190 protein-coding genes, 2 tRNA genes and 1 pseudogene (2 of these 193 running past the window's edge) are annotated in these 230,686 nt (G+C 56.6%); 104 read left to right on the forward strand and 89 right to left on the reverse strand.

Annotation, left to right across the window (positions count from 1 at the left end; all coding sequences use genetic code 11):
- The 3 genes from rnd to PJL69_RS03855 all read left to right on the forward strand — a co-directional run.
- A protein-coding gene (gene rnd, locus PJL69_RS03845) for a ribonuclease D (RefSeq protein WP_271308469.1) crosses the window boundary here: on the forward strand, positions 1–874 show its 3' portion. It extends 296 nt beyond the left edge of the window; the window shows 874 of its 1,170 coding nt (coding positions 297–1,170); its start codon lies beyond the left edge, outside the window; it ends in the stop codon at positions 872–874.
- Between the two features lie 264 nt (positions 875–1,138).
- On the forward strand, positions 1,139–1,267 hold the full coding sequence (locus PJL69_RS03850) for a hypothetical protein (RefSeq protein WP_271308470.1): 129 nt from the start codon (positions 1,139–1,141) through the stop codon (positions 1,265–1,267).
- Positions 1,268–1,311: 44 nt separating this feature from the next.
- The gene (locus tag PJL69_RS03855; RefSeq protein ID WP_271308471.1) at positions 1,312–1,641 is read left to right on the forward strand and encodes a TfoX/Sxy family DNA transformation protein; all 330 of its coding nucleotides are present in this window, start codon (positions 1,312–1,314) and stop codon (positions 1,639–1,641) included.
- Here the strand turns inward: PJL69_RS03855 and PJL69_RS03860 are convergent.
- Both PJL69_RS03860 and ndk read right to left on the reverse strand, forming a co-directional pair.
- Positions 1,638–2,174 (reverse strand): NUDIX hydrolase, encoded by a 537-nt coding sequence (locus tag PJL69_RS03860; protein ID WP_271308472.1) that lies wholly within the window; start codon positions 2,172–2,174, stop codon positions 1,638–1,640. The genes PJL69_RS03855 and PJL69_RS03860 overlap by 4 nt on opposite strands.
- An 87-nt stretch (positions 2,175–2,261) precedes the next feature.
- On the reverse strand, positions 2,262–2,684 hold the full coding sequence (gene ndk / locus PJL69_RS03865) for a nucleoside-diphosphate kinase (RefSeq protein WP_209062611.1): 423 nt from the start codon (positions 2,682–2,684) through the stop codon (positions 2,262–2,264).
- 134 nt (positions 2,685–2,818) lie between these two features.
- Here ndk and PJL69_RS03870 point away from each other — a divergent pair, with 134 nt between their 5' ends.
- From PJL69_RS03870 to PJL69_RS03880, 3 genes are read left to right on the forward strand one after another with little or no spacing between them, the layout of a single operon-like run.
- Positions 2,819–4,669: an ATP-binding cassette domain-containing protein gene (locus PJL69_RS03870; RefSeq protein ID WP_271308974.1), complete on the forward strand. Its 1,851-nt coding sequence runs from the start codon at positions 2,819–2,821 to the stop codon at positions 4,667–4,669.
- 38 nt (positions 4,670–4,707) lie between these two features.
- Positions 4,708–5,331 (forward strand): MarC family protein, encoded by a 624-nt coding sequence (locus PJL69_RS03875; protein WP_271308473.1) that lies wholly within the window; start codon positions 4,708–4,710, stop codon positions 5,329–5,331.
- 26 nt (positions 5,332–5,357) lie between these two features.
- On the forward strand, positions 5,358–5,939 hold the full coding sequence (locus tag PJL69_RS03880) for a retropepsin-like aspartic protease family protein (protein WP_271308474.1): 582 nt from the start codon (positions 5,358–5,360) through the stop codon (positions 5,937–5,939).
- Here PJL69_RS03880 and PJL69_RS03885 read toward each other — a convergent pair.
- Entirely contained in the window at positions 5,936–6,403 is a 468-nt protein-coding gene (locus PJL69_RS03885) for a DNA polymerase III subunit chi (protein ID WP_271308475.1), read from the reverse strand. The two genes, PJL69_RS03880 and PJL69_RS03885, sit on opposite strands and share 4 nt — an antisense overlap.
- A gap of 4 nt (positions 6,404–6,407) precedes the next feature.
- Positions 6,408–7,874, reverse strand: coding sequence for a leucyl aminopeptidase (locus PJL69_RS03890; protein ID WP_271308476.1), 1,467 nt, complete (start codon positions 7,872–7,874; stop codon positions 6,408–6,410).
- A 144-nt stretch (positions 7,875–8,018) separates the two neighbouring features.
- Here PJL69_RS03890 and lptF point away from each other — a divergent pair, with 144 nt between their 5' ends.
- From lptF to rsmA, 6 genes are all read left to right on the forward strand, one after another.
- Positions 8,019–9,137 carry an LPS export ABC transporter permease LptF gene (gene lptF / locus PJL69_RS03895; protein WP_271308477.1) on the forward strand — a complete coding sequence of 373 codons (1,119 nt, stop codon included), beginning with the start codon at positions 8,019–8,021 and terminating at the stop codon, positions 9,135–9,137.
- Positions 9,134–10,231, forward strand: a complete 1,098-nt coding sequence (gene lptG, locus PJL69_RS03900) for an LPS export ABC transporter permease LptG (RefSeq protein ID WP_271308478.1) — start codon at positions 9,134–9,136, stop codon at positions 10,229–10,231. The genes lptF and lptG overlap by 4 nt, the downstream gene beginning before the upstream one ends.
- On the forward strand, positions 10,228–12,399 hold the full coding sequence (locus PJL69_RS03905; RefSeq protein ID WP_271308479.1) for an LPS-assembly protein LptD: 2,172 nt from the start codon (positions 10,228–10,230) through the stop codon (positions 12,397–12,399). The genes lptG and PJL69_RS03905 overlap by 4 nt, the downstream gene beginning before the upstream one ends.
- Positions 12,400–12,421: 22 nt before the next feature.
- Positions 12,422–13,666: a peptidylprolyl isomerase gene (locus PJL69_RS03910; protein WP_271308480.1), complete on the forward strand. Its 1,245-nt coding sequence runs from the start codon at positions 12,422–12,424 to the stop codon at positions 13,664–13,666.
- Positions 13,663–14,655, forward strand: a complete 993-nt coding sequence (pdxA, locus tag PJL69_RS03915) for a 4-hydroxythreonine-4-phosphate dehydrogenase PdxA (protein WP_271308481.1) — start codon at positions 13,663–13,665, stop codon at positions 14,653–14,655. The genes PJL69_RS03910 and pdxA overlap by 4 nt, the downstream gene beginning before the upstream one ends.
- Before the next feature lie 77 nt (positions 14,656–14,732).
- Positions 14,733–15,575, forward strand: a complete 843-nt coding sequence (rsmA, locus tag PJL69_RS03920) for a 16S rRNA (adenine(1518)-N(6)/adenine(1519)-N(6))-dimethyltransferase RsmA (protein ID WP_271308482.1) — start codon at positions 14,733–14,735, stop codon at positions 15,573–15,575.
- On the opposite strand, the gene PJL69_RS03925 is transcribed toward rsmA, so the two are convergent.
- The 4 genes from PJL69_RS03925 to PJL69_RS03940 are packed head-to-tail and all read right to left on the reverse strand — an operon-like array spanning position 15,531 to position 21,421.
- A complete protein-coding gene (locus PJL69_RS03925) occupies positions 15,531–16,382 on the reverse strand; it encodes a UPF0280 family protein (RefSeq protein ID WP_271308483.1) in 852 nt (283 codons plus the stop codon). The genes rsmA and PJL69_RS03925 overlap by 45 nt on opposite strands.
- The gene (locus PJL69_RS03930; RefSeq protein ID WP_271308484.1) at positions 16,379–17,845 is read right to left on the reverse strand and encodes a 6-hydroxynicotinate reductase; all 1,467 of its coding nucleotides are present in this window, start codon (positions 17,843–17,845) and stop codon (positions 16,379–16,381) included. Before PJL69_RS03930 ends, PJL69_RS03925 begins: the two co-directional genes overlap by 4 nt.
- A 1-nt stretch (position 17,846) precedes the next feature.
- Complete coding sequence (locus PJL69_RS03935; protein WP_271308485.1) at positions 17,847–20,567, reverse strand: molybdopterin-dependent oxidoreductase; 2,721 nt, start codon at positions 20,565–20,567, stop codon at positions 17,847–17,849.
- Positions 20,564–21,421, reverse strand: a complete 858-nt coding sequence (locus PJL69_RS03940) for an FAD binding domain-containing protein (protein WP_271308486.1) — start codon at positions 21,419–21,421, stop codon at positions 20,564–20,566. The genes PJL69_RS03935 and PJL69_RS03940 overlap by 4 nt, the downstream gene beginning before the upstream one ends.
- Positions 21,422–21,559: 138 nt before the next feature.
- On the opposite strand from PJL69_RS03940, the gene PJL69_RS03945 reads away from it, so the two are divergent.
- Positions 21,560–22,009, forward strand: a complete 450-nt coding sequence (locus PJL69_RS03945) for a MarR family winged helix-turn-helix transcriptional regulator (RefSeq protein WP_271308487.1) — start codon at positions 21,560–21,562, stop codon at positions 22,007–22,009.
- A gap of 77 nt (positions 22,010–22,086) precedes the next feature.
- Here PJL69_RS03945 and PJL69_RS03950 read toward each other — a convergent pair whose 3' ends face one another.
- The 6 genes from PJL69_RS03950 to PJL69_RS03975 form a co-directional block, all read right to left on the reverse strand.
- Positions 22,087–22,782, reverse strand: coding sequence for an ABC transporter ATP-binding protein (locus tag PJL69_RS03950; RefSeq protein ID WP_271308488.1), 696 nt, complete (start codon positions 22,780–22,782; stop codon positions 22,087–22,089).
- On the reverse strand, positions 22,769–23,491 hold the full coding sequence (locus PJL69_RS03955) for an ABC transporter ATP-binding protein (protein WP_271308489.1): 723 nt from the start codon (positions 23,489–23,491) through the stop codon (positions 22,769–22,771). Before PJL69_RS03955 ends, PJL69_RS03950 begins: the two co-directional genes overlap by 14 nt.
- Complete coding sequence (locus PJL69_RS03960; protein ID WP_271308490.1) at positions 23,488–24,435, reverse strand: branched-chain amino acid ABC transporter permease; 948 nt, start codon at positions 24,433–24,435, stop codon at positions 23,488–23,490. Before PJL69_RS03960 ends, PJL69_RS03955 begins: the two co-directional genes overlap by 4 nt.
- Positions 24,432–25,358 (reverse strand): branched-chain amino acid ABC transporter permease, encoded by a 927-nt coding sequence (locus PJL69_RS03965; RefSeq protein ID WP_271308491.1) that lies wholly within the window; start codon positions 25,356–25,358, stop codon positions 24,432–24,434. The genes PJL69_RS03960 and PJL69_RS03965 overlap by 4 nt, the downstream gene beginning before the upstream one ends.
- A gap of 84 nt (positions 25,359–25,442) precedes the next feature.
- The gene (locus tag PJL69_RS03970; RefSeq protein WP_271308492.1) at positions 25,443–26,747 is read right to left on the reverse strand and encodes an ABC transporter substrate-binding protein; all 1,305 of its coding nucleotides are present in this window, start codon (positions 26,745–26,747) and stop codon (positions 25,443–25,445) included.
- A gap of 107 nt (positions 26,748–26,854) precedes the next feature.
- Positions 26,855–28,330 carry a hypothetical protein gene (locus PJL69_RS03975; RefSeq protein ID WP_271308493.1) on the reverse strand — a complete coding sequence of 492 codons (1,476 nt, stop codon included), beginning with the start codon at positions 28,328–28,330 and terminating at the stop codon, positions 26,855–26,857.
- Positions 28,331–28,379: 49 nt separating this feature from the next.
- Between PJL69_RS03975 and PJL69_RS03980 the strand changes: the two genes are divergently transcribed.
- The 3 genes from PJL69_RS03980 to PJL69_RS03990 all read left to right on the forward strand — a co-directional run bounded on the left by PJL69_RS03980 (position 28,380) and on the right by PJL69_RS03990 (position 32,987).
- The gene (locus PJL69_RS03980) at positions 28,380–29,096 is read left to right on the forward strand and encodes a copper chaperone PCu(A)C (protein ID WP_271308494.1); all 717 of its coding nucleotides are present in this window, start codon (positions 28,380–28,382) and stop codon (positions 29,094–29,096) included.
- Positions 29,097–29,169: 73 nt separating this feature from the next.
- On the forward strand, positions 29,170–31,233 hold the full coding sequence (locus PJL69_RS03985) for a hydantoinase/oxoprolinase family protein (protein WP_271308495.1): 2,064 nt from the start codon (positions 29,170–29,172) through the stop codon (positions 31,231–31,233).
- Positions 31,230–32,987: a hydantoinase B/oxoprolinase family protein gene (locus PJL69_RS03990; RefSeq protein WP_271308496.1), complete on the forward strand. Its 1,758-nt coding sequence runs from the start codon at positions 31,230–31,232 to the stop codon at positions 32,985–32,987. Before PJL69_RS03985 ends, PJL69_RS03990 begins: the two co-directional genes overlap by 4 nt.
- Positions 32,988–33,024: 37 nt before the next feature.
- Here PJL69_RS03990 and PJL69_RS03995 read toward each other — a convergent pair whose 3' ends face one another.
- A complete protein-coding gene (locus PJL69_RS03995) occupies positions 33,025–34,239 on the reverse strand; it encodes an acyl-CoA dehydrogenase (protein WP_209095841.1) in 1,215 nt (404 codons plus the stop codon).
- Positions 34,240–34,475: 236 nt separating this feature from the next.
- On the opposite strand from PJL69_RS03995, the gene PJL69_RS04000 reads away from it, so the two are divergent.
- Complete coding sequence (locus PJL69_RS04000) at positions 34,476–35,594, forward strand: CaiB/BaiF CoA transferase family protein (RefSeq protein ID WP_271308497.1); 1,119 nt, start codon at positions 34,476–34,478, stop codon at positions 35,592–35,594.
- Between the two features lie 67 nt (positions 35,595–35,661).
- Here the strand turns inward: PJL69_RS04000 and PJL69_RS04005 are convergent, their stop codons facing one another.
- The 12 genes from PJL69_RS04005 to purC form a co-directional block, all read right to left on the reverse strand.
- Positions 35,662–36,351 carry an ABC transporter ATP-binding protein gene (locus PJL69_RS04005; RefSeq protein ID WP_271308498.1) on the reverse strand — a complete coding sequence of 230 codons (690 nt, stop codon included), beginning with the start codon at positions 36,349–36,351 and terminating at the stop codon, positions 35,662–35,664.
- Positions 36,348–37,103, reverse strand: coding sequence for an ABC transporter ATP-binding protein (locus tag PJL69_RS04010; RefSeq protein ID WP_271308499.1), 756 nt, complete (start codon positions 37,101–37,103; stop codon positions 36,348–36,350). Before PJL69_RS04010 ends, PJL69_RS04005 begins: the two co-directional genes overlap by 4 nt.
- Complete coding sequence (locus PJL69_RS04015; RefSeq protein ID WP_271308500.1) at positions 37,096–38,079, reverse strand: branched-chain amino acid ABC transporter permease; 984 nt, start codon at positions 38,077–38,079, stop codon at positions 37,096–37,098. Before PJL69_RS04015 ends, PJL69_RS04010 begins: the two co-directional genes overlap by 8 nt.
- A 1-nt stretch (position 38,080) precedes the next feature.
- Complete coding sequence (locus PJL69_RS04020) at positions 38,081–38,998, reverse strand: branched-chain amino acid ABC transporter permease (protein ID WP_271308501.1); 918 nt, start codon at positions 38,996–38,998, stop codon at positions 38,081–38,083.
- Between the two features lie 142 nt (positions 38,999–39,140).
- Positions 39,141–40,274 (reverse strand): ABC transporter substrate-binding protein, encoded by a 1,134-nt coding sequence (locus PJL69_RS04025; RefSeq protein ID WP_271308502.1) that lies wholly within the window; start codon positions 40,272–40,274, stop codon positions 39,141–39,143.
- Positions 40,275–40,493: 219 nt separating this feature from the next.
- Entirely contained in the window at positions 40,494–43,850 is a 3,357-nt protein-coding gene (locus PJL69_RS04030) for an Rne/Rng family ribonuclease (protein ID WP_271308503.1), read from the reverse strand.
- 564 nt (positions 43,851–44,414) lie between these two features.
- Positions 44,415–45,101: an HAD family hydrolase gene (locus PJL69_RS04035; RefSeq protein WP_271308504.1), complete on the reverse strand. Its 687-nt coding sequence runs from the start codon at positions 45,099–45,101 to the stop codon at positions 44,415–44,417.
- Positions 45,102–45,224: 123 nt separating this feature from the next.
- Positions 45,225–46,559 carry a sigma-54-dependent transcriptional regulator gene (locus PJL69_RS04040; protein ID WP_209095859.1) on the reverse strand — a complete coding sequence of 445 codons (1,335 nt, stop codon included), beginning with the start codon at positions 46,557–46,559 and terminating at the stop codon, positions 45,225–45,227.
- Between the two features lie 4 nt (positions 46,560–46,563).
- On the reverse strand, positions 46,564–48,327 hold the full coding sequence (locus PJL69_RS04045; protein ID WP_441347450.1) for a sensor histidine kinase: 1,764 nt from the start codon (positions 48,325–48,327) through the stop codon (positions 46,564–46,566).
- A gap of 36 nt (positions 48,328–48,363) precedes the next feature.
- Positions 48,364–49,032: a phosphoribosylformylglycinamidine synthase subunit PurQ gene (gene purQ / locus PJL69_RS04050; RefSeq protein ID WP_209095861.1), complete on the reverse strand. Its 669-nt coding sequence runs from the start codon at positions 49,030–49,032 to the stop codon at positions 48,364–48,366.
- Entirely contained in the window at positions 49,032–49,262 is a 231-nt protein-coding gene (purS, locus tag PJL69_RS04055) for a phosphoribosylformylglycinamidine synthase subunit PurS (RefSeq protein ID WP_209095863.1), read from the reverse strand. The genes purQ and purS overlap by 1 nt, the downstream gene beginning before the upstream one ends.
- A gap of 105 nt (positions 49,263–49,367) precedes the next feature.
- A complete protein-coding gene (purC, locus tag PJL69_RS04060) occupies positions 49,368–50,126 on the reverse strand; it encodes a phosphoribosylaminoimidazolesuccinocarboxamide synthase (RefSeq protein WP_209095865.1) in 759 nt (252 codons plus the stop codon).
- Positions 50,127–50,282: 156 nt separating this feature from the next.
- On the opposite strand from purC, the gene PJL69_RS04065 reads away from it, so the two are divergent.
- The 3 genes from PJL69_RS04065 to bmt all read left to right on the forward strand — a co-directional run bounded on the left by PJL69_RS04065 (position 50,283) and on the right by bmt (position 53,769).
- Positions 50,283–50,597: a DUF1476 domain-containing protein gene (locus tag PJL69_RS04065; RefSeq protein ID WP_209095867.1), complete on the forward strand. Its 315-nt coding sequence runs from the start codon at positions 50,283–50,285 to the stop codon at positions 50,595–50,597.
- A 142-nt stretch (positions 50,598–50,739) separates the two neighbouring features.
- The gene (locus PJL69_RS04070) at positions 50,740–52,650 is read left to right on the forward strand and encodes a phosphatidylglycerol lysyltransferase domain-containing protein (protein ID WP_271308505.1); all 1,911 of its coding nucleotides are present in this window, start codon (positions 50,740–50,742) and stop codon (positions 52,648–52,650) included.
- A gap of 96 nt (positions 52,651–52,746) precedes the next feature.
- The gene (gene bmt / locus PJL69_RS04075) at positions 52,747–53,769 is read left to right on the forward strand and encodes a betaine--homocysteine S-methyltransferase (protein WP_209095871.1); all 1,023 of its coding nucleotides are present in this window, start codon (positions 52,747–52,749) and stop codon (positions 53,767–53,769) included.
- 65 nt (positions 53,770–53,834) lie between these two features.
- Here bmt and PJL69_RS04080 read toward each other — a convergent pair whose 3' ends face one another.
- Entirely contained in the window at positions 53,835–54,542 is a 708-nt protein-coding gene (locus tag PJL69_RS04080; RefSeq protein ID WP_271308506.1) for an NlpC/P60 family protein, read from the reverse strand.
- Positions 54,543–54,721: 179 nt separating this feature from the next.
- Positions 54,722–55,807: a PA0069 family radical SAM protein gene (locus tag PJL69_RS04085; protein ID WP_271308975.1), complete on the reverse strand. Its 1,086-nt coding sequence runs from the start codon at positions 55,805–55,807 to the stop codon at positions 54,722–54,724.
- Between the two features lie 218 nt (positions 55,808–56,025).
- Between PJL69_RS04085 and PJL69_RS04090 the strand changes: the two genes are divergently transcribed.
- The 4 genes from PJL69_RS04090 to PJL69_RS04105 all read left to right on the forward strand — a co-directional run bounded on the left by PJL69_RS04090 (position 56,026) and on the right by PJL69_RS04105 (position 58,886).
- Entirely contained in the window at positions 56,026–56,727 is a 702-nt protein-coding gene (locus tag PJL69_RS04090) for a corrinoid protein (RefSeq protein WP_271308507.1), read from the forward strand.
- A 167-nt stretch (positions 56,728–56,894) separates the two neighbouring features.
- Positions 56,895–57,587, forward strand: coding sequence for a methyltransferase domain-containing protein (locus PJL69_RS04095; RefSeq protein ID WP_271308508.1), 693 nt, complete (start codon positions 56,895–56,897; stop codon positions 57,585–57,587).
- Positions 57,588–57,594: 7 nt separating this feature from the next.
- Positions 57,595–58,248: a DUF1638 domain-containing protein gene (locus PJL69_RS04100; protein WP_271308509.1), complete on the forward strand. Its 654-nt coding sequence runs from the start codon at positions 57,595–57,597 to the stop codon at positions 58,246–58,248.
- A 206-nt stretch (positions 58,249–58,454) separates the two neighbouring features.
- Complete coding sequence (locus PJL69_RS04105) at positions 58,455–58,886, forward strand: hypothetical protein (protein ID WP_271308510.1); 432 nt, start codon at positions 58,455–58,457, stop codon at positions 58,884–58,886.
- Between the two features lie 264 nt (positions 58,887–59,150).
- Here PJL69_RS04105 and PJL69_RS04110 read toward each other — a convergent pair whose 3' ends face one another.
- The gene (locus PJL69_RS04110) at positions 59,151–59,774 is read right to left on the reverse strand and encodes a helix-turn-helix domain-containing protein (protein WP_271308511.1); all 624 of its coding nucleotides are present in this window, start codon (positions 59,772–59,774) and stop codon (positions 59,151–59,153) included.
- 86 nt (positions 59,775–59,860) lie between these two features.
- Between PJL69_RS04110 and PJL69_RS04115 the strand changes: the two genes are divergently transcribed.
- The 4 genes from PJL69_RS04115 (at position 59,861) to PJL69_RS04130 (ending at position 64,708) form a co-directional block, all read left to right on the forward strand.
- The gene (locus PJL69_RS04115) at positions 59,861–61,408 is read left to right on the forward strand and encodes a class I adenylate-forming enzyme family protein (RefSeq protein WP_271308512.1); all 1,548 of its coding nucleotides are present in this window, start codon (positions 59,861–59,863) and stop codon (positions 61,406–61,408) included.
- Positions 61,405–62,046 carry a DsbA family oxidoreductase gene (locus PJL69_RS04120; RefSeq protein WP_271308513.1) on the forward strand — a complete coding sequence of 214 codons (642 nt, stop codon included), beginning with the start codon at positions 61,405–61,407 and terminating at the stop codon, positions 62,044–62,046. Before PJL69_RS04115 ends, PJL69_RS04120 begins: the two co-directional genes overlap by 4 nt.
- 116 nt (positions 62,047–62,162) lie before the next feature.
- Positions 62,163–63,443, forward strand: a complete 1,281-nt coding sequence (locus tag PJL69_RS04125; RefSeq protein WP_333781863.1) for a multidrug effflux MFS transporter — start codon at positions 62,163–62,165, stop codon at positions 63,441–63,443.
- Between the two features lie 47 nt (positions 63,444–63,490).
- The gene (locus tag PJL69_RS04130; protein WP_271308514.1) at positions 63,491–64,708 is read left to right on the forward strand and encodes an MFS transporter; all 1,218 of its coding nucleotides are present in this window, start codon (positions 63,491–63,493) and stop codon (positions 64,706–64,708) included.
- A 47-nt stretch (positions 64,709–64,755) separates the two neighbouring features.
- Here PJL69_RS04130 and mfd read toward each other — a convergent pair whose 3' ends face one another.
- A complete protein-coding gene (gene mfd, locus PJL69_RS04135; RefSeq protein ID WP_271308515.1) occupies positions 64,756–68,223 on the reverse strand; it encodes a transcription-repair coupling factor in 3,468 nt (1,155 codons plus the stop codon).
- A 39-nt stretch (positions 68,224–68,262) separates the two neighbouring features.
- Entirely contained in the window at positions 68,263–68,787 is a 525-nt protein-coding gene (locus PJL69_RS04140; RefSeq protein WP_271308516.1) for a component of SufBCD complex, read from the reverse strand.
- Positions 68,788–68,904: 117 nt separating this feature from the next.
- Between PJL69_RS04140 and hemB the strand changes: the two genes are divergently transcribed.
- A complete protein-coding gene (hemB, locus tag PJL69_RS04145) occupies positions 68,905–69,900 on the forward strand; it encodes a porphobilinogen synthase (RefSeq protein ID WP_271308517.1) in 996 nt (331 codons plus the stop codon).
- Between the two features lie 105 nt (positions 69,901–70,005).
- On the forward strand, positions 70,006–70,566 hold the full coding sequence (locus tag PJL69_RS04150; protein WP_271308518.1) for a YSC84-related protein: 561 nt from the start codon (positions 70,006–70,008) through the stop codon (positions 70,564–70,566).
- A gap of 60 nt (positions 70,567–70,626) precedes the next feature.
- Here PJL69_RS04150 and PJL69_RS04155 read toward each other — a convergent pair whose 3' ends face one another.
- Complete coding sequence (locus PJL69_RS04155) at positions 70,627–71,499, reverse strand: NAD(P)-dependent oxidoreductase (RefSeq protein WP_271308519.1); 873 nt, start codon at positions 71,497–71,499, stop codon at positions 70,627–70,629.
- Positions 71,500–71,580: 81 nt separating this feature from the next.
- Between PJL69_RS04155 and PJL69_RS04160 the strand changes: the two genes are divergently transcribed.
- Positions 71,581–74,049 carry a penicillin acylase family protein gene (locus PJL69_RS04160; protein ID WP_271308520.1) on the forward strand — a complete coding sequence of 823 codons (2,469 nt, stop codon included), beginning with the start codon at positions 71,581–71,583 and terminating at the stop codon, positions 74,047–74,049.
- A gap of 37 nt (positions 74,050–74,086) precedes the next feature.
- Here the strand turns inward: PJL69_RS04160 and hflX are convergent, their stop codons facing one another.
- From hflX to trkA, 4 genes are all read right to left on the reverse strand, one after another.
- The gene (hflX, locus tag PJL69_RS04165) at positions 74,087–75,361 is read right to left on the reverse strand and encodes a GTPase HflX (RefSeq protein ID WP_271308521.1); all 1,275 of its coding nucleotides are present in this window, start codon (positions 75,359–75,361) and stop codon (positions 74,087–74,089) included.
- On the reverse strand, positions 75,361–75,600 hold the full coding sequence (gene hfq, locus PJL69_RS04170) for an RNA chaperone Hfq (protein ID WP_008204623.1): 240 nt from the start codon (positions 75,598–75,600) through the stop codon (positions 75,361–75,363). Before hfq ends, hflX begins: the two co-directional genes overlap by 1 nt.
- Before the next feature lie 123 nt (positions 75,601–75,723).
- A complete protein-coding gene (locus tag PJL69_RS04175; RefSeq protein WP_271308522.1) occupies positions 75,724–77,181 on the reverse strand; it encodes a TrkH family potassium uptake protein in 1,458 nt (485 codons plus the stop codon).
- 67 nt (positions 77,182–77,248) lie between these two features.
- Complete coding sequence (gene trkA / locus PJL69_RS04180) at positions 77,249–78,625, reverse strand: Trk system potassium transporter TrkA (RefSeq protein ID WP_271308523.1); 1,377 nt, start codon at positions 78,623–78,625, stop codon at positions 77,249–77,251.
- A gap of 130 nt (positions 78,626–78,755) precedes the next feature.
- Between trkA and PJL69_RS04185 the strand changes: the two genes are divergently transcribed.
- Positions 78,756–79,241 (forward strand): hypothetical protein, encoded by a 486-nt coding sequence (locus PJL69_RS04185; RefSeq protein ID WP_271308524.1) that lies wholly within the window; start codon positions 78,756–78,758, stop codon positions 79,239–79,241.
- A 9-nt stretch (positions 79,242–79,250) separates the two neighbouring features.
- On the forward strand, positions 79,251–79,712 hold the full coding sequence (locus PJL69_RS04190) for a hypothetical protein (RefSeq protein ID WP_271308525.1): 462 nt from the start codon (positions 79,251–79,253) through the stop codon (positions 79,710–79,712).
- Between the two features lie 63 nt (positions 79,713–79,775).
- On the opposite strand, the gene ntrX is transcribed toward PJL69_RS04190, so the two are convergent.
- The 5 genes from ntrX to dusB all read right to left on the reverse strand — a co-directional run bounded on the left by ntrX (position 79,776) and on the right by dusB (position 87,035).
- Positions 79,776–81,191 (reverse strand): nitrogen assimilation response regulator NtrX, encoded by a 1,416-nt coding sequence (gene ntrX, locus PJL69_RS04195; protein ID WP_271308526.1) that lies wholly within the window; start codon positions 81,189–81,191, stop codon positions 79,776–79,778.
- On the reverse strand, positions 81,188–83,440 hold the full coding sequence (locus tag PJL69_RS04200; RefSeq protein WP_271308527.1) for a sensor histidine kinase: 2,253 nt from the start codon (positions 83,438–83,440) through the stop codon (positions 81,188–81,190). The genes ntrX and PJL69_RS04200 overlap by 4 nt, the downstream gene beginning before the upstream one ends.
- A gap of 135 nt (positions 83,441–83,575) precedes the next feature.
- A complete protein-coding gene (locus tag PJL69_RS04205) occupies positions 83,576–84,940 on the reverse strand; it encodes a response regulator (protein WP_209095912.1) in 1,365 nt (454 codons plus the stop codon).
- On the reverse strand, positions 84,940–86,025 hold the full coding sequence (locus tag PJL69_RS04210) for a two-component system sensor histidine kinase NtrB (RefSeq protein WP_271308528.1): 1,086 nt from the start codon (positions 86,023–86,025) through the stop codon (positions 84,940–84,942). The genes PJL69_RS04205 and PJL69_RS04210 overlap by 1 nt, the downstream gene beginning before the upstream one ends.
- The gene (dusB, locus tag PJL69_RS04215; RefSeq protein ID WP_271308529.1) at positions 86,022–87,035 is read right to left on the reverse strand and encodes a tRNA dihydrouridine synthase DusB; all 1,014 of its coding nucleotides are present in this window, start codon (positions 87,033–87,035) and stop codon (positions 86,022–86,024) included. The genes PJL69_RS04210 and dusB overlap by 4 nt, the downstream gene beginning before the upstream one ends.
- 285 nt (positions 87,036–87,320) lie before the next feature.
- Here dusB and PJL69_RS04220 point away from each other — a divergent pair, with 285 nt between their 5' ends.
- From PJL69_RS04220 to PJL69_RS04230, 3 genes are all read left to right on the forward strand, one after another.
- On the forward strand, positions 87,321–87,803 hold the full coding sequence (locus PJL69_RS04220) for a phosphatidylglycerophosphatase A family protein (RefSeq protein ID WP_271308530.1): 483 nt from the start codon (positions 87,321–87,323) through the stop codon (positions 87,801–87,803).
- Entirely contained in the window at positions 87,803–88,276 is a 474-nt protein-coding gene (locus PJL69_RS04225) for a CinA family protein (RefSeq protein WP_271308531.1), read from the forward strand. The genes PJL69_RS04220 and PJL69_RS04225 overlap by 1 nt, the downstream gene beginning before the upstream one ends.
- 160 nt (positions 88,277–88,436) lie before the next feature.
- A complete protein-coding gene (locus tag PJL69_RS04230; protein WP_271308532.1) occupies positions 88,437–89,624 on the forward strand; it encodes an ammonium transporter in 1,188 nt (395 codons plus the stop codon).
- A gap of 73 nt (positions 89,625–89,697) precedes the next feature.
- Here PJL69_RS04230 and PJL69_RS04235 read toward each other — a convergent pair whose 3' ends face one another.
- On the reverse strand, positions 89,698–90,153 hold the full coding sequence (locus PJL69_RS04235; RefSeq protein WP_209095924.1) for a type II toxin-antitoxin system RatA family toxin: 456 nt from the start codon (positions 90,151–90,153) through the stop codon (positions 89,698–89,700).
- Positions 90,154–90,263: 110 nt separating this feature from the next.
- Here PJL69_RS04235 and hpt point away from each other — a divergent pair, with 110 nt between their 5' ends.
- Complete coding sequence (gene hpt / locus PJL69_RS04240; RefSeq protein ID WP_209095925.1) at positions 90,264–90,809, forward strand: hypoxanthine phosphoribosyltransferase; 546 nt, start codon at positions 90,264–90,266, stop codon at positions 90,807–90,809.
- 108 nt (positions 90,810–90,917) lie between these two features.
- A complete protein-coding gene (locus tag PJL69_RS04245; RefSeq protein WP_271308533.1) occupies positions 90,918–91,100 on the forward strand; it encodes a hypothetical protein in 183 nt (60 codons plus the stop codon).
- Positions 91,101–91,104: 4 nt separating this feature from the next.
- On the opposite strand, the gene PJL69_RS04250 is transcribed toward PJL69_RS04245, so the two are convergent.
- Together PJL69_RS04250 and PJL69_RS04255 are read right to left on the reverse strand one after the other, a co-directional pair.
- Positions 91,105–91,446: a 4a-hydroxytetrahydrobiopterin dehydratase gene (locus tag PJL69_RS04250; protein WP_271308534.1), complete on the reverse strand. Its 342-nt coding sequence runs from the start codon at positions 91,444–91,446 to the stop codon at positions 91,105–91,107.
- Positions 91,443–92,240, reverse strand: coding sequence for a phenylalanine 4-monooxygenase (locus tag PJL69_RS04255; RefSeq protein ID WP_271308535.1), 798 nt, complete (start codon positions 92,238–92,240; stop codon positions 91,443–91,445). Before PJL69_RS04255 ends, PJL69_RS04250 begins: the two co-directional genes overlap by 4 nt.
- A 121-nt stretch (positions 92,241–92,361) precedes the next feature.
- On the opposite strand from PJL69_RS04255, the gene PJL69_RS04260 reads away from it, so the two are divergent.
- Positions 92,362–92,823 (forward strand): Lrp/AsnC family transcriptional regulator, encoded by a 462-nt coding sequence (locus PJL69_RS04260; protein WP_271308536.1) that lies wholly within the window; start codon positions 92,362–92,364, stop codon positions 92,821–92,823.
- Between the two features lie 159 nt (positions 92,824–92,982).
- On the opposite strand, the gene PJL69_RS04265 is transcribed toward PJL69_RS04260, so the two are convergent.
- Complete coding sequence (locus tag PJL69_RS04265) at positions 92,983–94,584, reverse strand: divergent polysaccharide deacetylase family protein (protein WP_271308537.1); 1,602 nt, start codon at positions 94,582–94,584, stop codon at positions 92,983–92,985.
- 144 nt (positions 94,585–94,728) lie between these two features.
- On the opposite strand from PJL69_RS04265, the gene PJL69_RS04270 reads away from it, so the two are divergent.
- From PJL69_RS04270 to lexA, 7 genes are all read left to right on the forward strand, one after another.
- Positions 94,729–95,322 carry an anthranilate synthase component II gene (locus PJL69_RS04270; RefSeq protein ID WP_271308538.1) on the forward strand — a complete coding sequence of 198 codons (594 nt, stop codon included), beginning with the start codon at positions 94,729–94,731 and terminating at the stop codon, positions 95,320–95,322.
- Positions 95,319–96,338, forward strand: coding sequence for an anthranilate phosphoribosyltransferase (trpD, locus tag PJL69_RS04275; protein ID WP_271308539.1), 1,020 nt, complete (start codon positions 95,319–95,321; stop codon positions 96,336–96,338). Before PJL69_RS04270 ends, trpD begins: the two co-directional genes overlap by 4 nt.
- A gap of 49 nt (positions 96,339–96,387) precedes the next feature.
- Entirely contained in the window at positions 96,388–97,053 is a 666-nt protein-coding gene (locus PJL69_RS04280) for a uracil-DNA glycosylase (RefSeq protein WP_271308540.1), read from the forward strand.
- Positions 97,050–97,865, forward strand: a complete 816-nt coding sequence (gene trpC, locus PJL69_RS04285) for an indole-3-glycerol phosphate synthase TrpC (protein WP_209095945.1) — start codon at positions 97,050–97,052, stop codon at positions 97,863–97,865. Before PJL69_RS04280 ends, trpC begins: the two co-directional genes overlap by 4 nt.
- Positions 97,865–98,353, forward strand: a complete 489-nt coding sequence (gene moaC / locus PJL69_RS04290) for a cyclic pyranopterin monophosphate synthase MoaC (protein ID WP_271308541.1) — start codon at positions 97,865–97,867, stop codon at positions 98,351–98,353. Before trpC ends, moaC begins: the two co-directional genes overlap by 1 nt.
- Positions 98,350–99,525: a molybdopterin molybdotransferase MoeA gene (locus PJL69_RS04295; protein WP_271308542.1), complete on the forward strand. Its 1,176-nt coding sequence runs from the start codon at positions 98,350–98,352 to the stop codon at positions 99,523–99,525. The genes moaC and PJL69_RS04295 overlap by 4 nt, the downstream gene beginning before the upstream one ends.
- Before the next feature lie 126 nt (positions 99,526–99,651).
- Positions 99,652–100,365 (forward strand): transcriptional repressor LexA, encoded by a 714-nt coding sequence (gene lexA / locus PJL69_RS04300; protein ID WP_271308543.1) that lies wholly within the window; start codon positions 99,652–99,654, stop codon positions 100,363–100,365.
- On the opposite strand, the gene PJL69_RS04305 is transcribed toward lexA, so the two are convergent.
- Positions 100,359–102,395 (reverse strand): ComEC/Rec2 family competence protein, encoded by a 2,037-nt coding sequence (locus PJL69_RS04305; protein ID WP_271308977.1) that lies wholly within the window; start codon positions 102,393–102,395, stop codon positions 100,359–100,361. The genes lexA and PJL69_RS04305 overlap by 7 nt on opposite strands.
- 87 nt (positions 102,396–102,482) lie before the next feature.
- Here PJL69_RS04305 and gltX point away from each other — a divergent pair, with 87 nt between their 5' ends.
- The 4 genes from gltX to PJL69_RS04325 all read left to right on the forward strand — a co-directional run bounded on the left by gltX (position 102,483) and on the right by PJL69_RS04325 (position 107,213).
- The gene (gene gltX / locus PJL69_RS04310) at positions 102,483–103,883 is read left to right on the forward strand and encodes a glutamate--tRNA ligase (protein WP_271308544.1); all 1,401 of its coding nucleotides are present in this window, start codon (positions 102,483–102,485) and stop codon (positions 103,881–103,883) included.
- A 101-nt stretch (positions 103,884–103,984) separates the two neighbouring features.
- Positions 103,985–105,280, forward strand: coding sequence for a citrate synthase (gltA, locus tag PJL69_RS04315; RefSeq protein WP_271308545.1), 1,296 nt, complete (start codon positions 103,985–103,987; stop codon positions 105,278–105,280).
- A 336-nt stretch (positions 105,281–105,616) separates the two neighbouring features.
- Complete coding sequence (locus PJL69_RS04320) at positions 105,617–106,438, forward strand: calcium-binding protein (protein ID WP_271308546.1); 822 nt, start codon at positions 105,617–105,619, stop codon at positions 106,436–106,438.
- A gap of 265 nt (positions 106,439–106,703) precedes the next feature.
- Positions 106,704–107,213, forward strand: a complete 510-nt coding sequence (locus PJL69_RS04325; RefSeq protein ID WP_271308547.1) for a DUF2087 domain-containing protein — start codon at positions 106,704–106,706, stop codon at positions 107,211–107,213.
- A 5-nt stretch (positions 107,214–107,218) separates the two neighbouring features.
- On the opposite strand, the gene PJL69_RS04330 is transcribed toward PJL69_RS04325, so the two are convergent.
- The 10 genes from PJL69_RS04330 to PJL69_RS04375 all read right to left on the reverse strand — a co-directional run bounded on the left by PJL69_RS04330 (position 107,219) and on the right by PJL69_RS04375 (position 118,854).
- Positions 107,219–107,995 carry an enoyl-CoA hydratase-related protein gene (locus PJL69_RS04330; protein WP_271308548.1) on the reverse strand — a complete coding sequence of 259 codons (777 nt, stop codon included), beginning with the start codon at positions 107,993–107,995 and terminating at the stop codon, positions 107,219–107,221.
- 65 nt (positions 107,996–108,060) lie between these two features.
- Positions 108,061–108,534: a cytochrome c-type biogenesis protein gene (locus tag PJL69_RS04335; RefSeq protein WP_271308549.1), complete on the reverse strand. Its 474-nt coding sequence runs from the start codon at positions 108,532–108,534 to the stop codon at positions 108,061–108,063.
- 8 nt (positions 108,535–108,542) lie between these two features.
- On the reverse strand, positions 108,543–110,516 hold the full coding sequence (locus PJL69_RS04340; protein ID WP_271308550.1) for a heme lyase CcmF/NrfE family subunit: 1,974 nt from the start codon (positions 110,514–110,516) through the stop codon (positions 108,543–108,545).
- A gap of 74 nt (positions 110,517–110,590) precedes the next feature.
- Positions 110,591–111,178: a holin family protein gene (locus PJL69_RS04345; protein ID WP_271308551.1), complete on the reverse strand. Its 588-nt coding sequence runs from the start codon at positions 111,176–111,178 to the stop codon at positions 110,591–110,593.
- A complete protein-coding gene (locus PJL69_RS04350; RefSeq protein ID WP_271308552.1) occupies positions 111,169–111,780 on the reverse strand; it encodes a holin-associated N-acetylmuramidase in 612 nt (203 codons plus the stop codon). Before PJL69_RS04350 ends, PJL69_RS04345 begins: the two co-directional genes overlap by 10 nt.
- Before the next feature lie 147 nt (positions 111,781–111,927).
- A complete protein-coding gene (gene ccmE / locus PJL69_RS04355; protein ID WP_209062379.1) occupies positions 111,928–112,377 on the reverse strand; it encodes a cytochrome c maturation protein CcmE in 450 nt (149 codons plus the stop codon).
- Between the two features lie 27 nt (positions 112,378–112,404).
- Positions 112,405–113,433 (reverse strand): N-acetyl-gamma-glutamyl-phosphate reductase, encoded by a 1,029-nt coding sequence (gene argC, locus PJL69_RS04360; protein WP_271308553.1) that lies wholly within the window; start codon positions 113,431–113,433, stop codon positions 112,405–112,407.
- A gap of 139 nt (positions 113,434–113,572) precedes the next feature.
- Positions 113,573–114,385: a glutamate racemase gene (locus PJL69_RS04365; protein WP_271308554.1), complete on the reverse strand. Its 813-nt coding sequence runs from the start codon at positions 114,383–114,385 to the stop codon at positions 113,573–113,575.
- 19 nt (positions 114,386–114,404) lie between these two features.
- The gene (locus PJL69_RS04370; RefSeq protein WP_271308555.1) at positions 114,405–115,283 is read right to left on the reverse strand and encodes a lysophospholipid acyltransferase family protein; all 879 of its coding nucleotides are present in this window, start codon (positions 115,281–115,283) and stop codon (positions 114,405–114,407) included.
- Positions 115,284–115,437: 154 nt separating this feature from the next.
- Positions 115,438–118,854 carry an indolepyruvate ferredoxin oxidoreductase family protein gene (locus PJL69_RS04375; protein ID WP_271308556.1) on the reverse strand — a complete coding sequence of 1,139 codons (3,417 nt, stop codon included), beginning with the start codon at positions 118,852–118,854 and terminating at the stop codon, positions 115,438–115,440.
- A gap of 429 nt (positions 118,855–119,283) precedes the next feature.
- Between PJL69_RS04375 and PJL69_RS04380 the strand changes: the two genes are divergently transcribed.
- The 8 genes from PJL69_RS04380 to grxD all read left to right on the forward strand — a co-directional run bounded on the left by PJL69_RS04380 (position 119,284) and on the right by grxD (position 127,811).
- Positions 119,284–120,189, forward strand: a complete 906-nt coding sequence (locus tag PJL69_RS04380; RefSeq protein WP_271308557.1) for a LysR family transcriptional regulator — start codon at positions 119,284–119,286, stop codon at positions 120,187–120,189.
- Between the two features lie 271 nt (positions 120,190–120,460).
- Positions 120,461–122,740: a mechanosensitive ion channel family protein gene (locus tag PJL69_RS04385; protein ID WP_271308558.1), complete on the forward strand. Its 2,280-nt coding sequence runs from the start codon at positions 120,461–120,463 to the stop codon at positions 122,738–122,740.
- Positions 122,741–122,884: 144 nt separating this feature from the next.
- Positions 122,885–123,898, forward strand: a complete 1,014-nt coding sequence (locus tag PJL69_RS04390; protein ID WP_271308559.1) for a BamA/TamA family outer membrane protein — start codon at positions 122,885–122,887, stop codon at positions 123,896–123,898.
- Positions 123,899–124,084: 186 nt separating this feature from the next.
- Positions 124,085–126,244 (forward strand): phosphoribosylformylglycinamidine synthase subunit PurL, encoded by a 2,160-nt coding sequence (gene purL, locus PJL69_RS04395; RefSeq protein WP_271308560.1) that lies wholly within the window; start codon positions 124,085–124,087, stop codon positions 126,242–126,244.
- 73 nt (positions 126,245–126,317) lie between these two features.
- Positions 126,318–126,773, forward strand: coding sequence for a hypothetical protein (locus PJL69_RS04400; protein ID WP_271308561.1), 456 nt, complete (start codon positions 126,318–126,320; stop codon positions 126,771–126,773).
- Positions 126,774–126,851: 78 nt separating this feature from the next.
- Entirely contained in the window at positions 126,852–127,088 is a 237-nt protein-coding gene (locus PJL69_RS04405) for a BolA family protein (RefSeq protein ID WP_271308562.1), read from the forward strand.
- Positions 127,088–127,342 (forward strand): hypothetical protein, encoded by a 255-nt coding sequence (locus tag PJL69_RS04410; RefSeq protein WP_271308563.1) that lies wholly within the window; start codon positions 127,088–127,090, stop codon positions 127,340–127,342. The genes PJL69_RS04405 and PJL69_RS04410 overlap by 1 nt, the downstream gene beginning before the upstream one ends.
- A 106-nt stretch (positions 127,343–127,448) precedes the next feature.
- Positions 127,449–127,811: a Grx4 family monothiol glutaredoxin gene (gene grxD, locus PJL69_RS04415; protein WP_209095989.1), complete on the forward strand. Its 363-nt coding sequence runs from the start codon at positions 127,449–127,451 to the stop codon at positions 127,809–127,811.
- A gap of 81 nt (positions 127,812–127,892) precedes the next feature.
- On the opposite strand, the gene PJL69_RS04420 is transcribed toward grxD, so the two are convergent.
- From PJL69_RS04420 to PJL69_RS04430, 3 genes are read right to left on the reverse strand one after another with little or no spacing between them, the layout of a single operon-like run.
- On the reverse strand, positions 127,893–128,498 hold the full coding sequence (locus PJL69_RS04420) for a YiiX/YebB-like N1pC/P60 family cysteine hydrolase (RefSeq protein WP_271308564.1): 606 nt from the start codon (positions 128,496–128,498) through the stop codon (positions 127,893–127,895).
- A gap of 11 nt (positions 128,499–128,509) precedes the next feature.
- On the reverse strand, positions 128,510–128,905 hold the full coding sequence (locus PJL69_RS04425; RefSeq protein WP_209095993.1) for a cell division protein ZapA: 396 nt from the start codon (positions 128,903–128,905) through the stop codon (positions 128,510–128,512).
- Positions 128,905–129,648 (reverse strand): hypothetical protein, encoded by a 744-nt coding sequence (locus PJL69_RS04430; RefSeq protein WP_271308565.1) that lies wholly within the window; start codon positions 129,646–129,648, stop codon positions 128,905–128,907. Before PJL69_RS04430 ends, PJL69_RS04425 begins: the two co-directional genes overlap by 1 nt.
- A 281-nt stretch (positions 129,649–129,929) precedes the next feature.
- On the opposite strand from PJL69_RS04430, the gene tkt reads away from it, so the two are divergent.
- Positions 129,930–131,951, forward strand: a complete 2,022-nt coding sequence (tkt, locus tag PJL69_RS04435; protein ID WP_271308566.1) for a transketolase — start codon at positions 129,930–129,932, stop codon at positions 131,949–131,951.
- A 130-nt stretch (positions 131,952–132,081) separates the two neighbouring features.
- Here tkt and PJL69_RS04440 read toward each other — a convergent pair whose 3' ends face one another.
- Complete coding sequence (locus PJL69_RS04440; protein WP_333781864.1) at positions 132,082–133,359, reverse strand: MFS transporter; 1,278 nt, start codon at positions 133,357–133,359, stop codon at positions 132,082–132,084.
- A 210-nt stretch (positions 133,360–133,569) separates the two neighbouring features.
- Here PJL69_RS04440 and cyoA point away from each other — a divergent pair, with 210 nt between their 5' ends.
- The 6 genes from cyoA to PJL69_RS04470 all read left to right on the forward strand — a co-directional run bounded on the left by cyoA (position 133,570) and on the right by PJL69_RS04470 (position 140,065).
- Positions 133,570–134,649: a ubiquinol oxidase subunit II gene (gene cyoA, locus PJL69_RS04445; RefSeq protein ID WP_271308567.1), complete on the forward strand. Its 1,080-nt coding sequence runs from the start codon at positions 133,570–133,572 to the stop codon at positions 134,647–134,649.
- Between the two features lie 3 nt (positions 134,650–134,652).
- On the forward strand, positions 134,653–136,683 hold the full coding sequence (gene cyoB / locus PJL69_RS04450; protein WP_271308568.1) for a cytochrome o ubiquinol oxidase subunit I: 2,031 nt from the start codon (positions 134,653–134,655) through the stop codon (positions 136,681–136,683).
- Between the two features lie 5 nt (positions 136,684–136,688).
- Complete coding sequence (gene cyoC, locus PJL69_RS04455; protein WP_209096006.1) at positions 136,689–137,333, forward strand: cytochrome o ubiquinol oxidase subunit III; 645 nt, start codon at positions 136,689–136,691, stop codon at positions 137,331–137,333.
- Positions 137,330–137,686 (forward strand): cytochrome o ubiquinol oxidase subunit IV, encoded by a 357-nt coding sequence (cyoD, locus tag PJL69_RS04460; protein ID WP_209096008.1) that lies wholly within the window; start codon positions 137,330–137,332, stop codon positions 137,684–137,686. The genes cyoC and cyoD overlap by 4 nt, the downstream gene beginning before the upstream one ends.
- Positions 137,683–138,393 carry an SURF1 family protein gene (locus PJL69_RS04465; RefSeq protein ID WP_271308569.1) on the forward strand — a complete coding sequence of 237 codons (711 nt, stop codon included), beginning with the start codon at positions 137,683–137,685 and terminating at the stop codon, positions 138,391–138,393. Before cyoD ends, PJL69_RS04465 begins: the two co-directional genes overlap by 4 nt.
- A gap of 385 nt (positions 138,394–138,778) precedes the next feature.
- Positions 138,779–140,065: a uracil-xanthine permease family protein gene (locus PJL69_RS04470; RefSeq protein ID WP_271308570.1), complete on the forward strand. Its 1,287-nt coding sequence runs from the start codon at positions 138,779–138,781 to the stop codon at positions 140,063–140,065.
- A gap of 252 nt (positions 140,066–140,317) precedes the next feature.
- On the opposite strand, the gene PJL69_RS04475 is transcribed toward PJL69_RS04470, so the two are convergent.
- Positions 140,318–140,407: transfer RNA gene (locus tag PJL69_RS04475), tRNA-Ser, on the reverse strand.
- A 156-nt stretch (positions 140,408–140,563) separates the two neighbouring features.
- The gene (locus tag PJL69_RS04480; protein ID WP_271308571.1) at positions 140,564–141,931 is read right to left on the reverse strand and encodes a class II 3-deoxy-7-phosphoheptulonate synthase; all 1,368 of its coding nucleotides are present in this window, start codon (positions 141,929–141,931) and stop codon (positions 140,564–140,566) included.
- Between the two features lie 168 nt (positions 141,932–142,099).
- On the opposite strand from PJL69_RS04480, the gene PJL69_RS04485 reads away from it, so the two are divergent.
- A complete protein-coding gene (locus PJL69_RS04485; protein WP_271308572.1) occupies positions 142,100–143,095 on the forward strand; it encodes a GlxA family transcriptional regulator in 996 nt (331 codons plus the stop codon).
- A 52-nt stretch (positions 143,096–143,147) separates the two neighbouring features.
- Here PJL69_RS04485 and PJL69_RS04490 read toward each other — a convergent pair whose 3' ends face one another.
- Positions 143,148–144,242: a PQQ-dependent sugar dehydrogenase gene (locus PJL69_RS04490; RefSeq protein WP_271308573.1), complete on the reverse strand. Its 1,095-nt coding sequence runs from the start codon at positions 144,240–144,242 to the stop codon at positions 143,148–143,150.
- Positions 144,243–144,412: 170 nt separating this feature from the next.
- On the opposite strand from PJL69_RS04490, the gene PJL69_RS04495 reads away from it, so the two are divergent.
- The 6 genes from PJL69_RS04495 (at position 144,413) to PJL69_RS04520 (ending at position 150,165) form a co-directional block, all read left to right on the forward strand.
- Entirely contained in the window at positions 144,413–145,597 is a 1,185-nt protein-coding gene (locus PJL69_RS04495; RefSeq protein ID WP_271308574.1) for an ABC transporter substrate-binding protein, read from the forward strand.
- Positions 145,598–145,692: 95 nt separating this feature from the next.
- On the forward strand, positions 145,693–146,475 hold the full coding sequence (locus PJL69_RS04500) for an ABC transporter ATP-binding protein (RefSeq protein WP_209096020.1): 783 nt from the start codon (positions 145,693–145,695) through the stop codon (positions 146,473–146,475).
- Positions 146,476–146,568: 93 nt separating this feature from the next.
- Complete coding sequence (locus tag PJL69_RS04505; protein ID WP_271308575.1) at positions 146,569–147,396, forward strand: ABC transporter ATP-binding protein; 828 nt, start codon at positions 146,569–146,571, stop codon at positions 147,394–147,396.
- Positions 147,397–147,398: 2 nt separating this feature from the next.
- On the forward strand, positions 147,399–147,854 hold the full coding sequence (locus tag PJL69_RS04510; protein ID WP_271308576.1) for a hypothetical protein: 456 nt from the start codon (positions 147,399–147,401) through the stop codon (positions 147,852–147,854).
- The gene (locus tag PJL69_RS04515) at positions 147,854–148,864 is read left to right on the forward strand and encodes a branched-chain amino acid ABC transporter permease (RefSeq protein ID WP_271308577.1); all 1,011 of its coding nucleotides are present in this window, start codon (positions 147,854–147,856) and stop codon (positions 148,862–148,864) included. Before PJL69_RS04510 ends, PJL69_RS04515 begins: the two co-directional genes overlap by 1 nt.
- On the forward strand, positions 148,861–150,165 hold the full coding sequence (locus tag PJL69_RS04520; RefSeq protein WP_271308578.1) for a branched-chain amino acid ABC transporter permease: 1,305 nt from the start codon (positions 148,861–148,863) through the stop codon (positions 150,163–150,165). The genes PJL69_RS04515 and PJL69_RS04520 overlap by 4 nt, the downstream gene beginning before the upstream one ends.
- Positions 150,166–150,236: 71 nt before the next feature.
- On the opposite strand, the gene PJL69_RS04525 is transcribed toward PJL69_RS04520, so the two are convergent.
- Positions 150,237–151,784 carry a helicase HerA-like domain-containing protein gene (locus PJL69_RS04525; RefSeq protein ID WP_271308579.1) on the reverse strand — a complete coding sequence of 516 codons (1,548 nt, stop codon included), beginning with the start codon at positions 151,782–151,784 and terminating at the stop codon, positions 150,237–150,239.
- Positions 151,785–152,311: 527 nt separating this feature from the next.
- On the opposite strand from PJL69_RS04525, the gene PJL69_RS04530 reads away from it, so the two are divergent.
- Entirely contained in the window at positions 152,312–152,917 is a 606-nt protein-coding gene (locus PJL69_RS04530) for an invasion associated locus B family protein (protein WP_271308580.1), read from the forward strand.
- 54 nt (positions 152,918–152,971) lie between these two features.
- Here the strand turns inward: PJL69_RS04530 and PJL69_RS04535 are convergent, their stop codons facing one another.
- The 4 genes from PJL69_RS04535 to PJL69_RS04550 are packed head-to-tail and all read right to left on the reverse strand — an operon-like array spanning position 152,972 to position 157,239.
- A complete protein-coding gene (locus tag PJL69_RS04535) occupies positions 152,972–154,180 on the reverse strand; it encodes a beta-ketoacyl-[acyl-carrier-protein] synthase family protein (RefSeq protein WP_209096032.1) in 1,209 nt (402 codons plus the stop codon).
- A 35-nt stretch (positions 154,181–154,215) separates the two neighbouring features.
- Positions 154,216–154,467: an acyl carrier protein gene (locus tag PJL69_RS04540; RefSeq protein WP_209096034.1), complete on the reverse strand. Its 252-nt coding sequence runs from the start codon at positions 154,465–154,467 to the stop codon at positions 154,216–154,218.
- A 29-nt stretch (positions 154,468–154,496) separates the two neighbouring features.
- On the reverse strand, positions 154,497–155,588 hold the full coding sequence (lpxD, locus tag PJL69_RS04545) for a UDP-3-O-(3-hydroxymyristoyl)glucosamine N-acyltransferase (RefSeq protein WP_271308581.1): 1,092 nt from the start codon (positions 155,586–155,588) through the stop codon (positions 154,497–154,499).
- Positions 155,589–155,619: 31 nt separating this feature from the next.
- Positions 155,620–157,239: a L,D-transpeptidase family protein gene (locus PJL69_RS04550; protein WP_271308582.1), complete on the reverse strand. Its 1,620-nt coding sequence runs from the start codon at positions 157,237–157,239 to the stop codon at positions 155,620–155,622.
- 346 nt (positions 157,240–157,585) lie between these two features.
- Between PJL69_RS04550 and PJL69_RS04555 the strand changes: the two genes are divergently transcribed.
- Positions 157,586–158,161, forward strand: coding sequence for a YcbK family protein (locus PJL69_RS04555; protein WP_271308583.1), 576 nt, complete (start codon positions 157,586–157,588; stop codon positions 158,159–158,161).
- Between the two features lie 85 nt (positions 158,162–158,246).
- On the opposite strand, the gene PJL69_RS04560 is transcribed toward PJL69_RS04555, so the two are convergent.
- Together PJL69_RS04560 and PJL69_RS04565 are read right to left on the reverse strand one after the other, a co-directional pair.
- Positions 158,247–158,666 (reverse strand): hypothetical protein, encoded by a 420-nt coding sequence (locus PJL69_RS04560; protein WP_271308584.1) that lies wholly within the window; start codon positions 158,664–158,666, stop codon positions 158,247–158,249.
- 243 nt (positions 158,667–158,909) lie between these two features.
- Positions 158,910–180,191 carry an Ig-like domain-containing protein gene (locus PJL69_RS04565; protein WP_271308585.1) on the reverse strand — a complete coding sequence of 7,094 codons (21,282 nt, stop codon included), beginning with the start codon at positions 180,189–180,191 and terminating at the stop codon, positions 158,910–158,912.
- An 817-nt stretch (positions 180,192–181,008) separates the two neighbouring features.
- Between PJL69_RS04565 and PJL69_RS04570 the strand changes: the two genes are divergently transcribed.
- The 8 genes from PJL69_RS04570 to PJL69_RS04605 all read left to right on the forward strand — a co-directional run bounded on the left by PJL69_RS04570 (position 181,009) and on the right by PJL69_RS04605 (position 191,530).
- Complete coding sequence (locus tag PJL69_RS04570; RefSeq protein WP_271308586.1) at positions 181,009–181,449, forward strand: plasmid mobilization protein; 441 nt, start codon at positions 181,009–181,011, stop codon at positions 181,447–181,449.
- On the forward strand, positions 181,446–184,148 hold the full coding sequence (locus PJL69_RS04575) for an AAA family ATPase (protein WP_271308587.1): 2,703 nt from the start codon (positions 181,446–181,448) through the stop codon (positions 184,146–184,148). Before PJL69_RS04570 ends, PJL69_RS04575 begins: the two co-directional genes overlap by 4 nt.
- Before the next feature lie 321 nt (positions 184,149–184,469).
- Positions 184,470–185,702: a hypothetical protein gene (locus PJL69_RS04580; RefSeq protein WP_271308588.1), complete on the forward strand. Its 1,233-nt coding sequence runs from the start codon at positions 184,470–184,472 to the stop codon at positions 185,700–185,702.
- A gap of 740 nt (positions 185,703–186,442) precedes the next feature.
- Positions 186,443–186,628 (forward strand): hypothetical protein, encoded by a 186-nt coding sequence (locus tag PJL69_RS04585; RefSeq protein ID WP_271308589.1) that lies wholly within the window; start codon positions 186,443–186,445, stop codon positions 186,626–186,628.
- A gap of 30 nt (positions 186,629–186,658) precedes the next feature.
- On the forward strand, positions 186,659–187,888 hold the full coding sequence (locus PJL69_RS04590) for a radical SAM/SPASM domain-containing protein (RefSeq protein WP_271308590.1): 1,230 nt from the start codon (positions 186,659–186,661) through the stop codon (positions 187,886–187,888).
- 23 nt (positions 187,889–187,911) lie between these two features.
- Entirely contained in the window at positions 187,912–189,219 is a 1,308-nt protein-coding gene (locus PJL69_RS04595) for a radical SAM/SPASM domain-containing protein (RefSeq protein ID WP_271308591.1), read from the forward strand.
- Positions 189,176–190,510: a radical SAM/SPASM domain-containing protein gene (locus tag PJL69_RS04600; RefSeq protein ID WP_271308592.1), complete on the forward strand. Its 1,335-nt coding sequence runs from the start codon at positions 189,176–189,178 to the stop codon at positions 190,508–190,510. Before PJL69_RS04595 ends, PJL69_RS04600 begins: the two co-directional genes overlap by 44 nt.
- Before the next feature lie 27 nt (positions 190,511–190,537).
- A complete protein-coding gene (locus tag PJL69_RS04605; RefSeq protein WP_271308593.1) occupies positions 190,538–191,530 on the forward strand; it encodes a radical SAM protein in 993 nt (330 codons plus the stop codon).
- Positions 191,531–191,691: 161 nt separating this feature from the next.
- On the opposite strand, the pseudogene PJL69_RS20315 reads toward PJL69_RS04605, so the two are convergent.
- From PJL69_RS20315 to PJL69_RS04635, 6 genes and pseudogenes are all read right to left on the reverse strand, one after another.
- A pseudogene (locus PJL69_RS20315) lies at positions 191,692–191,933 on the reverse strand (IS66 family transposase); the annotation flags it as partial.
- Between the two features lie 269 nt (positions 191,934–192,202).
- Positions 192,203–192,496, reverse strand: coding sequence for a type II toxin-antitoxin system RelE/ParE family toxin (locus PJL69_RS04615; protein ID WP_271308594.1), 294 nt, complete (start codon positions 192,494–192,496; stop codon positions 192,203–192,205).
- Positions 192,493–192,744: a type II toxin-antitoxin system ParD family antitoxin gene (locus PJL69_RS04620; protein ID WP_271308595.1), complete on the reverse strand. Its 252-nt coding sequence runs from the start codon at positions 192,742–192,744 to the stop codon at positions 192,493–192,495. The genes PJL69_RS04615 and PJL69_RS04620 overlap by 4 nt, the downstream gene beginning before the upstream one ends.
- 149 nt (positions 192,745–192,893) lie before the next feature.
- Positions 192,894–194,591, reverse strand: coding sequence for a ParB/RepB/Spo0J family partition protein (locus PJL69_RS04625; protein ID WP_271308596.1), 1,698 nt, complete (start codon positions 194,589–194,591; stop codon positions 192,894–192,896).
- 80 nt (positions 194,592–194,671) lie between these two features.
- Entirely contained in the window at positions 194,672–195,178 is a 507-nt protein-coding gene (locus PJL69_RS04630; RefSeq protein WP_271308597.1) for an antirestriction protein ArdA, read from the reverse strand.
- Between the two features lie 385 nt (positions 195,179–195,563).
- Entirely contained in the window at positions 195,564–195,827 is a 264-nt protein-coding gene (locus PJL69_RS04635) for a hypothetical protein (protein ID WP_271308598.1), read from the reverse strand.
- Between the two features lie 329 nt (positions 195,828–196,156).
- Between PJL69_RS04635 and PJL69_RS04640 the strand changes: the two genes are divergently transcribed.
- From PJL69_RS04640 to PJL69_RS04650, 3 genes are read left to right on the forward strand one after another with little or no spacing between them, the layout of a single operon-like run.
- On the forward strand, positions 196,157–197,179 hold the full coding sequence (locus PJL69_RS04640; protein ID WP_271308599.1) for an SIR2 family protein: 1,023 nt from the start codon (positions 196,157–196,159) through the stop codon (positions 197,177–197,179).
- Between the two features lie 9 nt (positions 197,180–197,188).
- Positions 197,189–198,934, forward strand: a complete 1,746-nt coding sequence (locus PJL69_RS04645; protein ID WP_271308600.1) for an ATP-binding protein — start codon at positions 197,189–197,191, stop codon at positions 198,932–198,934.
- Positions 198,935–198,985: 51 nt separating this feature from the next.
- Complete coding sequence (locus PJL69_RS04650; RefSeq protein WP_441347457.1) at positions 198,986–201,934, forward strand: NACHT domain-containing protein; 2,949 nt, start codon at positions 198,986–198,988, stop codon at positions 201,932–201,934.
- A gap of 201 nt (positions 201,935–202,135) precedes the next feature.
- Here the strand turns inward: PJL69_RS04650 and PJL69_RS04655 are convergent.
- Positions 202,136–203,289, reverse strand: a protein-coding gene (locus PJL69_RS04655) for an IS3 family transposase (RefSeq protein WP_441347451.1) whose coding sequence is annotated in 2 segments (ribosomal slippage) — positions 202,136–203,028 and positions 203,028–203,289 — 1,155 coding nt in all. Because the reading frame shifts where the segments join, the coding sequence is not laid out codon by codon here.
- A 161-nt stretch (positions 203,290–203,450) separates the two neighbouring features.
- On the opposite strand from PJL69_RS04655, the gene PJL69_RS04660 reads away from it, so the two are divergent.
- Positions 203,451–204,218, forward strand: a complete 768-nt coding sequence (locus PJL69_RS04660; RefSeq protein ID WP_271308603.1) for a hypothetical protein — start codon at positions 203,451–203,453, stop codon at positions 204,216–204,218.
- Between the two features lie 3 nt (positions 204,219–204,221).
- On the opposite strand, the gene PJL69_RS04665 is transcribed toward PJL69_RS04660, so the two are convergent.
- Complete coding sequence (locus PJL69_RS04665; protein WP_271308604.1) at positions 204,222–204,563, reverse strand: hypothetical protein; 342 nt, start codon at positions 204,561–204,563, stop codon at positions 204,222–204,224.
- 5 nt (positions 204,564–204,568) lie between these two features.
- On the opposite strand from PJL69_RS04665, the gene PJL69_RS04670 reads away from it, so the two are divergent.
- On the forward strand, positions 204,569–205,324 hold the full coding sequence (locus PJL69_RS04670) for a recombinase family protein (RefSeq protein WP_271308605.1): 756 nt from the start codon (positions 204,569–204,571) through the stop codon (positions 205,322–205,324).
- The gene (locus tag PJL69_RS04675; protein WP_271308606.1) at positions 205,317–205,718 is read left to right on the forward strand and encodes a thermonuclease family protein; all 402 of its coding nucleotides are present in this window, start codon (positions 205,317–205,319) and stop codon (positions 205,716–205,718) included. The genes PJL69_RS04670 and PJL69_RS04675 overlap by 8 nt, the downstream gene beginning before the upstream one ends.
- Before the next feature lie 197 nt (positions 205,719–205,915).
- Here the strand turns inward: PJL69_RS04675 and PJL69_RS04680 are convergent, their stop codons facing one another.
- Both PJL69_RS04680 and PJL69_RS04685 read right to left on the reverse strand, forming a co-directional pair.
- Positions 205,916–209,149 carry a tetratricopeptide repeat protein gene (locus tag PJL69_RS04680; protein ID WP_271308607.1) on the reverse strand — a complete coding sequence of 1,078 codons (3,234 nt, stop codon included), beginning with the start codon at positions 209,147–209,149 and terminating at the stop codon, positions 205,916–205,918.
- 57 nt (positions 209,150–209,206) lie between these two features.
- Positions 209,207–209,662 (reverse strand): hypothetical protein, encoded by a 456-nt coding sequence (locus tag PJL69_RS04685; RefSeq protein ID WP_271308608.1) that lies wholly within the window; start codon positions 209,660–209,662, stop codon positions 209,207–209,209.
- A 189-nt stretch (positions 209,663–209,851) separates the two neighbouring features.
- Between PJL69_RS04685 and PJL69_RS04690 the strand changes: the two genes are divergently transcribed.
- The 8 genes from PJL69_RS04690 (at position 209,852) to PJL69_RS04725 (ending at position 216,003) form a co-directional block, all read left to right on the forward strand.
- A complete protein-coding gene (locus PJL69_RS04690; protein ID WP_271308609.1) occupies positions 209,852–210,427 on the forward strand; it encodes a hypothetical protein in 576 nt (191 codons plus the stop codon).
- Between the two features lie 73 nt (positions 210,428–210,500).
- A complete protein-coding gene (locus tag PJL69_RS04695) occupies positions 210,501–210,845 on the forward strand; it encodes an SMR family transporter (RefSeq protein ID WP_271308610.1) in 345 nt (114 codons plus the stop codon).
- Positions 210,846–210,954: 109 nt separating this feature from the next.
- Entirely contained in the window at positions 210,955–211,989 is a 1,035-nt protein-coding gene (locus PJL69_RS04700; protein ID WP_271308611.1) for a hypothetical protein, read from the forward strand.
- A gap of 17 nt (positions 211,990–212,006) precedes the next feature.
- The gene (locus tag PJL69_RS04705; protein ID WP_271308612.1) at positions 212,007–213,203 is read left to right on the forward strand and encodes a hypothetical protein; all 1,197 of its coding nucleotides are present in this window, start codon (positions 212,007–212,009) and stop codon (positions 213,201–213,203) included.
- A gap of 178 nt (positions 213,204–213,381) precedes the next feature.
- The gene (locus PJL69_RS04710; protein WP_271308613.1) at positions 213,382–213,951 is read left to right on the forward strand and encodes a D-Ala-D-Ala carboxypeptidase family metallohydrolase; all 570 of its coding nucleotides are present in this window, start codon (positions 213,382–213,384) and stop codon (positions 213,949–213,951) included.
- An 83-nt stretch (positions 213,952–214,034) separates the two neighbouring features.
- Positions 214,035–214,340 carry a hypothetical protein gene (locus PJL69_RS04715; protein ID WP_271308614.1) on the forward strand — a complete coding sequence of 102 codons (306 nt, stop codon included), beginning with the start codon at positions 214,035–214,037 and terminating at the stop codon, positions 214,338–214,340.
- A complete protein-coding gene (locus tag PJL69_RS04720; protein ID WP_271308615.1) occupies positions 214,337–215,764 on the forward strand; it encodes a type IV secretory system conjugative DNA transfer family protein in 1,428 nt (475 codons plus the stop codon). Before PJL69_RS04715 ends, PJL69_RS04720 begins: the two co-directional genes overlap by 4 nt.
- Positions 215,761–216,003 carry a hypothetical protein gene (locus tag PJL69_RS04725; RefSeq protein WP_271308616.1) on the forward strand — a complete coding sequence of 81 codons (243 nt, stop codon included), beginning with the start codon at positions 215,761–215,763 and terminating at the stop codon, positions 216,001–216,003. The genes PJL69_RS04720 and PJL69_RS04725 overlap by 4 nt, the downstream gene beginning before the upstream one ends.
- Here the strand turns inward: PJL69_RS04725 and PJL69_RS04730 are convergent.
- Positions 215,997–216,266, reverse strand: a complete 270-nt coding sequence (locus PJL69_RS04730) for a hypothetical protein (RefSeq protein WP_271308617.1) — start codon at positions 216,264–216,266, stop codon at positions 215,997–215,999. The genes PJL69_RS04725 and PJL69_RS04730 overlap by 7 nt on opposite strands.
- A gap of 53 nt (positions 216,267–216,319) precedes the next feature.
- Here PJL69_RS04730 and PJL69_RS04735 point away from each other — a divergent pair, with 53 nt between their 5' ends.
- The 4 genes from PJL69_RS04735 (at position 216,320) to PJL69_RS04750 (ending at position 219,350) form a co-directional block, all read left to right on the forward strand.
- Positions 216,320–216,784 (forward strand): hypothetical protein, encoded by a 465-nt coding sequence (locus PJL69_RS04735; RefSeq protein ID WP_271308618.1) that lies wholly within the window; start codon positions 216,320–216,322, stop codon positions 216,782–216,784.
- A 9-nt stretch (positions 216,785–216,793) separates the two neighbouring features.
- Complete coding sequence (locus tag PJL69_RS04740; RefSeq protein WP_271308619.1) at positions 216,794–217,393, forward strand: hypothetical protein; 600 nt, start codon at positions 216,794–216,796, stop codon at positions 217,391–217,393.
- A 119-nt stretch (positions 217,394–217,512) separates the two neighbouring features.
- The gene (locus PJL69_RS04745) at positions 217,513–217,815 is read left to right on the forward strand and encodes a hypothetical protein (protein ID WP_271308620.1); all 303 of its coding nucleotides are present in this window, start codon (positions 217,513–217,515) and stop codon (positions 217,813–217,815) included.
- Positions 217,812–219,350, forward strand: coding sequence for a recombinase family protein (locus tag PJL69_RS04750; RefSeq protein WP_271308621.1), 1,539 nt, complete (start codon positions 217,812–217,814; stop codon positions 219,348–219,350). Before PJL69_RS04745 ends, PJL69_RS04750 begins: the two co-directional genes overlap by 4 nt.
- Here PJL69_RS04750 and PJL69_RS04755 read toward each other — a convergent pair.
- Both PJL69_RS04755 and PJL69_RS04760 read right to left on the reverse strand, forming a co-directional pair.
- Positions 219,329–219,413: transfer RNA gene (locus tag PJL69_RS04755), tRNA-Leu, on the reverse strand. The two genes, PJL69_RS04750 and PJL69_RS04755, sit on opposite strands and share 22 nt — an antisense overlap.
- A gap of 195 nt (positions 219,414–219,608) precedes the next feature.
- A complete protein-coding gene (locus tag PJL69_RS04760) occupies positions 219,609–221,177 on the reverse strand; it encodes an NAD(P)H-hydrate dehydratase (protein WP_271308622.1) in 1,569 nt (522 codons plus the stop codon).
- Between the two features lie 175 nt (positions 221,178–221,352).
- On the opposite strand from PJL69_RS04760, the gene PJL69_RS04765 reads away from it, so the two are divergent.
- From PJL69_RS04765 to PJL69_RS04775, 3 genes are all read left to right on the forward strand, one after another.
- Positions 221,353–221,691: a P-II family nitrogen regulator gene (locus tag PJL69_RS04765; RefSeq protein ID WP_209096049.1), complete on the forward strand. Its 339-nt coding sequence runs from the start codon at positions 221,353–221,355 to the stop codon at positions 221,689–221,691.
- 38 nt (positions 221,692–221,729) lie between these two features.
- Positions 221,730–223,136 (forward strand): type I glutamate--ammonia ligase, encoded by a 1,407-nt coding sequence (gene glnA, locus PJL69_RS04770; protein WP_209096051.1) that lies wholly within the window; start codon positions 221,730–221,732, stop codon positions 223,134–223,136.
- Positions 223,137–223,241: 105 nt separating this feature from the next.
- The gene (locus PJL69_RS04775) at positions 223,242–223,727 is read left to right on the forward strand and encodes an NUDIX hydrolase (protein WP_271308623.1); all 486 of its coding nucleotides are present in this window, start codon (positions 223,242–223,244) and stop codon (positions 223,725–223,727) included.
- Here PJL69_RS04775 and PJL69_RS04780 read toward each other — a convergent pair.
- The gene (locus tag PJL69_RS04780; protein WP_271308624.1) at positions 223,724–224,356 is read right to left on the reverse strand and encodes a DNA-3-methyladenine glycosylase family protein; all 633 of its coding nucleotides are present in this window, start codon (positions 224,354–224,356) and stop codon (positions 223,724–223,726) included. The genes PJL69_RS04775 and PJL69_RS04780 overlap by 4 nt on opposite strands.
- Before the next feature lie 215 nt (positions 224,357–224,571).
- Between PJL69_RS04780 and PJL69_RS04785 the strand changes: the two genes are divergently transcribed.
- Positions 224,572–225,786, forward strand: coding sequence for an MFS transporter (locus PJL69_RS04785; RefSeq protein ID WP_271308625.1), 1,215 nt, complete (start codon positions 224,572–224,574; stop codon positions 225,784–225,786).
- 19 nt (positions 225,787–225,805) lie between these two features.
- Here PJL69_RS04785 and PJL69_RS04790 read toward each other — a convergent pair whose 3' ends face one another.
- The 4 genes from PJL69_RS04790 to PJL69_RS04805 all read right to left on the reverse strand — a co-directional run.
- Positions 225,806–226,588, reverse strand: a complete 783-nt coding sequence (locus tag PJL69_RS04790; RefSeq protein ID WP_271308626.1) for a squalene/phytoene synthase family protein — start codon at positions 226,586–226,588, stop codon at positions 225,806–225,808.
- 16 nt (positions 226,589–226,604) lie between these two features.
- On the reverse strand, positions 226,605–228,239 hold the full coding sequence (gene cimA / locus PJL69_RS04795) for a citramalate synthase (RefSeq protein WP_271308627.1): 1,635 nt from the start codon (positions 228,237–228,239) through the stop codon (positions 226,605–226,607).
- Positions 228,240–228,322: 83 nt separating this feature from the next.
- Positions 228,323–229,714: a cysteine--tRNA ligase gene (cysS, locus tag PJL69_RS04800; RefSeq protein WP_271308628.1), complete on the reverse strand. Its 1,392-nt coding sequence runs from the start codon at positions 229,712–229,714 to the stop codon at positions 228,323–228,325.
- Between the two features lie 277 nt (positions 229,715–229,991).
- Positions 229,992–230,686, reverse strand: the 3' portion of a protein-coding gene (locus PJL69_RS04805; RefSeq protein WP_271308629.1) for a calcium-binding protein. It continues 268 nt past the right edge of the window; 695 of the gene's 963 nt are visible here — the last part of the coding sequence; the start codon falls outside the window, past its right edge — the gene reads right to left on this strand; its stop codon occupies positions 229,992–229,994.

The raw sequence follows: 230,686 nt of genomic DNA on the forward strand, positions 1-230,686 counted from the left end.
GGCAGGCGTCTTCCCAACACCGCTGTTTGACACACAAGTCGCTGCGATGGTCTGTGGCTTTGGTGAGCAGGTTGGCTATGAAACGCTGGTGCGCAAGATCGCCAAACAAGGTCTGGACAAAAGCTCCCGCTTTACCGACTGGTCCCGCCGTCCGCTGACGGACGCCCAGAAAACCTATGCATTGGCAGATGTCACGCATCTGCGCAAAATTTATGAGTTCCTCGCCGCAAAGCTCAAAGAAACCGGTCGCGCCCATTGGGTCGAAGAAGAGCTTGAAATGCTCACGCGCCCGGAAACCTATATCATTGATCCAGAGCACGCATGGAAACGGGTCAAAACCCGCACAACCTCTCCGAAGTTTCTCGCGATTGTACGCGAACTTGCCAAATTTCGCGAATCCTACGCACAAGAGCGCAACGTGCCACGCAACCGCGTGTTCAAAGATGACGCATTGGTGGAACTGGCCTCGACCAAACCGGGCAATATGCAGGATCTGGGCCGCTCCCGTCTGCTGTTGCGCGAAGCGCGCAAAGGCGACATAGCAGACGGCATTCTTGCGGCTGTGAAAGCGGGTGTCTCCTGCCCTTCTGATGAAATGCCACGCCTGCCCAAACGCGATGACAAACAACAGGTCAACCCGGCCTTGGCTGATCTTCTGCGGGTTCTGCTGAAAGCGAAAACGGAAAGCTCAGGTGTGGCGCCAAAACTCATCGCCACCTCTGCCGATCTTGACACTTTGGCCTCCGGCGGACGCGACGTGGCCGCACTCCACGGTTGGCGTCATGAAGTGTTTGGTGCGGACGCCCTACGCCTGTGCGCCGGCGAAGTCGCCCTTGCGGCAAAAGGATCCTCAATCAAGATTGTGAAGCTCTGATCCCTTATTTCCACTGCGTTCGCAGTCATTTATCTATGGCATTACTTTTCAGGAGAAACCGAGCATTTGTTCGGTTTCTTTTTTTTTACGCTCAGCCCAGTGGTCATTCCGCGCTCAAGATTTAAACAAATCCATCGAAAAGGGCATGATTTTGCCTCAAACCTCTCGCTTTGCCTGCGCAAAATGCGGTGACGGTAGGATCTGTTTACGCACGTGCTGATCATGGGATCACAGGCACAATTGCAAGATCAAAGGAGCAGAACAATGGCAACCGCAAAACCAGAGCCGCTGGAACACACGCCAGCAAACGCAGCGCAGCCGCAAAACGCCAAACCATCATCACAACAAACACCAGCAAATGATCCAAAATTCACGGATTGGGCAATGATCTGAAATCCAGCCTTGTTCACGATTTGGTCCCACCTTATGCTGGGGCCATGTCGAGCCCAATTTCTTCCATCCGCAACCTAGGCCCCGCCTATGAAGAAGCCTGTGCACGTGCAGGCATTCACACCGCAGAGGAGCTGCGCGACCTAGGCGCAGATGAAACCTATGCACGACTGCTAAAGACAGGCACAAAGCCCCATTTCATTGGCTACTATGTGCTGGTTATGGGCCTGCAAGGTCGCCCGTGGAACGACTGCAAAGGCAAGGAAAAGGACGCCTTGCGCGTTCGCTTTGACGCCCTCAAGGCCCGCGCGCATGATAAAGGCCGCTCCGAGCTCGAAGATATGCTGAACAAAATTGGCGTGATCGAAAAACGCTAAAGTCGCAGACGCGCCATGCCCCAGGCAGCCACATGATGGATCACAGCCAGGTCACCCACCATCATTGCATGGTCAAGGTCTTCTGCTGTCCAGAATTCTTCCTGCATGTCTTCAAGGTCACCGGCGTTGGGCTCTGCCACTCTCCGGCATCCATGTGCCAAAAAGTAATGCCCCTCACAGCCGCGTTGATTGCCGTTGTCCACAAAGCGCCCCATCGGCTCAAGCGATTGCGCCTCAACGCCCGTTTCCTCCATAAGCTCCCGGCGGGCTGCAACGTCCGGCGCTTCACCCGGATCGATGAAACCAGCTGGAAACGTTACCGAAACTCTGCGTGGCCCATGTTTGTACTGGCGCAACATCAGAATTTCACCGTTTTCCATCACCGGCACCACCAAAGCAAAAGAGCGCAGATCAACCTGATAGAAATCCTCGATCAGCCGCCCATCAGGCAGCTCTACAGTCTCTTTTGAAACGCTCACAAAAGGCGCGGCTTCAAAAACCGTCTCACGCGCCCGAGTCTTCCACGCTTCCATTTATCACCTCGCAAAAAAATGGGCCCCGGAAATTCCGAGACCCATCCATCATCTAACTGTGGCGAAGTTTCCTTCGCGGGGCAATGCTTAGCCCACCAGCTCCAGACCGGAGAAGAAGTATGCGATTTCTACCGCTGCGGTTTCTGGTGCGTCAGAACCGTGTACGGAGTTTTCGCCTACAGATTCTGCGAACTCGGCGCGGATGGTGCCAGGTGCTGCGTCTGCTGGGTTGGTTGCGCCCATCACTTCGCGGTTTTTCGCGATTGCGCCTTCACCTTCCAGAACCTGAGCCACGATTGGCGCAGATGCCATGAATTCGCACAGTTCGTCGTAGAAAGGACGCTCTGCGTGCACAGCGTAAAACACACCGGCCTGCTCTTTGGTCAGGTGGATGCGCTTTTGCGCAACGATGCGCAGGCCAGCTTCTTCGAATTTGGCGTTGATTGCGCCGGTCAGGTTGCGGCGGGTGGCATCAGGCTTGATGATCGAGAAGGTGCGTTCCAGAGCCATGTCTCTTTTCTCCATGTAAGATTGGGGCCAGCACCACGCTCGCCCCATATTCGAATTGTCGCTCCGATACCATGCGCATACCGACTTGAAAAGCGATGATTGACGCCGATGCAATACTGGGCCAAACCCGCTTCATGCTAAAGATCTCAGACATCTCTTATTCCGTCGAAGGCCGCCCTCTGTTTGAAGGGGCCTCAGCGACAATTCCCACCGGCCACAAAGTGGGTTTGATTGGCCGCAACGGGGCCGGGAAAACCACCCTTTTCCGCTTGATCCGCGGAGAGCTGTCTCTCGAAGGCGGCAGCATCACCCTGCCCAACCGCGCCCGCATCGGCGGCGTGGCGCAGGAAGTACCCTCCAATGAGGTGTCGCTGATCGACACGGTTCTGGCCGCCGATACCGAACGCGCCGCTTTGCTGGCTGAATCTGAAACCGCAACCGATTCAGACCGCATTGCCGAAATTCAAACCCGTCTCAGCGATATTGATGCATGGAGTGCCGAAGCCCGTGCGGCCTCCATCCTCAAGGGTCTTGGCTTTGATCACGAAGATCAACTGCGCCCCTGTTCAGACTATTCCGGCGGCTGGCGCATGCGTGTCGCCTTGGCCGCCGTGCTGTTTTCACAGCCAGATTACCTGCTGCTGGATGAGCCGACCAACTACCTCGATCTCGAAGGCGCGCTCTGGCTGGAAAACTATCTGGTCAAATATCCACACACCGTGCTTATCATCTCGCATGACCGCGAATTGCTGAACCGCTCAGTTGGCGCGATCCTGCATCTGGATGAACGCAAACTGGCCTATTACACCGGCCCTTATGATCAATTCGCCCGCCAACGCGCCGAACAGCGCGCGGTACAGGCCGCAGCCGCCAAAAAGCAGCAAGCGCAACGCGAGCACCTGCAAGCCTTTGTGGATCGGTTTAAGGCCAAGGCGTCCAAGGCCAAACAGGCGCAAAGCCGTGTGAAAATGCTGGAGAAGATGACTCCGATCACCGCACCCGAAGATGCGGCACGTGTGGTGTTCACCTTCCCCAAGCCAGAAGAGCTGTCACCCCCGATCATTGCTATTGAGGGCGGCTCAACCGGCTATGACGACAAGGTGGTTCTCAAAAACCTCAACCTGCGCATTGATCAGGATGACCGCATCGCACTGTTGGGCAAAAACGGTCAGGGCAAATCCACGCTCGCAAAACTCCTGTCCAGCCGTCTGCAGCCCATGGGGGGCAAGTTCACCACCTCCTCCAAACTGCGCATCGGCTTCTTTGCCCAGCATCAAGTTGACGAGCTTTACGTCGACGAAACCCCAATTCAGCACCTGATGCGCGAACGGCCTGCAGAAGGTCAGGCGCGTCTGCGCGCACGTCTCGCCGGGTTTGGCCTTGGCGCCGCACAGGCAGAAACCGAAGTCGGCCGCCTGTCAGGCGGTCAAAAAGCGCGCCTGTCACTGCTGCTTGCCACCTTGGATGCGCCGCATCTTCTGATCCTTGACGAACCGACCAACCACCTCGACATCGAAAGCCGCGAAGCCCTGGTTGAGGCGCTGACCGCCTACACCGGCGCGGTCATTCTGGTCAGCCACGACATGCACCTGCTCACCTTGGTGGCCGATCGCCTCTGGCTGGTCAAAGACGGCACAGTGAAGCCCTATGAGGATGACCTTCAGGCCTACCGCAAACTCTTGTTGACGGCAGACAAACCTGTTGGGGCGAAACCCAAAGCCAAACCCGTCGCCAAAAAGGCCAGCCGTGATGATATTCTGGCCCTGCGCGCTGAAGTGCGCAAATCAGAACAGCGGGTCGAAAAACTCAATGAAATGGCAGACAAGCTCGCAACAAAGCTGGCAGATCCGGCCTTTTATGAGGGTGAAAAACTTGGCGAGATGGAAGTCTGGCAAAAGAAATACGCCGAAGTCCGCGATGCGCAGGACCGCGCAGAAGATCTCTGGATGAAAGCGCTGGAAAAACTGGAAAAGGCCGAAGGCTGACCCTAGCCTAGGATCCACCAAGAGGGAGCCCCAAAACCATGGACAGCGCCGCCTTCATCACGGCCTTTGTGACGCTTTTTGTCATCATCGACCCGATTGGCCTCTTCCCAATCTATGTGTCGCTCACGCAGGGCGTGCCCGCACGCGAGCGCCGCGCGATTGCCATTCGCGCCTGTGTCACCGCATTCATAATCCTCGCAGTCTTCGCCTTCTTGGGTGAGGCCGTGCTCGGCGGCATTGGCATCTCCATGCCTGCGTTCCGAATTGCCGGCGGTATCCTGTTGTTTCTGACTGCACTGGACATGCTTTTTGAACGCCGCACAAAACGCCGCGAAGATCAGGCAGAAGAAGCCGAAGAAGATTACCCGGATCCCTCAATTTTTCCGCTAGCCATCCCGCTGCTCGCAGGCCCCGGTGCGATCACATCCGTAATCCTGCTCGCCGGACAGGACAGCGGCGTTCAATCCACAATCGCGGTGCTTGGCGTGGCGCTTCTGGTGCTGATCATCGTCTTTGGCCTGTTTCTGACCGCCGGATACCTTGAGCGTTTGTTGGGGCGCACAGGCATCACCGTGATCACCCGTCTGTTGGGCATGCTGCTGGCCGCGCTTGCTGTGCAGTTTATCCTTGATGGCCTGAAAGATTTTGGGCTTGCTGGGTAAGTCATCACCCTAAGGAACATCCACGTATGAGCGAATTTGAGATCGGCCACCTTGCCTACCTGAGTCTGCTGCTGATCATGGTTTTGATGTGGTACATTTCCTCCGGTCGCATCGCGCTTGGCCAAACACTGCGCAACGCGGCGATTTGGGTTTTGATCTTTCTTGGCGCGATTGCCGTGGCCGGTATGTGGGATGATATCCGCACCAGTGTGCGCCCTATGCAGACCGTACTTGAAGACGGCAATCGCATCGAAATTCCCCGAAGCAGCGATGGCCACTACCATGCCACACTCTCGCTCAACGGTGCCGATGTCGCGTTCATCGTCGACACAGGGGCCTCTGAAATTGTGCTCTCGAAAGAGGACGCACGGCGCGCCGGACTGGATCCTGACAATCTGGCCTATTGGGGCCGCGCCATGACAGCCAATGGCGAAGTGCGCATTGCTCCGGTCTGGATCGAGGAAATCTCTCTCGGTGGTTTCACGGATCGCGATGTACGCGCCACCGTCAACGAAGGCGAGATGCCGCAGTCGCTGCTCGGCATGTCCTACCTTCAGCGGTTTGAACAGATCACCATCGCAGGAAACCGTTTGATCCTAATACGTTAGGATCCGCCACTTTCGGCCTTTTTCTGCCAGACGCCTGTCTCTTCAGACCAGTACTGCGCTGCACAGCCCGCATCTGTCAGCGCTTTCCACTGCCCACGTGCATGCTGAACCGCTTCCGGGTCATGTCCGTCAAACAAAATACAGACGCGTTCGGCGGCAGTGACTTCTTCGGCGCTCACCTCGGCCCCGTCCACCGTCATTATGCAGCTCGCTTTGTTGGGCGCATCCTGTGAAGTGGTCAGCAAAATGGGCTGCAAATCATCGTGTGGCCCACCAGCGACCCCATGCGGTAAAAAACTCTCGTCTCCCAGAAGCCACAGCCTCTGATCCAGCCAGTCCATACGTGCAGGGTCTACCCCCCGTACAGCAATGGCCCAGCCAGCCCCCCGCGCCTTCTCCAGAAGGCGCGGCAAGGTGGTATCAAGCGGCGCTTGTGTCAGGTGATAGAAATAGACCGCACCCAAGGGCTTATACCTCGAAGTTGTCCGCCACGAGGCGGCTGAGCGCGCTTACGCCCCAGCCTGTCGCCCCTGCAGGTGCCAAAGCAGTTTCAGACTTCACACTGGCCACCCCAGCAATGTCGAGGTGAATCCAAGGCGTGCCCTCTTGCACAAAACGCTGCAGGAACTCGGCTGCGGTGATCGAGCCCGCCGGGCGTCCCCCCACATTTTTGACATCCGCAATGCGCGATTTCAGCTGCTTAGCATAGCCTTTGCCCAGTGGCATCCGCCAGGCGCCCTCGCCCTCTGCATCCGCGGCTTTCAGGAAGGCATTGCACAGCATGTCGTCGTTGGAGAAAACCCCGGCATTTTCATGCCCAAGGCCAATGATGATCGCGCCTGTCAGAGTGGCAAGATCAATCATGCCCGCTGGTTTGAAACGGTCTTGCGCGTAGTGCATCACGTCGCACAACACCAAACGCCCTTCCGCGTCAGTGTTGATGACCTCGATGGTGTCGCCTTTCATGGAGGTCACCACATCGCCAGGACGGGTCGCACGGCCGGAGGGCATGTTCTCAACCAAGCCGACAAGGCCCACAACATTGGCTTTGGCCTTGCGCAGTGCCAGCGCCTTCATGGTGCCGGCCACAACGCCTGCGCCGCCCATATCCATGGTCATGTCTTCCATGCCCGCAGCAGGCTTCAGCGAAATACCGCCGGTATCAAACACAACGCCTTTGCCAACAAGCGCCAACGGAGGCGCGGCTTTGTCGCCGCCGTTCCATTGCATCACCACCACTTTAGACGGGCTTTCGGACCCCTCGCCCACAGACAACAAAGCGCCCATGCCAAGCTCTTTCAGCTGGTCTTCTTCCAGCACCTCCACCTCAAGACCGATCTCTTGAAGTGCCACCAAACGGTCCGCAAACTCTGTCGTGGTCAGCACATTGGCAGGTTCATTCACCAGATCACGGGTGAAAAACGCACCATCCGCGACAGCCAGCAAAGGTGCAGCCGCGGCTTCTACGTCAGCAGGTTTGCTGACCATCATGCGCACCGCCCGCGCATCTTCCTCCGCATCCGCGGTCTTATGATCGTCAAATCCATAGTCACGCATCGCAATGCCAAAAGCGATCTGCGCCGCCTTGGGATGGGTGCCCGCCAGAACCGTCAAAGCTGCATTGCCACGCGCCTTGCCAAGCGCCGCACCGGCTTTGCGTGCCTCTTCAATACTGCAGCGACGCGGCAGAATAACCACATCCACTGCCTCAGCGGCCAATCCAGTCGGAAACGCCAGCGTGATCAATGTGCCGTTTGCAGCATCCGCCCCTTTGTCTTCGCGCAAACGCTCCACCGCGCCACGGGTCATCCGGTTGATGCGCCGCGAGCCCTGATCAAGGTTTCCTTCCTGGGGTACAAAGATTGCAATCCGCCCCTCTGCTTTTGCAATTTCATCCAATTGAGTTTCTTCAAAAGCAAACTGCACAGGGCGCATATGTCAATCTCCATTTTAATGCTGCCAAACACCTAGCGCGCCCAATCTTGCTTGACCAGTGGCCATCGCCAGTTTGCAGTTTCACCGCCCCACCAATTCCACTAAACTGCGCGCAAAGAACAAGAACTTGAGGGGATCCAAGGCGTGAGCAGATTCGACAGATACATCCTGTCGCAGTTTCTAACTCTGTTTGGCTTCTTCGCACTGATCCTCGTATCGGTCTATTGGGTCAACCAAGCGGTGTCACTGTTTGATCAGTTGATCGCAAGCGGTCAGAACGTGGCCGTTTTCCTTGAGCTTTCGTTGCTGATGCTTCCGAGTGTGATCCGCCGCGTGCTGCCAATCGCCGTGTTTGCGGGTACGGTTTACGTCACAAATCGCTTGTCCAACGAAAGTGAACTGACCGTCATGCAGGCCACCGGCTTCAGCCCCTGGAGGCTCGCCCGACCGGTTGCCGTATTCGGGGTGATCGCAGCCCTCATGATGAGTGCCCTCACCCATTTTCTCGTGCCCACTTCAGCCAAGGAGTTAAGCGAGAGACAAAAAGAAATCAGCCAAAACATCACAGCACGCTTGCTGACTGACGGCACCTTTATGCATCCGGCAGATGGGGTGACATTCTACATCCGCGAAATCAGCTCAAATGGCGTGCTCAAAGACGTGCTTATGGCGGATAGCCGAAACCCAGATGGCACAACACTGCACACCGCATCAGAGGCCTATCTGGTACAGGATGAAAGCGGCCCTAAGCTTGTGATGGTCGATGGTCTCATGCAGTTCAATCCAGCGGACACCGACCGCCTCATGACCACGAACTTCGCGGATTTTTCATATGACATCAGCGGTTTGGTCGATCCTGAAGCGATCAATCGCGGATCCGTAAACTATTTGCCAACCTGGGACATTTTCGGTGATCTCCCTTCTGCTGCGGCTATCACAGGCGAAAGTCTGGGCAATGTCACCGAAGAGTTTCATGCCCGCTTCACCCACCCCATCATGTGCGTCATCTTTGCGTTGGTTGGCTTTGGCATGCTGATCATCGGCAGCTTCAGCCGCTTTGGTGTTTGGCGTCAAATTTTGTTTGCCTTTGGCATTCTTGTAGTGCTTGAAGCCCTCAAAAACGTGGTTTCCGACCCCGTGCTCGACGCGCCAGAGCTCTGGCCGTTGCTTTATGTGCCCGTTGCCTTGGGCGGCGTTTTCGCATTTGTGCTGCTATATCTCGCGTCAAACCCAATTCGTTTGCGGCGGAGGTCTGTCGCATGACAACCCATCTCTATTTTGCGCGCAAGTTTTTCTGGATGCTGCTGAGCATTTTCGCCGTCTTCTTCGTGCTGACCATTCTGCTCGACATGATGGAGCAACTGCGCAAATTTGATGTGGAACAGGTGGGCTTTTATCGCGTAATCGGTCTCACCTTTTTACGCGCGCCTCAGGGGCTGTATCAACTTCTGCCATTGATTGTGATCCTGGCAACTGTGGCCCTGTTTATCGGCCTGGCGCGCACATCAGAACTTGTCGTGGTGCGCGCGGCTGGGCGCTCCGCGATTGTGGCTGTGATTTCCCCTATGGTGCTGGCGCTGCTTGTTGGGGTAGCTGCAGTCACAATCATCAATCCACTCGTGGCGAAAACATCCGTTGAATACGACAAACAAAGCGACGCATTGCGCAACAACGGTGGGAACGCGCTATCCTTGTCAGATGAAGGAATCTGGCTGCGTCAAGGTGGGCCGGAAGGACATGCCGTCATCCATGCTGAACGCACCAATGCTGATGCCAGCAAATTTATCAATCTCAGCATCATCACTTATCGCGAAAACGGCGGCCCGCAGTCCCGTATTCAAGCCGATACCGCTGAATTGCGAGACGATGGCTGGGCACTCACAAATGCGCGGGTCTGGTCCCTCAACCGGGGCGTCTCAGAAGGCACAGCCGCGCACCATCACGACACGCTGACCTTGCCCAGCAACCTGACACCCGATCGCATTAGAGATCGTTTCGGCAGCCCTTCCGCAATTTCTGTATGGCAATTACCAAAGTTCATCCAAGAACTTGACGAAGCTGGTTTTTCCTCGCGTCGCCATACGGTGTGGTTACATATGGAACTTGCGCAGCCGCTGTTCCTGATGGCAATGGTTCTTGTCGGTGCCGCCTTCACAATGCGTCACACGCGCTTTGGCAACACTGGGATTGCAGTGCTGTTTGCCATTCTCATCGGTTTTAGCCTCTATTTCATCCGAAACTTCGCGCAGATCTTAGGGGAAAATGGCCAAATTCCTGTCCTGCTCGCAGCCTGGGCGCCGCCGGTTGCAAGTGTGTTATTGGCACTCGGTCTGTTGTTGCATATGGAGGACGGATGACGAACTTGCTCTTCCGCCTTATGACGGCCACTGCACTTTCCTGCGCCCTCGCCCCAATGGTGCAGGCCCAGACGGCTCAGGTACCTTCAGAACAATCTGAAGCTACAAAGCCAACTTCACAGAATGTAGTACTGATCGCAGACAATGTCGAACTGGTTGGCACATCTACACTGCGTGCACACGGCAATGTAGAAGCCGTTTCTGGCGAAACTCGGCTGCAGGCGCGCGAAGTTATCTATGACAATGAAACCGGTGAAATAACCCTTCTGGGGCCAATACGGATCACTGAAGGCGACTCAGTCTCAATTGTGGCCGACTCAGCGGATTTGAAAGCAGACTTTCAATCTGGCTTGATCCGAAGCGCGCGTTTGGTGCTCGCAGATCAAGTGCAGTTGGCCGCGCAGCAGCTCGACCGTATCGGCGGTCGTTTCAATGTATTGACGAAAACCACGGTATCGTCGTGCCGCATCTGCGAAACCGGTGAAGCCCCACTCTGGCAGATCCGCGCAAAACGCGTGGTTCACGATCAAGCCGAACGACAAATCTACTTCGACGAAGCGAGCTTCCTTATTCGCGACGTACCGGTGTTCTATTTCCCTCATCTGCGAATGCCAGATCCAACACTGAAACGCAGCAAAGGTTTCCTGTTTCCCAACTTCCGGCGCACCTCGCTTTTGGGCAATGGAATCAAGCTTCCGTACTTTTTTCCGATCGGAGACGACAAAGACCTCACGCTCACGCCCTATATCTCAACAAACACACGCACGCTTGAGTTCCGGTATCGTCAAGCTTTTGAAAATGGGGGCATTGAGCTTGATGGCGCGATCTCAGACGATGACCTGCGCCCTAACGAAACGCGAGGATATCTGTTCGCCGAGGGTCTGTTTCAATTAGAGCGCGACTACAAACTTACCTTTGACATTAAGGCCGTCACCGATGATGCCTATATCTCAGATTATGATTACTCTGACCTTGATCGTCTCAATAGCAATATCAGAGTAGAGCGCGCCTCTCGCTACGAAAATACCAGCTTCGGCGTCTATCATTTTCGCTCACTGCGGGATGACGAAGACAACGACACGTTGCCTACCTTGGTGTTTCAGGCCGAAACCGAACGGCGCTACTTTCCGACGTCGATTGGCGGAGAGCTGCGCACCCGTCTTGAAGCGCACTCTCATAAACGTGACTCTGGCCTAGATGGCGATGACGGTCGAGACGTTGCACGCACGAACGCCTCGGTGGAATGGCTGCGCAACTGGACATTGGCAACAGGCTTGCGTCTCGGCGTAAACGGAGGGCTCGCGTTTGACGCTTATAAAACCCATGATGACACAACTGTCAGCTCATTTGACAGTGGCTTCACGCCCGCAGCGGCAATAAACCTGCGCTATCCGCTGGTAAAGCGCGGCACGGACGGCGCCACCTATCTGCTGGAACCGGTTGCGCAAGTGGGCTGGACTGGTGGCTCAAACCTTGACGTCGCAAATGATGAAAGCACACGTGCAGAATTTGATGAAGGCAACCTATTGTCGCTTTCACGCTTTCCGTCACATGACCGCCGTGAGCGTGGTCTGGCTGCGGCACTGGGGATGAACTGGTCCCGCGTTACATCAGAAGGCTGGGAAGGCCACTTCACCGTGGGACAGGTATTCCGCGACCAATCCCAAAGCGATTTTTCCGCAACATCAGGTTTGGCAGGAAAAACATCTGATCTGCTCTTGGCAGGTCAGTTCAACAATCAAAACGGTCTGGTCATGTCCGCTCGCGGTCTGCTGGATTCAGGCGGCACTCTGAACAAAGCCGCTGCGCGCCTCGGTTGGAGCAATCCAAGCTTGATGGTGGATGCGAGCTATATCTGGCTGGCGCGAGACCCCGACGAAGACCGTGCAGAGCGTATTTCGGAATGGACGCTGGACAGCAGCTATCGCTTCTCCCGGCATTGGACCGGTCTGGTTGACTGGCGCTACGATGCAGTAGCAGGTAAATCGGCACGCGCAGGAGTTGGCATGCAATATCGTAACGAATGCGTGCAGGTCGAACTTTCACTATCGCGCCGCTTCTCCACATCCGATACCGTTCAATCCAGCAACACCTTTGGCATCAACGTGGCCCTGCTTGGATTCTCGGTCAATTCAAACGATAAGAGCTATAGCCGCACCTGTGGCTGAATTACAGGAAGACGACACTCTCATGACGCGACGCCCTTTCATCCGCTCCCTTTTGCGCAACTGCGCCTCTCTGACCAGCGCAATTGCGGCAGTGACAGTTCTCAACAATGCGGCCGTTGCACAAAGTGCTTTCAGCCCCGCAATTTTGGTGAATGATTCCGCAGTCAGCTACTACGAATTAGATCAGCGCGCGCGCCTCTTGACCATCATGAACGCCCCCGGAGATCCCGGAAAGCTCGCGCGCGAGCAGTTGATCGAGGACCGCCTGAAACTCCAGGCTGCACGCCTCACCGGCATTGCCGCTTCAGATGAGGGTATTCAGAACGGCCTTGATGCCTTTGCAGCCCGCGTCAACATGGAAGCAGGCGATCTCATCGAGGCACTTGTCGGCGCCGGCATCGACGAAGAGACCCTGCGCGATTTCATCATTTCAAACATCACCTGGCGCGGCGTCATCCAGTCTCGGTTTGGCGGCAACGCACAGGTCAGCGAAGAGGAAATCGATCGCGCTATTGCTCAGAACAGCGGCTCTGGCGGTGTGCGTGTGCTGCTCAATGAAATCATCATCCCCGTCACACCACAAAATCAACGACAGGTACTTGGCTTGGCGGAGCAACTCTCCGAAATTCGCAGCTTTGAGAGTTTTGAAAACGCCGCGCGTACCTATTCTGCATCTGCCACCAAGGAAAGTGGCGGTCGCGTTGACTGGATGAACGTGACCAACCTGCCCGCCGAACTGCGGCCAGTGGTCACCGCGCTGCGGCCGGGAGAGGTGACCCGCCCCTTGCCATTGCAAAACGCGGTCGCCCTGTTCCAGTTGCGCGATGTGGCAGAAACCGGACGCTCCACGCCGACCTACTCAGCCATTGATTACATGATGTATTTCATTCCCGGTGGGCGCACAGAAGAAACCCTTGCACAGGCCAACGAACTGGCGGGCAACCTTGATCGCTGTGACGATCTGTTTGCCATCGCACAGGACGAACCTGCTGAATTTCTTGTCCGCGAAACCCTACCGCCAAGTGACATTCCCAAAGATGTGGCCATCGAACTCGCCAAACTGGATGAAAACGAAGTCTCCACAAATCTGACCTCCGCAGACGGGCAGAACCTTATGGTGCTCATGCTCTGCGGGCGTACTGCACAATTGGCCGAAGAGCTGTCGCGCGAAGATGTGGCGCAGGCGCTGCGCAACCAACGTCTGGAAAGCTACGCCAACAGCTATCTCAGCCAGCTGCGTGCTCAGGCGCGTATCATTGAAAAATGAACCAATTGGCACAATCTGCCCCCATCGCGCTCACCTGTGGTGAGCCCGGTGGCATTGGGCTAGAGATCGCAGAAAAGGCCTGGCTGGCGCTGAAAGATGAGCTGGCGTTTTTCCTAATCGCGGATCCAGATCATCTGCCGGGCACCGTGCCACATCAGATGATTGACGATCCGTCACAGGCAAGCGCCGTGCTGCCGGATGCCTTGCCCGTTTTCCCGCACCCCTTTGGCGCGCCACGCACCCCCGGTCAGGCCGATCCGGAAAACGCCGAAGGCGTGATCGACGTGATTTCACAAGCTGTCGACATGGCCATGTCTGGCAGCGCCAGCGCGGTTTGCACTTTGCCAATTCACAAAAGAGCGCTCAAAGACGGCGCTGATTTTGCCTATCCCGGCCACACCGAGTTTCTGGCGGATCTTGCTGGCGTGAACGATGTGGTGATGATGCTGGCCTCTGTCATGCTGCGCGTTGTGCCCACCACCATCCATATTCCGGTCTCCGAAGTGCCTGCCGCGCTTACGCCAACGCTGCTCGAAGAGACCATTCGCATCACTGCCAAAGGTCTTTCAGATCAGTTTGGCCTCACCGCACCTCGGATTGCCGTCGCTGGCCTAAACCCACACGCGGGCGAAGGCGGCGCAATGGGCCATGAAGACGCCAGCGTGATTGCGCCTGTCCTGGAAAAACTGCGTACTGAAGGCTTTGACATTGCGGGCCCTCTGCCTGCGGACACCATGTTTCACGCTGCTGCCCGTGCGCGCTATGATGTGGCAATCTGCGCCTATCACGATCAGGCTCTGATCCCGATCAAAACACTGGATTTTGATGGCGGCGTGAATGTCACCCTTGGCTTGCCTTTCATCCGCACCTCGCCCGATCATGGCACAGCCTTTGACATCGCAGGCACCGGACAAGCCAATCCATCCAGCACCATCGCCGCGCTGCGCATGGCGGCGCGCATGGCTGAAAGCGCCCCACAAAGCGCTTGACGCATCACAGGGGGAAACATATCCCCGCCCAAGGCCAAACTCGCGGCACGCCCGCGCAATCAAACAGGTGATGAGCCATGAGCGCCATTGATGATCTTCCTCCGCTGCGTCAGGTGATCGACACCCACGGTCTGTCTGCACGCAAATCACTGGGGCAGAACTTTCTTCTGGATCTCAACCTCACCGCTAAAATTGCACGCCGTGCCGGGGATCTTACCGAATGCGACGTGCTGGAAATTGGCCCGGGCCCCGGTGGCCTCACACGCGGTCTGCTGGCCGAGGGCGCGCGCCGTGTCCTTGCGATCGAGAAAGACGATCGCTGCATCCCCGCGCTTGCCGAGATCGAAGCCGCCTACCCCGGCCAACTTCAGGTGATCAATGGCGATGCACTTGAAATCGATCCTCTGGCGCATCTGACCCCCCCCATTCGCGTGGCGGCCAACTTGCCCTATAATGTAGGAACCGAACTTTTAGTGCGCTGGCTCACTCCTAAGGAATGGCCACCGTTCTGGCAAAGCCTCACCCTGATGTTTCAGCGTGAAGTGGCCGAACGGATCACGGCTCAACCCGGCTCCAAAGCTTATGGACGCCTTGCCATCCTTGCCCAGTGGCGCGCAAACGCCAATATCGTGATGTCTTTGCCACCAGGCGCGTTTTCACCGCCGCCAAAGGTGCACTCCGCCGTCGTGCATCTCACCGCATTGGAAGAGCCACGTTACCCTGCTGACGCAGACATGTTGTCGCGCATTGTGGCGGCTGCTTTCAATCAGCGGCGTAAAATGCTGCGTGCTGCGCTCAAGGGCCAAGCCCCCGATATCGAAGATCGTCTGCTCGCAGCAGGCATCCAGCCAACCGAACGTGCCGAACAGGTCTCCCTAGAGCAGTTCTGCGCCCTCGCACGCGTGGTGAAGGAAAGCTGATCCCATCACTCGGGCTTGCCCCTGCGCATGCAGATAGACACCTGCAAGCGGGATCTTCTGGGAAAGCCCCTCTGCATATTGCACACCCCGCGCCAAAGCCTCTGCAACATCCGTCGCGGGCAAACGCCCAACGCCGACCGTGACAAGGCGAGCGCCCAAGTCGCTCTCCTCTCGTAGGTCACAGGCAGGCGCACGCCGCACCAGCGGATGGCCCGGAACATCCACGTGATTGGCGATCAGTGTTGCCGCCACATCCGCCTCTGCTGCTGTGCGCGCCAGAACCGTCACCGCATCCGCGACGCCCAGCGACAGGCTGCGCCCCCGCCATCCAGACGTTGCCACGCCTCGGATCGGATCATCCGCATGAATGGTCACCTCCGCATCTGCACCGGCCACCGTCGCGCGTAGGCTTTGCCCCTCAGTCAGCAGCAGCGCCACATCGCCACCATTGTTCACATAGGCACGGGACACATCCGGCACCGCAGCGATCACGCGGGCAATTTCATCCGCCACAGCTCCGGCAACCGCGGCCATAGGGGTCACAAAATCTGGCATACCCATCCGCGTAGCGCTCTGCATCTTTTGCGCCATTCGCCCAATGAAACAGCAATCCCGCTCAACAGGCAGGCGCAGTTTTGGGAGTTCATCCACCAATTCCTGCAATACCGTTTCAAAACGTAGCGTCGCCGCACGATAGGCCTGCGCACGCCCGTGCCCCCAAATCTCAAGGATCAAATCAATCGGCCCGTGGTGCATATGCAGCCGCCGTCCATCGGGCAACCATGTGACCTGTGGCCCATCCATCATTGCTTGCGCTTTTGCGGGAAAATCACCTGACTGTCCCACGCATAAAACCCGCCGCTTTGCAAAATATCGATCACATCGCGCACCGCCTCCGTATGCCCCCCAAGTGCCTCATACTCCTGTTTTGAAACGGTAAACTCCAAAGGCGCGACAATCGCAGGCGTGGGTACCATGCCAAACGCCCCTATTGGCGTCTGCATCACATCCGCCATAAGCGTGATCCCACCACCGGGCCAAACGTAAGATTTTGCCCCGCCCACCGTCACCTCGGCGCGTCCGGCCTGCACGGCTTCTGTCAGCTTCACTGGATTGCGCGTGACGCCTGAACGCAATGAGCCACCCGCACCGCCCATGAACATCACCGTGCAAAGGGCAGGTTCACAATTCTGCGCAATCAACGCCACCGACGGCTTTAGCCGCGCAGGCATCGGCCTTTCTTGCGGCACCAATTGCGCGTCGAGTTCATAATACGCGGCATGTTCTCCTGTTGTGGAAACCATCAACAAAGTCAGCCCCTCACGCGCTCCTTTCTTCGCCAGCCACGGCCCAAGGATTGACAGCGGATCCTCAATATCGGTTCCGCCCCAACCGCGCCCAGGCTCTGCCACCTGAAAATAGCGTCCTGGGGTACTCCGCCGCCCTTTGATGCGAATGCCAGTGTCAGGCCAGCCCAGCACCTTGCCCGCCTGATGCTCACTGACGACGCCGGTAATGTGGTCGTCTACCACCACGACCTCATCCACCAGGCCGTGCCATTGGCTCGCAAACATCCCGATGGTGGCAGAGCCGCACCCCACTCGCATTCGCTCTTCGCGCAGCCCATCCACAATCGGCGCTTTGCCAGCCTGCACCACAACCTCCGCACCATCTTCCACCGTCAGTGTGACAGCCTCTCGATTGAGCAGCCGCAACAGCACATCACAGGTCACGCGGCCTTCCGCCTTGCTGCCACCGGTCAGATGATCCACACCGCCAAGGCTCATCATCTGAGAGCCATATTCGCTGGTGATCATCAGCCCCACAGCCTCGCCCTGATGGCGGATCACAGCCCCCTCACGCCCCAAGTGCCGATCTGTGTCGATCTTCACCTTGACGCTGCAATAGGAAAAAATCGCCTCCGTCACCACGGTCACAAAATCAACGCCATCCACTTCGCGGCTGGCCAGAAACGGTGCGGGCTTATAGTCGGGATAGGTGGTGCCTGCACCAACGGCTGTGACAAACAAATCCTCTGTGGACAGCCCATCATGCCAGTCACGCCCCAGAAACGGACGTACTTCGCCACCATACGCCATGGTGCGGTCCAACACAGTCAGCGGATCACAACGCACGATTTCACCGCCATGGTTGGCATAGCGGTCACAGGCTCCGATCTTGCCTTCACCGATATAGCACATCACCGGGCAGGCATCGCAGCGGATCTTTTCCTCCCGCACACGTTCTGCTTTGCCCGATGCCTGTGTCATCCTATCCTCCGTGTCTGCGCGCCGCCTTGATCGCCGCCAAAACCCGATCTGGTCTGGCAGGCAGTTTCGTGATCCGCGCCCCACAGGCATCCGTGATCGCGTTTAAAATTGCCGGCGCCGTCGGGATAAGCACATGTTCGCCCAACCCCTTCGCCCCCATCGGCCCCTCGGGATCGGGCACCTCAATCAGATGAGACACCACCTCCGGCATGTCACCGATGGTCGGGATCAGATAATCGTGCAGGTTTTCTGTACGCCCCGGTACAAACTCTTCCATCAGCGCCATGCCCAGACCCTGCGCGATGCCACCCTCAATCTGCCCCTCAGCAAGCAATGGATTGATCACGCGCCCCAGATCGTGTGCCGCCGTGATTTTCCGCACCTTCACCGTGCCAAGCGCCAAGTCTACTTCAACTTCCGCCAGCTGCGCACCATAGCCATAAACCGCGTAAGGCACGCCCTGCCCGTTTTCATCGAGCGCCTCGGTGGGCGGATCATAGGTTTCCTGCGCCATAAGCACATAGCCTTCCGCCCCGACCGGCAATGCGGAAAGGTCAATCTTCCGCACCTCGCCCGCTTCAGCGATGCGCAACTGCCCCGCAGCCAATGTCAGGCAGGCATCTGACCCCATATTGGCCATCTGCAAGATCTGGGCGCGCAGCGCCTGCCCCGCCAAAAGCGCCGCTTTGCCGCTCACCACCGTTTGCCGACTTGCAGAGGTTTTGCCACAATCCGGCGTCAGCGCGGTATCTGCATCTACCAGATCCAACCGATGCACCGGCAGCCCGACAGCATCGGCCGCAATCTGTGCAATCACCGTATTGGACCCCTGCCCAATATCCATCGCCCCCTGATGCAGGCGAATACGCCCCTCCGCCGTGATCCCAATGCGCATGGTCGAAGGGTTCGGCAGCGCCGTGTTCCCGCAGCCATACCAACAGCTCGCAACGCCGATACCGCGCTTCGTGCCAGCATTGCGCACATTAAAATCAGCAACCTCGATCTGCGCCGCATCCCAGCGTGGCTGCAGCGCCGCAAGGCATGCGCCAATTCCCACGCCCTTCACTGTTTGCCCACAAACAGTCAGATCCGACTCACGCAATGCGTTCTTCCGCCTGATTGCGAGCCGATCCATTGCCAACTTGCGCGCCAAATCGTCCAGCAAAGTCTCCTGCAATACCGCCGCCTGCGGCACACCAAAGCCGCGAAACGCCCCAGCAATCGGTCCATTGGTGTGGATCGCCCGGGCCTCTGCGGCGTAGTTTGGCACCGCATAAGGCCCACAGGCGTGCACCGGCACACGCACCGCAACGGTCGGCCCCCAACTTGCATAAGCCCCGGTATCAAAATCCCCGTCAAACAACATGGCGGTCAACCGCCCTTCTGCGTCCGCAGCCAGCGAGGCCCCCATCTGCGCGGGATGGCGCTTTGTCGACGCGCGCATGCTTTCTGCACGGCTATAGACCATCACGCTTGGCTTCCCCGTCAGCAGCGTCACCAACCCGATCAGGGGTTGCACAGACAAATCAAGCTTTGCGCCAAAACCGCCACCGGTCGCCGCTGGCCTTATGCGCAGCTTTTCTTCCGCCAGCCCCAAAATCTTCGCGGTTTCATCACGGTCCAAAACCGGTGCCTGCGTGCAGGCGCGAATGTTCAGGACATCGCCCTCCATCCAGGCCGCGCCGGCCTCAGGCTCAATATAGGCATGCTCCACGTGGCTGGTTTCAAAGGATCCAGAGACGACATGTGCCGCTTCAGAAACCGCCTGAGCCGCATCACCGCACCGAACAGCCCCCGCAATCAGCAAATTGTCAGGCCGCCTCTCATGAAGCTGCGCGGCACCCTCTGCGCGCGCCTCCTGCACATCCAACAGCCCGGTGACGGGCATCCAGCTCACTGGCGCTTTGGCAACATCCAGCGCCAGCACCGTCTCACGCGCACCCGCAACCAAGGCGACCGCCTCACCGACTAAACGCACCCGCTCTTCCGCCAACGCAGGCTGATCCACAAACGCAGGGATCACTCCAGTCTCATTGCGGCCCGGAATATCTGCAGCAGTAAACACCCGAACGTCATGGGCCGCCGCCCAAGCTTTTAGATCGCCGAACGCGAACTCGGCCGCTGCATGAGGGCTGCGGATTGCCCGAACCCAAAGCGCATCTTGCGGCAGATCATCTGCGCCAAAGCGCTCCGCTCCAAGCACCTTTGCCACGCCATCAAGCCGCTCCACGCGTGCTCCAACAGATGCCGCCGCATCCGGCTCAGGCCCCGCTCCGCTCCCGGCGGCATCCAGCACAGCATCCACGATCTTGGCGTAGCCCGTGCATCGGCACAAAACCCCGCCAAGCGCGGTCTCTACCGCGCCCCGATCCGGGCGGCTGTCTTTGCGCAACAACGCTTCTGCCGCCATCACCATGCCGGGTGTGCAAATACCACATTGCGCCGCGCCATGTCGCAGAAATGCGCGCTGCAACGCACTTGGCCCCGGTCTCTGCATCCCCTCTATGGTTTCAATTTGGCGCCCCAGCGTTTGCGCAATCGGGGTCAGACAGGCACAAACCGCTTCCCCATCGAGCAAAACCGTGCAAGCGCCGCAATCGCCTGCATCGCAGCCCACTTTGGTTCCGACCAGCGCCAAATCATTGCGCAACACGTCCGAAAGGCGCTGCCCGGGGGCGGCCACCACCTCATGCGCCACGCCGTTCACCTTAAGTCGGATCATTGCAAAGGCCCCGACGCCGCCGCAAGCACCGCCCGGCGCACCAATTCTGGCACCGCCTCCAAACGATAAGCCGCACTGCCTCGGATATCCGAAATCGGCTGTAAAATATCTGCGAAATCACTGTCGCCTATCGCCCGCGACAAATCCGCAATCGGCGCACCGAACAGCGCGGCCTCAAGCGTTGGCAACCGCATCGCAACCGGGCTACAGGCCCCCACTGCAACAGCTGCACCGGCAACATGGCCCTCAGATATCTCTAGACGCGCTGCGACCATCGCAACCGAAATCACCAAGTGACTCCGGCTGCCAAGCTTTTCAAATGCACTTGCCCCGGTCGCACTGCAATGCGGCACCAAGATAGCGCTGACCAGCTCATCTCCTTTGCGCGCAGTTGCACGCGGCCCCGTCACAAAATCCACCAAAGCCATACGTCGAATACCACCCGGTCGCAAAAGCTCTACTTCTGCGTCCAGCGCCAAAAGCGGAGGGATGCCATCGGCCGCCGGGGAGGCATTGCAAATATTGCCCACAACGGTTCCAGCGTTTTGAACCTGAACGCCCCCGACCTGAAGGGCTGCTTGCTTCAACATGTCAAATGCAGCGGGCAAAGGTGTCGCAACAACATCGCTCCAACTGGCACCCGCGCCGATCCGCCACCCTTTCGCAACCTGCTGAATGCCTTTAAATTCACTCAAGCCGGTCACATCCAAAATGACTTCATCAAGCCCAGTGCCAAGCGCCTGCGCTTGGGTTGCCGCAAAAAGATCTGTACAGCCCGCTGCTATGATCACCCGACCGTCTTCAAGCAACGCAAGCGCATCTTTCAACTTGTCTGGGCGGTGATAAATCCCCATTCTGTCCTCTCAAACCTCAGGGCACGGCACGCAAAATCTTGTTGGTATACAAACAGATTTTGCGCCATGATCGGTCGCTGTGTCAATAAAACCGAAAGGGTGCCACTTTTTGCACCCAAAAAGTGATAGGCCGCGTTCATGCCCGCATCTGACACGTCTTTACCGCCTCTCACGGCCGCTGAAACCTATGATCTTGACGAACAGGTTGGATTTCTTTTGCGCCGCGCCACGCAGCGCCATTTGGCTATTTTCGCACAAGGCATCACCGATCTGACCCCCACTCAATTTGCGGCGCTCGCCAAACTCTGTGCCTTGGGCGCGGTCTCGCAAAACGCCCTTGGACGCGCAACGGCGATGGACGCAGCGACGATCAAAGGTGTGGTGGATCGGCTTCGAAACAAAGCCCTCGTGATCAGCGCACCTGACCCCGAAGATCAACGACGCGTGTTGCTGAAACCCACAGCCAAAGGATGGGACCTCTACGAAGCGCTGGCACCAATGGCGACACAAATCACCGAAGACACGCTCGCACCTCTGAACGATGCTGAAAAAACGATTTTCACGTTGCTCTTGAAGAAACTGGTATAGGCCGACAACACACCGTCGCGATACCGACGCAATACCGACGTGATGCCGACAGTGTTTTTGGCTCCGCCTCAACGCGCTCAAACCCCCAGATGACGCGCCAAAATGGTGGGATCATCTCGCAGCGCCTCTCCGGAAACAACGCCACGCATCCGCCCATTTTCCAACAATGCGGCCCGATCGGCCAACGCCAAGATCGCCTCCACCCGCTGTTCCACAAGAACAACGGCAACCCCTTGATCGCGCAGCGTTTCTGTCACATCGCGTATGGCGACAATCATCGAAGGCTGTAACCCTTCAGTTGGTTCATCCAACAGCACCACACTGGGCCGCAGGCTCAGCGCACGGCCCATGGCAAGCATCTGCTGCTCTCCGCCGCTTAGCGTGTTGGCCCGTTGCGCATATCGCTCCCTAAGCCTTGGAAAAAGTTGAAGTATTTCTTCCAGAGTGCTTTCACTTTCGCGTTGTGAAAACCGTCCAACCTCCAGATTCTGACCCACTGTCAGATCCCCAAACAGCCGCCGCCCTTGCGGCACATAGCCCACGCCGTGCCGCGGCACCACATGCGCTGGCAGATCTGACAACACCGTCTTCTCCAGCCGCACAGCGCCACTCATCAAAGGCAACACCCCCATGATCGCTTTCATTGTGGTGGTTTTACCAGCGCCATTGCGGCCGAGAAGACAGGTGATTTCACCCGCTTGCGCCTCAAAAGAGACATCGCGCAACACCTGCGCTCTGCCGTACCCGGCATTGACCGCCTCAAGCTTCAGCATCCGCACCTCCCAAGTAGGCAGATTGCACAGCGGAACTTGCCTGAACCTGTTCAGGCGTGCCTTCAAACAGGACCTTTCCGAAGCTTAAAACTGTAATAAAATCTGCGACTTCCATAACGACATTCATGTTATGTTCAATCAGCAACACAGTGGTATGTCCACGTAGGTCATTGATAAGCTTGTTAAAGGCGACAACCTCTCCATCTGCGAGACCCTGTGTCGGTTCATCCAAAATCAGCAACTTTGGCGCCTGCGCCAGCCCCATGGCGATTTCAAGAAGCCGCTGATGCCCATAACTCAAGTCACCTGCGTCTTCGTGCGCACGCTCCAGCAGGCTCACACGGTGCAGTGCAGAAATAACTCTCTCTTCCGCTTCTTTGGGATCGAAGAACACACGTCTCGCCCCAAGCGAGACGTTTTCATGCACGGACAAACTCGGAAAAATTGACGTGATTTGAAAGGTATAAGTCATGCCAGAGGCGATGCGCTTGTGAGCCGGGAGCGATGTGACGTCACGGCCATCAAAAGAAATCCGCCCGCTGCTGCAGGCCAACCGTCCCGACAACAGGCCCACCAGCGTGGTTTTACCCGCGCCATTTGGGCCAATCAGCGCACGCACCTGTCCCTTCGGAACCTCAAGTGTCACATCATCAACGGCTCTCAAGCCGTTGAATTGTTTGGTGAGCCCCTCTGCTCTCAGAAAACTCATGGAAGCCATCTCCAGAAACGGTTGCGCAGCTCGCCCATAAGGCCCTGTGGCGCAAAAAGTGTGAGACACACAAGTACAATGCCAGCAATGAGCATATAGGCGGTGGTCACACCCGAGCTTAAGTCTATGAGATAGAACATAAAGATGGTTCCCACCAACGGCCCCAGCATCGTGCCTGCGCCTCCAAGCAAGACCCACAGCAGCGGAAAGATCGAATATTGCACAGACGCGAAACTCGCCCCCACATACCCAAACAACACCCCGTAAGCCGCTCCCGCCAGCGCCGAAACCCCGGCAGAGAGCACAACAGCGCCCCACTTGTATCGCTGGACATCATACCCAAGCATCATCGCGCGTTCTTCATTTTCACGGATCGCAATCAAGACGTGCCCAAAACGCGAACGCAGCACCCACATCAACACAACAAACGCCGTGCAAAATATTGAGAATGCTGCAAAATACCGAACCGTCGGATCAGAAAGATCGAGTCCAGAAACCAACCGATCTGCCTGTTGTATCACGAAGCCTTCGTCGCCACGCGTGTAGCTTCCGAAGTAAAGAATGATCAGATACCCAACCTGTGCAAACATCAAAGTGACGATCATAAACGCCACCCCTTCTGTCCGAAGAGCCAAAGCCCCAATCAACGCACCGATACCCGCTCCCGCCACTACGCCAAGCACCACAGCCGCGCCCGCGCCCAAACCGAACTGGGTCATGCCAAGCCCCATTCCATAAAGGCCAGCCGCGAAGAAAAGCGCATGCCCAAGGCTCAGCAACCCCGTATAGCCAAACAGCAAATTGTAGCCCATCGCATAGGTTGCCAAGACCATAATCCGTGCGAGATTTCCGTGATGATAGGCAGGCAGAAAGAACTGCGCAGCGAAAAGGATTACAAGAACAGTGCCATGCAACCATATGATTTTCCTTAGATCTGCTGTCATGCGCGACGGGCTCCAAACAAACCCTGTGGTCGAAACACCAGCACAAGAGACACAAGCAGTGTCGCCAAGATTTTCGCCAAGGTGGGCGAGAAAAATACCGAGATGATCCCGTCAGACAACCCAATCAACAGCGCAGCGAGCACGGTGCCTGGCAGGCTGCCCAGTCCTCCGATAATCACCACGATGAAACTCAACAAGAGAGGATCGCCGCCCATCAGGTAGTGCGCCTGTTGAATGGGCACAATCAACACCGCAGCCAAGGCAGCAAGCCCTGCGCCCAGACCAAAAACCAACGCATAGACGCGCTCAACCGGGATGCCAAAGGCAAGCGCCATTTCGCGATCCTGCTCCGTTGCGCGCATCATCAGCCCAAGTTTGCTGCGCGTCATCACAATCCACAAAGCAAGCAATATCACTGTCGCAGCCGCGATAACCGCGAGTTTATAACTGGTTATGCTGAGCCCCCATGGCCAATACAGGCTCAGCCCGGTATCGGTCATTTCTACCCAAGGCAGCGCCAATCGCGTATTGAACGGTGGCGTCACCGGCCGGGCATCCGGGCCGTAGGTCATAAGTGTAACCTGTTGTAAAATATACAAAATACCAATTGTCGCAACGATGGTACGTTCCGGGTCGTAAGACAAGCGTTTCAAAACGGTCAAATCCGCCAAGGCCGCCAAGGCCCCAACGATCAGCGGCACGGTGAGTATCGCAAACGCAAATCCAAACGCCGCTGCCCCTTCGAACCAGCTCGTCACCCACCATGCAAGAACCGCGCCAAGCATAAAAAATTCACCATGCGCAACGTTCACAACACGCATCACGCCAAACACCAGCGCGAGGCCACTGGCCGTGAGCGCAAGCACAGCTGCCGTCACCGCGCCCTCTAACGTGGCCAGCATCAAATAGGGTCCAAAATCCATGACTGCTCCTGCCGGATCTTATACTTGCGTGCGCCAAATGATTGGCGCACCACCGTTTTTTTTCAGATCAGAGAGTTTGTAAGATCAGAGCGGCTGCGTGGTGTAATCCACCTCATCCGGGTAATAAGTGTCTTCAATAGATGTCGTATGAACCAAAAGCAGCTTTCCATCCGTCACTTTGGAAATGTACTGATGCCCAAACACTTGGTGGGTTTTGCCATTAAACACCTTCGCGCCTTGCGGATGCGCATTGGAGTGCGGCAAATCTGTCATCGCCTCCACCGCTTCAATCAGTTTGGCGCGATCCGCCGTGGTTTGATACCCAGCCGCTTCCATACCCGCCTTAACAATATGCAGCGTTTCCCAGCAGCCAAACATATGCGCATAGGTCGATACATCCTTGGCATCATTCACCGAAGCACCATTGGAATCTACACCCACTTTCTCACGGAAAAACGCGTCGTAGGGAGACTGATCCGCCTGCGCATAGCGAGGATTGCCTTCCCAGAAATAGGTCCCTTCCAGAAACTCAAGCCCAGGGCTGCCAATATCGACTGCCTCAAGACTGTCGATAAATCCAAATATTTCAGGCCGCTGTGGGCCGAAAAACTCGCCTAGCTCTTTTACAAAAGTCAAAACCGCGGGCCCAACCATCACGTGATAGATGACTTCGGTGTCGCGTGGGATTTTCGGGAAGTACTTGGTGAAAGAGGTTTCTGTCGGTGGGATGGCGATCTGCTCCAGCACTTCGCCGCCCTGCGCTTCGATTGCGGCAGTGAAGAAGTCGCGGTGATCATGACCAAAGGCAAAATCCGGGAAAATCATGGTGACCTTTTTGCCCAGATTGCCGGCCACAAACGGCGCCATGGCCTGCACTTGGCTTTTCACATCCGTGATGCCCGGCTGCAGCGTATAGCGGTTTAGCATCCCGCTCGCCACATGGTGACCTTCGCTGACCACAAAGTATGGCAGCTTCAACTCACCCGCACGCGGTGCCGATCCAATCACCACATGTGAAAACAGCGTGCCAAAGCCAATGTCGCAATTGTGCTGCGTCGCAAATTTCTCAATCACCTCTGCGCCGCGTTTGGGATCAGTCCCGTCGTCCTCTGCCACGATTTCAACCGGGCGCCCATTGATGCCGCCTTGGTCATTGATCAGTGCTGCCGCTGCCTGCGTGGTACGGTCATACCAACGCCCATATGCTGCGCCAATGCCAGTACGGTGCACCTGAAAACCAACCTTGATGGGTCCTGCAGTTTGCGCCCCAGCATAACGCGCCCAAAGCGGCAGCGTCGCGGCCGCGGTCCCGCCAAGCGCCAAAGTTTTCAGCGCGCCGCGCCGCGTCGTTTGTGTGGAAACTGGCTTGATAGTCTTGGATTTGGTCATCGTGTGTCCCCCTGTGTTCACATGGTGTTGTGACCGTAAATTCCGCAATCAGTATGCTTGTTAGAGTGCAAATGAATGCCGGTTCTGTCTAGAGGCGAGCGGTTTTGTCAGAATCCGCGCGGCGATGCAAGCAGCCAAAGTCCAAGAAACGTGCAATAAATCATAAAGATAGCGACAGGCGCCTGCGTAAGCGCAACGCGCGTTCTGGTCGCGCGCAAAGCCACCGCATGGGCCAACAACAGTGCCACGACATGTCCAATCACCACGCCACCCGCCTGACAAAGCCACAAAAGGCGGACACTTTCCTGAGTGTTGAAAAAACCGGTTGAGACATAAAAGGTCCCCAACCCCAACAGATCTTGCCCGCGTGCCCAGGGGTCACTCGCTGCCGCAAGCGCGTATTGGGACTGGACTAGAAAACTCGTGAAGTAATGGGCAAAATGATAGCCCAATGCGATGGGCAGAACCGTCGGTGCAAACACACAGAACGCTTGGTGCAATGGCATGTCGACACGCCCCAGTTTCACCCCAAGCCAAAGCGCCCCGACAAAGCAGCACACCAGAATGACATTGGCCACCACCAGACCGCCAAGCGTTTGCCAAACCACAGCGGATCGTCCGGGAAACTCCAGAGGGTTCAGCCCCAAGAGATCAAGCCACCAGAAGGTTTCATTCAGGCCATCAAAGATCCCGCTGCCCAATATCAACAGGCTCAACAAGGCGGGACCAAAACCAAGTCTACGCCCATGCAACAGCTTCCAGCCATTCAATCCAAAGGCAATGCGCCCGCCTTTGTGTCCGAACATGCCAACCCGCGCATAAAGTGTCAGCATCATCGACACACCATCCGCACGCAGGCGCCAGCGCGGGCCAAACACCATCATCCCCGCAAAGGTCAGCCCCCAATACAGTGCCACAACGCGCGCAAGCCGCGCGGGATCTGACGGGGCAACATCGGCCAGAACAAACCCGACCAATGCAAGAAAACTCAAAATCCCAACCCAATGTCCAAGCCAGCTGGGATATCGCACGCCAATGCTGCCGCCGATCAGCCAGCGACACAGCCACACAGGCCCACTCCAAGGGTTCACCCAACGCCAAAGATCCCCAAACAGCCCTTGTATCGCTACAAAACCGATCCACCAAAGCGTCCAAATCGTCAGTGGCAACGGATTTGCCAAAGGATCTCGTGGCCCTTCAAGACCAACATAGATCAGCCAAGCGAGACAGATGGCCGACAGTAAACTCGTGGCGTTTCTGATCCATGGCTTTGCCCCAGACTGCCACAAACGCTTGTAGCAGAAAGACGACGTAACCGCGCGTTCAGGCAAGATCAGCAGCATTGCAACCGTCAACGCCACCGCCAGCACACCAGATCCAATGTACAGATCAGTTGGCAGCAACAGCACAAAGCCGCCTTCAGAGGTATGCGCAAGCGCACTCCCAGCAGAAAGCGCCACCACGCCCAGAACACGCCCCCCCTTTGCGACCGTGCGAATGACGGATAAAATGAATGAGAGGATCTGACAGCACATGCGCGGATCATACTGAGAGGGTACAATGATGAAAGCGCGAAAAATCATAGGGCTATGTTTGGTCGCGCTCTGTGCGTCTGGCGCATCATGGGCGCTGATGCGACCGGACCGAGCCACGGACGTTTTACTGACAAACGCAACAGCAAGCCCCTTGTTGGCTCAGCCAAACACAATCGCCGTTTTTTTGGATATCGCCAATAGCGGCGCCCCTGACAGATTGATGTCGGTCACCTCTCCGGAGGCGACCGTCGCCCAGTTTAGTGGCACAGACAGCCGTCGTGCGATCCCCGCAGACAGCAGTGTCGCCTTGGCCGCCGACGGTATGTTTGTGGCGCTCTCTGGTATTTCAGGCGCTTTGGACGACGGGCGCACATTACCTGTTGCCCTGACGTTTGAGAACGCAGGCACCGTTCACACCCGCGCACGCATTGTTGCCCCTAGAGAAACAGGAGATGCCCCAGATTATGGCCTGTTTGGGATTGGCGACATCTGTCAGGTCGGCGAAGGCGAACCTGCACCAAACATCGAACTCTTGGCCGAAAAATCCGGCGATGGCTGGCAGATCCGCGTGCTGTCTGACGCGTTTGAATTCACACCACATCTTGTCGATGGCCCGCATGTTCCGGGCACTGGACATGGGCATATCTATCTGAATGGCGTAAAGCTCGGGCGCCTTTATGAGCCCTCCACCACAATTGGCGCTCTGCCTCCCGGCGCGCATGACATTCGCGTCACATTATCCACCAATGATCACCGCGCCTATGTTGTTGGAGACCAGCCCATCACCGCATCGATTCGGATTCTCGCCGATTGACAGGCCCCAACCTCGCCCTCCATCATTTGTATACAAACGAATTTGCCGTGCAAATGACAGCGGAGGATGATCCATGTCCGACACTTCCCAAAGGCCCAAAGCCGCTGTGGCCGGGATCGACGTGGGCGGTACGTTCACGGATCTGGTGGCATTGGACGCAGAGGGGATAATCAAACTCGCCAAGGTGCCAAGCACACTTCAAAACCAGGCACATGGTGTTTTGAACGCACTGGCCGCGGCAGACTGCAAACCATCCGAGCTGTCACTGATCGTGCATGGGACCACAACAACCACAAACGCCTTGCTAGAGCGTAACCTAGCCCGCACAGGATTGATCACCACCGCAGGTTTTCGCGACGTGTTGGAACTTGGCCGCCGCACCCGCCCGCAGGCCTACGGCATGCACGGCCGTTTTGCCCCGCTTATTCCCCGAGATCTCAGGCTGGAAGTGGCCGAGCGGATGGACCGCGATGGAAACGTTCTTGTGCCTCTGGACAAAACCGCCCTGCGCGCCGCGGTACGACAGCTCCGCGATGCGGGCTGCGAAGCAATTGTCGTGCATTTCCTGCACGCCTACGCCAATCCCCGCCATGAGCTTGAAGCCATTGCCGAAATTCAGACGCTTTGGCCCAATGATCACATTACGGCAGGTCATCAGCTGTTGTCAGAAAACCGCGAATACGAACGCGGGGTGACGGCGACTGTCAATGCCTGCGTGCAACCTCTTCTGCAACGCTATGTGCAAAGCCTGTCTGACACACTCGCCACACAAGGCTATCCCGGCGACCTTCTTGTGATGAATGGCAATGGCGGCATGGTCAGCGCGCGCCATGTGGCCAAAGAAGCGGCCAAAACCGTAATGTCGGGGCCCGCCTCCGGTGTCATGGCCGCCGCCTATACCGCTCGCCGCGCAGGCATTCCAAACGTCATCACTTACGACATGGGCGGCACGTCCACCGATGTGGCGCTGATCCGCGACGCAAGCCCTTCGGTGTCCAATGAAATAGAGGTGGAATACGGGATGCCAATTCACGTCCCCATGGTGGACGTGCGCACCGTTGGTGCCGGTGGTGGCTCCATCGCCAAAATCAACAGCGGCGGCCTGCTAGACATCGGCCCACAAAGCGCAGGCGCAACCCCCGGCCCCATTTGCTACGGCTTGGGCGGCACGGATCCCACAATATCTGACGCCAACATGTTGCTGGGGCGGCTTGATCCAAAAGGCGTCAGCGCGTCAAGCGGCGGCACCAAAAACAAGGTTCAGCACATCATCGAAACGCAAATTGGCAAGCCTCTTGATCTGACAGCAACCGAAGCGGCGGCTGCCATCGTTCAGGTGGCCAACACCAAGATGGCAGGTGCGATCCGCATGGTCTCGCTCTCGCTTGGCGCGGATCCACGTGACTTTGCACTTTTTGCCTTTGGCGGCGCTGGCCCCCTGCATGCCTGCGCGCTCGCAAAAGAACTCAACATACCGCGTGTGCTTGTGCCCGCCCGTCCGGGCCTGACCAATGCGCTGGGCTGCGTGGTTGCGGATCTGCGCCACGATTTCGTTCAAACGATCAACGCACCGCTCAAAACGCTCAAACCAACCCAAATCGCCGATATCTTCTTCAAACAATCCGCAAAGGGCAAACAACTGGTTCTCAATGAAAACATCCCCATCACAGAGATCGAGAACCACTATTCCCTTGATATGCAATTTGTGGGCCAAACCCATCTGTTGCGCGTGCCACTCACAGAGCCGACGACCTCACCAGAGGATCTGCATTCCCTGTTTGAAGCTGCTTATCGAGCCCGTTTCCATGTGGATCTTCGGGAGGTTCAGGCTGCGGTGGTCAACGTCAACTGCTCCGTCATTGGCCGGCGCGAAACGCTCGACCTGCGCCAGCTCTTTGACCCCCGCAAACGCAAAACCACGCTTAAAGACGCCCAGACCGGCACCCGCGATGTGTTCTTTGATACCAACTGGCATCCCACGCCTGTCTATGGGCGCGACTCCCTGCCCGAAACATTCACCCTGATCGGTCCCGCCATCATCGAACAGCTCGACACCACGATTGTGGTTCCGCCGGGGGACCATGTGACACCAGATCATGACGGCAATCTGATCATCACCATTGCAGGTGCCACATGAGCGTTGATCCCATCACTCTCACCGTCATTCAGGCCGGGCTTCAGCAGGTCTGTGACGAAATGGATCTCACCTTTTCCCGAGCGGCCTTCTCCCCAGTGATCGCCGAAGCCAACGACCGTTCCGATGGGATCTACGCCGCCGAGGATGGCGCCTTAATCGCGCAAGGCAATGCCGGACTGCCCGTGTTTGTGGGCACTATGCAATATTCCACCCGCACGCTGATCGCGATGATCGCATCTGGCGAGGTGTCATCGCCAGGGCCCGGCGACATCTACATCGTGAACGACCCCTATTTGGGCGGCACTCACCTGATGGACGTGCGCTTTGCCATGCCTTTCTTTCGGGATGGCAAAATCTTCTGCTGGCTCTCCAACACCGGCCACTGGCCCGACACGGGCGGCGCTGTGCCGGGCGGCTTTTCCGCCTCTGCCACAGCGGTGGAACAAGAGGGCCTGCGCCTGCCCCCTGTCAAACTCTTCAAACGGGGCCAGCTGGATCAGGAGATCTTTGCCATCATCAAATCCAATATCCGCGTGGCCGAGCAACGCATCGGTGATATTCAGGCTCAAGCCGCCGCACTTCTGGTTGGGCAAGAGCGACTTACGGCGCTTCTGGATCGCTATGGCGACGCGCAAGTGTCAGAGGCCATCGCTGAGCTGCGCAGCCGTGCCAAAACACAAATGCGCGCCTGCCTGACAGAAATCGCCCCCGGCACCTACCCCGCGACCGCCTATGTCGACAGCGATGGCGTGGTGAACACACCTCTGACCATCGCGCTGACCGTGACCAAAGATGAGACGGGTTTGACGTTTGATTTTTCAGGCAGCAGCAAGCCCTGTTTGGGGCCGATGAACTCGGTGCGCGCTACCACGCTCAGCGCGGTTTATCTCGCCATGCGTCACATCTTCCCCGAGGTGCCGATGAACGCAGGCGCCTTTGCGCCACTCACGGTGATTGGCATCGAAAACACATTTCTGGATGCGCAGTACCCCCGGCCGGTCTCTGGCTGTGCCGCCGAGGTGTCTCAACGCATTGCCGAAGCGGTCTTTGCCGCGCTGGTCCCTGCGCTGCCAGAGCGTGTCACTGCCGCCCCAGCTGGCACCAGCGGCAATTTCGCGCTGGGCGGCCATGACCCGGCAAAGGGGCGCGACTACGTGATGTATCAGATCTCCGGCGGTGGCTATGGCGGCAACGCTGATCACGATGGTCTATCCAACGGCTGTTCCACCATCGGCATCTCCAAGGCACCGCCGATTGAAATCATGGAACAGGCCTATCCGGTGCTCTACCACCGCTATGCCTTGCATGAGGGCTCCGGCGGCGCTGGCGCGCAGCGTGGCGGCTTTGGGCTGGACTATGAAATCGAGCTGCGCCGCGGCCATGCCAACGCCAGTTTTGTGATGGACCACGGCCGTTTTGGCCCGCAAGGCGCACTGGGCGGCAACGATGGCGCGGTCAACCGCGTCACCGTCTGGCGCGACGGGGTCGCCCACACACCCGAGCACCTCTCAAAGGAACAGGATATCCCATTGTCGCCCGGCGACCGCGTACATGTGCAAACACCGGGCGGTGGCGGCTATGGCGATCCGGTGTCTCGCGATCCTGATCTGGTGGCCGAAGATGTGCGTCTCGGTCGATACACGCAGGACCAAGCGGCTGAGTTGTTTGGTGTCGTTTTGCAAGACGCAGGCCCAATGCCAGACCTCGACCAAACACAAACGCTGCGTAAGAAAAAGCGCGCCACCGAAAAGTAGCACACTTTAAATTCGTCAATTAACAATTTGTTAATTATTAGAAAAACGCCTGCAACCCTGTCTGCGCACGCCCAAGGATCAGCGCATGCACATCATGGGTGCCTTCATAGGTGTTCACCGTCTCAAGGTTGATCATGTGGCGGATCACCCCAAATTCCAGGCTGATGCCATTGCCGCCGTGCATGTCCCGTGACATACGCGCAATATCCAGCGCCTTGCCACAGTTGTTGCGTTTGATCAGCGAAATCATTTCGGGTGCGGCTTCCGCCTCATCCATCAAGCGCCCCACGCGCAGCGCCGCCTGCAGGCCCAGCGTGATCTCTGTTTGCATATTGGCCAGCTTCAGCTGGAACAGCTGCGTCTGCGCAAGCGGCTTGTTGAACTGCTTGCGGTCAAGCCCATACTGACGTGCCGCATGCCAGCAATACTCTGCTGCCCCCATCGCGCCCCAGGCGATGCCATAACGCGCACGGTTCAAACAGCCAAACGGACCCTTCAGACCTTCCACATTCGGCAGCAGCGCATCCTCTGACACTTCCACATTGTCGAGCACGATCTCACCAGTGATGGAGGCGCGCAGGCTGGCCTTATGGCCGATCTTTGGCGCACTCAAACCTTTGGTGCCTTTGTCCAGAACAAAGCCACGGATCTTGCCACCGTGCGCTTCAGACTTCGCCCAAACCACAAAGACATCCGCAATCGGGGAATTGGAAATCCACATCTTGGAGCCATGCAACACATAGCCGCCATCCACCTTTTTGGCGGTGGTTTTCATGCCCGCAGGATCAGATCCCGCATCTGGCTCCGTCAGGCCAAAACAGCCAATCCATTCGCCAGAGGCAAGCTTAGGCAGATATTTCTGGCGCTGCTCTTCGCTGCCATAAGCATAGATCGGATACATCACCAGCGAGCTTTGCACCGACATCATAGAGCGATAGCCACTGTCCACACGTTCCACTTCGCGCGCCACGAGCCCATAGGTGACATAGCTGGATCCGATGCCGCCGTATTCTTCAGGGATGGTCGTGCCCAAAAGCCCCATCGCGCCCATTTCGGCAAAAATCGCGGGATCCGTTTCTTCGTTTTCAAAGGCAGAAGTCACCCGCGGCATCAGCTTTTCGTCGCAATAAGCACGCGCGGCATCGCGCACCATGCGTTCATCTTCGAGAAGCTGGCTTTCGATCAGAAATGGATCTTCCCAATTGAACGATCCCAACTCTGGTTTGGACTGCGGCGCCAGATCTTTGGCCATGTGATCTCCTTCCTCGCGCCCGGATTACAGGCGCTTCTGACTGTCTTTGTTGGGGCACACAATGCGCCGCCGTGTCCCAAGGTCAAGCCGACGCGCGCAAAAAGCCGCGACGTCGCGAAAATTCTTGGGCGTTGCCTTGCCAGCCAGTCTGCGCATTGTAAGGTCCCAACATCGCCGCAAATGCGGCATTTCCAGCCAGTCTACCACAGATCGGTCCTGAATAATAAAGGCACCCCATGACCCCACTACACGGTCTCAAAGTTGTTGAACTCGCACGCATTCTTGCTGGTCCCTGGATTGGCCAATCGCTCGCCGATCTCGGCGCTGAGGTGATCAAAGTCGAAGCGCCACAGGGCGATGACACACGCACATGGGGCCCGCCCTTCATCGAACGCGACGGCGACAGAACCGCCGCTTACTTCTACGCGGCCAACCGGGGCAAGACGTCGGTGGTGGCCGATTTCCGCACCGAGGAAGGCCGCGCGCAGGTGCTTGATCTCATCAAAGACGCCGATATTCTGATCGAGAATTTCAAAGTTGGCGGTCTGCAGAAATACGGCCTTGATTATGAAAGCCTCGCTAAGATCAATCCGCGCCTGATCTATTGCTCCATCACCGGATTTGGCCAGACCGGCCCCTACGCCAGCCGCGCGGGCTATGATTTCATGATTCAAGGCATGTCTGGCCTGATGTCGATTACCGGAGAGCCGGAGCGCCAGCCCCAAAAGCTGGGCGTTGCGGTCACCGATGTGGTCACCGGGCTTTATGGCACGATCGGCATTCTCGCCGCTGTGGAGCAACGCCATACCACCGGACGCGGCCAACATATCGACATGTCCCTGCTCGATTGCGCCACCGCGCTTCTGGCCAATCAGGCGATGAATTACCTTGCCACCGGTGAAAGCCCGACGCGCAAAGGCAACGCCCACCCCAACATCGCGCCTTATCAGGTGGTGCCCACATCAGACGGTCACATCATCATCGCGGTGGGCAACGATGGGCAATTTCAGCGCCTTTGCGGGGTGCTCAGCCGTGGCGATCTTGGCGACAATTCCTCATACGCAACAAATCAGTTGCGGGTCGCATATCGCGATGCGCTGACCGCTGAAATTGAGGCAGAAACCGCCAAGTGGCCCGCTGCCGATCTGCTCTCAGCTCTTGAGGCAGCAACCGTGCCCGCAGGGCCGATCAACGCAGTGGCCGACACACTCAACGATCCGCAGATCCAGGCGCGCGGGATGGTGATCGAAGCCGACGGCGTCAAAGGTGTGCGCGGCCCCTGGACTTTTTCAGATGCAGAGCTGGCCACAGATCGTAGCGCGCCTGTGCTGCCCAAAGCGGTCGCAGACACGTAAACCAATCTCTAATCACGGGCGCATGACATAATCGCCATGTTCCCGTGATGTCTGAATTTTTCTTCCACTACACGCCGAGATAGCGATCAGTTTCTTCCGGGCCCAACGCCTCAAACGCCCCGCTCCAGACCGTGCACCCCTTTTCAAGGATCACGGCACGATCCGCCACCTGCCCCAACTCGCGCAGCGACTTATCAATCGCAATAATGGCCATACCGGTTTCAGCCTTGAGTTTGGCAACCGCCGCCCAGATTTCCTGACGGATCACAGGCGCAAGCCCCTCTGTCGCCTCATCCAGAATGAGCAACCTTGGGTTGGTCATCAGCGCGCGCCCAATCGCCAACATCTGCTGTTCACCGCCAGACAGCGACGCCGAGGATTGATCGCGCCGCTCTTCTAAGCGTGGGAACAATTCGCAAACCGCACCAAAATCCCACGCACCTTTGCGCGCCGCCGCAATCAAGTTTTCATACACGGTCAGGTTCGTAAAACAGCGCCGCCCCTCTGGCACCAGCCCGATCCCCAGCCGTGCAGCCTTGTGCGAAGGCGATGCCCCAATATTCTGGCCTGCGAAATGAACCTCGCCCTGCGCATGCGCCAGCATCCGGCAGATCACTTTCACTGTGGTGCTCTTGCCCATCCCATTGCGCCCCATCAGCGCAACCACCTCGCCCTCGCCAACCTCAAGCGTGACATCAAACAACGCCTGACTTGGGCCATAAAACGCAGCGATTTCATTCAGTTGCAACAGGCTCATGCAGGCACCTCGTCGCCCAGATAGGCGCGCCGTATCTCGGGATTCACCTTTATTTCCTCGGGGGTTCCGGTGGCAATGATCTCGCCATAAACCAACACACTGATCCGATCGGCCAAGGCAAATACAGCATCCATATCGTGCTCAATCAGCAGGATCGGGGCAGCTTGGCGCAGCTCTTTGAGCAAGCCAATCATTTGGGTTGCCCCTTCAAGACCGAGCCCCGCCATCGGCTCGTCCATCAGAAACACTTTGGGTTTCAACGTCAGCGCCACAGCCACCTCCAGCTGCCGCCGCTGCCCATGGCTCAGATCCGCTGTGCGTGTGCCGGCAAACGCGGACAGCCCCACCTGCGCCAACGCCTCCTGTGCGACCGCCAGCAAGGATTTATCCCTCATCACCGGCGCGAAAAACCGCATCACGGTGCCCCGCTGCCCAAGCGCGCCCAGCACCGCATTTTGCAAAACCGTATGCTCCATCGCCAATGCGCTGATCTGAAACGTCCGCCCCAGTCCCAACTGTGCGCGCTGCGCTGGCCCAAGCCCGGTCAGCGGCGTGCCCAATAGTTCGACGAAGCCACTGTCAGAGGCCAAATGCCCCGTGATCTGCTGAATCAACGTGGATTTCCCAGCCCCGTTCGGGCCAATCAGCGCGTGGATCTCCCCTTTGCGCAAATCCAGCGAAACGTCGTTGGTCGCTTTCAACGCGCCAAAGCTCTTGAACAGCCTTTCCGCACGCAGCACCACCTCAGTCATGTGCTTTCTCCCGCCCCGCAATCGCGCCAATCACACCGCCTTTGGCAAAGAGCACGATGCCGAGCAGCAGCGCCCCCAGATAGACATGCCAAAACTCAGATAGCCCGCCCAATGTGTGCTCAAGAAGGATAAATATCATCGCGCCGATCACCGGGCCAAACAGCCGCCCAACACCGCCAATAATGATGAAAATCATGATCTCACCAGACATCTGCCAGCTCAGCATCGTCGGGCTGACAAAGCGGTTCAGATCCGCAAACAGCGCGCCCGCCAGCCCGGTGATCGCACCGGAAATCACAAAGGCCACCAGCCGCAAACGATAGGGCACCATGCCCACCGACAGCACCCGCGTCTCATTCTGTCGCGCCGCACTTAATGCGAGCCCAAAGGCTGAGTTCTGCACAGCGCGCATCAACGCCAAGACGCCACATAGGATCACAAAACACAGGCCAAAAAACTGGATCGGGTCAAGTGTGTTCAGCCCCGGAAAGCCGTTACGCACATAGATCGACAGCCCGTCTTCGCCGCCATACGCGGGCCAGCTGATCGCGAAGTAATAGATCATCTGCCCAAAGGCCAAGGTGATCATGATGAAATACACACCTGACGTGCGCAGGCTCAGCGCCCCGATCGCCAGCGCCGCCAGCGCGCTCGCGATCACCGCAACCAGCCAGATCACCGGCATGGATTTCGTGCCCTCAATCAGGAACGGCCATTTGGCGATCGGCGCATAGCTTTGCGCATGGCTTGCCAAAATGCCCATGGCATAGCCGCCGATCCCGAAAAACGCCGCATGGCCAAGGCTCACCAACCCGCCAAGCCCCAGCGCGAGGTTCAGCCCCACACCCGCCAGCGCAAAGATTGCGGCGCGCGTCGCCAGCGTGATGATAAACGGCTCATCGGCCACATAGGCCCACAGCGGCACCCCAGCCAAAACAGTCAATGCTGCGAGGTTGGTCCAGCTCTCTCGTGTCATCTCATGCCACCCCATAAAGTCCGCGCGGGCGGACGATCAAAACAACAGCCATCAGAATGTAAATCAGCATCGACGCCAAAGCTGAGCCGACAGAAACCGCTGCCGAAGGCTCCAAGATCAGGCCAAACATCTGCGGTAGCAGAAAGCGCCCCAGCGTGTCCGTCAAACCAACCAAAAGCGCGCCAACAAAGGCGCCTTTGATCGAGCCGATGCCGCCAATCACAATCACCACAAAAGCCAGGATCAGCACAGGCTCTCCCATGCCAACCTGCACCGACTGGATCGCGCCCACAAGCGCGCCGGCAAATCCGGCCAAGGCCGCACCAAGGGCAAAAACAAAGGTGTAAAGCTTGGCAATATCCACCCCAAGCGCAGCAATCATCTCCCGATCCGCCTCACCTGCGCGAATGCGAATGCCGACCCGCGTGCGGTTGATCAGCGCAAACATGCCCACGGCCACGGCCAGCCCAACCAGAATGATGGTTAGGCGATAGGCCGGATACTGAATGCCGCCGGGTAAGGTCACCGGCCCTGAAAGCGCCGCAGGCACATCCAGAAACAGCGGAAAAGAGCCAAACAGCCAGCGCGTGCCTTCCGAGAAAATCAGGATCAACGCAAAGGTTGCCAGCACCTGATCCAGATGGTCCCGATCATAAAGCCGCCGGATAATCGTCAGCTCAATCAGCGCGCCTGCCAGTGCGGCCGCTGCCAGGGACGCCATGAGCGCGAGCAGGAAAGATCCCGTCAACGCCGCCACAGCAGCTGCCGCAAAGGCGCCGATCATATAAAGCGAGCCATGCGCCAGATTGATCAGGCCCATCACGCCAAACACCAGCGTCAGCCCTGCGCTCATCAAAAACAGCATCACGCCAAACTGAAGCCCGTTCAGCAGCTGTTCTATGAATAGAAGAGTTGTCATTGCCCCACCCCGCACCGCCGTAAGGTGCGCTTCTGCCGTCAGCAGAAAGTCATCATGTCAGAAGGATACCAAACACTGCACGCAGTCAAACGTACGCGCGAAACGTCATAGGGGGAGGCGCAAAAACCTCCCCCAGATCATCTTACATCTTGCACTCAGCCGCATAGGCATCGGCATGATCAGACAGGCCGGTTGCGATGATCTTATTGGTAAACACATCACCCTCTTTGATCACTTCGCGCACATAGATGTCCTGAATAGGATGGTGATTGTCGCCAAAGGCAAAATCACCGCGCACAGAGTCAAACTCCGCCGCTTTCAGCGCCGCACGGAATGCGTCTGCATCCGCAACATCCGCTTTGTCCATCGCTGAGAACAACAGGTTCGCGGTATCAAAGCCCTGGCTTGCATAGAGCGAAGGCAGACGCCCGTATTCCGCCTGGAAAGTCTCCACAAAGGCCGCGTTGGCCGCATTGTCGATGTCTTTGTTCCACTGGCTGGTGTTTTTCACACCCATTGCCGCGTCGCCCACCGCCTGCAGAATGCCTTGATCAAAGCTGAAAGCTGGACCAACCAAAGGCAGATCTACACCGCTGGCTGCATATTGCTTCAGGAAGGAAATCCCCATGCCCCCGGGCAAGAAGAAATACACGCTGTCCGCGCCACTCGCCCGGATTTGCGCAATCTCTGCTGCATAGTCGGTCTGGCCCAGTTTCGTATAAAGCTCGCCAGCCAACTCGCCGCCAAACAAGCGTTTGTAGCCAGTCAGCGCGTCTTTGCCCGCCGGATAGTTCGGCGCAAGGATGAAGCTGTTCTTCAGACCCGCATCATTGGCATAGGCCCCGGCCGCTTCATGCAGATTGTCATTCTGCCAAGCCACGTTGAAGTAATTCGGATGACAGCCCTTGCCCGCCAATGGGGAGGGTCCTGCGTTTGGAGACAGATAGAATTTTCCCTGCGCCGTGGCCGCTGGCACCACGGCCATGGCGAGGTTGGACCAGATAATCCCGGTCAGAACATCGACTTTCTCAGACTGGATCATCTTGTCCGCCAGCTGCACTGCCACATCTGGCTTGCGCTGATCGTCCTCGATGACAACTTCCAAATCATCGCGTCCGGCCTGCTTGACCGCCAGCATAAATCCATCGCGCACATCAATACCAAGCCCAGCCCCACCGCCAGACAAAGTGGTGATCATCCCAACCTTCACATCTGCCTGCGCCATGGCACCCCAAAGGGCCGTCGACGCGGCCAAAACCGCCGTCCTTAAAAACATCGCTTCGCTCCCTATCGCTTTTTATCCTGTTACCAAACCTTGTGCGCTGAGGCCCCTTTCCGTCAATAAGCAGACGAAATTTTTTTCAAGCTTGAAATATCGAAGCCTAAAAAAGAGGTTTCACACGTTAATTCAGCACGTTGGCGATCAAAGCTCACATGAAGTCAAAGCGCAATCCAAAAAGAAAACGCCGGGGCGAACCCCGGCGTCTCTCAATTATCAGCCTCGTGACCACCAGCCACGCCGCTTTGGCTTGGGTGGTGCGGCAGGCTCTGGAGCTACCTCAACCACAGCTGGTTCAGGCTCAGAAGTGGCTTCCGGTGCAGGCGCTTCCGCCACCTCTTCCACAACTGGCTCAGCAGTCTCCTCAACCACAGAGGTAGCGTCCTCAGCGGCCTCCTCAGCAGGCGCTGGCGCCGCTTCGGCGGTTTCAACAGCCTCAGCTTCCGGCGCCTCTGCCTCAGCCGCGTCGGCCTCAACCACGGGATCAGCAGCTGCTTCCACTTCAGCAACAGTCTCAGCGTCTTCCGGCGCAGCATCCCCAGCGGGTGCCTCCTCAGTTGGCGCTTCGGCCTCTGCGTTGGTCTCTGCATCCGCTTTCTTGCCACGGGAGCGGCTGCGACGGCTGCGAGTGCGCTTCTTGGGCTTCTCTTCCGACTCTGCATCCTCTGCAGGCGCTTCGTCGGTTTTCGTCTCAGCATCCGCGTTTTCAGAACCCTCTGCGTTTTCGTCCGATGCGTTGTCGTTGCCGTTCGCGTCACCATCCGCGTTGTCAGACCCGCCGCGACGGCGGCGACGACGACGACGGCGCTTCTTCGGTTTCGCCTCACCATCTTCTGGTGCGGTCTCCTCAGCTGCGGCGGTCGCCTCTTCGACCTCTTCAACCTCAGCTTCGTCAATCGCATCCATGATCGACATGTCAGCAGACACAACCGGCGCGCTTGGCTCAGGCACCACACGGGTTGCGGTCTTGAACTTCTCGATTGTGAAGTCTGGCGACACCAGCGCAGGATCGCCTTCCACACGCACGGACAGGCCATAGCGCGCTTCGATCTGCGCGATATGCTCACGCTTCTGGTTCATCAGATAGTTCGCAATCGCCACCGGCGCCTTCACCAGCACTTCGCGAGAGCGGCCACGAGTGCCCTCTTCTTCCAGCTGACGCAGGATCGACAGCGCGAGGTTGTCGTCAGAGCGGATCAGACCCGTGCCATGACAATGCGGACACGGCTGCGTCGTCGCCTCGATCATACCCGGACGCAGACGCTGACGGGACATCTCCAACAAGCCGAAGCCCGAGATACGGCCCACCTGAATGCGCGCACGGTCGGTTTTCAGCTTGTCTTTCAGACGCTTCTCAACCGCAGTGTTGTTCTTGCGCTCATCCATGTCGATGAAGTCGATCACGATCAGACCGGCCAGATCGCGCAGACGCAGCTGGCGCGCCACCTCTTCCGCTGCCTCAAGGTTGGTCTTCAGCGCAGTCTCCTCAATCGAGCCTTCTTTCGTGGCTCGGCCGGAGTTCACGTCAATCGCCACCAGCGCTTCCGTAACACCAATCACGATATAACCGCCAGATTTCAGCTGCACCGTCGGATTGAACATGCCCGACAGATAGCTTTCCACCTGATAGCGCGCAAACAGCGGCAGCGCATCGTGATACTGTTTCACGTTCTTGGCGTGGGACGGCATGATCATTTTCATGAAGTCCTTGGCGATACGATAGCCGCGCTCACCTTCCACCAGAACCTCGTCGATCTCACGCGAATAAAGGTCACGGATCGAGCGTTTGATCAGGTCGCCTTCTTCATAGATTTTCGCAGGCGCTATGGATTTCAGCGTCAGTTCACGGATCTGCTCCCACAGACGCTGCAGATATTCATAGTCCCGCTTGATCTCGCTCTTGGTGCGTTTCGCACCAGCTGTGCGCACGATCAGACCCGCGCCCTGTGGCACGTCGATCTCGCTTGCGATCTCTTTCAGCTTCTTACGGTCTGCGGCGTTGGTGATCTTGCGCGAAATGCCACCACCACGCGCGGTGTTTGGCATCAGCACGCAATAGCGGCCCGCCAGCGACAGATAGGTCGTCAGCGCCGCGCCTTTGTTGCCGCGTTCTTCTTTCACCACCTGCACCAGCATGATCTGGCGCACTTTGATCACTTCCTGGATCTTGTAGCGGCGTGGGCGTGGCTTGCGCGGAGGGCGAATGTCATCGCTGTCGTCGTCATCCGCAACGGATTCGATGTTCTCATCTTTTTCTGCCGCATCAGAGCGCTTGCCGCGACGACGGGAACGACGACGGCCATTTTTCTTGCCGTTGTCTTCGCTTTCCTCGTCATCATCCTCCTCAGAAGACTCATCGCCCCCTGCCTCAGAGTCTTCCGAAGCCTCATCAGCAGTTTCCGCGTCAGATGCCTCTTCTGCAGCCGCATCTGGTGCGTCAGCCTCAGCTGTCTCTTCCGCGCTTTCTGCAGCGGCCTCTTCAGCCGGAGCCTCTTCGGTGCTTTCTGCCGCTGGGGTGGCTTCCCCAGCAACCTCTTCAGCTGCATCCGCTTCAACGGTCACAGCCTCAGCCGCTTCGGCCTCAGGCGCTTCCACCTCTACAGCGTCGGCTTCAACGGTCTCTACAGCGGCATCTTCTGCCTCAGCAGCAGGCGCTTCTTCAGCCGCGTCGTCACCGGTGCTGGCTTCGGTCTCGGTTTCCTCACCCGTCTCAGGGTCTTTGGAAACAACGGCGTCTTCGCCTTCGGTGTTGGCAGCCATGGTCTTGCCACCACCGTCTTTGCCAGTCTCGTCTGTTTCTGCCTCGCCAGCTTCGGTCTGGTCTGTGCTCTCGCTCTCAGACGCCTCTTCAGCTTCAGCAGTCTCTTCAGCCGAGTCTTCTGCAGTCGCTTCAGCGTCGTCTGCAGGCGCGCCCTCAGCCGCGTCATTTGCTGCCGCAGCTTCCGCTGGCGCAGTCTCTACTGGCGCATCTTCGCCCGCATCAGACGCCTCGGTCGGCTCCTCAACTGGCGTGTCCTCCACCAGCTCCATAGGCGACAGACCCTCTTCAGGATCCTCACCAGCATCTTCCACCAGATCGATGGTCTCCATGCCGGAAATCTCCGCCATGGGGGCTTCTGCGGTTGCGTCTACAGGCGATTCCGCCTCAACGGCCTCGTTGGTCTCTGTGGTCTGCGCCTCACCGGAAACCTGATCCTCGCCCTTCTTGCGGCGGGAGCGGCTGCGAGAGCGCGAGCGGGACTTCGGCTTTTCCTCATCCTCATCGCGCGCCTTCATCGCCTCAGCATAGGCGCGCTCCTCTTCCAGCAGGGCCTCGCGGTCAGCCACTGGGATCTGGTAATAGTCTGGATGGATTTCCGAGAACGCCAAGAAGCCATGGCGGTTTCCGCCATAGTCCACAAAGGCCGCCTGAAGCGACGGTTCAACCCGTGTTACTTTTGCAAGATAGATATTGCCGGCGAGCTGCCGCTTGTTTTCGGATTCAAAGTCGAACTCCTCAACCTTGTTTCCGTCAACCACCACGACGCGGGTCTCTTCCGCGTGGGTGGCATCGATGAGCATTTTCTTAGCCATGTTTTCCGTGTGCACCCACACAAGCGCCGTGACCCTCCCGGAGGATCAGGCCAAAAACGTTGCAGGGGGTGTCTTGTCAGAGCGAGGGGATGCGCGCCGCCGATGGTGCCGCTTGCGGCCCCCACTCGGTCTCTCAAATCAATCGCGCGCTTCATCGCGTTTCTTCTCCGACGCATCGGGCAAATTCGCCGCGTCTGCGCCTGTTCTAAGCCCTCCGCCAAGCGGTGCGGGCATCTCTATTGATCTGTCTCCAGATCCAATCGGTCTGTTTGATGCGCCGATCCCATGCCTCTTTGGCTCTGTGGACCGTTTGAAACACGCCAAACAGCGAAACTCATGCGGCGATAAAAGTGCTACCTGCCGTCAGTCTACATAAAACCAAGCCTGACCAGATTACAATGGGCAATCGCGCCGCGCTGTGGATATCTCTTCGCTTTGGGCTAAAATACTTTAATAACTGTTTATTTTAAATGCGACGGATCCGCAGAAGCGGCCACAGTTTGGCGACAATCCGCACGACACAAGATAAAGTTATCCACAGGCAGTGTGTCGCCGACTCGGCGGTCAGGCAAACGTCAACCGCAGCGCAGCAATCTGCCGTGCAGCTTCACCAAGGTCTTTCACGATCACCTGGCCCAGTGCGGGAAACGACTGATTTTCGGGGCGCAAGTCTGGCACCTGAAACGTGAAACACCCGGCCCGCATGGCTGACGTGGTCCCGAAATCACTATCTTCAAAGGCCACACAATCCTGCGCGGACACGCCAAGACGCCGTGCCGCTTCTAGATAAGGGGCCGGATCAGGTTTGTTGGCGCAAACTTCATCACCGGCACAGACCGTCTGGAAATAGGCCAATAACCCAGCATCCTCCAAATGGTGATGTGCAGGTTCTGCAAACGTAGAAGTCACCACCGCCATTGGAATGCCGGCCACCTGAATGGCCTGCAACAGATCTTGGGCATGTTTCTTAACGGGGACACCTGACTTTCTGTTGCGCGCATGCAGGTCTCTCCACTCCTGATCAAACGCGTTGAAGTCAACGTGCTTTGGTAAAAAGTCACGCAATCGCGCCGTTGTTTGCTCTTTAGAAGAACCAACCAAAGTGGCAAAAAACGCCTCAGCCTCATGCGTCGCAATTCCAAGATCTGACGTCAAAGTCACAAACGCCTGCATGAACATGCGCTCGGTGTCCAAAAGCAGCCCATCCATATCAAAAAGGAAAGCTGCAGGATGTTTCAAAACCTCTGTCATACGCAAATCTCAAATATGTCTCTTAGGTAAAAAATCTGCGCAATCAGTTGCAAACAAAAGAAAACGCCACAATCCCTATTCGGTCATGTGGCGTTCAACATTCTCAACACTGTGCAACAATGCTTACAGATAATCCGCCCGTTGCAGCCCGTATTTGGCCATCTTCTCGTTCAACGTCCGGCGCGGCAGGCACAACTCTTCCATGACACCGGCGATCGAGCCGCGATGCCGTCGCATGGTGTTGTCGATCAGCATGCGCTCAAAGGCTTCCACGTATTCCTTCAGCGGCTTACCTTCGGTGGTCACCACCGGCTGCATCTCTTCGTGATCATTCATCAGAAGCGAGGCAATCGTGCCCCCGCCACGGCGGCTTTGCAGCACCGCACGTTCCGCCAGATTGATCAGCTGACGCACATTGCCTGGCCAAGGGGCCTGCAACAACTGCGCCGCTTCCTGCGCGCTCACCTTTGGCGCGTCACAGCCATATTCCTCGCTGAACTGCTCAGACAGACGTGTGAACAGCGTCAGTATGTCTTCGCCCCGCTGTCGCAATGGCGGCACAGTGATGCGCAGCGCGGCAAGGCGATAGAACAGGTCTGGGCGCAACGCATCTTCGCAGGTGCGGTCCTGTTCCTGCATGTTGCAGATCGCAATAATCCGCGTCTCTGCTGGTGTGCCTTGTTCGTTGATAACGTTCAACAATTTCGCCTGCAGACTGTCACTCAGGCTCTCAATATCTTCCAAAACAAGCGTGCCACCGCGCGCCTCTTCAATGGCAGGCAGTTGACTGTCTTCGGGGTTCATCGGCCCAAACAGACGCCGCGCCAGCGCCTCTTCTTCAAACGCACCACAGCTCACCAGCACAAACTTGCGCCCACCGCGGCTGCCAACAGCATGCAACGCATGCGCCACAAGCGTTTTACCTGTGCCGGTTTCGCCATCAATCAACACATGGCCATCCGCCAGACCGAGATCGAGAATATCCTCTTTCAGACGGGTCATCACCGGGCTTGCGCCAATCAGCTTGCCCATGATTTGCTCGCCGTCGCTCAACTCGCGGCGCAGCGCCCGCGCATCCAGCGTCAGGCGGCGCGCATTGGTTGCCTTTTTGGCAAGCTGCGTCATGCGATCAGGATTGAACGGTTTTTCCAGAAAATCAAACGCCCCCACCCGCATCGCTTCCACCGCCATCGGCACATCGCCGTGTCCGGTGATCATGATCACCGGCAACGCGCTGTCCGTGCCCATCAACTTCTTGAGGAACTGCATCCCATCCATGCCGGGCATCTTGATGTCGCTGATCACAATTCCAGGATAGTCCGCCCCAAGCGATTTAAGCGCGTCTTCGGCACTGCCAAAAGTTTCCGTGTCATAGCCGGACAACGCCAACCATTGGCTGATGGACTGGCGCATGTCCTGTTCATCATCCACAATCGCTATTTTCATTCCTTGAGCCACGCGTTCACTCCGCTGCTTCGATATCTTCACTTAAAATAGGCAGCTGCACCTCAAATACAGCCCCACGTGTTTCGCCGTTGCGCGCGGTCAGCCGCCCGCCAAGGTCATTCACAATGCCAGATGAAATCGCCAGCCCCAGCCCCACACCATCGCCCGGTTGCTTGGTGGTGAAAAACGGCTCAAACAGACTGTCCAGATTATCTATGCCGGGCCCATTGTCGCGCACCGTCAAAGTCGCTGTTTCACCTGCCGCCAGAAGAATCTCGATTTCCGGATCCGTGACCGCCTCAGTGGCATCCAGCGCATTGCGCAGCAGGTTTATCATCACCTGTTCAAGCCGCACGCGGTCACCCATCACTTTCACCGTTTCGGACGGCACAATCTTGCTGATCTGAACCTTCCGCTGGCGCAGTTGCGGCTCCATCATCGACAGCGCAGAGGCCACCGCCTCGCCCATGTCCACAGGGTGTAGCTCATCCCCGCCTTTTCGAGCATAGGATTTCAGCTGCTTGGTGATCGCCCCCATACGCGCAATCAAATCATCAATGCGCTGAAAAGAGGTCAGCGCTTCTTCCGGCCGATTGCGCTGCACCAACAGGCGTGCGCCCGCCAGATAGGTTTTCATCGCCGCCAAAGGCTGGTTGAGTTCGTGACTGACAGCCGCCGACATTTCCCCAAGCGCCGCGAGCTTTGAACTCTGAGCCAAACTCTGCTCAGCGACCTCAAGACTCAACTGCATCCGCTCGCGCTCGGCAATCTCGCGCTGCAAACGCTGGTTCAGGCGGCGCAACTCCACGCTTTCGCGCTGGAAAAACACCATGCGTGACGCGCTTTTGCGCCCAAGCACATAAAATCCAACCGCCAGCAGGATCGCAAATCCCATGATTTCCAGCGCAAGAACCGCATTCACTTTCTCACGCACACTGGCATAGGGCGTAAAGCTCGCCATCTGCCAGCCACGGAAAGGGATCCGCGCGCCCATGCGCATCACCGCCTCGCCCTGCAAATAGGCATCGGCCGGCACCTGCGTCCAATCAGATGTCACTTTAAATGCGCGCTCTATCGCGCCAAGTGCAGGTTGTCGCGCGAGGGCTTCCACCTCGGTCGTGCCGCGCCAGCGAGGTTCGCTTGCTAGGATGATCACACCCTCACTGTCTGTCACAAGCACCGCATCAGAAATTCCAGCCCAGGCACGTTCAAACTTCTGCAAGTCGACTTCAACCGCAATCACACCAAGCGTCGTACCCTGACTCTCAAGCCGACGTGAATAAATGAATCGATTTGCGCCGGTGTCTTCTCGGGCTGTGGTGAACAGCGTCGCATTGGAGCGCAGCGCATTGACGAAAAACTGCTGATCCCGATAGAGCGTGCCAAGACGTGTGCGATCCGTGGCGGCGACAGTGCGCCCGCCTTCGTCCAGCAACAGCAAAGAGGCCGCACCAATCTCATCTACGAAACTGATCAGACGGGCGGTAGAGCTGGAAAAATCCTGCGATTCCAGCGCCCCAATCAATTCAGGATCTTTCGCAAGCAGTTGCGGCACAATCGCATTGCGGCGCAATTCACTCAGCAAATTGCCGGAATACAACGCCAGACGAAGCTCCGCGCGGTTGCGGGTGTTTTCTGTAAACCGATCCGTGAGAAAGCTGTTTGTGATCCAGATCGTGATCGCCGCAACCACAACAATACAGATCAAAACGATCCGTGCGCGCCACCCAACTGGGGTGGCATGCACCATGTCATAAGGTTGAGAGGTCTGCAGCGTCATTGCGCCACACTACGCGTCTCAAAGGTTGGCCTCAAGTCAGGCTAACACGAACTGCTCAGCCAACGCGCGGAACATTGCCACCCCATCGGTGCCACCATGGCCGATATCCGCCGCCCGCTCTGGGTGCGGCATCATGCCAAGCACGCGCCGGTTCTTGCTGACAACGCCCGCGATGTCTGCAACTGATCCATTCGGGTTGTCGGTGTAGGTGAACGCAATGCGATCTTCGTCACGCAGCTCAGCAAGTTTTTCGTCTGTCACGAAGTAGTTGCCGTCGTGGTGCGCGATTGGCACGTTGACCACATCACCCTTGCTGTAGCCTGCCGTGAAAGCCGTGTCAGCTGTGGCAACTTCCAGACCAACCGTGCGGCAGATGTATTTCAAGCCAGCATTGCGGCGCAGCGCACCGGGCAACAGGCCGGTTTCCGTGAGGATCTGAAATCCGTTACATACGCCAAGTGCATAGCCGCCGCGTTCCGCGTGCTGGATCAGCGATTGGCAAATCGGAGAGTTGGCCGCAATCGCGCCACAGCGCAGATAGTCGCCAAAGCTGAAACCACCCGGCACACCGACAATATCGATGCCTTCAGGCAACGCGGTGTCCTTGTGCCACACCATGGTGACATCGGCACCAGCCTGCTCAAACGCCACCGCAAGATCGCGGTCACAGTTGGAGCCTGGAAAAACAATGACCGCTGCTTTCATCAGCCCATCTCCACCCGGTAGCTTTCAATCACCGTGTTGGCGAGCAGCTTTTCGCACATCTCATTCACGGTGGCCTCGGTGGTGCCTTCTGCAAGATCCAGCTCAATCACCTTTCCTTGGCGCACACCTTCCACGCCGTCAAACCCAAGGCTCCCAAGCGCGTGGCGCACGGCCTCACCTTGCGGGTCCAAAACACCGTTTTTCAACATGACATATACGCGGGCTTTCATCTGGTCTTTCTCCGGTTGGGCAAAGGCGGGACGGCCCCGCTTTTTCTTGCCAAAAATTCTTTCCCCGGCGCCCACAACCGGGCGCAGGGCCTGTTGTTGGCGCGTTCAGTTCACCAAGGTCGGCTTTTGCGGCCCGGTGCCTTTGGGCAGAACGCCGAGACGACGTGCCACTTCCGCGTAGGCATCGGTCAAGCTGCCAAGGTCGCGACGGAAAACGTCTTTGTCGAGCTTCTGACCACTTTCAATATCCCACAGGCGGCAGCTGTCAGGGCTGATTTCATCGGCCACAACCAAGCGCTGGAAATCGCCTTCATACACGCGTCCAATTTCGATCTTGAAATCAATCAGACGAATGCCAACGCCATACATCACCCCGCTCAGGTAATCATTCACCCGCAGCGCAAGGCCCAGAATGTCATCCATATCCTGCTGGCTTGCCCAGCCAAAGGCCGCGATATGCTCTTCAGAAACCAGCGGATCCCCAAGGCTGTCATCTTTGTAGCAATATTCCACAATTGGGCGCGGCAGCTGTGTGCCCTCTTCGATGCCCAGACGCTTGCTCATGGAGCCCGCTGCAAAATTGCGCACGATCACTTCCAAAGGAATGATCTCGCAATTGCGCACCAGTTGCTCGCGCATATTGAGGCGTTTCAAAAAATGTGTCGGCACACCAATCTGTGTCAGCCCGGTCATGAAATATTCGCTCAGCCGGTTGTTCAGCACGCCTTTGCCATCAATCACGTCTTTCTTCTCGGCGTTAAAGGCCGTCGCGTCATCTTTGAAGTATTGCACAATCGTGCCCGGCTCCGGTCCTTCAAACAGGATTTTTGCTTTGCCTTCGTAGATTTTCTTGCCGCGCGCCATCGCTACACCCCTTTTTTCCGGAAGAGAGTCCCGGATTCATGGCCCTCTTAATCCAAGGGCGTAATTGTCGCAAGCATGCCAAGCGCTCTTGCGCTAAACTCCTGCGATGCGCATATATTTGAGACATTAGTTAGAGGCTTATGAGGACAGTCAGATATGACCACCTTTGATGACCGCGAAAACGCCTTTGAGGCAAAATTTGCGCATGATGAGGAAACCAAATTCAAGGCAGAGGCACGCGCCAACAAATACCTTGGGCTTTGGGCCGCTGATCTGCAGGACAAATTTGGCGACGATGCCGAAGCCTATGCCCTCACCGTGATCCGCGCCGACTTCGAAGAAGCGGGGCATGACGATGTGATCCGCAAGGTTGTCGCTGACCTAGAAGGCATTGCCGCCGAAGAAGAGATCCGCGCCAAACGCCGGGAATGTCTGCTCACTGCGCAGCAAGAGTTGATGAGCGAAGGTTGATTTCCCCCTTCCTTGCAAGATAAGCGCGCGGCACACGCCGCGCGTTTTTTATCTTCAATTGCAGATATTAAGCGCCCAGAAACCCTCTTCCCTGTACCGCTTGGGTGGTGGATTTAGAATGATTTGGGCAGGAAACGCGAAAATGGTCAGTTTGTCAGTTGTCAAGAAAGTGCTGCGACACGCATGGCCGTTCACGCTTGGCGCGATCTGCTGTGTGATCCTGGCGCGCCAACTCAACGGGCTTGACCTCTCTGCACTCTGGTCAGCCGTGATGGGCGTATCCCCCCTGCAATGGGCCCTCGCGCTCGGCGCCACGGCTGTCAGTTTTCTCGCAGTGTCCCGTTATGATGTCATCGCACTGCGTCACTTCCAGATGATGCGCGCCTCCTCAGAAGCCATGGCCGTGGGCGCAACCGCCATCGGTCTGGGTCAGACCCTTGGCGCTGGGGCCGTCGTCGGGGCCTTTGTGCGCTGGCGCATGATGCCCGACCTGTCTCTCAAAGATTCTGCGCGCATAACCGCATTTGTCACCGTCACCTTTTTGGCCGCCTTGGCCGTGACCATCGCGATTGCAGCGCTCATTTTGCCAACACCGCATATTCCTGCTGCACTGCCATATTGTACGCTCACCGTTGCCTTGGCGGTCGCTGTGCTGGCGTTTGTTTTCCCCGTGCTTGCGCGTCAGGGACGGATGCTCAGCTTTCCCACCGTGTCTGCCATGCTCAGCCTGCTGTGCCTCTGCGTGATTGACACGTTCTTCGCCGGGCTTGCGCTGTATATTCTATTGCCACCCGATGTATCGGTTGGTTTCGCAACCCTGCTGCCAGTGTTCCTGATCGCACTTGGTGCCGCGATTTTCTCCGGCACCCCCGGCGGTGTCGGCCCGTTTGAATTGACGCTGCTCGCGCTGCTGCCGCACCAACCGGAACCGGCCTTGCTCGGCGCGGTACTGGCTTTCCGCGCAATCTACTACGCTGTGCCTGCGCTGTTGGCCGGTCTTGTGTTCATGCGCCATCTTCTGCGCCCGCGCCCTGCCCCAACGCCGCGTCACATCCGTGCGTTTCAACCGCTCGAAGATGCGCCCCTGTCTCCCATCAGCCGTGCTGAACTTGGGGTCATCCGTCAAAACGGCGGCGCGCTTCTGTCTTGCGATGCCGGGCGCTATGGCGCTGTGCGCACCGGTCAGACTTTGGTCGCCCTGTTTGACCCCATCGAAGGAGATGCCAACACGCTGGCACGCCCGCTGCGTCTGGCTGCGCGTGCGCAAAACCGGATCGCCTGCAAATACAAAATCTCTGCCCGTCAGGCCGTGCGCGCCCGCGCCGCGGGCTGGGCAGTGATGCATATCTCAGATGAGGCAATCCTGCGCCCAACCGAACACAACACCCAAGGATCAAGCTATCGCCAGCTGCGCCGCAAATTGCGTCACGCCGAGAAAGCCCAAGTGCAGGTCTCTGCCGCGCAAAGCCATCTGCCTCTGACAGACATGGCCCGCGTATCAGCTGCTTGGGAAGCGCAACACGGTGTGCCGCGCGGGCTGACCATGGGGCGGTTTGATGACCTCTATGTGGGCCATCAGAAAGTGTTTCTCGCCTATCAGGATGCGCGCCTTGTCGGTTTTGTAAGCTTCCACGCCACAGCCCATGAATGGTGTCTCGATCTCATGCGCGTGCTGCCTGACGCCCCGGATGGCACCATGCATCTGTTGGTGCAAAACGCGATCGAAACCGCCGCGCAGATGGATGTGGACAGCCTCTCTCTTGCCGCCGCCCCAGCCTTGCCCACCGGCCGCAGCCGTTTGGAACACTTCCTGCGCAGCAAACATTTTCAGCATGGCGGCGGGGCTGGCCTGCGCCAGTTCAAAGCCTGCTTTGCACCCCGCTGGCAGCCACTTTTCATGGCGGCACCCGGACCAATGCAGCTTGGCATCGCGACGATTGATATGATCCGCGCCGTAAATCTGCGCAGCGCCCCGGCCACGCCCATTGCATGTTTGCCTAAAAATCAGGCACTTGCGACGGCTCCGTCATCGGTTATGAAACGCGCCTCATAATAGTCTTGCACCAAATGAAGTTGTGCTCATGTCATCCCCATGGCACATCCGGCTCAAACATCACGCGCGCGTGAACCGCGCCGCTAGGAGAGTCCCATGACCAATGCTCTATCCAAGCTTCTGGAAACCCGTGACTGGCTGATGGCAGATGGTGCCACCGGCACAAATCTGTTCAACATGGGCCTTAGCTCTGGCGACGCACCAGAAATCTGGAACGCAACCCATCCAGAAAACATCAAGAAACTCTACAGCCTCGCTGTGGACAATGGCTCCGATATCTTTCTGACCAACTCCTTTGGCGGCAACGCATCGCGCCTGAAACTGCATGATGCGCAGGGCCGTGTGCACGAGCTGAACCGCCTGGCTGCCGAAATCGGCCGCGAGGTTGCGGATGCTGCGGGCCGCCCCGTCGTCGTTGCAGGCTCCGTTGGCCCCACAGGCGACATCATGGAACCTGTCGGAGAGCTGAGCCATGCGCGCGCCGTGGAAATGTTCCACGAACAAGCGGAAGGCCTGAAAGACGGCGGCGCAGATGTGCTCTGGCTTGAAACCATCTCCGCACCCGAAGAATACAAAGCCGCCGCAGAGGCCTTCGCGCTGGCTGACATGCCATGGGTTGGCACCATGAGCTTTGACACAGCTGGCCGCACCATGATGGGCGTCACCTCCGCTGACATGGTGCAGATGGTCAACGCGCTGCCAAATGCGCCCATCGGCTTTGGCGCAAACTGCGGCGTTGGCGCGGCGGATCTGCTGCGCACAGTGCTTGGCTTTTCAGCACAGGGCACCGAAACCCCAATCATCGCCAAAGGCAACGCCGGCATTCCAAAATACCATGATGGTCACATCCACTATGATGGCACGCCTGAACTGATGGCAGAATACGCCGTGATGGCACGTGACTGTGGCGCAACCATCATTGGCGGCTGCTGTGGCACCATGCCGGAACACCTCAACGCGATGCGCGCCGCGCTGGAAAGCCGCCCCCGTGGTGCCCGTCCGTCGCTGGAACAGGTGACCGAAACCCTCGGTGGATTCTCCTCCGCGACAGATGGCACGGACAACGACAACGAAGCACCCGCGCGCGAGCGCCGCGGCCGCCGCCGTCGCAGCGCCTAAGTCAGATAAGATCTCGCAAAAAGCCCGGTCATTTTGGCCGGGCTTTTTCTAAGGCGATCCGCGCTTTAGGACTCATCTCCATCGGTATCGCCCACGCCCCGCGCACCGCCAAACGTGATGCCGCTCTGGGACGGCCCCGTCAGCGGCCACCGCGTGCCCAGAATACGATCCCGTGGGAAGCGTTTTATGTTCACCGCGTTGCTCTGATTGCCACCCAGACAGTGGACACCGCGACTGTCTTCGCCCGCAAAAAAGCCCACATGCCCTTTCCAGGACGCACGGCTCTCCCGCCAGAACACAATCACCGCTCCCAACTGTGGCTCACACACCTCGCCAAATCCCAGCCACTTGCGCGCCCCAAGTGGGGAATTTGGCAAAGGCTCAGACGGCATCGTTGAGCCGATACAATGGGCCACAAACAGGCCGCACCAGGCAACGTCATCGCCCTCATAGTCGATATCCAGATCATCAGCCCATCGCATGATGGCAGGATTGTTTCCCGATCCTGCCACCTCTCTTGTGCCCATCAGCCTGTTGGCTTCATCAAACCAGGGCAAAGTGTCAAAACTGGGCACGGAGGCGCCCGTGGCCTCGCCAAACAGCGCTTCATAGGTCAGGGGGCCAACGATGCCATCCGGCACGAGCCCCTGAGACCGTTGGAAATTCTTGATCGCACCGATGGTCATCCTGCCGCGAATGCCGTCCACCGGACCTGGATTGAAGCCTAATAAAATCAATCGCTTTTGGACCTTGGTCCATTCACTTGGAGTCATGGAAGTACTCCTTTTCACACAATACAAAAAACAAAGAGCGTCACATCAACGCCGTTCTCACCATAGCACAAATCTCAGAAAGGCAGAAAAAGCGCATCGTCCGCAGGGATCACAGAGCGGCAACACCGCTTGACCAAAGCCGCCACATCTCCAAAAGCAGAGAACGCGCAGTCTGCATTTTAAAACAAGGCCAGCTGCCCATCCCGCGCCAGCGGCACCTCAAACAGATCTGTCCGCAACTTTGTAAGATCTTTGCCCAAACCAAAGCGTTTGCGCGCCGCTTCAAACCGTTGCGCAATCATCTGCGCATAGACCCCCTCGCCACGCATACGTTTGCCCCACTCCGCCGAATAAGCTGCGCCATCATGCATTTCTCGCACCCGCGCCATCACTTTGGCCGCGCGTCCCGGATAGGCCTCCTCAAGCCATTCCACAAACAGAGGCGCCACCTCGCGTGGCAGCCGCAGCATGACCCAGCTCGCCGCCTGTGCGCCCGCCTCTGCCCCCGCCTGCAACAGCTGCTCTACCTCATGATCACTCAGTCCGGGCACCACCGGCGATACCATCACCCGCACAGGCACACCGGCCGCACTGAGTTTTCGAATTGTGTCGACACGCCGCCCCGGCAAAGGGCAGCGCGGCTCCATCGCCCGTGACAGGTCTGCGTCCATGGTGGTCAGCGAAATCCCCACCTGCGCCAGCCCTTTCGCGGCCATTCGCGCCAGAATGTCGATGTCGCGCTCAATCAATGTGCCTTTGGTCACAATCGCCACAGGATGATTGAACCGCTCCAGCACCTCCAAAACCGCTCGCATCACCCGATAGCGCCGCTCAATCGGCTGATACGGATCCGTATTGGTCCCAATCGCCAGCACATCGGCTCGATAGCCCCGTCGGCTCAACTCTTTTTCAAGCACATCAGCCGCCTTCGGCCGCGCCACCAACTTGGTTTCAAAATCCAATCCCGGCGACAGCCCCAGATACGCATGGGTCGGGCGCGCAAAGCAGTAGATGCAGCCATGCTCACACCCGCGATACGGATTGAGCGACCGATCAAACGAAATATCAGGGGACTGATTGCGCGTTATCACACTGCGCGGGCGTTCCTCGCGCACGTCGGTCAGAAAACGGTCACGCACCTCTTCTATATCCCAGCCGTCATTTATGTCTTCACGCTGGGTCTCAAACCGGCTCGCATGATTGCTCACAGCACCGCGTGCACGCCGGCGATCACGGTCGATTTTGGGCAAAAAATCCTCTGACATCGGCAATAGATAGAACAAATAGAGAACAAATGCAACAAAACCCATGATCTGGATGAAAAACTTTCATCGCCGCATAGGTTTTTCTGCCTACACGTCGCACGCGGCCTTGGCTATGTCGTTAATCAGACAGTCTGTCGAAGCAAAAAGTCCGACATCTATTAACACAATGAACAACTGCCGCCCGCACATGGGCCGCGCCAAGGTATGGGAAAACGCGCATGTCAGAAGAAGAAGACATCATCCTGTCCGAGCTGGACGACGAAGAGCTTGTCCAACAGATGTTTGACGACCTTTACGATGGCCTCAAAGAGGAAATCGAAGAAGGCGTGAACATCCTTCTGGAGCGCGGCTGGGCCCCCTACCGCATCCTGACCGAAGCGCTGGTGGGTGGCATGACCATCGTCGGCGCAGACTTCCGTGACGGCATCCTGTTTGTGCCGGAAGTGCTTCTCGCAGCCAATGCGATGAAAGGTGGCATGTCCATCCTCAAACCGCTGCTGGCAGAAACCGGCGCACCGCGCATGGGTTCCATGGTGATTGGCACCGTAAAAGGCGACATCCACGACATCGGCAAAAACCTCGTTTCCATGATGATGGAAGGCGCAGGCTTCGAAGTGGTCGATCTGGGCATCAACAACCCGGTTGAAAACTACATCGAAGCTCTGGAAGAGCACAAACCAGACATCCTCGGCATGTCCGCTCTGCTGACCACCACCATGCCCTACATGAAGGTCGTGATCGACACGATGGTCGAGCAAGGCCTGCGTGACGAATACATCGTTCTGGTTGGCGGCGCGCCCCTGAACGAAGAGTTCGGCAAAGCCATCGGTGCAGACGGATACTGCCGTGACGCAGCTGTCGCCGTGGAAATGGCAAAGGACTTTGTGGCCCGCAAGCACAATCAAATGGCTGCAGGCTAACCCCGAATAACACTCCCACCGCGCGAGCGGACCTGGCCCGCCTTCTTAGGCGGGCCTTTTTGTAACTGGGTATCTCTGAAAACAATGCGCGCTCAATGATCGCGATGATCAACCAAAACTGTGAAGAAGTCGGTTGGGTGAGCCGCAAACTGCGATAAAGTGAAGCTATGTCTGGTCTTTATTCTCCTGATCTTGCCCGCATTCACGCCGAAGGCTTCACTGCAACTTTTGCGCAGGCCTTCGATTGGCTCGCCGAAACCCTCCAACACGGCCCAACGCCGCCAAAGCTGTTTGATGTCGGATGTGGCGACGGCGCTTGGCTTGACGCAGCACGCTCACGTGGCGTGATGGGCGCGGGCATTGATCTTTCTCCGGCTTTTGTCGCGCGCGCACGTCAGCGTGGTCTTGATGTGTGCGAGGGCAACGCCGCAAACGCAAGTGTTCCCGCAGGCACAACGGCCATCACCTGCCTTGGCGAAGTGCTCAGTTACATCGATCCGGCCACCGGCCATGACACACTTGTCCCCTTTGCGCAGACCGCCTTTGACGCGCTGCCATCGGGCGGCCTTGTGCTGGCAGACGTGATCGGCCACCGCTGTCTGCCACAAGCAGCGCATCACAGCGGCGATGACTGGGCGGTGCGCGTCGAAGTCACCGTGGGCGGCTGTCGGCTCTCCCGCCGCATCGAAACCCAGGTCGCCGATCGCATCGACTGGGTCACCCACCATCAAACCCGCCGCGCGCCTCAGGCCACCAAAGCCGCGCTTGAGGCCATCGGCTGGCGCTGCGACATCCTACAATCCTACGGACCGGCGCCGCTGCTGCCGGGACGTTTTGCCATTCACCTGATCAAACCGTGACCCAGCCATGAAAACGCCAAGTCCCCTCCCAGATGACACAACACTCACAACAACCGGCCTCGCGCCAACGGGCGATACCGGCCGTGTTCTGCTGCTGGCTTGCGGCGCACTGGCGCGTGAAATTCTCGACCTGATCAAGCTCAATCAATGGTCGCATATGGATCTCACCTGCCTGCCTGCGATCTACCATGTGCAGCCAGAGAAAATTGCCCCAGCCGTGCGCGAAGCTGTCGCCAAACATCGCAACACCCACAGCCAGATCTTTGTGGTCTACGCCGATTGCGGCACCGGTGGCCAGCTCGAACAAACCTGTCAGGACCTCGGCGTCGAAATGATCGCGGGCCCCCATTGCTACAGCTTCTTTGAGGGCAATACCCGGTTCGCAGAAATTGCAGAAGACGAATTCACCGCCTTCTACCTCACCGACTTTCTCGTTCGCCAGTTTGACGCCTTTGTCATCAAACCCATGGGGCTCGACCGCCACCCGGAACTGCGCGACATGTATTTCGGCAACTATGAAAAACTGGTCTATCAGGCGCAGACCGATGATCCTGAGCTGACAGAAAAGGCCAAAGTCTGCGCCGACCGCCTCGGCCTCGCCTTTGAGCGGCGCTACACGGGATATGGAGATCTGGAAGTCGCCCTGCGCAGCAAAAGCTAACTCAGATCCAAGCGCCACTTCGGTCTAGCTCTCTGAAATCTAACTCAAAAGTTGCCCCCGCTGCGCCAAAGGCTTAAAAAGCCAAAATGATTCAGCGGCAGCACCGATATAGACCTTTGCTCAAATACCTCCTGCCTGTCGCAGTGTTTTCTGTGCTTGCGGCATGCGACTCCACGGGCAGAAGCTTCAATTCAAAAGCCACACGTATGGGCGATTTTGACGTGCGCTACATCGCGCTCAGAAATGAGGAAGTGGCCAACACTGGCCCCCTCACGCCACTGCTTTTCACCTTCAGCTATGCAGGTTTCAGCCCCGCAAACGGCGTCACGCAAGCGGATCTGAAAGCCGAAGCCAAACGCCTCGGCCTCGACATGAACACCATGCGCATCATTTATGGCAGCAACCCCTACAAGTCTGAGGATGGCACATTGCATGTCTGCACGGTTGAGGCCATTCGCCAACGCCTATGCAAAGCCGCGCCAACCTTGCCGCTTGAGCAGCGCATCTCCTATGCCAAAACACTGCTCGCAGGCGACAGCCGCTGTTCTTGGGTTGAATTTGACCCGGCTTACAACAAGAAAGCCACCTTCTCGCTTGGCGGTGATGATCAGACGCTCAACATCAAGGCTGACTGCTGAAGCCGCCGCCATGTCACGGGGCGTCCCGTGGGCCAAAAGCTTTGCTCCGGAGCCACCCCTGTCTGAAATCCAAAAGGCTGCTCTGTCGCTCAGGCGCAAGGCAAATCGCCGAGGGGCCCCGCCTTTGGTGGGGAGACGGTTATTTGCCTTGAGGCCGAAGGCAGAGTGGTCAGGACTGGATCAGACAGCGGGTGGGTCAGGCGCAAAGCGGTTTTGCTCTGGTGAACCTCACGCCTTACCCGTCAATCCGCAGTCGCAACATCATTACACCAGCGATGTCACCCACAGGATCGTCGCGTCCTCGTCACTCACAGACACCACATTGTGGCCCATCGCACCATCGTAATAGGCACTGTCGCCCCGGCGCATTTCCACCGGTTCATAATACTCTGTGTAGAGCTTGATCACCCCGGTCAGCACATAGAGAAACTCTTCGCCGTCATGGCGCACCCAGCCGTCAAATTCGTCCATCGAGCGCGCCCGCACACGGGCGCGATAGGGCAGCATCGCTTTCTTGCGCAGCCCCTCGGCAAGCAGCTCATGCTCATAAGTTGTTGTGACCTGCTGCGCACCCTCGCCAAATTTCACCACCGACATGCGGCCCGTAATCTGATCTTTCTGCGGCGCGGTGAACAGCTGCGGCACGGAGATCTCCAGTCCCACCGCAAGCTTCTTCACCGCGTCATAGGTCGGCGACATCTGCCCGTTTTCAATCTTGGAAAGCGTGGAACGCGCCAGCCCCGCCTGATTGGCCGCCTGTTCCAAGGTCCAATTGCGCGCCTTGCGCAATTCGCGCACGCGCTGGCCAAGGTCAAGCGGTTCCACATGGTCCTGCTCGCCATTTTCACGGGCAATACGGATGAGCGATTTGGGGTCTTTTGCTGTCATAGGGGCGCTTCTAGCCTGCCTGCCCCCTTGCCTGCAACCGCCACGTCGCACTTGCACTGCGCTCCCGGGCTGCTTACCCCATCCCTATGACACCGCTGACCATATCGCTCTTTGATCAGGGCCCGCCTGCGGCCTGCCCCCAGACGTTCAACATGGCCGCGCATGTGCTGCGCCATGCCGACGCGCTTTCAGAGAAACCCGCGCTGGAAGTGCTCTCTCAAACGGGCGCGCACGTCTGGACCTACGGCGCTCTGAAATCTGCCATTCTCGGCACGGCGACAGGTCTTCTGAAGGCAGGTCTCAAACCCGGTGACCTTCTCCTTATGCGGCTAGGCAACACCGTGGACTTCCCCATTGCCTATCTCGCGGCCATTGCGGTCGGCCTGATCCCGGTGCCAACCTCCGCGCAACTGACCGTCCCCGAGGTCGCCCGCATCATCGACACACTCGCCCCAGCGGCCGTTCTGCATGACCCAGCCGTCGCTACCGCTGAGACCGCAACGGCCAAAAACATCTCAACCGCAGAACTGCACGCCATGCGCAGCCTGCCCCCCGCTACTTTTGCTTTGGGAGATCCCAACCGCCCAGCTTACATCATCTACACCTCCGGCACCTCGGGCCAACCGCGAGCGGTGATCCATGCCCACCGCGCCATCTGGGCGCGCCAGATGATGTTTGAAGGCTGGTACGGCCTGCACGAAGATGACCGCCTCTTGCATGCCGGAGCCTTCAACTGGACCTTCACCCTTGGCACCGGCCTTATGGATCCCTGGACCATCGGCGCCACCGCCCTCATCCCCGAAGCAGACACACCACCGGCAGCCCTGCCAAACCTACTGCACCGGCATCAGGCGACGCTTTTTGCCGCCGCGCCGGGGGTGTACCGCAAAATGCTGGACACGCCCGAAGACCCGGCGCTGCCGACCCTGCGCCATGGGCTCTGCGCGGGCGAAAAACTCTCAGAGCCTCTGCGCCAGCGCTGGCAGGAGGCCACCGATACCGCGCTGTATGAGGCGTTCGGCATGTCGGAATGCTCCACCTTCATCTCCGCCAGCCCAACTGCCCCCGCCCCGGCCAGCACACTGGGCCAACCCCAATCGGGCCGCCGCATCGCGATCCTCAAGGATGGCCAGCCTGCGCCGCTCAACACAGCGGGTGTGATTGCGATCCACAAGTCTGACGCGGGCCTCATGCGCGGCTATTTCAACGCCCCAGAAGAAACCGCCGCGCGCTTTGACGGAGAATGGTTCCTCACCGGCGATCTCGGCGCCATGGATGCACAGGGCCACATTACCTACATGGGTCGGGCCGATGATATGATGAACGCCGGCGGCTTTCGCCTCTCCCCGCTGGAGGTCGAAACCGCGCTCGCCACCCACCCGGATCTCAACACCATTGCCGTCACTGACGTGGAACTCAAAGCCGACACCCGTGTCATTGCCGCCTTCTATACCGCCGATCACGATCTCGTGGAGGCCGATCTGAAAGCCTTTGCGGCCGCCCGCCTGGCGCGCTACAAGCAGCCAAGGCTCTACATCCGCCTGCCCGTTCTGCCCACCAATGCAAACGGCAAACTCAACCGCCGCGCCCTGCGCGCAGAAATTAACGCACAAACCCTCAAGGCCAAACCATGATCAAACTCGACATCATCTCTGACCCGATCTGCCCGTGGTGCTACATCGGCAAGACCCGCCTTGAGAAAGCCCTGTCAGAGGTCGAAGACCACCCGTTTGTCATCGAATGGCACCCTTTCCAGCTCAACCCGGATATGCCCGCCGCTGGCATGGACCGCCGCGAATATCTGGAAACCAAGTTTGGCGGCAAAGAAAATGCCGTGCGCGTCTATGGCGAAATCGAACAACACGCCCGCGACGAAGGGCTGGAAATCGATTTTGCCGCGATGAAGCGAACCCCCAACACGATCAACGCCCACCGCCTGATCCACTGGGCCGGGATTGAGCAAAAACAAAACGCGGTGGTGGATGCGCTCTTTGCCGCCTATTTCAACGAAGGCCGCGACATTGGCGACATTGATGTTCTGGCAGATATTGCCGACAGCGCCGGGATGGACGCCGCCGTTGTGCGCAAACTGCTGGAGTCCGACGCCGATGTCGAAGACATCCGCGCCCGCGGTGCCCACAGCCGCAAAATGGGTGTGAATTCTGTACCCACCTTCATTGTGGCCAACCAACACGCGGTTCCGGGTGCCCAGCCTGTCGAACTCTGGCTCAAAGTGATTGCCGATCTGAAGGCGCAAACAGCGGCTGAATAGTCGTTCACCTTTCCGCTTGTGACCCTCCCAACACCGGAGTAAGCTGCGCCAAGTCCGCAGCCCATTAGTGCTGCCCGGCACAGTCAAGCACAACACCCCAACTGGTGTGGGCCAGCATGTCTCGCAGTACCGCGCTTGCGGTCTGGCTGCAGTCCCGCATCGCGCAAACGGCAATGGAGCCTGTCATGACCAAAGACAATCTGCCCATGACGCAGGTCGAATTCATCGCGCTCTGCGCTATGATGTTTTCCACCATTGCCTTTTCCATTGATGCCATGTTGCCCGCATTGCCGGAAATCGCCGCGGAGCTGAGCCCCGACGCCCCAACACGGGCCACGCTCATCATCACCTCCTTTGTGATGGGTATGGGGCTTGGCACGTTTTTCACAGGCCCTCTATCTGATCGCTTTGGTCGCAAGCCTGTTCTGATCGGTGGCGCTCTGCTGTTTTCCCTATGTGCTTTCATCGGCTGGCAAAGCCAGACCTTGGAGCTCGTGCTGCTTGCGCGCTTTTTTCAGGGTGTCGGCGCCGCTGGACCGCGCATTGCCACTCTGGCCATTGTGCGAGATCTCTTTGCTGGCCGGGAAATGGCGCGCATTATGTCATTTTCCATGATGATCTTCACACTGGTGCCAGCAATCGCGCCAGCCATGGGGGCCCTGATCATTGATCTGTCGTCATGGCGCGGAATTTTTGCCGCCTTCATCGTCTTTTCTGTGATTTCCATGCTGTGGGTGGGCCTGCGCTTGCCAGAACCGCTGGCCGTCGAAAATCGCCGCCCTTTCAGCTTTGCCAATCTGATGTCTGGCGTGCGCGAAATGTGGGCCATTCCTGCCGTGCGCACCTCCATGCTGGTGCAGTCCCTGATCTTTGCCGCGCTGTTTGCCATGATCAGCTCTGTGCAGCCAATCTACGCCCAAACTTTTGACCGCGCAGATCAATTCCCAATCTGGTTCGCCGCCATTGCCCTGTTTTCTGGCTCCGCCAGTTTCATAAATGCAAAACTCGTCATGGTATTGGGGATGCGCTATCTGGTCACCGTGGCCATCGCAGCACAGGCTGTGTTTGCGCTGGTGATGATCGCGGCAAGCACAACACCTGATCTCAGCATTCAGTTCACAGCCTTTGTCATCTGGCAATCCGGGGTGTTTTTCACCATTGGCATGACCATTGGAAATCTCAATGCCATGGCGATGGAACCGCTTGGGCATATGGCCGGCACTGCGGCCTCTGTCATGGGCGCGATCTCCACCATCCTCGGCGGCTTGCTGGCCACCCCAATCGGCCTTGCCTTTGACGGCACCCCGTTCCCCATGGCAATCGCCCTCTTTGCACTTGCGGTCGTCAGCTTTGCAATGATGCTACACATGCGCCGACTTGAAGCGCAGCCCGCGTAACACACGTAAAAATTGCAGTTGGGCGTACACTGTGAAAGAGTTGCGCCATGCAAACACCCCTTCTGATCCGCAATCACAATTACCGCCTGCTCTTTGCCTCAGGCGCATTGACCAATCTTGGCGATGGCGTTGTTGTTCTGGCATTGCCCTGGCTGGCGACATTGCTCACGAAAGACCCATTTGCCATCGCCTGCGTCGCCGCGGCAGGCCGTCTGCCTTGGCTGCTGTTTGCCCTGCCCGCAGGGGTGATTGCCGATCAGATTGACCGCCGCAAACTGATTGCACGCGCGGATCTATTGCGTGCGGCCCTGGTGGCAGCCATTCTCTGGCTCGCGCTCACCCCGCCTGCTGCAGGTGCGATCTGGCTGCTTGCCGGTCTGGCTTTTCTGCTCGGCTCTGCCGAAGTGATGCGCGACAACGCAGCGCAAACGCTTCTGCCTGATATTGTCAGCCCCGGAGATCTGGAAACCGCCAACGGCCAGATGTGGAGCATCGAACAACTCACCGGTCAATTCATCGGCCCACCCTTGGCCGGGCTGCTGATTGCCTCCTCCATCGCCCTGCCCTTTGGCCTCGATATCGCCGCGCTGGTGCTCGCAGCCGGGCTGGTCTGGCTGATTTCATTGGCACCGCGCAGTGTGCCCAAGCAAAAATTCCTCACTGCATTGAAAGAAGGCATCGCCTTCATGCGCACAGACCCGGTGCTGCTGCGTCTCGCTATCGTGCTCGGCTGTGCCAATTTCATCGCCATGGCCACATTGACGGTGCAAACGCTTTTTGCACAAGACGTGCTCAACCTGTCAGCCTCTCACTACGGGGTTGTGCTCTCCGTGGCGGCCCTTGGCGCAATCACCGGCAGCCTGCTTGCCCCGTGGATCACACGCCACTTAGGCATTGGGATCTGCCTCTATCTCTCCATTGCAGGCTGGGGCATCGGCTATGGCACCATTGGGCTCAGCACCAGCAGCATCGCAATGGCGCTTGCCCTCTTTGGCGTGATGGCCTGTGCCATGCTCTGGAACGTGATCACCGTGTCATGGCGCCAGCGCCGCATCCCAACAGCCTTGCTTGGTCGCGTCAACAGCATCTACCGCTTCTTTGGCTGGGGCAGCATGCCTTTGGGTGCGCTTGCGGGCGGCGCCACCGTTGCCCTGCTCGAAGGCCCTTTCCCGCGAGAACTCGCCCTGCGCGCGCCCTTCCTGATCGCAGCTGCGCTCTGCCTGATCCTCTTGTTCTACGCAGCCCTGCGCCTGCGGCTCGACTGAACCGCTTTCAAAGGCGCCCAAAAGCACGAGGTAGGCAGCGCCCCTGACTACTTCGCAGCCTTCGCCTTTGCGCGTTTTTTCTCGTTCACAACCTTCTGGGCCAGATCACGGGCAATCGCAAAAGCGCCTTTGATCTTGTCAGAGGATTTCGCCCAATCACGTCGCACAACAATCTTGTTGTCTTTAACCTTGGCCAGCCCCTTCTGATCCTGAATGAACTCCACCAACCCCTGCGGCGAGGCAAATTTGTCATTGTGGAACTGAATCGTCGCGCCTTTTGGCCCACCATCCAGCTTGGCAATCCCGGCCTTCTTGCACATCTCCTTGATGCGCACGATCAGCAGCAGTGTGTTGACCTCCTTGGGCAATTTCCCAAACCGGTCGATCAGTTCCGCGGCAAATCCCTCAAGCTCCACCTTGCCCTGCAACCCGCTCAGGCGGCGATACAGTCCAAGACGCACGTCCAGATCCGGCACATAATCTTCCGGGATCAACACAGGCACGCCCAGATTGATCTGCGGCGCCCATTGGTCATCCTCATCGCTCAACCCTTCCAACTCACCTGCCTTGATCTTGGCAATCGCCTCCTCAAGCATCGACTGATACAACTCATAGCCCACATCACGCATCTGCCCCGATTGCTCTTCCCCCAGCAGGTTCCCCGCGCCGCGAATATCAAGGTCTTGCGAGGCCAGCGTAAAGCCCGCCCCCAGCGTATCCAGCGAGCCAAGCACCCGCAGACGTTTCTCCGCAGCCGGTGTCAGCTTTGCCCGTGGTTTGGTGGTCAGATAAGCATAAGCTCGCGTTTTGGAGCGCCCGACCCGTCCCCGGATCTGGTACAGCTGCGCCAGACCAAACATATCGGCGCGATGGACGATCATCGTGTTTGCGGTTGGAATATCCAACCCGCTTTCCACAATCGTGGTCGCCAACAGCACATCATATTTACCGTCATAAAAGGCGTTCATCCGGTCATCGAGTTCACCCGCTGCCATCTGCCCATGGGCGGTGACAACACTCACCTCTGGCACATGATCGCGCAAAAACTCTTCGATTTCCGGCAAATCGCTCACCCGTGGCACCACATAGAAGCTCTGACCGCCGCGATAATGCTCGCGCAGCAGCGCCTCGCGCACGGTCACCGCATCGAAGCTGCTCACATAGGTCCGGATCGCCAGACGATCCACGGGCGGCGTGCCAATGATCGACAGATCCCGCACACCTGACAGGCTCAACTGCAGGGTCCGTGGGATCGGCGTCGCGGTCAGCGTCAGCACATGCACATCACTGCGCATCTGTTTCAGCCGCTCTTTATGCGCCACACCAAAATGTTGCTCTTCATCAATGATCAGCAGCCCAAGGTTCTTGAACCGCGTGTTCTTGGCCAGCAACGCATGGGTGCCCACCACGATATCCACCGTGCCATGGGCCATGCCATCGCGGGTCTTTTCGGCTTCTTTGGCCGAAACAAAGCGTGACAAGGCTCTGACTTCCAAAGGAAATCCACGGAACCTCTCAGCAAACCCCTTGGCATGCTGACGCGCCAAAAGTGTGGTTGGCGCAATCACCGCAACCTGCTGGCCTGACATCGCCGCCACAAAGGCCGCCCGCATCGCCACTTCGGTTTTGCCAAAGCCCACATCGCCACAGACCAGCCGGTCCATCGGGCGACCAGAGGCCAGATCGTCAATCACGTCACCAATCGCACGCAGCTGATCATCGGTCTCCTGATACGGGAATCGCGCCGAAAACTCTTCCCACGCATGATGCTGCACTTCCAGCACAGGGGCGGAGCGCAATTCCCGCTCTGCCGCCACCCGGATCAACCGATCCGCCATTTCACGGATGCGCTCTTTCAGTTTGGCTTTCTTGGCCTGCCATGCGCCGCCCCCAAGCCGATCCAGCAAGCCCTCGTCATGGCCGTATTTGGAAAGCAACTCGATGTTTTCAACAGGCAGGTAAAGCTTTGCACTCTCAGCATATTCCAGCAAGATGCACTCATGCGCGGCCCCTGCCGCTGTGACCACCTCAAGCCCGTGATAGCGCCCAATCCCGTGGTCCACATGCACCACCAGATCGCCGGGGCTCAACGATTGTGTTTCGGTCAGGAAGTTCTCAGCACGTTTCTTTTTGCGCGGCGCGCGGATCAGGCGATCCCCCAGCACGTCCTGCTCAGAAATCACCGTCATACCCGGCGTTTCAAACCCGTGTTCCAGCGCCCAGACCACAAGATACAACCCGGTCTTGCCGATCCGGCTTGCGTCTTTCACCAGAATGGTTTCCGCAAGGCCCTCGTCTTCGATCAAACCGCTAAGACGTTCGCGCGCGCCTTCCGAATAGCTCGCAACCACCACCGGTCCAGCCGGTAACTTCTTGTTAATATGATCCGCCAAGACCCCGAAAAGGCTTATGTTTTCCTGTTGGCGCTCAGGCGAGAAATTGCGCCCAATACGGCCACCAGCATCAATGGTGCCCGGCCCGGAAGCCTGCGGCAGAGCTGCGAAGTGCAACATACGACGCCCCGCGACCGCCCTCTCCCAGGCCGCATCATCCAGATACAACAATCCCGGCGGTACAGGTTTGTAAACCGTGTCCATCCGCGCCTTCTGGGCCATCGCGTGCTGACGGGTTTCATACTGATCGGCAATCGCTTCCCAACGTGCAAGACGCGCTGCATCCGTTTGATCATCAACGGAAATTGACGCATCAGGCAGATAGTCAAACAGGGTTTCCAGCTCTGCGTGGAAAAACGGCAGCCAGTGCTCTACACCCTGATGTTTGCGCCCCGCGCTGATCGCTTCATAAAGCGGATCATCCGTGCCCGCTGCACCAAACTCGATACGGTAATTCTGCCGGAACCGCGTGATCGCCGCCTCATCCAGAATGACCTCACTGACCGGGGCAAGTTCAATCGCATCCAGCTTTTCTGTGGTGCGCTGCGTCACGGGATCAAACCGGCGCGCGCCGTCCAGCACATCGCCAAAGAAATCAAGCCGCACCGGTCCGCTGTCACCGGGCGGATAGATATCAATGATGCCGCCACGAATGGCATAGTCGCCTGGCTCCATCACCGTAGGCGCTTGCGAAAATCCCATACGCACGAGGAAGTTGCGCAACGCCTCTTCATCCACACGTGCATCTACCTGCGCCCTAAACGCGGCCTCTTTCAGCACATGGCGTGCAGGCACACGTTGGGTGGCCGCATTGAGTGTCGTGAGCAGAACAAAGCGCTCAGGCATACCATGCACGAGCCCCGCAAGCGTCGCCATACGCGTCGCGGAAATATCGGCATTGGGCGACACACGGTCATAGGGCAAGCAGTCCCAGCCCGGAAAGACAATGACCGGCATATCCGGTTGAAAAAAGTTCAGCGCCGCCTTTGTGGCTACCATGCGCTTGTCGTCGCGCGCCACATGGATCACAGGGCCGCCCCGCTTGGCCACCTCATTTAGAATGAGCTGTGCGTCAAAGCCTTCTGGCGCCCCACCAACGGAAATGTGCTGCGCGTCGTTCATCACTCTTTTCTCACATTTTCAAAGGCATACGCCCAAACATTAACCCAGAGGTGACACCACAAGGTTCTGATACATGCCCCACAGCGAGGTCACAAAAATAGAAATCATCCCAATGACCTGAACGCCGAGCCTATGGCGTGCCAAACGCTTACGCAGCCCATCGCCTTCCAGATCACTGCCTTGGATGTGTCGCGATGTGCGCACGCTCATGGCACCGACAAAACTCATCGGCAATGCGATCAAAAACACCGCCTGCGCAAATTCCACCGAATACCCAAAGCCCATCACCGCCAGCCCGGTCAAAACAAAGCTCACAATACCAACCAACCACATGCCAGCGATATCAACAGTATACAGGATGCGGTTTACGTTGATGGCCACCAGCGCTTGAAAGTCCTTTTCAAGCTGCCCACCCTTGCGTTTTGCGCGTAAGGCCAGATCCCAAGGCACCCCCAGCACCCAATGGCTGGCAGACGACCAAACAACGGCAATCGCAATCCAGTACCAAAGATTTGAAAAACTTCGGAAGTCGATGAGTTCTAGTACGGTATGGCTCAGGTCCAAAGGTCACACTGCCCTTTAAATTTTTAACCGACATACCCTGCCACTGCGGCAATTCCTAGCCTTGAGATAAGGGAATTTCCATGGCACCTAACAGGGCAACATAAGCTGGAGCCAAACATGCCCATTTCCCCTGCTGCTTTCCCTGCCGCACGCCTGCGCCGCACCCGCCAATCTGCCGCTGTGCGCGGTCTTGTACGCGAAAACACGCTGACTGTGGATGATCTGATCTGGCCTGTGTTTGTGCGCGATGGCGAAGGGGTCGAAGAACCCGTTGCCTCCATGCCAGGCGTGGTCCGCCGCTCCGTTGACAAAATTGTTGAAGCCGCGCGAGAGGCAGCAGATCTTGGCATTCCAGTGATCTGCCTGTTTCCCTACACCGACCCTGCGCTCAAAACCGAGGACTGCGCCGAGGCTTGGAACCCAAACAATCTTTCCAACCGGGCCACACGTGCGATCAAGGCGGCTGTCCCTGAAATCGCAATCATGACTGATGTGGCGCTTGATCCCTACAACATCCACGGCCACGACGGCTTTTGGAAAGACGGGGAGATCCTCAACGACGCAACAGTCGAGGCGCTCGTCAAGCAAGCCCTGTCTCAGGCCGAAGCAGGCGCGGACATCATTGGCCCATCTGACATGATGGATGGCCGCATCGGCGCGATCCGCACAGCGCTGGAGGCCGGCGGGCACCACAATGTCATGCTGATGAGCTACGCCGCCAAATATGCCTCCGCCTTTTACGGCCCATTCCGCGATGCGGTTGGCGCGTCCGGTGCGCTCAAGGGCGACAAATCCACCTACCAGATGGATCCAGCCAATTCTGATGAAGCCCTGCGCCTTGTCGCCCGCGATCTCGATGAAGGCGCGGATATGGTGATGGTCAAACCTGGCATGCCATATCTCGACATCTGCCGTCGCGTGAAAGATGGCTTTGGCGTGCCCACCTTTGCCTATCAGGTTTCCGGCGAATACGCGATGATCCAGGCTGCCGCCCAAAACGGATGGATTGACGGTGACCGCGCGATGGTCGAGAGCCTTATGGCCTTCAAACGCGCCGGGTGTGACGGTATTTTGACCTATTTCGCCCCAGAAGTGGCCCGCAAAATCAGGTAGCCCCCTGCAGATCTAGTGACAGGGCGGCACCACTCGTCTATATTGGCGGAAAGCCGGGCCAAAACCGGTGAACTGAGCAGACTTCAACAAACACAGGCTAAAACCATGACCAATCTCACCCGACGCGGTTTCGCGCTCACCGGCCTCGCTGCCGCGGGCGTCACTGCTGCATGTGGCAACGGTGTAGGCTCCAACGGCGCTTCTGAAATTGACGCGCGCGTAGATTCCACCCTGAGCTACCTTTACAACGAATATCCCAACACCACCGATCTGCGTGACAAGGCAGCAGGCATTCTGGTGATGCCACTGGTGACCGAGGCCGGCTTTGGCTTTGGCGGCGGCTACGGGCGCGGTGCGCTGCGCGTCAACGATGTGACCGTGGATTACTACTCCGCCACCAAAGGCAGCGTTGGCCTACAGATCGGCGCGCAACAGCACGCCCATGTTCTGTTCTTCATGACCGAAGGTGCCTTGGCAGATTTCCGCAGTTCCAGTGGCTGGGCCGCCGGTGCAGGCGCACAATATGTGGTCGCCAACGAAGGCGGCAACCTGAGCGCCGAAACCACCAACCTGCTCGCCCCGGTGATCGCCGTGATCTTTGGTCAGGCCGGCCTGAAAATTGGCGCGACGCTCGAAGGCATCAAATACAACCGCATCATTCCTTGAGCTGCGGCAAAACCTGAGAATTCAAAGCGCGGGCCATCAAACCCGCGCTTTTTCTTTGTCTCAGTCCAACGCGCGCAAACGCTTGATCAGGCTGGAGGTATCCCAACGCCCGCCGCCCAGTTTCTGCACGTCTTTGTAAAACTGATCAACCAGCGCGGTCACGGGCAGGCTCGCGCCAATCTCATCGCCTGTCGACAGAACAATGCCCAGATCTTTGCGCATCCAGTTCACCGCGAAACCGTGGTCAAATTCATCGTCAATCATGGTTTCATAGCGGTTTTGCATCTGCCAGCTGCCCGCCGCACCGCCCGCGATCACATCGACCACCGCGCGGCCATCCAGCCCGGCTTTTTCCGCAAAATGCAGCCCTTCAGACAGCCCCTGCACCAAACCGGCAATACAGATCTGATTGACCATTTTGGTCAGCTGACCAGCCCCGCTTTCGCCCAGCCGTTTGATCGAACGTCCATAGGCCTGCATCATCGGCTCCGCCGCATCATAGGCCGCCTGATCACCGCCACACATGATCGACAGAATACCGTTTTCCGCCCCCGCCTGACCGCCAGACACGGGCGCGTCGACAAAGGCGATACCGGCTGCTTTGCCCGCGGCGTAAAGCTCCGCCGTCACTTTGGCAGACACCGTGGTGTGGTCCACAAAGGTGCTGCCCGCAGCCATCCCTGCAAAGGCCCCATCCTCGCCAAGGCAGACCGCGCGCAGATCATCATCATTGCCAACGCAGCACATGACAAATTCTGCGCCCGCGGCGGCCTCTTTCGGCGTTGCGGCAAACCCTGCGCCATACTCTTTCGCCCAGGCTTCCGCCTTGGCCGTAGTGCGGTTGTAAACCGTCACCTCATGGCCTGCTTTCACCAGATATCCCGCCATCGGATACCCCATCACTCCCAAGCCCAAAAACGCAACTTTTGCCATTGGCTTTCCCCTTGCTTTTATTCGTCGTAATACTTGTCTCGCCTGCGCAAGCAGAAGGCAAGGACTATAAGAGGCAGACCAATGGCGGTATTTTTTAGGTGGCTTTTGCGGATCGCCAGTGGCTTGGTGATTCTCACCGTATTGGCGGTGACGCTCGTGTATTTCCTCGCCTCGCGCAGTCTGCCAGACTATGATAAAACGATCACGGCCGATGGGGTGAACGCGCCGCTCGAAATCGTGCGCAACAACGCCAATGTGCCGCATATCTTTGGCGAAACGGACGAGGATGTGTTCTTCGGCCTTGGCTATGCCCATGCGCAGGACCGCCTCTGGCAAATGCTCACCATGCGACGCACAGCCCAAGGCCGGCTGTCAGAGGTCTTTGGCCCACGCACCGTTGATATCGACAAACTTATGCGCCGCCTTGATCTCGCAGGTGCGGCGCGCCAATCCGTGTCATCTCAAGATCTCGAAGTGCTCGCTGCTTTGCAGGCCTACGCCCGTGGCGTGAACGCCCGCATTGACGAGGTCAATCGCGAGGCTCTGGGCCGGGGTGCCCCCGAACTGTTCCTCTTCAAACAAGCCTTCGCCCCCTGGCAGCCTGCAGACACCATCGCGCTGCAAAAACTGATGGCACTGCAACTCACAGGGCAGATGCAATCCGAAGTGCTGCGGGCACGCACCTCCCTTGCGCTGAATGACATCAACCGCCTGTCAGATATTCTGCCCGACGCCCCCGGCACAGGTGTGGCCGCACTGCCGGAATACGCCAGTCTTGTGCCCGGCGCGCCGCGCTATGCCGCAAGCAAACCGCTGCCCGCAGACCCGCTGTCCCCATTCAAAACACCAGCGTTGTCAGGGGCTTCAAATGCTTGGGCCGCTGCCCCCAGCCGCAGCGCCTCAGGCGGCACCCTACTGGCCAATGATCCACACCTCGGCCTGACCGCACCGTCGATCTGGTATCTCGCCCGTCTGGAGTTGCAAAGCGGCGGCGTGATCGGCGCCACCATTCCGGGCATTCCCGTGGTGCTGTCAGGCCGCAGCGAGGCACTGGGCTGGGGCATCACCGCCGCCTATGTCGATGATCAGGATCTCTACATCGAAGAGCTCGATCCCAATAACGCAGAGCGCTACCGCACCCCGGACGGGTTCAAACCGTTCGAAACCCGCAAATCCATCATCACCATCAAAGATCACAGCCCGGTCACACTGACCCTGCGCTGGACGGAAAACGGCCCTGTGCTGCCCGGCAGTGATTTCAATCTTGCCGCCATCACACCTCCGGGCCATGTCGCCGCCCTACGCTGGACCGCGCTCAGCCCAAATGACCGCTCAACCACCGCGCTGATGGATCTGATGTTTGCTGATTCCGTAAGCCGCGCAATTGAGGTCACACAACAGCATGTGGCCCCCGGCCTCACGCTCACCCTGGCAGACAAAGACAACATCGCCATGGCTCTGATCGGCGCTTTGCCGCGCCGTGACAACGCACACCAAAGCCGGGGCCGCCTGCCTTCGCTTGGCTGGCGTTCAGAGAACCGCTGGCAGGGCGTGTTTGATCCCGCTGACAACCCCGCGTTCATAGCGCCAGCTGGTGGCATTGTCGGCAACACCAACAACAAGCTAATCGACCGCCCCTTCCCAGAGCATGTCTCTTATCTCTGGGGTGACAGCCAGCGCATCCAACGTTGGCAGCGCCTGATGCAGGGCCGCCGCGTTCATACGCGTGACAGCTTTATCGAGGCACAGCTCGACACCGTCAGCTTTTCCGCACGCTCGCTCCTGCCTCTGATTGGTGCAGAGCTGTGGTACACCACCGAAGCCGCTCCCGAAGGCAGCCGCGACCGCCAGCGCCAACGCGCGCTTGCATTGCTGTCAGAATGGAACGGCGAAATGAACGAGCACCTGCCAGAGCCCCTGATCTACGCCGCATGGGTGCGCGCCCTGCAAGACCGGCTGATCCATGATGATCTCGGCCCGCTCGCCAGTGAGTTCACCCATGTGGAACCGCTGTTCATTGAACGGGTGTTCCGCGATGTTGATGGCGCCGCAGCATGGTGTGACATCCGCCAAAGCGCACCACAGGAAACCTGCGCCGATATGGCCAAACTTGCGCTCGATGATGCGCTCATCACGATCGAAGAACGCTACGGCCAACAGCTGGAATCCCTGCGCTGGGGCGATGTCCATCAGGCCACCCATGACCATCAGGCGCTTGGAGAGGTGCCCCTGCTGCGTTTCTTTGTGAACATCCGCCAATCCACCTCGGGCGGCGACAACACACTGCAACGTGGCAAAACAAGTGGCACAGGGGAAAACCCCTATCTCAACGTGCACGCGGCTGGCTATCGTGGGGTCTATGACTTTGCCGATCCTGACAGCTCGGTGTTCATCATCTCAACTGGCCAGTCCGGCCATTTCCTGTCGCGCTTCTATGATGATATGGCCCAGCTTTGGCGCCGCGGTGAGTATATCCCGATGTCTCTGGACGAAGAGCTGGCCCGCGCCGCCGCCGTCGGCGTCACCCGGATTGAGCCGATGGCGCAGTAAACCTGCGCCATCGCATTCTCAGAGAACTGTCTGAAACTTAAAGGCTTTCGAACTGCGCGCGCTGTTTGGCGCTCCACAGTACTGTGATTTCAAAGCCCTCTTCAGTCTGGGCTTCGTCTTCCACGATACCTTCCTTAAAGAGCCACGCCCGCGCCTTCCCCTCAGCAAAGCCAAGCTTGAGGGTCTCGCGGCTCTTCTCGCTGGCCAAAGCCTGCTGAATCGCCGCAAACATCTCATCAAGGCCCTGACCGCTCACAGCTGAAACCGCAAAGATATCTTCTTCGCGCTCTGCCTTGGCGATCATCGCATCGCGATCATCCGCACTCAGCAGGTCAATCTTGTTCCAGACCTCAATCTGCGGCGTATCCTCATTCAGCCCAAGGGTCTCAAGAATGGTGCGCACGTCCTCAGACTGATGCTCCGTTTCCGGATGCGCAATGTCGCGCACATGCAGCACCAGATCCGCCGCCAGCACCTCTTCCAGCGTCGCCCGGAAGGCGGCGACAAGCTGCGTTGGCAGATCACTGATGAAGCCCACCGTGTCCGACAGGATCACCTCAGGCCCATTGTTGGGCAGCTCCACCGCGCGCATGGTCGGGTCCAGCGTGGCAAAAAGCATGTCTTTCGCCATCACATCCGCACCAGTCACACGATTGAAAAGCGTGGATTTTCCAGCGTTGGTATAGCCCACCAGCGCGACAATCGGAAACGGCACCTTGGCCCGCGCCTTGCGGTGCAGCTCGCGGGTTTTCACAACCTTCGCCAGCTGCCGCCGCAAACGCACAAGCTGGTCGTCAATTGCCCGCCGGTCCGCCTCGATCTGGGTCTCACCGGGACCACCCACAAAGCCAAGCCCGCCGCGCTGACGCTCCAGGTGGGTCCAGGCCCGCACCAGCCGTGTGCGCTGATAAGAAAGCGCCGCCATCTCCACCTGCAACACACCCTCACGGGTGCGCGCCCGATCCGAGAAGATCTCCAAAATCAACCCGGTCCGGTCCAGCAGTTTGACCTTCCATTCTTTTTCCAGATTACGCTGCTGCACAGGGGTGACCGGCCCGTCGATCAGGACAAGCTCCACCTCATTGGCCTTAAACAGCGCTTTCAGCTCTTCGATTTTCCCGCTGCCAAACAGCTTGCCGGGTTGGGCTTTGGGCAGGCGCACGACGTTTGAGCCCACCACCTCCAACTCCGGCAATGCGGCCGCAAGAGAAATAGCCTCTTCCAAAGCGAAAGAGGCCTCGCGCCGCTGATCAGCGCCAGTGATATCGGGATGCAGGACCCAAGCGCGGGTAACCTGCGTATCATGCTCCATCAAGAGGCGTCTTCACCTTCATAAAGAGAGATTGGTTGCGCCGGCATGATTGTCGAGATCGCGTGTTTGTAAACCAGCTGGCTCTGCCCATCGCGGCGCAGCAGCACACAAAAGTTGTCAAACCAGGTGATCACACCCTGCAGTTTCACACCGTTGATCAGAAAAATAGTCACCGGAACTTTGGTTTTCCGGACGTGGTTCAAAAATGCATCTTGGAGATTCTGTCGATCCGAAGCCATGTCGTGCTTGCCTTTGTTCTTGTTGTGCATCGGTATTGGTATGCAGTGGCGAGTATGGAGCGCACATTCTTGACTTACCAGCCTAAAATGACGCCTTTTTAATGCGGTACGCCTCCGACCGCATCATTTCTGCCACAAGTCCGGCGAAATCAACGCGATGACAGCCAAGGCCTCAAGCCGCCCAACGATCATCGCTGCACAAAGAATAAGCTTTTCAGTTGCCCCCAGTGAAGAAATCGCAATTGGGAACTCGCCCGCCACCTGCGTCAGTGGCCCCGTGGTGGTCAGTGCAGACACCGCCAGTATGATCGCCTCTTCAAAGCTGTTGCCCGCCAAGGCCAGCAGCAGCGAAACCACCGCAATGGAGAGCGCAAACAGCATAAAAAACACCCAGGCAATCACCGCGCCGCGCCGTCTCAACCCGCGCGCGCCCGCACGTTTGCGCCCCAAAACCACATTGGGGTGCACCAGCCGCTCCATTTCCCCCAAGCCCTGCACATACAGCGCATAGACGCGCAGCAGTTTCACGCCCCCCGCAGTGGTGGCAACGCCGCCGCCCACCATGGCCAGCGCCAGCAGGATCATCCCCGGTGTCTGTAGTCCGCTCCAGTCGCGTGCCAGCAGCCATTCCGAACTTTCCACCCCGGTGGTGGTGAGAAAGCTCATCACCATAAACACCGCCCCCCACAGGGCTTTGATGGCGGCCAACGGATCGCTCACCTCATCTTCGCTCAACGCACCAAACCAATGGCGGGCAAACAGCATGCTTGGCACGATCACAACAATCAGAAACCCAAGCCGCAGCTCCGGATCCTGCAACAGGCTGTTGCGCCGCACGGCCCCTGTGTCCGAACTGAAGGTGCCGCGCGACAACGCAAACAACATGAACAGAAAGATGATCATTTCGCCCGCAATGCCAGAGTTGCTGTCTTGCACCCCGACACCGCTGGTGATCCCGCTTGTAGACAGCGTCGCCATAGCGTTCATCAACCCGACAATCGGGCGATCACCCAGCACCACCAACATAATCCACAGCGCCACGGTCAGCCCGATATAAATCGGCAACAAGGCCCGTGCCGCCCGGCTCCAGCGTTTCATCGGGCGCGCGCGTTGCACATGCCCCTGCCCGGCGCTCACCTGCCCCGGCTCGCCCATCGCCGTCACCTCAAACCCGCCAAGGCTCAGCGGCGCCAAAACCGCCGCCGCAGCGATCCACATCAACAGGCCCCCGATCCAGCCCACAATGCCACGCCACAGATGCACAGCATCCGTCAGCATACTGGCGGGTTCATAAGTGGTCATGCCTGTGGTCGTGATGCTGCTGACCATCTCAAAGTAAACATCGACATAGGGCACAACCCCAAGTGTCTCATACATCGGCAGTGCCAATACCGCTGGCAACACCCCCAGCGCCATCAACAGCGCCTTCAGATTATCGATGGTTCTCACCCGCCCCTGCGTGCCGTAGATCGCCATCGCAATCAATGTGCAGGCAAAGAGAACAAGCGTGCCGGAATAAAAGAAACTGCGAGAGACAAAATGGTCATCCTGCGCCAGCGCAACCGCCGCCGGCACATACATCAAGGCCCCACAAAGCAGGACCATCTGCACAAACAACGGTATCTGTGACAGGCGCAGCTTCATCGGCTCAGAAGAAATCGATGGAGACCTGCAACAGCTGCTCCACACGTGGCACATCTGCCGACAGTGCAAACAGCGCAATCACATCCCCTTCGTCAATCCGCGTGCTGCCTTTGGGTTTCACCACCTCTTTGCCCTTGCGGATCGCCCCAATCAGAACGCCTTCAGGAAAGTCCACATCGCGCACCATCTGGCCAGCAATCGGCGAGGTCGACAAAACCTCAGCCTCGATGATCTCCGCCTCCGTGTCGCCCACGGAATACACCTCGCGCACCCGCCCATGCCGGATATGGCGCAGAATCGAGCTCACCGTCGTGGCGCGCGGGTTGATAAAGGCATCAATGCCCAGCGGTGGCATCAATGGCGCCAAGGTCGGATCGTTGATCAAGGCAATCGCCAACGGACACCCCGCCGATTTGGAGCGCACAGAGGCCAGCATGTTGGTTTTATCATCATCGGTAACGGCCAAAATCGCATCGGCGCGATCCACACCCGCCTCCGCCAGCAGCGTCGCATCCATGCCATCCCCATTCAGAACGATGGTCCGCTCCAGCGTCTCTGCTGCGCGTTCTGCCACTTTGCGATCCCGCTCAATGATCTTTGTGCGGATGCGATGCGCGCTTTTTTCAAGCCGCTGTGCCACCATCAGGCCAACGTTGCCACCGCCCACGATCACCGCGCGCTCTTGTTTCTTCTGGACCTTGCCAAACACTTCCATCGTGCGGCTCACATCCTCAACGAATGTGAACACATAGACTTCGTCCCCCACAAAAAGCTGATCGCCCGGTTCCGGCGCAAACAACGTGCCATGGCGGCGCACCCCAACCACAACCGCACTCAGCGTGGAAAACAAATCGGTCAGCTGGCGCAACGGCGTGTTCACCACCGGGCAGTCTTCTTCCAGCAAAAGGCCGAGCATTTGCACCTTCCCGTCAAGGAAGGTCTCCGTATCAAACGCACTTGGCGCGGTCAGGCGTTTAAGCGCCGCGTCCGCAACTTCAAGCTCCGGTGAAATCACCACGTCGATCGGCATGTGATCGCGCCGGTACAAATCAGAATACAGCACATCCAGATAAGACTGGCTCCGCAAACGCGCAATTTTGCGCGGCACTGCAAACACAGAATGGGCCACCTGACAGGTGACCATATTGACCTCGTCAGAATAGGTGGCGGCAATCAACATGTCCGCATCGCGCGCACCCGCCCGATCCAACACGTCAGGATAGCTGGCAAACCCCGCGATGCCCTGCACATCCAATGTGTCCGTTGCGCGGCGCACCAGTTCGGGGTTGTTGTCAACCACGGTGACGTCGTTGTTTTCACCGGACAAATGGCGTGCAATTTGCCATCCAACCTGACCGGCGCCACAGATAATGACCTTCATAAGCATCCCTCAAGGGTTTGTCCGACCGACATGCCAGAGCAGGCCATTTAGGTCAATTGTTACCATTGACGCCAGTCCCGTTTGGGTTTTTGCTAAGGGCAGACATTAAATTACAAAGTGAGATATGAAGATGCGGCAAACACTTATGGCATTTGCGGCTCTTACAACGGTTCTGGCGAGCTGCGCGCCGACCTCATACTCAGGCTACGCCAAATCCGGGGTGACTCGGGAAACAGCTGCACTTGATGACACAGCCTGTTCTGTAGAAGCCAACAAACTTTTCCCTGCGGCCACATTCACAACAACCGTCTATTCCGGCTACCACGGCGGATACGGCGGCTATGCTGGGGGCTATTGGGGGGGCTACCCCGGATATTGGGGCGGCAGCCACGTGCAGGTGCGTGATGCCAATGCAAGCATGCGCGCCGAACATCGCGCCGATTGCATGACGCTGAAGGGCTACGCCGCTGTAAACCACCCCATTTGTACCGACGACCAGATTTCTGGACGCAAGTACGCACCGATCGCCGGAGCGCCAAAACCTGCGCCCAACATCTGTGCCCTGCGCGCCAAGGGCGGCGGCGTCGCACTCATAGATCTCAACAAACCATTGTAAGGGTAGACTGTGCCACTTCTGAAACACGCCACTTTGGCAACCTCACTTCTTCTGGTGCTCAGCAGCTGCACTGAATTTGGCACCTACTACAAAGAAGGTGTCACCAAGTCACAGCTGAACATCGACCGCGGTCAGTGCAACCGCGCGGCGGCGGATGCCTATCCGCCAAATATCGTCACCGACTGGTGGCCGATCTATGACCGCTACGGCCGTGTTGTCAGCCAACGCGCGGAACAATACGACCTCAACGAAGGCGCCCGCCATACAGCGGTGCGCGAATGCATGGCCGCCAATGGCTATGAACGGGTCAAGATCCCATTCTGCAAAGACGACCAACTTGGCGACAATCACTATGCCAAAATCGAGGTCGCCCCAGAGCTGACCCCAAGCATCTGCGGACTGAAAACCGAAAACGGAGGCCGTGTGCTGATCGATCTCAGCAAACCGATTTCCTCTAAGTCCAGCGGCTAAAAACCCAAACGCGCGGGCGTTAAGGCCCGCGCGTTTTGCATTTGGTCAATCGCCGCTGCCATCTTATTCGGCAGCTTCGCTTTCCCCTTCGGGCACATGCGCCACCCGCGCGCCCGCCTTGTTGGAGGTCACAACCCCCAGCGATTTCAGCTTGCGATGCAGCGCGCTGCGCTCCATGCCGACAAAGCTCGCGGTGCGGCTGATATTGCCGCCAAACCGGTTGATCTGGGTCAGCAAATACTCCCGCTCAAACGCCTCACGTGCTTCCCGCAGCGGCAAAGTCGCCAGCGTGCCAGACAGCACCACACGCCCTTCTTCGGAGGGCGCATCACTTTCACCGGGCAGCTCGCGGCTCTCAATCGGCCCCTGCCCGTCACCCAGAATCAGCACCCGTTCAATCATGTTCTTCAGCTGGCGCACATTGCCCGGCCATACCATTGTCTGCATCAAGGCAATCGCATCCCCGCTAAGCTCCCGCAATGGCAGACCCTGGCTCTCATGCAGCTGAGCAAGGAAATAACCCGCCAGCGCGGGAATGTCTTCGCGCCGTTCCTCCAAAGATGGCACCGCAATCGGCACAACATTCAGACGGTGATACAGCTCTTCGCGGAACGTGCCCTCCGCAATCGCCTGCGCCAGATCCTGATTGGTCGAGGAAATCACCCGCAGATCCACGCGCAGCTTTTTGGAGCCGCCCACCCGCGTAAACTGTTGATCCACCAGCACCCGCAAAATCTTGCTCTGCGCGGCCAGCGGCATGTCCGCCACCTCGTCAAAATAGATGATCCCGCCATTGGCCTGTTCCAGCAGACCGGTCTCAATTCCGCGATCAGCGCTCTCGCGCCCAAACAGAATCTCTTCCACCCGATCCGGGTCCATCCCGGCGCAAGACACGGTCACAAACGGCGCGCTCGCCCGGTTGGAGTTGGCGTGAATATAGCGCGCCGCCACATCCTTACCGACACCTGCAGGCCCCGTCAGCATCACCCGCCCATTGGAACGCGTCACCTTATCAAGTTGCGAAATCATCGCACGATAGGCCGCGCTGTCACCAATCAGCTCTGCGGGTTTGCTGTCCTGACGCTTAAGCTCGGTGTTTTCACGCCGCAGGCGGCTGGTTTCCATGGCCCGTTTGATCACCACCATCAGCTGATCGATGTTAAACGGCTTCTCGATGAAATCATACGCGCCCTGCTTGATGGCAGCGACCGCAATCTCGATGTTGCCGTGGCCCGAAATGATCACCACCGGCACCTCGGGGTAGTCGTTTTTCACAGCCTTCAGGATGTCGATGCCATCCATATTGCTGTCTTTCAGCCAGATATCGAGGATCATCAGCGCCGGTTGCTCGCTTGTGACCTGCGCCATCGCCTCGTCTGAATTTCCAGCCAGCCGTGTCGAGAACCCCTCATCTTTCAAGATGTCCGAAATCAGCTCCCGAATGTCGCGCTCGTCATCAACGATCAGAATGTCACTCATAGTACTCGCTCGCTCTCTTTTACCGTCTCGACAGGGGCCGCACCCGCAGGTGCCAGCGGCAATTGGATTTCCGCCATCGCCCCGGCATGAGACGCAGGTTCAAACACAGGCGCATCCAACAATGTCAGCTGACCGCCATGTTCCTCGATGATCTTTTTCACAATGGGCAGACCAAGCCCCGTGCCCTTGTCGCGTGTCGTGACATAGGGCTCAAACAGCCGTGCGCGGTCGGTCGGCAGACCGATGCCATTGTCGGCAACCTGCAAAATCGCGTGATCCGCCTCAGTCCGAAGCGACACACGTATCTCCGGGGTCAGCGCCACATCAGGGTTTTTCTCCTGACGGGTCTCAATCGCCTCCCCGGCGTTCTTAATCAGATTGGTCAGCGCTTGGGAAATCATTGTGGCGTCAAGATCCGCCATGACCGCATCCACACTGATATCTTTCACAAACCGCACATCCGGTTGCCCAGCCTCCTGCAGCATCACCGCCGCCTGTGTCAGCTCCACCAGATCCACCGCCTTGCGCTCCGGTTCGGGCATGCGCGCAAATTTGGAGAACTCATCGACAATGCGGCGCAGATCATTGGTCTGGCGCACAATCACATCTGTCATCTGCTCAAGCGTGTCACTGTCCTCGCCCAACCGGCTCGCAAATTTGCGCCGAATGCGCTCGGCAGACAGCTGAATCGGGGTCAGCGGGTTCTTGATCTCATGGGCAATACGTCGCGCGACATCGCCCCAGGCCGCTGTACGCTGCGCCGTCACCAGATTGGTCACATCGTCAAAGGCCACCACATAGCCCTCAAGCGTGTCATCGTCGCGCCGCCGCCGCGACATACGCACCAGCAAATGTTCAAGACGACCCGCACGCACCACTTTGATCTCTTCTTGGGCGACCTCTTTTCCGCTTTCGATCAGCGTCTCAAACACCGGACCAAACTCCGGCACAGCGACCGAAAGCGGCATCGCCTGATGGTCATCCGCCCAGGCCAGCAACCGCTCTGCAGATCGGTTCACAAAGGAGACCTTGCCCTCCGCATCAAGCCCCACAACCCCAGAGGTCACCGAACTCAACACGCTGTCAAACAACCGACGGCGCCGGTCAATCTGGCGCGTGTTGTCCAGCAGCGTCTCACGCTGCCCCTTCAACTGGCGTGTCATCTGGTTGAAATAGCGCCCCAGCATGGCGATTTCGTCATCGCCTTCTTCTTCCCGCACCTTAACGTCCAGATCACCGGCACCAACGCGCTGCGCCGCCTGCATCAGGCGCCCAACCGGGCGGGACAGCCGCTCCGCCATCCACATGCCCATCCAGATCGCCGCCAAAACGAGAATCAGTGCAAATCCGAGGTACAGCAAGCCAAATTCAAACAGCCGTTGACCACGCTCATTTTCCAGCTGTGCGTAAAGTTGCGCACTGGCCTGCGTGTCATCCAGCAACTGAAAGATTTCCGCATCAACATCCCGGCTGATGTAAAGGTAGCGATCCACAAACGCATCAAGGCGCACCAGCGCGCGCATCTCATTGCTCTCCAGATCGCGAATGATCGCATAGCCTTCTTCTGCGGCCTGCTGCATCTCCGCATCTGTAGGCTGCTCAAAATCAAACAGATACGAACGGTCGCCCCGCGCCCGAAGTTCCCCCGTGCCATCAATCACAAAGGCCTCTTTCAGCCCGCGCTGGATCTGCACCTGACCAGCCGCCAGCAACACCCGCAGCTCGCCCGAATCCATGAAAAACGTGGCCCGACGCCGGGTGTTGAGAAACTCCGCCAATGCACCGGCGTCTTCGGTCAACGCCTCTATGTGCTCATTTTCATAAGCCTGAGCCGCAGACAGTGAATTGCCAACCACTTGGCGCACACGCTCGCTGAACCAGCCTTCAAGGCCAATGTTCAGCGTCAACCCCGCAAACACCGCCACGGTCACCGCCGGGACAACCGCCAGAACCGCGAAAGCCCCCGTCAGGCGCAGGTGCAGCCGCGATCCAGCCGATTGCGCCCGCCGCGAGGCAATCGCGCGCACCACATTTTGCAGAACCAGCGCCGCCACGATGAGCACATAGGCAAAGTCGGCAAGCAAGATCGCGCGCAACGTGTTGGAAGAAACGCCAAGGTCAAAGGGACCAAGCGCCAAATAGGTCGCAAGTGCCAAAGTCGGCGCCAGCACCACCAGCGTAAAAGCTGCGGCATTCTGGACACGCCTTTGACTGCGCAGGCGCTGAAACCGCGCCCAGTGACTCATCATTGTCCGGCTCGACACCCGACTTCCCCAATTGATGTGGTAGCGCTTTCGCGTCCCACCGCCATATCCAGTGGTGCATTCTATGGGCGGCCTCTTTTTTCAGAACTGCGACCCTGGCACCACATTTATGTGGCCTTTTTACATCAATTTGCGGCGGCGTGTCACGTGAATATCCAGATCTGTGATCTTTTTCCGCAGCGTATTGCGGTTAATTCCAAGCAAATCAGCACATTTTGCCTGATTTCCACCGGTCGCATCCAATGCGATTTCGATCAATGGCAGCTCGATTTCGCGCAGAATCCGCGTGTAGAGCCCCGCAGGTGGCAACATATTGCCGTGCAGATCAAAGTAGCGGCGCAGATGCCGTGCAACGCTTGCGGAAAGCTTTTCGTTATCCTCTCCACCAAGCAGCGGCCCGGCCTGAGGCGCCGTGCCCAGCACCATTTCTGCTTCGGTTTTGGTCACCTCCTCGGCCTGCGCCGTAAGAACAAGGCGGCGCACCGCATTTTCCAACTGGCGCACGTTGCCCGGCCAACTGTAAGTGCGGAACATCTCCATCGCATCTTCCGAGAACACCCGCATGGGCGCGCCCTCGCGTTCTGCGCGGTGCAGGAAATGCTCCACCAGCAGCGGAATGTCGTCCACCCGCTCCCGCAACGCCGGCACATGGATCGCCGCACCGTTCAGGCGGTAATACAGATCCTGCCGTACTGTGCCATTTTCCATAGCGGTGTTCAGGTTCACCTGACTGGTCGCCATAAAGCGCGGATTCTGGTCGCCCGGGGTGTCAATCATGCGCACAATACGCGCCTGCACCTCGTCTTCAATGTCGCCGATCTCATCAAACAGGATCGTGCCACCTTTGGCTTTGGCCAGCACGCGCGCCGGGCCTTCCAGATCACTCAGATCTGCGGCATTGACCACCACAAACGGCAGATTGCGCCGATCAGAGAAGTCATGAATTTCTTTTGCAATCAGAGACTTACCCGTGCCACTTTCACCAGAAATCAACACCGGCAAATCGGTGTTCATCACCCGCGCCACAAGGCGGTAAAGCGCCTGCATCGCCGGCGTACGCCCCACCAGCGGCAGCTCATCGGGGCGCTCTTCCTCGACCGCAGGCGCAGCTGGCGCACGGCGCTTCTGCTCCAGCGCCTTGCCGGTGCGCTTCATCAGATCAGGCAGGTCAAACGGCTTTGGCAAATAGTCATAGGCTTCCGCTTCCGCCGCCTGAATCGCCGTCATAATGGTGTTCTGTGCCGAAATCACGATCACCGGCAGGCCGGGGCGGTCCTCAGATATCTTGGGCAGCATCTCAAGGCCATTGCCATCGGGCATCATCACATCGGTGATCACCACATCGCCCTTGCCTTCACCGACCCACCGCATCAGCGTGGTCAGCGAGGAGGTGGCATGCACCTTACAGCCCGCCCGCGTCAGCGCCTGCGTCAATACCGTGCGGATTGTGCGATCGTCATCTGCGACCAGAACCGTGCCATCCATCAGAGGCTCTCCTCATATGTCTTGAGAGTTTCTTTGCTCGCCCGTGGCAGCGACAGCTTGAACACCGTGCGCCCCGGCACGCTGTCCACTGTGATCAGACCGCCATGATCCGAAATGATTTTGCTCACCAACGCGAGGCCCAGCCCTGTGCCGTTCTCCCGTCCTGAAACAAAGGGATCAAACACATCGCCCTCCAGCCCCTGCGGCAGACCCGGCCCATCGTCGATGATCTCGATCTGCAAGGGCAAAGGTTGGCCAGACCCATCCGCCCGCCGCATGCGAAACGAGTGTTCATAGTAGGTCTTAATGCGAATTTTACCTTTTTCTCCCGCCGCTTCCGAGGCGTTCTTGAGCAGGTTCAACACCACCTGCAACAGCTGGTCCGCATCCCCTTCGGCTGGTGGCAAAGAGGGATCATACTCTTCCACGATCTCCATATGCGCCCCATAGCTCACAAGCGCTGAGCGGCGCGCGCGGTCCAACACATCGTGGATATTGACCGGCTTCCTCTGTGGCAGCGACAGGTTGCCAAACTGCTCCACCTGCTCCAGCAACTTCACGATCCGGCGGCTTTCGGCGACAATCAGATCTGTCAGCTCCAGATCTTCAGCGCTCAGGTTCATCGACAAAAGCTGCGCCGCGCCCGTGATCCCGGCAAGCGGGTTCTTGATCTCATGCGCCAGCATTTCAGCCATGCCAATCGCGCTCTTGGCCGAAGATTTCACCCCATGGCTGCGCGTCATCCGACCAGCCAGCTCCCGGCTGGAAATCAGAAACAGCATCTCGCCCGGCGCATCGGCCAGCGGCGCAATCTGCAAGTTGCACTGGACCGGCGGTGCATTGCCGGTGCCCAGATCCGCATCATTTACAAACAGCGGCGTGCCATGCTCGCGCGCCCTCTGAAACGCCTCTTCCAGCGGCGCATCCACCATGATCTTGTCCCAGATCGGCTGCCCTACCATGGATTTTGCCGAAGCGTTCAGAAACGTTTCCGCCGCCGGGTTGATACGCAGGATCTTATCATCTGCGTCTACCACCAGGCCTGGCACAGGCAGGGAATTCCATATGGGGCTCTGAATGCTCATGCGGCCTCTTGGTTGTTGGGCGCATCATTCCCAGAGGGCATCAACGCCTCCGAAAGCAGCGCCATCACTTCTTCTGTATCCCGGCTGGTCTGCACACGACGGCGCAACGCCGCCTCCGTGCCCACAGTGTCCATGTACCAACCCAAATGTTTGCGCGCGACGCGCAGGCCCAGATCGGTGCCATAAAAAGACAGCATCGCGGCGTAGTGCCCCTGCACCAGCTCCACCAGCGCCGAGCCCGTGGGCACCTCCGGCGCCTCTGTGCCAAAAATCTCCGCCGCAATCTGCGCCAGCAGCCAGGGTTTGCCCTGCGCCCCGCGCCCCACCATCACGCCATCCGCGCCAGAGGCCGCCATCGCCGCCTTTGCCGTATTGGCATCCACAATGTCGCCATTGGCAATCACCGGGATCGACACCACGTCTTTCACACCCCGGATCGCCGTCCAATCGGCGGACCCTTTGTAAAACTGACAACGCGTGCGCCCGTGGATGGTCAGCATCTGAACGCCCGCATCCTCTGCCCGCTTGGCAAGCTCCGGCGCGTTTAGCATGTTGTCATCCCACCCCAGCCGCGTTTTCAGCGTCACTGGAATGTCCACTGCTCCGACCACGGCCTCAATCAGTGTCAGCGCGTGATCCAGATCTTTCATCAGAGCCGAGCCGCTGGCGCCCGCGCCGCTGGCACTGGTCACTTTCTTGGCCGGGCAGCCCATGTTGATGTCAATCAGCGTGGCGCCATTGGCCTCCACCTGACGCGCGGCCTCCGCCATCCAATGCGCCTCACGCCCGGCAAGCTGCACCGAGGTGGTCGCATCACCGAATCCCAGCTCCGCCCGTTCGCGCACGCCGGGCTTGGCCTGCACCATCTCTTGGCTTGCTACCATCTCGCTCACCACCAGCCCAGCCCCAAACTGGCTCACCAGATCCCGATACGGGCGATCGGTGATCCCGGCCAGCGGCGCCAGAAAAACGGGCGGTGTCAGTGAAAGATGTGCGACTTGAACGGTCACGTGCCTAATCCTTGTGCAGTGCTTTCGGGGTATCTGACCCATTGGTCAAACTCAATGAAAGCGTGGTGATTTTTTCGGCAGAAAAATGCACATGCTTATTTTTTAAGCATCCACACCCGACGTGCTGCCAGTTTGACGTGCGGCTTCTATATAGGGATCACCGGCCAAAGCGCACCTCCAGATTGGCAAACCCGCGCGCCTCAGCGCCCATTCGCCGCTTGCAAAGGGGCACGAAGCCACGAATAACAGGGCAGATCGCAGACCGTTCCAAACACAGGACTTAACATGAGCACCCTAATCGCGACCTTTTTTGGCGTTGGCCGCCTGCCTTATGCCCCCGGCACATGGGGCTCTCTTGCTGCGCTCCTGATTGGTTGGGCGGCGGAACGCTACGTCGGTCTCTGGCTCCTGATTGTCCTGACCGTTCTTGCCGTTCTGGCCGGGTTCTGGGCCTGCCAGCGCGAACTGGCTGACAGACCCACCGAAGACCCTTCAGAAATCGTCATTGATGAAGTCGCGGGCATGTGGATCGCCCTGCTCTTCCCCGCCATCGCCTTTGCCAGCCGCGACATGTCCATGATCTGGCCCGGGCCAATCGCCGCCTTCTTCTTCTTCCGTCTGTTTGACATCCGCAAGCCCTGGCTCGTGGGCCGCGCCGATCGCCGCCATGATCCCATCGGAGTCATGCTGGATGATCTCTGGGCCGGTGTCTTTGCGGGCGTGGCAACGCTTGCCGCGGCAGCCTTCTATCATGTGGTGCTGATGTAATGGTTGATGTTGCTGCCCTCCTCGCCAATTGCCGCGCGGCGGATCTACAGATCGCCACCGCCGAAAGCTGCACCGGCGGCATGGTTGCGGCAGCACTCACCGACATTCCTGGCTCTTCCGCCACCTTTGAGCGTGGCTTTGTGACCTACACAAATCAGGCCAAAATCGAAATGCTCGGCGTGTCCAGCGCCACGCTGGAGGCCGTCGGCGCGGTCTCTGAAGAGGTCGCGGGCGAAATGGCGCTTGGCGCGCTCGCCAACTCATCTGCACAGCTTGCGGTCTCCATCACCGGCATCGCAGGCCCCGGTGGCTCAGACTTCAAGCCCGAAGGCCGTGTCTGTTTTGGCATCGCCACCTCAGAAGGCTGCAGAACCGAAACCATCGAGTTCGGCGCGCTTGGCCGCGAAAACGTGCGTGAAGCGGCGCGGAATCATGCACTGGCGCTCCTTTTTAAGGCGTCTTGCGCAAACTGACGCGCATTTGCACAAATTGCTGCATTTCACGCCCATTTTTTAATCATATTGCTAAACGCCCCCTTTTAAGGCGCTTTGCACAGTCTTCAACCTTTGTTCACAGCCGCTTTTCCGCTTTTTGCCCAGAAAACCACCACTCATGGGACTAAAGGGGAAAAAAATGAACGGAGCGGACACCGCATGGATCATCGTGGCGACAGCCTTGGTCCTGTTCATGACACTGCCGGGGCTGGCCTTATTTTACGGCGGCCTCGTGCGCGCACGCAATGTGCTCAGCGTGTTTATGCAAACCTACGCCATTGCCTGTTTGATGAGCGTTTTGTGGCTGATGTTTGGCTACTCCATCGCCTTTGGCAATGACGGCGGCGCAGGCTCTCTCTGGGGCGGGCTTAGCAAAATGTTCCTTACAGGCGTCACCGCCGACAGCCTCTCTGGCACCCTGCCCGAAGTGCTGTTCTTCGCCTTCCAGATGACATTTGCCATCATCACGCCAGCCCTCATTGTTGGCGCATATGTGGAGCGCATCGGCTTTGGCTTTGTTCTGCTCTTCTCCGGTCTCTGGATGCTGCTGTGCTATGCGCCGGTGGTCCACTGGATCTGGGGCGGCGGCATGATGGCAGATGGCGGCATCTTTGGCGAAATTGGCGTGCGTGACTTTGCAGGCGGCATCGTGGTGCATGAAACCGCAGGTCTCGCCGCATTGGTGATTGCCGTGATGCTGGGCGCGCGCCGCCACCGCACAACGCCACCACATGCACCTTGGATGGTGATGATCGGCGCGGCCATGCTCTGGGTCGGCTGGTTTGGCTTCAACGGCGGCAGCCAGCTCGCTGCAGACGGCGGTGCCGCCATGGCCCTCACCGTCACCCACATCTCTGCAGCCACCGCTTCGCTCACATGGGCGCTGTGGGAACGCATCAAATACGGCAAAGCCTCTCTCGTGGGTCTTGTCACCGGCACCATCGCAGGCCTCGCTTCAATCACCCCGGCCTCCGGCTTTGTCGGCCCGGTCGAAGCGCTCATCATCGGGGCCATCGCAGGCGTGCTCTGTCAGGAAGCGGTCAACCTCGTGCGCAACGGCCTGAAAATCGACGACACGCTGGATGTCTTTGCCGTACACGGCGTGGGCGGCATCTTCGGCACCATCATGATTGCGGTCTTTGGCCAAGGCAGCTGGGTCGCGCAGCTTGGCGGCCTCGCGGTTGTCGGCATCTTCACACTGGTTGTGACCGTGGTGCTTGTGAAAGTCGTGAGCCTCATCACCCCGCTGCGCGTGGATGAGGAAACCGAAGTCAACGGCCTGGATCTCGCCGTCCACGGCGAGCGCGCCTACGACACCGCATCTTAACGAAACACTCAGGGATCACTCCCGGAACTTGGGCGGCCGCCACGTTAGGCCGCCCTTTTTTTGTGGCCTAGCCTCAGCCGTAGAGCGTTTTCGCCCGCGCCTCAAAAGCGGCCACAATCCGGTTCATCGCCTCAAAGAACACCAGCCCAATCGCCTTTTGCAAGATGATGTTCTTGAACTCGAAATCGACAAAGAACTTCACCTCAACACCGCCATCCACATCCGCAAAATCCCAGGTGGACTTCATATATTTGAACGGCCCGTCCAGATACTCCGTGTCGATGTGCTTGCTGTCAGGATATAGCCCCACCCGGCTGCCAAACCGCTCCCGGAACACTTTGAACGAAATCACCAGATCCGCGAGCATCTCCTCGCCCACCCCATGCGCCGTTTCAATCGGCGTGACCGAGCGCACCCGCGCCGCCGCACACCAGGGCAGAAACTTTGGATAGGTCGCCACATCGGCCACAAGGTCATACATTTGCTGAGCTGTGTAAGGCAGCGTGCGTGTCTCAGAGTGCGTCGGCATGTGGTTCCAGTCAGCTGCCCATTTTAACGTGACAGTGTTTCGCGTCCCCGCTATGCACTGTGCTGCTCGCGCTCATATCTATTCTGCGGGCGAAAAATCAAGAGGGTCTCATGTCAGAGCGTCCATATGTCATCGATCAAATGATCTCAGCCAAGTCCATTGCCGCCCGGATCGAAGAGCTGTCGCGCGAAATTCAATCCGAATACGCTGGCACTGATAAGCTGATCGTGGTGGGCCTGCTGCGCGGCTCTTTTGTCTTCATCGCCGATCTGGTGCGCGAACTGGAACTGCCGGTTGAGGTCGATTTCCTCGAAGCCTCCTCCTATGGCAACGCCATGGAAAGCAGTCGAGAAGTGCGTATTTTCAAAGACTTGCGCGGCGAGATCGAAGGCCGCGATGTGCTGGTGGTCGAAGATATCGTCGACACCGGCCACACGCTGACCCACGTGTTGCACCTGCTCAAGGCCCGCAACCCTGCCAAGATCAAAACCATCGCGCTGCTCGACAAACCCAGCCGTCGCGAAGCCGACATCGCCGCCGACTGGATTGGCTTTTCAATTCCTGATGAATTTGTCGTGGGCTACGGCATCGACTTCGCCCAACGCAACCGCAACCTGCCTTTCATCGGCAAAGTGCGCTTTACAGAAGACAACTAAGAAACGCGCCTGAACAGGAAGGCGCAGCCTGCGCCTTCCATTTGCGTCCGCGCAAAACCTCAGGCATTCTCATTCTCCAACGATCCAAACACGACAGCTGCCCCACAGATGAACTTTCGCCACTTGTTCCGCATGAGCCAATGGGCGCGCAACCCGCCTTCTGAAAAACGGGTCAAGCTTGTGTTTGGCGTTATCCTCGCCTGTATCATTCTTGTGTTGATCGAGCGTTTTGTCGGCTGGCCTGACGCGCTCACGCTTGATCCCAAAGCCCGGCCAACCTTAAAGTTCTGATCCGTTAGGCCAGCATCGCGTCCAGCTTGGCGGCACAGATGAAATCATTCTCTGACAACCGTCCCAATTCGTGGGATGTGTAGGTGATCTCACAATAGCCCCAGCCAAACCGCACATCCGCATGGTGGCCTTCCTTGTCGCTGACAAACGCTGCGAGGTTGGCGGCATAAACCGCCTTGGCATAGGCTTTGAAAACCAGCTTGCGTTGCAGCGAATTGCCATCTTCCGCAATGGTCCAGTCCGGGTGCAGCTTGCTTTTCAGTGTAGCCAAATCCGCGTCACTCAAGGGGGGCACCCAACCTTCACAGGCGGCACAGGATTTGCTCGCCAATTCTTCCACCATCATGCCGCCTCCGGTTTCGGTGGAAACACCGGCTTATACAGCCCCAGCGCCTGCGCCTTTTTGATGTCGACCAAAAGATCCCGTTCCGAAGCTTCCAAAAGCTGCTCTACGTCATCCAACACAAAATAGATCGGCTGATTGATGTCGATCCGATACGGCGTACGCAGAATATCAATCACGTCAAACGGCTTACGGATCACGCTCGGGCCAAAGATGGAATGGGAAAGCTCCCCAGGCGAAGACGCCAGGCCAGACCCCAGCGCTTTGATCTGCTCCCCTTCCCGGATCAGCCCAAACTCCACCGTGAACCAATACAGCCGGATCAACCATGAATAGTCAGCCGGGTCACACGCCAGCCCTGTCTCGCCAATTCTTTGTGAAAACTTGGCAAACCGCGGATCCGTCAGCAGTGGCGTGTGCCCATAGATTTCATGAAAGATGTCGGGCTCTTCGATGTAATCAAAGCTTTCGCGATCTCGAATGAAGGATGCCGCAGGAAAGGTTTTCTCCGACAACATCTTAAAAAAGCGCCCAAAGCCAATCAACGCAGGCACCGGGGCCACGCGCCAGCCGGTCAGATCCTCCAGAACCTCTGACACCTCTACACATTGCGGCACGCGATCCACAGGCAAGTTCAGGCGGCGCTGACCAGCCAGAAACGGCGCGGCAGCCAGTCTCTCTACATTGGGCTGTTGCTGGGCAACCAGATCCCGCCAGACCGCATTCTCTTGCGCTGTGTAGTGGATCACGCCGTCCGCATCCGGGACCTTGGCGACATATTTGGTGGTTTTGGGCATTGGTTTCTCCTCCTCGCAAGACCATGGTAGGCCGCAAGTCGGACAAATATTTTTCTGTTCTTCCCAAAATCACTTGGTTTGAGGTAAAATTCACCCACCAAGCGCAAATGTGAGGCAAGATATGCTCGACCACTTCGAACGGCTGATCCTAAAACTACTCCAGCGCAACGGCCGCGCCAGCACGCAAGAGCTGTCGGACACGGTTGGGCTTTCTCCTTCTCCCTGCTGGCGACGTGTGAAACGGCTGGAAGAGGACGGCTTCATCCTGCGCTACGCAGCTATTCTGGATGGCAAGAAACTGGGGCTCAATGCCTTCGCCTATGTCCAGATCTCTCTGATTGATCACAGCGAAGAATCAATCGACACATTTCAGAGTTTTATCGCCCAAAACGAACAGGTGCTCGAATGTGCCTCGATCACCGGCGACTTTGATTTTGTCCTGAAGGTTGTGGCACGCGATCCTGAGATGCTGGAACAATTCATCATGAAAGAAATTCTGCGTCTTGGCGTTGTGCGCACGACCACCACCAACTTCATCATGCGACAACTCAAAACCGCAGGCAGCCTGCCTGTTGAGGTCTAAAAACGTTGCGTATGGTGCCTCTTATGCGCACGCTTTGTTAATGGCGGAAGCCCCGCGAAATGCACCTCCGCAATACCGTTGGGATACCGACGCAATACCGACGTGAAATTCTGGGCAAAAAGGGGCGTTAACCTTTGAGTCGTTCGCCCCTCAGAAAGATCAGTTTATGGTTTGGAAAGTCGCTGAAATCGGCGCCATCGCCACCGTCCCTGCCCGATCCTGAAGCGCCCAGAGCAGCAGGGCAGAAATGGTCTCATCGCGCAGGCGCCCCACCATAACCACGCCATCTTCTTGACCTGCCTTAAAGGCCGCATTGTCAAGGAAACGGCGCATCACAACGGCTGTCTGACCGGCATCATCAAAGTCTCGGAACACACTGACAGAGGGCACGCCCTCCTTTGCTGCAAGCTTCTGTGCTGTATTTAAACCATTGGGAAACATCAGCAATCCATGTCCGCTTCCCAATAGAGCCTGAGCGACCTGATCGCTCACGACCTTGCTGCCTTGAAGCCCATCCGTCAGACCTTCCATGATGCCGACAAACCCATCAGAAACCGACAAATGCGCCTGCATGGCCTGCTCCACATCTGACGCGCTCGCCTCTGCAGGCATGTCCACCATGGCCAGCACTTCAAACCCGCGCAAACGATAGTTTGCCGCCTTTTCAGTGACTTGCGGATCAAGTGTGCTCACCGCAATGCTCAACGGATATGGAAAGCTCTCCAAGGCTTCCATGTCAAAACTATGTTCCCCAGTGTCCACCAGAACAATCGACATCACCGGTTTATTCTCTGTGTTTTCAAAGCCTTCCGCGTTTGCCTCGACGGGGCGCAGACTGGCGGACGCCGCAGGTGCCGCCGCGGTCACACCCTCTGCCGCATCATCACCAACAGAGGGCAAACGGGAGGATTTCAGTTGCGGATAGGTCTCGTTCAAGTTGCCAGCAGGTTTCAGCAACGACGCTGTCGCGCTTTCATCTTCCAGCACCTCTTCCGCCTCTGCTTGAGGGGACAGATCCTCTGCAACAGGGCTTGGCACCGCCTCAGACACCAGAGAAGATTCTTCTTCTTTTTCAGCGCCTTCTGGCAGCTCATCCAGCACAATCACTGCCGTGTCTGCGGTACTCTCAGCTTCGACAGCCGCAGTTTCCGCGCTCTGCGTTTCTGCCTCATCCGCCTCAACAGAAGCGGCCTCTGCCGGTGCCGCATCGTCAACCGGATCGACAATCACAACCTCCTCCAAGGGCGCCTCTTCTGGCACCGCAGGCGCCACAGGGGTCTCAAATGCCTCCCCAGACAACGGCGCAGGCGCTGCGGGTTGCGCCGGATTGGTTGAAATGGACAACTCCGTTTCCGCCTCAGGCGCCGCTGGCGTTTGCGATTGAGGGTTGGGCAAAACCGGAGATTCTTCTTCAATTTCAACAGCTCCGCTCCCAACAATCTGCGCGGGCGCAGCCAGTTCAGCATCCGGTGTCTCTGGTTCTGGCTTTGGTGCAGAATCAGTGATCGCCAAAGGAGGCCCATCCTCTGCCTCAACTTCAGGAACCGCAGCTCCCGGCGCCCCCTCAACCGTTGAGTCTCGCTGAGAAGTCGTGTCCAATGCTGTAGCGGGCACCGACACCTTCTGCCCGTCTTGTGGTGCCACCGCTGTGGTCTGTGGCTGTACCGTCGCCGGTAAAGGGGACAGCAAAGACGCCGCCGCAAGCACGCCACCAATCAGGACCACGCCCCAGAACACACCAGCCAAAAATCCGCGCAACATCGCTCTCTGCCCTTCTTTCTATCATTTTCCGGGGCGAACCTGCCTGTGCCCCTCTTGACCCTCTGCGCCAAGCCTGAGCATGTATACCGCGAGCAGGCCCTTCGCCTCCACCCCTTTCGCATCTTTAGGATAAGAACCGACAAAATGCTGCTTCTGATCGATAATTACGACAGTTTCACCTACAATCTTGTGCATTATCTGGGCGAGTTGGGCGCAGATGTGCAGGTCTGGCGAAACGACGCGCTGACGGTACAGGACGCGATGGGTATGAACCCTTCGGGCATTTTGCTGTCTCCCGGCCCCTGTGATCCCGATCAGGCGGGCATTTGCCTTGCCCTGACCGAAGCAGCCGCAGAAACCCGCACCCCGCTTATGGGCGTATGTCTGGGCCATCAGACCATCGGTCAGGCCTTTGGCGGCAACGTCGTGCGCTGTCATGAGATCGTACACGGCAAGATGGGCACCATGAAGCACACCGGCAAAGGCGTGTTCGCAGGTCTGCCCAGTCCGTTTGAGGCCACCCGCTATCACTCGCTGGTGGTGGACCGCGAAACTTTCCCGGACTGTCTTGAAATCACGGCAGAACTTGAAGATGGCACCATCATGGGTCTGCAGCACAAAGAGCTGCCCATCCAAGGCGTGCAATTCCATCCAGAATCAATCGCTTCCGAACACGGCCATGCGATGTTGAAAAACTTCCTGGACATGATGCCTTCCCCGAAAGGGGCCGCCGCATGAGCCATGATATCAAAACGCTGATCGGCGCGGCCGCGGATCGCCCCCTGTCGCGCGACGAGGCCGAGGCCGCTTTCTCCCTGCTGTTTGAAGGCGAGGCAACACCAAGCCAGATGGGCGGCCTGCTGATGGCGCTGCGAACCCGTGGCGAAACGGTGGATGAATATGCCGCCGCCGCCGCAGTCATGCGCGCCAAATGCAATCCGGTGACAGCCCCCGTTGGGGCCATCGACATCGTTGGCACCGGGGGGGATGGCAAGCACACGCTCAACATCTCCACCGCCACGGCCTTCGTAGTGGCTGGCGCTGGCGTTCCCGTGGCCAAACACGGCAACCGCAATCTCAGCTCCAAATCTGGCACTGCGGATGTTCAAACCCAAATGGGTATTAACGTTATGGTTGGGCCGGAAGTGGTTGAAAAAGCGTTAGAAAGCTGCGGCATTGCCTTCATGATGGCGCCCATGCATCACCCCGCGATTGCCCATGTGATGCCAACCCGTGCAGAGCTCGGTACCCGCACAATCTTCAACATTCTTGGCCCACTCACCAACCCGGCAGGCGTCAAACGCCAACTGACCGGCGCTTTCACCCGCGACCTCATTCGCCCCATGGCCGAAACGCTTGGCCAATTGGGCAGCGAGCGTGCTTGGCTGGTGCATGGCTCTGACGGCACCGATGAGCTGACCATCACCGGCGTGAGCTGGGTTTCGGCACTTGAGACAGACGGCACTATCAAAGACGTGGAGTTGCACCCCGAAGACGCCGGTCTGCCTGTGCATCCATTTGAGGCCATCGTAGGCGGCGCGCCAGAGGACAACGCCAATGCCTTCCGCGCGCTTCTGGATGGCGCGCAAAACGCGTATCGCGATGCGGTCCTGTTGAACTCCGCAGCCGCGCTTGTGGTGGCAGACGCTGCGGGCGACCTGAAAGAAGGCGTTGAAAAAGCACGCGAAAGCATCGACAGCGGTGCAGCCAAAGGCAAAGTCGCTGCATTGGCCAAAGTCACCTCTGCCGCGTGATCCGCGCGGTGCAAATACAGACAACACCAACGCCCATGCGGGAGACAGAATGATGGACACTCCCATTCCTTCCGCTTGGGCGCATCTGCCTTTCTTTGAGGATGACTGGCCGCGCATCGCGCAAACCATTGCTCAAGACCCGCGCGACATCCTACCTCCATCCGATCAACGTTTTGCCGCGCTTGAGGCCCTGTGCGCGGATCAGGTGCGTGTGGTCATTCTCGGGCAAGATCCCTATCCCACGCCCGGCCATGCCCACGGCTTGGCCTTCTCTGTGGAGCCAGACGTGCGCCCGCTGCCACGCTCGCTCAACAACATCTACAAAGAGATGATCGCCGATATTGGCGCTGCCCCTCTGACAGGCGATCTGCGCCATTGGACCAGCCAGGGTGTTCTGCTGCTCAACACCGTGCTCACCGTCCCTGCGGGAGAGGCAAACGGACATAAGTCATTGGGCTTTCAGGCGCTTGCACATCAGGTTCTTTCGGAGGTCTCTGTTCGGCCATGTGCTTTTGTTCTTTGGGGAAAACAGGCACAAGCTCTTGCAACACACATCCAAGCGCCTAAAGATGGCAGCCAACATCTGATGATCGAAACGGCACATCCTTCGCCTCTGTCTGCGCGACGCGGATTCTTTGGCTCTCGCCCGTTTTCGGCAATAAACACCTGGCTCACGCAGCGCGGCGAGCCTCTTATCGACTGGACGCATGCATGACCGAAACCGTACTCGACAAGATCAAAGCCTATAAACTGGAAGAAGTGGCAGCCGATAAGGCGTCTAAATCGCTTGAGGCCGTCGAAGCGGAGGCGCGTGAAGCCAGCCCAACGCGTGGGTTCGCGGATGCGCTGCAAAAGGCGAGCCGCTCAGGCTACGGTCTGATTGCCGAAGTCAAGAAAGCGTCTCCTTCCAAAGGGCTGATCCGCGAAGACTTCAACCCACCTCTGCTGGCCAAAGCCTATGAGGACGGCGGCGCAACCTGCCTGTCGGTACTGACCGACACGCCAAGCTTTCAGGGGCAGAAATCCTTCCTGACCGAGGCGCGTGAGGCCACCAACCTGCCGGCGCTGCGCAAGGACTTCATGTATGACACTTATCAGGTGGCCGAAGCCCGCGCACTGGGAGCGGACTGCATTCTGATCATCCTGGCTTCGGTGAGCGACAGTCAGGCGCAAGAGCTTGAGGCCTGTGCTTTTGAATGGGGCATGGATGTCCTGCTCGAAGTGCATGACGCCGAAGAACTGGAGCGCGCAAGCCAGCTCAAATCCCCGCTGATGGGCATCAACAACCGCAATCTCAAAACCTTTGAGACCACGCTCGATACCACGCGCCAGCTTTCTAAACTGGTGCCCGAAGACCGTCTGATCGTCTGTGAAAGCGGGCTCAACACCCCTGCCGAACTGGCCGATATGGCACGCTATGGCGCACGCACCTTCCTGATCGGCGAAAGCCTGATGCGTCAGGACGATGTCGCCAGCGCCACCCGCACGCTTCTGGCCAACCCGCTCAACGCCATGGGCGGCATGTGATGAGCAGCCACAGCTCTGGTCTCACCCATTTTGACGGCAAAGGCGACGCCCATATGGTGGACGTCTCAGAAAAGGCTGTGACCTCCCGCATTGCGACGGCTGAGGGCTGGGTCAAGATGGCGCCCGCCACCCATGACATCATCGCCGAAGGCCGCGCCAAGAAAGGCGACGTGCTTGGCGTTGCCCGCCTCGCGGGCATCATGGGCGCCAAGAAATGTGCTGACCTGATCCCCCTGTGCCACCCGCTGCCGATCACCAAAGTCGCTGTCGAGCTGACACCGGATGCCGACTTGCCCGGCGTGCGCATTGAAGCCACCGTAAAGACCACCGGACAAACCGGTGTGGAGATGGAAGCCCTCACCGCGGTGAATGTCGCCGCGCTGACGGTATATGACATGTCTAAGGCCGTGGACAAAGATATGGAGATCGGTGGCATCCGCGTCATCCTCAAAGACGGCGGAAAATCAGGACGTTACGAAGCGAAATGATTGCAGTCAGCGAAGCGCTCTCCAACCTTTTTACCCTCACCCCAACGCTGAACAGCGAGCTTGTCCCGCTGTCAGAGGCCAATGGCCGTGTGCTGGCAACACCTGTCTCGGCCAAACGTGACCAGCCACCGTTTTCCGCCTCCGCGATGGACGGCTACGGGGTGGCCGCCGAAGGGGTTGTTCCCGGCGCGCAGTATCAGGTGATTGGAGAGGCCGCCGCGGGCCATGCTTTTGATGGCAAGGTGGGCGCGGGCGAAGCCGTGCGGATTTTCACCGGCGCGCCTGTGCCAGAAGGCGTAACGCGCGTGATCATTCAGGAGGATGTCACCCGCGACGGCGACACCATCACCCTGTCTGAAAATCTCGACAAAGGGTTTCACATCCGCCCCTTGGGTGGCGATTTCAAAGTTGGGCAAACCATCGACGCACCCCGCGTGCTGCGCCCCTCGGACATCGCGCTCATGGCGTCGATGAACATCGCCTCCGTGCCCGTGACACGCCGTCCCAAAGTGGCGATCCTCTCCACCGGCGACGAGCTGGTGATGCCGGGCGAAACACCCGGCCCCGATCAGATCATCGCCTCCAACAGCTTTGGACTTCAGGCTATGCTGCGCGACGCCGGTGCGGAGGCACGCCTTCTGCCCATCGCACGGGACACAGAAGCCTCTCTCAAAGCGGCCTTCGCCTTGGTGGATGATGCCGATCTTCTGATCACCATTGGCGGCGCGTCTGTGGGCGATCATGATCTCGTGGGCAAAGTGGCGCAGGATCTGGGCATGCAACGCAGTTTCTACAAGATTGCCATGCGTCCGGGCAAACCGCTGATGGCGGGCACCATGGCCAATGGCGCTATGATGATCGGCCTGCCAGGCAATCCGGTCTCTGCCATGGTCTGCGGCCATGTCTTTGTGCTTCCGGTGATCCGGGCCATGCTCGGGCTTGGCCAAGCCCCCACACCGCATCAGACCACCACCCTCGCAGCTCGCGCTCCGGCCAATGGCCCCCGCGAACATTACATGCGCGCCCATGTCAGCCCACGTGGCCTTGTGACCTTTGATAACCAAGACAGCTCGCTGCTTTCCATTCTGTCTGACGCAAACGCCCTGCTGATTTGCGAGCCAAACAGCCCGGAACTGCCCGCCGGAACAGAGGTATCCTACCTCCCGCTCTGACATAACCACCTGATCAGTCGTGTCTTTTCAGCTTGTGTTTCTGCTATGTTCTCAAAAGGTTTTGACACAAAACGAGAACATGCGTAGAACAAGCTTAAGACACTTTGCAAAAGGGGGTCGTCGAGCATGTTAACCAAGAAGCAACTGGACTTGCTGGAGTTCATTCACACCCGTCTGCAACGCGACGGGGTGCCACCCAGCTTTGACGAAATGAAGGATGCGCTCGATCTGCGCTCCAAATCCGGCATTCACCGGCTGATCACCGCACTGGAAGAGCGCGGCTTTATCCGCCGTCTCGCCCATCGCGCCCGCGCCATCGAGATTGTGAAACTGCCCGAAAGCATGGGTGGCATGCCATCAGCCCCCACTTCGAGTTTCCAACCCAAGGTGATTGATGGGCCTCACCCATCACCGACCGTGCCTGCGAACCTGAGCCCAGATGCGGTGATGTTGGCAGCGCGTGAGCTGCCGGTGATGGGCAAGATCGCAGCCGGTGTACCAATTGAAGCCATAAGTCACGTAGATCACCATGTGGCGGTTCCGGGGCAGATGCTTGCTGCTGGCGCAAGCCACTACGCGCTGGAAGTCAAAGGTGACTCCATGATCAACGCGGGCATCAATGATGGAGATATCGTTATCATTTCTGAGACATCGACAGCGGACAACGGTGACATCGTTGTGGCACTGGTAGAAGATCAGGAGGCAACGCTAAAAACCTTTCACCGCAACGGCAGCTCCATCGCGTTGGAAGCGGCAAACCCTGCGTATGAAACCCGCGTTTACCCTGACAACAAGGTGAAAGTGCAGGGCAAACTTGTGGGCCTGATCCGCACCTATTGAGCGCTGTGCACGTTCTTGCGTATGCGCGCATCGTTCCAAATTCTGCGGCCTGCGATTTCGCGGGCCGTTATGCGTTTTGCCTCTGCGCCATTCAGGTAGACGGCAATCGCACCGCTTTCTTTCAACTCTTGCGCATCTGTATAGGCGCAAGGCAGCTCGCCCTCGAAGTCCTCCGAAAAAACGATAAAGTCGTTTTCGATGCACGCAACAAATGCGGCGAGCCCGCGCTTACCCTGGACATGAATCACGTTCAGCGAACCTCTTGCCATACCTGTTGCGTTCCAGTTTTCCGCAGCCGCATCTTGAGAGCGCATATCGCCGTCATTTTCGAGCCAGTTGCGCGCCACGAACCCCTGCCCTTTGGCTTTTGACAGCGCGCGCCCCGCCGGTGTCATCACCCCGACCAACCCACCTGTGTCTGAAACCAATATGTCCGGACGCGGGGCTGCATGCCATGTCCAAATCGCGATTGCCACCAGCACCATACCGCACCACCGTGCATGTCCCTGCCACAGTAAGAGTGTTACGCCACCAAGCGAGAGCAAAGGCAGCACCCAAGCACCTCCCGTCTTCACCGAGCCGCGCGCGCCCTCCAATCCGCTTACAAAATCCGCGACAGTCACGATCCAATGTAGTCCCTGTGCCATCACCCAGAGCGGAATTTGCTCCAGTCCAAGCGGTGCAAACACGGCCGCAACAGCCGCAGAGGGCATCACAATGGCACCCATCACCGGAACCGAAAGCACATTGGCCAATAGCCCGTAGTGGGTGATGTGATTGAAATGGAACGCCGCGAACGGGGCCGTTGCGATCCCTGCGACAAATGAAGACAAAACCACCGCAAAGACAGATGACACCCAGCGCGGACCACGCGGGAGCTTTGTGTGCCGGAGCCAGCCAAACACCCCAATCAAAGCAGCTGTCGCAGCAAAAGACATTTGAAAGCCCGGGCCAAGCAGTGCTTCCGGCCTGAGCAACAAAACAACAACCGCAGCCACTGCGACTGCCCGCAAAGTGAATGCACGCCTGTCCAACAACGCAGCAGTCAAGACGACGGCCGTCATCACAAAGGCCCGTTCGGTTGAGACGCTGCCGCCAGACAGTACAAGATAGCCTGCTGCGGCAAGGAGCGCACAAATCGCTGCGACTTTCTTTGTGTTTAGCCGCAACGCCACGTAGGGCACCAATGCAAGCCCAAAACGGATTGCACCAAACACAAATCCAGACAGCAATCCCATATGAAGCCCTGAAATCGCCAGCAGATGCGCAAGATTGGCACCACGCAAGATCTCTGTGGTTTCTTTGGGTATGGCAGACCGATCACCGGTAGTGATGGCCGCAGCGACACCTGCCACATTCTGGGGCATTCTGATCTGAATGGCTTTGGACAATTGCATGCGAAAGCCATAGATGCCACCGCCCACGCGTTCGGGTGCCAGCCGGACAACCGGAACACGGGTGTAGCCTACAGCGCCTATTTGTTGAAACCACGCGTGGCGCTGAAAATCAAATCCCCCCGGTTCGACCGGCCCTGATGGTGGGGAAAGGTGGCCTGTTGTACCAACGAGCATGCCGGGTTTGGCAACGACACCTGCTTCTTTGCTGTGTAAAGAAATTCTGACACGCGTTGGTGTGTGCTCTGGCGCTACTCGCGCCAAACGAACCTGTTCCAAAGTCAGTCGCACCGCATCGGAGGCTGAACGATCTATTGCGACAACACTTCCTTCGATGGGACCGTAGTAGCGAAACCCCAGCACGGGGCCTGCCACCCAATGCGCGCGCGCGCCCGCTACGGCAACCCCCATTGCGATCATGACTGCGCCCCACAGACAGGCGGACACATCCGCTTCTTGTTTGCGTGTAAAAAGCGCGAGACACCCAGCAATCAACGCCGCAGCCGAAAGAAGCCATCCCGCCGGCTCTACAGGCAGGGAAAAATACAGACCGATGCCAACCGCCAACCCTACGGGCACCCAACAAAACAAGTGCCCGCGCTGCTGCAGAACCGATTGGCGCAGCGGCGTAAACATGCGCAAGCCTTGTTCTCTCCCAGCCGTGTCGCTAGACAGTGCCAAACACGCTAAATCACACATGGTTACTGAAAGGTTAAGCCCGCTATGACAGGCCAGGTCGTCACCCGTTTCGCCCCTTCTCCCACTGGATTTTTGCACATTGGCGGCGCGCGTACGGCGCTGTTCAATTGGCTTTATGCCCGCGGCCGCGGGGGCAAATTCCTTCTGCGTATTGAGGACACCGACCGCGAGCGTTCCACACCGGAAGCGACCACAGCCATTTTGGATGGTCTGTCCTGGTTGGGGTTGGATCACGATGGCGACGTTGCAAGCCAGTTTGAAGCTGCGAGCCGCCACGCAGAGGTTGCACTGCAATTGCTGTCTGAGGGCAAAGCCTACAAGTGTTTTGCCACACAAGACGAAATCGCCGCCTTCCGTGAAGAGGCCCGCGCCGCTGGAAAATCTACGCTCTATCAAAGCCCTTGGCGGGACGCCGCGCCGGAAAGCCACCCGGACGCGCCATTTGTGGTGCGCATCAAAGCGCCCCGTGACGGCAACACCGTGATCCGCGATCAGGTTCAAGGCGATGTGACCATACGTAACGACCAGCTCGATGACATGGTCCTGTTACGTTCGGATGGCACGCCGGTCTACATGTTGGCAGTTGTTGTTGATGACCATGACATGGGCGTGACCCATGTGATCCGCGGGGATGATCACCTCAACAATGCCGCACGCCAGATGATGATCTATGAGGCCATGGGCTGGGACGTGCCAGTCTGGGCACATATCCCCTTGATCCATGGTCAGGACGGTAAAAAAATGTCTAAACGGCATGGTGCGACGGGGGCGCACGAATATCAAGCATTGGGGTATCCAGCCGCCGGCATGCGCAACTATCTTGCCCGCCTGGGCTGGAGCCACGGAGATGATGAGTTCTTTAGCGACGCTCAGGCCAAAGAATGGTTCGATTTGGACGGAATTGGCAAAAGCCCCGCCCGATTTGACACCAAGAAACTGGAAAACATCTGCGGCCAACATATCGCGGTTTCAGACGATGCTGCATTGCTGCAAGAAATCATCGCATTTCGAGCCGCCGCGGGGCTGACTCCGCTGACAGACGCCCAATCCGTATTACTACGGGAGGCGATGTATTGCTTGAAAGATCGGGCCAAAACTTTCCCAGATCTCCTTGAAAAAGCGCAATTTGCGCTGGCGTCACGCCCGCTTGACGTTGAGGAAAAGGCATCAAAAAATCTTGATCCAGTATCCCGTGGTATACTGAAAGAATTGACGCCGCAGCTGCAAAATGCTAGCTGGACGCGTGAAGGGCTTGAGGCTGTAACGAGCAGCTTTTCTGAAGCCAAAGAAATCAAGTTCGGCAAGATGGCCGGCCCGCTTCGGGCTGCGCTGGCTGGCCGTGCAGCGACCCCCAGCGTGTTTGACATGATGCTGGTCTTGGGACGCGAGGAAACGCTCGCGCGTCTGTCTGACGTCGCCGAATAAAGGTGGAGGGTTTTGCGCCATTAACCGCGCATTAATCCACCACGAAGACAAAGCTGCTGGGATCGCTGTGCGGTCCCGGCTCGATAAGAAGGGAAACAGCCATGTCCGAGACAAAGAAAACCGCGACGCTAACGATTGATGATGCGTCTTACGACTTGCCGGTACATTCTCCAACGTCCGGTCCGGATGTGCTGGATATCCGTAAACTTTATGCGCAAGCTGGTGTCTTTACATACGATCCTGGCTTCACCTCGACAGCCTCTTGTGAATCCACGATCACATATATTGACGGCGAAGAAGGTGTACTCACCCATCGCGGCTATGCGATTGGTGACTTGGCTGGCAAGTCACACTACCTAGAAGTGTGCTACCTGCTGCTTTACGGCACATTGCCAACGACAACTGAACTGGAAGAGTTCGAAAACACCATCACGCATCACACCATGTTGCACGAGCAGATGGTGAATTTCTTCCGCGGCTTCCGTCGCGATGCGCACCCCATGGCGATCATGGTTGGTGTGGTTGGGGCCATGTCTGCCTTCTACCACGACAGCACCGACATCAACGATCCACGCCAGCGTGAAATCGCATCGCACCGCCTGATCGCGAAGATGCCAACCATCGCAGCGATGGCCTATAAGTACACAATCGGCCAGCCATTTGTTTCTCCGCGCAATGATCTGGATTACGCGTCCAACTTCTTGCGCATGTGCTTTGCTGTGCCTGCGGAAGACTATGAGGTGAACCCGATCCTCTCGCGCGCGATGGACCGTATCTTTACCTTGCACGCCGACCACGAACAGAACGCCTCGACCTCTACCGTACGTCTGGCCTCCTCTTCCGGTGCAAACCCATTTGCATGTATCGCGGCAGGCATCGCCTGTCTTTGGGGGCCTGCACATGGCGGCGCAAACCAGGCCTGCCTGGAAATGCTAAAAGAAATTGGTTCTGTGGATCGCATCCCAGAATACATCGCCCGCGCCAAAGACAAGAACGATCCGTTCCGTCTGATGGGCTTTGGCCACCGTGTTTACAAAAACATGGACCCACGCGCGACCGTGATGAAAGAAAGCGCAGACGAGGTACTGGAGCTGCTGGGCGTCGAAGACAACCCGCTGCTGCAGGTTGCCAAAGAGCTGGAGCACATCGCTCTGAACGACCCCTACTTTAAGGACAAAAAGCTCTTCCCGAACGTGGACTTCTACTCTGGGATTATTCTGGAGGCGATGGGCTTCCCGACCTCCATGTTCACACCAATCTTCGCGCTGTCCCGCACCGTAGGCTGGATTTCCCAGTGGAAAGAACAGCTTTCTGATCCGGCGCACAAGATCGGTCGCCCACGGCAGCTGTACCTGGGCGAAGACGTGCGCGAGTATGTGGACATCGAAAACCGCTAAGCGTAGCATCAGTCAGACATTTTCAAACGCGCCGATCCTTTTCGGCGCGTTTTCTTTTTTGCTAAACGACGCATCGAAATCGCCTTATAGGTGTGAGAAATTAGATTTCGAGACAAAGTTTTGACACGTTTAACGTGCAATGTATGCTTCTAGAGATATTTGATTTGGAACATTTTGACTCGCTACCACTGCCCTTTGCCATATTCAGAACAATCGGTTGAAAAACTCACGGTTTCTGGTGATTTCAGAAACAGCGGTCGCGCGTCCAATCCAAGTCAAAGCAAATTTGTCGCCTGCTAGGCGCACAACGTACTGGATGGAGTAAGTAGAATGTGGATGTTTGGCCTTCTTCTCGTCGGGCTGGCTGCTGGCGGATTAATCAGCGACGACGATGATGGTGATGAAGCGGTTTCTGACACCCCAATTCGTGTGACCGAAGGCGAAGATGAGGGTGAAACCGGCTTGCTGCGTGAAGGCAACGACAGCGACAACGCAATTTCGGGCACATCAGGGCACGATATCCTTTCTGGTGAAGGTGGTAATGACACGCTCAATGGCCGTGAAGGACGAGATTTCCTGTTCGGCTTCACCGGAGATGACACCCTGCGCGGCGACTTGGACGACGACGTTCTAGCTGGGGGCGAAGGCGACGACCTCCTGAGCGGCGGCGAGGGCAATGACACTCTTCGCGGGTATTCAGGCAACGATACACTCAACGGTGGCCCGGGCAATGACGTACTCATAGGTGCCGACATCTCGAACCGCGAAATTGAGATTGGCGATGTCTACAGAGATCGTGCCGCTTCAGGTCCGCTCGAGTTCGAGGAGCCAACGGAAGAGGAAGCCAACGTGCTGGACGGCGGCGGCGGCAATGACGAACTTTTGCTCGGCGAAGGGGATACCGCAACCGGTGGCGAAGGAATGGACCTGTTTCAAATCGGGCATTGGATTGACGAAGATGCCCCGGTTATCACCGATTTTGACGTAAACGAAGATGTCCTCTCAGTCTTTTATGAAGACGATCAACCGTCACCAACGATCACCCTTGAGCGCACTGGAGGCGAAACCCAGGTTCTGGCGAATGGTGTGGTGATGGCACGTATCGCAGGCGATGCGGCAGGCTTGGACGCATCCGATGTGCTTCTAACCATAGCCTAACAGCCCCCCAACCAAACCAGCAGGCCGCAGGGAACCTCTTGCGGCCTGCCACGCGCAAAACCCGTTGCATGCGTTTGGCGCGATGACTAGGGTGGCGTCAGGGTCCGCAGTTCACCCAGGCGCCGCCGGTCAGTCTGACTTTGCTAAACCTGCGATTTTATGAGCCGACAGCATGCTTTTGCGCGTGTCGTCGACAAGGGCGGCCATCGACCCCGGCTTAGGCTTTTCGCCTCTCGGGACACACGCCAGCCAAAAGGATGCGCTCATGTCCAAAGACGTGACCCCACTCTATGTGGCCGATATTTCGGCCTTCACCAAACAGCTTCGGCGCTCTCTTGCAGGACAAGACGCCCTGCCCGGTCACGCGGCGATGATGGGTCTGGTGGCCAAGGCCGCCGGATTTCAGAACCATCAGCACCTGCGCAACACGGCCACCAAAACGGTGCCTGCGCTGGATGAACTGGCGCTCAAACGCGCTCTTCGGGTGTTTGACGAAAATGGCAGGATGTTTCGCTGGCCGAAATGGACCAAAGTGCAGGGCCTCTGTCTCTGGCCCTTCTGGGCGCGCATGCCCGCCCATCAGGATCTCAGTGAAAAAGAGGTCAATGCCGTTCTGAAAGACGGGCTGGCCTTTGACGATCACGTACTGCTGCGCCGCTCCCTGATCGACCACAAGCTTGCTGAGCGCACCATAGATGGCCGCATCTACCGCCGCATAGAACAAAGGCCAACGCCCGAAGCGCTGGCCCTGATGAAACGGCTCAAACAGCTTTGATCGCCTCAGCGCCCCTCGTAGCTCGCGGGGCGCTTTTCCAGAAAGGCAACCACGCCCTCTTGGAAATCCCGGGTTTTGCCAAGCTTGCCCTGACGCTTTGATTCTTGCTCCATTTGAGCAGTCCAGTCGTTGCCATAACTTTCTTGTATCGCGCGTTTGATTTCTTTGTATGCAAGCGTCGGACCCTCGGCCAAATGACGTGCACGCGCGTGCCATTGTTTTTCAAACTCGGTGTCAGGCACTGCTTCCCAAATCATGCCCCAGTCATCCGCCTGTTTTGCAGAAATCTTATCAGCAAAAAGCGCCGCACCCATCGCTTTGGCCGCTCCCATCGCACGCGGCAGCTCATAGGTCCCCCCGGCGTCTGGCATCAGGCCAATTCTTGAAAAGGCTTGCATGAAATAAGCGCTTTCCGTTGCGATCACCACATCCGCAGCCAAGGCAAGGTTTGCGCCGGCGCCCGCAGCGGGGCCGTTCACGGCACAAATCGTTGGGATCGGCAGCTCGCGAAGAGCACGGATCATTGGCATATACTCGTCTCGAAGTGTCCGTTCCAGGTCAAGATTGGCGGCGTTTGAACTGTCCCCGAGATCTTGGCCCGAACAAAATGCCTTCCCCGCTCCAGTCAAGACCATGACACGCGCTTCTCTCCCCGCTGCGAGAACTGCGTCTGTAATTTCAGCACGCATTTGTTGTGTCAGGGCATTTAGTGTTTCAGGTCGGTTGAGCGTGATTAACGCCACGCCATTCTGAAGCGAATAGGTGAGTGTTTGATAGTCCATGAGGTCCCTCCAAGTCCCTCATATTACAGCTTAGCTTCCCCCCCATATACAAGAGGAATGCTACGTCACTTTTTCAGAATCTCTTGCAAGCGCGCGGTTTCATCCGCAGTTAACTTACTCTCTGAAATCGTAACCGCGACAGAACGCCGGCGGGCGTAGGACAGGCCGACAAAAAGGGCAATTATCAGCATGACCGGGCCAGCCAAATATAGCACCAGATTGCTGCCAGACGTGCGCGGGCGCAGCAGTACGTATTCGCCGTAGCGGTCAACCACAAAGTCCACCACACCTTCGTTGCTGTCCCCGGCCATAAGGCGCTCACGTACCAACAGACGCAAATCGCGTGCCAGCTGCGCATTGCTCTCATCAATGCTTTCATTGCGGCAAACAAGACAGCGCAGGTCCCTGGAAATCTCACGCGCACGCTCTTCCAGAACGGGATCGGCCAAAACTTCATCAGGTTGCACAGCCGCGCTTGGTCCTGCCATCAGAAACGCCACGGTCAGGGCGGCTCCAAATCTGCGTAAAGCGTTCAACATCTCAAACCTCATTCCGCCGGCACACCGCCGCTTGGCGCTTTGCGCGCGCCCGCAGCCACGCGGTAACGCCGGTCACTCAGGCTCAAACAGCCACCAAGCGCCATCAGGAGCGACCCCACCCAGATCCAGTTGGTCAAAGGCTTGATATAGGTGCGCACCGTATAAGCGCCGCCCGGCTGCTCATCGCCAAGCGCCAGATACACATCGCGCAGCACACGATAGTCAATTGCCGCCTCTGTGGTGGGCATTCCCGCAATCGGATAAACGCGTTTTTCCGGATGCAGCATGGCGATCTCGCGGCCGCCGCTGCGCACGCGAATGTCCGCCATGGTGCTCAGGTAATTCGGCCCTTCCACCTCACGCACATTCTCAAGCGTGATCTCAAACGCGCCGACTGTGTATGGCTCATTCATTTGCGCCACACGGATATCTTCCTGCTCCCAGGCCATCAGACCGGCAACGCCAAACATGGTCACGCCAAGCCCCGCATGGGCCACCGCCTTGCCCCAATCCGCCCGTGGCAGCCGCGTCATACGGGACAAACGCGCCTGCAGATCGCCACGTCCGGTGCGCGAGAGCAGATCCGTGGCTGCACCAAAGACGAGCCATGCGCCAAGGAACAGCCCAACCGGCCCCAGAAGCGACCGTCCGCTCTGCATCGCCCAGGCCAGCCCGGCCAGCGCAATCGCCAACATCAATGCGGGCGTCAGCGGCTTCATCGCCTTACCAAGCTTGGCCCGCTTCCACGGCAGCATAGCACCAATTGGAAGCGCCACGCCAAGCAGCACCATGAAAGGCGTGAACGCCATATTGAAGAAGGGCGGGCCCACGCTCAGCTTTCGGGCAAAGGCAAGTTCGCTCACCAGCGGCCAAATGGTGCCGATAAAGACCACAAAACAGGACACCGCCAGCAGGATATTGTTGAGCACCAGCGCGGTTTCCCGGCTGACCACCCCAAACACGCCCTTGGCCTCCATCGCCCCGGCCCGTGCCGCAAACAAGGTCAGCCCCCCGCCGGTGAACACCGCCAGAATGGCCAAAATGAACACACCGCGCTCCGGGTCATTGGCAAAGGCATGCACCGAGGTGATCACACCGGAGCGCACAATGAAGGTGCCGATCAGAGAGAAGCTGAAGGCCATGATCGCGAGCAGGATCGTCCAACTTTTCAACGATTCACGTTTTTCCACCACAATGGCGGAGTGCAATAGCGCCGCCGCCAGAAGCCACGGCATGAAGGAGGCGTTTTCCACCGGATCCCAGAACCAGAAGCCGCCCCAGCCCAGCTCGTAATAGGCCCACCAAGAGCCAAGCGCGATGCCGATGGTCAGAAACACCCAAGCCGCCAGCGTCCAGGGCCGCACCCAGCGCCCCCAGGCCGCATCCACACGGCCCTCAAGCAGCGCGGCAATCGCAAAGGAGAACGCCATGCTCAGACCCACGTACCCCAGATAGAGGAACGGCGGGTGCAGCGCGAGGCCCACATCCTGCAGAAGCGGGTTGAGATCGCCGCCATCAAACGGCACCACATCCATCCGCAAAAACGGGTTGGAGGTCAGAAGGATAAAGGCAAAAAACGCAACAGAAACTGAAGCTTGTACCGCCAAAGCGCGGGCGCGTAGGGTTGCGGGCAGATTGCCGCCAAACCAAGCCAGACAAGCACCAAAGATGGTCAGGATAAAGACCCAAAGCAGCATGGAACCCTCATGGTTCCCCCAGACACCGCTCACTTTATAGAGCATGGGCTTCAGCGTGTGGGAGTTGCTCACCACCAGCTGCACGGAGAAATCAGACACCACAAAGGCATAGGTCAGCGCCGCAAAAGAGAAGCCTGTAAACAGGAACTGCAAGCCCGCGGCCGGTTCGGCCACAGTCATCCAACCGGGCCATCGCTTATGCGCGCCAACAAGAGGAACGATTGCCTGCACCACGGCGGTGACGGCGGCTAGGATCAGTGCGAAATGGCCGAGCTCTACTATCATGGCGTCTATATAGACCTGCCTCCCCGAGGGTCCAATGCAATTCGGCGTGAATCTCGGTCCAGATTGTCGCGCCTTCAGCCAACCGTTTTGCGCCAATCATCTAGGACAGGGTTCTTCACGCCTTCCGGCCCCTCTGCGCACTCCCTTGGCGCACGGGTGTCTGTCCGCTCGTCTGCGCCTGCATTCCCCGCTCTTTTCTGGATATTTTCCAACGTCTCAATGGCCTCCACAACCTGCGGCACCTGTTTCAAGCTTTGCGACATACTGCGTTGAAATTCCTGTCCTTTCGCCTGATGCCGTGCGCCAAAATAGAAACTCACGATCACCCCAAGAAGCCACCACATCGGATCAGGCACCAGCGCAATGCCGGTCATACGCGCCGCAAACCACACCGGATCCACCATGGCCGCCACAAAAAGTGCCAGACAGCCAATCGCCATGGCCGGGCGCGGCAGGCGGTTGACCCCGTCCATCAGCCGGTCAAACACCCCGCGGTTAACCTGCCGGAACTCTTCCGCATGGCTCTGCATCGCCGCGATCTGCACATCCTGCGCCCGCTGCGCCCCCGCTTCTGCGTTCTCCCGAAACACCTCGGCGGTCTCTGCAATCACATTGCGCCCGCCGCCAAACACAAAGGACAGCGCCCGTTCAATCAACCCCATGAGGCCACCCGTTTCTGAAACTCCTCCGCACTCAGGTGATATCGAGGCGAGATGAATTCCTCCGCCCGCCTGATCCACCCGCCTTTGTGACCCGCCCGCGTGCGCGCGTATTTGCGCGATTTGGTGCGCAGGTCCGCCAGCCGGAAATAATAGTTCCGCCGCGCCACCCCGTAAGCATCGGCAAGATGATGCGGCGCCAGAGCGGCAGCCGCCTCACAGGCAGCAATGGTCTGCGGGCCAATCTGCCCGTCCACCGTGACCTGCTGCCCCATCTGCACAAGCAATCGCTGCAGGATTTTCACAGCATTGCCGCCTGCATTGACATACATGTCAAAGACTGAGGCCTGCAAAACCTCCGGCAAACCGTTGATCCCCGGCGCCTCGTAGTAGTGTTTCAGAAAGACCCGCTCCGCATCTTCCCGGGTGAGCGCACAGATATCTGCCACATCCACATCGCCATCCCCATCCTTGTCCAATCCAAGCCGCCGCGCTGTGTAGATGGTCACGCCAAAGTTGGTCGCCCCGCCCGGATCATCCGGGTCATCCACAAAACCTCCTTCGCGGGCCACGATCTCCCGCGCGATTTGCTGCACATTCAACATTCTGTCGCCCTCCTGTGCCTGACTCGGCCAAGCTGGCACGCCTGCGTTAAGCCCCTCCAAGCCCGCCGCACGCTGCTGTTGCGCAAATAGAAAAACCCGCAAGCCGTCAGACCTGCGGGTTCAAATCTCTGTTGAAAGGGGCTGCGGTCAGCCTTCGCTCTCAGGCTCCTGATACACGCCCTGCTCTTTGAGCGCGTCTACCACCTCTTTGGGCATATAGGTCTCATCGTGTTTGGCGAGGATTTCCGTCGCCACAAACACCCCGTCCACATAAGAGCCTGTGCCCACCATGCCTTCATTCTCTTTGAACAGATCCGGCAGGATCCCGGTGAAGGTCACAGGCACCGACGCGCCGCCATCTGTTACGGAAAACCGCACGGTCTCCCCGTCGGCCCGCACCAGCGTGCCATCCTCAACCAGCCCGCCAATGCGGAACACTTCGTTGGCCGCCGGAGGCTCTTCAAGCACCTGAGAAGGTGAGCGGAAGAAATTGATCCCATCTCGCATCGCATAGCCGATCAAGGCGGTGGATACGATCATGGCTACGAAGGTCAGGATGATCACCTGGATCCGACGTTGCTTTTTCAGGCTCTTCATTTTTAGTCTCCCGCGCCACAGCGCATTTTACGGGAAGCAAGGCGCCAGCATCAGGCCGGCGGTTTCCTCTTCTCCCAACATCAGGTTGGCGTTTTGCAACGCCTGCCCGCTGGACCCTTTGGTCAGGTTGTCCAGCGCCGCAATCACAATCGCGCGCCCCTCGATCCGGTCTCCGGTCACGCCGATATGGCAGAAGTTAGAGCCTCGCACATGGCGCGTGCTTGGCGCTTCGCCAAAGGACAGAACCTCGATGAACGGCTCATCACCATAGGCCGCCGCGAGGGCCGCATGGATTTCCGCCGCATCCCCCTGCACATAAACCGTCGCCAGAATGCCCCGGTTTGCAGGCACCAGATGCGGGGTGAACTGTACCTTCACCTCGCGCCCCGCAATCTTGGAGAATTCCTGATCGAACTCGCCCAAATGCCGGTGCGTGCCACCAATGGCATAGGCATGGTAGCCTTCGCTCAGCTCCGCATGCAGCAGGTTCTCTTTCAAGGACCGCCCTGCGCCGGATACTGCACATTTCAGATCCAGAATGATCTGATCGAGATCAATCACACCGGCTTCAATCAGTGGGCGCAGCGCAAACTGTCCGGTGGCCGCGTTACAGCCAGTCCCAGCCACAACCCGCGCCGCCTTGATCTCTTCGCGGTAAAATTCGGTAAGGCCATAGACAGCCTCTTGCTGAATTTCGAGCGCATCATGCTGCCCGCCATACCATTTGGCATATTCCTCTGGATCACGCAGACGGAAATCCGCGCTCAGGTCGACAACCTTAACGTCAGAAGGCAACGCCTTGATAACCTTCTGGGAAGTCGCATGCGGCAAGGCGCAGAAACACAGATCCACATCGGCAAAATCAATCTCGTCAATCTTACACAGGGTCGGCAACTCCAGATGACGCAGATGCGGGAACACCACAGACATCTCCATGCCCGCCTTACGATCTGCGGACAGGGCCACAATCTCCATGCTCGGATGGGTGGCGATCAAACGCACCAATTCGGCTCCTGTATAGCCACTTGCGCCAAGAATTGCGATTTTATGGGTCATCTCAAAGACCTCTTTCCTCTTGTTGGCCGCAGCTGTTCAGCCGGCCACCCCGTCACCTGCGGGGTAAATAATCAAAAATTGGGAGTTTTGCGAGAGCCTGCGCCCGCAGGTCGTATGTGGCTCTCTTCACGATCGGGTGTTAGGCCGATTCAAAGGAAATCCGTCGTCGCAAAAACTGCGTCGCCCGGTCAGAGACCTTGCGCACGTCGCCTGTGGTCAGGAACATATTTTTTTCGCCCGTCCCGATCATGGTTGGGTGCCGCTCCAGGTAATCCGTCAGTGATTCTGCCACCAGATTGGCCTGACTATACACTTTTACACCTGCGCCCAAAGCATCTTGGAAGGTCTCATGCATGATCGGGTAATGAGTGCAGCCCAGGATCGCTGCCTGCGGCTCGGGCATCTTGCGTTTGAGCGCATCCACATGGCTGCGCACCAGCGCCTCGGCCAGAATCATATCTCCATCTTCAATGGCATCCACCACGCCGCCGCAAGCCTGTGCTTCCACATCCACGCCAATCGCGCGGAACGCCAACTCGCGCTGAAACGCGCGGCTTGCCACGGTGGCCGGTGTCGCAAACAGCGCCACATGCTGCACATCCACTTCACGCGGCGGAGAATTGTCGCCCCAGCTGCGCTCAGTCAGCGCCTCAATCAGCGGCACAAAAACGCCCAGCACCCGCTTGTCCGTCGGCACCCAGCTTTCCTGCATCCGACGCAGCGCGGCCGCGCTTGCGGTGTTACAGGCGAGGATCACCAGATCACAGCCCGCGTCCCACATCCGCTCCACCGCTTTGGTGGTCAGATCATAGACATCATCTGCATTGCGCACCCCGTAAGGCGCATGCGCATTGTCGCCGAAATACACAATCGGCACCTCCGGCAAGCGCTTGCTCACCGCGTCATAAACGGTCAGACCGCCCAGACCACTGTCAAAAATTCCAACTGCCACAACACACCTCTATCCGCGATCAGGCGCGGTATTTTTCTTCAAACTCAAATCCATAGCCAAAATTGGCAATGGGCTTGGGAGAAAGAGAATAAGTGCTGTCTCGCAGAAAGTCCATGAGCGCCTTGGTGTCTTTGGCGTGGCTGTTTATCGCATTGCGGTCAATTGGTTCGCCAATCACCACGCGCACCGGCGTATCCACCCGCTTTTTGAACTCCCGGATCAGAAAGCCCATGCGCAGCGTATAATGCAAATGGCTGGCGATCTGAAACAAGCGACTGGTGTGTCCATCAAAGAACACAGGCACCACTGTAGCCTCCGATTTTGCCACCATCCGCGCCGTAAACCCGCGCCAGCCCGGATCAAGCGGCGTGCCGAAAGGTGTCTCTGCCGTGCTGACCGTACCGCCGGGAAAAATCCCGATGGCTCCGCCCTCTTTCAGGTAATTCAGCGCGGTCTTGCGGGTTTCGAGATTCTGTTTCACCGCCTCTTTGGTCTCATCAAAGCTGACAGGCAAAATGACGCGATTGAGGTCTTCGGCCTTGCGGAACACCTGATGCGCCAGAATGCGGAAATCGCCGCGCGTCTGGCTGAGGATATTGCCCATCATCAGCCCATCCAAAATCCCGTATGGATGATTGGCGATCATGATCAGCGGGCCGGTTTTGGGAATATTGTCGAGGCTCCCGCCCACCACATCCAGAGACAGCCCATAACGCTCACGCATCACCGCCCAGAAGTCCCGCCCAGCTGCCACTTCCGTCTCATAGCCCTCAGCGCGCTTGATCAGGCGCAGCCGTCCCGTGGCGTTCTCCATCACACGGATCATGGCACGGCCGCTGCGGGTCTGAGCGGAGTAGGCATAGCTGATGTCGCGGGCAACTTGGTGTTTGGAGGGCATGTGTCGTCTCTGGTCTCTGTGTTCCCGGAGCATATGACATAAATGCAAAAGTTTTTTGACCAAGCGCCTCGTTTCTAGCTGAAATCGTCCAGCGCGCAAAATGCCCGCTGCATCAGCGGCGGGCATCTGATCTACTACACTTATCAAGCGGAAACTATTCTGCTGCCGCCTTCACCTGATTGTCATCCCGCAGCGCGGACAGAAGCTCTTCTCGACGCTTCGCCGCTTTGGCTTCATTTTCCTGCTTCACTGGTCCAAAGCCGCGGATTTGCAAGGGCAATTCCGCCAGGGCCACAGCCGCTTCATGCGCATTTTCGCCGTGCTCTGAGATCACTTTCGCCATGTCAGATTCATACTGCCTGATCAGCGCACGCTCCATCTTGCGCTCTTCTGTACGGCCAAACAGATCCAGTGGCGTACCGCGCAACCCTTTGAGCTTCGCCAGCACCTTAAAGATAACCAGAGTCTTCGGGCCAAACTCCGATTTTTCCGGCCGACCATTGGCGCCCATCTTAGCCCGTGTGGGCGGCGACAGGTGGAATTTCATGGTGAAATCCCCCTCAAACACCTCTTCGGCCTTGGCACGGCTCTCCAGATGCAGGCGCGCCACCTCATATTCGTCCTTATAAGACAGAAGCTTGTGATAGCCCTTCGCCACAGCTTCCTTCAGACGTTTGTCAGAGACGCTGTCGACTAGCTTGCGGTATCTCTTCGCGAGGCGCTTGTTCTGATATTTCACAAGATGATCCGCACGAAAGGCGATTTTTTCCTCCAGACCTTTGGGCATCTGCACCACTTTCGGCGTCAGCAAAGCCTCTGCATCCTCCGGATAAAGCACCGCCCAGCGACCAACCTCAAAGGCGCGCAGGTTCTTCTCAACCGCCGCACCGTTTAGTTCAATAGCGGACATAATCGCCTTATGGCTCAGCGGCACCAGCCCCTTCTGCCAGGCCGCGCCAAAGATCATCATGTTGGAGAAGATCCCATCCCCCAGCACAACCCGCGCCAGTTCTGAAGCGTCAAACATGCTCAGCTGTTCACGCAGCCGCGCCTGAAGCGCCACCTCAAGCCGCCCGCAGGGTAGTTTGAACTCGGTGTTCTGCGTGAAATCGCCAGTGATGATCTCATGGCTGTTCACCACGGCACCCGTGCGTCCTGTGCTGGTCAGGCCAAGGGTTTTTGCACCCGCACTCACCACCAGATCACCGCCGATCAGCGCATCACATTCCCCCGTAGCCACACGCACGGCACTAATGTCATCACTGCTTTCAGCAATCCGGCAATGGATATGCACCGCACCGCCCTTCTGGGCGAGCCCTGCCATCTCCATCATCGCGGCGGCCTTGCCGTCGATCTGTGCTGCCTGTGACAGGATCGCACCAATGGTCACCACGCCCGTGCCGCCAACACCGGTGATCACCACATTATGGGTGCCGTTGATCTGCGCTAGCTTTGGTGTCGGCATCTCTGGCAGGTCGACCGCCGTCGTCGTCGCCTTGCGGATTTTTGCGCCTTCCACGGTCACAAAAGACGGGCAAAACCCATTGAGACAGCTGAAATCTTTGTTGCAGCTGGATTGATTGATCTTGCGCTTGCGCCCCAGCTCCGTTTCCACCGGCTCAATCGAAATACAGTTGGATTGCACGCCGCAATCCCCGCAGCCTTCGCAGACATCAGTGTTGATAAACACCCTCCGATCCGGATCAGGAAACGCGCCCCGTTTGCGGCGGCGACGCTTTTCGCTGGCGCAGGTCTGGACGTAAACAATAGCTGTAACGCCACTAATCTCGCGGAACGTCTTCTCAACAGTTTTAAGATCAGCTCGTTCATGAAAGCTGATGCCAGTTGGGAACAGGCTCTGGTCTACCTCTTCCTTTTCATCATAAACCACAGCCAGATCGTTGATCCCAATCGCGCGTAGCTCATTGGCAATGCGCTGTGGGCTCAAGTCACCTTCGTTGGTCTGGCCTCCGGTCATGGCTACGGCATCATTATAAAGCACCTTGTAAGTGATGTTGGTCCCCGCCGCCATCGCCGCGCGGATGGCCTGAATGCCGGAGTGGTTATAGGTGCCATCCCCAAGGTTCTGGAACACATGTTTGGTCTTGGAAAACGGCGCCTCACCGATCCAATTCGCCCCCTCGCCTCCCATATGGGTAAAACCGCTGGTTTCGCGATCCATCCATTGCACCATGTAGTGACAACCGATACCCGCGTAGGCGCGACTGCCTTCTGGAACTTTCGTAGAGGTGTTGTGCGGACACCCCGAACAGAACCACGGCGTGCGCACCGCAATATCCTCGGCATTGTCAGAGCGCTTGGCCTCGAGCAGCGTGTTCATTCCGGCCTTCACCCCATCAGTGCCGCGCCCTTCCTCAATCAGAATCTCGCCCAGCTTCTCGGCGATCATGATCGGATCCAGCGCGCCCCGGGTTGGGAACAGCTCTTCACGCCCCATCAGCCCCGCACCGCCTTTGTACCAGCCATAGACCCGACGCCCGCGCCGATCATCAAAGATCGCCTCCTTGATCTGGATCTCAATCAGCTTGCGCTTCTCTTCCACCACCACAATGAGATCGAGCCCTTCAGCCCATTCGTTGAAGGTGGTCATATCCATCGGGAAGGTCTGCCCCACCTTATAGGTGGTGATCCCAAGCCTTTCGGCCTCATCCTCGTTGATGCCCAGAAGCTGTAACGCATGCACCAGATCAAGCCAGTTCTTACCCGCCGCAACAAAGCCGATCTTTGCACCCGACTTACCCCAGATCCGCTTGTCCATCCTGTTGGCACGGCTAAAGGCTTCCGCAGCGAAACGCTTATAGTCGATCATCCGAGACTCTTGCGCGTGGGGCGTATCTCCCAAGCGGATGTTGAGCCCGCCCTCAGGCATGTCAAACTCCGGCGCCACAAAGCTCAAACGATGCGGATCACCGTTCACCACAGCCGTTGCCTCAATCGTATCTTTCATGGTCTTCAAACCAACCCAGACGCCGGCAAATCGGCTTAGAGCGATCCCGTAGAGGCCATAATCCATCACTTCCTGCACGCCAGCCGGGGACACAACCGGCATGTAGGCATCCACCATCGCCCACTCCGACTGGTGCAGCACGGTCGAACTCTCGCCCGTATGGTCATCCCCCATCGCCATCAACACACCGCCGTGTTTGGAGGTGCCTGCCATATTGGCATGGCGCATCACATCGCCGGTGCGGTCCACGCCCGGACCCTTGCCGTACCAAAGGCCAAAAACCCCGTCGAATTTGCCTTCCCCGCGCAGCTCGGCCTGTTGGCTCCCCCACAGAGCAGTGGCCGCCAAATCTTCGTTCAACCCGGCTTGAAACAGCACGTCGGAGTCCCGCAGCACCTTCTCAGCCTTGGTCATCTGGCTGTCGACCGCCCCAAGCGGCGAGCCCCGATACCCGGTGACATGCCCAGCCGTGTTAAGCCCCGCCTCCGCATCACGCGCCTTCTGCATCAGCATCAAACGCACCAAAGCCTGCGTGCCATTGAGCATCACACTGTCTTTGGACAGGTCAAACCGGTCGTTTAAGGATACTTTTTGGATACTCATCTTGCGCTCCCCTCGCTGGACGGTCTCTTCCAATATAGGTGCTATAATAAGTCGCAATTACTGACCTATGTAAACATTTTTTTGAACAAGCGTTCTTTTCCTTTCCCCTATGAGAGATAGTACGCAAAGCAAGCAATCTGGATCAAGAAAACTTACTTCACCTCTCAGACCGCACTTTTTGAATTAAAAATATGCGCTCGCGAGATGGGCACCGGTAAGGCAGGGTACAACGTCCCAAGTGCCACCATCGCCAACGACACGTTCCCACAAGGCACGGTAAAGTGCTCCAAGGTTATGAAAGTTAGTCAAAACTTCGCTTTTCATTACATCTTATAGAGCGTAAGGCGACGATCTCAGCGTTGGTTCAAGCCCACAAAATCTTTGACTGACAAACAACCACATGACACAAAACAACAAAATGGAGCCGTCATGGATTGGGACAAACTTAGGATTTTTCACGCAGTTGCCGATGCTGGCAGCTTGACCCATGCGGGTGATGTGCTTCATTTGTCGCAATCCGCCGTGTCGCGTCAAATCAGGGCACTTGAAGAATCTCTTAACACGACATTGTTCCACCGACATGCCCGTGGTTTGATTTTGACTGAGCAAGGCGAACTGCTTTTCGACGCAACAGCGGCGATGAACAAACGGTTAGACGCCGCAGCCGCGCGCATTCGTGACAGCGAAGAAGAGGTTTTTGGCGAGCTGCGTGTCACCACCGCGATCGGTTTTGGTACTCTCTGGCTCGCACCGCGCCTCACAAAGCTCTATGAGAAGTACCCTGATCTGAACATTGATCTGATGCTGGAAGAGCGCGTATTGGACCTGCCAATGCGCGAAGCGGATGTCGCTATCCGTATGAAAGAGCCGAGCCAAGCTGATCTGATCCGCAAACGCCTGATGAGCGTGCGCATGCGGCTGTACGCGTCACGCAAGTACCTTGACCAGCATGGCGAACCAGCGTTGATCAGTGATCTCGCAAAGCACCGTTTGATTTGTCAAAACGTAAACTCAGAACAGGTCGGCGCTGGGGCAAGCTTTGTTACGAGTCTTTTGGCAAACGACGTCACCAAAATGCTCTATGTCAACAACTACTACGGCGTGCTGCAGGCTGTCCGAAATGATCTCGGGATTGGCGTTTTGCCAAACTACTTGAAACAAGACTTCCCAGACCTTGTCAGAGTGTTTGAGGACGTTGAGTCCAGCGAAGTGCCTGTATACCTAGCTTATCCGGAAGAATTGCGGCAATCAAAGCGCATCGCCGCGTTTCGCGATTTTGTGCAAGAAGAGATCATTTCACATCGCAAACAACTGCGAGACAAGGAAAATCAATAAGACATGCATTTGGCGCATGGCAGCCATGCCAGACTGGTGATGCAAAAAGTCTTGAAGGTTTTCAAACTGACTACTAATTGATCACTCGAAGACGATGATTGCTTAGATGCACATCATCTTCACCTCCCTGTTGGACTAAGGCCGAGCTTATTGCTCGGCCCTTTTTTTTGCCAAAATACCATATAGCTTACGCGTATGGTCTTTCCCTCCTTGACCTTTAGCGGGAAAACGGGCCTTTTTAACAGTGACGTTTATTACCACAGAGAATTCTATGAAACAGATTGTTTCGGGGCTTTTTTTGGCGCTGCTCGTCAGTGTCATGTCCCTTTCCGTTGCAGACGCTCAGATGCTGCCAACGACGACAACGACCTCGACTGCAACCGACAACGCGGACGTCTCGCTCGATGAGATGTCACCAGAAGCGATAAATGCGATGGTCGCGCGCATGTCTGACGACGAAGTCCGTGCTGTCCTTCTGGATCGTCTGGACGCTGTCGCGGCAGCCACGACCAGCGAAGAGGCCCCACGCACCCTGATTGAGCAAGCAACACTCCTTTGGAATGCTTTTTCTCAACCGGTCTTGGATGCGGTCCGAAAAACTCCGGGGCTTTTCCCTTCACAGTTTGAAGCCTTTCAAAACTTTGGCACCAATCATGGTGGCCCGGGCGGTGTCCTGACGCTCATCGGCCTCACAGCGTTGATCTTGGCGATTGGCCTAGGTGTCGAATACATTGTTCGTACTTGGCTGATAAAGATCCGTAACCCCGAAGCCAACCAAGGGCACGCCTCTCTCCGAGAGTCGATTGTATTCCTGTTCAAGCGTTTTCTTCGCGAAATCTTCGGTTTGGTTATTTTCTACGTCACAATCCGCATCGTTGGACGCAACATTCTTGATGCACAGCAGGTGACATTTGTGGCACCCTTCATCGGTTACATGATCTGGATGCCACGTATTGCTGCTGCGTTTTCCCGTTTCTTGATGGCGCCCAACCGGCCTGACTTGCGTTTGGTCAATGTCAGCGATCGTTGGGCAGGCTTCATCCACCGCCATCTGATTGGCATCGTCGTTCTGGGAGGCGCAACGATCTTCGTCGTTGACTTCAATGTGCTGAACGGTGTTCCAGCAGGTGAGACGCGCATTGGTTTCTGGATTGATACGATGGTCTACGTCTACGTTGGCTATGTCGTATGGACCGCGCGAGAGGGATTCAGCGACATGATGCGCGGCGACGACCCCAATCGCACTGACTTTGATGAAGCACTGGGCAAAGCCTATCCGTATTTTGCGCTGGCTGTTGCCGGATTTACCTGGGTACTTGTCTCCACAATGATTGGCCTTGGAAAAGTGCAACTTCTGCTCGCAGGAGCGCACTACGCAACCATGTTCTGGCTGCTTATCGCGCCAGTGATCGACACCGGGATCCGTGGTTTGGTACGCCATCTTGTGCCGCCAATGCAGGGTGAAGGCAAAGTTGCCGAAGACGCTTATATCTCCACCAAACGCAGCTATGTGCGCATTGGCCGTGTGATTGCGGTGGGAGCGGTGCTGGCTTTGATCGCGCGCACCTGGAATGTGTCTTTGCTTGACCTTATGCAAAACCGAGAGGGGATTGGCGACAACCTGTTCAGTTTCGCCATGACGGCAATCGTCGGCTATGTGGTGTATGAAGGTGTAAGCCTTTACATCAACCGACGCTTGGCAGCTGAGATGACTGCTTTGGGCATGTCACAGGAAGATGCAGACAATGAAATGGGCGGCGGCGGTGGTTCGCGACTGTCCACGGTTTTGCCGCTTCTGCTTGTAACAGCACAAGGTACCATCATTGTGATCTTTGGATTGCTTTCCATCGGCAACCTTGGCGTGGATATCACCCCATTGCTTGCAGGGGCTGGTATCGCGGGCCTTGCCATCGGTTTTGGCGCGCAAAAGCTGGTGACGGATGTTGTTTCCGGTGTCTTCTTCCTGGTTGATGACGCATTCCGTGTTGGAGACTATGTTGAGATCGACGGCACTATGGGCGCCGTCGAGAAGATCTCTATCCGGTCTATGCAACTGCGTCACCACCGAGGTCCGGTGCACACCATTCCCTATGGCGAGATCCCAAAACTGACCAACTATTCACGTGACTGGGTGATCATGAAGCTCAAGTTCACCGTGCCGTTTGATGCCGACCCCAATCGGATCAAAAAGATCTTCAAAAAGATCGGCGCTGAAATGCTTCAGGAAGAGCTCTACAAAGACGACTTCCTGCAGCCCTTCAAGTCGCAGGGCGTGTTTGACTTCGATGATGTTGGCATGATTATCCGCGGCAAGTTCATGGCGAAACCTGGTAAGCAGTTCATGATACGTAAAGAGATCTACAACCGCGTCAAAGCTGAGTTCAAAGCCAATGGCATCGATTTTGCGCGTCGCGAAGTTCGGGTCGCATTGCCGGACAATGTTGCCGAACTGCCAAAACAAGACCAGGCAGCCGTTGCCGCCGCAGCAGCAGCTGCAGCACAACAACAGCAGCAAGAAGGCGAAAACCCTACCGTCAAAGGGCCGGATTGATCGCAAATGGGACACCCCATCCAACACACATTCTGGCGGCAAGCGTGTAAAACGCTTGCCGCTTTTTCTAAGGCAACTGTACTGGCATGCCTTTACTGCGGTCATGCCCTTTCCGTGTGTGCAGATCCAATTGAGCAAAATCCGATGTCCAGCTCATTGGATTCGGCCGCAAAAGAAGAGGTCTACGGCTTTCGTGAGGGATCTGTCGTTGTCGCTCCGATCCCCTTTAAGAACGTCCTGATAGGGACAGGTCTTGTGCTAGGGGCCGGGTACTTGTTTCAGACTGACGCGAACAGCGACACATCCATCCTTGGTCTGGCTGCCATGCGCAGTGACAACGGGTCGAACGCATTTGGAATTGGTGGCAGTGTCGCGCTTGCTGACAACCGTTGGCAAGTCAGCGTTTCGGCGGCAGAGGCAGACGTGCTTTATGATCTGTTTGTTGGTCAGATCCCGGTACCTGTGCGCCAAACCGGGAAACTTATAGACGGTGAACTTCTCTATGGTCTCAATCCAGACTTACGTGTCGGGGGTGGGCTACGCTATCTTGAAACCACGCTGGGATATGCCAGTGCCTCAGGTGGCCCTCCTCTGCCAGAGGCAGAACTGGATTTGGCAACCCTCAGACTAATTGCAAAATGGGACACAAGAAATGACACATTATCAGCTCGAGATGGTCACCTACTTGAGGCAGACCTAGTTTATGGCAATGTTGTGAGCGCTGAAAACCGAGACTACTTCAAAGGGTCCGTTGCGTTCACCTATCATCATTCTTTAAGCGAGCGAGGCACGCTCGCGGCGCATGTTGTCGGGTGTTCTGTTTCAGACTCAGCCCCTTTTTTCAGCAAGTGTTCGCTTGGCGGCACAGACAATTTTCGAGGCTACAGCCCCGCTGAGTTTCTGAACAACGCACTTCTATCTGCACAGGTTGAATACAGACAGGACGTGACAAAGCGGTTTGGCGTGGTCGGTTTCATAGGCGCTGGGAATGCCGCATCCTCGTTCACCGCCTTGGGAGAGCAAGATCTCAAATACGCAGGTGGTTTGGGGGTGCGCTACCAACTCTCAGAAAAGTTCAACGCGGTGATTTCTGCAGATGTATCCCTCAATGATCGAAACGAAGATCTCTTATACATTTATGTTGGGCAACGGTTCTGAGTCCCGTTTGTGTCAGCGCTGTCGAACCGGTTTCCAGCCGAAACTGAAGATGCATGTCGGCCAGTTTGGCGACGCTCTCTACAGCAAAGCCACACCGGCAAGCAGACCAAACGCTTTTGGCTTCCCCTTTGGCCTCTCCTGCCCTAAAAGCCCCTCAAACGCTATCAACTTGGGGACCCTCGCCACATGCAGGAACCGGCCATCACCACCGATCTCATCGAAGCCCATGGACTGAAACCTGACGAATACGAGCTGATCCTAGAGATCATTGGTCGCGAACCCACGTTCACCGAGCTGGGTATCTTCTCGGCGATGTGGAACGAACACTGCTCTTACAAATCCTCCAAGAAATGGCTGCGCACCCTGCCCACCGATGGCCCTCAGGTCATATGCGGCCCCGGCGAAAACGCGGGCATCGTCGACATCGGCGACGGCGACGCAGTTGTTTTCAAAATGGAAAGCCACAATCACCCCTCCTACATTGAACCCTATCAGGGCGCAGCAACCGGCGTGGGCGGCATTCTGCGGGACGTCTTCACCATGGGCGCCCGTCCGATCGCGGCGATGAACTCACTGTCTTTTGGCGAAACCGGCCACCACAAGACCAAACAGCTGGTCAACGGCGTGGTCGAAGGTGTTGGCGGCTACGGCAACTGTTTCGGCGTGCCAACCGTGGGCGGCGAAGTGCGCTTCCACCCGGCCTATAATGGCAACTGTCTTGTGAATGCGTTCGCCGCCGGTCTCGCCAAGACCGACGGCATTTTTTATTCTGCGGCCTCCGGCATCGGCATGCCGGTTGTCTATCTTGGTGCAAAAACTGGGCGTGACGGTGTGGGTGGCGCAACCATGGCCTCTGCAGAGTTTGACGACACCATCGAAGAAAAGCGCCCCACCGTTCAGGTTGGCGACCCCTTCACCGAAAAACGCCTGATGGAAGCCACGCTGGAGCTGATGCAAACCGGTGCCGTGATTTCCATTCAGGACATGGGCGCCGCAGGTCTGACCTGCTCCGCAGTGGAAATGGGCGACAAAGGCCAGCTTGGCGTGAAGCTCAACCTCGAAGACGTGCCACAGCGCGAAGACAATATGACCGCTTATGAGATGATGCTGTCTGAGTCTCAGGAACGCATGCTTATGGTTCTGAACCCAGAGCTTGAAGCCGAAGCGCGCGCCGTGTTTGAGAAATGGGATCTCGACTTCGCCATCGTTGGCGAAACTATCGCAGAAGACCGCTTCCTGATCTTGCACAACGGCGAAGTCAAAGCGGACCTGCCGCTGTCTCCGCTCTCTGGCCGCGCGCCGGAATATGACCGCCCATGGGTGGAAACCCCAGCTGCCGAAGAGTTGGCCGAGGTGCCACAAATCGACGGCATCGACGGCCTCAAGGCGCTGATCTCCTCGCCAAACTACGCGGGTAAACAGTGGGTCTATGAGCAATATGACACCACCGTCATGGGCGACACCGCGCAGCGCCCCGGCATGGGCTCCGGCGTGATCCGCGTGCATGGCACCGACAAGAAACTGGCCTTTACCTCTGACGTGACCCCACGCTACGTGAAAGCCAACCCGGTTGAGGGTGGCAAACAAGCCGTGGCCGAAGCCTTCCGCAACCTCTCAGCTGTGGGCGCCAAACCTCTGGCAACAACAGACAATCTGAACTTCGGCAACCCCGAAAAGCCGGAAATCATGGGCCAGTTTGTGGGCGCCATCAAAGGCATCGGCGAGGCGGTGGCCGCTCTGGATATGCCTATCGTGTCTGGCAACGTCAGCCTTTATAACGAGACCGACGGCTCTGCGATCCTGCCAACGCCCACCATCGGTGCGGTTGGTCTCATCGCTGCAAACGAAGAGCCGATCCTTGGTGAAGTGCGCGACGGTCACGTGGCGCTTCTGATCGGGGACACCACCGGTCACCTCGGCCAATCCGCACTGCTTGCGGAAGTCTTCAACCGCGAAGACGGCGACGCCCCACATGTGGATCTGGACGCTGAGCGCAAGAACGGTGAGTTCATCCGCGAAAACCGTGACTGGATCAAAGCCTGCACAGACCTCGCGGACGGCGGCCTCGCGCTGGCCGCCTTTGAACTGGCTGAAGGTGCAGGCGTCGGTGTTCAGTTGGATGTGGACGACACCCCGACCCTCTTTGGCGAAGATCAGGCGCGCTATCTGGTGGCCTGCAACTTCGATCAGGCCGAAGCGCTGATGATCAACGCCTCCAAGGCTGGCATCACCATCACCACCGTTGGCAAGTTTGGCGGCGACACCGTGAAATTCGGCGGCTCAGAAGCCACGCTGGCGGAACTGTCTGACACCTTCCGTAGCAGCTTCGCTGCAGCCGTTGCCTGATCTCATGGAGGGCGGGCGCCCCACGCTTCCGCCCCTCACGGATGACTGTGCAAGCTGCGCAGCGCTTTGCTGCGTGGCTTACCCATTTGATGCAGATGAGGATTTCGCCCTCATCAAACGCGCAGACGATCCCTGCCCCAACCTCTCAGACAGCTGTTTCAACTGCACGATCCACGCCGATCTGATCCCGCGCGGCTTTGGCGGCTGCGTCGCCTATTCCTGCGCAGGGGCTGGCCAGCGTGTCACGCAGGAGCTGTTTGACGGGGAGCACTGGCGCGAAGATCCCGACCTTCTTGGCCATATGACTTATGCGCTGCGCGTCGTGCGCCCCATTCACGAAGCACTGTTGCTTCTACAGCAATCCGCGCAGATCCCAGTGCCTACAAGTGTTGTCGCACAACGCGAAGCCCTTTTGGCCGCGCTCTGCCCCAAGGATCCGAAATCCATCTACGATTTTGAAGAGCCAGAGGTGCAGGACGCCCTCGCCGATGTGCCCGCCTTTCTGCAATCGCTCGCACCGTTTGTTTAAAAGCTTCCGCCGAAACCGACTTGCGGAGCATTCGGCCAAGCCCTACATTTTTTCTGAACAAGACAAAGGAACGCCTCCATGCCCATGACAGCTCACCAAATTGAGGAACTGCTGCGCGAGACCTTTCCAGATGCCGAAATCCAAGTCGGCGGCTCGGACGGTGTGCATATGTCCGCCATGGTGGTTGACGAAAGCTTCCGCGGTAAGAACCGCGTACAACAACAGCGCGCCGTCTATGCCGCCCTCAAGGGCAAGATGGACGGGCCCTCTGGCGAGTTGCACGCGCTGGCGCTGACCACAAAGGTACCAGAGTGATGCCACTCAGTGGGCTGGCCGGTGGGCTGCTCTTTGCGGTTTGCGCCATGGGGGCGCTCGTCGCATGGTATAGCCGAAATCGCAGCCCACTTGAGAAGGATCGAGAAGATCCAGACTATCACCACCTACGCTCAGACTATCAATCCGGGGTTGGAGGTGGCAACGTGCGCACGTGGAAAGTTCCCAAGGATCCGCAGGAATATGCACGCCTGTTTGTCCCAGAAGACGCGACAGACAGCGACGTCCCCAAATAGCCCTGCCTTGCACCCGGCGAAACACAAGCTACCCATTGGCATCTCGCAATCGGCTGACCTATATGTAAGCCAACAGGAACGTGGCCAACGCCAAAAGGAAATGAAAATGACCGACGTTAAAGACCGTATCGACGAAACCGTGAAAGCCAGCGATGTGGTGCTCTTCATGAAAGGCACCAAAGACATGCCACAGTGCGGCTTCTCCTCCCGCGTGGCTGGCGTTCTGAACTACATGGGCGTGGACTACGCTGATGTAAATGTGCTCGCCGACGAAGAGGTGCGTCAGGGTATCAAGGATTATTCCGACTGGCCGACCATTCCGCAGCTCTATGTCAAAGGCGAGTTCGTGGGCGGCTGCGACATCATCACCGAAATGACCCTGTCCGGCGAGCTGGACACCATGTTTGACGACAACGGTGTGAGCTACGACAAAGACGCCGCAGACAAAATCCGCGAAGCAAACGCGTAATATCCGGCATATTTCTTGTTTGAAAAGCCCCACCAAATCGGCGGGGCTTTTTTTATTTGAAACATGTTGCGGCGGGCCTGCTCAGCGCGCGTCGCTGGCGTAGCCCGGAATTCTGCCTTCCACGTGATAAACTTCCAAGCGCGCATCCCGGCTCAATCCGGCAGGATGTGAGCCCGCAGCCCCTTCCGGCACCTCTCGCCCAACCTCGGCATAGTGCGCCACCCAGTCTTCCAGCAAAGCACCGCTCTGCACATCGCGAAAACTTAATGGCGTGTTGGGAAACACTGCCACCCCATTGTTGGCATGGCGAAACATCTCAAGGATCAGCTCGCTGCAATAGAGCGACTCGGGGCTGCTGCTGTAGTAAGGATCATAAGGCACACCAAGTCGAGACAGCCCAAAAGTCAGAGCGCCCGGGATCAACGGGCGATAAGCTGCGCTCAGACGCGCAAACATCAAACGGGGCCGCGCTTCGGCGCAATGGCTCCGCTCAGCGTATTGTTCCAATGAAGTTAGTCTGACTGCTGGATCAATCGCTTCTAAAACTGAGAGCAACCCATTCTGGAAAACAACGATGCCAACATGATTGATCCGTGCTCCACGGTGGCCTTCAACCACCGCAGAAATCAGATTGTCTTCCTCACCCAAGGCAGCAAAAATCAGATCACCCGGGACCAGTTGCGGCACGGATAGCCTAATCACCCAGCAGCTTTCTCTTCGACGAGATCAGCCAGTGCTTCTGCACGTGCCGTCATTTCTGCCAAGGTTTGTGTCACAGAGTCAGGAATAACAGGCACTTCGATACGCTCAGGTGCAGGAGCCGGTGCATTCTTGAGCGCTGAAATCTCTTCATCGCATGCTGCCAACTTTGCCTCAGCATTGCGCAGCTGATCTTCAAGACCAGCCGTTTTATCTGCCAGCATCAAGCCAGCCATCAGCAACATCCGGGGTTCAGGAATACGCCCGGCCTGTGCAATCAGAGCTTTGGCTTGTTCGTCCAGCATCTGCGCTGCAGCACGCAAGAAATGTTGCTCTCCATCTTGGCAAGCAACTTCAAAAACGCGTCCGCCAATTTCGATCTGTACCTCAGGCATCAAGCTTCTCCTGTCTCATCTGCCATGGCCGGAGCCACCTCATCGCTCGCAGCTTGCGGAGCATCCTCTGCGGTGACCCCTTGCACCAATGGGCGCAGCTCGGCGAGGATCAATGCCGTTTCAGTCATCTCCGCTTCGCGCAATGCCGTGAGCGTTGCCAGATCAGACTTCAAGGCATCATTGACGGCAGATGGATCCACCATTTCGCCCTTTTCAACCTGGTCGCGCAGCACCTGGTTGGTGGTCCGTTCACGCCGGGCCATCTGACGCAAACGCCGCAGGCGCTTTGCCAACTCATCAAGCAGCGCGCGATTGGCATCTGTCTCAGTATTTCCACCAGGCGCAGCACTCTCGTTTTCAAATGATGGCTGTGTCGCCGCGGCATCTGCAGCAGCGGCGGCGGCTGTCTCTGCTGCCTCCGCACGTGCTTCTGCCGCGAGCAAAGCCTGTGCAGCTTCTTCTTTTGCGCTCTCCGCAGCCTTTATGGTTTCTTCGGCAACTGAGCGTGCGTCTTTCTCAGCCGCGAGTTCGGCTTCCAAATCAGACTTGCTTGCTGTTAACGCACGTACGCGCTCTTCCATTTGCGCGGTGACCAACGCCTCGTTTTCAAGGGCGCGTCTCAAGGCTTGAATGTCTTCACCTGTCTCAGGCTCAGCAACCACGGCCTGCATCGCATCAACGCCGCGTCCAATCCGCTCCAGCGCAGCACTCAGCCTGCTCTCTAGTTCGCTGATGTCACTCATTTGCCTCGTCCTTTCTGATCCGGTTCTTGTTGACCCGTTTGTCGCGCTCGCACAGTTAACGTGGCCACGAATCGCCGCCAAGCGCATTATGTCGCGATCTTATCCAATGGACAGGCAAAATGCGCCCCCCATCGCATCGAAATCCTAGGTTGTGCGTTCAGCGAACCAAGCACACAAATAGCCCTTAAAAAGTGGCGATTCAGCCGCCACCAATGTTGCTATTGGCCATAATCCTGCTATTGACCCAGCAACCAAAACCCCAACCCAGAGGAGCGCAAGACGTGGACATCGCCGCCCTGCGTGAAAAGAACCCTGAACATTGGATGAAAGCCTCCGCAATTCGTGCTCTGACACTGGATGCGGTTGCCGCTGCAAACTCCGGTCACTCTGGCATGCCCATGGGCATGGCGGACGTGGCAACAGTGCTGTTTGAAAAGCACATGAAGTTTGACGTTGCCGCGCCAAACTGGCCGGACCGCGACCGTTTTATCCTGTCTGCTGGCCACGGCTCCATGCTGATCTATTCGCTGCTTTATCTCATGGGTGACAAACAGGTCACGCTGGAGCAGGTAAAGAACTTCCGCCAAATGGGCGCGCTCACCGCGGGCCACCCGGAAAACTTCCTGATCGACGCTGTGGAAACCACCACTGGTCCGCTTGGTCAGGGCATCTCCAACGCCGTGGGCTTTGCCATGGCCGAAGAGATTCAGCGCGCGCAATATGGCCGCAAGCTGGTGGATCACTACACCTATGTGATCGCAGGCGACGGCTGCCTGATGGAAGGCATCTCCCAAGAGGCCATCGGCCTTGCTGGCCGCCACAGCCTCGGCCATCTGATCGTGCTCTGGGACAACAACAACATCACCATCGACGGTACTGTTGAGCTCTCAGACCGCACCGATCAGGTCAAGCGCTTCAAAGCTTCCGGCTGGCAGGTTCTGGAAATTGACGGCCACGATCCCGAAGCGATCGACGCCGCGATCGAAGCTGCCAAGAAAACCAAAAAACCGTCGATGATTGCGTGCAAAACCCACATCGCAATCGGCCACGCGGCGCAGGACACCTCCAAAGGCCACGGCGCCCTGACCGACGCAGAGCAGCTTGCCGCCGCCAAAAAGGTCTACGGCTGGCCGGGTGCGGCATTTGAAGTGCCTGCCGACATCAAAGCACAGTGGGAAGCCATCGGCTCCCGCGGTGCAAAAGAGCGCGCCGCATGGGAAGGCCGCTTTGCGGAAGCCTCCAAGCAAAAGCAGGACCGTTTCAACCGCGCCTACGCGCTGGAAGCACCCAAAAAGCTATCCGCAACCGTGAAAGCGCTGAAAAAGCAGATCTCTGAGGATCAGCCTTCCGTCGCCACCCGGAAATCTTCCGAAATGGCGCTGGCAGCGATCAACCCGATCATGCCGGAAACAGTGGGCGGCTCTGCCGACCTGACCGGGTCCAACAACACAAAGACCGGTGACCTGGGTGTGTTTGACACCGACAACCGCAAAGGCCGCTATGTCTACTGGGGCATCCGTGAGCATGGCATGGCCGCTGCGATGAACGGCATGGCGCTGCACGGCGGCATCCGCCCCTACGGCGGCACCTTCTTCTGCTTCACCGACTATGCACGCCCCTCCATGCGTCTGGCCGCTCTGAGCAAAATCCCCACCGTGTTCGTGATGACCCACGATTCCATCGGTGTGGGCGAAGATGGTCCAACCCACCAGCCGGTCGAACACCTCGCAATCTGCCGCGCGACCCCGAACACCTATGTGTTCCGTCCAGCGGACTCCGTGGAAACCGCAGAGGCCTGGGAAATCGCGCTGACCAGCAAAGAGACCCCTTCCGTGATGGCCCTGACCCGTCAGAACCTGCCAACCGTGCGCACCGAGCACAAACTGGCAAACCTGACCGAGAAAGGCGCTTATGTGCTGGCAGAGGCCGAGGGCAAACGTCAGGTGATCCTGATCGCCACCGGCTCCGAAGTCTCCACCGCGATGGAAGCAAAGGCGCTTCTGGAAGCGGAAGGCATCGGCACCCGCGTGGTCTCCATGCCCTGCATGGAGCTCTTCGCTCAGCAGGACGAAGCCTACCGCCGCAAGGTTCTGCCAGCCGGCGCAGCCGTGCGCGTTGGCGTAGAGGCCGCTGTGCGCGCAGGTGGCTGGGATCAATGGCTCCTGGGTGAACGCGCCCGCGCAGGCAAATCCGACTTCGTCGGCATGTCGAGCTTCGGTGCCTCTGCCCCGGCTGGTGAGCTGTTTGAAAAGTTCGGCATCACCGCAGCCAATGTGGCGGAGAAAGCCAAAGCTCTGCTGTAAGAGCAGCTCTATCCAAAAGAGAAAAGGCGCTCCATCAGGAGCGCCTTTTTTAGTTGGTCCATCTCAGAACAAGACGATCAAACCGATGCGGATTGCCGCATTCCAAACGCGGCGAACATCCAGCCGCGCCTTACTGCGCCTGAGCGCGTTTGCGATCCCCGTCCTGCAATAGGTAAAGCGCAATCAGAGTGACAACGACACCAGACAGCAAATATAGCGCCGCAGCCCAAAGCCCAAACTTAGAAGCAAGGAACAAGCCTGTCAGAGGCGCAAAAGCCGCCCCCAAGAGCCATGACAGGTTGGTCGACATAGCTGATCCAGAATACTGATGTTCCATCTTAAAGCGGTTGGGCACGATAGAGCTTGATTGCCCATAAGACAGACCAAGCACAACGAAGCCCAAAAGAATGTAGATCGCAGGCATTGTCTCTAGGGTGGCGATACTCAAGCAGAGCACAAGTGTCAGAAGGCTGCTGATAAACAGCACGATCCGGCGTGACAGCATGTCCGCCAATGCACCAGAAACCATCACAGATCCGATCGCGAGCGTGCCGCCGAGAAGCTGCAACAACAGGATCTCGGTGATGTCACGACCAGAGAAAAGCAATGCATAGCTCAGCGGGAACACCGTCACCATGTGGAACAAAGCGTAGCTCGACAGCGGCAACAGCGCTGACAAAAGGATCGTGCGCCACTCGGTCTTGATCAATTGAGGCAACGGCGCGGACTGCAGCAGTCGCGCGTCATCGCTGCCAAAGTTTGTTGTCAGCAGACGCAGCCGTGCGAAAAGCGACACAACATTTACCGCCATGACCGCAAAGAAGGCAAAACGCCAGCCGTAGGTCAGGAACTCTTCTTCAGTGAGGAAGCCGGTCAATACATAAAACAGCGCAGCTGCAACACAGAAACCAATCGGACCACCAAGCTGCGCAACCATGCTATAGCGCCCTTCCCGGCCCTCAGGTGCCGCAGATTTCAGCTGAAGCGTTATGCCATCCCATGCGCCCCCCAGTCCAAGTCCTTGGACAAAACGAAGCACCCCCAACATCACAGGTGCAGCAATTCCCCAAGTCTGATATCCTGGCAGCAGCCCAATCGCCACTGTTGACGATCCCAAGATCATGAGTGCCAGGGTAATTTTGCCTGGTCTCCCGATTTTATACTGAATGCTGCGCGCAAGCATACTCGCGATCGGGCGCGCAATAAATGCAAGTGAAAATAAGCCGAACGACCACAGGGTTCCGCTCAGCGGATCCAAGTGCGGAAAGAACACGGTAGGAAAAACGAGGGCTGACGCTATGGCATAAACAAAGAACCCGAAAAAGTCCGTTACTCGCGCCATCACCACAGTGATGACCACGTCATCCAGTGTGACATTATGTTGCACCGCAGATTCAGATATTGCCATATTTCAGCCTCCCATGTGTCTGAACGGGCCTTTGATGCGTTCCTCCTACGCATCGTGGGCCTCTTGACCGCACTGCCTCTGTAAAAATGACGCAGTGCAGCATCTTGCAACTCAAGCCTACTGACGATATGCGGCGCGGGCAAGGTTCTAACAGTGAGAAATCACTGTGAATCCCAGTGAAACAAATCCAGAAACGAAAAGAAGAATGCCATGCTGCTGAAACGCGTTGGTTTGTTCGTGCTCCCGCTGTTGTTGTTATCAGGGTGCCAGCTTACAGTCCTCAATCCGTCGGGCGACATTGCTGCGCAACAAGGTGATCTGATCATCTATGCCACAATCTTGATGCTCATCGTGATTGTCCCCGTTATGGTTCTGACGGTCTTTTTTGCGCTGAAATATCGCGCCTCCAACAAAGAGGCGGAATATGAACCCGATTGGGATCACTCGGTCACGCTTGAAGTTATCGTTTGGTCAGTCCCATTGGCGATCATCATTTGTCTTGCCGGTCTTACATGGGTCGCGACACACCGTCTTGAACCCTATGATGATCTCAAGCGTATTTCGGTTGATCAGCCGATTGACCCTTCGGTCAAGCCGATGGAGGTGCAGGTCGTTGCGCTCGATTGGAAATGGCTCTTCATCTACCCTGAATATGGCATCGCAACTGTCAACGAAGCTGCAGCAATTGTTGATCGTCCCGTAGAATTCAAAATCACATCTGCAACTGTGATGAATGCCTTCTACATTCCTGAAATGGCCGGCATGATCTACGCGATGGGCGGCATGGAAACCGAATTGAACGCCGTGATCAACGCGCCCGGCGAGTTTGAAGGTTTCTCTGCAAACTACAGCGGCAATGGCTTCTCCCATATGCGCTTTGACTTCCACGCCCTTGACCAGGCTGGATTTGATGCCTGGGTCGAAAAGGTCCGCGACGCTCCATTGGCGCTTGACCAAGATGCCTATGTCGCGCTTGAGCCGCAAAGCACCGCGCATCCAGTGACGTACTATTCCTCCGTTGAAGAAGGCATCTGGGACAAGATCCTCAACATGTGCGCAGGCGATGACGACCTTTGCCTGAATGACATGATGATGGCTGACGCATTGGGCGGTGGCGGCATCGAAGGGCTCTACAACCGGGAGCTTTTCCGCGGCCTCTGCGCAGCAGATGATCCTCAGGGGCTGTTTGACATCTTGCGCCCAGATCTCGCCGATCGTCGTGACGAGATCATCCACGCAATGTTGAGTGACGACACTCTTCTTCCTTCTTCTAAAGCACAGGCGAACTGACACATGGCGAGTCCAACCGCAGCCGTCGAGCACGGCACAGATATCGTCAATTCTGCCCATTGGTTCTGGGGCAAATTGGGATGGGACATCTTCCCATTTTACGATCCAATCATTTTCGGCACCTTCATCGGCACCTGTCTCCTCGGGTTGGCTGTCGTGGGCGCTGTGACTTACTTCCGTCTCTGGGGATATCTCTGGAACGAGTGGTTCACGTCGATTGACCATAAGAAAATCGGGATCATGTACATGATCCTCGGCGTCATCATGTTGGTGCGCGGATTTGCTGACGCTTTGCTGATGCGTTTGCATCAGGCCTTGGCCTCAGCTGGATATGTCGGATTTCTTCCGGCCTATCACTACGATCAGGTCTTTACCGTTCACGGTGTGATCATGATTTTCTTCGTCGCAATGCCGTTTGTGACCGGTTTCATGAACTACGTGATGCCGCTCCAGATTGGTGCGCGCGATGTGGCCTTTCCGTTCCTCAACAACTTCAGCTTCTGGCTGACAGTTTCCGGCGCAATCCTGATCATGATTTCCCTGTTTGTCGGTGAATTCGCGGCAACAGGTTGGCTGGCCTATCCACCGCTTTCCGGGCTGACCTTTAGCCCTGGCGTTGGAATGGACTACTATCTGTGGTCGCTCAACATCGCAGGCATCGGCACAACACTGTCAGGCATCAACCTGGTTGTAACCATCGTCAAGATGCGTGCCCCTGGGATGACATGGATGAAAATGCCCGTGTTCACCTGGACGGCGCTTTGCACAAACATCTTGATTGTGGCCACCTTTCCGGTTTTGACAGCAACCCTCGCACTGCTGACCGCAGACCGGTATCTTGGCACCCATTTCTTCACCAATGAAATGGGCGGAAGCCCGATGATGTATGTGAACCTGATCTGGATCTGGGGTCACCCTGAAGTATACATTCTGATGTTGCCGATTTTCGGTGTCTTCTCCGAGGTCGTATCAACCTTCTGCTCCAAGCGTCTGTTTGGATATACGTCCATGGTTTACGCAACCTGCGTGATCATGATCCTCAGCTACATTGTTTGGCTGCACCACTTCTTCACCATGGGGGCAGGTGCAAATGTGAACTCCTTCTTCGGGATCAGTACGATGATTATTTCGATCCCGACGGGCGCCAAGCTCTTCAACTGGCTGTTCACCATGTACAAAGGCCGCATTCGTTTTGAATTGCCAATGATGTGGACAGTTGCGTTCATGCTGACCTTTGTGATTGGCGGCCTGACAGGTGTGCTGTTGGCAATCCCGCCAGCGGACTACGTCCTGCACAACTCTTTGTTCCTTGTGGCGCACTTTCACAATGTGATCATCGGCGGCGTGGTGTTTGGGATCTTCGCAGGCATCAACTTCTGGTGGCCTAAGGCCTTTGGCTTCAAGCTGGACCCATTCTGGGGCAAGATCAGCTTCTGGGGCTGGGTTGTCGGCTTCTGGTTTGCCTTCATGCCACTGTACATCATGGGCCTCATGGGCGTGACCCGCCGCCTGAGCCAGTTTGAAGACACCTTCTATGCTGGTTACTTCTTTGTGGCTCTGCTTGGCGCACTCATGATCGCAATTGGGGTTCTGGCATTTGTGGTGCAAATCGCAGTCAGCATTCTGAAGCGTGAAGAGTTGAAGGTAGATGGTGATCCTTGGGGTGGCCGGACACTTGAGTGGGCCACCACGTCCCCTCCGCCTTACTACAACTTTGCCTTCAACATCCGGGTTCATGCTCTCGATGCGTGGCAGCATATGAAAGACAACGGCTATAAAAAGCCAACCGAAGGATTCACTCCGATTCATATGCCGCACTACACATCCAGTGGGATCATTATCTCCGGCTTCATGACTGTCATGGGCTTCGCGCTGATCTGGCACGTGTGGTGGTTGGCGGCTGTGACCTTCTTTACCTCCTTGGTTTGGGGCATCGGCCACACCTTCAATTACAACCGTGACTACTACATCCCTGCCGATGAGGTCCAAGCGATCGAAAATGGCAAGGCACCAACAATGAGCCCAGCGGAGTAACTCAAATGTCATCAGCTACCGTTGAAACGCCGAAAGGCGGCTTTGAATTCATCGTTCATGACGATCATCATCATGACGATGGAGACCATCACCACGAAACCGGGACAATGCTCGGTTTCTGGATCTACCTGATGAGCGATTGCCTGATCTTTGGCATCCTCTTTGCGATCTATGCAGTTGTGGGCCAGAACTATGCGGCTGGCCCCGCTCCACTCGATCTCTTTGAGCTCGATAAGATCGCTTGGGCAACTGCATGGCTGTTGTTGTCTTCGATCACCTACGGCTTCTCTGTGATCAAAATGCATGAAAACAACAAGAACATGATGATGTTCTGGCTCATCATCACCGGCATCTTCGGCGCGGGGTTCTTGTACCTCTCGGTCGAAGAATTCATGCACCTCTGGCATATCGGTGCCGGACCAGGCGCATCTGCGTTCCTGTCTGCCTTCTGGTTCTTGGTCGGCACCCACGGTGTACACGTGGCCTGTGGTGCGCTTTGGTTGGTTGTTTTGCTTGTGCAGGTTCAGATTCATGGGCTGACTCATGAAAACAAACGCCGGATCTTGTGCTTGAGCTTGTTCTGGCACTTCCTCGACCTGATCTGGATCGGGGTGTTCTCTTTCGTCTATCTCACAGGGGTTCTGCTATGAGCGCTGAAACGCACGACTCAGCCAAAGCCTATCGCGACTATCTGAAAGGCTTTATCTTCTCCGTGATCTTGACGGTCATCCCGTTCTACTGCGTGATGAGCGGCGCGGTTACAGATGTGCCTACACTGATTGCGATCATCTTCGGTCTTGGCGCGATTCAAATGGCTGTTCATGTGGTCTACTTCCTGCACTTGACCGTAAGTGCAGAAGACGGCTGGCAAGCCATGTCCATCGCCTTCACTCTTATGCTTGTCATCATTGTGTTGGTTGGCTCGGTCTGGGTCATGACTCACCTGCATGAAAACATGATGCCTGCGCACGAGCAGATTGAGCGGATCAAAAATCTGCCATGACGGTCAACTCAACCCGCGTGAAACGTCCTCTTTGGGTCGATGTCACCCTCTTGCTTTTGTCTGCCGTGCTCTTCACGTCAATGGTGGCACTCGGCAACTGGCAGGTGCGGAGACTGGGCGAAAAGTTGGATCTTATCTCGCGGGTTGAAACCTATGCGTATGGGGCTCCGGTCCCTGCGCCTCTGAATGAAACACCCCCCGAATACCTTCGCGTAGAGCTTTCCGGCACTTACGATCACCAAAACTCGATCCTAGTCAAAGCGGTTACCGACCTTGGCCCAGGGCATTGGGTCATGTCTCCCTTGCACACAGATAACCTTGCCATCTGGATCAACCGTGGTTTTGTTCCAACCGGCAAAGACAGAGACGTTTGGTTCCAACCTGAGGGACGTCAAACCGTCACTGGTCTGGCAAGACCAACTAAACCGGGTGGCACGCTGCTCGAAGAAAACCTACCAGAACAAAACCGATGGGTGTCTCCAGATCTAAACGCGATGTCCGAGCATATCGGACTCAGCAATGCATTGGACTACTACATCGCGGCCGACCACAGTGGCGCCGCGGAAGACTGGCCGCGCGGTGGTTTGACAAAACTGGTTTTCAGCAACTCTCACCTCAGCTACGCGCTGACGTGGTATGCGATGGCCGCCCTGTTTTTTACAGCGATGGCCTATGTGATCTGGGATCGCAAAAGAGTGCGCGACTAACCCGCACATTTTCCCGACAGTTGGTCGGTTAGCGCACAAACTTCCCCCTACAGATAGCACAGCGATAACGATCTCGCGTGATCGTGCGCAGTCATGCCAGACCAACCGCGCCTGACACGTCCCTGCTTGCAGCCCCCCCCCGCGAACAGCACATTTGTCAAATGCCCCGATAATTCGGCTGCACATCTCTGCCAACTGATCACGCAGCTCTAGGCAGTCCAGAGGATGCGAATTTTCGGCACCGCACAGGCTTTTCGCCTTGCGGTGCCATCGTGATTGGGCAATCACGCATTTGTCTCAAAGCGTGCGGTCAGCCCGCCTAAAGTCCTGCTCACGAGCCAGCTCGCTCACACCAACGCACAACAACACGAAAGAAACACGCTCAATGTCTGCACTTGAAGACACCGATGGTGCGATCACATCATCAGAAACTGACTACAAATTCGGCCCCCAACAGGCCCTTGCCGGTGCACAGATGCTCTTTGTCGCCTTTGGTGCATTGGTCCTCGTCCCGATCCTCACTGGGCTCAACGCAAGCGTGGCTTTGTTCACAGCTGGCCTAGGCACACTGATCTTTCAAATCGTAACACGCGGTCAGGTGCCGGTATTTTTGGCCTCCTCTTTCGCCTTTATTGCCCCCATCATCTATGGGGTACAGACATGGGGACTGGCAGCGACAACCGGTGGCCTCGCCGCCGCAGGCTTGCTTTATGTCGTGCTCAGCTTCGCCGTGCGGATCTGGGGCAGTGGCTTTCTGCACAAATACCTACCACCCGTGGTGGTTGGCCCAGTGATCATGATCATCGGCCTTTCGCTCGCCCCTGTTGCGATCAACATGGCAACAGGCCTCGCCGGTGAAACGCAGATCATGCCGCGCGGCATCGCCATGCTGCTGGCAGCAATTTCTCTGGGCACCACAATGCTCACAGCCATCTTGGGCCGTGGCATTATGAAAATCGTGCCGATCCTCGCGGGAATTGTCGCAGGCTATCTCGCCGCAATTGTGGTCGGTCTGGTGACAGGCGAAAGTCTGATCAACACGGCCGGTCTGGTAGACGCGCCTTGGTTTGCCATCCCAGAGTTTGTACGCCCAGAATTCAACCTCGCTGCCATCTTGTTCATCCTGCCGGTCGCAATCGCACCTGCAATCGAACACTTCGGCGACATTCTGGCGATCGGCAATGTCACCAAGAAAGACTATCTGAAAAAACCCGGCATTCAGAACACGATGCTTGGCGACGGTCTCGCGACAACAGCGGCAGGTCTTTTGGGCGGCCCTCCCAACACCACATATTCGGAGGTCACAGGCGCCGTTACCCTCACACGAGCGTTCAATCCCGCGATCATGACGTGGGCCGCAATCTTTGCAATCGCCCTGTCGTTTGTTGGCAAGCTGGGCGGCTTCCTCGGCACCATTCCGATGCCTGTCATGGGTGGCATCATGATTTTGCTATTCGGCATGGTGACCGTCGTGGGCATGAGTGTTGTGGCAAAAATCGGCGAAGAGCTGCACGATCCCCGCAACATGGTGATCGCATCGACAATTCTGGTGCTTGGCCTTGGAGGTTTGACACTGTCCTTTGGTGAAGGCTTCTCCCTCGCAGGTATCGGGCTCGCAGGTGTTGCCGGTCTTGTGCTCAACCTTGTCCTGCCCAAAACACGCAACGACTGACCTCTCTGATAACGAGCGTGGCCGCTTATCTGGTTGGCCACGCTCCCCAATACCCCCATTGATGTGGGTATCCTCACTTACATCCGAACAAGGCCGCCCAGACGCTTCGACACCGCTTTGCATTGCGTAAAGTTGGTTTTCCGGTAGCTGTTATCCCAAAACAGGCACGAAGCTGCCAAAACGCGAAACGGATCGCATCTGAGCTAGCACCATGCTGCGTCTGTTCAAAATATGTGGGAACTTAGCAAATTATGGCGGAGAGACAGGGATTCGAACCCTGGAGACGGTTTCCCGCCTACACACTTTCCAGGCGTGCGCCTTCGACCACTCGGCCACCTCTCCGCAACAGAGTGTCGATGCTGCCATCGTCTCTGTGAGGCGGTGTTTAGCTCTATCCGCTGGGGGGATGCAAGAGGCAAAATGCGGGTTTTTTTGGTTTTCTCAACAAAAAAGAGCCGCGCATTTGCGCGGCTCTTTTCAATCCTTTCGAAAGCCTTATCAAACGGCTTCGGCAGCACGCGGGCGATCTCTGTTTGACAGCTCTTCCGCCACCAAGAATGCCAGTTCAAGGGACTGGCTTGCATTCAGGCGAGGATCGCAGGCTGTGTGATATCGTGCAGAGAGGTCTTCTTCGGTCACTGCACGTACACCACCGGTGCACTCGGTCACATCCTGGCCGGTCATCTCAAAATGAACGCCGCCTGGAATGGTGCCTTCCGCCTTATGCACAGCGAAGAACTCACGCACTTCGCGCAGCACACTATCAAACGGACGCGTTTTGTAACCCGTTGCAGACTTGATGGTGTTGCCGTGCATCGGATCACAAGTCCAGAGCACATTCGCCCCCTCTTCTTGCACAGCCTTAACCAGACGCGGCAGGTGGTCTCCTACGCTGCCTGCACCAAAACGTGCAATCAGGGTCAGACGGCCCGCTTCATTCTCCGGGTTCAGCTTTTCCATGAGAACCTTCAGGTCCTCTGCAGTGGTTGTTGGGCCACATTTCAGACCAATCGGGTTCTGCACACCACGAGCAAACTCAACATGCGCACCGTCAGGCTGACGGGTGCGATCACCAATCCAGATCATATGACCGGAACCTGCAAGCCACTTGCCAGAGGTCGAATCCAGACGCGTCAACGCCTCTTCGTATTCCAGCAGAAGCGACTCATGGCTGGTGTAGAAATCTACGGTCTGCAACGTATGCAAACGATCAGAGGTCACGCCCGCCGCTTTCATGAAATCAAGCGTGTCGCTGATGCGGTTCGCCATATCACGATACTTTTCAGCGTTGCCGCCTTCAGTGAAACCCAACGTCCAGGCATGCACCTGATGCACATCTGCGTATCCACCTGTGGAAAACGCACGCAGCAGGTTCAGCGTGGCGGCGGCCTGTGTATAGGCCTGCAGCATCTTACTTGGTGCGGGGATACGTGACTCTGGGGTGAAGGCCAGATCGTTGATGATATCACCACGATAGCTCGGCAGCTCCACGCCATCCATAGTCTCAGTAGGCGCAGAGCGTGGCTTGGCAAATTGCCCCGCCATCCGGCCAACCTTCACAACCGGCACCTTGGCGCCATAGGTCAGCACCATTGCCATCTGCAACATGACCTTAAAGGTGTCGCGAATACCGTCTGCACTGAATTGTTCAAAGCTCTCGGCGCAGTCTCCCCCCTGCAGCAAAAAGGCCTCACCGCGAGAAGCGGCCCCAAGCTGTGCTTTCAGGCGGCGCGCTTCGCCGGCAAAGACCAACGGCGGATAGCTTGCGAGCTTGGCTTCGACTGCCTTAAGCTCAGCTTCATCCGTATATTCAGGCATCTGAACACGAGGCTTTGCGCGCCAGTCAGATTTTTGCCATTCTGCCATTGTCTTTACTCCAATTAGACAGGTTAAAGGCACCTTATACAAAAGCTCTTGTGATAGGGCCATAGATGAAATATCCGACTTTGACGGGTGCGTCACTTACCCCGTCATATCCACACAATTGAGGCGCATTCAAAGCGCCCGAACAACAGGGAAAAGGAAACGATGTCAATGACTTCGACCATCGCTTCTGAGCTTGACGACGGAAAAAACCGGCGTTTTGTTTTTGTGCTCCTTGAGAACTTTACATTGCTGTCATTTGCTTCAGCAATCGATTGTTTGCGACTGGCAAACCGTCGACTGGGCAAAGAACATTACACATGGATTCTGTGTGGTGAAAACGGCGAGTCTGTGAATTGCTCAACCGGAACGGGACTAAAACTCGATGGCGACCTGCAAGAGCTGCACAGAGATGACACGATTGTGTTGTGCGGCGGGGAAGAGATCCAAAAGGCCACAACAAAGCGACTACTGAACTGGCTGCGTCGTGAAGCACGCCGTGGTCCCGCAATCGTAGGCGTTTGCACAGCATCATACACTATGGCGAAAGCTGGATTGCTTGATGGCAAGCGCGCCACCATCCACTGGGAAAATCAGGACAGTTTTGCTGAAGAGTTTGAAGAAGTCGAACTTTCCAAAGCCGTTTTTACCGCCGATGGAAACCGCATGACCACCGCAGGCGGGACCTCTTCGATCGATTTGTTCCTAAAACTGATCGCTCAAGATCAGGGCGAAGACGTCGCCAATTGGGTCGCTGATCAGCAAATCTACAATTCCATCCGCACAGATCAAGACACGCAACGCTTGTCGGTGCCGACACGTATTGGTGTGCGCCATCCGAAACTGTCTCTGGTCATTCAGATGATGGAAACCAATATCGAAGAACCGATCAGCCCCTCAATTTTGGCCAAAGACGTGGGCATGTCCACTCGCCAGCTGGAACGTTTGTTCCGCCGGTATCTCAACCGCTCTCCAAAGCGCTACTATATGGAGTTGCGCCTGCAAAAGGCACGTAACCTGTTGATGCAGACAGATATGAGCGTGATCAACGTGGCACTCGCCTGTGGATTTGCTTCCCCAAGCCATTTCTCAAAATGCTACCGCGCGCATTATGAGACCACCCCATACCGTGAACGCGGCTCGCAAAGCACGCGCCTTTCGGTCTGATCACACCCGCGCTCCCCTCGCGCACTGCGAGGGTGGCGCTAGTTCGCAGGCATCATTTCGCAGGCATCATTCGGAACAACGTCCCTCTTTCGACGGACAAAAACCAAATGCCCCCATTTGGCCCTTCCCTGACATCCCGCACGCGTCCTGTACTCGCCCCGCGTATTTTTTCGACCTCTTGCATTGGCGTGCCGCTCAATCGGCTGATGTGGTCCAATTTGAGACTTCCGACGAAGAAATGCCCTCTCCACGCAGGCCACAACTTGCCTGAGTAGATCATCATACCAGATGGGGCAATTGACGGATCCCAATAGAAAGCGGGCTGCTCCAAGCCCTCTTTGGCGGAGCCTTCGCCAATTTTTGCGCCAGAATAATGCCGACCATAGGAAATCACTGGCCAACCAAAGTTTGCGCCTTTGCGGATCAGATTGATCTCATCGCCGCCTTTTGCCCCATGTTCAACGACCCACAGGCGCCCCTCTTCATCAAGGGCTGCGCCTTGCGGATTCCTGTGCCCATAGGACCAAATCTCTGGCAGAGCTCCGGTTTGCTGCTGAAACGGATTGTCCGAAGGGGCGCCACCACTCCGCGCTATGCGCACCACGGACCCTTCATGGCGCGACAAATCCTGCGCTGCAGGGCGGTCGCCGCGCTCGCCAATGGTCACAAAAAGCGTCCCATCTCGCGCTTCAACGATGCGACTGCCAAAATGCCGTCCACCCTGGCTTCCTGCTGCCATTTCAAAGATCTTTGTGACCTTGTTTAACTGAGCCCCGTCCTTGGATAGAACGCCACGATAAACAGCCGTTCCCGCGCCTCTGGCCTGTGACACTGCAAGGCTCAAAAACACCTCACGAGATCGTTCAAAATTGCGGGCGACAATGACATCCAACAGCCCGCCCTGCCCTTGAACATGCGCTTTAGGACTTCCAGTGACAGGTGTCTTAACACCCTCATCAGAAACATGCCAAAGCTGGCCAGCGCGCTCAGTGATCAACAGCGCCCCCCCGGGTAAAAAGGCAAAGCCCCAAGGATTCTCCAGATCCTCAACCACGGCATCAACTTTGATGTGGCCCTGAGAGGTCTGAACACTCTGAGCATCAGCGACAGAGCTTACAAGAAACGCCAAAGCACATGAGATCAGCATGACAAATCGCATTTAAAACACCGTTTTCTTTCAGATTTTCCCACCTAGGCGCTGTGGACCCGCATCGGCAAATCGCTGATTAAAAATCAGTCAACACCCTCTTTCCTTTTAATTTTAGCCCGCATAGGCTCCAAACCGGAACAACAAAAATGTTACTTGGGAGTAAGAACATGAAAAAGCTGCTTATGGCCTCTGCCGCTGGCGCATTGCTGGCCGGAGCTGCGTCCGCAGAAGACATCAAATTGGGCGTGATCCTCGGCTTTACTGGACCGATTGAATCCCTCACCCCAGCTATGGCGGCCGGTGCTGAAATCGCAATGGAAGAAGTCACCAAGAGCGGCAAACTGCTCGATGGCTCCAGCGTCTCCGCTGTACGCGCTGACTCCACCTGTGTTGACTCCGCTGCCGCCACCGCTGCTGCCGAACGCCTGATCACCTCTGATGGCGTCAAAGGTATCATGGGCGCGGACTGCTCTGGCGTGACTGGCGCTGTTCTGGCCAATGTGGCTGTACCAAACGGCATGGTCATGATCTCTCCTTCCGCGACATCTCCTGCCCTGTCTGAAGCAGAAGACAATGGCCTGTTCTTCCGCACCGCGCCATCTGACGCGCGTCAGGGTCAGGTTCTCGCTAACGTATTGATCGAGCGTGGTTTCCAATCCGCTGCGATCACCTACACCAACAACGACTACGGCAAAGGTTTGGCTGACAGCATCGAGGCTGCCTATAAGGCCGCGGGCGGCGAAATCACCGCATCTTCCGCACACGAAGATGGCAAGGCCGACTACTCCGCAGAAGTTGCCGCGCTGGCATCTGCTGGCGGCGATATTCTGATCGTAGCAGGCTACGTTGATCAGGGTGGCCCCGGCATGATCCGCGCAGCATTGGATACGGGTGCGTTTGATGTATTCGCTCTGCCTGACGGCATGATCGGTACAGCCCTGGAAAACACCTTTGGCGACGAAATCGAAGGCTCTGTTGGCACACTTCCGGGCAGTGAAGCGGCGGATCCTTCTTTTGTTCTGGAAGCGGCGGCTGCAACTGGTGCGGATGCGTCCGGTCCCTACATCGGCGAAAGCTATGACGCGGCAGCCTTGATCATGCTGGCCATGCAAGCGGCGGGTTCGAGCGATCCGGCAGCCTATTCTGCCAAGATCGAAGATGTGGCCAACGCACCAGGTGAGCCGATCGCAGCAGGTGAGCTGGACAAAGCCCTCGAAATCCTTGCTGCTGGCGGTGATATCGACTATGTCGGCGCGACTGCTGTTGAACTGATCAATGGTGGCGAAGCTGCTGGCGGCTATCGCGAGATCATCATTGAAGGCGGCAAAATCACAACGGCCAACTTCCGCTAAGTGCGGTCAAAAAAACAGAAAAATGAGCAGCCCGGTCAAGTGCCGGGCTTCTTCGAATGTAAAGCACGCGCAGTCGTGTGAACGGGGGATAGCATATGATCGTCGCAGAAGACGTTCACAAACATTTCGGAGGGTTTCGCGCGGTTGATGGTGCGACGCTTCGGATTGAGCCAGGCTCGATCACTGGGCTGATTGGCCCAAATGGCGCTGGAAAAAGCACCATCTTCAATGTGATTGCGGGAGTCCTGAAACCGACCTCTGGTCGGGTCTTGATGGACGGCGAAGACATCACCGGCCTGCCGCCTCACGAGCTGTTTCACAAAGGTCTGCTGCGCACCTTCCAGATCGCCCATGAGTTCAGCTCCATGAGCTGCCGCGAGAACCTGATGATGGTGCCGGGACAACAGTCCGGCGAAACGCTGTGGAACACTTGGTTTGGGCGCAAACGCATCGCCGACGAAGAGCGAGCCCTGCGCGCGAAGGCCGACGAAGTGCTTGAATTTCTTACGATAGAGCATTTGTCCGATCACAAAGCCGGTCAAATCTCTGGCGGTCAGAAAAAGTTGCTTGAGCTGGGCCGCACCATGATGGTGGATGCCAAAATCGTCTTTCTGGATGAGGTCGGCGCAGGTGTGAACCGCACCCTGCTGAACACCATCGGAGATGCGATTATCCGCCTGAACAAAGAGCGCAATTACACCTTTGTGGTGATCGAACACGACATGGATTTCATCGGCCGACTGTGTGATCCGGTGATCTGCATGGCCGAAGGCAAAGTGCTGGCCGAAGGCACTTTGGAAGAGATCAAAGCCAATGAACAGGTGATCGAGGCCTACCTCGGCACCGGGCTCAAAAACAAGGAACAGCTGAGCGCATAAGACGTCGGTATTGTGTCTGTATCGCGGCGGTATCGCAGCGGTATCACGACAGTGCATTGACGGTATTTTGCGCCCTCAGCGAGGAGAGTTGGGATGACGGGGAACCCCTATCAGGATGATCGTGGCAACAAAGATGCCTCAATCACCAACCCGAAGGGCGGCGGCGAACTGGTGAGTTCGGTCGGCACCGGGAAAGAGATGAACACCACAGATGCCTTTCTGGTCGGCGACAGCATGACTGGCGGCTATGGCAAAGACGGGCCGGACATTCTGCATGACTGCACAATCGCCGTGAACCCGGGCGAGATTGCCGTGATCGTGGGGCCCAATGGCGCCGGCAAATCCACCGGCATGAAAGCCGTCTTTGGCATGCTCAATCTGCGTCAGGGATCCGTGCGGCTGGATGGTGAAGACATCACCAACCTCACACCACAGGACCGCGTGGCGAAAGGCATGGGCTTTGTGCCGCAGGTGAACAATATCTTCACCTCCATGACGGTGGAAGAGAACCTCGAAATGGGGGCGTTCATCCGCAAGGACGATTTCAGAGACACGATGGAGCAGGTCTATGGCCTCTTCCCGATCCTGAAAGAAAAACGCAACCAGCCTGCGGGCGAGCTGTCTGGCGGCCAGCGTCAGCAGGTGGCCGTGGGCCGCGCGTTGATGACACAGCCCAAAGTACTGATGCTGGATGAACCTACCGCAGGTGTGTCCCCCATCGTCATGGATGAGCTGTTTGACAGAATCATCGAAGTCAGCCGCACCGGCATTCCCATCCTGATGGTGGAGCAAAACGCCCGTCAGGCGCTGGAAATTGCCGACAAAGGCTATGTGCTGGTGCAGGGCCGCAACGCCTATACCGGCACCGGCAAAGACCTTCTCGCGGATGAAGACGTCCGCAAAGCATTCTTGGGGGGCTGAGGATGACTTTATCGAAAGCTAATGCGCGCAGGTTGTTGAGCAATGCGCTAGCTAGTCTGGCCAGTATAACGATGTTTGCAGGCGTTTCGCTCGCGGCCAGCAACCACGGAGAAAACAGTGGCCAGACCAACGAATTACCTCAAGTGTTTTCAGTAGATTGCTCATGGAGCGAGACGACATCGACCTTTGAGATCGACAAGACTGAGGCATTGGTTACGCGTGCCTTTAGTTCAGCTAACGCCCCCCAAAAGGTTCTGCTCAATTCTCATCTCGGATGGGTAGAATTAGCTGGAATGGGTGGAGAGCGACACTTTGTAATGCCTTCAACAGGTAGCCTGCTCGGCGGTCAAATGCTTACGGTCATGATGGACGGTCGAGCGACAAGAACCCAAACGACAATGTTCAAAGACGAAATTCGTGTATCCGCGGAAATTGGTCATTGCGAGGTGATCGAATAATGGACTTCCTCAACGCCATTGTGGCGCTTTCTAACTTTGTTCTGATCCCCGCGATTGCCTATGGCAGTCAGCTGGCACTGGGGGCGCTGGGGGTGACGCTGATCTACGGCATTCTGCGGTTTTCCAACTTTGCCCATGGCGACACCATGGCCTTTGGCGCCATGCTTGCCGTGCTGGTCACCTGGCTGCTGCAATCCATGGGGGTGAGCTTTGGCCCACTGCCCACCGCATTGCTGGCCCTGCCTTTTGCCATTCTGGGCACCATGGCGCTGGTGCTGATCACCGACCGCGTGGTTTATCGTTTCTATCGTGAACAAAAGGCCAAGCCGGTGATCCTTGTGATCGTATCCATGGGCGTGATGTTCATCATGAACGGTCTGGTGCGTTTCATCATTGGACCAAATGATCAGAAGTTTGCCGATGGCGAACGTTTCATCATTTCCGTGCGTGAATTCAAAGCCATGACGGGGCTGCGCGAAGGTCTGGCGATCAAAACCACACAGGGCATCACCGTTGTTGTGGCCGTGATCTGTGTGGTTCTGCTGTTCTGGTTCCTCAACCGCACCCGCACGGGTAAATCCATGCGCGCCTATTCGGACAACGAAGATCTGGCGCTGCTGTCGGGCATCAACCCGGAACGTGTGGTGATGTACACATGGCTGATTGTGGCCGCCCTGGCGACCACGGCGGGCGTGCTCTATGGGCTCGACAAAACCTTCAAACCCTTTGTCTATTTCCAGTTGCTGCTGCCTATTTTTGCCTCTGCGATTGTGGGCGGCCTTGGCAGCCCGATTGGCGCCATTGCGGGTGGGTTTGTGATCGCCTTCAGCGAAGTCACGATCACCTACGCCTGGAAAAAAGTGCTGAAATACATGCTGCCAGAACAGCTGGAGCCATCAGGCCTCGTGCAGCTTCTGAGCACCGACTATAAATTCGCCGTCAGCTTTGTGATCCTGATTGTGGTTCTGCTGTTTAAGCCGACCGGCCTGTTCAAGGGGAAATCGGTATGAGCGAACAGGTGAGAAACACAGCCCTCTTTGGCCTGATCTTCGGCCTGATTGTGCTAACAGGCTTCATGCAGAGCTGGAACGTGGCACTGCTGATCCTGAACATGGGCCTGATCTCTGCAATCATGGCGCTTGGCGTGAACCTGCAATGGGGCTTTGCCGGGCTGTTCAACGTGGGTGTCATGGGCTTTGTCGCCCTTGGCGGTCTGGCCGTGGTGCTGACCTCTGCAGCCCCGGTGGAAGGCGCCTGGAGCGCGGGGGGCTGGCGGATTGTGATAGCACTACTCGCCGGTGCAGGCACCATAGTGGCCACCGTAATGGTGCGTCAGAAGATGCCTGTGGGCCGTCTGCGCAATCTGCTGACAGCTGCCATTCTGATCGGCGGCTTCTTCCTCTATCGCGGCATCTTTGACCCCGGTGTGGCCGCCGTCGAAGAGATCAACCCAGCGCTTCAGGGCAATCTGGGCGGTCTGAACCTGCCGGTTCTGCTGGCCTGGCCCATGGGCGGTTTGCTGGCGGCGGGCGTCGCCTGGCTAATTGGCAAAACCGCGCTTGGCCTGCGCTCTGACTATCTGGCGATTGCGACCCTCGGCATTGCGGAAATCATCATTGCGGTGATGAAGAACGAAGACTGGCTTGCGCGCGGCGTGAAAAACGTTGTGGGGCTTGATCGTCCTGTGCCTTATGAGATCGACCTGCAGAACTCCTCAACCTTCATCAACCGCGCCGAGGGGCTCGGTATGGATGTGGCAACGGCGTCGTCCCTCTTTGTGAAGCTCAACTATTCGCTGCTGTTTGCGGCGGTGCTGATTGTGATCTTCGTGATGGCGCAGCTTGCACTCAACAGCCCATGGGGCCGGATGATGCGCGCGATCCGCGACAATGAAGTGGCCGCCGAGGCGATGGGCAAGGATGTGACCAATCGCCATCTGCAGATCTTTGTGATCGGCTCTGCAATCTGTGGCATTGCCGGGGCGATGATGACCACGCTTGATGGCCAGTTGACACCGGGCACCTATCAGCCGCTGCGCTACACCTTCCTGATCTGGGTGATGGTGATTGTGGGCGGCTCTGGAAACAACCTTGGCGCTGTGCTGGGCGGTTTCCTGATCTGGTTCCTCTGGGTACAGGTGGAGCCGATGGGGTTGTGGCTGATGCAGACCATCACCGCAGGCATGGCAGAAGACAGCGCATTGCGGGATCATCTGATCGACAGCGCCGCACATATGCGCCTTTTGACCATGGGGGTGGTCCTGCTGCTGGTGCTCAGGTTCAGCCCACGTGGTTTGATCCCTGAAAAATAATAAAAAAGGCGCTCCTCCGGGAGCGCCTTTTGCCTTCGGCGAGGATATTTTCAGAATGAGAAAACGCCGGGTCAGCGGCCTTTGAACAGCCCGCCCAGAATGCCGCGCACGATGCGGCGGCCGGTTGTGCCGGTGAGCTCTTTCATCACCATTTTGCCCATCGCAGTGCCAAAGCTGTCATCAGCACGAATGCGCATGGAGCGCGCGCTGGAGCGGCTGACCCGGCCCCCGCTGTAGCGGCGCGCGGCGCTAAATTCCCGCTCAGCCACGGATTTCTCTTCTTCGCGGGCCTCTGCCTCTTCGGCAGCCTTGGTGGCTCCTGCGGCGCGGTCGCGCAAGATTTCATAGGCCGAATGGCGGTCTTTGGCAGTGTCGTATTTTCCGGCCACAGGAGAGTTGGCTAAGACCTGCCTACGTGTAGTTTGATCGATGGGACCAAGCTGAGACGATGGCGGGCGGATCAGCGTGCGCTCCACAATGCCCGGTATGCCCTTTTTCATCAGCATCGAGGTCACCGCCTCCCCCACGCCCACTTCGCGAATGGCCGCTTCGGTCTCAAACCGTGGGTTGGGGCGATAGGTCTCCGCCGCGAGCCGCAGCGCTTTTTTGTCCCGCGCCGTGAAAGCACGCAACGCATGCTGGACCCGGTTGCCAAGCTGGCCAAGGATGTCTTCGGGAATGTCATCCGGGTTCTGGGTGACAAAATAGACGCCCACCCCTTTGGATCGAATCAGGCGGGCGACCTGCTCCACCTTATCGATCAACGCTTTGGGAGCCCCATCAAACAACAGATGCGCCTCATCAAAGAAGAAGACCAGTTTGGGTTTGTCGGGGTCGCCGACTTCTGGCAGGGATTCAAACAACTCAGAGAGGAGCCACAACAAGAAGGTCGCATAAAGACGCGGCGCGCCCATGAGCTTGTCTGAGGCAAGGATATTGATGCGCCCCCGCCCCTCGGCATCGCACAGCATGAGATCGGAGAGATCAAGCGCGGGTTCACCAAACAGTTTGTTTGCGCCCTGATTTTCCAGCACCAGCAAGCGGCGCTGGATCGCACCGATGGAATTGACCGAGATATTGCCATAGCGCAAAGCCAGCTCAGCCCGGTTTTCGCCAACCCAAACGAGCAGCGCCTGAAGATCTTTCAGGTCCAGCAGTGGCAGCCCTTCCTCATCCGCCAGCCGGAACGCAATGTTCAGAATACCCTCCTGCGCCTCGCTCAGTTCCATCAAACGCGCAAGCAGCAGTGGCCCCATCTCCGCGACTGTGGTGCGCACCGGATGGCCCTGCGCGCCAAAAAGATCCCAGAACGTCACCGGAAACGCCGAATAGCCATAGTCCTGAAGCCCGATCTTCTGCGCGCGTGCCGTAAAGGCATCGTGCAGCTTAAAATCTGAGCGGCCAGCGGCAGCAAGCCCTGACAGATCGCCTTTCACATCAGATAGGAACACAGGCACCCCCGCAGCGGAGAATCCTTCTGCAAGAATCTGCAGAGTCACGGTCTTTCCTGTGCCTGTTGCCCCCGCAATCAGCCCATGGCGGTTGGCATATTTCAGAGTGAGACCTTGTTTTTCGCCATAATCAGGGCCGCCACCGCCCAAAAAAATATTTCCGTCCATCAGGGACTTACCTCGTGATCGCGTTGAAATCTTATTGGTTAACCGAATGTCACATCTATTGTTAACCTTTTTGCCCCATTTTCAAAGGTGTTCCAGACCAAAGCTTAACGGTTTTGGGAACGAACTCCTCCCTGTTGAGTACTGGCCGCACGCAATGTGCGGCCTTTTTTTTGAACAATTCCAAGGCCAAAGAATCTCTTTTTCCTGTTGACCACACCGCTTTTTGCTCGTAGCGTTTTGGCAATGAATAAGTCGGCCAGTCCGACGGGGAGTGAAAATTTTGCAAAAGGGCCTTTAACTGGGCCCTTTTGTTTCGTTTTCACCCCCTCTAAGTGCCTCACTTAAGCTGGCATCCTCGCGATCCAAACTCACCAAAGCCTGCTTTTGCCAACATCAAACAATGCGAAAACTATGAATGGGCACCTGCCCTGCAACCGTTTGTTCGTGTTTTCATCAAGCGTGACCTGACAATCATATTCTGGCGTGCTAAGCGACAGCGGACGACATGAGAACAATCAGGAAATCACATGCTCAAACTTCCAACTCTTTTTGCCGCGTTGCCTGCAATGCTCGTGGCGAGCCAGCTCTCTGCACAGAGCGTGCCATCCCTTTCTGACGGATCGCTGGCGATGGGGGAAGCCGTGGCCGGTCAAGGTGAAGCCCAGATCCCGCAAAACCCAAACGAAGATATAACCACTGAAACCATCGGCGACTGGGAACTTCAGTGCGCGGCCACTGGCCCCGAACCACGCCCGTGTCGCATGTATCAACTTCTGCGCGATGAGACCGGCAACCCAATTTCTGAGGTGACCCTGTTCAAACTGCCGCAAGCTGATGGCCAAGCGGTGGCGGGTGCAACGTTGATTGTCCCACTGGAAACCCTGCTGACAGCACAGTTGACGATGGCGGTCGATGGCAACAATGCGCGCCGCTATCCCTTTGCCTTCTGTAATCAAGCGGGCTGCATCGCACGGATCGGCTTCAGCCAGGCAGATATCTCGAATTTTAAATCTGGCAAAGAGGCGAAAATCAGCATCGTACCGGCTTTGGCACCTGATCAGACTGTGACGGTTTCTATGTCGCTGTCTGGTTTCACCAAGGCGTTCGACACTGCTGGAAGCGCTGGTGAATAACCACATCGCTTAAATGGGTTCGCCGTCCTTCGGCTGAGGGGCGGCGATTATTTGTCAAACGCGTCTGAGCGCAAGAACCGCGTTCAAACCACCAAAAGCAAACGCATTGGAAAGTGCGACATCCACTTTCGCCTCGCGGGCCTCGTTTGGCACCACATCCATGGCACATTCTGGATCTGCTTCTTCGTAGCCTATTGTGGGCGCAATGATCCCATCGCGCAGTGCCATGATACAGGCCAGAAGCTCCACGGCACCTGTCCCACCGATCAAGTGACCATGCATCGACTTGGTCGACGAAATCATCAGCTTGTCAGCATGGGGCCCAAACACATCGGCAACCGCGCTGCATTCTGTTTTGTCATTCGCAGCGGTGCCGGTACCGTGTGCGTTGATGTAGCCCACCTCTTCTCGATCGAGTCTGGCATCCGCCAATGCACCGGAAATCGCGCGTGACGCGCCCTGTCGTGAGGGCATGACAATGTCGGCGGCATCTGACGTCATTGCAAAGCCGACAACTTCGGCGAGGATCTCCGCACCACGTGCCTTGGCATGGTCCATTTCTTCAAAGACAAACACCCCCGCGCCCTCGCCCTGAACCATGCCATTGCGTGTCGCAGAAAACGGGCGGCATGCGTCTTTGGACATAACACGCAACCCTTCCCAGGCTTTGACGCCACCAAAACACAACATGGATTCAGCCCCGCCAGTGATCATCACAGGAGACATTCCGTGGCGCACCATTTGAAAAGCTTGGGCCATGGCGTGGTTGGAACTTGCGCAGGCGGAAGCAACCGTGAAGCTCGGCCCCTTCAGATTGAATTCCATGCTAATGTGGCTCGCCGCCGCATTGTTCATCAACTTGGGAACGACAAACGGATGTACCCGGTTTTTGCCATCTTCGTATACGGTGCGATAGTTTTCATCGAGCGTCTGCATACCGCCGCCGGAGTTGCCAAACACAACACCAGATTTTGCAGATAACTCACCCGAAAACTCCAGTCCAGACTGCGCCAGCGCTTCGCGCGCCGCAACCAGTGCAAATTGGGTGAAGCGGTCATAGAGCGACAATTGCTGCCGATTGAAGATGCCCTCAGGTTCAAACCCATGTACCTGCGCGCCGATTTTGACCCCAAGACGCTCCACATCACGCATTTCAAGCGCGCCAATACCGCAGCGCCCTTCGCGCATGGATTTGAGAGTTTGAGGCACATCATGGCCCAAAGCGTTGATGGTACCGGCCCCAGTGATGACGACGCGTTTCATGTGCTTATTGCCTTACATATGAAGCGATCTGTGGCTTAGCTTTTGGCGAGCTTTTCGATGCCAGCAATGATTGTTGCCACAGAAGAGATGTCAAAATCGCTCTTCTCAGGCTCATTTGCATTGAACGGGATCGAAATATCGAATGCTTCTTCGATTGCAAAGATGCTTTCAACAAGCCCAAGGCTATCAATGCCAAGGCTTTCCAGAGTGCTGTCCATTGAGATATCTGAAGGATCAAGAACCGCTTGTTCGGCAATGATTTCAATGACTTTGTCTTTGATGTTCATTTTTCTTCCTTTCCCGAAGAGGTCGGGTTTTAGGACTTAGACCCCAGCTTCGAAACAGTTTTTTGAAGATCGGAAAATTGCTTTGCCAATCTCGGCAGCCGTCTCAAAGCTTTGTACATTTCCAGATTCATATCCATCTTAACCGCGGGGTAACCCAGCACGACTTGCCCCGGGGCAACTTTGCTCATGAGCTTGCTGCCGCCCCCTGCGATCACGTTGTCACCAACGGTGGTGTTGTCTGTAACGCCAACTTGGCCGCCCATCACCACATTGTTGCCAATGCGCGTAGATCCAGCGATGCCAACCTGCCCAGCAAGCAGACAATCATCGCCAATGACCACATTGTGGGCAATGTGGACAAGGTTGTCGATTTTACATCCATTGCCGATTTTCGTGTCCCGGACCGTGCCATAGTCCACACAGGAATTGGCACCGATTTCCACATCATTTCCGATGGTTACCGCGCCCAGTGAATGTATGCGCGCCCAGGCTTGCTCTTTCACTTCGCCCTGATCACCCAAAGACGCGCGTGCTTTTTCCACGCCGCTGGCCTCGGGTGTGACAAATGACATGCCATCTGCACCAATGCGCGCGCCCGGCTGGGCCCAGAAGCGATCGCCAATGGTGACACGGGCGCCAATGGAGACATGATCGCGCAGCATCGCTGCGGTGCCGATCCGCGTATCCGCGCCGATGTGGCAGAATGGGCCAATCATACTGCCGGCACCGATCTGCGCACGGGGCCCAACCACCGTGTATGGGCCGATTGTCACATCATCTGCAATGGTGGCGGTGTCATCAATACACGCTGTCGGGTGGATGCCGGCAGGATAACCCTGCCCCGGATCCATCATGCGCGACAGGCCAGACATGGCGTATCGACCACGCTTTGCCGTAATGGCGGCTTCAAGCCCCATGGCTTCCCAGTCCGCCCCGTCCCAAAGCAGCGCAACCTTTGCCTGCCCCTGAGCCAGACCTTCGGCAAATTTCGGATTGGTCAAAAGCGCCAGATCTTGCGGGCCCGCCATGGCAGGTTCCGCAACCCGCTCGACAGTCAAACTGGTGTTGCCATGTGCCTCAGCATCAAGTGCCGCAGCAATCTCCTGAACCGTAAACGCCATGCCAAACCTCCGGATGATATCGGAGGCGTGTTTATCCTTGATAGGAGGTTAAGGCCACCCCTTCATTTTCCAGCGCTTTCCAGATTTTCCCATCCCGGCCATAGACATCGCGGCGATATTGCACCGGACCTTTGGCCTCTGTGTAGGCGGTGCGGTAAATGATATGCACCGGAATATCCTGTTTCAGATCAACGTGGGTTTCCCGCCCGGTCTTAAGGCGTGACTGGAAAAAGGCCTTGGGATTGTCTTCCTGTTTGGCCAGCAATGCATAGGCAAATTCAAAAGGCTGCTGCAGACGGATACATCCGTGGCTGTAGGCGCGCACTTCGCGCTTAAACAGCGCCTTTTGCGGCGTGTCGTGCAGATAGATATTGTGGCGGTTGGGGAACATGAATTTCACCAGCCCCAGCGCATTGCGGTTGCCCGGGGACTGTTTCATGTCAAACGGGAAGTTGCGCGTTGTGAACTGTGAAAAATCCACGGCGCTGCGATCCACAGTCTGTCCACGTCCGTTCACCAAACGCAGATAGCTCACCGCATTGGGGTTTTGCTTGAGCATCGGCAGATATTCTTTGGTGGCAATAGAGCGCGGCACATTCCAAGTCGGGTTGATCACCATGTGCTCCATAGTGTCAGAAAACTCCGGGCTGCGGCGATCGCTTTGGTTTTTGCCAACCACAGACCGTGTGCGGAAGGTCAGCTTGCCATCATCAATGATCTTGGCGGTGAAATCCGTGAGATTCACGAGAATTTCGCGCCCTTCGGTTTCCCGGTCCAGCCAGCGCTCGCGCTCCATGGCCACCATGATGGATTTCAGGCGCGTTTCGGCCGGTACGTTGATCTCTGTAATGGTGCCCTTGCCTGCCACACCGTCGATTTCAAGGCCATGTGCCGTCTGAAATGCGCGCACGGCGTTTTCGACATCGCTGTCAAAAGATGCTGTTGCAGAACGATCCATAAAGCCCATACGGATCAGACGATCTCGCAGCGCAATCACGGCATTGCCACGATCCCCCGGCTCCAACTTTGCAACGGGAACTGTTGCGCCCCACCCTCCGTCAGCGATCAAACGCTGAAGACGCAGCTTCTCTTTCATCAGGCGGGTGTATTCTGGTGTCTGAGGGGCCAGCCCGCGCAAGAACGCTTTCGGGTTTTCCGCAGCAAGGAAGCTCTGCATCAGCTCCGTGCGGTCCCTGCGTGCAATCTCGCGCACGATCTCATCATCGATGCGCGAGGGCACCAACATGCCGGAGGTCAAATCGCGCGCATATTTCAAATAGGCTTTGCTCAGCGCCACCTCGACAAGGCCCAGATCGCGGGCACTGCGGGCGCTGGCCATCTGGGCAACCAACCCATCAACATCGTAGCGCGCAGTCGGGAGCGCATGGTCTTCAACGCGCGACAAAGCTGCAATCAGTGCCTTACGCCGCGCTACAAAAATATCGCCCTGTCCGGTCCAAACCGGATCGAAGTCCGCGCCACGATAGTAAGCCGCTATTGCGTCATCTCTGGCCGCCGTTTCAGCGACGGCCTGTTTGAACGCCGGAAAGGCCTGCGCCTCGGGTGTCAGCAGAGCGGCCGCAAGCACCGCCGCAGCAACAGACCCCAAAAGAGAGCGCGAAATACGAGGAGCGCGGAAACGTAGCAACATAAGAACTTCCAATAGTCAGGACCAAATCAAGCTTAGAGTCTCTCCGTAGTCTGTGAACTGTCCAATCACAAGTTCGCCAAAGGGGGCACATATATCCAATTTGTTGCACCGGTGCAGCGACGCCACAGCGGTCAATTTCAACCGCTGGCCGATGTCTGGAAACTCTTTGTTCATCAATTAAGCAAAATTCTGCCTAAAATGTGCCCTCTGCGGGTCAACGCCAAAAAGAAACCTTGGTGAACAAAACCTGCTGTGCCATAAAAATCGCACATCTGAGGGGATGAGATGAAACAACAGCCACGTAACATCGTGGCGGCAGGTAAGCGACGGGACAGGCGCTGAAACTATGAACGAACCGAACGACGGCTCTTTGAGCATGACGCGGCGCGGCTTGCTGTGCGCGTTTGCAGCAACCGCGATGGCAGCGGCTCCGACATATTCCAACGCAGCGGGCTTTTTGCGTGGCGGTGGCGACATCCGCCGCATTCGCATGTATTCGGGCCGCACAGGCGAGCGCATCGACACCATTTACTGGGTCGAAGGCAAATACATCAAAGAAGCGGTGAATGAGATCAACGCCTTCATGCGCGACTGGCGCACGAACGACGTGATCGGCATTGATACCCGCACAATCGACATTATGGCCGCAGCACATAATCTGATGGATACCAGCGATCCCTACATGCTGCTATCTGGGTACCGCAGCCCCAAAACCAACGCGATGCTGCGTTCCCGCTCGCGTGGCGTGGCGAAAAACTCGCTGCACATGAAAGGCCAGGCGGCAGATCTGCGCATCTCTTCCCGTTCTGTCAGCCAAATGGCGCGTGCAGCGGCTGCGTGTCGGGCCGGTGGCGTTGGCCGCTACTCCGGTTCAAACTTCGTCCATATGGATTGTGGTCCTGTGCGCACATGGGGCCGCTGAGGGACGCTGACAAAAGCTTAGCGACCTGAGCTGCGACAAAGTCCTTCAAGTGAATGGCGCCCGATGTGGCGCCTTTTCTTTTATGTCACGTGTCATTGCGGCCATCATAGCGCCATGCACCGTGCTGTGCCTTGAGCTCCTCTTCCCCTGGCAAAAGGGTACCCAGTTTCACATTGCCTGCTGATTGCCCGTGAGCCGCGGGCGATGCTTGCGGCGCCTCCTGATCGCGAGGGCTCATCTCTGCCTCTCCTTCAGGCGCTGATGTCCCGTTCGAAGGCAGGCTCTGATCACGCGGTGCATCTGATTGCGCCTGTTGCACGTGTTCTTCAGCGATCTGATCGCCACCTTGGGCGCGTTGCACAAATGTAAGCGCCCCAAACGCAAGAACCGCCAAAGCAAAGGACAAGAGCAGATTCAGGCCTAAAAAGAGCAGCGCAACCAAGAAAACAACAACCGCCAGCACTATTCCAGTGACCGGCCTTCCATTCGCATTTTGCTCCGACATAACTTTCCTCCTCGAAATGGCACACAGGCTACAACAGCCATGCAGGATCCACCTACGCAAATCGTGACTGTCCGCTGTTCACAATCATGCGCAGCGCCCTGCGCGCGGATCACAGCTCCGTTCGCGGTGTTCTATTTCGCGGGCCCACAGAACGGATTGCGCCAAGAGGTTTTGACGCACTCTGGAAAACGAACCCGGTAACCTGCAGCCGCACCCAATGCTGGATGCGGCTTTGAATGCTTATCAGAGTGTCACATCTATATCGGAATTGAGCAGAATTTCGTCAAAGACGGTGATCGTGGTCGCGCCGAATTCGATGATGGAGTTCCCGGATCCTGTGATTGTGAGCGTGAACGCCGCATTGCCAAACAGTTCAATGCTGTCCACGCCTGACACAAAATCAAAGATCCGATCATCGCCGTCGTCCAGATCGAAGTGGAACTCATCGCCTCCCAGCGCACCGGCGGTTCTGTCCCCAGCAATATCGCCGAACATGACATCATTGCCATCCCCACCGGTCAGCGTATCAGCACCCAGCCCACCATACAGCCGGTCATTGTCGGCCCCGCCGTTCAGCATGTCCATACCAGTGCCGCCGTCGATCCGGTCTCGGTCACCTTCACCATTTAGCACATCATCGCCGTCGTCGCCAAAGAGCCTGTCATTGCCCTCCCCTCCGTTGACAATGTCAGCCGCTGCGCCTGCGCGTACCAGATCATTGCCGCCCAGCGCGTCAAAGTTTTCGCGCGCTGCAGTGCCGATCAGGCGGTCATTACCCACCGTGCCCATCACATCCAAACTGCCGACAGAAATTGTCACTGTGGCCTGTGCAGCAAGCCCGTTAGCACCGGTGACAGTGTAGGTAAAGCTGTCGCTGCCAACAAACCCTGCGTTGGGCGTGTAGGTGATCGTGTCATCTGTCGTATCCAACGCTGTGCCATTGGTGTTGATAACAACGGCACCGTTTGACGCAGCCCCCACCGTGGCCAGACCAGGCAAACCACCAAGGCCATCATCATCATTGTTGAGAACATCGACAATAACAGCGGTATCCAGATCGGTTGTCGCGTGATCATCCTGCGCAGAGGGCGCAGGCAGCGGTGGCATCTGCGCGACATCGCTGGATGTCACATTCGCATTGAAGAATGTCACAACAGTCGTGCCGTAGGTCATCACCGTGTCGCCCGTTGACGCGTTAAATGCAAAGCTGGCGTTGCCTGCATCGAGCAGCTGCACCCGATCAATTCCCGCCACGAAGTCAAACACCCGATCAACACCGTCATCCATGTCAAAGGCAAAGAGATCTGCCCCCATGGCGCCATCAAGACCAGAGCCTGTCAGATCGCCATAGAAGACATCATTGCCGTCGCCACCATTCAGGGTGTCATTGCCCTGACCACCGGTCAAACGGTCATCGCCCTGATCACCGATCAACTCATCATCACCGTCTCCACCGGTGAGCTTGTCGTTGTCTGCGCCGCCATCAAGGATGTCGTTTTCTTCCTTGCCGACCAATGTGTCGTTGCCCGCAAGACCGCTGATCTGATCCGCCTGTGGCGTGCCCACCAGACGGTCATTGCCAGCGGTGCCGACAATGCCCGGCAGATTTGGTGTGACCGTCACCATGATCGTGCCAACATCTGTCGTCGTCCCGTCAGAGATTTCATAGGTGATGGTGTCCATCCCGGTGAAACCTGCTGTTGGCTGATAGAGGATCCGATCGTCAGAGGTATCAAGCGGCGTTCCGCGGTCATCCACACTCAACGTCAGCGCATTCAACGCGCTCAGCGAGACAATCGAGAGTATGTCGCCTTCGGCATCAGTCGCCAGTGACAAGACGTCTATGGTGGTCGACGTATCTTGCAGCAGGCTCGCAGTTGTGTCTGCTGCCACCGGCGCATCATTCACACCGTTGATTGTGACAGTGGCCGTCGCTGTACTGGTGCCGCCGCTGCCGTCATCAATGGTGTAGGTGAAGCTGTCGGTATCAGTGTCGCCCGCGCCGAGACTCTCAAACTGGCCGTTCGGATCATAGTCAAACGTGCCATCCGCATTGAGCGTCAGCAGAGCACCGGATGCGAGAGCGATCTGCACACCCACGCTGGCCGCCATGCCATTCACCGCAGAGACAGAGAAGCTGTCTGTCGCATCGACATCGCTGTCAGCACCATTTCCATTATCCGCAAACACATCCCCCTGAACGGCGGTGTCCTCATCCGTGCTGATCGCATCATCCGCAGCAACTGGCGCATCGTTCACACCATCAATGGTGATGGTTGCAGTGGCTGTATCGGTGCCACCCTCCCCATCACTGATGGTGTAGGTGAAGCTGTCACTGTCGTTTTCACCCACCGCAAGGCTCTCAAACTGGCCGTTCGGATCATAGTCAAAGGTGCCATCGCTGTTCAGCGTCAGGAGTGCTCCAGAAGGCAGTGTGATCTGCGTGCCAACGCTTGCCCCCTGCCCGTTCACCTCTGTGACGTTCAGAACAGTGCCCGCATCAACATCGCTATCGGCACCATTGCCATTGTCGTTCAGCACATTGCCCTGCAAGAGCGTGTCTTCGTCCGTGCTCAGGCTGTCATCTGCGGCAGTTGGCGCGTCATTCACACCGGCCACATTGATCGTGACCGTTGCAGTGTCGCTGCCGCCCTGGCCATCGCTCACATCATAGCTGACCGTGAACATGGCTGTATCGCCCAGCGCAAGCGCCTCAAAATCGCCTGCCGGATCATAGGTGCCGGTGCCATCCGTTGCCACAGTCAGCGTGCCGCCCTCGGGCAAGGCTGTCGCCACACCAAATGGGATAACTGCCCCACCACTGTCGCGCACCTCGGTCAGAGTGAGCGTACCGCCATCGCTGTCATTGTCATTGCTCAACAGCGCAATAGGGGCAGAATTGTCCTCATCAGTGTTGATCGTGTCATTCACAGCATTTGGGGGCACATTGCCCGGCCCCGCCACTGTGATGGTCAGACGCGCGGTATCCGTCCCCCCGTTGCCATCAGAGATCGTGTAGTCAATCTCCACCGGACCAGAGAAGCCGGCATTTGGCGTGAACTGAATGCGGTCATCCGCCAAAAGCACAGCCGTGCCCGCGCCTTCGCTCACCAAAAGGATGCCTGTCACATCCGGCGTGCCATCGCTGGTGTCCACATCTGTGTCATTTGCCAGCACATCCACGGTGATCTGTGTCTGGAACGGCGTGGTCACACTGTCATCGTTTGCAACAGGTGCATCATTCACCCCGTCAATGGTGACAGTTGCGGTAGCGGTATCCGTGCCACCGTTGCCGTCATCAATCGTGTAAGTGAAACTGTCAGTGTCACTCTCTCCCACCGCAAGGCTCTCAAACTGACCATTAGGATCATAGGAGAAGGTGCCATCCGCATTCAGCGTCAACAGCGTGCCTGAGGGGAGCGTGATCTGAGTTCCCACATCGCCCGCGTTGCCGTTCACTTCCGACACACCAAAGCTGTCTGTCGTATCGACATCACTGTCCGCACCATTGCCATTGTCGGCAAAGACATCGCCTTGCACCGCATTGTCTTCGTCGGTCGTGATCGCATCATCCGCCGCCACGGGGGCGTCGTTCACACCGTTGATGGTGATGCCGACCGTTGCGATATCAGTGCCACCATTGCCATCGCTGATGGTGTAGGTGAAGCTGTCCGCCCCGCTCTGCCCTACAGACAGCGTTTCAAACGCGCCGTTTGGATCATAGTCAAAGGTGCCATCCGCATTCACCGTCAACAGAGCACCAGAGCCAAGGGTGATCTGGCTGCCCACATTGGCCGCGACCCCGTTCACTTCGCTGATGGTCAGCGTGTCACTGCTATCAACGTCGCTGTCCGCGCCGCTGCCATTGTCCGCAAGCAGATCACCGAGCAATGCGCTGTCTTCGTCAGTCGTAAGACTGTCATCCACCGCATCTGGCGCATCATTCACGCCGTTGATGGTGATTGTCGCCGTTTCAGTGTCCGTGCCCCCGTTCCCATCACTCACTGTGTAAGTGAAGCTGTCGGTTGCACTCTCGCCAACGGCGAGGCTCTCAAATTGACTGTTGGGATCATAGTCAAAGGTGCCATCGCCATTGTTGGTGACTGACCCAGTTGTCCCTGTGGTGTCGAAACTGCTCACAGTGAGCGTATCGGTTACGTTCGGGTCACTGTCATTTGCCAGAACAGAGGCCGTCGTGAAGGCCGTGTCCTCATCGGTTGCAAAACCAAGCCCGCTGTCAGGCTGCGCCACAGGCGGCTGGTTGTTGCCGCCAATGGTCACGGTCACCGTGGCGGTATCTGTGCCGCCATTGCCATCGCTGATGGTGTAGTCAAACGTGTCTGTTGCAGACTGCGTGGCACCCAGCCCCGCAAAGGCGCCGTTCTGATCATAGCTGAACGTGCCATCGTTGTTGAGCGTCAGCAGCGCGCCAGAGGTCAGCGCAATCTGTGTGCCGACATCCCCAGACTGTCCATTGACCGCAATCACGCCAAAGCTGTCGAGCTGATCCGGGTCACTGTCTGGCCCATTGCCGTTGTCGTCAAACACATTGCCATTCAGCGCCGCGCCCACCGCAACCGACAGCCCATCATCCACCGCATCCGGCGCATCATTCACACCCGCGATGTTGATCTGAACATTGCCCGTGTCTGTGCCGCCATTGCCATCGTCGATGGTGTAAGTGAAGGTCTCAATTCCGGTCTGGCCCGCAGACAGGGAATTGAACACGCCGTTTGGATCATAGCTGGCAGACCCATCCGCATTCACAGTGAGCAAAGCACCAGACCCCAATGTGATCTGCATGCCCACATCCGCAGATTGGCCATTCACTTCGGTGATGGTGAACAGATCTCCTGCGTCTATGTCGGAGTCGACGCCACCGCCGTTGTTGATGAAGAGATCCAATCCAGGGATCAATCCGCTGTCTTCATTGGTGTTGAAGGTGTCATCACCTGCCACAGGCGCGTCATTCACACCGGTGATGGTGACTGTGGCCGTGGTGGTATCCGTGCCACCTCGGCCATCGCTCACAGTGTAGTCGAAGCTGTCGGAGGTGCTGTCACCCACCGCAAGCGTCTCAAACTGATCATTGGGATCATAGTCAAAGCTGCCGTCAGGATTGAGCGTCAGCAAGGCACCTGAAGGGAGCGTGATCTGGCTGCCCACATCGCTGACCTCTCCATTGACCGCGCTGACCGTCAGCGTGTCGCCATCCGCATCGGTGTCATTGGTGAGCACATTGCCGCTGACAGAGTTGTCTTCATTCGTGGTCGCGTTGTCCGCAATCGCAATTGGCTGGTCGTCATTGCCGTTGATCGTAATGGTGACACTGGCTGTGTCCGTCGCCCCGCTGCCATCCTGTATCGTATAGGTGAAAACCTCATCAGTGGACTGACCCACTGTAAGCGTCTGATACGCACCATTGGTGTCAAAGGTGAAAGTACCGGAGCCATTCACCGTCAGCAGCGCACCATTGGAGAGCGTGATCTGTTGCCCTGCGAGGTAATCCATACCCCCCAGACTGATCAGAGAGACAAACGGAATATCACCAGTGTCTGGGTCAAGATCCGGCCCATTGCCATTGTCGACCGTCAGATCCCCGAGCAGGATCGCGTCTTCTCCGACGTTGAGCAGATCATCCTGCGCAACAGGCGCATCGTTCACCCCATTGATGGTGATGGACAACTGCCCAGTGTCGGAACCACCGTTGTCGTCGGTCACAGTGTAGCCAATGGTGTCAAACCCGGTCTGCCCAGCCCGCAAGCTGTTGAACGCACTGCCCGGATCATAGGTGTAGGTGCCATCGGAGTTGATGACAAAGGTGCCGCCACCCGATCCGGTCACAGATGTCCCCAGCGCGAGGCTTGAGCCATCCACCTCCGACACCCGCAGTGTATCGGAGGTATCCGCATCGCTGTCATTGTCGAGCACCGAAGCGCCCATGGAGCTCAGCGGGGTGTCCTCATCAGTGATATTCGTGTCGTTGCTTGCAACAGGTGCATCATTCACACCTGCAATGGTGATGGTTGCCGTGGCTGTATCGGTGCCGCCGGTGCCATCACTGATTGTATAGGTGAAGCTCTCTGTGGCGTCTTCACCGACAGCGAGGTCTTCATACCCCCCGTTCGGGTTGAACGTATAAGCACCAGTTGACTGCACGGTCACTGTGCCGCCACCTGAGAGCGCAATGGCGTTGCCAACATTTGCGGCATTGCCATTCACCTCAGTCACCGTCAGCGGATCGCCATTTGGATCGCTGTCAGCCCCATTGCCATTGTCCGCTAGAACAGAGCCGTTGCTGATCGTGTCCTCATCCGCAGACAGGCTGTCATCCTGTGCCACAGGCGGCTGGATGGTGCTCAGAATATTGAGCGTTACCGTTGCCGTATCCGTGCCACCACGCCCGTCACTCAGCGTGTAGTCAAACGTGTCTGTGCCACCTGCTGGGAACTGACCATTGGAGTCATAGGTGAAGGTGCCATCGCTGTTGAGCGTCAGCAGCGCGCCGGAACTCAGCGTGACCTGAACGCCAATGTCAGCGGCCTCTCCATCAAGCGCGATCACAGTCAGCGTGTTTCCTGTATCCACATCACTATCTGCGCCATTGCCATTGTCATCCAGCACATTGCCGTTTGTCGCCGTTGTGTCGCTGGCCGCAATGCTATCATCCTGCGCTGTCGGGTCGTCGTTCTGCCCATCAATGGAGATGGTCACCGTTGCCGTGTCACTCAGCCCACCATCATCGGTGATGGTGTAAGTGAAGCTGTCAGACGCATTCTGGAAATCCGGCAGACTCTCAAACTGGCCGTTGGGATCATAGATAAAGTCTCCGCCCGCGGTGAAGGTCAGGATTGCACCAGAGGGCAGCGTAATCGGATTGTTGAAGTTGGCATCGCTGCTGTCCACACCGGCCACATTGGTCACGGTTATTGGATCGCCACCCGGATCGCTGTCATTGCCCAGCGGATCCGCCAGCGTGGTCGCACCGTCATCTTCGCTGACAAAACGTGTGTCGTTGACCGCATTTGGTGCCGCATTCTCAACCGTCACCGTGAAGGTGTCCGTTTCCATCGAATTGGCTGCGCCTGCGCCATCATCCACCGTCACGGTGACAGTATAAGTCCCCTCCGCCGCATAGGCATTGCTGATTGAGGGAGACAACAGATCGCTGTTGAAACTGGCCATGTTACCATCACCAAAATCAACCATGTAGCTGCGCGTCTGCACATCAGGATCTGTCAGCGTCAGCGTGCGATTGAGAGACGCCCCCTCCGCCAGAGTGACATCCGCCCCAGCTTCAAGCCCTGGCGCATCATTCACGGGATTGACGGTGATATTTGCCGCCACCGACGGATCTGTGGAAAATGCCAGACCATCAGAGCCCGTCCAAAGGAAGCTATCAGAGCCGTTGTAGTCCTGATTGCCCGTATAGACGAGATTGCCAGCCAACAGATCGGCCCGACTGATCTCCTGCCCAGCTGTTACCGGCGTGCCATTCAGCGCCAGAGTGCCGTTTGTCGGGAAGGTATCAATGCGGATCGCCTGTAAAGTGTTGCCATCAGGATCGCTGAAGCCTGCATCAAACACGGCAGCATCCAGCACAATGGCCGTGTCCTCATCTCCGCTTGCTGAGACAGGCGAAATCGATGGGGTGTCATTGCCATAGACCTGGATCATGACAGACCCGTTCCAGCCCACAATAAAGCCGCCACCAGGCAGACCTTCGACTGATGGCTGGTTCTGTGTGCCGCTGGTGGTGCTGTTCACAAGGAACTGGCTGTCCACCCGCGCGCCATCTGCACTGTATTGCTGCGCAAAGACGCCCTGCCCGCTGCCATCCGTGCCATTGTTGTCCGTCCAGGCAATCACAAACCCGCCTGTATCAAGTGACGCGACAACAGGATCAAATTGCCCGCCAATGCGCTGGTCGTTCACGCGGAATTCTTCGACAACAGTGGTTCCATCCGGCGCAATCACAGTGGCGAACACCCCGTCGCCACTCAGATCGGCAACGTTATCTGTCCAAACAGCCACCACATTGCCATTGTCCAGAACAGTCAGTTCAACATCGATCTGGTTTGACAAGGTGCTTGTATTGATCCGGAATTCACCGCCAACGACAGCGCCGCTGGCATCATAACGCTGGGCAAACACGCCAAAGCCATCCACATCCCCAGTCGAAGACTCCCAAGCGATCAGGAACCCACCGTCGTTCAGCGCGGTGATCGACGGATCATCCTGTGTCGACGCGGTATTGGTATTGACCACAAACTGCGCTCCAAAAGCGGTGCCGTCGCTGTTAAACACGCGCGCAAGCACACCTAGGCCGTTGCCGTCGCCCGCGCCGCCGCTGGATCCGCTGTCCCATGTGACAACAAACTTGTCATCACTCAGCACGGTGATGGCGGGGCTGTCTTGATCAAAGGTTGTACCGGTATTGGCGACCGTCTCACCACCAGCCGGGGTGCCATCCTCATTAAACCTCTGGAACACAATGCCTTGGCTGCTGCCATCCAAAGAGTCGTCTGTCCAGACTGCCACCCAGCTGCCATCTGAGAAGGCGGCGACCTGAGGCTCAAACTGATCCTGCGTTGTGGTGGTGTTCAGGCGGAATTCATCGGACTGACCGCTGGCAAGCCCGGACCCGTCGCGCGCAAGTTTGTTGCCCTGAACATCAAACCGCTGCGCATAAATGCCATGGCCTGAACCATCGGTTGGATTGAGCTCATAGACCGCTATGAAATCGCCCCCTGTGCCGGGCAGCTGAACCAGCTCAATGTTGTCCGCATCATCGAGTGCATCATTCACAGTCACCTCACCACCGCGAGGCTGAGCGGCATCTGGCGTCGGAGTGATGCTCACCGTCACCACAACAGGCTCTGATGCGCCCCCGTCCCCATCTGTCACCTGAATGCGCAAGACGCGCTCTGGCAGCGGATCATCAGAGATGTTGCGATAGGTCAGGTTTTCGACCAGCAACTCCACGATCGCAGCCGTTGCTGCTGTGTTCAGACTCAACTCAAAGGCACGGCCGTCCTGCCCATCCTGCACAATGGTCGCAACCTGTGTACCATCCACCGACACAGCGGTGCCTGAAATCGTGATCTGGCTGCCCTGACGCAGGCCAAGCTGATCCTGTGTCAAATCATCCGGCGCATTGATCTGGTCGATCAATGGCGCAGAAGACACCACCTGTGACACAAGGATAGAGCCGCCATCAAAATCAGCGCTGTCCGGATCAGACACAGCCGCCGCGCCATTCGCGTCGATCAACTGTGGGATCCCATTCACCGTATTTTCGTCATAGGTGACGGTTTCGTTGATCCCTTCCAGAACCGGCGCTCCACCGATCGAGAAATCGGCTGGATCGCCCAAAATTTGATGGAAGATCCCATCACCACTGCCATCGCCCTCAGCCCCAGCAGCATTGGAGGAAAAGGAGACGACAAAATTGCCATTCGCCAGTGCGGCCACAGCAGAATCGCCTTGGGTGTTTGAGAACGCCGTATTGACTTGCAACGCGCCATCCACACGATGTCCGTTGGCGTCATACTGCTGCGCAAACACGCCTTGCCCGCTGCCGTCAGTGCCGCTGTTGTCTGTGAAGGTCACAACGAAGCCACCACCGGTCAGGCCGACAACATCGGAGTCAAACTGAGAACTGTCCACAACTTCGTTGACAAGGAAGTTGTCCCCAATAGGGTTACCTGCCCCATCAAACCGCTGCGCATAAACGCCCAAGTTAAACGTCGCTGCGCCATCATCTCCACCTGAAGAGGTGTAGGTGACAACATAGCCACCATCTTCCGTAGCTGCGATGCGGCTGTCGGACTGGGTAGAGCGCACATTTTGCGTGTTGACCTGAATAGGCCCACCCACTTGACTGCCATCTGCGGCAAACCGCTGAATAAAAACGCCTTCAGCGGAGGCCAACGTGCCGGTTTCCAAGCCGTTTGACGTGAAAGACACCATAAAGGTGCCATCACTTTGCACAGCAACATCAGCATCAAATGCGCTTTCGCCCCCGATTGGGGAAATGATGCTGGGCAGGCCATCGGTACCGCCCTGATCATTGTAGCGCTGCACAACGATATTGGTCTGAAAGGCTGCGCTCTCATTGCGCGCCTCATAGACCTGCACAAAATCACCGTCCCCAAAGGCATCCAGCGCAACGCGGGTATCAGCGCTTGTGAAGACATCCCCAACGTCAGGCGCCGCAACTTCCCCGCCAACTTTTGTGCCGTTGGCGTCATAGACCTGAGTGACAATCTCGGCCGTGCTTGAAAGCGTGTTCAGGCGCGAACTGTCATCGCGCCAACTGACGGCAAACCCACCTGTGGAAAGCCCCACAACTTCTGCAAATGTCTGACCACCTTGGGCGTTGGTGTTGACCTGGAATTCGCCCCCCACAGGCGCACCTGTGCTGTCGTAGCGCTGCGCGAACACACCGGTGTTGTTGTCCCCGGTGGCGTCCTGGTTGGTGGATGTCCAGACAATAACATAGCCACCATCTGTCAGCTCGGCGACATGGCTCATAGACTGTGACCCGGTGGTGAAGGAGTTTGTCTGCACCTCTGTGCCGACACGTTCCGCGCCATCTTGCTCTGGCGTGATGGTCACTTCCAGTGTCTCGCGCGCAGACCCGCCATCGCCATCATTGACGGTGATGGAAATCAGTCGCGCTGTTTCAGGATCATCAGAGTCATTGGCGTAGGTCGCGTTGCGCAGCAGAGTCTGCAACCGATCCGGAGTCGCATCGGCGTTAAGCCCGACCACCAAATCAGCCCCATCTGCGCCATCAGACACAAGTGTGCCGATCGCAGTGCCATCAACCGAAACCGATGTGCCCGCGATGGACACCGCGCCGCTTTGATCAAAGGACAAGTTATCCTGCGTCAGATCATCGGGCGCCGCAAACTGTGGCTGCCCAGTGTCATTCAGCACCATTCCGATGATCAGCTCGCCACCATCAAAATTGGCACTGTCAAAATCACCAAGTCCAAGTGTCGGGGCAAAAATCTGACCGCCAGCGTTTACGTCTGCCTCGTCAAAACTCACATCACTCAGGCTGTTCAGAATTGGGTTTCCCGACCCCGGCACAGACGCTGAGGCCTCAAAGAGCCGCTGGAAGACGCCTGTTCCGTGTCCGTCTCCGGCAGACCCGCTTGCGGCCGAGACCCAAACTGCGGTGAAGCCGCCCCCCGGCAGAGAGACCAGCGCAACTTGATTTTGCGAACCGCTGGTTTGTTCATTTACGAGGAAACTGCCATCCACACGGCTGCCATCTGCGGCATAGACCTGGGCGCGCACAGCTTCGCCGGAACCATCCGACCCGCTGAAATCGCTGAACGCAACAACCCAGCCGCCCCCATCAAGGGCAATCACATCAGGGACCGATTGCCACGAAGAGGTGACATCATTCACGAGCACTTCACCGCCAACCGGATTGCCGTCCACGTCAAAGCGTTGCTGATAAATCGCTTCTCCGCTGCCATCGCCCAAGAAGTTTTCATAGACCACAACAAAGCCACCGTCAGACAAGGCCGCTACCTTTGCCATGTCCTGTCGGGAAACGACATTGGTGTTCACTTGGAATTCCGCGCCAACCGGCGTACCATCCGCCTCAAACAGGCGCGCAAACACACCGCTGTCGTCTCCGTCCCCCGCAGATGCAGACGTCGCCGACGTCCAGGTCACGACAATGCGGCCACCTGTCAGAATGGTTACGGCAGCATCGTCTTGTGTGCTTGAGGTTTCTGTATTGACCTGCACAGAAGCGCCAAGCGCCGTGCCACTGTCATCAAAACGCCGCATGAAGACACCAGTCCCACTGCCATCCGCGCCGCTGTCGTCACTGTAAACCGCAACGATTGTCCCGTCAGAGGCCGCAGCAAACGCCGCATCCCGCTGCGAGGAACTGACCACATCATTCACCAGGAACGTCGCCCCCTGTGGGGCACCGGTGTGATCATAAATCTGTGCAAACACACCGGTGTTGTTCTCCCCAACACCGACACCGGCGGGGTGGGCGCCACTGCCGTCCGTCCAGCCGACGACAAACCCGCCAGTGGGCAGCCCGGTAACGGTTGGCTCAGATTGCGAAAACTCCGTATGCGTGTTCACCAGGAACTCACTGCCCTGCGGTGTTCCGTCCAGATCATAGACTTGACCAAAAATCCCGGTAGAGGAATCCTGTGTCCTGTCCTGATTGTTGCTCTCCCAGACCACCACATAGCCGATCTGAACGCCGCTGGCGTCAAATATGGCCGAGGTCGCCGGATCGATTTGGTTGGAGGGCGTGAATGTATTGACCTGTTCTTCGCCGCCCGTGACCGACAGTGTGAGATCCTCTTCTGCCGTCACGGCGACGGTGATGATATTGTTGCCAGAAGAGCCACCATCGCCATCCAGCAGCTGAACGGTGAACTGCCGTACAGCCTCTGGATCATCAGAAGCGTTAGCATAGCCCAGCTGTGCCAGAACAGCCTCCACAGCCTCCGGTGTCGCGCCAGCGCCGGACAGAGAAATCTCCAAAGGCGCGCCGTCAACGCCGTCCTGAACGATTGTGCCGATCGCGGTGCCGTCAACAGACACTGTGTTGCCTGCAAGCGTGACGCCATTCCCCTGAACAATGCTCAGTTGATCCTCAAAGGCGCCCTCACTTGCGCCACGCTGTGTTTCGTTCGCGTCCTGATCACCAACAAGGCGCTGCACAAGCAAGGTGCCGCCGTCTAAATCAACACTGTCCGCATCCGTGATCGACAGGGCGCCGTCTTGGTTCAAAATCTGCGGCGCGGCATTCACGGTGTTTTCGTCAAAGGTCACCGAGTCTTCAAATCCTTCGATGACGGGCGCCCCTGCGCCAGCAGGCACCGCGGCCGCATCCAGAATGGTCTGGAACACACCGCTGCCAGATCCATCCCCAGCTTCACCAGAGGTAACAGAGCGCCAGACCGTCACAATGCCGCCATTGTTCAGCAGGGCAAGATCAGGTTGATCCTGTGTGCTTGAGGTCTGTTGATTGATCACAAACATCGGGCCATCACGCGAGCCATCCGCATTAAACCGCTGGCCAAGAACGCCCTCGCCACTGCCGTCAGCAGCCCCGAAATCGTTGATCGCAACAATGAACCCACCGTTCGGCGTGCCAACCACAACCGGATCCGATTGATCAGAACTGGTAAAGGTGTTCACTTGGAATTCCGCGCCCTGCGGTGTGCCATCCACATCATAAATGCGTGCAAAAATACCAAAACTGCTTGTGTCTGGGCTCGCGAAAACAACAACAAACCCGCCATTTGGCAGTGCCGCGCTTGGCGCGAGAAAGGCAATATCTGGCTGCTGTTGATTGCCCGTTGTGACCGTATTGATCTGTACTTCGGCCCCGGCTGGCGCAAGCGCTGTGCCGTCAAAGGTCACCAGGTTGCCATTTGTGTCCACACGTTGGGCAAAAACACCATTGCCGTTTGCATCCGGTCCTTCCCAGACCACCATCACATCTGTGGACCCTGGCAGTTCGGTCACCTGTGGCCTGTTCTGGTTTCCAGATGTGGTCTGGTTTATCTGGAATTCCCCTGCCTCAGGTGTGCCCGGTGCATCAAACGTGCGGCCAAAAATTCCGTTCGAGCTGCCATCGCCCGCACCTGCAGAGGATGCTGAGGACCAGACAACCATGAAGCGCCCGGCGCCAAAATCCACAATTTCTGACTGCGTCTGTGTTGAAGAGGTCTGTTCATTCACCTGAAAGCTGCCGCCAAGCGGTGTGCCATCATTATCGAACACTTGGCCAAAGATACCTTGTCCGGACCCGTCAGCACCGCTGCCATCACGCCAGGTGACGACAAAGGTGTCATTGGACAACCCTTCGACGCGCGCCTGCCGCTGCGCGTTTCCTGGCAGATCATTGACCTGAAACTCCGCCCCCAGCTCCTGCCCTTGTGCAGTGTAACGCTGTGCAAAAATGCCGTCGCTGCCCGGCGCATCCTGATTGTTGGACACCCAGGTCACGACATAGGAGCCATCGCTCAGCTCCGCAACACGTGGCGCAAACTGCTCACCATCGGCAAAGCTGTTGACCTGAGTTTCCTCAGTCGCGCTGTCGGCGACAACAACCAGATCACGCACAAGGGCCTGAGAAGACCTCAGGAAGCTGTTCTGAGAGCCGTTTCCATTGTTAACAGTCAGGTCAAAACCAAGTGTCGTACTGCTCAGATTACTCGTGATCTCAAACGTCAGAGCCTCAACCAGCGCCTCGACCGCCTCTGCCGTCGCCGACGCATTCAAATTGATACGCAGCGCTGCGCCGTTAACACCATCTTGGCTGCCATCAATCGACCCAATGGCAGTTCCTTCATAGCTGACCGTGCCGCCACTCAGGCCGATTTCGCCCGATCCGGTGCCTTGATCCTGCACCGACAGCTGTTGTCCGCCCCCAGAATTGAAAACCTCCTGAATCTGCACAAAGCCGCCATCAAAGCCGACGCCTGCGTTGTCATCCAAATCGATATTAGCGTCGATCAGTTGCGGCGTGTTCAAGAAGTCGGACTCTAAAACGCTGCCACGGTCACGGCCCCCACCCTCTGACTCAGGGCGCAGGAAATCGTCAACGACGATGTTGGGCGGTGCTGAGACGCCGGTGGTGATACTGACGAATACAGAATCCGGCTGCGTTTGCCGCCCGTTTGCATCTGTAATCGTGACCCCAATGCCTCGTTCCGTGAACTGAACATTCGCAGCGCTGTCGGTGGATTCATAAGAAATCCGTTCCACCAGTGCCTTGATCGCTGCATCGGTGGCATTGGCGTTGAAGTTGATCAACAGCCCATTGCCGTTGGCCCCATCAAGCGTGCCATCAATCGTGCCAATCACCAAACCGTCAAAGCTCAGATCATTGGAGCTGAGGGATATCACCGCATCGGTTGCGATACTGAGCTGATCAAAGGCAGTTTCGCCCTCCGTGTAGTAAAGCTCAAGAGATCCGCCCGCAAACCCGCCACTTGTGGGGCCTTCAAACGCAACCTGATCATCCAGTGTAAGGCTTCCGCTGGTCACATCCGTTGCGTTGACGGTCAGCGCCCGCTCAAAATCGCTGAGCTTCGGTCCACTTTGAACCGTTGCAACCTCTGTGAACGTACGTATCTGAACAGAGTTGCTGCTGCCATCGCCAGCCGCATTGCTGGTGGGAGAGGTCCAAACCGCAGCAAAACCGGTGCCAAAGCTTGTGACGCTTGGAGCCGTCTGGGTGCTGTCGATCAGTTCATTGACTTGGAATTCCCCATCCACACGCGTGCCACTGGCGTCAAAACGTTGTGCAACTATCCCGGTGCTGGACCCATCCTGACCGTCGGAATCCCAGCTGACAAGGAACCCACCATCCGCAAGCGCCGCGACATCCGCCATGTCCTGTGCGTTGATTGTTGTGACATTCACGCGGAATTCAGAGCCCAACGGCGTTCCGCTGTTGTCAAAGCGCTGCGCAAAGACGCCGTTGGATGCGCCATCCAGGCCATCGCTGTCCGTCCAGACCACAACAAACCCACCACCGGTAAGCCCCACAACAGAGGCGTCACTCTGGCTTCCTGCGGTGGAGGTATTGACCTGCACATCCGCGCCAAGGGCTGCACCGGATGCATCAAACACACGCAAGAACAGGCCGGCATCATCACCATCCCCGTCATTGGTTGTGGTTGGTGCGGTGAACACAATCACATGACCTGCGTTGCTCGCGCCATTCACAAGCGTCGCCACAGCTGGATCGGATTGATCTCCCTCCGTGTTGTCCACATTGACCGTGATCTCTGCCCCAACCGTGTTGGCTGCGGCATCAAAGCGCTGGCTCAGAATGGCGTCTTGATTGCCATCCCCATTGTCGGAGCGATAGGTGACAACAAAGCCCCCATCCACAAAGGCCGAAATGGCGGGTTCAAACTGCGTGCCGGCTGTGGCGGTGTTTACAACGAACTCCCCCCCCTGCGCCACACCGCTGGCATCGAACCGTTGCCCGATAATGCCGCTATCAAAACTACCAGGCGCGTCTTGGTTGTTGCCAACCCAAACCACCGTAAAACCACCGTCCGCCGTGGCGGCCACTGCTGGGCGTGATTGCGCGCCTGCAGTCGTAGAGTTTACAGCAATTTCATTGCCGATCGGCGCACCATTGGCATCATAGAGCTGGGCAAAAACGCCTTGACTGCCATCCAGGTTGTCTTGGCCGGACGACTCCCAAACCACAACTACGCCACCGCCTGTCAGCTCTGCCACATCGGCAGAGGACTGACTGTTCTCTGTATGCGCGTTCACCCGCTCTTCCCGGTTGCCGACCAACGGCAGGTCCGTATCTTGCGAGACCGTCACATTGATAAACTGGGTTTGCGCAGATGTGCCATCACCGTCTGACAGGTCCACACTCAGGCGCCGCAACGGCGCGGGTGCGCTGGAAATGTTTGAATAGGCAATGTTGCCCAGTACCGCCTCAACCGCCTCTACAGAGGCATCGCTGTTGAACGTGATTGAGAAACTGCTTCCGACGCTTGTGACCGTGCCCACAACAGTGCCGCCCACCGATACCGTACCACCAATAGAATAGGCGCTTAAAATCACATTGCCGTTGCCGACATCGCCGTTCACAAGGCCAACAAGATCCTGCGCTTCCCCGGACTCTCCCCCCAATTGCGCAATCTGATTGAAGGTTTCATCCACCTCAACCGTCAAGACACCGCCATCAAAGTCAGGAGAATCAAGATCGCCAAGCGCAACGGTCGCATCTGCATCCAGACGCAGGAAACCTCCGTTTACGTCATCCTCGGAAAAGGCTGCATCCGTGGTCATCCCCTGGATCAACGGTGCATCGGAGGGCGTGAAGTCCGCTGGATCGCCGAAAATCTGTTGGTAAACAGACGTTCCCGATCCATCACCCTGCGTGCCAGAGTTCACAAAATTCGTGAATGTGGCGACAAAATTGCCATTCGGCAAAGCGGCCAACTCTGGCTGACCCTGAGAGTTTAACGTAATTTCGTCATTGATCACAAATTGACTGTCGATCCGCTCTCCGGCTGCGGAAAACAGCTGACCCACAACCGAGGCCCCACTGCCATCAAGACTGTTTGAGTTGTCCGTCCAGGCCACAACAAACCGGCCATCTGTGAGGCCGATCACATCCGGCGCAACTTGCGAGCCAAACGTGACTTCATTCACAATAAAGTTATTGCCGACAGGCACCCCGTTCGCATCAAAGCGCTGCGCCTCAATGCCCACACCAGATCCATCGCGCCCCTGATTGTCTTGCCAGGCAACCACAAAACCACCACCAGCCAGCGCTGTTATAGAGGCAACTGCGCCACCGTCTTCGATCTGCAAGTCCGCAACCGCCTGCGTGCCATCTGGATTCAAGAAACGCACATAAATGTCATCGCCATTGTCAAAATAGGTGAAGCCAATCAAACCGGACGCATTTATTGCAATTTCTGGGCTGTTCTGGGTGCCAGATGTGACCCCATTCGCAACGATTTCACCCCCAACCGGCGTGCCATCCGTCTCAAAACGGCGCAACAACAAGCTGTCGCCTGATCCATCCCCGCTGTCAGAGAAATAGGCGACCACATAGCCGCCATTAGGGAACCCCGTTGTGCCAGAAGCGATGGTTGCCAGAGATGGGTCAGATTGCGTCGCCGAGGTCGTGATATTGACAAGCGTCTCACTACCGACCGGTGCCCCGTTCACATCGTAAACTTGGCTGACAACTCCAAAATCACTGCTGCTGCCGTCCACGTTGTCAGAGGCCCAGGCTATGACAAACCCACCGTTTTCAAGCGCGGTGACAGTCGCATCCTGCTGCCGTCCCTGCTCGGTGGTGTTGACCTGAAACTCTCCACCGACTCTCACACCTTCGGAGTCAAATCTCTGCGCAAAGACCCCTGTGCTTTGCGTATCTTGTTGACTGGACGTCCAAACGACCACCCAGCCTCCGTCATTGAGCGTTGCCACATGCTGGTTTTCCTGATTGCCCGGAGCAAAGGCGTTCACCAACACCTCCTGCCCCACAGCCTGCGGCGCGTTTGCCTCCGCTTCGCCAATCACGCGCAGCTCAAATGACAAAGGCTGGGTCAGCCCGCCATCACCGTCCTCAATTCTGAGAGAATAGGTGCGTGTGTCCCGAGGATCATCGCTGTCATTTGTAAAGGTTAGCGCATTCAGCAGCGCCTCAATCCGCGCAACTGTGGACCCCGCCAAGAGGTCGACCGTCAGGTTCGCCCCATCTGCGCCGTCTGACACGATCGTGCCAACATCGACACCATCCACCCGCAGCGTTGCACCGGCCTGCGTCACGCGCCCACCAGTGGCAAAGGACAAATTGTCCTGTGTTGCATCGTCTGGCGCATTAAACTCGTCAGCAATAGGTTCCGTGACGATGCGGGAAATACGGATTTGGCCGCCATCAAAATCGGCAGAATCCGAGTCAGACAAAGAAAGCGCACCTGTCGCAATCAGCTGTGCACCAACCTCTGCATCTCCCTCATTTACGGAAATACTCTGTTCAAGCCCAACCAATGTCGGCGCAGCAGATTGAGAGATTTCCGCCGGATCTCCGACAATCTGATGGAAGATACCGCCGCTGCTGCCATCTCCTGCGGTGCCGCTGGTTTCAGAACGCCACTGCACCACGTAGTTGCCATCTGGCAAAGCGGCCATCGCTGCACCATTCTGGGTGCTGCTGACTTCGGTGTTGACACGAAGCTCGCTGTCTATGCGCGTGCCATCCGCATCAAAGGCCTGTACGAAAACGTCAACGCCGCTGCCTGGCGCAGGGGTGGACGTGTCGACCCAGGACACCACAAATCCGCCGGTATCCAGCGCGATAATGTCCTGAATTTCCTGACTTCCACTCGTACTGTCATTCACGCGCACTTCAGGGCCCACCGGCACCCCCTGATCCGTGAAACGCTGATAATAGACACCGGTAGAGGATCCATCCTGATTGGCGCTGTTCCAGGCAACCACAATGTCTCCATTGTCCAACGTCGCAATATGGCTGGAGCTTTGCGCGCCTGGGGTGAAGCTGTTAACCTGAATGTCCCCACCTTCCGGTACGCCGGCATCATCAAACAGCCTCATATTAATAGAGCTGCTGGACCCGTCGCCATTGGCGGAATCACTCTCGCGCCAAGTGACGGCAAACCGCCCGTTTTGCAGCGCAGTTAGCTGAGGTTGATCCTGATTGCCGGTGGTCTGCTGGTTGATCACAATCTCTGTGCCCACACGCGCACCCGCCGCGTTGTAAAGCTGGGCGATCACACCATTGGAACTGCCATCACCCGCCAACCCAGAGCTGAAAGACACCCAAACAACAACATAACCGCCGTTGCTCAGCCCGACCACCTGTGGGGTAAACTGGTTCGAAGAGCTGTTGGTCTCCACCTGCTCTTCCGTAACAACAAGCGCACCATTGGCATCATAGCGGTTCAGCCGCACACCTGAGATGGTGTCATCATCCCAGACAACCACCCAGCCGCCATCTGTCAGCCCTGCAACTGAGGCATCAAACTGCGAGCTGGTCACCGTGGTGTTGATCTGAAATTCACTGCCAACCGCCACACCGCGGTCATCAAAGCGCTGGCCAAACACACCACTGTCGCCATCGCCCGTGTTGTCCTGATTGAATGACGTCCAGACAGAGAGATAGCCGCCATCCATCAAACCGGCGATCTGGGCATCGGTTTGCTCCCCGACGGTCACGGTGTTGGTCTGCCGCTCTCCGCCAAGCAAGCCATCCCCATCTGCGTCCGGCGTGACATTCACTGTGATCACCACAGGCGCGGAGGTCGCGCCATCGCCGTCTTCCACCTGCAACTGCAGCAGGGTTTGCTCACGCGGATCATCAGACACGTTGGCGAAAGTCAGGTTTTCAAGCAGCACCTCAACCGCTGCAGGATCCGCATTTGCGTTCAATGTTATGATCAGGTTTGCACCGTTCTGTCCGTCGGAACTCAGCGTGCCAACCACCGTTCCCCCAACAGAAACCTGTGCACCGCTCACACCAACTGTGCCCGACGTATCCAGCCCCAACTGCACCTGCTCATCTGCATCTTGCGGCAGGAAGCCATCCTCAGACACGGTCTGGGCAACAGTGCCGAGGATAATGCGACCGCCATCAAAATCAGCGCTGTCCGCGTCTGAAACAGCCACCGCGCCATCCAAGTCAATCTTTTGGGGCGTGCCGTTGACGGTGTCTTCTGCAAAAGTCACCGTTGTTGAAACGGCCTCAACCTCCGGGCTGGCGGAGGGCACCGGCGCCACCAAAGGATCTCCAAACAGGCGCAAGAACACCCCATTGCTGTCGCCATCCCCAGCAGACCCACTGGTCACAGAGGTCCAGACACCAACAAAAGCGCCATTTGCGAGCGCCGCAATATCTGGCTGGTTCTGGGTCGAAGAGATTTCTTCGTTAACCTGAAACTCACCGGTCTGCGCCACCCCATCCGCATCAAACCGGCGTGCAAAGACGCCCTGACCGCTGCCGTCACCCGCGGATCCAAAAGCGCTCGACGTCCAGATGACGGCAAACCCACCATCATCCAATGCAGTCACTTCAGGGTCAGACTGTGAGGAGGACGTTTCGACATTGATCTGAAACTCAGAGCCAACAGCTGTTCCGTCGCCTTCATAGACCTGCGCAAAAATGCCAATACTGCTGCCATCGGCGCCGCTTTGATCTTGCCATGTCACGACAAAGCGGCCGCCGGTTAGGCTAACCACCGACGGATCGTCCTGCGTTGACACTGTTGTCGTGTTAACAATAAACTCAGCACCCAGCGGCGTGCCATCAGGCGCATATCGTTGTGCCAGAATGTCACTTCCAGACCCAAGCGCCCCAGAAGAATCCCGGTACACAACCACCAGTCCACCTGTTGCAAGACCACCAGCGCCGGCACTTGCCTGAATAGCCGCCACCGCAGCTTGGTCTTGAGTCGAGGAGGTTGTCGAATTGACCTGAAAATCCGTTCCAAGCGGTGTCCCAGCTGCATCAAAAAGGCGCATACGTACACCAACGTTATTGCTGCTGTCACCACGGTCATCGACGTAAACCACCGCGAACCCGCCGCCAGGTACACCAGCGACCTCAGCGTCGTGTTGGGTGCGGCTGACATTGGTGTCATTGACCTGAAACTCATCTCCCGCAGGATTCCCAGCCGCATCGAACCGCTGCCCGAAAACGCCGATGTCAAAATCACCCGGATTGTCCTGGTTCCGCGACTGCCAGACGACCACGTATCCGCCATCCTCTGTCGCCGCGACCTGTGCGTTGTTTTGAATGTCCACCCCTGTGGTGTTCACCACCGTCGGAAGGCCGAGTTCCTCGCCTTCAGCAGAATAGCGTTGGGCAACGATTCCGTCTAAATCGCCGTCCTGACCAAATGAGTCCCAGACAACCACAAAACTGCCGTCCAATAGTGTTGTAACAGACGGATTATTCTGGCTGCCAACAGTGATGGAATTAACGAGAGTCTCCGGACCAAGCGGCTGATTCATAATAACTTCCCCCAAAAAACGACCGTGAGGCACAAAACAAACGCGACGCCGCAGAAAAGGCGACGCATATAAAAATAAACCGATGTCTTTCAACTAATTAGGCGACACCGATCAGCTAAAAACGATACGCAACATAAAACGCAATCACGCATCACACATACATGTGCAAATTTATTAAAATCTAAGCTTTTCGAAACTGACCATTGAGTCAAGACGACGCGCACGTAAAGCGAGGTAAGGTTTCCCCGACCCAATAAATTCCGCCGCAAAACTCAAAGAACGTTTGAAATCATAAAGTGATTTAATTTTCGACATTTAGAGAAAACCAACACACTCAAATCGAAATACGATGCAAAATCAAAATAATCGAAACAGGATCGGATACTCATAACAAATTAATAATAGAGTCACTCACGCCATCCAAATAAGTGCATCACGCGAATTGACGTAACCAATAGGGAGAAACAAAAAACGCACCGCCAACGCATCAAAAATTGAGGCTGTATTTGTGCCCTGAAAATCAGCCAAAACGCATGCACCAAACGACCAGTGTTCGCTTTAATCTTTAGAATTAATTTTCAGAAAGGGATCCCATAACAGACACAAGAAAGTCTGTTACTGGTGCACCGAGGAGGAACAACCTAGAACCTTCTGAGTGCGATCAGATCCTGACAGAATTGGAAGAATGGACAAGTATTCTTCAGGCTGAGCCGGAAGTTATCCACAGATTGGCAGCGTTTGCTGAAGCAGCGGAAAATGCTTCGGATAGGAATGAGGACGATCCAGGGCTGACATCTTCGTTTGAGGAGCCTGCGCCATGACGCGTCTTGCATCTTCAAAGGATTCCAACGTCACGCCCGTTTTCACAAAAGCCTCTTTGGAAAGAACACGGACCACCTTGTCGCCACTGACCCTTCGCTTGACGAAGGACGAACGGGCACGGTTGGAAGAGCTCGCTACGGGTATGACGCTCAGTGCATATGTGCGGGCCTGCGTCTTTGCTGAGGATGCCAAGCTGCGCAAGACTCGGCCTGCGGATCAGGTCGAGGAAAAGAAAGCAGCGGCTGAGGCATTGGCTCTGCTGGGGCAGTCGCGGATTGCCAGCAATCTCAACCAGCTCGCCTATCATGCCAATATCGGTGCCTTGATCGTAGGAGAGACGGAGAAAGATCAGATTGCCGAAGCCAATGAGCATTTGGCAGCCATTCGGGCGCTGTTGATGCAGGCGCTCGGGAAGAAACAAAGGCCGCGCCGGTGATCCTGAAAGGCAATGAACGTGGCTATGGATCGGAGCTCGCGCGGCATTTACTGAACCCGCGTGATAATGATCATGTGACCGTGCATGGCCTGCGCGGCTTCGTTGCCGACGACCTTTTTGAAGCCTTTGCCGAGACAGAGGCGATTTCGGGCGCCACTCAATGCCAAAAATACCTGTTCTCGTTATCTCTGAATCCTCCCGTTGGCGCAGAGGTTTCCGTTGCAGATTTCGAAGTGGCGGTGGATCTGGCCGAGCAGCGAATGGGCCTTTCAGGGCAACCGCGCGCCATTGTATTTCACGAGAAGAACGGTCGGCGGCATGCCCATGCTGTCTGGTCGCGGATTGATGGACACGCGCTTAAAGCGATCAACATGCCGCATTACAAACGCAAGCTTGCATCGCTGTCTCACGAACTGTTCCTCACTCATGATTGGCAGGTTCCGCGCGGGTTTGAAGACAAGGCAAAGCGTGACCCACTGAACTACAGCCGTGAGGAATCGGGACAGGCCAAGCGGGCCAAACGCGATCCGAAGGCCATCAAGTCGATATTTCAGGGGTGCTGGGAGGTGTCGGATTCAAAACCTGGGTTTGAAGCGGCAATGAAAGAACAAGGCTTTGTCCTCGCCCGAGGAGACCGGCGCGGTTTTGTTGCCATCGATGCCGATGGCAAGATCTGGTCGCTGTCGCGCTGGTGTGGCGTGAAACCAAAGGAGATGCGGGCGCGGCTTGGCTCTGAATTGGACCTGCCATCCGTTGAACAGGTCGCTGATCGTCTACGCGGTTTGCCTAAGCAATCCGTTGATCCTCAAAACACCGCTTTCGAAGCCCGGCGGGCAAAGCTGGTTGAAGCGCAGCGCAAAGAACGTGCCGATCTGCTCAAGCGGCAAGAAATCCAGGGACTTGATGACATCAAAGCACGGCAAGCCAGCCTGCCCAAAGGCCTACGCGGGCTCTTGTCCCGTGCAACCGGTCAGTATCAGACAAAGCTGCGCCAGATTGAAGCTGAGGCACAGGCTGCAGAGCGCCATGATCGTGCGGCGCAGCAGGCCCTGATTGGCAAACATCTCAGCGAACGACAGGCCCTCGCGCGGGACGCTCAAAAACAAGGCCTGTGTGCTGCGTTCCATAGGCAAGTCCAAAGTGATCCCAAACAAGCGCTGATCCTAAAGGATGACGGGATCGCGCATTCCGCCGCCCAACTTATTAAATCGCCTGACTTGGTGCTGGAGCATGTCTCGCAAACCAAAGCGGCGTTCAAACGGGTCGATGTGTTGCGCGCGCTGGCGCAGAGGATCGACGATCCGGTGGTGCTGCAAAAGGCGGCGGATCAAGCGATGCGCTCGCCACAGCTGGTGCGGCTGTCCGATGATGGGCATACGCCTGTCTTTACGACGAAGGACTATCAGTCTGCCGAGACTGCTTTGGACCAAGCCACCGGATCAATGGTGAACAAGCATGGATTTGCTGTTTCCTCGTCGCATATCCATGATGCCATCAAGGCGCAGAATGCCAAGATGAAACGGGCATTTGGCGGCAAGCTAAGCGAGGAACAGCAAAACGCCCTGCGCCACGCTCTCGGGAGCAGACAATTGTCTTCAGTTGTCGGCCTCGCGGGCGCAGGGAAAAGCACCTTGCTTGCAACGGCCCAAAACGCCTGGGCGAAACAAGGCGTTACTGTTCACGGAGCCGCTCTGGCAGGCAAAGCGGCAGAGGAACTACAGAATGCCTCCGGCATCAAAAGCCGAACGCTGGCTTCGCTGGAACTGTCATGGGAAAATGGAAATGAACCGATCTCAAAGGGCGATGTCTTGGTCATTGACGAGGCTGGAATGATCGGCACGCGGCAGTTGGCGCGCGTTGCGACAAAAATGCAGGGAATTGGTGCGAAACTCGTCCTCGTTGGCGATCCCGACCAATTGCAACCGATTGAGGCAGGCACGCCATTCCGGCAGATCGTCAAAACCCACGGCGCGGCCCGTCTGACCGAAATCCACCGTCAAAAGGCTGATTGGCAGAAACAAGCCTCGCGCGATCTGGCGGGCGGCGACATGTGGACGGCCCTGAGCAGTTATGAAAAGCGCGGTGCTGTGTCTCGTAGTGACAGGCGCGAAACGGCGATTGAGGCGCTGGTCGAAACCTACGCAATGGATGTCGCCGCAAATGGGTCCGCCAAATCCCGTCTGGCCTTCGCCCATAAACGCAAAGACGTGCATGCGCTCAATCAGGCCATCCGTTCTGCACTGCGGTCAAACGGCGAGGCTCCACCCGAAACCCTATTCACAACCGACACCGGCAAAAGGGCCTTTGCCGCAGATGACCGCATCGTTTTTACGCGCAATAACAAGGATATCGGCGTCAAAAACGGCATGTTGGGCACTGTGGTAAATGCGGAGAACGGTCAAATGGCAATTGCTCTGGATGGCGACGAAGACCGCCTCGTCCGCTTCAATCCAAAAGCCTTCCGCAGCTTCGACCACGGCTACGCTGTCACCATCCACAAATCCCAAGGCGCAACGGTCGATCAATCCTACGTCCTCGCCTCCCGCTCCATGGACCGACACCTCGCCTACGTCGCCATGACCCGCCACCGTGAAGACTTGGCGATCTTCGTCAACAATCGAGACCGACCAACCTGGGCGAAGGATCGAACACAACGTCGCCGACCAACCCGCACCCGCGATGGACCTTCTATGGGGTAAGTCGGGAACGTGAATGTCGCGGCCATTCAACCAAACCGCAGAGAAAGCTACAGAAGAGCCCAAGGCGGTCATCGACTTTTCTCACTGCGCGCGCTCGCCGCACGAAAATCGCTGCATCTGCTCGCTTTATGACGCTGCGCGGCGGCAGGGAAGTCGGCCATTCGTTCACCACGCAGCGAAAATTTTCAGGGCAACTTACAGGTCGCGGGATTTTCCGGACTTTCGCTGCGCGATGCACAAAGGTACGTTAAAGCCAAATAGACTCATATCGGACGCGTTGCCCGCTCGGGTGGAACGCCTTGGACAAACGAGGGATGGATAGTGGCGGAAGATGATGGGCGTGCGCTGAAGAGCACCAATCTAGCGAAGCTGGTGGGCGATGACACCGCGACAGGACGGCTGCGAAAGCAGATGAAGGCGATGGAAGCGTTCGAAGACCCCGCCGGGCTTCGCGCTCTTCGTGCTGCGCTAGGCCCTACCAGCGCGATTCAAGAGATGATGGTGTCCCATCGCGCCGCAATCGATGCGGCGCGCATCCTGCCGGACGTGTCAGCCTTCGCGGGGATTGCGGATGCGGCGCGGCTGACGGACTCCTACCGTCTGCCGGAATTGGCCGGGCTGGGCTTGGCGGACGCCTACAAGGTGCCGGAGATTGCGGGGATCGATGCTATCAGCAAAGCCCATCGTAGTATAATGGACTCGTTCCGCGTTGGATCGCTCGCGGACATGATCGGCAGTCAGGGCGCACTTGCAGCACTCGCGCCGTCCCTCGGGTTGGTGAAAACAGATGCCTTCGCAGGATTGCTAGACGGCATCCGGGCACGTCAGTCGACGTTCGGCTCCGCCATAGAAGCCTACATGGATCAGGAGCGGGCGCAGGCAGAACGCATCACGGGAGTTGTGGAAGCGCTGGCAATACCTCGGATTGACCCCGCCAGATTCGGCATCGGCAGCGCGCTTGCATTGAGCGAAACGAACGCATTCAGGATCGCCGGGCTTACGGCCGATTATGGCGATCAGTATCGATCAATATTCGGCGCGGTGAATGATCGTATCAGTGCACTTGCCGGACTAGGGGCAGCGGCGAATGCGTTTGCGCCGCAACCGGATTTAGTTGGCGGGATTGGCAGCCTGTTGGAACGCGCGTTAGCGCAGCAGGAAGCGCTATTTGAACAACAGCGCCAACTCGTCGAGCAAACAGCCGACGTGCAGCCCCGGCGCCAAACGCTGATTGCAGAACGCCTTACGATCATCGCGGCAGTCGTGACGATCCTATACACGATGCTTTGCGTATATGTGATGTTTGAAGAACGCCTAGCCGGGGGTGATCCTGCCACCCTAGAAAATACCGCCACAATAAAAGAAAACACGCAGGCGATAGAACAGATGCGCAACTCTTTCGACGTACTGGCGGGTCAATTAGAGCGTATGCGCGTAGCGCAAGAAGAGGCAGGAGAAGAGGAGAAGGCCGCTGACGCGGCCATTGCCGAAATCCTGCGTGAGATTGCCGACACGCTGGCGGATCAGGCGGAAGGAGAGGATGAATCCCCCTAACGAAGGCGGTCCCACCTGCATAGAGAACCGGCTGTCGACCTTCAAGCCCTCCAACTCTTCGCTTGGTAGGGCTTCCACATCGGCCTCACGGACGCGCTGCGGTAACCCGTTCGGGTGTGGGCATCCGTGTCGCCCGGGACTGTTCTAGCCAGGTGCGGCCCTGCGAGACAACCGAATGAAACAAGAAGGCTGTCGCAGTAGCGTCTCTACCGGTTCTCAGAGCGCATCGGTGGGTGGGTCTAGGACTATACGGAACGCCATGCTGCAACCGCAGCGCAATCTGTGGAAGCCGCCATTCGTGCGCTCCGCAGCACCAGCTGAAGTGGGCTCAGAACGGCCTGATGCTCATGCGGCAGTGCCGTCGCGGCAGTCACATCGAGACCGGTCATCCAAGTTACGGGCCAAGCCTTTGATCTTCCCTCATGTCGCTTAGTGCGCGGACATTGACGAATCTGGAACCGTAGTTTGCGCTCCTGGCGGCGAAACAGCCCGAAGAGGCATCTTGTTCCGACAGGGAGCGGACATTCGAACGCAGCGCAGCATCCGTAGCTCTGGGGTTTTACCTGCCGTTACCATATAGCTCAGTTGCTGCACGCGCAATCGGCAGGTCGCATCCCAAAATGGACATTTGTGCTTTGGCTGATCGTTAAGCTTCTGCCAACGCACAAAACACTACTCTTGGTGGAGTCGTCAATTTGTGTTAGTCTGCTTCCATATTTTTTTGACGAAAGGAATTCGTGATGGCTCTCTCCGACGCAGACAAGGCTGAAATCGCAGCGATGATTAAAGAAACCCTTTCTGAAACGGTCAAAGCATCATCTGCACTGGATGTTCGGACAGTTGGTGTTCCAGTGGACTTCGGTTCCTTAATTGGAAAAAAACCTCTGCCTGTCGCGGCAGATCAATGTTGTAACGGATGCGACTAATAGTTCGGGGCTCTCTCCGAGCGAAAGCGAATGTTACGAGCATCTAAATATAACATCGAATTCTCTGCATTTGATGGGAAAAAATATATATGTAATGGCCTTTCCGGGACGATAATACGTGACCCCGGAAAGGACATACTATCTCTCACCGAAGATATTGAATTCTTAAAGCTTCATAACTTTGTTTATGAAGCTTCTACTAATGAACTCGATATTCTTGACCGAAGAAACTCCACCAGCGGTTACGACGACATTGTCGAAATAACCCTCATGGTGCATGAAAATTGCAATTTTAGATGCAAATACTGCTACCAAGATTTTAAGAATAGAAAGATTTCCGGAGTTGTGTCAGACGACATCGTCTCCAGAGTAACAGAGTTGGTTGCATCTAAAGGAGGATTAGTCGCCCACTTCTACGGCGGCGAGCCGCTTCTTGCTTGGGATAGCATGCTATCTTTGATTGAAGAGTTCCAGGACATTTGCAGAAGTAACTCCGCTGATTTCCGTTTCTTCCTAACAAGTAATGGTAGTCTTCTTACCCAAGAAAGGGTTGAAGTCCTATCAAACCTCGATGTCCAACATGTCAAGATAACGCTTGACGGCACACGAGATTTTCATAATGCCAATAGACCAATGGCGAGTGGTGCCTCAACTTTTGACGTAGTTCTGGACAATTTGATCGCGGCGTCCAATCTAATTCCAATCGTTCTCAGGATTAACGTAGGAGACGAGAACGTTGGTAGCATAACAACACTATTAGATGAAGTGGCTGATAGAGCGTGCAATATTCAGAACATCAGCATCGACTACAATATAGTGTACAATAGAACGGACTCATCTTTATCAAATGGCGTGACATACAAGGACATTAGCGAGCTTCAGAAACATGCTTTTGGGCGTGGATTCCGATTACGTCTTCCCCCAATAACAAGAGCCAGAAACTGCAAATTTAACTCAAAAAATAGCTTCTTATTTGATGCGACTGGCACCACCTACTTGTGTGACAAGTCTGCGAAAACACAAATAGAGATCACGAATGACGAGGCGGTAAGCCGCAGCGCTGTAGTTGGGACGAAAAAAGATAGCCTAGTTAAACATTTTCGGAGCCACCGCAAAGACTGCCTAACTTGCAATTTGCTACCAATGTGTGGCGGCGGATGTCGAATTCTAAGCCTGGACAAGGATAGTCCAGCGTGCCCACCTTGGAAAAACCACATCGCCGAATACCTATCAGCACACTTGATCAATGCGGAACGCTAATGCTCGAAAGGTGAGGTTCAACGATGGAAAAATTGGAACCTTCGAGATTTAATGTCTTTGTACCCATTGACGATGGCAGTACATTCCTACTCAATTCGTGGTCTAGAAGAGCGATCATAATAGAAGCCACGGCTGCCTCTGCATTGCAAAATGGCGAATGTGTCCCAGAGAAAATCATACCCGCACTTGTCGAGATCGGTGCTCTCACAGAAGAACCGGACGGTCAGCAGAACGATGTTTTCAATGCCTTTGATGATGAGAAATTTAGTCGAGACGAGCTGACGGTGGTGATTCCACTGACAAACAAATGCAACTTAATGTGCGGTTATTGCTACCAAATCCAGCACGGCGACTTTCAAGGCGACGAGCCGAAACAGATACAGGGTTGGGATACTGACAAAATATTGGCTGTAAAGCAGTTCATATTTAACAAGATGTCGGACGAAAAGTATAGCTCCGTGCGAGTAAGGTGGTACGGCGGGGAACCACTTCTGCGCCAAGACCTAATTCAAAGGCTCGGAGCTGAAATTCGCGAGGCAGTTGAAACAAATGGAAAACGGCTTTGTGGGACAGTCATAACAAATGGCGTGCTTATTACACCAAAAACTGTCGAACTGCTTTCATCAGTTGGCGTTGACCGTTTAGAGATATCAATTGACGGTCCCCAAGAAGTTCATGATGCTCATCGCTCCAGTCGAAACGGCAAGAGTACTTACGAAAGGGTGATCCGGAATCTCCTTTTCGCGGCCGACCGATTTTCTACCATTGTTTTTCGCGTGAACATTCATGCGGACACCGTCAAGTTGGTACCGTCATGGTTAAAAAAGATATCGGAGACCATTGCACGAGAGAATATATACCTGAAATTTAAACTAGTAGAAGGTCTCAAAGATAATACTCTATCTTGGCCGGATTTTTGCGAGATTTCATCCGACTTTACAGGTCTTGCGAGGCTGTTGGGATTAAACGTCATTCAGACAAAACTTACGACGGAATTGTGCCCGGCAATTCGAGAAGACTACCATATAGTTCAATCAGACCTAAAGGTTTATAAGTGCCCCCAGAACCTTGGAAGCGAGATGCATGTAGGCACCATAACAGAGCATGGAATGCTCTCAGAAACCAGGTTTTCGGCACCCTGGCGTGAATACTCCGTGCGAAAAGACGCTGCCTGTGCATCTTGCAATCATCTTCCTCATTGCAATGGTGGATGTCCTTACAATGCAATTATGAGTACCATCGAAAGTAACGATCTTGATGTGTATTCAAGAAAAGAGGGGTGTTGCGTTGAAAAATTTGCACCACAAAGAATCCTGGCGAGATCAGTTTAAGGTTTCGCGCTTTAACGTGCTGGTCGACAGTGAATTCGACGGGCACATACTCTACAATAGTTGGAGTGGCGCCCGCATAAGAATTCCAAGTGGCGCTCTCTCGGATGAAGCAATACTGCAACTTGAAACAGGTGAGGCCCTCGATGAGGTTGATGATGCTTCGTTTAAAGACCTGATACGTAATGGGATATTGGTACCGGATCGCTTAGATGAAGATGACCTAGTTGCTCAATGGCACGGTGAAGCAGCTAATAATCCCCTAATTCGGCGTGTGACCGTCATATTGACAAGAGTATGCAATCTGGGTTGCGTATATTGCTACCAAGACAAACACGAGGCAGACGCAAGTGAAGACTCCGAAAGGGTTTGGGAGTTCTTGCAGCAACAAGTGGTCAAAAATGGTCACCTACAGATGACATGGTTCGGTGGTGAGCCGCTCCTCAAAGTTTCAAAGATCTGTCATCTTTCAGACAAGCTTATTCAACTCTGTAGGCAGAAAAATTGCCGGTATAGTGCGACAATATCAACGAACGGCGTTCGGTTAAATGAAAAGAACATTTCGGAACTTGTTTCTAGATCAGTAAACGTATTTCAAGTATCGCTTGACGGACCTGAGCTCATTCAAGAACTTCGGAGACCTTCGTTAAAGGGAGCTCCGACTTACGACATTATTGTTCAAAATATCGCTTTGCTATGCGAAGCAGGTGCTAAGGTTCGAATAAAGGTTATCTTAGATTCAATGAACTGGAAACATGTTCCTGAGCTCTTCGATGACCTCTCAATGCGTGGCTTGATCAAAAATGTGGATATTGCCATACAAGAGACAGAGTCAAAATTCGCTGCGGCTCTTTATGGCCGTAGATTCAGTTCGCTGCGAGAATTTGGCGAAAAGAAGCTTGAATTGTTGAGACATCTCGCTCGTCTTGGCATGAAAGTACCTGAACCATCACAGAAACCTGAGTTCTGTGCCGCGACCAGCAAGTATAGTCAGATCATTGATATGTCGGGACAAACGTTCAGATGCGGCACAGAGAAAGAAAACCTGACAGGACAAATCTCTGACGTAGGAAAAATTAACTTCACAAACAAAGAGTATGAGGAACATTTTGTTGAGAAGAGGTTTGGTAGGTTAGAGGACTGTAGGACCTGTAAAGTGCTCCCCATTTGTGGAGGAGGATGCTCATTGGCAGCATCTGGCATGGCATCGAGATCAACTTGTTCATTTTATAGAGAAGTAATTGGAGACTATCTAAGATTGCTTGAGAATCAAGACAAGACTTGTTCGGCCTAGGAAGCAATCGGTAGGAGGATTCGTCATATGAGCGCTTCCGCAAATCTTGGAAGGATGTTTATGGATGAGATGCACGGGAGAGGCCCGAGTAAGTCAATGGCAGACCAACTTGCAGATATTAAGGAACTGCAAAGTAAGGTTAGCGGAATTGTTCTTTCAAACAATTCATTTAGTGCTCGAAATGGCATCAATCTATCTAGAGGTGATGTGGCAAACTTGGCCGGTAGGTGGACCGCATTATTTGTCGGTAAGGCTTGCGATCTAGAATGTAAGTTTTGCCCGCAGCCTCCGAAACCCTCTTTGGAGGACGATATCGTTAATAAAACTGGAGTGACAACATCATTTAATCACGTTGGATCTTTGGATGAAATTTCTATTGTTGTGGGGAAAGCGTGTATCGACAACCGAATTGATGCGGTGGGTATTTCGGGCGGTGAGCCGCTATTGTACTTGGATCGGATAGCTCGGGTCTTGGAGTTTATCAAGACTATGTCGCCAAACACTTACGTATATCTTTATACAAATGGCACGAAGCTGAATCAGGGTACGGCGAAGGAACTGGCTTCGTTTGGAATTGATGAAGTTAGGATCGATTTGGCGGCCAGTAACTTTTCTAAGTTGAGCTTGAAGGCCCTTGAGAATGCCTCCAGCTGGTTTCCTAGGGTCGTTGTGGAAAGCCCGTCACTGAAAGACACGTTTGAAAAGTTCTCGAAACACAAATGCAAAATAGTTGACTCGGGCATTCAACAGATAAACTTGTGTGAGATGGTGATCAACAAATACAATGCCCATCATTATGTTAACGAACCATATTACATATTCAATCCTTACCGCAAAGGTGGAGGCATGGAGTTGGATTACGAACATTTCGACAAGATTGAATCATTCGATAGGCTGGTACCTACCTGGAGTAGACCTCAGGCCTACCGGGTAATGGACATGTTTAGCGATGTGAGAAGCCGTTTGACTATACATGATATTTCTCAAGGCGTTCATTTCAAAAGTGAAGCTCCGTTCTAGGGTCAGGATGCATTGATTTTCGACGAGCAATATGAATTACCGCTCGGAAAACGGAGTGCTGACATGAGCAACCTTTTCTGGCTGAGCGACGGTGACCGTCCGGTGAAGGCGCTCTGGCGCGGACGAGACGTCCCCGGTTACGTTGCCTGCGCAGCGTAACTCTAGGGCATCAACTCGGCGAGTCGGTTGATCTTGTGATCGGCAATACGTCCGCGCACCCAAGTCAGCAAGGCTTTCGGATTTACGCCGTTTAGTTTGGCGATTTCGACAAGGGTGAAGGCGAAGGTGTAGCTTTTCCGCCACCTTCGGAACCGGCAAACATCCTGTTCTTCCTGCCTATGGCCACAGGCTTCATCGCCCGCTCGGCTGAGTTATTGTCGAGTTCCAGTGCCCCGTTGTAGAGATTGTCTGAGGTGAGTAAGGCCTTTCACATGAACGGCAGCATTGTCCGCTCCTCGATAGCTGGTCCTGGTTGCAGCGAAAGGGCGGTTTGAAATTCGCGCCTCAGACTGGCTTTCAATGACTGCTTTGGCGACAACGACCGCGATGCAGCGATGTGTGTGCCGCGCGTGCGAGCGGATGCTGCGTCAGCAAACACCCGGAAGGGTAACGGCTGCAATGTCCCGCATCTATCCAGCCGACGCCCGGCGCAGCGAAGGGCGGGTTCTGTGATCACGGCCTTCCTGCGACATCCTGATACTTGACGACGGCGCGGATTTCGACGGCATCGCCATCAATCACATAGTAGATCGCATGTTTCTCATAGACCGACCTGCGATAGCCCGCGCGGATGTCCTCCACGGCGGGATACATTTTCGGTTGTTCGCAAATGCGTTGGAACCGTTCCAGCAGGCCATCGTAGTAGCTGTCGGCTTGTACTTCACCCCAAGTCGTGAAGCCTTCGGTGTAAAGATCGTCGAGGTCCTGATCCGCGACTTTTGTAATGCGGAGGGTCAGCTTGGTCATTGAGCGGTCTTCAAACGCTCCTTCGCGGCGGTTCGGATATCGGTGGGCGTGCGGTCACTGAGACCGCTGGCCTCAGATGCGATCAACTTGGCGCGCAACGCATCAATCTCCGCCATGCGCAATTCTTTCTCACGCAAAGCTTCGCGGATCACCTCACTGTCGGAGGCATAATGCCCAGAGGCAATCTGCGCCTGAATAAATTCGTCCTGGCTGTCGGTGACTGTAATGCTTTTTTTGACCATGCTCATGTGCGGCCTCATATTTATTATCCTACTTAATACTACCACATCTCGTCCCTCAAAATCAAATGCGGCGCGGACAGGCTGTCAGGCCTGTCCGCGCGTTTTTTTTGGCGAGGTGATCTGAGGGCACGGGCGGTGCCCTCAGATATGGGCTGTTACTCCGCCGCAATGGCGATGTCCTCGATCCCATGCACAGGATCGGCGAACCCGCTGCGGGTGGAGTAGCCCTGCTGGGGCGTAGCCATGTATCGCGGCCTCCAATTCTTAACTTTGACGGTGCGGGTGCCATCCAGACAGGCCTTGATGATAGATTTCTGCACCTTGGCGGAGGCGGTGATGTGCTCCTTGGCAGCGTTTTCACCTGCGATTTCCGCGACCATGCTGTTGATGGCCTGCTTGTCGCGCAGCAGATCAAAGAAAGTGTCGTCCATCGTCCATGCGGCGGTGATGTCCGTGTTGAGCGTTTGCGCCAGCACCTCAACCAGTTCGCAGCCGACAGCAAGGCTGTCCGCCATCAAGAACGCCAGCACGCGCAAGACCTCACCATCTGCCAGTTCGGCCAGCTTGCCAAACACCTCCACAAGGCTTGGGCGCGGATAGTAGCCGTCTGGCTTGTCGAGCAACGCAACATCATCCATATCCAACAGGGTTTTGATGGCCTGACGTTCCGTCTCAAACGCCTGCTGCGCCGTATTGGTCTCAAGGCTTTCGGCAATTTCTGGCTTCGCGGCTTTCTGTGGATCAGCTTTTACAGCCCACAGCGATGATCCCGCGATCATGTGCGCAGCTATCAGGCGGAGCGTCATGTTGGGAGCATCCAGCAGATCATGGCGCACGGCGGCATGGCGATGCAGGCTGAGATAGTTCTGCATGGCTTTGGTGAGTTCAGGTTTTTCCACAGGGGGTGCACCTGCTTCCGCTTTCTCCAACCGTTTAGCCTCGGCACTGGTCAGATAGCCTTCGTGGAACGCAACCTCTCCTTGCGTGGTGCAGGTTATGAAGACCTTGCCACCCTTGGATTTAGGAGTGCTGCGATAGTCCCAAGTGGCAAAGAATGCGCCCACATCCATGACAATCACGTCTCCCCAGCCCCCCGCGCGGTAAGCCTCGACACATTCGGCGATGGCGGCGTTCTGCAACGGCCAGAAAGCCTCGCTATCGGCAAAATACGCTTCGTCTCCGAAAAGGTCAGTGACAATTGCCAAGCCTGATTGTTCAACGTCAAACAGCGCATGGCTGACAGGAATGTGTTCCCCACCAAAGAGCCAGTCTTTCAGGCGCTGGCCTGTGGGCACATAGCTGTCTTCATCCTTCACCAACGCCCACCACGCCTTTTGCTGCTTTGGCGTTGCCATGGTGAGGTTGCGGACATCTCGAGCGTGAAGATCACCTTTGCGGTAGGCCGTCAGGATCGGTGCGTGCAAACGTCCCAAAGCCAGCCGCTGAGAGACCATACGTTCGGTAATGCCAAAGGTGACGGCGATATCTTCGACAGTGCGCCCTTCTTTGACCAGCTTGGCAAAGGCTTTGTATTGATCCACTTCGGACATCGGCAATCGTTCGATGTTCTCGGCAAGCGAAGCTTCAATTGCTGTTGCATCGTCACCCTCTGCCATCACAAGACAGGGGATCAGATCAATGTCACCCTCTTCCGCGAGGATGCGGCAAGCGTTCAAACGGCGCTGGCCTGCCACCACTTCAAAGCTGTCACCGCTGGGGCGCACCAGAAGCGGTTGCAGCACGCCAAGGCTGCGAATGCTGGTGACCAGATCGGCACAGTCTCTTGCGCCGTATTTGCGCACGTTGAGCGGGGAAACAGTCAGGTCTTCGATATTGATATGCTGCAATGTCATGGTTTTTTCCTTTCATGAGTCTCGATGCGGGAGTGCACCCTGAAACCGCTCACGCGGACCGGTTTGGGGCTGCACTCCGATTACGCGCAGCGATAGATCAGACGGGTGCCGCCAACTTCGGCCTCGGCGTAGTCGTGCGCCAGATCACGGGCGATAGCGTCATAATCGAGGTAGAACTGGAGGCGCTCAGGGATGTCGCCAAAGAGACCTTCTTCGACGAAATGCTCAGCGAATTCGCGCATGGTGTCGAAATGGTAGATATCAACGTCAAACTCGCTCGGCTGCGTGTCATCACCAAAGCAATAGCCGCATTCTCCAACAGCGAGGATCACGCGGGTTTTGTCATCATCATCCCAGTCTTCAACCGCGTCCAAATATTGTTTGAGATTGGCCTGATTGATCCCGATGGCGCGGGCGAGGTCACAGTCGATGTGTTCCCCATCGATGAACTGTATCTCAAATTCCTCAACGGGATCGCCGTGACTGTTCCGCAAGGCGGCGGCTTTCGTGGCATAGTCCTCGTAACTGTCGAAATAGAATCCAACGGCTGAGATATCGTAGGGCTGTGCATGCAATTGAATGGTCATTTGTCTGTCCTTCCTTGGATCAGGGGTTGCGCTTGCAACCCTTGGCCCTCGCCGAGAGTGGAGATGGGAGGGGACAAAACAAATCGGCGAAAGATGCTCTGTTTTGTTGGGGGCGACCTTCAGGGGGAGCCGACAAAACAAGGATCTCTTCGATCTATTTGTCTTGCGGGGAGAGAAGAGGCAAAGCCTCTCGGCTTCCCCGACAAAGACAGGATTGTGGCGGCAAGGCCGCCTCTGAACCTGCACCAGGGATCGACGCCGAATGGCCAAGACCGTTTGCGGGCTTGGTGCCCGCACGAGAGCCCGGTCGGCTGCGCCGCGGTGCCAAAAGAAAAAGGGCGACCCAACTGGATCACCCTCTCCCCACGCAGTAAACCGAAGTGCTTTATTGCGGTGAGCGGTCTAACACCTCTCCGGACTGATCTGCATCCCTGTCTTTGACAGTGCGCAGAACAACCCGCCCATCCACAGGCAGCGCATCCATGCGGATTTCATATCCCTGCCCATCTTTATGCGCCCAGGCCGCACCAATCTTGCTCCAGACGGAATTGCGACCATCGTCAATGGCTTTGACCGTGTAGGCCAGCATGAAAGGGCGCTTCAATCCGGCAGCATCACTGCCATTTCTTTCGTTTCTATCTGTACTCATAAAATCTCCTACTCAGTACGGGTTTAACAAACGGGAACATATCAAGAACAAATGCGACTGAAAGCTGCAAGGAAAATTGCGAAAATACATACACTTGTATGGTGCAGGGGACGGAAAGCTGAATTTCGCTGCGTAACGAACGAATGTCGGCTAAAGTCAGCAAGATGTATTGCAAGAACTTTCTGCTTCGCTTCTCTTGATTGCAGCCATTGGCTTCACAATCAGCCCAGGGCTGAATTTTCTTCACGATTTCACTTCCGATTCCTACACCGAGCAATATAGTGAAATGAAATTCTTTAGTATTTTGGGATTATAGGAAAAACACTTAAGTGACAGATGACGAAATCGCCAAGATCGCCCAATCTTGCTTTCATGGCTGCCCTACAATCGTCCTTGGCAGCGGAGCATCAATGCCTCATGGGCTTCCCAGCATGGGAGAGCTGAGCACGTACCTTAGCGAGAACATGAAGACAGAGGGCGACACTGAAGGTGATGCTTGGTTGCTGGTAAAGGTAGCGCTGGCCAACGGCGATCACCTCGAGGCGGCTTTGGAGGGCAAAACACTGCCTGCATCGCTACTGTCAAAAATTGTAAGTCTAACTTGGCGTTGCGTGAACGACAAAGACATGCAGCTTTTGGAAGCCGCCGCCCACGATGGTAACTTCGCTTTGGGCACACTCTTGGCCAACATGTTTAGCAGTACGCATAGTGAGGTACATGTGGTCACGACAAATTATGACCGCGTTGCCGAGTTTGCCTGCAACTCCAAGAATGTGTTGTTTCAAACTGGCTTTGCGCCGGGTTACATTCAGACGTGGGAAAGTACGGGCCGCGTAAAACTGGTACACGGGGCAAAGGCTGCCCGCGTCGTTAAGATTTGGAAGATCCACGGGTCTCTTGATTGGTTCCGCACCGCCGATGATAGGACGATAGGGTTACCAGTGTTCGAGCTGCCGTCCAAAGATCACTACACGCCGCTTATCGTAACGCCGGGGTTAAACAAATACGAAAAGACCTATGAAGATCCGTTTCGAACAACCATCAACGGAGCCGATGCAGCACTAAAGGCCGCTTCCGCTTTCCTTTGTGTGGGTTTTGGTTTTCGAGACCAGCATATTCACCCCAAACTCATTGAGCGATGCCGTGAGCGGAACGTCCCAACAGTGGTACTGGCCCGAACGTTGACGGAAGAAGCGAAAGATTTCCTGAAAAACAAGGCGGGCACGAACTACTTGGGAATCGAACTATCCGGAACCGGTAGCAGAGTTTACTCGCCTACCTGTCCGGAGGGCACCGATGTCACAACACCAGATCTTTGGTCGCTCGACGGCTTCAACAAATTAGTCCTTTAGGTAGCGTAAATGTCCATTTTCAACTTCTCCGACACAGAATCCCTTGGCAGCGTCATTTCAGTCGATACCGCTGCGGTCACTATACGCGTTGATGATCTGGAACGGCTCAAACGTCTCCAAGTCAACCGGCTGGTTGTTCTTCAAAGCAGCAAGCCCGGCCAGCACCTAATCGGTATTGTCGTAAAGATTACCCGGAAGCCAGACACGCGTGAACTGGAGGAGGTCGATCTTGGCGACGAAGATCTCGTTCCGAACGAAAACAACTTGGTGAAAGTCACCCTCATTGGAACACTGCTCGACCGAGTCGGAACTGATCAGAACGTGTTTCGCCGTACTCTTGAGACCGTTCCTGAAATCGACGCAAACTGCTTTTCGCTGGATGGCGATCGGCTTACCAAATTCATGCAAGTCATTTCCGACGTTAAAACAGAGGGTCCTAAGCTATCCCTTGGTCATTTCACGTTGGATGACGAAGCTATCGCCTACCTAAATGGGAACAAGCTATTTCAACGCCACGCGGTAATAGTCGGCAGTACGGGCTCTGGGAAGTCTTGGACCACAGCAAGGTTGCTCGATCAGATTGCCGAGTTGCCGCAAGCAAATGCTGTCCTGTTCGACATCCATGGCGAGTATCGTCCGCTAAAGAGCAAAGCATTCAGGCACCTACGGATCGCCGGACCATCAGACATCGAACACAATCGTGGTTTGGCTGATGGCGTTCTTCATCTACCGTACTGGCTGCTGGGCTATGAGGCCTTGTTGTCGTTGTTTGTCGACCGCAGTGACCAGAATGCTCCGAACCAGTCAATGATCATGACGCGTGCAGTCGTGGACGCTAAGAAGAGCTCTCTTGAGCCAGTGGAGCACAAAGAGATCCTGGAAAACTTCACGATCGACAGCCCTGTACCCTTCGATATCAACACCGTCCTCGATAAACTTAAGAAGCTGGACGAAGAGATGGTCCCAGGGACGGGGAACCGCGAAAAGCAGGGCCCGTATCACGGAAAACTCAGCCGTTTGATTGGTCGCCTGGAAGCCAAGAAGCATGACCGCCGTCTGGCCTTCCTGTTCCAGCCACCACCTGAATGTATGGACATGGCTTGGCTGGAACGGATGGTCCACGCGATCTCTGCTGGACGTGGAGCACAAGACAACAACGAAGGTGGCATCAAAATCATTGACTTTTCAGAGGTGCCGTCTGACGTGTTGCCACTGATGGTGAGCCTATTGGCTCAAATTATCTTCTCAACCAGCCTTTGGACAAAGTCCGACAAACGCCATCCAATCGCAATTATGTGTGACGAGGCCCACCTGTACATCCCGGAACGCATGCAGGCGGACAGTTCTGATTCCGTTGCTGTTGAGATTTTTGAACGGATCGCCAAAGAGGGCCGAAAGTACGGAATTGGCCTTGTTGTGATTAGCCAGCGACCATCGGAAGTAAATCGAACTGTACTCAGCCAATGTAATAATGTGGTAGCAATGCGCCTGACTAACAGCGACGATCAAAGCGTTATCAAACGGCTCTTGCCTGATAGCCTTGGAAGCTTCGGTGACTTGCTGCCCGTCCTGGATATTGGCGAGGCGCTTGTTGTTGGTGATGCCAGCCTGCTGCCCACACGAATTCGCATCACAGAGCCAAAGATGAAGCCAGATAGCCAAACAGTTGCGTTCTGGGATCGTTGGAATGAAAACTCACCAATATCTGACACCCAAACTTCTATTAGTTCTTGGCGTCAGCAAAGTTCATCTTGAAAAAGGGTTTCTTACAAACCTCATGTATGCGTTGAAAGAAAACCAAGTGTGATGCTAACTCCAACTGAAGACGAAAAACGGTTTGAACATCAAGTATGCAAACTGGCGAACTATAAGTTCGGTGACGGTTGCGCAGAAATTTTCGGTAGGCGCGGACAAAACCAGTATGGTATCGACATAATAGTACGGCAGCCAAATGGTCAGCGCGTTGCGATTCAGTGCAAGCAAACTGTAAAGGATAAGGTTCCGGCGAGAAAGCTCGAAGATGACTTTGAGCGTGCGATCTCATCGGGCATAAAGTTTGACCATTTCATTTTTGCGACTACTGCACCAAGAGATTCAGCGTTGCAACGGCTTGCAATTGAACTTGAAACAAAAAGAAATTCGGATCCAAAAATCAGTATCTGGTCTTGGTCAGAAATAACTGAGTGGGCTAGCCGCGATCAACAAATCCGGGAAATATTCGACCCGAACTTCAGTCGAAATCGGATAACTATTGATGATTATCGGCAGCCTTCGCTTCAAACCCAAGAGTTTGTGAGGCGTAAACTCGGCGAACTACTGGATCGTACACTTCAGTCAAATTATCTCACCCAAAGATTCATTCCAGAGCTCTATGTGCAACGAGAAATCGAAAAAGAACTTAGCAAGTGGATCGACGGCGAAACAAAGAAGTTCAAGTGCAATACGACTTACCTCGTCGCCCCCGCTGGCTCAGGAAAAACATGCTTGGCTGCCTCCCTAGCCAACACATTTCGGACAACACACAACGTGGTCTTACTTCCCGCTGCCTTCCTTCGTAGACCAACCGAGCTTACACTTTTCGAGTACGCGGAGCACAACACGTTAAAGGATCTAGCCCTTGAAAAGGTAAGAGGCGCGGTTCAGCAAGTCGAGCTCTTAGCAGCGACAGGTCCTACACTTGTAATTGTAGACGGCATCAATGAAGCGCATAGCGCTGATTGGATGAAGCGGGAGCTTCTTGGGCTCTCTGAGCTTCATAACACTCCTAATCTGCATGTATTAGTCACCTGTCGCGACTACTATTGGGGAGCTTTCGAGGACAGGACCTTCACAGAAACTGGAAATATTGTAGGAGAATATCGGCAAGGTGGGTCACAGCGAAAGCAATTGGCGGACTTTAGATTCAGCGAATATCAGTCTGCGGTTTCAAGCTACAGCCAGTATTATGATGTGGATTTTACCGCACAGGGAACTGCTAAAGAGCAGTTTAGGCATCCCCTATTGCTGCGTTTCTTCTGTGAAACCTACATCGGTGAGAAAATTGGCGTTGTTAGGAACATAAGACTAAAAGAGTTATTCGACACATACACGGAACGAAAATCAGACCAACTAACGAGAGAGTTACAAAAACACGTAGGAGTAGGTCTTCACGCAAGGCAGGAGATATTGCGCCAAGACGCAATGAATTTTCTTGAGAAAATCGCAATGGCTATGCTCAATCGCAACTCTAGAGTGGTATCGGCGACAGAGTTCCTTGACGGTAAGTCTGCTAGTGAAGAACAGACCGGTGAGATGCTGTTTCACAGGATTATCGATGAATACATAATATTAGAAGAGCTAGGGCAGGAAGCCAATGATGCACCGGAAGTGAGCTTCGTTTTCGAAGCCTACATGGAGTATTGTATGGCAAGTGCATTACACCGAAGCATGCTTTCGTCGACGATTGGCGAAATCACCGAATCGATACGCATCCTAACATCAAAGTATAGCAGCTTTGTTCAAATAATCGGAGTTGTTCTCTTTTTGTCCCTGTTTCTGAAGGAAAGGCGGAAGATAGCAATCTGGCCTGCCCTGTTTGAAATGGGAGAAATTTGGCAAAAGGTCATTCTTGAAGCGTTCCGCAAGCTACCGACGGATCAAATTGACGATGGTGTCTTTGATGCTGTCACAGACCTTCTCAAATCAAACAGTGTACCCATTCAAGTAGAAACTTTGGAATTATTGAAGCACGGTCGGTTGCGACGCCCAATTTCTAATTCAGTTATCAATGCGATAAAGCCGCTGCTACAGCATAAGGACCCAAAGGTATTTAGGAGAGCAATCCATGTTGTGGGTGAGCTGCCTAAAGATCAGGCGCTACGTCTCTTCGAGTATCTCATCGAAAGGCGCGGAAAACGCATCACTGACTGGTATCTCATCAGAGACTACACCCTAAAATACATATCCCGCATCCATTCCCGAAGAGCCTTCATGCTAGAAATGACAATATACGGAGCGGAAGAATTCCCAAATTTCGCACGAAGCAGCCTCAGTGCGCGCGAAATCAAATGGTGGACGGAGGCAATATACGCTGATTATCGACCAGTCAGGATTGGTGCTCTGCAGTATGCAGCACAGGCAACTGACCAGAGCTTGGTTGCCCATTTGCGAGAGTTTATTGCGAAGCCAGACATCTACCCACTAGACAGGCGTGAGATGTCAGTAGCCAGAAGTTCAATAGAGTTTCACTTTTCGGTTCATAAGCTCAAAGATGAGTCATTCGAGATGAGTGTTGCAAAGCATGCTCTTTCCAAACTAATCAGACAGCTTCAAAACGATAGAAATTGCGCTCGGATCCTAAAGTTTGTCCGCGGTTCAAGCACCTTACCAGATCTGATCAAGATGAAGAAACTCTGCCGAGGTCTTCGCTTTCCGGGCTATTTCGACGTTGAGGTCGAATTGATCGCGAGAGGCCTCGAGGTTCGCTCTGGCCGAAAGTGGAGCGTTGGTTTCGTGTCTTCTGGGCGCTATGGCCAGTCGGCGATCCGGATTTCAGCACCTAGGCGGGCATTAAGATCTCGCAACAAGATGGCCCTGAGTGATTGGCGAGAACTTACTAAGTTGTTGGACTCTAACCGTTTTGACCATGAAAAACCCGAAGCTACATACACAATACCCGTTTACACCAGAAATAGAGACTATGAGGGTGAGTACTGCTATCGCGCCTGGGGTGAAGAGCCAAAGGTCCGAGGTTACCTTGAAACCTACTACGATTAAGCCTCCACTCCTATCATGCCTGTACCTTGAAGCCGCTCCGTTGAACCGGTTCATGGATCGTGACTGCTCCCTAGGAGAATTTCGGCGATGCACTTGATCTTTTGTTAGGCGGTTTGGGCAGTGTTTACACAGCTGATCTTTGGTGGGTCCTGAGGTGCTGCGTGAGCTACTCCCCAATGTTTGGACAGGTTTCTGCGAAGATTAAGCTACTCGCTGCTCCTGCTGATCGGTTTGGGTTTCGTCTTTTCTGAGCCAATAAACCACGGCTGGTGGTTTGCCGCCAAGGGCGGAATGAGGACGCTTTCGGTTGTAGAAGTCGATCCATTTGCCGACACCCGCTTTGGCTTCCGATCCGGTCTCCCAGGCATGCAGGTAGACGCATTCGTATTTCAGGCTCCGCCAGAGCCGCTCGACGAAGATGTTATCGAGGAAGCGCCCCTTGCCATCCATAGAGATCCGCACGCCGGTTCGGCGCAGCCGATCCGTCCAGGCAAAGGACGTAAACTGACTGCCCTGATCCGTATTCATTATTTCCGGTGGGCCAAACCTGGCGATGGCCTCGTTCAACGCCTCGACGCAGAAGTCAGCTTCCAGCGTGTTTGATATCCGCCAGGCCAGCACCTTGCGGGTGCGCCAATCCATGATGGCGACCAGATACAGAAAGCCCCTGCGCATTGGCAGATACGTGATGTCGGCGCACCAGACCTGATTGGGGCGCTCCACCCGTAGGCCACGCAGCAGATAGGGATAGGTCTTGTGCCCTTTCGCCGCTTTACTGGTGTTTGGTTTCTGATAGATCGGCATCAAGCCCATCAGCCGCATCAAGCGTCGGATGCGCTTCTCGTTCACCAGATGACCTTCGTTTCGCAGGTGCCAAGTCATTTGCCGGACGCCAAAGAACGGTGTTTCCAGAAACTGCTCGTCGATCTGCCGCATCAACATCAGATTCAGCGCCGTCTCGCCCTTGGGCGTATAATAAAATGACGACCGCGAGATCGACAGCAGCTTGCACTGCATGCCTATCGACAGGTCGGGATTGCCGGTCTCAACCATCTTCCGCCTCACTTGCCGGTCCACGGCTTGAGCTTTCGTGACAAAAAATCGTTGGCCACTGCCAGCTCCCCGATCTTGGCGTGCAATTCTTTGACCTGCTCCTCGTCGATCTCTGGGGGCTTCTTTCCGCCACGCTGGAACACGCCGGACGCGCCCTCCAGAAGCGCACGTTTCCAGCTGTGGATCATCGTCGGGTGAACGCCAAACTGGCTCGCCAACTCCGCGACCGTCTGTTCACCCTTCAGCGCTTCAAGCGCCACCTTCGCCTTGAACTCCGGCGAATGGTTCTTCCGTTTCGACATCTCTGATCTCCTCTTCGTAGAAGATCAGCAGACAACAAATCGTAGCTTACGTCAGGGTCCGATTTTCGGGGGGTAGCTCAGCGCAATGCACGAATGACCAGTTAGGTGAACTAATAGGGCGGAATTGATTGATGCGTCGAGAGGCCGCTAAGGGTCGGAATTTGCGAGAACATGACCTTTTCTGGTACAATATTTGTGTGGAAATACCGAGTGACCAGAAAGAGATAGCGGCGACGAAGCGCCTTGAGTTTGATGATCTTCAGAATGAAATCGCGGGACGCGAGACCGGGCGCAGAGCGCGGTTTCTGAAAGACGGCCCTGGCTCGGAGGAGGCCAAGAAAAAGGAGCGCGACGCCCAGCATCGAGCGCTGACGCGCTTGGCACAACTGCTCAACGATCCGGTTTACCGCGCCAAATACGATGGTGTGTCGCAATTGCTCTCGGGCGCCGAACAAGCAACCGAAACCGCCATTGATCAGCTGAATAGTCAGATTGACGTGGCCCAATCCGAACTCGACGATATGATGAACAATGCTGCGCGCCTGCCAGATGGCAAGCGGGCGTTCCGAGATGCCGACGGCGTGGTGCGTCGCGAAGATGGCTCTGCTGTTGAGGATCACCTTGCGGAAACGATCATCTGGACCGGTAACGAACCAAGCTTTGAAGACGTACAGAATGCGAAAGGTCGCTTGGATGATCTACAAGCCGCGTTGGATGCCGCAAATGGCTATCAAAACGATGTGCTTGGTCCCGCGCGCGACAGGATCACCGACCCGGACAATCCGCCTTCGCTGGACGATCTGAACGATATCCAGAACGATATCCAGTCAAAGATGCCCAAAGTCGTGCAGGAGCATTTACCGCAGACGGAGACCGCTGCGCCAGACGTGGCGACACAAAGCATTGGCCTGCCCAAGCTCGGTGGTTGATCTTCAGTTCAACGGCCCGCAGGCCTCCAGCAGGATTGCCAGGATCGTGCCGCTGGGATGATAGCCGTCATATTGCGCGATGGTTCTGCGAATATGCGCGTTCCGAGCCGCTTTCTGGCCATCCACAAGATACCAGTTGTCCACACATGCCGACTTCTCGGGTGCGACATGCGAGAACACCACGCCTGCCATCGTGATAGACGTCTGGATGAAGCTGTCCTGGGCGGTCGTTTCCCAGATCGCAAAGTCCGCTCCGGTGAAACCCTCCGCATGGATTTCCTGTGGATGAATGACATAGATGGCCCCCGCCACCATTGCCGCACCCCATGCACCTATGCTGTTCATAAACCATGGTTTTTGTTCAAGTGTCAGTTTTAGGGGATTCCGGTGAAGCGGTAAACCAAGTATCAAGAAAACAGCGGTTTTGCAGTTGCAGCCACGTGGCGGCAGCGCCGAATGACAAGCAGATCGGAAAGGATCGTTTTCGATCACACCCGATGCCCAACCCGCGCCGCCTTGGCTACATCCGCGTCTCCACCCGCGCGCAAGCGCCTGACCGTCAGATCGACGTCCTGCGCGCCGAATGCGACGAACTCTACATCGAACATGTCTCGGCAGTTGCTGCCGAACGTCCGGTTTTCGATAAGCTCCTTACTGACCTAAAGCCGGGCGACACCTTTGTGGTTGTAGATCTTGACCGTGCGTTTCGCTCTGCCGTGGACGCCATTCTGATCACCAGCGCGCTGTGCCAGCAGGGAGTGAAGTTCAAGATCCTCAGCTTTCCGCTAGATACAACGAGCGATGAAGGTGAGCTGTTCTTCGGCATTGTTGCCTTGTTCGCGCAGTTTGAAAGGCGCATCATCTCACGAAGAACGAGAGAAGGCCTTGATGCAGCCCGTGCCAGAGGCGTGACACTGGGGCGCCGTCCAAAGTTGACGGAACGCGATATCCGCGCCGCATACCGACAACTTTCCACGTTGAGCTGCAAAGACATCGCTTCCGGTCTTGGCGTCTCCAGGATCACCTTGCAAAGGAGCTTTCGTCGTTTAGGGCTGCGTTATCCAGTCCATGCTACGCGATCAGCGAAGGAGCCGCCCCATGCGTAGAACCAACAGCATTTCGATTGTGATGATGTCGCTTCTGTTGGCCTGCGCGCCCGCCGAGACCATCAGCGTTCGCGTCATCGACGGCGACACGGTGGACGCTGGTCTCGACGCCAACATCCGCCTGACGCTGGATGACGGCAGTGGCTTTGATACACCAGAGACCTTTCGGTCAGGGTGCGCAGCCGAGGCAGACCTTGGTGCTAAAGCAACCGTTCGGTTGAAAAGGCTGCTAAGGGACGCACGCACAACTGATCTGAACCTCGGCGGCCGGTCCTGTGGTTTCGGCAGATATTGCGGCGCGCTCAGGGTTGATGGCGCAAATGTCGGTGAAACCTTGATCCGGGAAGGTCTCGCCAAACGCTCGAAGAACTACGATTGGTGCAACGCGATCTGAGCTGTGAGTGCAACAGGTCATCCATGACACATGATCCCAAAGCGGGATGCAACGGGGCGCAGCCCCTTGCCAAGAAAGTACGGCGTATTACGCCGTACACATCTTGCGTATGTTGATTTCTCTTCATGTTGTATAGTGAAAAGTCGGCGTTCGAGTGTTGCAAACTATGCACTCTAAGAAGATTCATAAATAGCATGTCAAACAACTTTGATCCGACCTCGTTCGATCCAATCGGCAATGTCTATGCCAAAGAATCCGTAAAGAAAAACCAAGGATGTCCAATCGTCATTGTTCGAATAAGGAAGCTGTATCTGAAGAAAAGTTCCGTGTCCGATTTCAACCACCCTAATGAATTGCATTGCTTCCTCAACGGTTTGAATAGAACGGCCAAACAAGCTAGAAATGTCTAGTACATCTTCATCATCCTGAAAATCCAAGATAGCATCAATGCCCATGGATGCGGCCACCATAGTTGCAAGGTCTTTGCCCTTCAACTGCCGAAGATCTCCGCTACCTGTTCTGACTAGTGGCAAAATGTTGAGCATCGCCCCAAAGAAATTATCAAAGTCATGCAATGATCGATGATCTATGGGTCTATCAGGAATGCGAAAATCAAGTAATGAGCCAGGGTCACTCGATATCCCGAATAGAAAATCATTGTTGCCGCGGGCTTTTACAGGACGAATGCCTTTAAAGAACTCATCAACATGAACGGAACCTGCCTGGGCTATTTCTCTATTTATTGCTTGATAGTTTTGAAAAAATTCATTTTCTGATAGTTCATGCGACGTAAAGAGATCCTCTCTTGAGACGATGCCGTCGAAAAGAAAAACTTCGTCACTTTGACTGTTTAGCTCGATTATTCGCATAGCACCGTTTGCCCAAGTATCTCCTTCGGCTCGTCCAATTCTAAACATGTCTACTGCTGTATCTCGGTTCTCCTCTACGCCAAGGCCAAAGAAGTAGCAAACACCTAGACTGTAGTAAGCGCGCGAGTTGTTGAACTCCGTGGCAGTCTTAAATGCATTAAACGCCTTCGAAGCATCCTGGCCGGCGTATAGCTTTGCCACTCCGAGCTCTACAATACACCTCCCATCGCCGCCGGATGCCTTCACGGAAAGCCATTCAAGCAGCCCGTCCACTTCCTCTTGATCAAGATCACCAGATTTCAGAAGTGCCATAAGGTATTCTAAAGAAAGAACTGAGCCGTTTTCAAAGCTCTCTCGAAACACCTGAACAGCCTCAGAGATAGAAATACCAGATATTTCTTTTTGGTAAATTAGCCTTGAAATACTCTCGTACGCCGAATTGTTGCCGAGTAGGGCAGCACGTCGATACAAAACGTATGCAGCCTCTGGGTCTTTTGAGGTGGCACGTCCTTTCTCGTGCATCCTACCCAAATCCAGCAAAGAAGTACTATCACCAAGCTCTGACGCTTCAGTGTATAGCTTGAAAGCCTCATCAAAATCCTGTTTGCAGCCCCAACCGTTCTCATAACAGAGCCCAAGATTTCTAATTGCGGGCAAGAGCTTTTTGTCCGCCGCTAGTTGAAGAAGCTCGACGGCTTTTTCTTCATCCTTGGCGACCCCAAATCCTGTTAGAAAGCAATAACCAAGAGTGGATGCAGCTTCAGTATTTTCATCTTCGAGACCAATGTAAAGAAGCTCTAGCAGAGCGTCCGGCGGCGACACGCTAGATCTTAAAAAAGATGAAACTATCGCTGAAATTCCCTTAGGAATGCCAGAACGTCTTTGCGAGCTCTGAAACAGAATGTCTAGAATGCAGCTTACAATTGGGTGCTCAGGAAAGTTCTGAACGGTTCGCGCAATAAACGCGACTACGGATACGGGATCATGATTACACAGTTCCGCAAAGAGTTTGCTTGCGTCAGCGTTTTCGGTGAGCGCATTCAAAACTAGATGCTCGCCGAGAATATCCGGTTCCAGCGCGGGTAAAAAATCAGGTCCTTGCTTCTCGTCAGAGCCAATTGGCGCCCCTACCAAAACTGATGCTTTCCGAACTGCTGAGGCGGTAAAGTCAAGATCAATCTCTAGCGCAGACACGTCGGTCCTATTGATCCCTTTCAAAACCGTCGCAGCTGTTGCTAACCGCATCTCAGCACAGTCATCATATCCAGCAGGTGGTTTCGAAGCGCCGAAAAGTTTTGCCCAACGCTCAACTCGCTCTCGGTCTATGATCTCTCTAAGGATTTGTTCGCGGGTCCAATCAACACGTTGAGGAGTCTCTCGAATGACTGTTCCAACGAAGTATGCGAAGAGTGGCGAGCGGTTTGCGTCCACTCTGTCAATCATCTTCAGTATTTGAGCGTCACTATGCACGCACGGGCTCTTTGCGGTCCTGCGAACAATCTCACAGAGGCTCTTCTCATTTAAACTACATAGCTCAATGATGCTAACGTGGAAGGCAGATTGCGAGACCGCAAACATCGTTTCCCGATCGTTGCCACACATCAAGCTGAACCATTGTGCGACCGAAGATGTTTCAAGTTCTGAATGGTCTTTTATAGCTTGCCAATCAATTGTCGTTGCAAAAGTCTGATTGTGTCTTTGACGCTCGATAAATACCAGCCGAACTGGCACATTGCCTTCCAAACCGAAAACAAGCTTATCAATCATTGGCTGAAGTTCTAATTCTTCACCGATAACATAGTCTACAATCAATAATGTTGGAGAGCGGGCGACCCAGGATTTCCAGTAATCCATGAATTCCCGTCGAGCGCGTCTGCCCAAAAAACCTGCATCCCATCCTCCAGATTTGGCGTGGACTGCGAGATCGTGAGCAAGTCGGCTTTTGCCTTGCCCGGCGGCTCCAGCTATTTGCATCCATGAAAAAACTTCTTGGCTTTCCAAAAACCTTTCTAAAGCCCTTTTTTCATCTTCCCTGCCAAGTGTTTGGATCGCCTTTTGAGTATAGTGAAAAGTTGAATGACTTAAAGCGTCTAGCGTCAGATTTAGCCTTTTCGTTTGGTCGGAAAATACCTGTTTGCGAAACTCATTCTTGTACTCTTTCCCGAAAACCTTTTCATCGATTTCCCTTGCGTATTTTGGTCGGTCAAGCTCAGCATGTAGGCGATAGTGTATTGCGTATGCGAACAGGAGGTTTCCGCTGCCTTTGCCTTTCATATCCTGGAGGTTAGAGATTGAGCTCTTTTGGATCTCCTGCCGAACGTCTTGGAGCTCTTTTTCCAACAGCTTGAACCACCTGCGCAGTTTGTCATCTTTGTTTTTTGAACCAAAGAATCCAGTGTCCCGCAGCTTCAAAATAGCTTCTCCAACTGCTTCGAAGTACTGCTTCTTGTTTTGTACACGTCGATCGTCTCTATCGATCAGCTTTCTTTTCGCGTAGTTTGTGTAAGCTTCTTCGACGGACTGCTGAAACTCCACAAAAGACACATGTGTTCTGAGGGACATGCAAATAGTTCTCTAGTCAGGATACCGCGATTAGATTGCAGTCAGACCAATTTTTCATCAAGGAGGTTCTTGTAGACCAAGGGATGATTGAAGGTCCTCGTCACCTGCATAGCGGAGTTCGGTGATAACACCTGTAATGTGGTCCCGAGAGACAATATGGGGACCGAAACTTCGATCTCTTGGTTGGCCCATCGTGTAAAAACCTTCATTGGTATGTACTTGCGTTTCGGGGTCTATGTAAATCATGGCTCCAGCGCCATCGCGATGCAACTCGTCTTCATGATGCCACTGCATAAGCTTGGGGCGGCCCAATTCATCGTACAGAACATAGGATGGTTGGTCGTCGGGAGTCGCATGCAAGAGGCCGTTCAAACGAGTGAACGAAACAAGGGGAAGCCCCGTCGACTTGCTGTACCTAGTCTCGGTTGTAAATGTTTCAGTCTCGTACTCGTCCCTTTCACGGCTCACAAACAATAGTAGCACGATCAGTTGCTGAGAAGCAAACTTCACCATTAAAAATAACACCTTACAGATTTCCTGAGTTTTCCTGAGACTTCCTGAACCGCTCGGGATGATCGAAGACGGGCTATCACGGAAACTACAGGCATCAGGCCCGCTCACTTGATGGTCTGCCGAGTTCGGGATGACGGTTTCGGGCTGTAACTTGTGAGAGCTCTCACCTTATTCTTGGGAAATTGTAAGGTGAACCACTACGAAAACGGCGATGACATCGCCAATCCGAAACTCGCGTTGTTTGAACAAGCGATGGAAGAACAGAAAGTCATGCTGCCGGACGATCGGATCGTTTCAATTGAACGCAAGAACATAGCGAGAAGCTACGATGGCGACGTGTGGTGCGACGACTTCGATAGCATCATCGAACCTGAATACGACCAAGGCATGGCGATGTTCATCGAAACCGTCGTGAACGCAGACCTGTGCAGCACGTCAGGCACCGCACGCTTCAACTTCATTCTTCAGAACCTCGATCTGAAGCGTGCAACAGGCGACCTGTTCGATTGGGACTGCATTCTCGTTGACCGTCATGCGTCTTCACGGGATTGGCGCAAAGAGAAGACGATTTGCGACGCTTTTTCTAAGCACCCTAGACGCGACATGAACCGTCTTAAGGAAAAGATTAGAAATCCACGATCGAACGATCTCTGCATGAGCAAAGACGATCAATTGCTCTGGCGTGTTTGTTATCTGTCTTTGGCCCGTAAGGTGTTTCTAGCCAGAGCCGGTTACCCGGAGTTCTGCAAACAGGCTGCTTTGTAACCGCCCAATAATCGCCCACTGCGTTGCCCCTGTCGTGCTTTTCGGCGGGGGCAATTATTTGGAGTCTACGGTAATGCCTGAGCTTTTTAAACCTCTTCTCCCTCTTCTAATCGCGACTGCAACCTCCCTCGCTGGCACGGTATGCATCCGTTTGGCTTCAGATCAAACCCTCCTTTGGCTCGCGATTTTAGGTGGATCGCTGTGGTCATTGAGCGGCGCGGCTTTCGTCCTGGCAGCGACATTCGATGGCGTCGAACTAGGCGTCTACTCTGCTTTGATGAGCGCAGGTGGGATCATCCTCATCAATTTGATCGGCATCGCCTTTTGGGGTGAGGCCATCAATCCGAGAAAGATAATTGCACTAACATTTTTGACAATCTCGATTTGCCTGCTGGCTTGGCCAACGACCAGACCCTGATCCGCTCTTGATCCGCCCAAAGCGCGCCCGGCATAGGCCCATCCCGCCCTTTCAGACCTGCTGCAAAGCGAGAGCCGCAATAGTTGCGGCTATTGAACTGGAGGGTTCCATGAAACGACACAAGAAAAACAAATCGAAGCTCAAAGGTCCCGGCTTTTTGCGTCGCAAGGAAATCGACGAGGCCATCAAGACGTGGCGTCCAGAGATCATGAATGCGGTGTTGCGCATTGCCGATGCAAAGGAAGCGGCAAAACGTCTGGAGGCTTTGACGACGAGTGCTTACTGGGCGGTGCTTGGGGCGGACAAAGCTGCAGCGCAGGTCGAGCGCGATGGTCTCAAGGTGGAGATCGAGCGCGTAACAGCGGCGAAGGATCAAACCTGGGCACAACTGCTTGCCTGCCCTGAGGTGCTGCCCGCTGCTGCGGTGCGTCAGGGTGATGAGAGCGGAGAAGGTTACAACGAGACGCCTTTCTGGTCTTATCAGCTGCGCCACAAACTCGGTGTGCTGATTTTGGCACCACTGCTGGGCGTGGCGCTGTCCGCATCCTGGCTGTCGGCGCATGCCAATCTGGTTGGCTCGCAACTCGAAGTCTTTATCGAAAACAAAGCCTTACCTTGGACCATGGCCGCTATCGCGCCCATGGCCTCAGTGGCACTGAAGACGATGTACGCGCACTTGAGTTCAGATCGTGCACGCAAACTGTACAAGACTCTGCTGCTGGTCTGCACGTCCGTGTCGATCCTGACCTGGGCGGTGCTCTTCGCACTGGTCTACAAGGGCTTGGGCACCGATTTTGATATCAGCACGCTCTTCGCCGAACCAACGCTCTGGGGCAGCCTGCAGCAGACAGGTTTTGTCGTGGCAACGCTCACAACGGAAATCCTCGTCGGCGGCGTGATTGCGCTTCGCCTGGGCCAGATTGCTGATCTCTATGCGGCCAATGGCGAGGTTCCTAACAGCGAGCGTCGCTACCTTAAGCGTCAGTGGGATGACCTGAAGGCCGAACTGGCAGGGCTTGAGAAACGCCTGGGTGAAGTGGAAGGCTTTCTCGCGACCCTCAATCACGCGCTTGAGGCCGAAATCGCGCTGGCCCGCATCTCGCATGATGCCCGGCGCGCTCAAAACGACACCCCCATCATCTAATCTGGAAAGGACGTAACATGTTCAAAACATCTTTATCGTATTGCGCCGCAGCTGCTCTGTTGAGCGCCTCCGCGTTGACACCAGTCGCGGCAGATGCTCGCGAGACTATCGTCGCGTTTTCCTCCGCCTTGCCAGAGGCCGAACTGCAAGAACAGGTGGAACAGGCCATTGGTCATCTGCTGGAGACACTTAACCCAGGGGAGCACGCCCGAATCGTCGATGCGACCAGCTTGGCGCTCATCTCTGAGGTGGAAATGCCGGACGAAGCGGAGCCGATCTCGCCACGCCGCGCTCTTCAGCATAACCGCAAGGCCGTGGCACAGGTGGGTCGCTTTCTGAAGCGCGCGGAGGCCAATGCCGAACATCCCGGCGCTATCGATATGCCGGGGCTCTTGCGCTTCGTGCGCACCCATTATCCGGCGCCGGAGGGTGGTGCGGATCTGATCGTACTTGGTCATCCGATCCATGCGCCCAGCAATGCTCCGTCCCAGACGATGTTTGGGGATCGCGTGCCGTCTGACGGCTATGTTGCTGCGGGGCCAGACGTGTCGCTCTATGGCACAACCCGGCTGTCCGGCAGCTTGGATGGTTATGATGTCTACTTCGGTTGGAGTGCCTCGGATTGGACCGTTTCCCCCGCACATCGCTACGCGGTTGAGCGGCTCTGGAGCATCACGGTTGAAGCCCATGGCGGTTCCATGGCCTATCAGGCGCCTGCAGAAGATGCGGCGGGGCGCGCGACACTCTTCGATTTAGCCGGGGAGGACGTGCCGGACCAGAAGCACGCTCACCCGCTTGATCCCGATGCTCCGCCGACAATGCGCGTGTTCAAGCCGGACACGGGCAAAGGACCGGAAACTGAAGCAGAACGCCCAGAGGCATCCGCGAAGGCGACGCAGAAGGCTACCGCCAACGGCGTTGAAGTGGATGACTTCTCGCTCTTCGCCTCCAAGCCCCATCCGAGCTTGAGCGGCGTCCAGATCACAACTGGGATCCGGTACGTGCCGGAAGATTATCCGCACCGCTATGTCAACGCGTGGTGCTACTTTCTGGTGAATCGTGACGGCAGCCAACACCGCGTGAGTCTCGGCTCCAAAAGCTGGGGTCAGACCGTCGCGAATGCCGATATCTCCTCCCGTGCCCGGCGCGCGGCGGGCATCGACCGCGATGATATTGAGGCGGGACGATCCGCCTGTCAGTGGCCGACGCCCTAACCGGTCAGCTCAGTAGCTGAGAAGAGCGCCTTCGGGCGCTCTTTTTTGTTTCCACGCAATATCTTATCTGCCTGCAATCCGCCCGCCGCGCGCCCGCTGACGGCCCATACGAACCGGCAATCATAGGCAGCATCGATCCCAGAAAGAGCCGTTTCGGCTCGTCACTGAGGATCAAAAAATGAAGCGCAGAGAGTTTATTGCAGGGGCGACTTGTTCCGCCCTGACCGCAGGAACAGCTGAGGCGAGAGTCAGCTTTTACAGCGGATATCCGCATCAGATCACGGGGTGGACGGCAAAGCACTTCAAGCCCGAGGAGTTCGCCAGCAAAGGCAATGGCTTCGTCTCCGTCAGCCAAAGGATGGTTGCTTCATTGGATCGCGTCCGTACCGCCGTAGGCCATCCGATCTACATTACATCGGGTTACCGGGACCCGGCGTACAACGCGCGTGTTGGCGGCGTAAAATACTCGCGCCATCTTCTCAGCGATGCAGTGGACATCAACCTGCGCGGCCTCTCTTCCCTGCAGCGGCACGCCTTGATGTGGCACCTTTTGGCTGAGGGCTTTACTAGCTTCGGCTCTTACGCGAGCCATAGCTTTATGCACACGGATATGCGCCCGAATGCGCGCATCTGGCATGGCGGCACTGGTACGCATCCAGCCTGGTTCCGACGGGCGCTGGCGGATTGGGGCTGGCAGCGCGATCTCGGGGCCACCCGCACGCATCGCACTCGCATCATCCGAACATGACAATCCGCCCGCGCGCCGCCCACGGAGGCGGAGCGCGGGCCTTATCCTGCGCTTATCGCGCAGGACCCACGAGGATCGTATAGATGTCTGAACAACCGAAACTGCCCAGTAAAGCCACATTCAATTTGCTCTGCTTGAAGGCGTGTATTGGCTTTGGCGGGGCCTGGCTCTTCTGGCAAATAGCTGCGCCCGGATTTGAGCTATTCGTATACATCGCAGCCTGCTGGGCGCTTGGTGGCGCAATCTGCGCAGTCCAAGCTGTCTGGCATCTGTATCGCATCATCCGACATGAGCGCCTGATGGCCGCGCTCAAAGCCCAAGGTGTGGACCCCAAGGCGGACCCAACCGCCACGCTCGAAATTCTCCGCAAAGAGGGTCTGCTCAAATGATGCGCTGGTCCAAACAGAAGGTGCCGGGTCCGGGGCCGGTTGATCCCGACGGGCGTCGACTGATTGGCTTAACGCTTGAGGGGGGCCACCCAATCTTCGTACCCCCCGGTCACTCACTGCTCCTTAGCAGTAATGGCGGTGGTAAGACACGACGCGGCGCGATGGTCTGGCTCTATTCCTTTCTGTCGTCTCCGCGCACTCATGCCACATTAATGATCGATGGCAAAAACGGCGAGATGGCCATCCAGGCGGCCAAAATGGCCGCTGAGATGGGCCACAAAGTCGCCGTCATCGACGACATGGGTGTCTGGCCCGAGCTGGAACCCTATCGTGTCTCGCTCAATCCCTTCGGTGCTGCTGTCTCGACCTACAAGCGAGACCCGCTCGACCTGATCTTCACTACCGAGACCATCAACAACGCTTTGATCCCTGAGCCACCCGAAGGCCGGGATAAAAACACCCATTTCCGGGATGTTCCGCGCGATCTGTTTTTGACCTTCGTGCAAAAGCTTCTCTTGAAGCGCAATCCGGACACGACCACGCCGGGCACAACATCCGCAATCCTCAATGACCCTGACTTGCTGCGCAGCCTTGCCGAGGCCGAAGCCAGTGACAACGATCCCGGTCTTGGCAACCTGGCCCGGAACCTGCTGCAACTGGAAGGGCACGAACACTGGCCTCAGCATTTGATGGAAGCGCAAAGGTCGCTGAAACTCTTTGCGCCGAGCACACGTTTGCATGAAGCGGGTCTCAATGCGGAGCTCACCCATGAAGATCTGATCCGCGAAGGCTACGTGATCTTCCTTGTCGGTCCGCAGGCCACCATGAACCGGCTTGGGAACTACTACGCTTTGCATATCCTGGCTTTCTGCACCGCGCTCTATAACGGCGCGGGCGGGTTGCGGGCGATTTGTGACGAGTTCACCAACACTCCATTGAAATCGCTTGTCGAATCCCTAACCACGCTACGCGCGTTTGGCCCTTCTGAAATTCATATGATTGCGCAGTCGCGCTCAGAGATCATCCGGCGGTTTGGCAAGGAAGAGACCGAAACCATCGAAGAAAACAGCGTTGTGAAGCTTTGGTATGGGTTCAGCTCCTTTGCCGAAGCCAAACGGGTGTCGGATAGCATCGGAGAGCAGCATGCGGTCGCCACCGCGCTTAGCGGTGAGACCGGCGGGATCAAAACCAACACCAACCTCAGTCTGATTAAGCAGAAGCACTACAGCCCTGCCGAGCTCATGGCGATGCCCAGTGACCAAGGCTTGGCACACATCAAGGGCATTGGTTTTTTTATGTTCCGCTTGCTGGGTCAGGAAAACATCGCCCCGTACTGCCACCTCGTTGGCGAAAACCGTCTCGAAGGCGGACGCCTGCCGCCAAATCCCAAGATCACTCTGACAACGACGGGAGCGACGTCATGAAACACATTGTCTACTTTCTTTGGCTTCTGCCTATCTCGGGCCTGTGTCTCGCAATTGCGGTCTGGAGCACGCCGCATATTGTTGGCACTTACACTTATGCCGGGTCACGCTATCTACTGCCCTCGGAGCGCCACTACACGACCTGCACGTACTACGGCTGGGCGGGCGTCATCACCGTCGACGCGGTGGACGCGACATGCCCCTGGGTCCGCTTCTTCAAAGCGGGGACAATTCAATGAACCTTGCGCAGATATTGGGCGTCGGTCGGCACGTAGCACCGCTCCTTCAGTCCGAAGCGTTCTGTAAGCGCGACACGTGCCTCTGCCTTCAGGCAGATCAACACTGTGTCTACGTCGGTGATACCTCGCGACAGAACCTGATCGAAATGCGCCCGGTCTCCGCCCTCGAAGATCGCCCAAGGCTCTATAGCAGACCAAAAGGCGTCAAAGTCCAGCGGGTCCAGCCAATCTCGTATGTCCTGAATGTCTTCAAAAACAACCATGCACGGATTGTACCAAAGATCAGGTGCGCACAGCAAATTTGGGGAGCAAAACCATGCGTTTAACCACAGAAGAGGTCTTACGCGATGTATATCTGGAGGCCGCTCGGCACGATCTCGCACGGTCCCTGAAAACAGGCGACGACTGGGTTCGCTTGAAAGAAATCACGCAGGACGCCACCGCCCGGATCGAGGCAGAACGGGCGGCGCACGCGCATGACTACCAAGCGCGCATCGCTGAAGCGAAGCAGATCATCCTGCGCGAAGAGCATGGCATTCGCCTGGATCAACCGCTGCCGCCCGGTGTTGAAAAACAATCCGACGCCGACCGCCTCCAATCCATCGCCGAAACACGTGTGCGTCAGGATTACGACCGCCGGATCGCAGTGATCAAGACCGACGAGCTGGATCAATATCGGGACCTGACCAACGCAATCCGCATGCGGGATCGTTCGGAGGTATCCGAACAAGCCCGAAGCCAATCCCCGGAGCGTAAGCGCTCCGGCCCAACCAGAGAATAGGAGAGTACAATGACCAACGACGACACCCTCACTGCCGCCCGCGAGAGCTTCTCAGGCAAGACTATGACGGAGACGCAGCTCAAACAAGCTGTTGCCATTGCCGACATTATCCATGCGGAGATCCAGCAGAGCGGTTCGTTCATCGAACCGTTGACGGACTTCAGTCATGCCTTCGCGCGTAGCGAAAAGTTCGATGCGATGCGGGCCGAGAAGATGATCCGCGACGTCTTCACCGCCACGCGCGGCCAGTCGATGAACCAGATGCGCGAGGGTTTGCAGGCGGTGGCAGAAAATCTTCCCGACACAGCGCTTGCTCGCGCACTTGTCTGTGCCGAAAGCATCGGAGAGCTGATCCAGGCAGCACCCACGCAGCCCTTCTACCTCGCACAGGACCGCGCTGCGGTCACCTTGTCGGCAGAGTTTGGCATCACCCAGAACGCTGCCAAAGCGCTGATGTCCGAGGTGTTCGAACAGACGCACGGGAAAGAGCTCTACGCCCATGGCAAGGAGTTGGAAGAGGCTTACCACAAACCGGTTCGTGAGGCCGAGATTGCGGCACGGAAGGCGGAGCAACTGCAGTCACGCAGCCGCACACGGTCCTATTCCTGACTTCTAACTCTTTGGAAAAAGGAAAATAATCCTAGACAGGACCCAAAATTTGCGACACGATGTTCCGCTTATGTTCTCAAATCGGAGGAACAAACAGACAAACAAAGAAAGGAGCCCATATGCTCACGCCCCCGACCCCGCCGCCCCAACAGCGCAGCATCCACGTCAACTGGCAGGACTGGCTGCCCTATCTCGAAGACAGCACTGCCTCTGAGGCCGAGAAACAGCAGGTCATCGAAACCATCTGGTCTATCGCCATGGCCTTCGTCGATCTGGGCTGGGACATCGATACATCCGAAAATACCAGTGGACAAAGCTTCGATCTCACCGCCGCCCTGCGTGCCGCTGTGCTAAACTCAGAGGGGAACAACGCGCGCTCAAGCAGCGAAGCGGTAGCTCATAAAAATAAGGAGGCGGTATGACCCAAAAAGCAATTATCTACGCGCGCGTCAGCTCGCGCGCGCAGGCCAGCGAAGGCCACGGTCTGTCGAGCCAGGAAGCCCGATGTCGAGACTACGCGGCGTCGAAAGGCTGGGAAGTCGTTGCAACCTTCCCCGATACGATCTCTGGTGGGATCGACTTCATGAAGCGCCCCGGCATGGTGGCGCTCTTATCCTTTCTGGATGCGCAACCGAATGAAAATTTTGTCGTCATCTTCGATGATCCCAAACGCTTTGCTCGCTCGACCCGGTTCCATATTGACCTGCGTGACGCTTTACGCGAGCGCGGTGCTCAGATCGCCTGTCTCAACTTCAAGTTTGATGACAGCCCGGAAGGTGAGTTCATTGAAACGATTATCGCCGCGCAAGGTGAGTTGGAGCGCAAGCAGAACGGGCGGCAGGTTGGCCAGAAGATGCGCGCGCGCATGGAATCCGGGTATTGGATCCACACAGCGCCCGTCGGCTATCGCTATGTCACAGTAAAGGGGCGCGGGAAGATGCTGGAGCCGAACCCGCCGTTTGACGGTATTGTGCGGGAGGCTATCGAAGGCTACGCCGCTGGCCGCTTTGAGACGCAGGCTGAAGTGGCGCGATTCTTGGAGTCTTTCCCGAACTATCCGCATCTGAAAGACGGCAAGCTGAAACAACAGCGCGTCACCGATATGCTCACCCATGCGATCTACACCGGCCACATCTGCTCCGAGCGCTACGGCATCCACTGGCTCAAAGCGCAGCACGAGCCACTGATCTCGCTGGAAACCTTCGATAAAGTCCAACAACGCCGCTCTGGCAGCGCCAAGGCGCCCAAGCGCAAGAACATCGGCGATCACTTTGCTTTGCGTGGCATCGCTGTCTGTGACTGCTGCGAGGTGCCGCTGCGCTCTTCCATCACCAAGGGCAACGGCGGACACTATGCCTATTATCTGTGTCAGACAAAGGGCTGCGAGGCGTATGGCAAGTCGATCAAACGTGACCAACTTGAAGGTGATGTCGGCGAGATCATCAAAGCGCTCCAGCCGGATCAGAGCGTTGTGCGGCTGCTGACCGACATGTTCCGCCACATCTGGTACGCACGTCGCGCACAGGCCGCAGATATCAAAAAGGACGCGCAAAGCCAGGTCCGCGCGATTGACAAGAAGATTGAGGCACTGGTGAGCCGTATCCTCACGGCGCAAACCGAGGCCATCGTACCCGTCTACGAGGCCGAGATCGTATCTCTCGAGCACGACAAAGCGCGTCTGACCGAAAAAATGCAAAAACAGGTCGAGCCCAAAGGTTCCTTCGAGGAAAAACTAGAACCTGCGCTCGCATTCCTCGCAAACCCTTGGAAACTCTGGGAAACACCGGGAGGCGCACAGGTTCATCTACGCCGTTTAGTGCTCAAACTGGCCTTCGGAACCCGCATCAAATACTGCCGAAATCAGGGAGCTAGAACCCCGGAAATTAGCTTTCCGTTCAAAGCCTTAGAGGGGTTTTACATGATAAAATGTCAAAATGGTGCGGGTGGAGGGACTTGAACCCCCACGCCTCGCGGCGCCAGAACCTAAATCTGGTGCGTCTACCAATTCCGCCACACCCGCACAGTCCGCGCTTCCTAGCAAAGCTTGAAACGGGATGCGAGAGGAAAAATGCGTCCGACGCGAAGGTTTTTTCATTTTCTTCAAAGCAGCAGAATTTGCAAAACAAAACGTCTGACATCAGAGCGTCACACACCCTGCCCTTTGGCACATAGAGAGCCGTGAAAAACCTGCTCTCCTTCAGCGTCCAGATCAGCCCTAAGCGATTAAGCCGCGCATCACCTGTGGCAAAGTCTCCGGCAAGTCTTCTGCAATCAACCCCGGGCCAAAAGCGCGTGCACACTCCACATGCAGCCAGGCTGCCATCTCGCTTGCCTGCTGCGGCGCAAGCCCCCTTGCCAAGAGCCCTGTGATGAGGCCCGCAAGCACATCCCCCGATCCAGCCGTCGCCAACCACGGCGCAGTGCGCTCATACACTGCCGCGTGCACGCCACACATACCATTGGGGGCAGCAATCACCGTGTCCGCCCCCTTGAACAAAACCGTGCACCCTGCCCGCGCTGCCGCCTCACGTGTGGCATCGACTTTGGAGTAAGCTGGGCCTTTGGTGGGCGGCGCTGCCAGGCGTTTGGCAATATCTGGAAACAGCCGCGCAAATTCGCCCGCATGCGGGGTGAGCACAACACTCTTATGCAGCCTCTCAAACAGCTGCTCTGGTTCATCGGCAAACGCGCTCAACGCATCAGCGTCCAAAACTGTCGCGCGATTTGCCTGCAGCGCCACCGGTACAAGAGCCCGCGCACGCTCCTGTCCCAGTCCCGGCCCAAGGCAAAGCGCATTGATCCGCGAATCTTTCAACACCTCTGCAAAGCCTTCAGCATCTGCCACCCGCTGCAACATCAGTGCCGTGATCTGACAGGCCACCTCCTGCTGCGCCGCTGGGGGCACCCCAAGTGTCACCAACCCCGCCCCGATCCGAAGCGCGGCACGCGCCGAGAGCCGCGCGGCACCGGTTTTGCCAGGCCCGCCAGAAAGGATGAGCGCATGACCATGAGAGAATTTGTGCTGAGGCGCCTCTTTGTTCAAATAATCAAAGGCTACGCTTGCTTCTCGCACAGGTTTTTCAGCTGGAACCACTTGCCCATAGCTCTCACGCAGGCCGATGTCTTTGACAGTTACTGCTTCACAAGAGGCCGGCCCATCTTTTAGAACATGCCCGAGCTTCTTGCGGTGAAAAGACACGGTCAGATCCGCCGCGATACAGCTCCCTAACACAGCGCCACTGTCGCTGCACAACCCTGTCGGAATATCGACAGCCACCACCTTACAGCCCCTCTCCGCCAAAATGCTGCGCAGGTGAGGATCGGCAAAGAAGGAAAACACAGACTGAAATGGGCGGCTCAGTCCCGTGCCAAACAGCGCATCGACAACAAGATCGCATTGGCCCTTAATGTGTAAACTGTCGTCCACCAGCGGCGGAGGATTAATGGCACGCGCGGTCACCGTCCCCAAATCACACCACCGCTCGTAGTTCACTCGCGCATCCGGCGGCAGCTTTTCAGCGTCCCCATAAAGAAACACTTCCACCTCCCAGTCGCGCTCCCGCAACAGCCGCGCCACAACAAAACCGTCGCCGCCATTGTTGCCCGGACCACATAAAACAACCGCCCGCTTCGCGCCGTCTTCCAACGCTGGCCAGCGCTCAAAAACAGCCTCAACCACGCCCTGCCCGGCCCGCTCCATCAGCTCCAGCCCAGTCACGTCACCCGACTCAATTGCGGTTTGCTCAATGGCGCGCATTTGGGCAGCCGTCAAAATTTCGCTCATTCTCAATGCATCCTGCGATTCAATTTCGCCCATTTACGCGCCTAACCGCCTATTTTTTAATCACATAGCATGTTTCCGATAGGCGCATTCACCTCCTGTTACCCTATCCAATTGTGAGCCCCAATCGAAAGTGGTCTGTGATCAATCAAGAACGCACCTGAGGAGGAGCCTCCACATGAAAAAGATCGAAGCCATCATCAAGCCGTTCAAGCTTGATGAAGTCAAAGAAGCCCTTCAGGATTTTGGCATCCAGGGTCTGAGCGTTGTCGAAGTCAAAGGCTTCGGGCGTCAGAAAGGCCACACAGAACTTTATCGTGGCGCCGAATATGTTGTGGACTTCCTGCCCAAGGTGAAAATCGAAGTTGTGCTTGAGGCCGATCAGGTCGACGGCGCGATCGAAGCCATTGTGAATGCCGCCAAAACCGACAAGATCGGCGACGGCAAGATCTTCGTCTCCCCCGTGGAGCAAGCCATTCGTATCCGTACCGGCGAGTCCGGCGCGGACGCGCTGTAAAACACCAGAAATTTTACTCAATCAGAAGGACAAAGGGAATGAGCGCAGACGCAGTTCTCCAGCTGATCAAAGACGAAGATGCGGCCTATGTCGACATCCGTTTCACCGACACACGCGGCAAGCTGCAGCACGTGACCGTGGACGTAGACCTCGTTGACGAAGACTTCCTCGAAGAAGGCTTCATGTTTGACGGCTCCTCCATCGCTGGCTGGAAATCCATCGAAAACTCAGACATGAAACTGATCCCAGACACCACGTCTGCTTATGTGGATCCGTTCTATGCTGAGAAAACCATCTGCATCCACTGCTCCATCGTTGAGCCTGACACCGGCGAAGCTTATGAGCGTGACCCACGCGGCACCGCCGAAAAAGCCGAAGCTTACCTGAAGTCCTCCGGCATCGGCGATGTGGCCTACATGGGCCCAGAAGCGGAATTCTTCCTGTTCGATGACGTTCGTTTTGAAAACAAAATCAACAAAGTATCCTACGAAGTTGATGCAATCGACGGGTCCTGGAACACCGACACCGAATATGAAATGGGCAACATGGGCCACCGCCCTGGCGTCAAAGGCGGCTACTTCCCGGTAAACCCAACCGACGACAGCCACGACCTGCGTTCCGAGATGCTCTCCACCATGAAGCGTCTGGGCATGAAAACTGACAAGCACCACCACGAAGTGGCGTCCTGTCAGCACGAGCTGGGTCTGATCTTTGACAGCCTGACCAAGCAAGCGGACGAGCTGCAGAAGTACAAATACGTGATCCACAATGTGGCTGCGTCCTACGGCAAATCCGCCACCTTCATGCCAAAGCCGATCTACGGCGACAACGGCACCGGCATGCACGTGAACATGTCCATCTGGAAAGACGGCAAGCCACTCTTTGCAGGCGACAAATACGCGGATCTCTCTGACGAAGCTCTGTACTTCATCGGCGGCATCCTGAAGCACGCAAAAACTCTGAACGCCTTCACCAACCCTTCGACCAACTCCTACAAGCGTCTGATCCCGGGTTTTGAAGCACCAGTTCTGCGCGCCTACTCCGCACGCAACCGCTCCGGCTGTGTCCGTATCCCATGGACCGAAAGCCCAAAAGCCAAGCGTGTTGAGGCCCGCTTCCCAGATCCATCCGCCAACCCATACCTGTGCTTCGCAGCGCTGCTGATGGCTGGCCTGGACGGCATCAAGAACAAAATCCACCCTGGCGAAGCCATGGACAAGAACCTCTATGATCTTCCTGCGGAAGAGCTGGCCGGTATCCCAACCGTCTGTGGCTCCCTGCGCGAAGCTCTGGACGCTCTGGAAGCAGATCACGAATTCCTGCTGGCAGGCGACGTGTTCACCAAAGACCAGATCGAAGGCTACATCGAGCTGAAGATGGAAGAGGTGGAGCACTACGAGCACACCCCGCACCCCGTCGAGTTCGGCATGTACTACAGCTGCTAAGCTTTAGTGGGACAGTGATAAGAAAGGGCGCCTCCCGGGGTGCCCTTTTTGTTGTTTACCTCATAGCGTAATATCCTAAGAGCTTCCTGAAAGGCTGCAACGCAAATGACCCGAGACTTCGCGCATTCCTGGCGTCCACACAATTCCATCAGAGTAAAAGCGCTTGGCCTTCATTGGCGTGAGAACCGCCTTCTGGCCGCCCGTGTGTTTGATGACAGTGGCAAACTCAAAGGTGTCCGCCCCCTTGGCGGAACCATCGAGTTTGGAGAAACGGCTCAGAACGCCCTCTTGCGCGAATTTCACGAAGAACTCGGCATAACCATCTCGATCGCCAACCCGCCCATCTTTTTTGAAAACCTTTACGAACATGAAGGGCAAACAGGTCACGAATATCTTGTCATCTTTGACGTGACCTTCCCAAAAGATTGTTTTGGCAAGCAAGAAGAGATCACCTTCTCCGAAGACAATGGCACGCTCTGCTCTGCTGCTTGGTTTTCACTGGAAGAACTTGATCTGCAAGATGGGCCAAAGCTCTTCCCCGAAGGCTTGAAAGACAGACTCCTTCAAGGTCGCGCCAGTTTGACGGGTTAGCGCACCCCCTCGCGCCCCTTATCTACCCGATAATACGCCCACAGCAGCCGCGCCGCCACGCTCCTCCACGGCGACCACGCCTCCGCCATCTCCCGCAACGCCCGCTCTTTGGGCCGATCCGGCAGGTCGAACAGCATCCGCGCGCTCTCCTGAAGGGCCAGATCACCCGGCGCAAACACATCTGCGCGACCTAGCGAAAACATCGCGTAAATCTCCGCCGTCCAGATGCCAATGCCGCTCACTTTGGTGAGGGTTTTGAACACCACCTCATTGGGAACCTCGCGCAGCGCATCAAAATCTATGCCTTCCTCAGCCAAAGCCCGCGCATAGCGCATTTTTTGGCGGCTCAGCCCTACCGCCTTCAGATCTTCTTCGCTGGCGGCCATCACAGCCTCAGGCGTCACCAGCTGCGCCTCCTGCATCCGCCCCCAGATCGCCGCCGCAGAGGCCACGCTCACCTGCTGGCTGACAATCGCACTGAGCAGCTGGTCAAACCCATCAGGGCGCAGCCGCAGCGGCAAGTCCCCGGTTAGCGCCAGCGCGCGCTCAAACCGCACATCCTGCGCCGCAAGCCAGGCGGCACCTTCTGCAACACAGGCATCCGTTCTGATAATCCGACCAACTGTCAAAGCCCGCCTCCCTTTTTCTGCACCTTCAGCTTTAGGGGCATGCGCCGCGCCGCTCAACACCCCAAACCGGTACCCACCCGCCTAGCCTGCGCAGCATCGTGCGCAACCCGTTTCCTGCGCAATCGATATTGGGAATGCACACATTCAAAAATCGTGATCTGTATAAGTGATCGCAATGCTGGACGCGCGGTCGTGAAGAAGCTAACGATTGGCGCATGAGCACACTTGTAGACGACTCCCGCGCCCGCCGTACCGTTTTCATTCTGGTTCTGGCACAGGCCTTCCTTGGCGCACAAATGCCGATGATCTTCACGATTGGTGGCCTCGCCGGGCAATCGCTGGCGTCAAACCTGTGCTTTGCGACGCTCCCAATTTCGCTGATCGTTCTGGGCTCCATGCTGTCTGCGGCGCCCATCTCCAACATCATGCAGACATATGGCCGCCGCGTCGGCTTCATGATTGGTGCTCTCGGCGGCGCCCTTGGCGGTGCTATTGGCGCATATGGCCTCTACCTCAACTCCTTCCCTGTCTTCCTGATCGGTTCTTTCCTGACCGGCGTCTATATGTCCGCACAGGGGTTTTACCGCTTCGCCGCGGCGGACACGGCCTCCGATGAGTTCCGCCCCAAGGCGATTTCTTACGTCATGGCAGGTGGGCTGCTCTCCGCCATCATCGGTCCTCAGCTGGTGAAGGTGACCTCAGATGCGATGATCATCCCCTTCATGGGCACCTACATCGGTGTGATTGCGCTGAATGTCATCGGCTCGCTTTTGTTCCTCTTCATCGACATCCCCACACCCGAAGCCCCCAAAGAGGATGCCCCAAAGGGCCGCACCCGCTGGGAGCTGATCACAACACCCCGCATCGCGGTGGCCGTGATCTGTGCCATGGTGTCTTACGCGCTTATGAACCTCGTGATGACATCCACGCCACTCGCCGTGGTTGGCTGCGGCTTCGAACAGAACGACGCCGCCGATATTGTCACCGCCCACGTACTCGCCATGTTTGCGCCTTCCTTCTTCACCGGTCACCTGATCGCGCGCTTTGGTGTCGAAAAAATCCTCGCCCTTGGCCTGCTGATCCTCGCGGGTGCCGGGGCTGTGGCGCTTCAGGGTGTGGCGCTTGAAAACTTCTTCATCGCGCTCATCCTGCTGGGCCTTGGTTGGAACTTCGGGTTCATTGGCGCAACCACCATGCTGGCCGGCGCACATGAACCCAGCGAGCGCGGCCGCATGCAGGGCATGAATGACTTCATCGTCTTTGGTGGTGTGACCGTGGCTTCGCTGGCCTCCGGTGGTCTCATGAATTGTTCCGGTGGCAGCGCCGTGGCAGGCTGGACCAGCGTCAACCTCGCCATGGCGCCCTTCCTGATGCTGGCTGGTGGCGCACTGATCTGGCTCGTGATGCGCCCCCAAGAAGAGGCCGCCTAAACACGTGGGTGGGGCGCGCTTACCAGCGTCCGCTCAGCGCCCGCCACATCAGGCCCGCGCGCTTGCCGAATTCACTCATGCCAAGCGCACCAGCGGCAACACGTGCGGGCTCTTGGGCGGCTTGCCGCAAAATCGCCTCCGCCTGCCAAGCCGCCAGAAACGCCTGCCCCGCGTCAGCACTCACATCTTTGCGCCGTGCTCTAGCCGCACGCAGCCGTGCAAGCCCTGCCTCTGCCAATGCCGCCACCGCCTCTGGGCGTCCGTCAACCAGCGGCACACGTTTGGCCTCTTCCAGCGCAGGGATAGCCTGCAACCAATTGGCCAGCCCCAGCGCATACCCCACATCTCGCGCCACCTGCGGCGGACACTCTCCCAATGCCTGCGCCGCCACCTGCATCAACCCACCTGCAGTCGCCTCGATATACCGCTCAAAATGCGCCGCATCATCAAACGGGTCGCGATAGATGTCCCAACGCCGCGCTTCGATCAGATCATCAAGAACGGTGGTGGCATCCTGCTGTAGGATCAGCGCCAAAGGCGTGACCACCTCATGGCGCCGCACCACGCCGCCTGCGCGGATCTCCTCCAGCGCATCGCGCCACCACTGCAGGCGCATCTCTGCAATCATGCTTTCCTGCGTCACCCAAGGCGCACGCGCAACTTCGGCATTAAACGCGTAGATCGGCAGAAGTTTCTCACGCGCGTTTGGCTCAGTCGCCATCGTTGCGGCAAAACGATCTGGGTCGGCGCGCTGCACCAACGCAGCGCAAGCCGCCAGATCATCTAACGCCTGCGCACTCACGATGACGCGCCCTCAGTCATCCCCGTGCGACCTCTGTGCCTTCATGCACAAGCTTCCAGTTCAGCGCATCCAACAGCGCCCCAAAGCTTGCATCCACGATGTTGGAGGAAACCCCCACGGTCGCCCAATGCCGTCCTTGGCTGTCCTCAAAATCTATGATCACGCGCGTCACAGCTTCGGTGCCCCCATTGGTGATACGCACTTTAAAATCCACCAGCCGCACATCGTCAATGATCCCCTGATAAGGGCCAAGATCAGACTTCAGCGCCTGCCAGAGCGCATTCACCGGCCCTTCATCACTCAGATCATCTGCATGATCGTTTTTGAAAAAGCTTGTGGTCTTGCCCCCATTGGGCAACTGCACGGTCACCACCGCTTCGCTTTCCACCACAGTTGCCCCACGCGCATTGCGCCGCCGCTCTGAAATCACACGGTAGCGCTCGACATCGAAATAAGTCGCCCCAAGTCCCAGCGCCTCCCGCGCGAGCAACTCAAAACTCGCCTGCGCCGTGTCATAGCTATAGCCTTTGGCCTCAGCCACTTTGATCCGCTCAAGGATCTCGCCCAACGCCGGGTTGCCCTTCTCGACACTCAGCCCCGCATCGCTCAGCCGTTTGCACAGATTGCTCTGCCCCGCTTGGTTGGACATCGGAATGATGCGCTCATTGCCAACCACCGCCGGGTCGATATGCTCATAGGTGCTGGGATCTTTCAGGATCGCACTGGCATGCAGCCCCGCCTTATGCGCGAAAGCGCTCGCCCCCACATAAGCCGCCTGCCGCATTGGCACGCGGTTCAGAATATCGTCCAACATCCGGCTCGCCCGTGTCAGCCCGGAAAGCCCCTCTTTGCTCACACCAATCTCAAACTGGCTGGCATATGGCTCTTTGAGCAGCAATGTCGGAATCAGCGTGGTCAGATTGGCATTGCCACAGCGCTCACCCAGTCCATTAAGCGTGCCCTGAACATGGCGCGCACCCGCATCCACCGCAGCCAGCGAGTTCGCCACCGCATGCTCGGTGTCATTATGGGTGTGAATGCCCAGATGATCGCCGGGAATGCCAGCTGCTATCACGGCTTTGGTAATCTCATAGATCTCACGTGGCAAAGCCCCGCCATTGGTGTCACACAGCACAATCCAGCGCGCCCCGGCCTCGTAGGCCGCTTTCACAGCCTCCAGCGCATAGTCCGGATTGGCCTTATAGCCATCAAAGAAATGTTCGGCATCAAACAGCGCCTCACGCCCCTGCGCCACCATATGCGCCATAGATTTCGCAATGTTTCCGGTGTTTTCCGCCAACGTGATGCCAAGCGCTTTGGTCACATGAAAATCATGGCTCTTGCCCACCAGACAGACCGCCTCTGTGCCCGCATTCAGCACGGCGGCCAGCACATCATCATTTTCCGCCGATAGGCCCGCCCGTTTGGTCATGCCAAAGGCGGTGAAGGTCGCAGCCAGCTTGGGCTTGGTGTCAAAGAACGCACTGTCGGTGGGGTTCGCGCCGGGCCAGCCGCCCTCGATGTAGTCCACGCCAAGCGCATCCAGCGCCGCCGCAATCTGCGTTTTGTCCTCGGTGGAGAATTGCACACCTTGTGTCTGCTGCCCGTCGCGCAGCGTCGTGTCATAAAGATAGAGGCGCTCTTTGGTCATTGCTCGCTCCCGCTGGCTCGTTTTTTTCTTGGTATCAAAATCTCAGTCGGGCCGCTTGCGGCCCGACCAGCGCGTGACCACCGTCACAGCAGCCCTTCCAGCTTGACCGCATCAAAGCCAGCCGCCGCCAGCAACTCTACTCCAGCCTTGCTCATGCGCACCTCAACCCCGGCCGCTGTCAGCACCGTCTTGATCCGGTCCACATCAGAGAAATCTTTGGTCTCCATAGCCGTCGCCCGCGCATCTGCCAGAAGTGTTTCATAGGCCGACAGATCAACACCTTCAGCCCAAGCGCCCATCTCCTCAGTCAACAAGCCCAAGAACTGCGCCCCTGCCAACAGCGACGCCGCATCGCCCGCACTCGCGAACTGATGCAAAGCGGTAATCGCGCCTGCGGTGTTCAGATCATCCGCCACGGGCTGCAACACCTCTGCGGGCACGCTGGTCGCAGGCTCGATGTCTGCGGTCAGCGTCCGCCACTTGCGCAACGTCGCCTCGGCCTCCGCCGCCTTCTTGGCGGTCCAGTCCATCGGCTTGCCATAATGCGTCGACATAAACACAAAGCGGATCACCTCGCCGGGCACACCGGGGTTGCCATCATGCCCGCCCAGTAGATCGCGCACGGTGAAGAAGTTGCCCAAGGACTTGGACATCTTCTTGCCCTCCACCTGAAGCATCTCATTGTGCAGCCAATAGTTGGCCATCGCCTTGCCGTTATTGGCACAGCAGCTTTGCGCGATCTCATTCTCATGGTGCGGGAACATCAGATCATTGCCGCCCCCGTGAATGTCAAAAGACGCGCCCAGAATTTCATAAGACATGGCCGAGCACTCAATGTGCCACCCCGGACGCCCACGTCCCCATGGGCTGTCCCAACCGGGCAGATCCTCGCTTGAGGGCTTCCAGAGCACAAAATCCATCGGATCTTCTTTGTAGCTCGCCACCTCAACCCGCGCGCCCGCGATCATGTCGTCCACCGAGCGACCGGAAAGCTTGCCGTAGTCGTCATACTTGCGCACCCGGAACAGCACATGCCCATCATGGGCATAGGCAAAGCCATCCGCGATCAGCTTTTCGATCATGGTGATCATCTGGTCGATATACTGCGTTGCGCGGGGCATGTGGTTGGGCTCCATCGCCCCCAAAGCCCCCATATCATCCAGATACCATTGCGTGGTTTCTGCTGTGATATCCCCAATCGCACGCCCGCTTTCGGCTGCACGCGCGTTGATCTTGTCATCCACGTCGGTGAAGTTGCGCACATAGGTCACAGCATCCTTGCCATAGACCTCGCGCAACAGGCGGTAGAGCACGTCAAACACCACCACAGGCCGCGCATTGCCAATATGGGCGCGATCATAAACCGTCGGCCCACAGACATACATCCGCACATCATCTGCTTTGATTGGCGTAAAAATCTCTTTCTTACGGCTCAGAGTGTTGTGCAGCGTGATCTCAGTTCGGATCTCAGTCATAAGTGGCTCCTCAGCACACGGGTTTCGCGTAGCGGGCTTACCAACTCTGTCTCATTTTTGAAAGTGAAGACCGGCCCGCGTGACGATGTCAGCAGGTAATGCAGCAGCAAATAATGGTGGCGCATACGGTGTTCATGGCCGCGACCCTAGGCGGCACAAGTCTATGCGTCAAGGCGTGAAACGGCAGCAGCAAAACAAAACCCCACCGCACCATAGGTCGGGTGCGATGGGGCAAAGCGTTTCACCTGCAAACAGGTATCAGCAATGTGTGAAAGCGTCAGACAAACATCAGATCTGTTTCGGTTTCCACAGTCAGCAGGTTGAACCCACCGGTGGTATCAACAAAGCCAAAGGTTGTCGCGCCGCCAGCAGACGGGAACGCAAAGTTTGCAGCAGAGGCAAGATCGCCCACGTTGTCAAAGCTCTGCGCCCCAAAACCGAGATCGATGGTGATAGTGTCATCACCGCGACCAAAGTCCTTGATCACGTCGTTGCCGCCGCTGAAAATGAACTCATCCGCGCCGCTGCCGCCGATCATTGTGTCATTGCCGGCGCCACCATCCAGAACATCATCGCCTTGGTTGCCAAACAGAATGTCGTTACCCTCGCCGCCAAACAGCTGGTCATTCATGTTGGCGCGCGCGCCTTGCAGCTTCTCGTGACGCGCTGAGTCAGAATAATCACCATAGATCAGGTCATTGCCCGCGCCGCCATAAACAACATCGTTGCCAGCGCCAGCTTTAACGAAATCATTGCCACCCTCAGCAAAAACAAAGTCGTCGCCTGTGTTGCTGGCGATCACATCATCGTCCTGACCACCGATCAAACGGTCATTGCCACGGCCACCGGTTGCCAGAATTGGCGCCTGACCGGCCTGCTCCGCTTGCTGCGCACCACCGTTGGTGATCACACCGGTGACGTCCAGCGCATTAAAGGAGTCGTCTGCGCCGCCAAAGGCACGCACATTGTTAT

The sequence above is a fragment of the Shimia sp. MMG029 genome, assembly GCF_027947445.1.
Taxonomy (GTDB): Bacteria; Pseudomonadota; Alphaproteobacteria; order Rhodobacterales; family Rhodobacteraceae; genus Shimia.

Excerpts from the sequence above, each read along its gene's own strand:
- PJL69_RS03850 (WP_271308470.1), top strand. The coding sequence starts at position 1,139 with ATGGCAACCGCAAAACCAGAGCCGCTGGAACACACGCCAGCAAACGCA.
- PJL69_RS03855 (WP_271308471.1), top strand. The coding sequence starts at position 1,312 with ATGTCGAGCCCAATTTCTTCCATCCGCAACCTAGGCCCCGCCTATGAA.
- PJL69_RS03860 (WP_271308472.1), bottom strand. The coding sequence starts at position 2,174 with ATGGAAGCGTGGAAGACTCGGGCGCGTGAGACGGTTTTTGAAGCCGCG.
- ndk (WP_209062611.1), bottom strand. The coding sequence starts at position 2,684 with ATGGCTCTGGAACGCACCTTCTCGATCATCAAGCCTGATGCCACCCGC.
- PJL69_RS03870 (WP_271308974.1), top strand. The coding sequence starts at position 2,819 with ATGCTAAAGATCTCAGACATCTCTTATTCCGTCGAAGGCCGCCCTCTG.
- PJL69_RS03875 (WP_271308473.1), top strand. The coding sequence starts at position 4,708 with ATGGACAGCGCCGCCTTCATCACGGCCTTTGTGACGCTTTTTGTCATC.
- PJL69_RS03880 (WP_271308474.1), top strand. The coding sequence starts at position 5,358 with ATGAGCGAATTTGAGATCGGCCACCTTGCCTACCTGAGTCTGCTGCTG.
- PJL69_RS03890 (WP_271308476.1), bottom strand. The coding sequence starts at position 7,874 with ATGCGCCCTGTGCAGTTTGCTTTTGAAGAAACTCAATTGGATGAAATT.
- lptG (WP_271308478.1), top strand. The coding sequence starts at position 9,134 with ATGACAACCCATCTCTATTTTGCGCGCAAGTTTTTCTGGATGCTGCTG.
- PJL69_RS03905 (WP_271308479.1), top strand. The coding sequence starts at position 10,228 with ATGACGAACTTGCTCTTCCGCCTTATGACGGCCACTGCACTTTCCTGC.
- PJL69_RS03910 (WP_271308480.1), top strand. The coding sequence starts at position 12,422 with ATGACGCGACGCCCTTTCATCCGCTCCCTTTTGCGCAACTGCGCCTCT.
- pdxA (WP_271308481.1), top strand. The coding sequence starts at position 13,663 with ATGAACCAATTGGCACAATCTGCCCCCATCGCGCTCACCTGTGGTGAG.
- rsmA (WP_271308482.1), top strand. The coding sequence starts at position 14,733 with ATGAGCGCCATTGATGATCTTCCTCCGCTGCGTCAGGTGATCGACACC.
- PJL69_RS03925 (WP_271308483.1), bottom strand. The coding sequence starts at position 16,382 with ATGATGGATGGGCCACAGGTCACATGGTTGCCCGATGGACGGCGGCTG.
- PJL69_RS03930 (WP_271308484.1), bottom strand. The coding sequence starts at position 17,845 with ATGACACAGGCATCGGGCAAAGCAGAACGTGTGCGGGAGGAAAAGATC.
- PJL69_RS03935 (WP_271308485.1), bottom strand. The coding sequence starts at position 20,567 with ATGATCCGACTTAAGGTGAACGGCGTGGCGCATGAGGTGGTGGCCGCC.
- PJL69_RS03940 (WP_271308486.1), bottom strand. The coding sequence starts at position 21,421 with ATGGGGATTTATCACCGCCCAGACAAGTTGAAAGATGCGCTTGCGTTG.
- PJL69_RS03945 (WP_271308487.1), top strand. The coding sequence starts at position 21,560 with ATGCCCGCATCTGACACGTCTTTACCGCCTCTCACGGCCGCTGAAACC.
- PJL69_RS03950 (WP_271308488.1), bottom strand. The coding sequence starts at position 22,782 with ATGCTGAAGCTTGAGGCGGTCAATGCCGGGTACGGCAGAGCGCAGGTG.
- PJL69_RS03955 (WP_271308489.1), bottom strand. The coding sequence starts at position 23,491 with ATGAGTTTTCTGAGAGCAGAGGGGCTCACCAAACAATTCAACGGCTTG.
- PJL69_RS03960 (WP_271308490.1), bottom strand. The coding sequence starts at position 24,435 with ATGACAGCAGATCTAAGGAAAATCATATGGTTGCATGGCACTGTTCTT.
- PJL69_RS03965 (WP_271308491.1), bottom strand. The coding sequence starts at position 25,358 with ATGGATTTTGGACCCTATTTGATGCTGGCCACGTTAGAGGGCGCGGTG.
- PJL69_RS03970 (WP_271308492.1), bottom strand. The coding sequence starts at position 26,747 with ATGACCAAATCCAAGACTATCAAGCCAGTTTCCACACAAACGACGCGG.
- PJL69_RS03975 (WP_271308493.1), bottom strand. The coding sequence starts at position 28,330 with ATGATTTTTCGCGCTTTCATCATTGTACCCTCTCAGTATGATCCGCGC.
- PJL69_RS03980 (WP_271308494.1), top strand. The coding sequence starts at position 28,380 with ATGCGACCGGACCGAGCCACGGACGTTTTACTGACAAACGCAACAGCA.
- PJL69_RS03985 (WP_271308495.1), top strand. The coding sequence starts at position 29,170 with ATGTCCGACACTTCCCAAAGGCCCAAAGCCGCTGTGGCCGGGATCGAC.
- PJL69_RS03990 (WP_271308496.1), top strand. The coding sequence starts at position 31,230 with ATGAGCGTTGATCCCATCACTCTCACCGTCATTCAGGCCGGGCTTCAG.
- PJL69_RS03995 (WP_209095841.1), bottom strand. The coding sequence starts at position 34,239 with ATGGCCAAAGATCTGGCGCCGCAGTCCAAACCAGAGTTGGGATCGTTC.
- PJL69_RS04000 (WP_271308497.1), top strand. The coding sequence starts at position 34,476 with ATGACCCCACTACACGGTCTCAAAGTTGTTGAACTCGCACGCATTCTT.
- PJL69_RS04005 (WP_271308498.1), bottom strand. The coding sequence starts at position 36,351 with ATGAGCCTGTTGCAACTGAATGAAATCGCTGCGTTTTATGGCCCAAGT.
- PJL69_RS04010 (WP_271308499.1), bottom strand. The coding sequence starts at position 37,103 with ATGACTGAGGTGGTGCTGCGTGCGGAAAGGCTGTTCAAGAGCTTTGGC.
- PJL69_RS04015 (WP_271308500.1), bottom strand. The coding sequence starts at position 38,079 with ATGACACGAGAGAGCTGGACCAACCTCGCAGCATTGACTGTTTTGGCT.
- PJL69_RS04020 (WP_271308501.1), bottom strand. The coding sequence starts at position 38,998 with ATGACAACTCTTCTATTCATAGAACAGCTGCTGAACGGGCTTCAGTTT.
- PJL69_RS04025 (WP_271308502.1), bottom strand. The coding sequence starts at position 40,274 with ATGTTTTTAAGGACGGCGGTTTTGGCCGCGTCGACGGCCCTTTGGGGT.
- PJL69_RS04030 (WP_271308503.1), bottom strand. The coding sequence starts at position 43,850 with ATGGCTAAGAAAATGCTCATCGATGCCACCCACGCGGAAGAGACCCGC.
- PJL69_RS04035 (WP_271308504.1), bottom strand. The coding sequence starts at position 45,101 with ATGACAGAGGTTTTGAAACATCCTGCAGCTTTCCTTTTTGATATGGAT.
- PJL69_RS04045 (WP_441347450.1), bottom strand. The coding sequence starts at position 48,327 with ATGACGCTGCAGACCTCTCAACCTTATGACATGGTGCATGCCACCCCA.
- purQ (WP_209095861.1), bottom strand. The coding sequence starts at position 49,032 with ATGAAAGCAGCGGTCATTGTTTTTCCAGGCTCCAACTGTGACCGCGAT.
- purS (WP_209095863.1), bottom strand. The coding sequence starts at position 49,262 with ATGAAAGCCCGCGTATATGTCATGTTGAAAAACGGTGTTTTGGACCCG.
- purC (WP_209095865.1), bottom strand. The coding sequence starts at position 50,126 with ATGGCGCGCGGCAAGAAAATCTACGAAGGCAAAGCAAAAATCCTGTTT.
- PJL69_RS04065 (WP_209095867.1), top strand. The coding sequence starts at position 50,283 with ATGACCACCTTTGATGACCGCGAAAACGCCTTTGAGGCAAAATTTGCG.
- PJL69_RS04070 (WP_271308505.1), top strand. The coding sequence starts at position 50,740 with ATGGTCAGTTTGTCAGTTGTCAAGAAAGTGCTGCGACACGCATGGCCG.
- bmt (WP_209095871.1), top strand. The coding sequence starts at position 52,747 with ATGACCAATGCTCTATCCAAGCTTCTGGAAACCCGTGACTGGCTGATG.
- PJL69_RS04080 (WP_271308506.1), bottom strand. The coding sequence starts at position 54,542 with ATGACTCCAAGTGAATGGACCAAGGTCCAAAAGCGATTGATTTTATTA.
- PJL69_RS04085 (WP_271308975.1), bottom strand. The coding sequence starts at position 55,807 with ATGTCAGAGGATTTTTTGCCCAAAATCGACCGTGATCGCCGGCGTGCA.
- PJL69_RS04090 (WP_271308507.1), top strand. The coding sequence starts at position 56,026 with ATGTCAGAAGAAGAAGACATCATCCTGTCCGAGCTGGACGACGAAGAG.
- PJL69_RS04095 (WP_271308508.1), top strand. The coding sequence starts at position 56,895 with ATGTCTGGTCTTTATTCTCCTGATCTTGCCCGCATTCACGCCGAAGGC.
- PJL69_RS04100 (WP_271308509.1), top strand. The coding sequence starts at position 57,595 with ATGAAAACGCCAAGTCCCCTCCCAGATGACACAACACTCACAACAACC.
- PJL69_RS04105 (WP_271308510.1), top strand. The coding sequence starts at position 58,455 with ATGGGCGATTTTGACGTGCGCTACATCGCGCTCAGAAATGAGGAAGTG.
- PJL69_RS04110 (WP_271308511.1), bottom strand. The coding sequence starts at position 59,774 with ATGACAGCAAAAGACCCCAAATCGCTCATCCGTATTGCCCGTGAAAAT.
- PJL69_RS04115 (WP_271308512.1), top strand. The coding sequence starts at position 59,861 with ATGACACCGCTGACCATATCGCTCTTTGATCAGGGCCCGCCTGCGGCC.
- PJL69_RS04120 (WP_271308513.1), top strand. The coding sequence starts at position 61,405 with ATGATCAAACTCGACATCATCTCTGACCCGATCTGCCCGTGGTGCTAC.
- PJL69_RS04125 (WP_333781863.1), top strand. The coding sequence starts at position 62,163 with ATGTCTCGCAGTACCGCGCTTGCGGTCTGGCTGCAGTCCCGCATCGCG.
- PJL69_RS04130 (WP_271308514.1), top strand. The coding sequence starts at position 63,491 with ATGCAAACACCCCTTCTGATCCGCAATCACAATTACCGCCTGCTCTTT.
- mfd (WP_271308515.1), bottom strand. The coding sequence starts at position 68,223 with ATGAACGACGCGCAGCACATTTCCGTTGGTGGGGCGCCAGAAGGCTTT.
- hemB (WP_271308517.1), top strand. The coding sequence starts at position 68,905 with ATGCCCATTTCCCCTGCTGCTTTCCCTGCCGCACGCCTGCGCCGCACC.
- PJL69_RS04150 (WP_271308518.1), top strand. The coding sequence starts at position 70,006 with ATGACCAATCTCACCCGACGCGGTTTCGCGCTCACCGGCCTCGCTGCC.
- PJL69_RS04155 (WP_271308519.1), bottom strand. The coding sequence starts at position 71,499 with ATGGCAAAAGTTGCGTTTTTGGGCTTGGGAGTGATGGGGTATCCGATG.
- PJL69_RS04160 (WP_271308520.1), top strand. The coding sequence starts at position 71,581 with ATGGCGGTATTTTTTAGGTGGCTTTTGCGGATCGCCAGTGGCTTGGTG.
- hflX (WP_271308521.1), bottom strand. The coding sequence starts at position 75,361 with ATGGAGCATGATACGCAGGTTACCCGCGCTTGGGTCCTGCATCCCGAT.
- hfq (WP_008204623.1), bottom strand. The coding sequence starts at position 75,600 with ATGGCTTCGGATCGACAGAATCTCCAAGATGCATTTTTGAACCACGTC.
- PJL69_RS04175 (WP_271308522.1), bottom strand. The coding sequence starts at position 77,181 with ATGTATGTGCCGGCGGCGGTTGCGCTGGCGCAGGATGACCATTTTGTC.
- trkA (WP_271308523.1), bottom strand. The coding sequence starts at position 78,625 with ATGAAGGTCATTATCTGTGGCGCCGGTCAGGTTGGATGGCAAATTGCA.
- PJL69_RS04185 (WP_271308524.1), top strand. The coding sequence starts at position 78,756 with ATGCGGCAAACACTTATGGCATTTGCGGCTCTTACAACGGTTCTGGCG.
- ntrX (WP_271308526.1), bottom strand. The coding sequence starts at position 81,191 with ATGAGTGACATTCTGATCGTTGATGACGAGCGCGACATTCGGGAGCTG.
- PJL69_RS04200 (WP_271308527.1), bottom strand. The coding sequence starts at position 83,440 with ATGATGAGTCACTGGGCGCGGTTTCAGCGCCTGCGCAGTCAAAGGCGT.
- PJL69_RS04205 (WP_209095912.1), bottom strand. The coding sequence starts at position 84,940 with ATGGATGGCACGGTTCTGGTCGCAGATGACGATCGCACAATCCGCACG.
- PJL69_RS04210 (WP_271308528.1), bottom strand. The coding sequence starts at position 86,025 with ATGAGCATTCAGAGCCCCATATGGAATTCCCTGCCTGTGCCAGGCCTG.
- PJL69_RS04220 (WP_271308530.1), top strand. The coding sequence starts at position 87,321 with ATGAGCACCCTAATCGCGACCTTTTTTGGCGTTGGCCGCCTGCCTTAT.
- PJL69_RS04225 (WP_271308531.1), top strand. The coding sequence starts at position 87,803 with ATGGTTGATGTTGCTGCCCTCCTCGCCAATTGCCGCGCGGCGGATCTA.
- PJL69_RS04230 (WP_271308532.1), top strand. The coding sequence starts at position 88,437 with ATGAACGGAGCGGACACCGCATGGATCATCGTGGCGACAGCCTTGGTC.
- PJL69_RS04235 (WP_209095924.1), bottom strand. The coding sequence starts at position 90,153 with ATGCCGACGCACTCTGAGACACGCACGCTGCCTTACACAGCTCAGCAA.
- hpt (WP_209095925.1), top strand. The coding sequence starts at position 90,264 with ATGTCAGAGCGTCCATATGTCATCGATCAAATGATCTCAGCCAAGTCC.
- PJL69_RS04245 (WP_271308533.1), top strand. The coding sequence starts at position 90,918 with ATGAACTTTCGCCACTTGTTCCGCATGAGCCAATGGGCGCGCAACCCG.
- PJL69_RS04250 (WP_271308534.1), bottom strand. The coding sequence starts at position 91,446 with ATGATGGTGGAAGAATTGGCGAGCAAATCCTGTGCCGCCTGTGAAGGT.
- PJL69_RS04255 (WP_271308535.1), bottom strand. The coding sequence starts at position 92,240 with ATGCCCAAAACCACCAAATATGTCGCCAAGGTCCCGGATGCGGACGGC.
- PJL69_RS04260 (WP_271308536.1), top strand. The coding sequence starts at position 92,362 with ATGCTCGACCACTTCGAACGGCTGATCCTAAAACTACTCCAGCGCAAC.
- PJL69_RS04265 (WP_271308537.1), bottom strand. The coding sequence starts at position 94,584 with ATGTTGCGCGGATTTTTGGCTGGTGTGTTCTGGGGCGTGGTCCTGATT.
- PJL69_RS04270 (WP_271308538.1), top strand. The coding sequence starts at position 94,729 with ATGCTGCTTCTGATCGATAATTACGACAGTTTCACCTACAATCTTGTG.
- trpD (WP_271308539.1), top strand. The coding sequence starts at position 95,319 with ATGAGCCATGATATCAAAACGCTGATCGGCGCGGCCGCGGATCGCCCC.
- PJL69_RS04280 (WP_271308540.1), top strand. The coding sequence starts at position 96,388 with ATGATGGACACTCCCATTCCTTCCGCTTGGGCGCATCTGCCTTTCTTT.
- trpC (WP_209095945.1), top strand. The coding sequence starts at position 97,050 with ATGACCGAAACCGTACTCGACAAGATCAAAGCCTATAAACTGGAAGAA.
- moaC (WP_271308541.1), top strand. The coding sequence starts at position 97,865 with ATGAGCAGCCACAGCTCTGGTCTCACCCATTTTGACGGCAAAGGCGAC.
- PJL69_RS04295 (WP_271308542.1), top strand. The coding sequence starts at position 98,350 with ATGATTGCAGTCAGCGAAGCGCTCTCCAACCTTTTTACCCTCACCCCA.
- lexA (WP_271308543.1), top strand. The coding sequence starts at position 99,652 with ATGTTAACCAAGAAGCAACTGGACTTGCTGGAGTTCATTCACACCCGT.
- PJL69_RS04305 (WP_271308977.1), bottom strand. The coding sequence starts at position 102,395 with ATGTTTACGCCGCTGCGCCAATCGGTTCTGCAGCAGCGCGGGCACTTG.
- gltX (WP_271308544.1), top strand. The coding sequence starts at position 102,483 with ATGACAGGCCAGGTCGTCACCCGTTTCGCCCCTTCTCCCACTGGATTT.
- gltA (WP_271308545.1), top strand. The coding sequence starts at position 103,985 with ATGTCCGAGACAAAGAAAACCGCGACGCTAACGATTGATGATGCGTCT.
- PJL69_RS04320 (WP_271308546.1), top strand. The coding sequence starts at position 105,617 with ATGTTTGGCCTTCTTCTCGTCGGGCTGGCTGCTGGCGGATTAATCAGC.
- PJL69_RS04325 (WP_271308547.1), top strand. The coding sequence starts at position 106,704 with ATGTCCAAAGACGTGACCCCACTCTATGTGGCCGATATTTCGGCCTTC.
- PJL69_RS04330 (WP_271308548.1), bottom strand. The coding sequence starts at position 107,995 with ATGGACTATCAAACACTCACCTATTCGCTTCAGAATGGCGTGGCGTTA.
- PJL69_RS04335 (WP_271308549.1), bottom strand. The coding sequence starts at position 108,534 with ATGTTGAACGCTTTACGCAGATTTGGAGCCGCCCTGACCGTGGCGTTT.
- PJL69_RS04340 (WP_271308550.1), bottom strand. The coding sequence starts at position 110,516 with ATGATAGTAGAGCTCGGCCATTTCGCACTGATCCTAGCCGCCGTCACC.
- PJL69_RS04345 (WP_271308551.1), bottom strand. The coding sequence starts at position 111,178 with ATGGGGTTGATTGAACGGGCGCTGTCCTTTGTGTTTGGCGGCGGGCGC.
- PJL69_RS04350 (WP_271308552.1), bottom strand. The coding sequence starts at position 111,780 with ATGTTGAATGTGCAGCAAATCGCGCGGGAGATCGTGGCCCGCGAAGGA.
- ccmE (WP_209062379.1), bottom strand. The coding sequence starts at position 112,377 with ATGAAGAGCCTGAAAAAGCAACGTCGGATCCAGGTGATCATCCTGACC.
- argC (WP_271308553.1), bottom strand. The coding sequence starts at position 113,433 with ATGACCCATAAAATCGCAATTCTTGGCGCAAGTGGCTATACAGGAGCC.
- PJL69_RS04370 (WP_271308555.1), bottom strand. The coding sequence starts at position 115,283 with ATGCCCTCCAAACACCAAGTTGCCCGCGACATCAGCTATGCCTACTCC.
- PJL69_RS04375 (WP_271308556.1), bottom strand. The coding sequence starts at position 118,854 with ATGAGTATCCAAAAAGTATCCTTAAACGACCGGTTTGACCTGTCCAAA.
- PJL69_RS04380 (WP_271308557.1), top strand. The coding sequence starts at position 119,284 with ATGGATTGGGACAAACTTAGGATTTTTCACGCAGTTGCCGATGCTGGC.
- PJL69_RS04385 (WP_271308558.1), top strand. The coding sequence starts at position 120,461 with ATGAAACAGATTGTTTCGGGGCTTTTTTTGGCGCTGCTCGTCAGTGTC.
- PJL69_RS04390 (WP_271308559.1), top strand. The coding sequence starts at position 122,885 with ATGTCCAGCTCATTGGATTCGGCCGCAAAAGAAGAGGTCTACGGCTTT.
- purL (WP_271308560.1), top strand. The coding sequence starts at position 124,085 with ATGCAGGAACCGGCCATCACCACCGATCTCATCGAAGCCCATGGACTG.
- PJL69_RS04405 (WP_271308562.1), top strand. The coding sequence starts at position 126,852 with ATGCCCATGACAGCTCACCAAATTGAGGAACTGCTGCGCGAGACCTTT.
- PJL69_RS04410 (WP_271308563.1), top strand. The coding sequence starts at position 127,088 with ATGCCACTCAGTGGGCTGGCCGGTGGGCTGCTCTTTGCGGTTTGCGCC.
- grxD (WP_209095989.1), top strand. The coding sequence starts at position 127,449 with ATGACCGACGTTAAAGACCGTATCGACGAAACCGTGAAAGCCAGCGAT.
- PJL69_RS04425 (WP_209095993.1), bottom strand. The coding sequence starts at position 128,905 with ATGCCTGAGGTACAGATCGAAATTGGCGGACGCGTTTTTGAAGTTGCT.
- PJL69_RS04430 (WP_271308565.1), bottom strand. The coding sequence starts at position 129,648 with ATGAGTGACATCAGCGAACTAGAGAGCAGGCTGAGTGCTGCGCTGGAG.
- PJL69_RS04440 (WP_333781864.1), bottom strand. The coding sequence starts at position 133,359 with ATGGCAATATCTGAATCTGCGGTGCAACATAATGTCACACTGGATGAC.
- cyoA (WP_271308567.1), top strand. The coding sequence starts at position 133,570 with ATGCTGCTGAAACGCGTTGGTTTGTTCGTGCTCCCGCTGTTGTTGTTA.
- cyoB (WP_271308568.1), top strand. The coding sequence starts at position 134,653 with ATGGCGAGTCCAACCGCAGCCGTCGAGCACGGCACAGATATCGTCAAT.
- cyoC (WP_209096006.1), top strand. The coding sequence starts at position 136,689 with ATGTCATCAGCTACCGTTGAAACGCCGAAAGGCGGCTTTGAATTCATC.
- cyoD (WP_209096008.1), top strand. The coding sequence starts at position 137,330 with ATGAGCGCTGAAACGCACGACTCAGCCAAAGCCTATCGCGACTATCTG.
- PJL69_RS04465 (WP_271308569.1), top strand. The coding sequence starts at position 137,683 with ATGACGGTCAACTCAACCCGCGTGAAACGTCCTCTTTGGGTCGATGTC.
- PJL69_RS04470 (WP_271308570.1), top strand. The coding sequence starts at position 138,779 with ATGTCTGCACTTGAAGACACCGATGGTGCGATCACATCATCAGAAACT.
- PJL69_RS04480 (WP_271308571.1), bottom strand. The coding sequence starts at position 141,931 with ATGGCAGAATGGCAAAAATCTGACTGGCGCGCAAAGCCTCGTGTTCAG.
- PJL69_RS04485 (WP_271308572.1), top strand. The coding sequence starts at position 142,100 with ATGACTTCGACCATCGCTTCTGAGCTTGACGACGGAAAAAACCGGCGT.
- PJL69_RS04490 (WP_271308573.1), bottom strand. The coding sequence starts at position 144,242 with ATGCTGATCTCATGTGCTTTGGCGTTTCTTGTAAGCTCTGTCGCTGAT.
- PJL69_RS04495 (WP_271308574.1), top strand. The coding sequence starts at position 144,413 with ATGAAAAAGCTGCTTATGGCCTCTGCCGCTGGCGCATTGCTGGCCGGA.
- PJL69_RS04500 (WP_209096020.1), top strand. The coding sequence starts at position 145,693 with ATGATCGTCGCAGAAGACGTTCACAAACATTTCGGAGGGTTTCGCGCG.
- PJL69_RS04505 (WP_271308575.1), top strand. The coding sequence starts at position 146,569 with ATGACGGGGAACCCCTATCAGGATGATCGTGGCAACAAAGATGCCTCA.
- PJL69_RS04510 (WP_271308576.1), top strand. The coding sequence starts at position 147,399 with ATGACTTTATCGAAAGCTAATGCGCGCAGGTTGTTGAGCAATGCGCTA.
- PJL69_RS04515 (WP_271308577.1), top strand. The coding sequence starts at position 147,854 with ATGGACTTCCTCAACGCCATTGTGGCGCTTTCTAACTTTGTTCTGATC.
- PJL69_RS04520 (WP_271308578.1), top strand. The coding sequence starts at position 148,861 with ATGAGCGAACAGGTGAGAAACACAGCCCTCTTTGGCCTGATCTTCGGC.
- PJL69_RS04525 (WP_271308579.1), bottom strand. The coding sequence starts at position 151,784 with ATGGACGGAAATATTTTTTTGGGCGGTGGCGGCCCTGATTATGGCGAA.
- PJL69_RS04530 (WP_271308580.1), top strand. The coding sequence starts at position 152,312 with ATGCTCAAACTTCCAACTCTTTTTGCCGCGTTGCCTGCAATGCTCGTG.
- PJL69_RS04535 (WP_209096032.1), bottom strand. The coding sequence starts at position 154,180 with ATGAAACGCGTCGTCATCACTGGGGCCGGTACCATCAACGCTTTGGGC.
- PJL69_RS04540 (WP_209096034.1), bottom strand. The coding sequence starts at position 154,467 with ATGAACATCAAAGACAAAGTCATTGAAATCATTGCCGAACAAGCGGTT.
- lpxD (WP_271308581.1), bottom strand. The coding sequence starts at position 155,588 with ATGGCGTTTACGGTTCAGGAGATTGCTGCGGCACTTGATGCTGAGGCA.
- PJL69_RS04550 (WP_271308582.1), bottom strand. The coding sequence starts at position 157,239 with ATGTTGCTACGTTTCCGCGCTCCTCGTATTTCGCGCTCTCTTTTGGGG.
- PJL69_RS04555 (WP_271308583.1), top strand. The coding sequence starts at position 157,586 with ATGAACGAACCGAACGACGGCTCTTTGAGCATGACGCGGCGCGGCTTG.
- PJL69_RS04560 (WP_271308584.1), bottom strand. The coding sequence starts at position 158,666 with ATGTCGGAGCAAAATGCGAATGGAAGGCCGGTCACTGGAATAGTGCTG.
- PJL69_RS04565 (WP_271308585.1), bottom strand. The coding sequence starts at position 180,191 with ATGAATCAGCCGCTTGGTCCGGAGACTCTCGTTAATTCCATCACTGTT.
- PJL69_RS04570 (WP_271308586.1), top strand. The coding sequence starts at position 181,009 with ATGACGCGTCTTGCATCTTCAAAGGATTCCAACGTCACGCCCGTTTTC.
- PJL69_RS04585 (WP_271308589.1), top strand. The coding sequence starts at position 186,443 with ATGGCTCTCTCCGACGCAGACAAGGCTGAAATCGCAGCGATGATTAAA.
- PJL69_RS04590 (WP_271308590.1), top strand. The coding sequence starts at position 186,659 with ATGTTACGAGCATCTAAATATAACATCGAATTCTCTGCATTTGATGGG.
- PJL69_RS04595 (WP_271308591.1), top strand. The coding sequence starts at position 187,912 with ATGGAAAAATTGGAACCTTCGAGATTTAATGTCTTTGTACCCATTGAC.
- PJL69_RS04605 (WP_271308593.1), top strand. The coding sequence starts at position 190,538 with ATGAGCGCTTCCGCAAATCTTGGAAGGATGTTTATGGATGAGATGCAC.
- PJL69_RS04615 (WP_271308594.1), bottom strand. The coding sequence starts at position 192,496 with ATGACCAAGCTGACCCTCCGCATTACAAAAGTCGCGGATCAGGACCTC.
- PJL69_RS04620 (WP_271308595.1), bottom strand. The coding sequence starts at position 192,744 with ATGAGCATGGTCAAAAAAAGCATTACAGTCACCGACAGCCAGGACGAA.
- PJL69_RS04625 (WP_271308596.1), bottom strand. The coding sequence starts at position 194,591 with ATGACATTGCAGCATATCAATATCGAAGACCTGACTGTTTCCCCGCTC.
- PJL69_RS04630 (WP_271308597.1), bottom strand. The coding sequence starts at position 195,178 with ATGACCATTCAATTGCATGCACAGCCCTACGATATCTCAGCCGTTGGA.
- PJL69_RS04635 (WP_271308598.1), bottom strand. The coding sequence starts at position 195,827 with ATGAGTACAGATAGAAACGAAAGAAATGGCAGTGATGCTGCCGGATTG.
- PJL69_RS04645 (WP_271308600.1), top strand. The coding sequence starts at position 197,189 with ATGTCCATTTTCAACTTCTCCGACACAGAATCCCTTGGCAGCGTCATT.
- PJL69_RS04650 (WP_441347457.1), top strand. The coding sequence starts at position 198,986 with ATGCTAACTCCAACTGAAGACGAAAAACGGTTTGAACATCAAGTATGC.
- PJL69_RS04665 (WP_271308604.1), bottom strand. The coding sequence starts at position 204,563 with ATGAACAGCATAGGTGCATGGGGTGCGGCAATGGTGGCGGGGGCCATC.
- PJL69_RS04670 (WP_271308605.1), top strand. The coding sequence starts at position 204,569 with ATGGTTTTTGTTCAAGTGTCAGTTTTAGGGGATTCCGGTGAAGCGGTA.
- PJL69_RS04675 (WP_271308606.1), top strand. The coding sequence starts at position 205,317 with ATGCGTAGAACCAACAGCATTTCGATTGTGATGATGTCGCTTCTGTTG.
- PJL69_RS04680 (WP_271308607.1), bottom strand. The coding sequence starts at position 209,149 with ATGTCCCTCAGAACACATGTGTCTTTTGTGGAGTTTCAGCAGTCCGTC.
- PJL69_RS04685 (WP_271308608.1), bottom strand. The coding sequence starts at position 209,662 with ATGGTGAAGTTTGCTTCTCAGCAACTGATCGTGCTACTATTGTTTGTG.
- PJL69_RS04695 (WP_271308610.1), top strand. The coding sequence starts at position 210,501 with ATGCCTGAGCTTTTTAAACCTCTTCTCCCTCTTCTAATCGCGACTGCA.
- PJL69_RS04700 (WP_271308611.1), top strand. The coding sequence starts at position 210,955 with ATGAAACGACACAAGAAAAACAAATCGAAGCTCAAAGGTCCCGGCTTT.
- PJL69_RS04705 (WP_271308612.1), top strand. The coding sequence starts at position 212,007 with ATGTTCAAAACATCTTTATCGTATTGCGCCGCAGCTGCTCTGTTGAGC.
- PJL69_RS04710 (WP_271308613.1), top strand. The coding sequence starts at position 213,382 with ATGAAGCGCAGAGAGTTTATTGCAGGGGCGACTTGTTCCGCCCTGACC.
- PJL69_RS04715 (WP_271308614.1), top strand. The coding sequence starts at position 214,035 with ATGTCTGAACAACCGAAACTGCCCAGTAAAGCCACATTCAATTTGCTC.
- PJL69_RS04720 (WP_271308615.1), top strand. The coding sequence starts at position 214,337 with ATGATGCGCTGGTCCAAACAGAAGGTGCCGGGTCCGGGGCCGGTTGAT.
- PJL69_RS04725 (WP_271308616.1), top strand. The coding sequence starts at position 215,761 with ATGAAACACATTGTCTACTTTCTTTGGCTTCTGCCTATCTCGGGCCTG.
- PJL69_RS04730 (WP_271308617.1), bottom strand. The coding sequence starts at position 216,266 with ATGGTTGTTTTTGAAGACATTCAGGACATACGAGATTGGCTGGACCCG.
- PJL69_RS04735 (WP_271308618.1), top strand. The coding sequence starts at position 216,320 with ATGCGTTTAACCACAGAAGAGGTCTTACGCGATGTATATCTGGAGGCC.
- PJL69_RS04740 (WP_271308619.1), top strand. The coding sequence starts at position 216,794 with ATGACCAACGACGACACCCTCACTGCCGCCCGCGAGAGCTTCTCAGGC.
- PJL69_RS04745 (WP_271308620.1), top strand. The coding sequence starts at position 217,513 with ATGCTCACGCCCCCGACCCCGCCGCCCCAACAGCGCAGCATCCACGTC.
- PJL69_RS04750 (WP_271308621.1), top strand. The coding sequence starts at position 217,812 with ATGACCCAAAAAGCAATTATCTACGCGCGCGTCAGCTCGCGCGCGCAG.
- PJL69_RS04760 (WP_271308622.1), bottom strand. The coding sequence starts at position 221,177 with ATGAGCGAAATTTTGACGGCTGCCCAAATGCGCGCCATTGAGCAAACC.
- PJL69_RS04765 (WP_209096049.1), top strand. The coding sequence starts at position 221,353 with ATGAAAAAGATCGAAGCCATCATCAAGCCGTTCAAGCTTGATGAAGTC.
- glnA (WP_209096051.1), top strand. The coding sequence starts at position 221,730 with ATGAGCGCAGACGCAGTTCTCCAGCTGATCAAAGACGAAGATGCGGCC.
- PJL69_RS04775 (WP_271308623.1), top strand. The coding sequence starts at position 223,242 with ATGACCCGAGACTTCGCGCATTCCTGGCGTCCACACAATTCCATCAGA.
- PJL69_RS04785 (WP_271308625.1), top strand. The coding sequence starts at position 224,572 with ATGAGCACACTTGTAGACGACTCCCGCGCCCGCCGTACCGTTTTCATT.
- cimA (WP_271308627.1), bottom strand. The coding sequence starts at position 228,239 with ATGACCAAAGAGCGCCTCTATCTTTATGACACGACGCTGCGCGACGGG.
- cysS (WP_271308628.1), bottom strand. The coding sequence starts at position 229,714 with ATGACTGAGATCCGAACTGAGATCACGCTGCACAACACTCTGAGCCGT.